The organism is Streptomyces sp. NPDC006235 (assembly GCF_040613735.1).
Taxonomy (GTDB): Bacteria; Actinomycetota; Actinomycetes; order Streptomycetales; family Streptomycetaceae; genus Streptomyces.
In genome coordinates this window covers 1-229,979 of the sequence record NZ_JBEXSR010000005.1, presented here as the reverse complement: position 1 = coordinate 229,979, position 229,979 = coordinate 1, and the positions used below count along the sequence as shown (strand labels likewise).

The following is a 229,979-nucleotide window of genomic DNA, read 5'->3' as shown; positions in this document are numbered from 1 at the left end:
AGGCCGGCACGCGAGTCGAGGTTGCCGGTCGGCTCGTCCGCGAAGATCAGCTCGGGCCGGGAGGCCAGTGCCCGCGCACAGGCCACCCGCTGCTGCTGGCCGCCGGAGAGCTGCGACGGCCGGTGCCTGAGCCGGTCCCGCAGGCCGAGCGTGTCGATCACCTGGTCCAGCCACTTCTCGTCGGGCTTCTTGCCCGCGATGTCCATGGGCAGGGTGATGTTCTCCAGCGCGTTCAGGGTCGGGATGAGGTTGAACGACTGGAACATGAAGCCGATCCGGTCGCGGCGCAGCCGCGTCAGCTCGCGCTCCCTCAGACCCGTGATCTCCGTGTCGCCGAGCCACACCTGGCCGGCCGAGACGGTGTCGAGACCCGCCAGGCAGTGCATGAGCGTGGACTTCCCGGAGCCCGACGGGCCCATCACCGCGGTGAACCGGCCGCGGACGATGTCGACGTCCACCGCGTCGAGCGCGAGCACGGTCGTCTCGCCCGAGCCGTACGCCTTGGTCAGACCGCGGGCCCGGGCCGCGATCCCGTCGGCCGACGCGAGGCCGGGGATGTGCTCCGCAGCAGGTGTGGACAAGGCCGCCTCCTCGTGGTGGACGCCGGATGTCGTCACTTTGCCCGAGGGTAATGTGACGCGGCCCACACTCGTATCCTCCTCGGGTCGGAGTTCCGCCCTTGCCGGTGCTAGCACCTCCGCGCTAGCTTCGAGGTATGGCGAAGACCCAGCTGAACGTGCGAGTCGACGAGGGCACCGCCCGAGCCGCCCGCGAACGCGCCCTGGCCCGCGGCATGAGCGTCAACCGCTACATCGAGGAGCTGGTCAGACAGGACACCGGCGAGGTGGGCCACACGTTCGTGGAGGCCGCCGCCGACTTCATGAAGCAGTACGAGTCCGTCTTCGCCGAGGAGTTCGGCCCGGACCGCGAGGGCACGCGCGAAGGTCGCCACTGAACCCTTGAACAACCTCGAGATCGACCTCGCCTGGCTGCTGATGCTCGCCGAGCAGAAAACCCCGGGAGACCCCCAGGTCACCGACTGGGGAGCCCTCGTCGCCGCCGTCGCACGCCACCAGGCCGCCATATTCGACGTCCCCGTCTACGACAGCCCGCACGCCCGCGCCGCCGCCCTGCTCCAGCTCCTGATCCACGTCCCCGCGCTGGAACGCTCCAACGCCCTGTTCGCCTCCGCCGTCGCCTACGCGTACCTCGTCGCCAGCGGCGCCAAGGTCGTCACCTCACCGGAGCAGGTCCGCGATCTGGCCCGGCTGGTCAAGAGCGGCGAGGCGTCCGTGCGGGACATCGAGCAGGAACTGCGCCAGTGGAGCCTGTGACACGGACCGACGACTACGTACTGACCGGTCGCCACGCCGTGCCCAGCACGCAGAACGAGGTGGGCAGTACCGGCCCCTCCTCCGGCATCATCACCTGCCGGTAGGGGCCGAGTTCGAACCCGGCGTCCCGCAGCGCCCGCACCGGCTCCCGCGCCAGATGGCAGCCCCCGCTCACCACCGGCCACACCGTCCGGTCCAGGGCGCGCTGGCTGAAGGTCATGACCCGGCCGCCACCCCGGCCGTGCTCGAAGAACCGCACCTCGCCGCCCGGCCGCAGCACCCGCCGCAGCTCCCCGAGCGCCCTGGGCACGTCCCGCACACTGCACAGCACCAGCGACACCACGGCCGCGTCAAAACCCTCGCTCTTCACCGGCAGCGCCTCGGCCGCACCCGGCACCACGTCCACCGGCACCTCCGTGCGCAGGGCCGCCTCCACGGCCAGCTGCCGCAGCCGCCGCTCCGGCTCGATGGCCACGACCTCCGAGACGGTGCGCGGGTAGTGCGCGAAGTTCAGCCCGTTGCCCGCGCCGATCTCGATCACCCGCCCCGACAGCCCGCCGAGCAGTCTCTCGCGCACCCGGCCCATGCCCATCCGCGTCTCGGCGGTGACACTGATCCGGGCGTAGCAACGGGCGAACAGCGGATGATGCACGGCATCCCGTGACACCGTGCCGGAACGGGCGGGCCGGAGCGGCATGAGAGACCTCCTGACGAGGCGGGCCTTACGGCGATTGTCCCCCGGCCGAGCCCGGCCCACCCCTGCCGTCTACCGCAGCAGTACGCGGCCCAGCACCGGCCGATGGTCACTCCCCGTCGCGTCCAGTGCCGACACGCCCGTCACCTCGACGCCCCGCCCCAGCACCTGGTCGATCCTCGCCACGGGCAGGGAGGCCGGCCAGCTGAACGCGAACCCCGGGGCCGGGGCGTCCAGCCGGGAGGTGAGCGGGCCGAGCCCCCGGTCCTGCACGGTGCCGTTGAGGTCGCCCACGACCAGGAGCCGACCGGCCGGGTCGTCCGCGATCCGGGCGCCGAGCAGTGCCGCGCTCTCGTCGCGGGCCGCCGAGGCGAACCCCGTCGGACCCAGCCGGACGGACGGCAGATGGACCACGTACACCGCGATCTCCCCGCCGGGCGCGGCCACCGTGGCCCGCAGGCCGCGCTGCCAGCTCCCGGGGAACCCCTCGGGCCGGATGTCCACGGGCCGCACGTCCGACAGGGGCCGGACCGACCAGAGCCCGACCGTGCCGTGGACCGCCCGGTGCGGGTGGGAGGCGCCCAGGACGTCCTCGAACACGGGCCGCAGCTCGGGCGTCAGCTCCTGCACGGCCACCAGATCCGCGCGAGCGGCACGCAGCGCCCGCGCGGTGCCCTCCGGTTCGGTGTTGTCGTCGGCCACGTTGTGCTGGACGACGGTCAGGTCGTACGACTCCGGCGGCGAGGAGAACCACAGCCCGCCGAACATCCAGAGCCAGACGGCCACGGGCACCAGGCAGGCGAGCAGCCCCGCTGCCGACCGTCTGAGCACGGCGAGGCAGCCGAGGAGAGGCACGGCCGCGCCCAGCCACGGCAGGAACGTCTCCAGCAGGCTCCCGAGACGCCCGGCCCCGTTGGGCACGGCCGAGTGCAGGGCGAGCAGACCGGCGACACCGAGGCCGCCCCCGACGAGCCAGGCGTCAAACGACCGTCCGCCCCTCACTCGCATCGGCCTAGCCGAGTTCCGCGGCCAGCACCGCGGCCGTCTTCGCCACGAGCGCGTCGTCGGCCGGGGCGTCCTCCTCGGGCTGGGTCGTCAGGACCGACAGTACGATCGGGGAGCCGTCCGGCGGCCAGGTGAGGCCCACGTCGTTTGAGCCGCCGTACCGTCCACCGCCCGTCTTGTCGGCGACCAGCCAGCCGGCGGGCAGGCCCTTGCGGAACCTGTCGTCGCTGGTGGTGTTCCGCAGCAGCCAGTCCGTGAGCCGTGCCCGGTCCCGGGGCTCCAGCGCGTTGCCGAGCACGAGACGGGCGTAGGTCAGGCCGATCGCGCGGGGGGGACGTCGTGTCGGTGACGCGCCAGGGCTCCGCGGAGTTGAGCTCGGGCTCCCACCGGTCGAGCCGGGTGACACCGTCACCGACCGAGCGGGCGAAACGCGTGACGGCGGTCGGTCCGCCCAGCTCCTTCAGCAGCAGGTTGCCCGCGGTGTTGTCGCTGAAGCGGATGGTGGCGTCGCACAGTTCGCCGACGGTCATGCCGGTCGCCACGTTGTCCTCGGTGATGGGGGAGTAGCCCGACTTCGTGACGTAGTCCTGGGTGTACCGGATGCGCCGGGCCAGGAACTCGCCGTCGCGGTCGAGGTCGCGCAGGACGGCCGCGGCGGCGAGCGTTTTGAACACCGAGGCCATCGGGAAGCGTTCGTCGGCCCGGTGGGCCACCGTCCGGCCCGTACGCATGTTCCGCGCGTACACGCCGAGCCGGGCGGTGTGCTCCCGCTCCAGTTCCCTCAGCCGTGCGGTGACGCCGCCCGTAGCCGGTAAGGCGTGGGCCGTGCCGCCGCCCAGCGAGAGAGCGGCGGCGGCGCCCAGCGCGAGGGCCGTGCGGCGGGACGGGCGTGGGTGTGTGCTGTGCACGGTGTTCCCTTCGGAGGTGATCACGTACGTAGTCCAACACGCACTCACCTCCGCGCCGGTTTCACCGCGCGCCCGCCCGGAACTCTCAGAACGCCGGGGGCGCGTGACGCACCTGGAACGCCTCCGCGTCCCACGTACCGTCCAGGCGCGGCGCCAGCCAGTGCGGCGCGGTCGCCCGGAAGGCGGCGGGGGCAAGGCCCCCCGACCCGGCGGGAACGGAGCCCAGCAGCGGCGCCCCGGCCACGTCCGGCAGGTCCGCGAGATTGCAGCGCGAGGCGAGATCCGGCGCGGCGGGCCAGCTCCCGATCACGATCCCCGCCGGGTCCAGCCCCCGCGAGCGGAGCTCACGTGCCGTCAGCTCCGTCGTGTTCAGGGTGCCGAGCCCCGCCGACACCACCACCAGCACCGGCGCCGACAGCAGCCGGGCCGCGTCCGCCAGGGTGCCGCCGGCCGGGTCGAACCGTACGAGCAGTCCGCCCGCGCCCTCGACGAGCACCAGGTCGTGCTCGGTGGCCAGCTTGGCGGCGGCCTCCGCGACCTCCTGCGGGTGCACGGGCGCGCGACCGGCCCGGCGGGCGGCCGTGGCGGGTGCCAACGGCTCGGGATAGCGGGCGAGTTCCGCCGTCGTCACGGCACCCGCGAGCCGCCCGACCTCGGCGGCGTCCCCCGGCTCGTCCGGCCGGACGCCCGTCTGCGCGGCCTTCAGCACGGCCACCGAACGGCCGGACGCCAGCGCCGTCGCGGCCACCGCGGCGGTCACGACCGTCTTGCCGACCTCCGTGCCCGTGCCCGTGATCACCAGTACCGACATGTCATCCCTTCCGCGCCGCCGCGCACACCGCCCGCGCGATGCGCGCCACGTCCGCGTCGCCCGTCACGTACGGCGGCATGGTGTAGATCAGATCCCGGAACGGCCGCAGCCACACGCCCTCGCGTACGGCCGCCTCCGTGGCCGCCTTCATGTCCACCTCGTGGTCGAGCTGGACGACCCCGATGGCGCCGAGGACCCGCACGTCCTTCACGCCGGGCAGGTCACAGGCCGCCGCGAGCCCGTCCCGCAGCCCCGTCTCGATCCGCTTGACCTCGGTGCGCCAGTCCTGGCCGAGCAGCAGCTCGATCGAGGCGCAGGCCACCGACGCCGCCAGCGGATTGCCCATGAAGGTCGGGCCGTGCGCGAGCACCGGCACCTCGCCGCGTGAGATGCCGTCCGCCACCCGCGAGGTGCACAGTGTCGCCGCCATGGTCAGATAACCGCCGGTCAGCGCCTTGCCCACGCACATCACGTCCGGTGTCACGGCCGCGTGCTCCGCCGCGAACAGCGCGCCCGTGCGGCCGAAGCCGGTCGCGATCTCGTCGAACACCAGCAGCACGTCGTGCGCGTCGCACGCCTCGCGCAGCACCCGCAGATAGGCGGGGGAGTGGAACCGCATCCCGCCCGCGCCCTGCACCACCGGCTCCACGATCACCGCGGCCAGCTCGTCGGCGTGGCGCTCGATCGATGCCCGCAGCTCCTCGGCGTACGACTCCTCGTACCCGGCCGGAGGCGGGCCGACGAACACCTGACGCGGCAGCACCCCGCTCCACAGCTCGTGCATCCCGCCGTCGGGATCGCACACCGACATCGGCTGCCAGGTGTCGCCGTGGTAGCCGCCGCGCCAGGTCAGCAGCCGCTGCTTGCGGGGGCGGCCCAGCGAGCGCCAGTACTGGAGGCACATCTTGACCGCGACCTCGACCGACACGGACCCGGAGTCGGCGAGGAACACATGCTCCAGGCCCTCGGGCGACATGTCGACAAGCAGCTTCGCCAGCCGCACGGCGGGCTCGTGGGTGAGCCCGCCGAACATCACATGGCTCATCCGCTCCAACTGCCCGCGCGCCGCCTCGTTGAGCACCGGGTGGTTGTAGCCGTGGATCGCCGACCACCAGGACGACATTCCGTCGACCAGCTCTCCCGAGCCGTCGGCGAGCCGCAGCCGCACCCCGCTCGCCGACTCCACGACGAGCGGTTCCCGCCGGCCGGGCATCGGGCCGTACGGATGCCACACATGCCGCCGGTCGAGGTCGAGCAACTCGGGCACCGTCAGCGCGGGCACGGGGAGCTCGGGCACCGGGAGCTCAGGCATTGGGCGCGAGGTCCGTTCCGGCGCCCCGGCGGCGGACGGCGACCAGGTCGGTACGGGGCTCCGCGGCCGTACGGGGCTCCGCGGCCGTGCGGGCCTCGGCGGCCTCCGGAGCGGCGGTGGAACCGCAGACGCCGCCACCCCCCTCGGAGCCACACACTCCGCCACCGTCGTGGCAGCCGCCGGCCGCCCGGTGCTCCGGCAGCGTCACCTGGTCGGTGCCCTCCACCTCGAACCCGGCGTCCGCGATCATCTCCAGGTCGGCCTTGCCCGCCTGGCCCTCGGTGGTGAGGTAGTCGCCGAGGAAGATCGAGTTGGCCAGGTGCAGGGCGAGCGGCTGCATCGAGCGCAGATGGACCTCCCGGCCGCCCGCGATGCGCACCTCGACGTCCGGGCACACGAAGCGCACCATGGCCAGGATCCGCAGGCAGCGCTGCGGGGTGAGGTTCCACTCCTTGGCGAGCGGGGTGCCCTCGACCGGGATCAGGAAGTTGACCGGAACCGAGTCCGGGTCCAGTTCGCGCAGCGAGTAGACGACGTCGACCAGGTCCTCGTCCGTCTCGCCCATGCCGGCGATCAGCCCGGAGCAGGCGGACAGCCCTGCCGCGTGGGCCTTCTCGACGGTGTCGACGCGGTCGGCGTAGGTGTGCGTGGTGGTGATCTCCCCGTACGTCGCCTCGGACGTGTTGAGGTTGTGGTTGTAGGCGTCGGCGCCGGCCTCGCGCAGCCGCTCGGCCTGTCCGTCGGAGAGCAGCCCGAGACAGGCGCACACCTCGACGCCCTCGTTGTTCTCCTTGATCGCCCTGATCGTCTCGGAGACCCGGTCCACGTCCCGGTCCGTCGGACCGCGCCCGCTGGCCACCAGGCACACCCGCTTGGCGCCCCCGGCCACCCCGGCCGCCGCCGCGTCGGAGGCCTGGTCCGGTTTGAGCCACGTGTACTTCAGGATCCCGGCCTGGGAGCCGAGCCGCTGCGAACAGTAGGAGCAGTCCTCGGGACACAGGCCGGACTTGAGGTTGACGAGATAGTTGAGTTTCACCCGTCGGCCGAACCAGTGCCGGCGCACCTTCCCGGCCGCGGCCACCACATCGAGCAGGTCGTCGTCGGATGTCGCGAGGACGGCCAGTGCCTCTTCTCGGCTCGGCAGCTCGCGCCGAAGCCCCTTGTCCACCAGCGTGTTCAGCAGGTCCATGGGAGCCGATCCTGTCCTACCGAGGCGCCCCGGGCCAAGGAGACTTCGGACAACAGAGTCGCTTCGAGGTGTGGGTATTGCCACACACTGACCTGCTGGAGCTCCCGCTAGTGTCTGTGCACTGCCTACAAATTCCCCGGAGGACCACCCATGGCGTTCGGCTGGATCGACGAGCAGGCGCGGCTGCGCCGCCGTGCCGGACTCGTCCGGACTCTGCGCCCCCGTCCGGCCGTTTCGCCGCTCCTCGACCTGGCGAGCAACGACTATCTGGGCCTGGCCCACCATCCCGAGGTCACCGAGGGCGCGGCCCGGGCCTCGCGGCTCTGGGGCGGCGGCTCGACCGGCTCCCGGCTCGTCACAGGCAGCACCGAACTGCACGCCGAACTCGAACAGGAACTGGCCGATTTCTGCGGCTTCGAGGCGGCCCTCGTCTTCTCCTCCGGCTACGCGGCCAACCTCGCGGCGGTCACCGCGCTGGCCCCGCACGGCTCCCTCATCGTCTCCGACGCGGGCAACCACGCCTCGCTCATCGACGGTTGCCGGCTGGCCCGCGGCACGACCCAGGTGGTGGCGCACGCCGAGCCGGACGCCGTGCGCAAGGCGCTGCACACACACGAGGGCACGGCGATCACCGTGTCCGACACGGTCTTCTCGGTCGACGGCGACGCGGCGCCGCTGGCCGCGCTCGCCGAGGCGTGCCGGGAGCACGGCGCCGGACTGGTGGTCGACGACGCCCACGGCCTGGGCGTCCTCGGCGACGGCGGCCGCGGCGCCCCGCACGCGGCGGGGCTCGCGGGCGCCGACGACGTCGTCGTGACGGTCACGCTGTCCAAGTCGCTCGGCAGCCAGGGCGGAGCCGTCCTCGGCCCCGCCCGGGTGATCGACCACCTGGTCAACGCGGCACGGACGTTCATCTTCGACACGGGTCTCGCCCCCGCTGCGGCGGGGGCGGCCCTGTCGGCCCTGCGGCTGCTGCGCCGCGAGCCGGAGCGCGCGGCGCGGGCCCGCGCGGTGGCGGGCGAGTTGTACGCACGCCTGACCGCCGCGGGCCTGGAAGCGGTACGTCCGGACGCCGCGGTGGTCTCGGTGCGGGCGCCCTCCCCCGAGGACGCCGTGCGCTGGGCGGCCGAGTGCCGCGCGGCGGGCCTGGCCGTGGGCTGCTTCCGTCCTCCTTCCGTACCCGACGGCGTCTCACGGCTCAGGCTGACCGCCCGCGCGGACCTGACCGGGGAACAGATCGAAGGCGCTGTACGACTGATCGGCGAGACGCGGCCATGAGTCGGCGTGACACGGCCGTGCGTCGCTCGACGACGGACTGATCGGAAAGGTGGTTCGGACGTGGCTCGGATGCGGCTCAGATGCGGTCGACCGCGGCCGTGAACTCCGCCCAGCTCCTCGCAGAGAAGAGCAGCGCGGGCCCGGCCGGGTCCTTGGAGTCCCGCACGGCGAGCAGTCCGGCCCAGGGCGGGACGTCCGGACGCGCGGTCTCGACGCAGTTGTTCGCGCCGGTGCTGTAGCTGCTGCGCAGCCACCGCACACCGTGCAGTTCGATGCTTGAGGGGACGTGACGAGGCAGTGCACGCATGGTGCCTCCTTACGCGCCGGCGGCTGTCCCGGCGATGAAATCCAACGAGTCCTCGGGCGAAAGGGCGTGGATCTGAAGGGCGTTGAAGGCCTCCGTGTAGGCCTGGAGGTCTTCTTTCCGTTCGAGGTAGAGGCTACTCGTCAAGTGGTCGAGAACAACCACATCCAGATCGGATGTGCTCGAAAATGAGAAGATAACGAAAGGGCCGGTAACGCCGATGTGCGCCCCTGCGGCGAACGGCAGCACCTGGAGCCGCACTTGGGGCAGCCGCGCCGCCTCGACCAGCCTTTCCAGCTGCCGGGCCATGACCCCCGGCCCGCCCACCTCCCGCCGCAGCACCGCCTCGTCCAGGACGGCGCTCAGTTCCAGCGGCGGATCCGCGCGCAGTACGTCCTGCCGGGCCAGCCGCACCTCGACCAGCGTGTCGAGCCGGTCCTCGGGCAGGCCCTCCACCGCGGCCTTCGTCACCGCACGCGCGTACTCGGGCGTCTGGAGCAGCCCCGGGACGACGGTGGTCTCCAGCGTGCGCATCGCGCCGGCCTGCGACTCCAGGCTGATGAAGTCCCGGTAGGTGGGTGGCAGCACTCCGCGGTAGGCGTGCCACCAGTGGGTCCGGCCGTCGCTGTCCTCGGACCCCGCCAGCACCATGAGCAATTCGCGCAGCTGCCTGTCCGCCACGGCGTACGCGTCGAGAAGTAACCGCACATCGGCCGGTTTCACCCCGCTCGTGCCCGTCTCGATACGGCTGACCTTCGACTGGTGCCAGCCCACCAGCCGGGCCGCCTCACCACTGGTGAGCCCCGCCGAGGTGCGCAGCGCGCGAAGTTCGGCGCCCAATTTCCGGCGGCGCACCGCGGGACCGTGCTGCATGGGCTCCTCCCTACTCCTTCCGAGCCACCCAAATACGGTCTCGCGTCGTAGAGTTCACCGCTTTGAGCGACAGATATATGCATATCTTGGTGGATCGCCGCCCTTGAGGGGTGTTCTGGTGGCACTCTGGCGACGAAGCACCAGTCCGGGACCGTACTCGAACCTTCCGCTCCGTGTCGGACTGCGGTCCCGTGGGAAAGGGACGACGTCGCCATGGCAGACCATCTGGAAGCATCCGTCACTCTGCCGAGCGATCCCGCCTCGGTCTCCGCGGCGCGCGCCTATGTGGTGGGCACGCTGGCGGAGTGGGGCCTGCCGGCGGACACGGAAGTGTCCGACTCCATCCGGCTCATCATCTCCGAACTCGCCACCAACGCCGTCCAGCACACCTTCGGACAGTCCCCCACCTTCACGGTAGACGTCGCACTGGACCGCGACGAACAGCTGCGCATCGGTGTCACGGACAGCCACCCGCGGTTCCCCAGACGCCTGCCCGCCGCCGTCCAGCAGGACAACGGCCGCGGTCTCGTCATCATCCGCTGGCTGACCGCGGAATGCGGCGGCAGGCTCCGGATCCGCCCCACCCGCGAGGGCGGCAAGACCATCTCGATCGAACTCCCGTGGACCGTCCCGGCCCAGCCCGTGCCGACGGCGAGGAAGCAGGAGCCGTGACCTCACCGCGTCTGTGACGTGTGCCGCGCGCGGCCGAACGCCCCGCGCAACAAGGCCCGGAAGGCCTCCACGGCAGGCGCCGCCTCCTCGCCCCGATAGGCGACGGAGATCGTACGGCGCAGCTCGCCCGCCCCGAGCGGGCGCACCCCGACCGGCGTGACCGACGTCCGCGCCACCATCTCCGGTACGACGCCCACCCCGAGCCCCGCGCTGACCAGCGCGCACACCAGCGCATACCCGGGTGTCGAGACCAGGACCGACGGGCTGGCCCCGGCCCTGGCCAGCGCCGCCTCCACACCCTGCCGGGACGGATGCTCCGGCGCCATGCTGATCAGCGGCTGACCCGCCAGTTCCGTCAGGGGAAGCCTGGCCGTGCCGTCGGCGAGGGCATGACCCGGGGCGGTCACCAGAACGAGTTCCTCGACCAGCACCGGCTCCGAGCGGACGGAGGCCGGAAACGTCAGGGCGTCGGCGGGCTGGTAGGTGTGGGTCAGCGCCAGGTCGATCTCACCGGCGGCCACGGCCGTGACACCGGCCGGTGGTTCGTAGTCGGCGACGGACAGCTCCACATCCGGATGAGCCCGGCGGAACGCGCTGAGCACCGGCGGCAGCAGATGGATGCCCGCCGTCTGGAACGTGCCGAGCCTGAGGACGCCGCCCGACAGACCGGCCAGCCGGGCCAGTTCGTGACGGGCCTGCTCCAGCTCGTCGAGCACCCGCCGGGCCCGTGCCACCAGCAGCTCGCCCGCAGCCGTCAGCCGCGCCCCGCGGTGATGCCGGACCAGCAGCGCCGAGCCCGCCTCCCGCTCCAGCTTCGCCAGTTGCTGGGAGAGCGCGGGCGGGGTGTAGCCGAGGCGCTCGGCGGCCCGGGTGATGGACCCGGCCTCCGCGACGGCGACGAGCGCCGCGAGCCGGGTCGGGTCGTACATGCCGCTGACCTCCGCAGACCAAAGCGATGCTTAAGGCTCACCCAGGACATTCAAAATACCTGCTGAAGGCTTCGACCCGGCAGTCTGGCCGTATGGACGGACAACTCATCGCCTTCACCGGGGTGGCCGCCGGCATGGTCGCCATGCCGGGCGCCGACTTCACCGTCGTCGTGCGCAACGCCCTGGTCTCCCGCCGGGCCGGCATCGCCTGCGCCCTCGGTGTCGCCGGCGGGCTGCTGCTGCACACCGCGCTGGCCGTGGCGGGGGTCGCCGCGGTCCTGGCCGCCGTGCCCGCGCTGTTCCGCGCGCTCCAGCTGGTGGGCGGCGGCTATGTCCTGTACCTGGGACTGCGGACGCTGTGGTCGCTGCGGCGGCCGCCTGCCGTGGCTGTCGAGACCGTTTCGTCCGCCGCGCGTCCCCTGCGACAGGGCTTCGTCACGAACGCCCTCAACCCGAAGGCGCCGATCACCTTCCTCAGCCTGCTGCCGCAGTTCGTGCCCGCGGGCAGTCCCGCGCTGCCCCGGACGCTGTTGCTGGCGCTGATCGTGGTGGTCCTGGCGCTGCTGTGGTTCCCGGCCGTGGCACTGCTGGTGGACCGGCTCGGCCGGTGGCTGCGGGAGCCGCGTGCCGCGCGGGCCGTCGAGGGGGTCACCGGCGCCGCGCTGACGCTTCTCGGTGTGCTGCTCCTTCTCGAACCACTGAGGGCTGCCTGATGGTGCCGCGCAGCGGCGCGGGGATCCGGACGGCCCCCTGGGGCGCGGGCTCCTCGACGGTGGCTTCAGGTCGCTCGGGGCCGCCGCGTGTCTCCTCGCGCAGCCCCGCCCGCCGCACCAGCCGGGGGAGCAGCCCCCACAGGCCGACGCAGACCAGGAACGTCGCCGCGCCCGCGGCGATGCCACCGGCCCGACTGGTCGTCACATCCACCACCAACAGCACGGAACCGCTGAAGGCGAACACCAGCACGACCAGGCCGGTGGTGGCCAGTCGCGAGGAGACCTGCACGATGCGCGGCTTGGCGCCCTGCTGGAAGAGCGAGCGGTGCAGCGCGGCCGGCGCGGTGAACAGCGCCGCGGCCAGGACCGCGAGGAGCAGCGTGATGACGTAGGTGACGCGCTGGACCGTGTCGAGGGACGTGAAGCGCGAGGTGAACGCGAGCGACAACAGGAACGCGAACAGGATCTGTACGCCCGTCTGGGTGACCCGGAGCTCCTGGAGCAGCTCGACGAAGTTCCGGTCGGCGCGTTGCAGCGGGGTCTCGCCGCGTGCGGTGCAGGGACGGTGCTCGGCCATGGGGGACGGGTAACCACTTGAGGCCGTGTCACGCTCCGGCGTGCGGCGGCGCGGCAGGGGCGCCGCCGCAGGCCGGGCGGATCACTTCACGCGCCCGTACCAGACGCTCTTGGTCCAGATCTTCTGCAGCCGCACCACGTCCCCGCTCTTGGGGGAGTGCCAGAGCTTGTTCTTACCCGCGTAGATACCCACGTGGTACACGTTGCTGCCCGAGTGGAAGAACACCAGGTCTCCGGCCTTGCGGTTCTTGGCGGAGATGTGGCGCGTCTTGTTGTACTGCTGGGCGGCCGTGCGGGGGAGCTTCTTGCCGGCCTTCTTGAACGAATACAGCGTGAGCCCGGAGCAGTCGAACCTGTGCGGACCGGTGGCCCCGTACTTGTAGGGCGAACCCTTCTTCGAGGCCGCGATCTGGAGTGCCTTGGTCGCCGGTGTGGCTGCCGCTGCTTCGGACGAGAAGCCGGGGGCCACGATCGAGCCGCCCACGGCGGCGATGGTGAGGGCCGAGGCCGTACCGGCCCGGACCATCAGCGACGGGACACGATTGAGCGCAGTCATGCGCAACCCTTCGTCAGCCGCCTGTGAAGGATGACCTGTCGGATTCGGGCTGGCGAAGTTGCCCGGCCGCTGACGCGGCTTCACCCCAAGGGCTACTCGGGTCCGGTCATGGCGTGACCGTCCCGGCGACCCGTCGTGCTTGGGTCCTCCACTCCTGCCGATGCACTTCTGTCGACCGGTCATCCAGGCGGCGGCAGGACTCGGCGTCCGCCCGGACCGCCCCGCCGCTGTGGCGGGGGCTTGTCGTCAGACACGGATCTTGGCTCATGCATGTCCGGAAATCCCAACCGAACCGGGGATTTGTGTTGTTACTCACCACTCACCCGTTCGGGTGGACACGCCTGTGTTCGAGCCACCGTCCACGGGGTCATGGACCGCCGGACCAGCAATGGAATGTCCCATTCCGCCCCTCGGCTACGCGCGTTGCGCAACTGTGAGGGCCCAAAAACAGGACTCCCGTCTACTCCGAACAGGGGTACGTCATTCGGTCCGTTTGGACTCAGGCCCGGACGCTCCGCCGAGCGGGCGGGCGTCCGGGCCGGCGCATCCGCGTCAACTGACGGACTCCGGGGGCAGGGTGACGCGTGCCGTGCGCCGCTCGCCGTCCAGCACCCGCAGTGCCCGGCCGAGGGTGCCGGAGTGCAGTTCCGTCTCACCCCGCTGGTGCATCAGGGTCAATGCGTCACGCAGTGCGGTCGCCTTGCCGACCAGGGCCTGGGCGGCGCGCAGTCCGCGGTAGGTGTCGCCGGGCAGGGCGGGGTTGATCCGGCCGAGCAGGTCGACGACCTCCAGGTAACGGTCGATCAACTCCGCCTCGGCGCGGGTCAGTGCGGGCAGCGGCGGCAGTTCGGGCGGGAGCACCGGCGGCTCACTCTCCCGTCGGCGGGGCCAGGGTGGCGTTGCGGTGGGGGACGATCCGGTCCACCAGGCCGTACTCCACCGCCTCCTGGGCAGTGAGGACCTTGTCGCGCTCGATGTCCGCGCTCACCTGCTCCCGGGTGCGGCCCGTGTGCAGTGCGAGCATCTCTTCCATGCGGGTCCGGATCCGCAGCAACTCCTCGGCCTGGATCGCCAGATCGCCGGCCTGCCCGCGGACCGGCTCGGGCAGCGCGGGCTGATGGATCACCAGACGCGCGTCCGGCAACACGGATCGCTTGCCGGGCGTGCCCGCCGCCAGCAGCACCGAGGCGGCGGCGCCGGCCTGCCCCAGGCAGACCGTCTCCACGTCGCAGGCGACGTACTGCATCGTGTCGTAGAGGGCCGCCATGGCGTGGAAGGTGCCGCCGGGGGAGTTGATGTAGAGCGAGATGTCGCGGTCGGGGGCCTGGTGCTCGAGGTACATGAACTGGGCCATCACGTCGTTCGCCGAGGTCTCGTCCACCGGCGCCCCGAGGAAGACGATCCGCCCCTCCAGGAGCTTGGAGTACGGGTCCATCGTCCGTTGCCCGGACGCCGTGCGTTCGGTGAACTCGGGCAGCACGTAACGGGCGGACGGTCGGGTCATGGCGAACCCCTCCTCGCGGCAGAGCCGTCTCCGGCGGCAGCCGTCCTCTGCGACGGCTGTCTGTAAAAAATGTACAGGACGTACGTGCCGTTATGATGGGGACATGGCCTACGAGATTCCGGTGACGCAAGCCAGGGCTGAGCTCGCCGACCTGATCAACCGCGTGGTGTACGGCGGCGAGCGCGTCGTCGTCACCCGGCACGGCAAGCCCCTCGTCGCCCTCGTCTCAGCCGATGACCTGCGGCGACTCGACGAGACCCAGGAGCTCGCGGAGCCCGCGGAGGAGCAGGCGATCAGCGCGGTCTCCACGGTCCGGGAAGTCGCGTCCGCTCCTGGCGAACCCCAGCGGTTCGGCATCGCGGCGGAGCACCGGAGGGCCGGCCCGGCCTGACGAAAGACCGTGCGCCCCCGTCCGCTACAGCGGGGACGCACGGTCGCTTGCTGTGGCGCCGCCCGGGCGCGGCGGGCGGTGGTCAGCCGACGGCCGACAGCTCCCGCCGGTCGGGCGCGGGCTCGCTGCCCGTCCTCCGTGCCCGCAGCGAGCCGCCGAGCAGTACGGCACCCAGGCCCAGCACCGCCCACCAGGTCAGGGTCAGTGCGGGGCCGGTCGCCGCCGCGCCGTCGAAGTACGACACCGAGCGCAGCAGCGTCGTACCCGCGCCGGGCGGCAGCCACTGGCCGATCGCGCCGGCCGGCTCCGGCAGCATCTGCGGGGCCGAAGCGGCGCCGGAGAAGGGGTTGCCCAGCAGCATCACGACCGCGGCGCCGATGCCCGTGCCGGCGGGGCCGACCAGGGCGGCGAGGCCGGCGACGGCACCGCCGACGGCCACCGTGGACAGGCCGAGCACCGCTGCCTCCGCCCACCAGTCGCCGCCGAGCGCCCCGAGCCAGCTGTGTGCGATCCCGGCCGCGATCACGCCCACCAGGGCGGACGCGCCGAGCAGCGCGAGCACGGCCCGGATGCCGCGCAGCCCCAGCAGGGTGACCACCGCGCCCGCCGCGATGCCGGCCAGGGCGAGCGGCAGTACGGCGGCGTTCAGCACCGCGCCGCGCGGATCACTGGCGGGGGTGGGCACGACGTCGACCGTCTCGACCTGTGCGCCCCCGGCGGCGGCCTGCTGCGCCACGGCCTGCTGGAGGAACTGTGCGACGGCCGGTCCGGCCGCGGACGCGGTGAGCAGTTCGGGCCCCTGGGGCGTGACCACGACGGCGCCGTAGACGCTCCGGTCCTCGATGGCGTCGCGGGCGGCGGCCTCGTCGGCGTAGCGGTGGATCTCGAAGGCACCCTCGTGCCGCTCCAGCTGCCGCTCCACCTGGGCCGCCGCGGCGGGCGGTCCGACCACGCCCAGCGGCAGGTCGCGGGGTGCTGTACGGGAGGCCGGCCAGGCGAAGGCCCACAAGGCGAGGGCCGCAAGGACGGGCACGAGGGCGACGACCGCGATCAGTCGGCGGTTGCGGGTGGGCATGAGGGTCTCCTGGAGCGATCGGAACCGGAGCCAGAGCTGGAGCGGGAAGGCTAAAAAGAAGGATCGTTCGTTTTGCTCTGCCCTCACCGTGCTCCGGTAGCGGTTGCTTGTCAAGAATGAATATTCGTTTTATGTTGGGGATCATGGCCCGCGTCTCCCAGGAACATCTCGACGCCCGCCGCCGCCAGATCCTCGACGGCGCCGCGCTCTGCTTCGCCCGTAACGGCTTCCACGCGACGTCCATGCAGGACGTGCTGAAGGAGGTCGACCTCTCGGCGGGTGCGGTGTACCGCTACTTCAGCGGCAAGGAGGAGCTGATCGGCGCGATCGTCGCCGAGGTGCTCGCCTCGGTCCGCGGAGCCTTCGAGGAAGCGGCCCGGCAGAGTCCGCCCCCGACGCCCGACGAACTCGTCGCCTCCGTCCTCGGCAAGACGCTCGCCGCTCGTGAGTCCCTGGTCGTCGACGGCCGGCCCGCCTTTCCGCGGCTCGTCATCCAGGTGTGGACGGAGACCCTGCGCAACGAGGAGCTCGCGGCCCTCCTGCGGGAGGGGTACGGCTCGGTCCGCGCGGCCTGGGGGAGGATCGTCGAGAGCTACCAGGAGGCCGGGATGATGCGGGCGGACGTGGCGCCGGACCACGTGGCCCGCACGATGATCGCCGCCGTGCTGGGGTTCATCGCACAGCAGTCCCTCGTCGGGCCGGCCCCGGTCGAGATCCTCCGGGACGGTCTGCGGGCACTGATGAGCATGCGGGACGAGGCCCCGGTGGATCACGGCGCAACCGGTGGATCACAGCTCGGTTAACGTGCCCGAAACGCGGTCCAATTAGCCTGCCGCCACGCCACCAGGGCTTTTCCCCTGTCCCTGGGGCTGCGGCAGCCGGGCCCCGCACGGTCCGGAGCGAGGACTGTGAGGTGGGACGTGCAACTGACCCCGCACGAGCAAGAGAGGCTGCTGATCCACGTGGCGGCCGACGTGGCCGAGAAGCGCCGGGCCCGAGGGCTGAAGCTCAACCACCCCGAGGCGGTCGCGCTCATCACGTCGCACATCCTCGAAGGCGCGCGTGACGGCCGTACCGTCGCCGAGCTCATGGCCTCCGGGCGCAAGCTGCTCACCAGGGACGACGTCATGGAGGGCATCCCGGAGATGATCCACGACGTCCAGGTGGAGGCCACCTTCCCGGACGGCACCAAGCTCGTCACCGTCCACGATCCGATCGTCTGACGGGGAGGCCGCCGTGATTCCCGGAGAGATCCTCTTCGCCGACGGACCGATTGCGTACAACGAGGGCCGCGAGGTCACCCGGCTCACCGTCCTCAACGCCGCCGACCGGCCCGTCCAGGTCGGCTCCCACTACCACTTCGCCGAGGCCAACCCCGGTCTGGAGTTCGACCGCGCCGCCGCGCGCGGCAAGCGGCTGAACGTCGCCGCCGGCACGGCCGTGCGCTTCGAACCCGGGATCCCCGTCGACGTCGAACTCGTTCCGCTGACCGGCGCCCGCGTCGTGCCCGGTCTGCGCGGGGAGACCGGAGGTGCCCTCGATGCCTGAGATCTCTCGTGCCGCGTACGCCGACCTGTTCGGCCCGACGACCGGCGACCGGATCCGGCTCGCCGACACCGACCTGCTGGTCGAGATCGAGGAGGACCGTTCCGGCGGTCCCGGGCGCGCCGGTGACGAGGCCGTGTTCGGCGGCGGCAAGGTCATCCGCGAGTCCATGGGCCAGGCGCGCGCCACCCGTGCGGAGGGCACCCCGGACACCGTCATCACCGGCGCGGTGATCATCGACCACTGGGGCATCGTCAAGGCCGACGTCGGCATCCGCGACGGGCGGATCACCGGGATCGGCAAGGCCGGCAACCCCGACACCATGGACGGCGTGCACCCGGACCTGGTCATCGGCCCCGAGACCGAGATCGTCGCCGGCAACGGGCGGATCCTCACGGCGGGCGCGATCGACGCGCACGTGCACTTCATCTGTCCGCAGATCGCCGACGAGGCGCTGTCCGCGGGCATCACGACCCTGGTCGGCGGCGGTACGGGCCCCGCCGAGGGCTCCAAGGCCACCACCGTGACCCCCGGGCCCTGGCATCTGGCGCGGATGCTGGAGGCCATGGAGGCCTACCCGCTCAACATCGGCCTGCTCGGCAAGGGCAACACCGTCTCCCACGAGGCGATGCTGTCGCAGATCCGGGGCGGCGCGCTCGGCCTGAAGCTGCATGAGGACTGGGGCTCGACCCCGGCCGTCATCGACGCCTCGCTGACCGTCGCCGGGCAGACCGGCGTCCAGGTCGCCATCCACACGGACACCCTCAACGAGGCCGGGTTCGTCGGTGACACGCTCGCCGCGATCGCCGGGCGGGGCATCCACGCATACCACACCGAGGGCGCGGGCGGCGGGCACGCGCCGGACATCATGACCGTGGTCTCCGAGCCGCACGTGCTGCCGAGCTCCACGAATCCGACCCGGCCGTTCACCGTCAACACCGCCGAGGAACACCTCGACATGCTGATGGTGTGCCACCATCTCAACCCGGCCGTCCCGGAGGACCTGGCCTTCGCCGAGTCCCGGATCCGGCCGTCCACGATCGGCGCCGAGGACATCCTGCACGACCTCGGCGCGATCTCGATCATCTCCTCCGACTCCCAGGCCATGGGGCGCGTGGGCGAGGTCGTCATGCGGACCTGGCAGACCGCCCACGTGATGAAGCGGCGCCGGGGCGCGCTGCCCGGGGACGGCCGCGCCGACAACCGTCGGGTACGCCGCTATGTCGCCAAGTACACGATCAACCCGGCCCTCGCCCAGGGCCTGGCCCGGGAGATCGGGTCGGTGGAGAGCGGCAAGCTGGCCGACCTGGTGCTGTGGGAGCCGGCCTTCTTCGGCGTCAAGCCGCACCTCGTCATCAAGGGCGGCCAGATCGCCTACGCGCAGATGGGCGACGCCAACGCCTCGATCCCCACACCGCAGCCGGTCCTGCCGCGCCCGATGTTCGGGGCGATCGGGCGGGCACCCGCCGCCAATTCCCTCAACTTCGTCGCGCCCCTGGCCGTCGAGGACGGGCTGCCGGAGCGGCTGGGCCTCGGCAAGCGGTTCGTGGCGATCGAGTCGACGCGCGGGGTCACCAAGGCCGACATGCGGGAGAACGACGCCCGGCCCGAGGTCCGGGTCGATCCCGACAGCTTCGCCGTGCACATCGACGGTGAGCTGGTCGAGGCGGCACCGGCGGCCGAACTGCCCATGGCCCAGCGGTACTTCCTGTTCTGAGGATGTCCTGATGTCACGTGCGGCACTTCTCGTCCTGGCCGACGGCCGCTTCCCCGCCGGGGGTCATGCCCACTCCGGCGGGGCGGAGGCGGCGGTCAAGGCCGGCCGGATCAGCGGGGCGGCGAGCCTGGCGGAGTTCTGCCGGGGGCGGCTGCACACGGCCGGTTCGATGGCGGCCGCCCTTTCGGCGGCGGCCGCGCTGGGGATCGACCCCGTCGCGCTGGACCGTGCCGCGGACGCCCGTACGCCCTCGCCCGCGCTGCGCGTCGCCGCGCGCAAGCTGGGGCGGCAGCTGATGCGGGCCGCCCGGACGACCTGGCCGTCCGCGGAACTGGACGCGCTGGCCCGGGAGTTCCCCAAGGGCGCCCATCAGCCTGTGGTGCTCGGGCTGGCGGCGCGGGCGGCCGGGCTGGGCCCGGTCGACGCGGCGTACTGCGCGGCGTACGAGAGCGTCAGCGGGCCGGCCACGGCGACGGTGCGGTTGCTGAGTCTGGACCCCTTCGACGCGACGGGGGTGCTGGCCCGGCTGGCGCCGGAGGTGGACCGCGTCGTGGACCGGGCCGTCGAGGCGGCGCGGAGGGTGGTCGACGAGGGAGTCGACGCGCTGCCGGCGGGGTCGGCGCCGTTGCTGGAGATCGGGGCGGAGATACACGCGGGCTGGCCCGTGCGGCTGTTCGCCTCCTAGGCAGACCATCCCTTTACTCGAATCGCTCGAACCGTTACTCGGATCAGTCGGACAAGAACGCGGGAGCCGCCCCATGCACCTCGGCCACGACCACACCCACGACGGCCCCGGCGCCGTGAGCGCCGACGCCCTGCGGCCCGACGGCGGCCGCCGGGCCCTGCGGATCGGACTCGGCGGGCCCGTCGGGTCCGGGAAGACCGCCACCGTCGCGGCGCTGTGCCGCGCGTTGCGGGACGAGCTGTCCCTCGCGGTCGTCACCAACGACATCTACACCCGCGAGGACGCCGAGTTCCTGCTCCGCGAGGCCGTGCTGCCGCCCGAGCGGATCACCGCGGTGGAGACGGGAGCCTGCCCGCACACCGCGATCCGGGACGACATCTCCGCGAACCTGGAAGCGGTGGAGGACCTGGAGGACGCCGTCGGGCCGCTGGACCTGGTCCTCGTGGAGTCCGGTGGGGACAACCTCACCGCGACCTTCTCCAAGGGGCTCGTCGACGCGCAGATCTTCGTGATCGACGTGGCGGGGGGCGACGACATTCCGCGCAAGGGCGGGCCGGGCGTGACCACCGCCGACCTGCTCGTCGTCAACAAGACCGACCTCGCCCCCTACGTCGGCTCCGACCTCGCGCGGATGGCGGCCGACGCCAAGGCGCAGCGGGCCGAACTGCCGGTCGTCTTCCAGTCGTTGCGCGGCGAGCCCGGGGTGTCAGACGTCGCCGCCTGGGTGCGTGCGCAGCTCGCCGCGTGGGCGGCACGAGCGTGAACAGTTCCGGGGTGCGGTCCGTCGCGAGGATCGTCGCCCGGGACGACGGCCGGGGCGGGACCGCCCTGCCCGTGCTGGAGAGTGACGGGCCGCTGGCGCTGCGGCGCACCCGGGGCAGTGGTGCCCAGGCCCGGGTCATGCTGGTCGGAGCGATGAGCGGGCCGCTCGGCGGCGACCACTTCACCGTCCGGGCCCGGGTGGAGGAGGGAGCACGGCTGTCCGTCGGCTCGGCCGCCGCCACGATCGCCCTGCCGGGGCAGGCCAAGGGAGAGGCCCGCTACGACGTCCGGCTCGACGTCGCCGACCGGGCCGAACTGCACTGGTTGCCCGAGCAGTTGATCTCCGCCCAGGGCAGCGACCTGCACGTCACGACCCGCGTCGACCTGGCCGCCACGGCCCGGCTCGTACTGCGCGAGGAGCAGGTGCTCGGGCGTGCCGGTGAGGAACCCGGGCGGCTGACGAGCCGGCTGACCGTGCGGGTTGCCGGGCAGGCCGTGCTGGACCAGGAACTGGCCTGCGGGCCCGGCGCGCCGGGCGGCTGGGACGGCCCGGCGGTGCTCGCGGGTCATCGTGCCGTCGGGCAACTGATCGTCGTGAGTCCGGAGTTTGCCGCCGAACCGGTGCAGGCCCGGGCGCTCGGGGAAGGGGCCTGTCTCGTCCCGCTCGCCGGGCCCGCCGCCCTGGTGACCGCCGTGGCGCCGGACGCGCTGCGGCTGCGGCGGCTGCTCGACGAGGCCCTGGCGTCCCTCGCGCCGTCGTAGGCTTCCGCTCACGCCCCGAACCAGGCGTCCTCCGTCGCGTAGTCGAACAGGTCCGGGTAGATCCGCGCCAGAGTCGGGAACGCGTCCTTCCAGTCCTGCCCGGACAGACGCCGCGCGAGCCAGTCGACCGTCTCCGGCAGGCTCTCGGAGTAGGTCACGACCGGCCGGTAGCCCAACTCCCGTTCCGCCGCGGTCATGTCGAAGACCACCGGCAGCTCCACCGACCAGGGCGAGCTGCCCACGGACGGCGAGGGCGCCGCCCCGCCCACCAGGACCGTCTGTGTCTCCATTCCCATCACCGCGTCCACCGCCGCCCCGATCTCGGCCACCGTCGGCGGCCGCGGATCACAGGCGTTGAGCACGCGCGAGCCGGGCCGGGCGGCCGCCAGCCGGATCAGTTCGGCGATGTTGCGGGCGGCCGAGGGGTGGAAGCGGCTCTCGCCCCGGTAGGCGAGCACCCGCCTGCGCCGGCCGTCGAGGTTCCGTTTCACGAAGTACAGCTCGCGGGGGAGCGGGCTGTGGGGACCGTGGATCGCGCCCGCGCGCAGCAGGGTCGTGGGCAACCGGTCGCCCGCCGCGAGGAGTTCCCTCTCCAGGGCGGCCTTGCCGGTGCTGTAGGTGGCGTCCCCCGGCGGGACCGTCGGCTGGTCCTCCCGTACGGGCACGGGGTACCGGGGGAAACCGCCCGGCTCGCTCATCGTGTCGAAGCCGCGGCCCGTGCCGTCCTCGTACACCGAGACCGTCGACACGACCACGGCCGAGCCGACGCGGTCGGCCAGACCGGTCAACTGCCGTGCGTGCCGGGCCCCGTAGGCGACGATGTCGACCACCAGGTCGCAGCCGTCACCGACCAGCGCGCCCAGTGCCACGTCGTCCTCGCGGTCCAGCCGCACCGTCCGCACCTCGCCGGGCCAGCTCTCGTCCCGGGCCCCGCCGCGCGACGCGGCCGTCACCTCCCAGCCGTCCCGCGCCAGCGCCCCCACCGCCGGCCTGCCTATCTGCCCGGCCGCCCCGATCACCACAGCACGTCTCATGACGCGACCGTAGACGGTGAAGGCGTCCGGGGGGACGGCTTCTGCCGACGGCAGAGGCCTCAAGGGGTCGACAGCAGACGCCCTCACATCGTCGACGGCAGACGCCTCACATGGCCGACGGCAGACGCCTCAAGTCAGCGGCAGGCGCGGGAACTTCCGCTCCTTCGCGGCGGCCGCGGCCTCCTCGGCCTTCACGACGGCCGCGTACTGGTCGACGTACTCCTGCTCGGACAGGGAGAGGATCGCGTACATGATCTCGTCGGTGACGGCGCGCAGGATGGCCTTCTCGTTCTCCATGCCCTCGTAGCGGGAGAAGTCGAGGGGCTTGCCGAAGCGGATCACGACGGGGTGGACGTTGGGGATGACCTTGCCGGGCGGCTGGGCCTCGAAGGTGCCGATCATCGCGCACGGGATGACCGGGACGCCGGCTTTGAGGGCCATGACCGCGACGCCCACCTTGCCCTTGTAGAGCCGGCCGTCGTGCGAGCGCGTGCCCTCCGGGTAGATGCCGAGCAACTCGTCCTTGCTCAGGACGCCGAGGCCCTCGCGGATCGCGGCCTGCCCGGCGTCCTTGCCGGAGCGGTCGACGGGGATCTGCCCCGCGCTGCGGAAGAACGACGCCGTCAGACGGCCCTTGATGCCCGGGCCCGTGAAGTACTCGGCCTTCGCCAGGAAGGTGATGCGACGCTTGAGGACCGCGGGCATCAGGAAGTGGTCCGAGAACGACAGGTGATTGCCGGCGATGATGGCGGCACCCTCCGAAGGGACGTGCTCCAGGCCTTCTATCCGAGGCCGGAAAACCAGTCTCAGCAGCGGCCCCAGCAGCACGTATTTCAGCAGGTAGTAGAACAAAGCGGGCGCTCCTCGACTCTTGCGGTGGGCTCAACCGCCGCGTTCCAGCAGGTCAACCGGCATGTCGTGGGGTGCCAGTGTAGGTGCAGGCGTGGCCACCGGGCACCTCGTGCGACCGGACCGGCCGATCCTTTGCCGATTGACTGACGGTCAGTCAGAGAGGTGCTTCCGGTGGTGCTCCTGCGGCTGGGGAGAACCGCGGGACCAGGGTGCTGCGCCACACGGGTGACCGGCAAGCCGAACGGGCGGCGTGGCGGGATCCGAGGGGTGCCTGGCCAACCGCTGGTTCTTGCGGCCCCGCCGAGTACTCTGCGAAGTATGCGGATCTCTGTTTCCTCGGACATGGACGAGCCCGTCGCCCGCTCCCTCGTGGCCGCGCTGCGCGAGCGGGGACACGAGGTGCGCCCGCACGGCGCGCTGCGTCCCGGGGACGACCCCCAGTGGGCGGTGTGCTCTCAGGCCGCGGCCCGCGAGGTCGCCGACGGGACGGCCGACCAGGCCGTGGTGTGCTGCTGGACCGGCACGGGCGCCTCGATCGCCGCGAACAAGGTGCCGGGCGTCCGGGCCGCCCTGTGCACGGACGCCTACACGGCCGACGGGGCCCGCCGCTGGAACGACGCCAACGTGCTGGCGCTCAGTCTGCGGCTCACCTCCGAGCCGCTGCTGAAGGAGATTCTCGACGCGTGGTTCGCCGGCGAGCCCAGCGCGGACGCCGAGGACCGCCAGAACGTGGACCGCGTCCGGCTGCTCGACCACGGCGCCAACCGCCGGTAGGTCACGGTCACAGCCGCACGACGATCAGCGCGGTGTCGTCGGTGGCGCCGCCCGGCGGCAGCAGTTCCAGCAGGACGGTGTCGGCGAGGATCTCGGGATCCTGCTCCTGGTTCCGGTACAGCGCGTCGGCGAGACGGGCCAGGCCGGTGTCGATGTCCTCGCCCCGCCGCTCGACCAGACCGTCGGTGTAGAGCACGAGCGTGGCACCCGGCGTGAAGACCGTCTCCGCCTGGGGCCTGGGGATCGGGTCGGGGCGGGCGTCGAGCGGGATGTCCGTGGCCCCGTCGAGGAACTCGGCGCGGCCATCGGGGTGGACCAGCAGGGGCGGGAGATGGCCGGCGCTGCTGTAGGTGATGGTGTGCCGGTCGAAGTCGATGAAGGTCGTCACGGCGGTCGCCGACTCGGCGCCCTCGACCACGTGGGCGTAGCGCCCCAGTACGTCCAGGGCCTGGGCCGGGCCCTCGGCGACCCGGGAGGCCGCGCTGAGCGCGCTGCGCAGCTGGCCCATGACACCGGCGGCCTCCAGCCCGTGCCCGACCACGTCGCCCACGGACACGCCGACCCGGTGGCCACCGACCAGGTCGACCAGGTCGTACCAGTCTCCGCACACGTTGAGCGCGCCCACGGCCGGCCGGTACCGGACGGCGGCCCGGTGGTGGTGGCTGACCTGACGGCGGTCGGGCAGCATCGCCTCCTGGAGGACCATCGCCACCTCCCGCTCCCGGGAGTGCGCCTGCCGCAACCGCTCGTTGAGCTCTTGGAGCTCACGGGCGCGCGTGTACAGCTCGGCTTCCAGGACCCGGGACCGGCCGCTCCGGCCTCCCCCCGGGCGGCCCCGGGCCCGGATCAGCTCCGTGACCTCCTCGACCCGGTGCAGGATCAGCGTCACCTTGCCGTCGGGGCCGAGCAGCGGCGCGTTCACCGGACTCCAGTAGCGCTCCTGCCACTCCCCGGGCCGCTCGGGATCCTCGACGTCGTAGCGTTGGAGGGCCATGGCGTCACGCTCCCCGGTCGCCAGGACCCGGTACAGCGAGGCCTCCAGGTTGCGCATGCCCGTCGAGGCCGGGTCGTTGGGGTTGTCGGGGAAGACGTCGAACAGGTAGTGCCCGACGAGCTGCTCGCGGGAGCGGCCGGACGCCCGGACGAACTCCTCGTTGACGTCCGCGTACACCAGCTCGGGTGTCAGCAGCGCCACCATGCCGGGCAAGGCCTGGAACACCGCCGCGTAGTCGATCGCCGAATCCGTCATGGCCGCCGCCTCACCACTGCCGGGGTCAGACCAGTTTCCCACGGTATGGGGGAATTCGGCCTCGGCTTCACACCCCGAGCGCCGCCACGGGCAGCTCGGGGAGCTCCGTCAGGGACTGCTCCGCCCAGATGATCTTGCCGTCCTGGACGAACCGCGTACCCCACCGCTGGGTCAGCTGGGAGACCAGCAGCAGACCGCGCCCGCCCTCGTCCGTCGTACGCGGATGGCGCAGATGGGGAGCGGTGGCGCCGGTGTCGAAGACCTCGCAGACCAGGGCGCGCTCCCGGATCAGGCGGAGCCGGATGGGCCCGGGGGCGTGCCGGATGGCGTTGGTGACCAGCTCGCTCACCACCAGTTCCGTGGTGAACGCCAGCTCCTCCAGCCCCCAGCGGGCCAGCTGCCGGGTGGCCCTGCGGCGGGCGTCGGCGACGAGGGCCGGGTCGGGGTCCAGGTCCCAGGCCGCGACCTGCTCGGCGCCGAGACGTTTCGTCCGGGCCATCAGCAGCGCCACGTCGTCGTACGGGCGCGCCGGGACCAGGGCGTCGACGACGTGCCGGCAGTGCGCCTCCAGCGGGCCCGCCCCTTCCAGCGCCCCGCGCAGCCGTTCCCGGCCGGCGTCGACGGCCCAGGTCTCGGACCGGGCCAGCAGCCCGTCCGTGTGCAGGGCGAGGGTGCTGCCCTCCTCGAGGGACAGCTCGACCGCCTCGAAGGGCGGACCGCCCACGCCGAGCGGCGGCCCCTGCGGAAGATCGACGAAGCCGACCGAACCGTCGGGCAGGACCACGGCCGGCACCGGATGGCCCGCGGCGGCCATCGCGCACCCGCCGTCGACCGGGTCGTAGACGACGTACACACACCCGGATCCCACGCACTGCGTGCCCGCGGACCCCGCCGCGCCCGGCTCGGCGCCCTCTTCCCGGGCCGACCGCGCCACCAGGTCGTCGAGGTGCGCCAGGACCTCCTCGGGCGGCAGATCCTGAGCGGCCAGCGTCCGTACGGCCGTGCGCAACTGCCCCATGGCCGCGGCGGCGTCGATGCCGTGCCCGGGCACCTCGCCCACGACGAGCGCGACGCGTGCCCCCGACAGCGGGATGAGGTCGTACCAGTCGCCGCCCAGGCCGGTCAGCTCGTCGGCCGGCCGGTAGCACGCGGCCACCTCGACCGCGTCCAGCTCGGGCAGCCGGTGGGGCAGCAGACTGCGCTGGAGGACGAGCGCGGCGTCGCGCTCGCGCGTGTAGCGCCGGGCGTTGTCCACGCAGACGGCCGCGCGGGAGACGAGGTCCTCGGCCAGCCGCAGGTCCTCCTCGTCGAAGGGCTCCCGGCCGTGGCGCCGGAAGAAGGTGGTGATGCCCAGCGTGGTGCCGCGGGCCCGGACCGGCACGACCATCACGCTGTGCAGGCCCAGCTCCGAGAACGTGGGCCGCGGGCCGCCCGGGACGTCCGTGACCCACACCCGGTCCCGTGGATCGAGCCGCTCGGCGTGCCAGGTCCGTCCCGTGGCCAGACTGCGGACCGGGGGCGACCCGGCCGGGTACGTCGCGATCTCGCCGATCCCGACGACGGCCTGCGGGCCGCCCTCCTCGGTGGACCCGTGGCCCGTCCGGCGCAGCGCCACCGGATCGGTGTCCGCCAGCGGCCCGGGCGTCACCTCGGCGCCCCGCAGCACCGTCTCCAGCAGGTCCACGGTGACGAGGTCGGCCAGTCCCGGCACGGCCACGTCGGCCAGTTCCTGCGCGGTGCGTGTGAGGTCCAGGCTGCGGCCGATGGTCTCGTTGGCGCGGTCGAGGAGCGCCAGCCGCTGCCGGGCGCGGTGCCGCTCGGTCATGTCGACGACCGTGTAGTACACGCCCATCGGGCGGCCCCGGTCGTCCTCGAGCCGGGTGAACGACAGCATGTGCGCGGTCTCGCGCAGCGGCGCCGACACCACACGGCCCACGTGCTCGTACCCGACCACCGCCTCACCGGTCTCCAGCACGTGCCGCATCTGCGCCTCGACCGCCTGGGCGTCCAGGCCCGGCTGGACGTCCGCGAAGCGCAGGCCGAGCCGCCGGGCCGGCGGTCCGCCGCCGAACTGCTCCAGGGCGGCGTTCGACCACACGAACCGCAGGTCCGTGTCCACGATGGCGATACCGACCGGGGCGTCGGACACCATCCGTTCCAGCACCGTGCGGCTCATGTCCCAGCCGGGCGCGTCGGCGAGCTCCGACAGCAGCACCAGCCAGCGCGCGCCGCCGTGCGCCTCCTCGGCCGGGGTGATCCGGGCCGCGACCCTCACGGGCCGGCCGTCCCTGTGGCGGGCCGTCAGCAGCCCCGTCCAGCCGCCGTCCCTGCGGCACCGCTCGACCAGGTCCGGCACGCGCTGGGCGTCCTCGGCCGTCAGCAGGTCCGCCAGCTTCCTGCCGACCGCCTCGGCGGCCGGGTACGCCAGCAGCCGCCTGGCCTCGCCGGTCCAGCCCGTCACCACGCCCTGCGGATCGAGCAACAGGGGCACGGCGTCGGCCACGTCGAACCGCCGCCGACCGTACTCCTCGTGTGCGCCCACGGCCGACCTCTCTGTCGCTGAGAGTGGTCTACCACCTCTTGCCTCAATCTTCACCCTTCCGGCATGCGGGGGCGGCTTGTACGGGGCCGGTCGGGGTGGCTGGTGGGGCGCCCGGCCCGGCGGAGGCCGTCCCGCCGCCGGGCGGTCTCCGCCGTAACCTGCCGTCCTCTTACCGCAGCACCTTCTCCAGCGTTCCCAGCGCCCCTTCAAGCTCCTCGCCCGTGATCGTGAGCGGCGGGGCCAGGCGGATCGTGGAGCCGTGGGTGTCCTTGACCAGGATTCCCTCGCGCATGAGGCGTTCGCTGATCTCGCGGCCCGTGCCGAGCGCGGGATCGATGTCGACGCCCGCCCACAGGCCCCGCGAGCGGAAGCCGACGACGCCCTTGCCGACCAGTCCCGTCAGACCGTCCCGCAGCACCGCGCCCAGCTCGGTCGCGCGGCGCTGGAACTCGCCCGTCTCCAGCAGCTCGACCACCGCCGTGCCGACCGCGGCCGCCAGCGGGTTGCCGCCGAAGGTCGACCCGTGCTCCCCGGGCTGCAGCACCCCGAGCACCTCCCGCCGGGCGACCACCGCGGACACCGGCACGATGCCGCCGCCCAGCGCCTTGCCCAGCAGCACCACGTCCGGCACGACCGACTCGTGCTCGACCGCCAGCGTGCTGCCCGTACGGCCGAGCCCGGACTGGATCTCGTCCGCGATGAACAGGCAGCCCTTGCGGCGGGTGAGCTCCCGCACGCCGGCCAGATAGCCGTCGTCCGGGATGATCACGCCCGCCTCGCCCTGGATCGGCTCGATCAGCACCGCCGCCGTCGTCTCGTCGACCGCCGCCTCCAGCGCGGCCAGGTCGTTGTACGGCACGATCCGGAAGCCCGGCGTGAAGGGCCCGAAGCCCGCCCGGGCGGTCTCGTCCGTGGAGAAGCTGACGATCGTCGTCGTACGGCCGTGGAAGTTGTCCGCCGCGACCACGATCGTGGCCCGGTCGGCCGGGACGCCCTTGACGTCGTAGGCCCACTTGCGGGCCACCTTCACCCCGCTCTCCACCGCCTCCGCACCGGTGTTCATGGGCAGCACCATGTCCATCCCGGTCAGCGCCGCCAGCCGCTCCGCGAACTGCGCGAGCCGGTCGTTGTGGAAGGCCCGCGAGGTCAGGGTCAGCCGGTCGAGCTGGCGGTGGGCCGCCTCGATCAGCGCCGGGTGCCGGTGGCCGAAGTTGAGCGCCGAGTAGCCGGCCAGCATGTCGAGGTAGCGCCGCCCCTCCACGTCCTCCACCCAGGTGCCCTCGGCACGGGCGACGACCACGGGCAGCGGATGGTAATTGTGCGCGAGGACCGGCTCCTCCGCGCGGATGAGCTCCTGCGAGCCACGGGTCTCCAGCGAGCCACGGCTCTCCTGCGGGTCCTCGGTGCGGACGGGTGCGGTCATGAGCGGGTCTCCCGGATCTCCTGGGTGCAGCACTTGATGCCGCCACCGGCCTTCTGGAACTCGGACAGGTCGACGGGGACGGGGACGTAGCCACGGTCGGCGAGCCGGCCGGCCAGGGCCGTCGCCCCTGGTGAGATGAACACGTGCCGCCCGTCGGAGACGGAGTTGAGGCCGAACGCCATCGCGTCCGCGCGGGTGGCGAGCACCGCGTCCGGGTACAGCCGGGCCAGCACCTCGCGGCTGCCCGGCGAGAACGCCTCGGGGTAGTAGGCGATGGTGTCGTCGTCGAGGACGAACAGCGCCGTGTCGAGGTGGTAGAAGTACGGATCCACCAGCGTCAGGCTGATCACCGGCATCCCCAAGTACTCCTGCACCTCGCTGTGCGCCTCCCGGGTCGTACGGAAGCCCGTCCCGGCCAGGATCCAGCGGCCGGCGGGCACCAGGTCGCCCTCGCCCTCGCACACCGACTCGGGGTGGTAGACCTCGTAGCCCTCCGACTTGAACCACGCCTCGTAGGGCACGGACTCGGGGCGGCGCTCGGGCGCGTGGAAGAGGGAGCCGAAGACGCGGCCGTCGACGACGACCGCCGCGTTCGCGGCGAAGACCATGTCGGGCAGACCGGGAACGGGTTTCACAGTGTCCACGGTATGGCCGTGGGCACGATAGGTGTCGACCAGCGCCTGCCACTGGTCCAGGGCGCGGATGACGTCGACGGGTTCGTCGGGATGCATCCACGGGTTGATCGCGTACTGCACGGCGAAGTGTCTGGGTTCGCAGACGAGGTAGCGCCGCCGGCGCGGCACACGGGAGTCGGGCACAGAGGGGTCCCTCCGCTTCCTCACGGTGTGTGACTGGGGGTTGACACAACGGTAGGAACTGACGGAGGTGGCCGACAAGGAACAAAGGTTGCGCGTCCACGCAGGAACGCTGCGTCTTGAGGCCGGTCAGCGCACGTCTGCTGCGCCGCCCGGGACCGCCTCCGGCGCCGGCTGGCTGGCGCCCGCCTCCGGGCTCTCGGGGAGCAGATGGGACAGCACCATCACACTGATCGTCTTCCGGATGAACGGCTCCTGGCGGATCCGCTCCAGCACCTCCTCGAAGTGCTCCACGTCCCGCGCCCGCACGTGCAGCAGTGCGTCCGCACCGCCCGTCACGGTCATCGCCGCGGTGATCTCCGGGTGGTTGCGCACCACCTCCGCGAGCCGCCGCGGCGGGGCGGCGCCCTCGCAGTACACCTCGACGTAGGCCTCGGTCCGCCAGCCCAGCGCCGACGGCTTCACCGTGGCCGTGAACCCGGTGATCACGCCCGTGTCCCGCAGCCGGTCGACCCGGCGCTTGACCGCCGTGGCCGACAGTCCGATCGCCGTGCCGATCTCGGCGAAGGACGTCCGGGCGTTCGCCATCAGTGCGGTGATGATCTTCCGGTCGAGTTCGTCGAACGGCGTGGACCTGCTGTTCATGCGGGCACTGTATCCACCGGCGTCCCGGCCGGCGCCCGGCCCGGGCACCTCACCCTGGGGCAACGTCCACCGGCACATGTCCAGACGTACCGATCGCCCCTACACTCCGGGTTCATGCTGCGCGCCCTCGCTGTCGACGACGAACGCCCCTCGCTGGAGGAACTGCTCTACCTGCTGCACGCGGACCCCCGCATCGGCAGCGCGGAGGGCGCCGGCGACGCGACCGAGGCGCTGCGCCGCATCAACCGGGCCCTGGAGTCCGGTCCGGGCGGTCCCGAGGCGATCGACGTCGTCTTCCTCGACATCCAGATGCCCGGCCTCGACGGCCTCGACCTGGCCCGGCTGCTCACCGGGTTCGCCCGGCCGCCGCTCGTCGTGTTCGTCACCGCCCACGAGGACTTCGCCGTCCAGGCCTTCGACCTCGAGGCCGTCGACTATGTCCTCAAGCCCGTCCGCAAGGAACGGCTCGCCGAGGCCGTACGACGTGCCGCCGAGCTCCGAGGCGCCGCGCCCCGCATCCCCGTGAGCGAGCCGGACCCCGACCACATACCCGTCGAGCTGGGTGGCGTGACCCGCTTCGTGGCCGTCGACGACATCACCCACGTCGAGGCGCAGGGCGACTACGCCCGGCTCCACACCGACAAGGGCAGCCACCTGGTCCGCATCCCGCTGTCCACGCTGGAGGAGCGCTGGCGCTCCCGCGGCTTCGTCCGCATCCACCGCCGCCACCTCGTCGCCCTGCGCCACATCGGCGAGCTCCGCCTCGACGCGGGCACCGTCAGCGTCCTGGTCGGCTCCGAGGAGCTCCAGGTAAGCCGGCGCCACACGCGCGAACTGCGCGACCTGCTCATGAGGAGGACGTGACGGTGCCCCAGGACCACACCGAGCGCCGCGTCGTCGTCACCGGCCCGCCCCGCCAGAACCGCAGGGCCTCCGGCTACTACCGCCCGCGCACCGAGATCGACGAGCAGACCACCCTCGGCCACACCTATGTCCGGTCCCTGATGCGCACCCAACTGCGCGCCGCCCTCACCGTCTTCGCGATCCTGGGGCTGCTCATCGGCCCGCTCCCGCTGCTCTTCGCGGCGATGCCCGACACCCGCCGCCTGGAGTGGGCCGTCCTCGGCTTCGGCCTCTACGCCCCGCTGGTCCTGCTCGCCCGCTGGTACGTCCGCCGGGCCGAACGCAACGAGCGCGACTTCGTACGCCTCGTCGAAGACCGATGAAGTCCAACTACGTCGTCCCCGCCGTCGCCCTGGTCGTCGTCGCGACGGTTCTCGTCGGCGCCTTCGGTCTGCGCATCTCCCGCACCACCTCCGACTTCTACGTCGCCTCCCGCACCGTCGGTCCCCGCCTCAACGCCGCCGCCATCAGCGGTGAGTACCTCTCCGCCGCCTCCTTCCTGGGCATAGCGGGCCTCGTCCTGGTCCAAGGCCCCGACATGCTCTGGTACCCGGTCGGCTACACCGCCGGCTACCTGGTCCTGCTCCTCTTCGTCGCCGCCCCGTTGCGCCGCTCCGGCGCCTACACGCTCCCCGACTTCGCCGAGGCCCGCCTCGCCTCCCAGGCCGTGCGGCGGCTGGCCGGAGCCTTCGTCGTCGGCGTCGGCTGGCTGTATCTGCTGCCCCAGCTCCAGGGGGCCGGCCTGACCCTGACCGTGCTGACCGGGGCGCCCGACTGGGTCGGCGGAGTGATCGTCGCCGTCGTCGTGACCGCCACCGTTGCCGCCGGCGGCATGCGCAGCATCACCTTCGTCCAGGCCTTCCAGTACTGGCTGAAACTCACCGCCCTGCTCGTCCCCGCCCTGTTCCTGGTCCTGGCCTGGCAGAACGACGGAGCCCCCCGTCACGCCTTCGACGAACCGGCCACCTTCCGCGAGCAGCGCGTCGTCCGCGTCGGCGACAGCATCGACCTGAAACTGGACCGGCCGCTCACCGTCACGGTGACCGGCACCGTGGACGGCCGCACCCACACCGGCACCCGCCTCGAACTCCCCGCCGGCACCCACCGCGTCGAACGCGGCACCCGGCTCACCTTCGCCGAGGGAGCGGCCGTCCCAGAGGCGCAGCGCAGCGGCGGCGGCGACCTGTCGCCCGCACAGGCCGAGAGCCGCGAGGAACGCCCGCTGTACGCCACGTACGGGCTGATCCTCGCCACGTTCTTCGGCACCATGGGCCTGCCGCACGTCGTGGTCCGCTTCTACACCAGCCCGCACGGCGTCGCCGCCCGCCGCACCACCGTCGCGGTCCTCGGACTGATCGGCGCCTTCTACCTCCTGCCACCCGTCTACGGCGCACTCGGCCGCCTCTACGCCCCCGAACTGACCCTCACCGGCGACACGGACGCGGCCGTCCTGCTCCTGCCCGAGCGCATCATCGGGGGAGTGGGCGGCGATCTGCTGGGCGCGCTGGTGGCGGGAGGCGCCTTCGCCGCGTTCCTGTCCACGGCCTCCGGGCTCACCATGGCGGTCGCGGGCGTGCTCACCCAGGACGTCCTGCCCGCGCGGGGCGTACGGCACTTCCGGCTCGGGACCGTGCTCGCGATGGCCATGCCCCTCGCGGCGAGCGTCCTGGTCGGAGGGCTCCCGGTCGCCGACGCGGTGGGGCTCGCCTTCGCCGTGTCCGCGTCGTCGTTCTGTCCGCTGCTCGTCCTCGGCATCTGGTGGCGGCGGCTCACCCCGCCCGGCGCGGCCGCCGGCATGCTGGTCGGCGGCGGCTCGGCCCTGCTCGCCGTCGCCGCGACCATGGCGGGCTACCCGGGCGAGGGCGCGCTGCACGCCCTGCTCGCCTGGCCCGCGCTCTGGTCGGTGCCGCTGAGCTTCCTCACCATGATCTTGGTGTCCCTGGCCACCCCAGGCCGGGTCCCGCCGGGCACGGCGGCGGTCCTGGCCCGCTTCCACCTGCCCGAGGAACTGCGCACGGAGGTGACGGCATGAGCGGATTCCTGGCCGGTCTGTGCGTCGCCGTGCTCCCGGTGCTGGCCCTGGGCGTCTGGCTCGGCCGGCGCACGGCACGCCCCCAGAGCCTCGGCGGCCTGGGCACCCCCGTCGAACACGCCACCTTCGAGACTCTGCACACCGCCACCCTCGCCGCACCCCCGCTGCGGGCCGGGCTGACGGAGGAGACCGCCCGCAAGTCCGCCCGCAAACTGCGCTCCCTGCTCGGCACGGACGCCCTGTGCCTGACCGACCGCGAACAGGTCCTGGTCTGGGACGGCGACGGCGCCCACCACCGCACCGAGATCATGGAGCGGCTCGCCGGGCCTCTGGAGACCGGCCGCGGCGAGGCCTTCCAGCTGACCTGCGACCTCCTCGACTGCCCGGTGCGCTGGGCGGTCGTCGCCCCGCTCACCGTCGACGACCGGGTGCACGGCGCCCTCGTGGCCTGCGCGCCCCGCGAGTCCGCGGTCCTCGTCCGGGCGGCCGGCGAGGTGGCCCGCTGGGTGTCCGTACAGCTGGAGCTCGCGGACCTGGACCAGTCCCGCACCCGTCTCATCGAGGCCGAGATCAAGGCGCTGCGGGCCCAGATATCCCCGCACTTCATCTTCAACTCGCTCGCGGTGATCGCCTCGTTCGTCCGCACCGACCCCGAGCGCGCCCGCGAACTGCTCCTGGAATTCGCCGACTTCACCCGATACTCGTTCCGCCGACACGGCGACTTCACCACCCTCGCCGACGAACTCCACGCCATCGACCACTACCTGGCGCTCGTGCGGGCACGCTTCGGCGACCGCCTCTCCGTCACCCTCCAGATCGCCCCGGAGGTGCTGCCCGTCGCCCTGCCCTTCCTGTGCCTCCAGCCGCTCGTCGAGAACGCCGTCAAACACGGCCTGGAGGGCAAGGCCGACAAGTGCCACATCCAGATCACGGCTCAGGACGCGGGCGCCGAGGCCCTGGTCGTGATCGAGGACGACGGCGCGGGCATGGACCCCGGCCTGCTCCGCCGTATCCTCGCCCGCGAGGTCAGCCCCTCGGGCGGCATAGGGCTCTCCAACGTCGACGACCGGCTCCGCCAGGTCTACGGCGACGACCACGGCCTCGTCATCGAGACCGCGACGGGCGCGGGCATGAAGATCACCGTCCGGCTCCCGAAGTACCAGCCGGGCGTGCATTCGGCCGGACGGCTGATCCCGGAGTGAGCCTCAGGTGCTCTTCGAGGTGACCACCATCCCGAGGGTGATCAGGCCCAGGACGACCCAGCCGAACCACAGCCAGCCGTTGCTGCCGAGCGCCACCGTGTAGGCCGTCACCAGGACGAGACCGCCGACGGTGACGACTCCCATGGTCTTCGTCGCGTTCGAACCGTTCGTGGAACCGGGCATCGCAACACCCTCCTCATGGTTCTTTTCCCCCCATGGTGCCCCCGTTCTGCCTCCTGACGGTGCAGACGGCGACATGAGTACCGGATTTCCAGGGTCCGTCACTGGTCCACGAACCGGCTTCGTAGACGGACGGGTCGAAGCCGTAGTCGCGCGGTGCCACGTCCCGGGCGCACGCCGCGTCCGACGAGGTCCGCGCCTCGGCGAGCGTCATATCGGCGCCCAGTCGGGTGAACCCGAGGACCTGCTGGTCGTACCGCCCGCCGCACGGCACCAGCCGCGCCTCCCGGTTCGAACGGACGTCCAGGCAGTCACGCTTCTGCATGGTCGCGGTGTCGGCGAATGCCGTACCGAACCTACGCCGCTCCCCGAGCGGCCCGTACAGCGGCCCGTGCGCGCCGAGCACCAGGCAGGCGGTGCGCCGCCCCGCCGCCTCGAACCCGGCGCCGGTCGGCACGACGGCGTGGCCGCGGACATCGGCGAGCCGCTCGCGCAGCTCGCGGGTCCGCTCCTCGCACCGGGTCGGCCCCAGCGTCCGCGCCTCCTCCGCCGAGGCCGCCTCGACGAACGCCACCACCTGCCCGTCGGGCACCTCGTCCCGGCAGGTCGGGTCCAGGGAGAGCCGGGGCGTGCCGACGAACCGGGCCCCGCCCGGCCAGTCGGCGAGCACACAGTCCCCGTCCGCCAGCGGCTTCCCCAGCCCGACAGCCTCGCCGTACGGCGCCGCCCTCCCGCCGCCCGGTGCCCGGTCGGCCAGCGCGTACCAGACGCCGCCGAGCCCGAGGAGCAGCCCGAGCCCGCAGGCGGCGACGGCCCGGAGGGCGGGGGAGCGCCGGCGCCGCCGTGCGCCGGGTGGGGCGACGCCGGGCGCCGGGACGACGGGACCGACTCCGCCCGGCCCGGGTGAGGGCACGGGCGGGGTCTCCCACGGGGACGGCGAGCCGGGGTCCGTCCGGGTCCGCTCGTACACCTCCGCATGGGGCGTGACGAGCGCCGACAGCCCGGCCTCCGCCTCCCGGGCGGTCATCCGCAGCTCCGGATCCTTTGCGAGCAGCCCGCGCAGCACGGGCTCCAGAGCCCCTGCCCCTACCGGGGGCAGCGGATCCTCCATGACCACGGCGGTGAGAGCGGCCAGATGCGACTCCCGTTCGAAGGGGCCGCGGCCCTCGACACCGAAGTACAGCGTGCAGCCCAGTGAGAACAGGTCGGCGGCCGGTGTCGGCGTACCGCCCGACGCCCGCTCCGGCGCCAGGTACCCCGCCGTGCCGACCAGCACGGACGCCATCGTGTACCGCGTCTCACCGGCGTCCGGCTGCACGGAGATGCCGTAGTCGGTGAGCAGCACCCGCCCGTACGGCGAGCCCGCGCGGTCCGGCGCGAGCAGGATGTTGGCCGGCTTCACGTCCCGGTGCATCACGCCCCGCTCGTGCCCCGCGGTCAGCGCGTCCAGTACGGCGAGACCGACGCGGGCGCAGTCGGCCGGGGCGAGCGGCCCGCGCCGGGTCACCAGCTCCCGCAGGTCCACGGCGCCCGTCACGTACTCCATGACGATCCACGGCAGCCCCTCGTGCTCCAGCACGTCGTGCACCGTGACGACGTGCGGGTGTCCGCGCAGCCCGGCCGCGTGCCGGGCCTCCGCCCGGGCCCGCGCGACCCGCGCCTCCCGCTCGTTTCCGGCCTCGGCCGGGTCGCGGAACACGATCTCCTTCAGCGCGACCTCGCAGACGAGTCTCTGGTCATGGGCGAGCCAGACGTGCCCCATGCCGCCGCTGCCGAGCCGGCGCAGCAGCAGATAACGGCCGGCGATGACCCGGCCCACTCCCGACGTCGGTGATCCTGAGGACATCCGGTGACTCCAGGGTTCTCCAGGGTTCGGCGGCGGTGCGGCGCTAGACGGTGGTGCTCGGGGCGGGTGGGGTGGACGCCGGAGCGCTGGACGCGGGCGGACTGCTCACCGGCGGCGGTGCGCTGCTCGAGACCGGTCCACCGGTGGGGGGCGAGCTGGTGACCTGCCGGGGAGGGGAGCTGGTGACCGGTGGTGGTGAGCTGGTCGCCGGGGGCGGCGCACTGCTCCGGGGCGCGGCGCTCGACGCGGGCGGTGGCACGGAGCTGGGCGGCGCCTTCGAGGGGGACGGACGGGACGGCGTCGGCCCGCTGGTCGTCGTGGGCCCGGTGCTCGTCGGAGGCCTGGAGCCGGCAGGGGGAGCGGACGACGTCGAGGGTGAAGGCGTCGCAGTGCCCGCCGTACCCGCCGTGCTCGGCTTACGCCCCTCCGTCCCCGACTCCGCCGCCACGGTCAGCGTCACCTGTGCCCCGAACCGCAGCTCGACCCCCGCGCCGGGGTCGGACGCGACCACGCGGGCATGCTCCGCGGGCGGCTCCGCACCCCTGAACGCGACCGCAAGCCCCGCATCGGCGAGCCGCCGGCGGGCCTCCCCGAGTGTGGTCCCGGCGACGCGCGGCACGGCCCGCCGCTCCGTCGCGTCGAAGCCGGCGTCGGCCTCACCGATCGTGCCGACGGGCCGCTCGATGCCCCGGCCGGGGTCCTGGACGTCGACGAGGGCGATGCGCTCCAGCTTCCGGGGAGCGGGCCGTACGACCACCACCTCGGCACGGTCGTACCCCTGCCACTTCTCGTTGCCGTCCCCGAACGTGACGGTTATCCGGCTCGTGTCGCCCTCGAAAGGTCGCAGCGGATTCCCGCACGAACATTTGACCGATGGAAGTCCGTGCTGGTCCACGAGAAGCGCGATTCCCGCCTGGAGCAGGGCGCGGAAGGGAACAGCCTTTCCCTTTTTGTAGTCGTGGTTCAGGGCGAGGGTGTCGTGACGCAGGAGAACCGGTGTGAGCCGGTCCAGATATCCCGGAATCTCGTTCTTGCGAAGGTCGAGGGCGGCCGCCCACACCCGTGCCCTGCGATCGTTGCGCGGTGCGGTGAGGAACCGCTTCAGCCGCTCGACATCACAGATCCCCGGTTGCTTCGTCCCGCCGTACAGCCCCGGCGTGTCCCCCTGCTGGAGGCCACCCGGCACGGCCCGCGACCGCACCCGGGCATCCCGGCCGAGCCCGCTGTCCTCGGCGAAGAAAGGCGCCAGGGACGGAACTCCCGCGGCCACGGCCTTCACCTCGGACAAAGACCCGCCCGAATCACACCCCCCGAGAGCCAGCAGAAAAGCGACCAGGACAGCGATCCTCCGCATCACCGCTCCCCCCTGCGGTTCCCCGACGCGTTTCATGCTACTGAAGGAAAATGCGCTTCAGTCGCGTTGTGGAGAAAGAGCAGAACGAGGAGGAACGGGCGATCCGGGGCGTGGGAAAAGTCAGTTCCCGCGTGCGTGCAGCGAGCTCAAATAGGCGTTGTACGCCTCGAGTTCCTTGTTCCCGTCGCGGTCGGCGGCCCGGTCCTCGCGCTTGGCCTGGCGCTGGTCCGAGGCGTACCACTGGAACAGCAGCGCGACCAGCACCAGCACGGACGGGATCTCGCTGAACGCCCAGGCGATGCCGCCCGCCGCGTTCTGGTCGGAGAGCGCCTCGATGCCGAGCGAGGCGGGCGGGTTCTTGAACGTCTCGACCATCGGCTGGGACGCCATCATCAGCGCGATCCCGAAGAACGCGTGGAACGGCATGCCCGCGAACAGCTCCAGCATCCGCATCAGATAGCCCGGCCGGTGCGGGCCCGGGTCCACGCCCATGATCGGCCAGAAGAACACCAGGCCCACGGCGAGGAAGTGCACCATCATGACGATGTGCCCCGTCGTGGAGCCCATCAGGAAGTCGAACAGCGGTGTGAAGTACAGCCCGTACAGGCTGGCGATGAACAGGGGGATCGTGAACGCCGGGTGGGTGACGATCCGCATGTAGTGGCTGTGCAGGAACATCAGCAGCAGCTCACGAAGCCCCTTGCGGCCCCGCCCCGCCGTCGGCAGCGCCCGCAGCGCCAGTGTGATCGGCGCCCCGAGCAGGATCAGGATCGGCGACACCATGCTGATCACCATGTGCTGCACCATGTGCACGCTGAACATGACCATGCCGTAGTCGTTCAGCCGGGTGCACATCATGAGCACGATGGTCAGCACGCCGATGACGAAGGCGAAGGTCCGCCCCACCGGCCACTTGTCCCCGCGCCGCACCAGCCGCACGACACCCCACCCGTACAGCGCCAGCCCGGCCAGGCAGGCGACGAGGAAGAACGGGTCGGCCGACCACTCCAGCCCTCGTCCCAGCGTGAACGGCGGCAGATCCATGGTCATGCCGTGCCCGCTGTGATCCATACCGCCGGCTCCTGTTTCGTGGGGGTGTGCAGCAAGTTGTCCGCCCCAAGAGTAGAACCGCCCCCGGTCGCCATGGCGACCGGGGGCGGAACGAGGTCCTCAGGGGCGCTGGGCGGTACCGTATGCGACTCTGCCGCGTGGGCGCGAGCAACCCACTCACAAGCCGCAGCCGGCCGGTTACAGGAACCTCAGAGAACGCACTCCGCCTCCGCGTACCGATCCTCCGGCACGGTCTTCAGCGTCTCCACGGCCTCGGCCAGCGACACCATCACGATGTCGGTGCCCCGCAGTGCGGTCATCTGCCCGAACTCGCCCCGGTGCACGGCCTCCACCGCGTGCCACCCGAACCGCGTGGCCAGCACCCGGTCGTACGCCGTGGGCGTCCCACCGCGCTGCACGTGCCCGAGGATCACCGGCCGGGCTTCCTTCCCCAGCCGCCCCTCCAGCTCGACGGACAGCTGACGGGCGATCCCGGCGAAGCGCTCGTGCCCGTAGATGTCCTTGCCCCCCTCGTCGAACTCCATGGTCCCGGCCCGGGGCTTGGCCCCCTCCGCCGCCACCACGATCGCGAAGCGCTTGCCCGCCTCGAACCGCTCGCCGACCCGCCGGGTCAGTTCCTCTATGTCGAAGGGGCGCTCGGGTACGACGATGGCGTGCGCGCCGGCCGCCATGCCGGAGTGCAGCGCGATCCAGCCGGTGTGCCGGCCCATGACCTCGACCACCAGAACCCGCTGGTGCGACTCGGCGGTGGTCTTCAGCCGGTCCAGAGCCTCGGTCGCCACCCCGACGGCCGTGTCGAAGCCGAACGTGACGTCCGTGACCGCGATGTCGTTGTCGATGGTCTTCGGCACACCCACGACGGGCAGACCGCTGTCCGACATCAGCCGCGCGGCCTTGAGCGTGCCTTCGCCGCCGATGGGGATGATCGCGTCGAGGCCGAGTTCCTCGACATGGCCCTTGGCCCGCTCCACACCGTCCCGCAGATGGGAGGGCTGGACCCGGGAGGACCCCAGAATCGTGCCGCCGCGGGCGAGGATGCCACCCACCGCGTCGAGGTCGAGCTTGAGGTAGTCGCACTCCAGAAGGCCCTTCCAGCCGTCCCGGAAGCCGATGACCTCGTCGCCGTGGTCGACGACGGCGCGGTGCACGACGGACCGGATGACGGCGTTCAGGCCGGGGCAGTCGCCGCCGGACGTGAGGACACCAATGCGCATAGCCCGAAAACCTTATCGACGTGGGCCGGGACCGGACCACGTTGTCCGGCTCGAATCCCCGCCACCCTAGCGGCATCGAGGGGCCGGACCGAAGCACGCGTCCGCCTGCTGGACGACCCCGCTCACCTGTGCGGATGGGCCGTCAGACGGGCTGTTGACCAGCAGGTTGACGCGTGCTGTACGCACGCTGTCGGTCTAGGCGGGCTGCTGGGCAGCCGCGATGCGCTCGTTGCGCAGTGCCTCGTACCAGCGGTCGTCGGTCGGCGGCAGCGCGTTGACGTCGAGGGCCAGCTTCAGCAGCAGGTCCGCGATCAGCGGGTTGCGTGCCAGCACCGGGCCGTGCATGTACGTGCCGAATACGGTGTCGTTGAACGCGCCCTCCGTGCCGTCGCCCGTGCCGTTGCCGTTGCCGAAGCGGACCCGGGCGAGCGGGCGGGCGGTGGGGCCGAGGTGGGTGACGCCCTGGTGGTTCTCGAAGCCGGTCAGCGGGGGCAGGCCGAGGCGCGGGTCGATGTCGCCCAGCACGTCGCCGACGCACCGCTCGCCCTCGCCGCGTACGGACACCACGTCCAGCAGGCCCAGGCCGGGTTCGCGCTGCCCGAGGTCGTTGATGAACTCGTGGCCGAGGATCTGGTAGCCGGCGCACACGGAGAACACGATGGCGCCGTTCTCCACGGCCCGGGTCAGTCCGCCGTCCCGGCGCAGCCGCTCGGCCGCGAGCCGCTGGGGACGGTCCTCGCCGCCGCCGATCAGGTAGATGTCGCCGGAGGTCGGGATCGCCTGGTCGCTGCGCACGTCCAGCCGCGCCACGTCCAGGCCGCGCTGCTGGGCCCGGCGCTGCACGACGAGGACGTTGCCCTGGTCGCCGTAGGTGCTGAGCAGGTCGGGATAGATCCAGACGATGCGCAGTTGGTTGTCGCTCACAAAAGTCCCCTGACGTCTCGTGCTCAGTTGCCGACCCGGCGGCGCAGGTCCTGGAACGCCGTGTAGTTCGCGATGACCTCGATCCGTCCCGGCGGGCACGCCGCCACGGCCTGGTCGAGGTTCTCGTACACCTGGAAGTGCTGGTCGGCGACTTCCAGGCGCACCGCGAGGTCCAGCCGCCGGTCGCCGACGACGCAGATCGGGTGGCCGGTCAGGCGCGTGTAGTCGACGTCCCACAGCCAGGAGGTGTCGGTGCCGTCGGCGGAGCGCGCGTTCACGGACAGGATGACCGGGGCGGGCGGCGGGTCGATCAGGGAGAACGTCTCCAGCCAGCCGGCCGGGTTCTTCGCGAGGAGGAGCCTGAGGTCACGGCCCTGGAACTGGACGACGTCGTACCGGCCGGCCACCGCCTGCACCTGGTACATGCGCTCCAGCGCGACCTGCGGCGGCACGCCGAACACGGCGGCGACGGCGGCCGAGGAGGCGGCGTTGGCCTTGTTGGCGCGGCCGGGCAGCTGGAGGTGGATCGGCCACGCGGAGCCGTGCGGGTCCAGGACGTGGTCGCCGGAGAGCGCCCAGCTCGGCGTCGGACGGCGGAAGCCGCACTCACCGCAGTACCAGTCGTCGCCCGGGCGCTGCATCACGCCACCGCACGACGGGCAGGACCAGGCGTCGTCCTTCCACATCTGCCCGGCGGCGACCCAGATCACATTGGGGGAGGAGGACGCCGCCCACACCACCAGCGGGTCGTCGCAGTTGGCCACCACCACGGCCTTGGATCCGGCGAGCCCCTCCCGCCAGTTCTCGGCGAGCATGCGGGTCTCGGCGGCGCGGTCGAGCTGGTCGCGGGAGAGGTTGAGCAGGGCGATGCACTTCGGCGCTGTGTCCCGGGCGACGCCGGCGAGGTACTTCTCGTCGACCTCGATCACGCCGTACCGGGCGTCCGAGCTGCCCGCGAGCGCCGAGGTGATGCCGGCCGGCATGTTGGCGCCGAGCGCGTTGGAGACGACCGGTCCCGCCGCGCGCAGGGCCTCGGCGATGAGCCGGGTGGTCGTGGTCTTGCCGTTCGTCGCCGAGACCAGGATCACGTCCAGGTTCTGCGCGAGCCGGGCGAGGAGGTCGGGGTCGAGCTTGAGCGCCACCCGGCCGCCGATCACCGAACCGCTGCCGCGTCCCGCGGCGCGGGATGCCGCCGCGACCGCCTTGCCCGCGGTCACGGCCAGCTTGGCCCGCGGCGAGAGCGGGTCCGAGTTGCCTGCCATCAGTTCTCGATCCTCCTTGCGTACGCGCCGCGCTTTGAAGCCTGACGGCCACGTGGTGTGGACCTCAGCCTATCGAGATCCATTAGCACTCCCGAACCGAGGCACTGTGGTGAACTCGTGTGGGAGGCGCGGAGTGACAGGGACCTTACTCTTGCCGCCATGCGAAAGAGCCCCATCCCCGGCGCCCACGGCCACGTGAGACGCCTCACCCTGCACGGAGACCCGCTCCTGCACACACGCTGTGCGGAGGTCACCGAGTTCGGCCCCGAACTGGCCCGCCTCGTGGAGGACTTGTTCGCAACCATGTACGCGGCCCAGGGCGTCGGCCTCGCCGCCAACCAGATCGGCGAGCCGCTGCGGGTCTTCGTCTACGACTGCCCCGACGACGAGGACGTCCGGCACCTGGGCCATGTCGTCAACCCGCGCCTGGTCGAGGCGGACGGAGTGGTGATCCGGGGACCGGAGGGCTGCCTGTCCCTACCGGGCCTGGAAGCGGCCACGGAACGTTACGACCACACGGTGATCGAGGGCTTCACGATGACCGGCGCCCCGATCACGGTCCACGGCACGGGCTTCTTCGCCCGCTGCCTGCAACACGAGTACGACCACTTGGAGGGCCGCATCTACGCGGACCACCTCAGCGGCTGGCGCCACCGCAAACTGATGCGCAAGGTGGCCCGGGCTTCATGGCGCCGAGTGGGTGAGTAACCCAGGGGCGCGGGGAACTGCGCGACCAGCCCCCACCGGCCCGCACGCAACGGACGACGGTCAGAACCCCGGACCCCCCACCCGATCCCCCGCAGCCGCAAGCCGCCCCCACAGCAGATCAGCCAGACTCCGCACCAACTGGGCACGAGAACAAGGCCGTTCCCCCAACCACCAGTCCCCGGCGGCATGCATCATGCCGACAATCCCGTGTCCCCACACCCGCGCCAGCTGCTGCCCGCCCGGCCCGAGATCCAGCCGCTCCTCGATGACCTGGGCGAGTTCCTCCCCCATCCGCCGCAGCAACGGCGCACTGTGCTTGCCGACATCGAACCCCGGATCCCCCGGCTGGCCCCCCTCCGCCGGATGCATCAGGAACCGGTACACCTGAGGCCGCGCCTCGATCGCCGCGAGGTACGTGTCCAGCGTCGCCTCGACCCGCTCCCGCCTCTCCGCCGGCGCGTCCAGCGCCGCCCGCAGCGAATCCAGCAGGGCGTCGGTGTGCCGTTTGGCAAGGGCCGCGTAAAGTCCGCCCTTGTCACCGAAGTGCCGGTACAGAATCGGCTTGGTGATACCCGCTTCCGCGGCGATCGCGTTCATCGAGGCCTGCGGGCCGTCGCGCAGCACCACTCGGTCGGCGGCTTCCAGCAGCTCACGCCGACGGCGGTCGGCGGACCGTTGCTGATCGGTCCGCTGCGTGGTGTCCATGTGCTCTCCCCACCCGTGCTGTTTCGATGACGCCTGCGCAAACTAACACTCAACGATGCCCCGGACATCGAAAGGGTGCCGACCGGTCGGTAGGAGTTGACGTGGACTACCCACCGGTAACAGACTGGTGTTACCGCAAGTAACATGCATGTGTGCCGCTGGAGGGGACGACATGGCCGAGTTCACCATGGAGCTCAACGACGAACAGAAGGAGGTCCGGGACTGGCTGCACGGCTTCGCGGCCGATGTGATCCGCCCCGCGGCCGCTGAATGGGACGAGCGTGAGGAGACTCCCTGGCCGGTCATCCAGGAGGCCGCCAAGGTCGGCATCTACTCCCTGGACTTCTACGCCCAGCAGTACTTCGACCCCACCGGCCTTGGTATCCCCATGGCGATGGAGGAGCTGTTCTGGGGCGACGCGGGCATAGCCCTGTCCATCGTCGGCACGGGTCTGGCCGCCGTCGGCGTCCTCGCCAACGGCACCGAGGAGCAGATCGGCACCTGGATCCCGCAGATGTACGGCGACGCCAACGATGTCAAGGTCGCCGCCTTCTGCTCCTCCGAGCCCGACGCCGGCTCCGACGTGGCCTCCATGCGCACCCGGGCCGTGTACGACGAGGCCAAGGACGAGTGGGTGCTCAACGGCACCAAGACCTGGGCGACCAACGGCGGCATCGCCAACGTCCATGTCGTGGTCGCGGTCGTCGACGCCGAGCTCGGCTCCAAGGGACACGCCTCCTTCATCATCCCGCCGGGCACCGAGGGCCTGTCCCAGGGGCAGAAGTTCAAGAAGCACGGCATCCGCGCCTCGCACACCGCCGAGGTCATCCTGGACAACGTGCGCGTCCCCGGCTCCTGCCTGCTCGGCGGCAAGGAGAAGCTGGACGAGCGGCTCGCCCGGGCGCGGGAGAAGGCCAAGCAGGGCGGGGAGCGCGTGAAGAACGCGGCGATGGCCACGTTCGAGGCGTCCCGCCCGGCGGTCGGCGCCATGGCGGTCGGCACCGCCCGGGCCGCGTACGAGGTCGCCCTCGACTACGCCAGGACCCGGGAGCAGTTCGGGCGGCCGATCATCGACAACCAGGGCGTGGCCTTCCAGCTCGCGGACATGCGCACGTCCATCGACGCGGCCCGGCTCCTCGTCTGGCGCGCCTCCTGGATGGCCGTCAACGGCAAGCCGTTCACGGCGGCCGAGGGTTCGATGTCCAAGCTGTTCGCGAGCGAGACGGCCAAGAAGGTCACGGCCCAGGCGGTCCAGATCCTCGGCGGCAACGGCTACACGCGGGAGTACCCGGTGGAGCGGATGCACCGGGACGCCGCGATCTACACGATCTTCGAAGGCACCAGCGAGATCCAGCGCCTGGTGATCGCGCGGACGCTGTCGGGCATGACGATCCGGTAACCGGTCCGGTAGCCCGGACCGGGCTACCGGACCGGGATCACCGGTGCCGGAGCGGGGTCAGTTGCTCGATGTCGTACCTCGCCCGCAGCTCCTCGATCGCCGCGTGGTCCGGCGGGCCGCCGTGACCGAGGATCTCCAGCAGTTCCTCGAAGTAGCGCTCGTGATCCGGCGGAGGGCTCGCCTGGAAGAACATCTTCGCGGGCTCGTCCGTCGGGTTGGTGAACGCGTGCGGGCACCCCGGGGGTACGACGATCACCGTTCCCGGAGTCGCCCGCACCACCCGGTTGCCCGAAGCCGACTCCCACGGCCGCCAGTTGTCGGGGGTGCGGACCCGCGGTTCGAACGCGAGGACGTCCAGCTCGCCTTCGAGCACGTAGAACAACTCCTCGCTGCGCGTGTGCACATGGGCGCCGACGTCGAATCCCGGGTGCACGACCACCTCGAAGGTGGAGGCCATGCGGGAGTGCGAGCCGGTCACCTTGAAGGTCACGTGCTGGGCGGGAGCCGCCACGACCCGGCCCTGGCCCGGCGGTACGAGCAGTCCTTCCGTCGCCGTCATCGCCGGCTCACCACGTCACGGGCAGGGCCTCGGGACCGCGGATCAGCGCGCCCTTCTTGAACGGCACCTCCTCGGCGGGGACCGCGAGCCGCAGTCCGGGCACGCCGTCGAGGAGCGCGTCGATCAGCAGCTCCGACTCCAGCCTGGCCAGCATGCCGCCGGGGCAGTAGTGCGGGCCGAAGCCGAAGGACACGTGCGGGTTCCGGTTCCGGCCGAAGTCGATCGTCTCCGGGTCGGGGAACACGTCCGGGTCGCGGTTCGCGGCCAGGTACGACACGTAGATCGCGTCCCCCGCCAGGATCCGGACGCCGCTGATCTCCGCGTCCTCCAGGGCGATCCGCGACGCACCGACCGCGTGCGGTGGGGGATCCAGCGCAGCAGTTCGTCGATGGCGCGCGGGCGGATCTCCGGCTCGCTGGCCGCTGTTGTTGGTGACCGCCTCGCCGCCGATCTGGAGGAGCACCGCGAGGCCCACCGCCTCCCACAGCGTGATCTCGCCGAGGCCCACGGCGGCGCCGAGCAGGGACGTGACGTCCTCGCCCGTGCTGCCCTCGCGCAGCCCGATCAGGTCGGAGAAGTAGGCGCCCATCTCCTGCTTCGCCTTCTCGCTGACCTCGGCGCCGTGCGACGACGACACCCGCGCCACGGGCCGGGATGAAGTGCGGGGCCCGCCGGGTGACCTGCCGGTCCATGACGGCCTCGCGGCTGAAGCGCGGGTCGTTGGTCACCATGCGCACGTCGTCGTAGCGGGTGACCATCCAGGCCCAGCCCTTCCCGTTGGGCAGCTTGATCCGGGTGACCGGGCCCTCGTCCATCAGCTCGCGCAGGACCGGGTCGAAGTCCGCACCGGACAGGTCGAGCGCGGGCCACTCCCGGACCGGGGGCGGCGTTTCGGTGATCGTCTCTTCGCTCATCTCACTTCGCCTCGTCCGCGCTCCGCGTGGGGCAGCTATTGCGCGACGATCGCCACCGCGCTGCGGGAGCGGTACGGCTTCACCGAAGAGGCCTGCGCGTTCTTCGACTTCTTCGCGGAACCGTCGTCGGAGCTGGACGAGCTGGCGACGGCGGCGGTGCAGGCGGCTCTGAACGCCGGGCGCCTCGACGAGACACGAGCACACGCATACGGCCGCCTACTGCAGGTATACGAGGCGAACTTCTGGTCGACGCTGGGGCAGCTCACTTAGGGGCGCGGGGCTGTGTCGACTTGCGGCTCCGCCGCGTGGGCGCGACCAGCCACAACGCACCCGCAGCCGCCGCCGCTACGTCGCACCCCCACTGCTGTGCGCAATACAAGCCACATCAATACGGTCGGCCAACTTCGCCAGCTCGATCGTCAACGCGGCGACCGTGTCCTCGTCGAGCCCCGACTCCCCGGCCTCGACAAGCCGCACCCACCGACCACCCACCGTCCGCAACAGCTTGCTGACATCGGCCGCAGCCACCTGCAAGGTCCCGCGGTCGTCGACGATCAGAGGCAGAGTCACTTCGCGGTTCACAGACGGGATCGTAGCCCCGCAACACTCACGCACCGTGCCAAACGGTCGTGATGTTGCAGAACTCCCGGATTCCGTGCCCGGACAGCTCACGCCCGTACCCGGACCGCTTCACTCCACCGAACGGGAACGCCGGGTGGGAGGCCGTCATGCCGTTGACGTACACACCGCCCGCCTCCAGGTCCCGCACGAACCGGTCCACCTCGGCTTCGTCCCGCGTCCACACGTTCGAACTCAGTCCGAACGGCGAGTCGTTCGCGATCAGCACGGCCTCGTCCAGGTCGGCCGCCCGGTACAACGTCGCGACCGGACCGAACGCCTCCTCGCGGTGGATGCGCATCTCCCGGTCGATGCCGGCGAGGATGGTCGGCGCGTAGTACCAGCCCGGCCCGTCCGGTCGTTCGCCACCGCACAGAACCTCCGCACCGCCGCGCACCGCGTCGTCGACCAGCTCCTCAAGATCGCGCAGACCCTGCTCGCTGGAGAGCGGCCCGACCTCGGTGTCCTCGGCCATCGGGTCGCCGACCTTCAGTGCCTTCATGCCCTCGGCGAAACGCTCCGCGAAGGCGTCGTAGACGTCCGTGTGCACGATGAACCGCTTCGCGGCGATGCAGGACTGCCCGGTGTTCTGCACGCGCGCGGTCACCGCGACCTTCGCGGCCCGGTCGATGTCGGCGGAGGGCATGACGACGAACGGGTCGCTGCCGCCCAGCTCCAGCACCGTCTTCTTGATCATCTCCGAGGCGGTGGAGGCGACCGCGCGGCCCGCGGGCTCGCTGCCGGTGAGGGTGGCCGCCTTGACCCGCTCGTCGCGCAGGATGTCGTCGACCGCGGCGGAGCCGATCAGCAGCGTCTGGAAGCAGCCCTCCGTGAAGCCCGCGCGGTGGAACAGGTCCTCCAGGTAGAGGGCGGTCTGGGGGACGTTCGAGGCGTGCTTGAGCAGGCCCACGTTCCCCGCCATCAGGGCGGGCGCGGCGAAGCGGACCACCTGCCACAGCGGGAAGTTCCACGGCATGATCGCCAGCACCGGTCCCAGCGGCCGGTAGCGCACCCGCACGCGCGAGGCGCCCGAGTCCTTCACGTCGGTGTCGGAGGGCTCCTCGTCGGCGAGCAGCTCCTCGGCGTGGTCGGCGTACCAGCGCATCGCCTTGGCGCACTTCGCCGCCTCGGCCCGGGCCTGCTGGATCGGCTTGCCCATCTCGGTGGTCATCACCCGGGCGATGTCCTGCTGGTCCTCTTCGAGGAGGTCGGCGGCCTTCCTCATCAGCCGGGCGCGCTCGTCGAACGTCGTCGTCCGGTACGTGCGGAACGTGGCCTCCGCGAGCTGGAGCCGGCGCTCGATCTCCTCCTCGCCCATGGCCTCGTACGTCTTGAGCGTCTCGCCGTTCGCCGGGTTCACCGTTGCGATGGGCATGGCTGACCTCCCTCGGAGCGGGCTTAGTCCGACCTTCCCGCGCGGCGGAGCGGACCGCAACGCGGGAGCGTCTCCTCAGGGCGAGTGCTCCGCCAGGCGGTCGAGAAACGCCGCCTGCGCCTTGACGATCACCTCGCGGGCCCGGTCGAGCCCGAACCACGCCACCCGGTCCAGCTCGGGGAACTCCTGGAGCTGTCCCGACCTCGGCGGCCACTCCATCCGGAACGTGCCGGGCGCGATCGTCGCCGGGTCGAGGTCCGCCTCGATCGCCCAGGCCGTGACGATCTTGCCGTTCGTCTGCCGGACCTCGCCCAGGGCGAGGGCCTCCCCGTCGGGTGGAGGCAGCCCCAGTTCCTCCTCGAACTCGCGCCGGGCCGCCGCCCAGGCGGACTCGTCGGGCTCGTACTCGCCCTTGGGGATGCTCCACGCGCCGGCGTCGCGCCGGGCGAAGAACGGGCCGCCCATGTGGCCGAGCAGCACTACGAGGCCGTCGTCGGTGTGGTGGAAGAGCAGCAGGCCGGCACTGCGCTTCACGGGCTCACCTCCGGGTGCGCGGCCAGCAGCGTCTCCACCGTGTCGGCGTCCTCGGGGCGCTTGTCCTCCCGGTAGCGCACGACGCGGGCGAAGCGCAGGGTGACGCCGGCCGGGTAGCGGGTGGAGCGCTGCAGGCCGTCGTAGGCGATCTCGACGACGAGTTCCGGGCGAACGGTCACGACGTGGCCGTTGTCGTCGACGGCGAGCTGCTGGAGCCGTTCGGTCTGCCAGGTCAGCATCGCGTCGGTCATGCCCTTGAAGGTCTTGCCGAGCATGGCCAGGCCGCCGTCGGCGGTGCGGGCGCCCAGGTGCAGGTTGGAGAGCTTGCCGGTGCGGCGGCCGTGGCCCCACTCGGCGGCCAGGACGACCAGGTCGAGGGTGTGGACGGGCTTGACCTTGAGCCAGGAGGCGCCGCGCCGGCCCGCGCTGTAGGGGGCGTCGAGCGCCTTGGCGACGACGCCCTCGTGGCCGCGCTTGAGGGTCTCGGCGAGGAACTCCTTCGCTGTGGCCAAATCGTCCGGGCCGGACACCGTCGTGCGGCGCACCCGCATCGGCTCGGGGACCAGCCGGGCCAGCTCGGCGTGCCGCTCGGCCAACGGCAGGTCGAGCAGGTCGTTGCCGTCCACGGACAGCGCGTCGAAGAAGACGGGGGAGACCGGCACCGCGCGGGCCGCCGTCGCCACGTCCGTGCGCGAGCCGACGCGGCCGGCCGTCTCCTGGAACGATCGGGGGCGGCCCTCCGCGTCGAAGGAGATCACCTCGCCGTCGAGGATGAACCGCTCGCCCCGCAACTCCAGCGCGGCGGCCGTCACTTCCGGCAGGCGGTCGGTGATGTCGTCGAGGGTGCGGGTGTAGAGCCGTACCGTGTCGCCGTCCCGGTGCACCTGGACGCGGATGCCGTCCAGCTTCTCCTCGACCGCGCAGGCGCCGAGCTTGTCCACCGCCTCGGCGACCGAGGACGCGCTGTGCGCGAGCATCGGCCAGACCGGGCGGCCGACGGTGAGGCGGAAGCGGTCCAGGGCGGCGGGGCCGTCCGCAAGCAGCGCCTCGGCCACCGTCTGGAGGGAGCCGGCGAGCATGACGGCCCGCCGTACGTCCGCTGGGGGCGCCCCGGTCGCCTGGGCCAGTCCCTCGACCGCGACCGCGTCCAGCGCGCCCTGCCGCACCTCGCCGGTGAGCAGCCCGACCAGGAACCGCTGCTCGTCCTCGGTGGCCGCGCCCATCAACTCCCCGACCAGCCGGGCCCGTTCCGCCTGGGAGCCGGGCCCCGAGACCTTGGCGAGCTCCGACAGCCGGGCGTCCACCTCCCGCACGGTCAGGCCCGGCTCGGCGGCGGGCGCGACGGGGCGGCTCAGCACCTTCCAGCCGACCCCGATCCGGCCCTGCGGCAGCCGTCCGGCCAGGTACGGGATGACGATCGGCACGTCGTCCGTCCCGGCGTCCCGGAAGAGCTCCGCGAGCAGGGCCGTCTTCCGGGACCGCGCCGAAGTGGCGGCGACCTCCTGGGACACTCGGGCCAGCCGGTGCAGCAGCATGCAGCCATGGTGCACCGGAGGGGCCGCCTCTACACCCGGACGGCACCTCTTACTCCTGGGTGGCCGCCTACTCCTGCGTGGCTGCTTGCTCCTGGGCGGCCGCGTCGAGGTCGGTCATCAGCAGATCCCCGACGATCGCGGACGCCGCCCGGTAGCCGCCGCTCGCCGCGTGCACGACCTGCTCGGCGAAGCCGATCGCGTTGCCCGCGGCCCACACGCCGGGGACGGTCGTCAGCCCGGTCGGGTCGACCACCGGGTACGCGCCGAACGGCGTCTCGTGCAGCTCGGCGCCGAGCCGCTCCAGCAGGCCGGTCTGCGGGACGGGGCGCGGGGCGACGAACAGTACGGACCGGGCGTGCACCGTGCCTCCCCCAGAGGGGGCACCCCCAGCGAGCCGGACACCGGTGAGCCGGTCGTCCTCGACCACGAGCCCCGCGACCTCGCCGGGCACCACCTCCACCCCGGCCGCGGCCAGCCGGCGCAGGTCCTGGTCGGACAGTTCCTCCTCGGCGACCGTGTGCAGGAAGAACCGCACGTCCTTCGACCACTGGGACACGATCAGCGCCTGGTGCACGCTCGCCGGGCTCGTCGCCAGCACTCCGAACGGCTGGTCGCGCACCTCCCAGCCGTGGCAGAACGGGCAGTGCAGCACGTCCCGGCCGAACCGCTCGGCGACCCCGGGGACCGCCGGCAGCTCGTCCTTCAGCCCGGTCGCGATCACCAGCCGCCGGGCCCGCACGGTCCGCCCACCGGCCAGCACCACGGCGAAGTCCTCGCCCTTCTCCACCTCCACCACCCGGTCCCGCACGAGCTCCACGCCGTAGCGCGCGATCTCCTCCCGGCCGACGGCGAGGAACTCGGCGGGCGGCATCCCGTCGCGCGACAGATAGCCCTGCATGTGCGCGGCGGGCGCGTTGCGGGGCTCGCCCGCGTCGACGACCAGCGTGCGGTGCCGGGCCCGGCCCAGCACCAGAGCCGCGGACAGGCCCGCCGTACCACCGCCGACGACTACGACTGCGTACCTCTCGGTCATGGTGACCACCTCCTTTGCCGAGAGTCGCTCCAGGGCCACGGTATTGACAAACCTGTTTGCCGAATCTGCAATACCCCCATGACTACGGACGAGGTACTCGCGGGCGTCGGCCCCCGGCTGCGGCAGATGCGCAAGGAGCGGGAGGTGACGCTGGCGGCCCTCTCCGAGACCACTGGCATCTCCGTCAGCACCCTGTCGCGCCTGGAGTCCGGCCTGCGCAAACCCAGCCTGGAGCTGCTGCTGCCGATCGCCCGGGCCCACCAGGTGGCCCTGGACGATCTGGTCGGAGCGCCGTCGGCCGGTGACCCGCGGGTGCGGTCGACGCCGATCGAGATGTTCGGCCGCACCCACTGGCCGCTCACCCGTCAGCCCGGCGGCCTCCAGGCCTACAAGGTGCTGGAACCCCAGCGCCGGCAGGAACCGGACCCGCGCACGCACGAGGGCTACGAGTGGCTGTACGTGCTGTCCGGCAAACTGCGCCTGGTGCTCGGTGAGCACGACGTGGTGCTCACGGCGGGGGAGGCCGCTGAGTTCGACACCCGGGTGCCGCACTGGTTCGGGTCGACGGGGGAGGGGCCCGTGGAGTTCCTCAGCCTGTTCGGGCCGCAGGGGGAGCGGATGCATGTGCGGGCGCGGCCGAAGCGGAAGTGACGCGTCCGACGGCTTCCCCGGCCCTCCGACGGTTCCCAGATCGTCAAGCGACCGCTTAGTATGCGAACCGACCCCGGTCAGACGACGCAGTCCCGTGGAGGCCCCGCATGCAGGCATGGCAAGTGCACGAGAACGGCGAGCCGGGTGAGGTGATGCGGCTGGAAGACGTGGCACCGCCCACGCCCGCCGACGGCCAGGTCCTGCTGAAGGTGCGCGCCGCGAACATCAACTTCCCCGACGCCCTCCTGTGCCGGGGCCAGTACCAGGTCAGGCCGCCGTTGCCCTTCACCCCGGGCGTGGAGATCTGCGGCGAGACAGAGGACGGCCGCCGGGTGATCGCCAACCCGGCGCTGCCGTACGGCGGCTTCGCCGAGTACGCCGTCGCGGACTCCGCCGCCCTCCTGCCGGCGCCGGACGCCCTGGACGACGCGGAGGCCGCGGCCCTGCACATCGGCTACCAGACCGGCTGGTTCGGTCTGCACCGCCGGGCCGGTTTCCAGGCCGGCGAGACCCTGCTCGTCCACGCTGCCGCTGGAGGGGTCGGCAGCGCGGCCGTGCAGCTCGGGAAGGCCGCCGGCGCCACCGTCATCGGTGTCGTCGGCGGCTCCGGGAAGGCGGCCGTCGCCCGCGAGCTGGGCTGTGACGTCGTGATCGACCGGCGCTCCGAAGACGTCGTCGCCGCCGTCAAGGAAGCCACCGGCGGCCGCGGCGCCGACGTGATCTACGACCCGGTCGGCGGCGAGGCCTACGCCCAGTCCGCCAAGGTCGTCGCCTTCGAGGGGCGCATCGTGGTCGTCGGCTTCGCCAGCGGCACGATCCCCAGCCCGGGCCTGAACCACGCCCTGGTGAAGAACTACTCGATCCTCGGCCTGCACTGGGGCCTGTACAACACCAAGAACCCGAAGCTGGTCCAGCACTGCCACGAGCAGCTCACCGAGCTGGCCGCCCGGGGTGCGATCAAGCCGCTGGTGAGCGAACGCGTGCCGCTCGGCGGGGCGGCCGCAGCCGTGCAGCGGGTCGCCGACGGCGTGACGACCGGCCGGGTGGCCGTCGTCCTGGAGAAGGGAGCCGCCGCATGACCGACGCCGAGGAACTGCGCCGTCGTACACAGGAGTTGCTGGCCGCGCACCCGCCGGCCTCGACCGACCGCCTGGACTTCCTGCGGGCCCGCTTCGACGCCGGACTGGCCTGGGTGCACTACCCGGAGGGCCTCGGCGGACTCGGCGCTCCCCGCTCTCTCCAGGCCGTCGTGGACGCCGAGCTGGAGGCGGCCGGGGCGCCCGGCAACGACCCGCGGCGCATCGGCATCGGTCTCGGCATGGCCGCGCCGACCATCCTGGCCTACGGCACCGAGGAGCAGAAGCGGCGGTACCTGAGGCCCCTGTGGACGGGGGAGGAGGTCTGGTGCCAGCTGTTCAGCGAGCCGGGTGCCGGGTCCGACCTGGCCGCGCTGGGCACCCGTGCCGTCCGGGAGGCTGGGGGCACCTCCCGCTCGAGCGAAGCCGAGAGTGGGGGAGACTGGGTCGTCAACGGGCAGAAGGTCTGGACGTCCAGCGCCCACGTGGCCCGCTGGGCGATCCTCATCGCGCGCACCGACCCGGACGTGCCCAAGCACCGGGGCATCACGTACTTCGTCTGCGACATGACCGACCCGGGTGTCGAGGTCCGGCCGCTGCGGCAGATCACCGGCGAGGCCGAGTTCAACGAGGTGTTCCTCACCGACGTCCGCATTCCGGACTCCCGCCGCCTCGGCGAGGTCGGTGACGGCTGGCGGGTCGCGCAGATGACCCTGAACAACGAGCGCGTCGCGATCGGCGGCATGCGGCTGCCCCGCGAGGGTGGCATGATCGGCCCGGTCTCGAAGACCTGGCGCGAGCGCCCCGAGTTGCGCACCCACGACCTGCACCAGCGCCTGCTGAAGCTCTGGGTCGACGCCGAGGTCGCCCGGCTCACCGGCGAGCGGCTGCGCCAGCAGCTCGTGGCCGGCCAGCCCGGCCCCGAGGGCGCCGGCATGAAGCTCGCCTTCGCCCGCCTCAACCAGGAGATCAGCGGCCTGGAAGTGGAACTCCTCGGTGAGGAGGGCCTGCTGTACGACGACTGGACCATGCGCCGACCGGAGCTGGTCGACTTCACCGGACGCGAGGCCGGCTACCGCTACCTGCGCTCCAAGGGCAACAGCATCGAGGGCGGGACCAGTGAGGTCCTGCTGAACATCGTCGCCGAGCGCGTCCTCGGCCTGCCCGCCGAACCGCGCACCGACAAGGACGTCGCCTGGAAGGACCTCGCCCGATGAGCGACCTGTTGTACTCGGAAGAGGAAGAGGCGCTGCGCGCCGCCGTCCGCGACCTGCTCGCCGACCACTGCGACGCCCCGGGCGTCATCGCCCGCGTCGAGACGGACACCCCGCACAACCTGGCGCTGTGGAAGGCCCTCACCGACGGCATGGGTCTCGCCGGCCTGCTGGTGCCCGAGGAGCTGGACGGCCAGGGCGCCACGCACCGGGAAGCCGCCGTGGTCCTGGAGGAGCTGGGGCGTACGGTCGCGCCCGTCCCGTACCTCACGAGCGCGGTCGTCGCCACCGAGGCGCTGCTGGCCTGCGGCACCGACGACCTGCTCACCGAACTCGCCTCCGGGACGTCGATCGGAGCCCTCGCGGTCGCCCTCGGCGTCGCACCGGGCACCGCCTACAAGGTCGTCCGGCACGAGAACGGCCTGCTGCACGGCGAACTGACCGGCATCGCGGACGCGGCCGTCGCCGACGTGCTGCTCGTGCCCGCCGACGACGGCGGCCTCTACGCGGTCGACGCCACCGCCGCGACCGTCACACCCCAGACCTCCCTGGACCTGACCCGGCCGCTCGCGACCGTCACCCTCGACGGAGCACCGGGCCGCCTGCTGGGCGACGCCGAGCCCGCCGTACGCCGGGCCCTGCGCGCCGGAGCCGGGCTGCTCGCCTCCGAGCAGCTCGGACTGGCCGACTGGACGCTGACGGAGACCGTCCGCTACCTCAAGGACCGCAAGCAGTTCAACCGGCCCGTCGGCGGCTTCCAGGCGCTCAAGCACCGGCTCGCCCAGCTGTGGCTGGAAGTCGCCAATCTCCGCGCGGCCGCCCGCAACGCCGCCGACGCCCTGTCGACCGGCCAGGACGTCGACGTGGCGGTCACCGTCGCCCAGGCCTACGCGGCGCCCGTGGCCGTCCACGCCGCCGAGGAGGCGCTGCAACTCCACGGCGGCATCGGCATGACGTGGGAGCACCCGGTGCACCTGTACCTGAAGCGTGCGAAGGCCGACTCGATCGCCTACGGCACGGCCGGCGCCCACCGGGAGGCACTGGCCGCACTGGTCGACCTCCAGGCCCCCTGACATACACCTGGCCGGCGCCTGGTCAACGTCTCGTCGACGCCGGAGCAAAGCCCGTCCCACCAGGGGCGGGCTTTTCCGTGCGCCCTGCTCCGCCGAAGTGAACGCACGACGGCACTCCGGCCAACTCCCCGCAAGGCCCTGCTCCTTGGTCCTGCGCGAACCCCATACTCGCAGGGTTCCCGTACGGCACTCCCAGGGAGGCAGAGCATGGACCTCACCACCCGTCGCAGAGCCCTCACCACCCTCGGCGCCGCCCTCGCGGGCTCGGTCGCCCTCCCCGCCGCCGACGCCTTCGCCGGTGAACGGCGGCACAGGCCCCGGCCGTTGTGGCGGGCCCACGCCCACAACGACTACGAGCATCCGCGGCCCCTGCTCGACGCCCTCGACCACCGCTTCGGCAGCGTCGAGGCCGACATCTACCTGGTCGGCGACCAACTCCTCGTCGCCCACGACCCGGAGGACCTCGACCCGGCCCGCACGCTGGAGTCCCTCTACCTCGACCCGCTCGCCGCGCGCGTACGGGCCAACCGCGGCCGCGTGTACCGGGGGTACCGCGGGTCGCTGCAACTGCTCGTCGACATCAAGACCGAGGGCTCGTCGACGTACCTCGAACTCGACCGCCATCTCAGGCGCTACCGTCACCTGTTCACCACCTACGCCCACGGCCGGGTCCTCCCCGGCCCGGTCACCGCCGTCGTCTCCGGCGACCGCGCGGCCCGCGCCCCCATGGAGGCCCAGACCGTCCGGCGCGCCTTCTACGACGGCCGGCTCGCCGACCTCGGCGGCCCGGCGTCGGCCTCCCTCATCCCGCTGATCAGCGACAACTGGACGCTCAACTTCACCTGGCAGGGCGTGGGCGCGTTCCCGGACGCCGAGCGGGAGAAGCTGCGGAGTATCGTCCGGGCCGCGCACCGCCGGGGGCAGAAGGTGCGGTTCTGGGCGACCCCGGATCTGGCCGGGCCCGCCCGGGAGGCGCTGTGGGCTGAACTGCTCGCCGCCGACGTCGACCACCTCAACACCGACGACCTCGCCGGACTGGAGGCGTTCCTGGACGCCCGGCGGGCGGCGTAGGCCCGTCGGGCGTCCAGGGGACACCACACGTTCGGCGGACAGGTCAGCAGCCCGGATGAACCCTCCACTACGCCACACTTACGGCCGAACGCCGTGAACCGGACATGGCGGCGTGGCGGAGGAGTTGACGATGGCCATTTCCATCTCTGTGGTGCTGCTGCTCTTGGTCCTGGCGGTGATCTTCCTGCGCAACGGCGGTCTGAAGGTCTCCCATGCGCTGGTCTGCCTGCTGCTCGGCTTCTACCTGGCCAGCACCAGCGTCGCCCCCACCATCCACAGCGGCCTCACGGCGACGGCGGACATCGTCAGCAGTCTGCGGCCCTGACGTCACCGCCCGGAGAACACGCCGATGCCGTTCGCGACGGCGCGTTCGGCACCGCCGCTGGGGTGGTTGCGCACCGAGACGCTGCTCGCGCCCGCCTTCCGGGCGACCAGCGTCGACGACCCGCCGCCGTCCAGGCTGAAGGCGTCGTCCGAGCCCAGCTTCCGCATGGCGTCGGCCACTTCGGCGATCGTCAGGCCGCTGCGGTAGGCGGCGGCTCCGTCCAGCGCGAACAGCAGCACGCGCCGTCCGCCGTCGGCGATGCCCACGGCCGTACGAACGGCCGACGTCGCGTCGTCCAGCCCCGGCAGCGGCCGGCCGCCCGTGAGAACCGGGTAGCCGCCGATGGCGAGGCGGTAGGCGGTGCCGTCCGTGGCCGCCACGAGACGGTGCTCGACCTCGACCGCCTCACCGGCGGACAGTTTCCGCAACTGCTGGGCGCCCGCCTCCCGGCCGACCAGCACGGTGGTGCCCGCGGCGATGGGACCGCTGCCGGGTGTGTCGGTCGCAGACACGACCTTGCCGTCGCGGACCGTCACCTCGTATGTGTCCGAGCTGCAGGGCGCGGCCCGGTCCGTGTCCGTGCCGCACGTGGCGCGCACGCGGGAGACGCTGCCCCAGTCCGAGGTGAAAGCGCCGACGGAACCCACCGGCAGCGCGTACTGGTTGAGCCCGCCCAGCGGCAGCTGCGCCTCCGCCGTACGGACCGAGCCCTCCAGGGCCAGCCGGTCCAGCAACGCTGCCCCGTCGCTGCCGACACCGAACACGTCCTCGGTGCTCGTGCCGGGCGGCAGTGCCGGGCCGAAACGCTGGCCGTTCGGCACGGCCGCCTTGAGCGTCCGCCCGGCTGCGACCGCCGGGCCCACGCTCGCGCCGGTCACCTCGACGCCCGGATGCTGCGTCTCGGTGATGTTGAAGAAGTCGCCGTTGACACCGGCGACCGCCCCCTGGGCGTCGGCCATCCGCGAGACCTGCGCGCGCGAGGCCACGGCCCCGGGATACAGCAGATCGACCCGCACCTGCGGATGGCTCAGGTCGACCTTCAGCACATGCGCGTGCGTCACCCCCTTGGCGGCCTTGATGTCGAACTCCTCGTACGTGACCCCCGGCGCGACCCGTACGCCCTTGTGGACGGCGCCGGCCGGAGCCGCCCCCGCCAGGGCCGCCCCGGACAGCGCGCCGAACGCCGTGAGAAACGCCAGTACCGCTCTGCCTGCTCCCCGTCTTCTGCGACGACCTGCCACCGTGCCCCCTGATGCCTCGTCAACTCACCGGATCCTCAGGGGCAGTGCACCAGACCACGAGGGCCGGCGGGGTGGCCGAGCGCCGACTCCACGGGAACGGCTGAAAAAGCGCACCCCTCTGGGTGCTTCAGCCGTCGTCCGTTCCGGTGCCGTACGGCGTGAAGCGGGCGGGCGTGTGGTCGATCGGCAGACCCGGCCGCCAAGCGGTGAGGGCCTGCGCGCTGCATACGAACAGTTCCTCCGGCAGGCGGTCCAGGTCGAACCAGCGCCAGCGGCCCACGCTCTCCCCGGGCTGGTCCGACGGCTCTCCCCGCCAGGCGGTGACCTGGGCGGCCACGGTCACCCGTACGAGACCCCCGGCGTCGTCGAGGAGCGTCCCGAGGAGCCGGACGTCCTCCGGCCGGGCGTCGAGGCCCGTCTCCTCGCCCAGTTCGCGCACGACCGTCTCCCGCAGTGACTCCCCGGGCTCCACCGTCCCGCCGGGCAGCTCCCACGTCCCGTGCCGGTGCCGGCCCAGGAGCAGTCCCCGGGGCCCGTGCACGATGGCGCCGACCCCGAGCGTGGCGTGGGCCCTCGGCGGCTTGGCGGTGCGTGGCCGGGAGGAGACCCGGACGGGCCGTGTCACCCGGAAGAGCCGGTACGACGCGTGGTTGTCGGGCTGCGGCGTGTCGAGGACGTCGACCTGCTCCACGCGCAGCCCGTGCTCGGTCAGCAGGGCCGTCCACAGCTCCGGGTCGAGGACCCACATCTGGACCGTGACGTCCCCGCCCCCGGCCAGCCGCAGGATCTCCGGCCGGGCGACGACCTCGTCCGACGGTCCGTCACCGCGGGAGTTGGTGTGCAGCACGGTGAAGCAGAGCCTGCCGCCCGGCTTGAGCGCCGCGGCCAGGGCGGGCAGCAGCCGGTGCGGGTCGATGTACGGCACGGCGTTGACCGAGTAGATGACGTCGTACGGCTCCGCCGAGCGCAGATGCTCCACCGCGTCGCCCAGGATCAGGCGCAGCCCCGGCAGGGAGCCGTAGCGGGCGCGCGCCCGCTCCAACTGCCCGGCCGAGGAGTCGACGGCGTCCACCAGCGCGCCGTGAGCACGGACCAGATGGGCGGCGTGCCGCGCCGGACCGCACCCGAGGTCCAGCACGCGCCGACCCGTCAGCTCCCCGAGCACCTCGATCCCCGGCCCGGCACCCTCGAACCCCCAGTGGATCCGCGCCACCTCGGGCAGCACCGTGCCCCTCCTCAGGTGGTGTGCTCCGTACATGCGCCAGGCCTCGGCGTTGACGGCCTCCGGTCGGGTCACCACGGCTCAGCCGCCCGCCGCGGCGTCGCGCGGAAGGACCGTGACCCGGTGGAAGTTGCACCCGGCGAGCCGCTGCTCCTTCCCGGCGGGCCGGGTCTGGTGGGCCTTGAGGGCGATGCTCACCAGGCTCAGCAGCAGGTCGACGTCCGCCTCGCAGTCGAGGTGGACCGTCACCCAGCCCGATCCGGGAACCAGGTGGATGGCGCTCGAACCGGCGAGGTCGTAATGGAAGCGCTGGATGGCCCGGCGGGTGAGGTGGAGGTCCACGTCCCGCGTCGAATGGAAGTGGACGATCTCGTCGCGGACGGAACGGAGCGCTCGTCCGGTACCGCAACTCGCCGGGCCCGCCATCAGGTCGGGCCAGGCCTGCAAACGCTCCAAGGCGCGCTGGGCCAGGGTCATGGTCCCATCGTCGCGTGCTTACCGTGCCGCAACCAGAGGTTGAGTGTTTTGTAACCGGGACGTGAGGTGGGGTGGCGGGCGCCGGGGCGGGGGAAACGGGCTGGTCTCAGGGGGAGTTGTCGACCAGTCTCATGTAGCGCTTCCAGTCCCAGTGGCGGCCCGGATCCGTGTGGTCGCTGCCCGGTACCTCGTGGTGGCCGATGATGTGCTCCCGGTTCCTGGGGATGTCGTACCTCGCGCAGATCGCCGCGGTGAGCCGGGCGGACCGCTCGTACATGGCGTCGGTGAAGTACTCGGGCTGGTCCACCCAGCCCTCGTGCTCGATGCCGATGCTGCGGGTGTTGTAGTCCCAGTTCCCCGCGTGCCACGCGATGTCCGCCTCGCGCACGCACTGCGCCACGTGCCCGTCGGAGGAGCGCACCACGTAGTGCGCGGACACTTTGTTCCTGGGGTTCCGGAAGACGGACAGGGTTCCGGAGTAGGTCGTCTGCGCGACGTGGATGACCACGTAGTGCAGCGGATGGGCGCGGGGGCGGTTCGACGGCGTGTAGTTGTGGCGGCTCGCCGGATGCCACGCGGCTCCGGGGTGGTCGACGGCCTGAGGCCGGGCGCCGGCCGGTGTGCCGGGGAACAGGGCGGAGGGGACGGAGACGAGAGCGGCGCCTTTGAGGATGCCTCGCCTGCTGGGGAAGGGGGTTGTCCGTTCCATGAGTGGGTGCCTCCCGGGCTCGACGGCGGGTGTCGCTTGCTCAACTGCTGGGGGCGGCGGCCGTTGTGGTCGCGGCCCGTGCGATCAAGTTACGGCGCCTGCCGGTCGGTCCGAGGGACGCGATGCTTTTCGGTGGAGGGGCGCGGGGATGTGGACAACTCGCTCACCCGGTCGGGTGATTGACGGGGTTCTGAACTAGCCTCTCTCAGGGCTGAGAGCCCCTATCAGGCCCGCTCGGCAACGGTGGCCGGATCGTCCAGCACCGCCCGCACGACCGAGTGCGCGGCGCCCAGCAGCGGACCCTGCGGACCCAGCCGGGACACGGAGACGGGACAGGCCGGACCCGCCGTGCGGCGCGCCAGTTCGTCCCGCAACGACGGCAGCAGCCACGGCGCCAGCCCGGACAGTTCCCCGCCCAGCACCACGCTCTCCGGGTCGAGCAGGTTGACCGCCCCGGTCAGGGCGACCCCGAGCGCAGTGCCCGCGTCGCGCAGGGCGCGGCGTACGTCTTCGTCGCCCTCCGCCGCGCGCCCCGCCAGCAGCCCGACCCGGTCCTCGTCCGGCTCCAGACCGGCCGCGCGCAGCACCGCCTCCTCGCCCGCGTACTGCTCCAAGCACCCGCGCCCGCCGCACGCGCACTCCGGGCCGTCCGGCTGGACCGGCACGTGCCCCAACTCGCCCGCGAACCCGCGAGTTCCGCGCAGCAGGCCGCCGTCCACCACGACCGCCGCGCCGATGCCGATCTCCGCCGAGACGTGCAGGAAGTCGCGCGGTGTGGCGTCGCCCAGCCAGAGTTCGGCGAGCGCGCCGAAGTTGGCCTCGTTGTCCACCGTCAACGGGAGGTCGGCCGGCAGCAGGTCACCGAGGTCCGTGTCGTGCCAGTCGAGGTTCGGGGCGCGGACGACGGTCCGGGCGTCGCGCGCCACCAGACCGGGCACGGCCAGGGCGAGACCGGCCGGCCACAGGCCTTCGCCCTCCGCCTCGGCGACGACCCGGCGGATGAGTTCGGTGAGTTCGGCCAGCACGGGCTCGGGGGAGCGGCCGCGGTTCGCGCCCTGGCGTATCGCCCGCGACCGGGTCTGGCCGCGCAGGTCCACGGCACAGACGGCGAGATGGTCGACGCCGACCTCAGCGCCGATGCCCGCCGGGCCGCGTCCGCTCAGCGCGAGTGCGGAGCCGGGGCGGCCCACCCGGCCGGGCCGCTCGGGCCCCAGCTCCTCCAGCAGCCCCGAGCGGATCAGTTCGTCGACGAGGGTCGACACGGCCGCCCGGGTCAGGCCGATCCGCGAGGCGACGGCGGCCCGGGACAGCGGCCCCTCGGCCCGGACGGCGTGCAGGACCCGGGCGAGGTTGCGGCGGCGCATGCCCTGCTGGGTGTCCGGCAGGGCGCGTCCCGGCCCGGCCGGACGGGCCTCGTGCAGTGGTGCGGTCATGCCTGACGCCAGTCCTCAGTGGGTGTCCGTGGGCCGCTCCAGCAGCGGGGCCGCGTCGGAGAGTACCCCGGCGATCCTGGCCAGCGTCTCCTCGTCCCGCTCGACGGGGTCGAGCACCGGCCCGGCCGCGGTGTTCCAGCGCCTGGCGACCGCCGCCGGGTCCTCCCCGGTCAACACACCGGCCGCCTGCGCGGCGGCGCCGAGCGCCACCAGTTCCTTCGCCTCGGGCACCTGCACGGGACGTCCCGACAGTCGCAGGACGGTCTGCTGCCAGGCCGTGCCCCGGGCACCGCCGCCGATCAGCAGCAGGGGCGCCGAGGGGTCCGCGTCCTCGTCGAGGACCAGGTCGAGCGCGCCGAGCAGGGAGTGCACGGCACCGTCGTAGGCGGCCTGGAGCAGCTGGCCGGCGGTCGTGTCGTGGCGCAGGCCGTGCAGCAGCCCGGAGGCGTTCGGCAGGTTCGGGGTGCGTTCGCCGTCCAGGAAGGGCAGCAGCGTGACGGCCGTGCCGGGTTCGACGGCCTCGCGGTCCAGGCCCAGCAGCGTCGCCACGCGGTCGACGGCGAGCGTGCAGTTCAGGGTGCAGGCCAGCGGCAGCCAGTCACCGCGGGCGTCGGCGAAACCGGCCACCGTGCCGCTCGGGTCGGCGGGCCGCCGCTGCGACACCGCGTACACCGTGCCCGAGGTGCCGAGGCTCATCACCGGCATGCCCGGACGCACCCCGAGGCCCAGCGCCGCTGCGGCGTTGTCGCCGGTGCCCGGGGCGACCAGGGTGCCCTTGGAGAACGGCAGATCATGGCTGTCGCGCACCGTGCCCGCCACCTCGCCGGGCCGGACCACACGGGGCAGCAGGGCGGGGTCGAGCCCCACGTGCGCCAGGATCTCCTCGTCGTAGCCTTCCGTCCCGGAGGCCCACCAGCCCGTCCCCGAGACGTCGCCGCGGTCGGTCGTGCCCTGCCCGGTGAGCCGCTCGGTCAGGTAGTCGTGGGGGAGGCGCACGGCCTTCGTAGCGCGCGCTGCCTCCGGCTCGTGCTCGGCCAGCCAGGCCCACTTGGTGACCGTGAAGGAGGCGGCGGGCACGCTGCCGGTGCGTTCGGCCCAGAACTTGGCGCCGCCCAGTTCCTCGGTCAGCCGACGTGCCTGCGGCGCCGAGCGCACGTCGTTCCACAGGAGCGCCGGGCGCACCGGCTCGCCCCGCTCGTCCAGCGTGACCAGGCCGTGCTGCTGTCCGCCGACCGACACCGCGGCGGCCTCGTGCGCCGCGTCGCCGCACTGGCGCAGGGCCTCGCACAACGCCTCCCACCACTGACGCGGGTCGCTCTCGCGCCCGGCTCCCGAGGAGACCGTGTGCGGCGCCTGGCCGCTCGCGACGACCCGTCCGGTCGACGCGTCGACGACCAGCGCCTTGGTGGACTGGGTGGACGAGTCCACGCCGACGACGAGCGGACCCTCGGCTGCTGACATCGGGTTTCTCCCTCTGCTCTCGTCCCGAGACACCTTGTCTCTTCCCAGGAAGGTGCTCGCATACTAATTTGTAAATCGGCATGACGAAATAGCCTGAGCGACCAAGGAGCCGCGGCATGAGCTACCAGCCCACCCCCGAGGACAGGTTCACCTTCGGACTGTGGACCGTCGGCTGGCAGGGACGGGATCCCTTCGGCGACGCCACGCGGCGTGCCCTCGACCCGGTCGAGACGGTGCAGCGACTGGCCGAGCTCGGCGCCCACGGCGTCACCTTCCACGACGACGACCTGATCCCGTTCGGCTCGAGCGACACCGAGCGCGAGGCCCACATCAAGCGCTTCCGGCAGGCGCTGGACGCCACGGGCATGAAGGTCCCGATGGCCACCACCAACCTCTTCACGCACCCGGTCTTCAAGGACGGCGCCTTCACGGCCAACGACCGCGACGTGCGCCGCTACGCGCTGCGCAAGACCATCCGCAACATCGACCTCGCCGCCGAGCTCGGCGCCCAGGTGTACGTGGCCTGGGGCGGCCGGGAAGGTGCCGAGTCGGGCGCCGCCAAGGACGTCCGCGCCGCCCTGGACCGGATGAAGGAGGCCTTCGACCTGCTCGGCGAGTACGTCACCTCCCAGGGCTACGACCTGCGCTTCGCGATCGAGCCCAAGCCGAACGAGCCGCGCGGCGACATCCTGCTGCCCACGGTCGGCCACGCCCTGGCGTTCATCGAGCGCCTGGAGCGGCCGGAGCTGTACGGCGTCAACCCCGAGGTCGGGCACGAGCAGATGGCCGGGTTGAACTTCCCGCACGGCATCGCGCAGGCGCTGTGGGCGGGCAAGCTCTTCCACATCGACCTCAACGGCCAGTCCGGCATCAAGTACGACCAGGACCTGCGCTTCGGCGCCGGTGACCTGCGCGCCGCGTTCTGGCTGGTCGACCTGCTGGAGTCGGCCGGCTACGCCGGTCCTCGGCACTTCGACTTCAAGCCCCCGCGGACCGAGGACCTCGACGGGGTGTGGGCCTCGGCGGCCGGCTGCATGCGCAACTACCTCATCCTCAAGGAGCGCGCCGCCGCCTTCCGCGCCGACCCCGAGGTCCAGGAGGCCCTGAGCGCGGCCCGCCTGGACGAACTGGCACAGCCCACCGCCGCGGACGGCCTGCAGGCCCTGCTCGCCGACCGCTCGGCCTTCGAGGCCTTCGACGTCGACGCGGCCGCCGCCCGCGGCATGGCCTTCGAGCGTCTGGACCAGCTGGCGATGGACCACCTGCTGGGAGCGCGTGGCTGAGCGCACGCGCGCGTGCGGGGTCGTTGTCACCCGCGTGTGCGGGTCCGTGGGCCGGTCGCGGGGTGTGTGACCGGCCAACGGGACCTCAATGCTCCGGAATCACGGTCCGTAATGCTCCGGAATCGCCGTCCGTAATGCTCCGGAATCGTGCGATCCACGCCATGAGCCCGTAGCAACTTCCGTGCGCCCCTCCCGCGTTGAGCGGTGCGCGGCGACGCTGGGTGGTATGGCCATGCCGCCCGTACCGCCGCATCCGCCCGGGCCTCCCCGGCGCCGGAACCCTCTGCTCCTCCTGCTTGCCGTGCTCGTGGCCGTCGCAGCCGTGTCCGTCGTGGTGCTGATGGCCAGGGGAAGCGACGACTCGCGGGACCGGGAGCCGCCCGCCGAGAGCACGAGCAGCACCCCCGCTCCGTCCTTCGGTATCCCCACGAGGCTGCCCAGCCAGTTGCCCACCGAGTTGCCCAGCGACCTGCCGACCCGGCTGCCGTCGGGCTTCCCGAGCCAGCTGCCGAGCGATCTGCCGAGTGGATTCGAATCGCTCCTGCCGTCCCTGGACGCCGGCGAGTCACTTCCCTGAGCCCGCAGCGGCCTCGTCACCGGCGGCGAGCTCCGCCGACGTCAGTGCCGTCGCCGGATCCTGTGCGGCCCCTCCCGAGGGCAGCCAGCGGCCGCGCTCCTTGTGGTACGGCCACCACCGGCCGTCCCGGCCGAGGCGCAGCTGGACCGGGGCGCCGGCGACCGTCCAGTGGTTGCCCCGCACCCGCAGCTCCGGGCGCTCGTCCGCGTCCCAGGCCGACTCCAGGGCGGCACGCGCGCGTGCGAGCGTCTCGCCCTGCGCCGTCCACTCCTCGTCGAGCACGGCCAACGCGGCCGTACCGCCGTGGCGCCAGGCACGGACCGCCGCTGCCAGCCCCTCCCGGCCGCGTCCCGACCCGTCGGCGAGACGGTCCGCCACCTCCTGCCCGGGGTCGCCCGCGGCCAGCCGTACAGCGTCTTCCGAGACGGTCAACTCCGCACCTGAAGGGTGCCCTTCGGCCGTGCCCCGGAATGACTCGGCGAGCATGCGGTGGGCCTGTACGGCGGTCCGCGCGGCCAGGAACTCCAGCGCGGCCGGGTCGATGCCCGGGGCGGGAGGTGTCTCGGTGTCCAGGGACGGCGGCAGTCCCGGCTCGTCGAGGAGTTCGGGAAGGGGCGGCAGCGGAGGCAGGATGTCGCCGGCCGCGTACGCCTCGGCCGCGTCCACCCCCTCCTGACCGGAACGCCCCGTGGCGGAGGCGCCGCTGCGCGACTGGAGAGCGTTCAGCAGGGTGGCTTCGTCGCGTCCGCGCATCAGGAGCAGGACGAACGGATCCTGGTCCAGCAGGCGTGCCACCTGGTAGCAGAGTGCCGCCGTATGCCCGCAGTGGTCCCAGGCTCCGCAGTCGCACTCCGGCTCCAGATCGCCCAGGCCCGGCAGCAGTTCCATGCCGGCGGCCGCCGCGTCCTCGACCAGGTGCGGCGGCATCTCACGGTCCAGCAGCGCCGCCACATGACCGGCCCGCTCCACGGCCATGTCCAGGAATTGGTCCCACTGTCCGGGCGAGAGCTCCTCCAGCAGGACGTCGGCCCGGTGTGCCGTGCGGTCGCGGTCCTGGACGACGGCTGTGAGCCGCCCCGGGCGCACCGACACCGCGCCGACCGCTCCCGCGCGCGCGAGCCGACGGCCCGTCCTGAGCTGCGCCAGGTCCAGTGCCGTGTCCTCCAGCGCTTTCAGCCACGCCTGACCCCACCAGGTCTGTGCGAAGCCCCTCCCCTGCGCGGGCGGCAGCGCGGCGAACGTACGCTCCGTGTCACTGTCGTGCCGAGTCATCGCAGGCCCCCTCGCAGTTCGACCAGGTTCGCCAGTTCCGCGTCCGTCAGCTCCGTCAGGGCGGCCTCGCCGGAGCCGAGGACCGCGTCGGCCAGCTCCCGTTTGCGGGCCAGCAGTTCGGCGATGCGGTCCTCGATGGTTCCCTCGGCGACGATCCGGTGCACCTGCACGGGCCGGGTCTGGCCGATGCGGTAGGCGCGGTCGGTCGCCTGGGCCTCGACGGCCGGGTTCCACCAGCGGTCGTAGTGCACGACGTGCTCGGCCCGGGTGAGGTTCAGGCCGGTGCCCGCCGCTTTCAGCGACAGCAGGAACACGGGCACTTCACCGTCCTGGAAGCGCCGCACCATGGCTTCGCGTTGGGCGACGGGCGTCCCGCCGTGCAGGAACTGCGAGGGCGTGCCGCGGGCGGCCAGGTGGCGTTCGAGGAGGCGGGCCATCTGCACGTACTGCGTGAAGACGAGCACGCCCGCCTCCTCGGCGAGGATCGTGTCGAGCAGTTCGTCCAGCAGGTCCAGCTTCCCGGAGCGTCCGGCGATCACCGGCCGTTCCTCCTTGAGGTACTGCGCCGGGTGGTTGCAGACCTGCTTGAGTCCGGTCAGCAGCTTCACGATCAGTCCGCGCCGGGCCATGCTGTCCGCGCCGGAGATCTCCGCGAGCGCCTCGCGCACCACGGCCTCGTACAGGGCCGCCTGCTCCTGGGTGAGCGACACGGCGTGATCGGTCTCCGTCTTCGGCGGCAACTCGGGCGCGATCCCCGGGTCCGACTTGCGGCGTCGGAGCAGGAACGGCCGCACGAGCCGGGCCAGCCGGTCCGCGGCGGCCGGGTCCTGACCACCCTCGACGGCCTCCGCGTACCGCCTGCGGAAGGTGCCGAGGCGGCCTAGCAGCCCCGGCGTGGTCCAGTCGAGGATCGCCCACAGCTCCGACAGGTTGTTCTCCACCGGGGTTCCGGTGAGCGCCACACGCGCGCGAGCGCCGATCGAACGCAGGGCCCGCGCGGTCGAGGAGTGCGGGTTCTTCACGTGCTGGGCCTCGTCCGCCACGAGCATGCCCCACGGCACCTCGGCGAGCCGGGGCGCGTCCAGGCGCATCGTGCCGTACGTGGTGAGCACGAACTCCCCGTCGGCCAGGCCGTCGAGGCCGCGCCGCGCGCCGTGGAAGCGCCGCACGGGTGTGCCGGGGGCGAACCGCTCGATCTCCCGCTGCCAGTTGCCCATCAGGGACGTCGGGCAGACCACCAGGGTGGGCCCGGCGGACCGGGCGTCGGTCTGCCGGTGCAGGTGCAGGGCGATCAGCGTGATCGTCTTGCCGAGTCCCATGTCGTCGGCGAGGCAGCAGCCGAGACCCAGCGAGGTCATACCCGCGAGCCAGTTCAGGCCTCGCCGCTGGTAGTCCCGCAGGGTGGCGGCGAGGGCCGCCGGCTGCTCCACGGGCTGCTGCGCCTCGGGGTCCGCGAGCCGCTCCCGCAGGGCAGCCAGCCACCCGGTGGGCCGCACCTCGACCCGGTGGCCGTCCACTTCCGCCCAGCCCGTCAGGGCCGCGCCCAGCGCGTCCACCGGCGTCACCTTGTGGTCCTGCCGGGAGCGGGCCAGGCGCACCTCCTGAGGGTCGATGAGGACCCACTGGTCGCGCAGCCGGACCACGGGGCGTTTGGCCTCGGCGAGCCGGTCCAGCTCCTCGCGGCTCAGCCGCCGGTCGCCCAGCGCGAACGACCAGTCGAAGGCGAGCAGCGCGTCGGCGGACAGGAACGACGGCATGGCCGCGAAGGACGTGCCGGACTCCGGCTCGTCGTCGGGAGGGCCCACCTCCGCGCGCGTGGTGAGCTCGCGGGTCAGTCCCTTCGGCCAGTGCACGTCCACGCCGGCGGCCGCCAGCGCCCGGGCGCCCGTGCCGAGCAGCTCGGTGACCTCCTCGTCGGCGAGCTCGACCGCGTCCGGCACGGTCGCCGACAGCAGGGGCGTCAGCGGCGCCCAGGCCCGGGCCGCGCGGCGCAGGGCGAGCAGCGCGTCCATCCGCGCGCGCGGGCCGAAGGCCTCGCCCCCGGCGCCGGACCAGACGTCCGCGGCGTCCGCCACGAGCGCGGGATCGCTCACGCTGTGCACCTGGAGCACGGCCCGGAACGTCACGTCCGCTTCGTCGTCCACCGCGTCCGATGCGACGTCCCTGGCGTCCGCTTCGTCGTCTACCGCGCCCGATGCGTCGTCCGCCGTGTCCGTCAGGCCGCCCGCTTCGATCCGCAGCGACAGCCGCACCCCCGCGTCGTGGCCCGCGGCGACGTCGGCGGCCCATGCGCGCTGCTCGGGCAGGCGCACCGGCTCGGCCGACGCGTAGGCGGGGCCGCCGGCGACCAGCGGCGCGGCGGGAGTGCGGGGCAGGGCGTCGGCGACCGCGTCGAGGAAGGCGCGCAGCAGCCGCTCCGGGTCGGGCAGCCGCAGTGGCCCGGCGCCCGTCAGTGGCCCGGCGCCCGTCAGGGGCGCGGCGTGCGCCTCGGGCGGCATGGCGGCGGCGAGGCGGCGAACGGCCTCCACGTCCTGGGCGCGCAGCGGGCCCGTCCGCCAGGCGTCGTGGTCGCCCGGGGACAGCCCCGGCAGCAGCAGTCCGCGTGCCACGAGGTGCAGGGCGTGCGCGGCCGCCGCGCCCCAGAACACGGTGGACCGGTGCCCATGGGCTTCGGCGCGCGCACGTGTGAGGACCGGCAGGGCCGCGCGTACCGGCAGCAGAACCGCGGGCACACTCAGCGGCTCGACGCCGTCGTCGCCGGGCACGACGACGGTCAGGTCCGCCGCGGACGCCGAGGTCACGGTCGGCGGAGCCTCGCCGTCGGGTCGCCAGAAGGCGACGCTGCCGGTTCGGGCCGGGTCACCGGGCAGGAACACGGCGTGGAGGTGGGCCAGTTCGGGGAAGTCGGAGGAGGGTGCCGGGGGAGTGGGATGCTCGGCTATGGCTTATTCCTCAAATTTGACTAGCGGAGTCGGAGTCGCCGAGGGTACAGCACTTCCTGTAAACCCTGGCTATGACTTAGCTGTGAGTTAGGTCACTATAGAGGTCTCGGGGGTGCGTAAGGGTAGCGCCTCAGGGATGTCTCAGGGTCGCGGTCCGGAACTGCCGCAAGCGCGGGCCCGTTCTCGAGACAGAGAGCGGCAGTGGCCGCGAAGGAGGCGACATCATGTCCAAGAACGCCAAGATCGCCGCAGGTGGTGTGGCAGTCGGGCTCATCCTGTTGATCTGGCTGCCCTGGTGGGCATCGCTCCTGATCATCCTGGGAGTCCCGGCCGCCGCGTATCTCACGCTGGACCCCTCGCAGCGGCGCAGGCTGCGCCGAGCCACCCGCAAGGAACTGGGCCGTTGACGCGCGGCTGACCGGCCCGGCCGAAGACCGCACCGGCTCGCTCCGGCCGTACGGCCTGCCGGCTCGCTCCGGCCGTACGGCTTACCGGCTCGCTCCGTCCGTACGGCCCACGGTCTCGGTTCGGCCCACCGGTCAGTTCGGCCGTACGGCCATCTTGTCGAGGGCTTCGAGAAGACCCGGCAGTTCCGGCCCCCGCCCCACCGGCAGGACCTCGCCGGGTTCCTCGTCGAGCAGCACGAAGGCGATGTCGTCGGTCCTGGCCACGAGCGACCAGCCGGGGCCGTCGGCCCGCAGTGTCCGCGCGTCACCGGGCGCGAACGACGACCGGACCCGGCCCAGCGGAGGCGGCGAGTCGATGTAGGTGCGGGCCTCCGCGAGGACGCGCCGGATGCCGCTGTGGCCCTGCTGCCCGTTCTCCCCGCCTCCGCCCGGGCCGTCGGCTGCAGCGCCCCCGTCGCCCGGTGCCGGCGAGGATCCCGGTGCCGCTGACGACCCTGGTGCCGGGAAGGCCGAGTCGTCGACCTGTTCCCGCCAGGTCGCCCACTGAAGCGCGATCTCGTCCGCACCCAGACGCCGCTGGGCGGGGCCCCAGACGGTGGTGTCCGGCGGAGCCAGCGGAGGCCGGTCGTCGGCCTCCGGACCGGGATCGTGCGGCGCGGGCACCCCGGGTGCCGCGACGGCGACCGCGAGGGGCCAGCCGGGCAGCGCCGCGACGACCGTGCGCTCGTCGGGCGACAGTTCGTACTCCATGCCGCAGTCCCAGGAGGCGATCGCGACGGCCACCAGGGAGACGTCGTCGATGACCACGGTCCACCGGGCGCCGTCGCCGTCCTGGCCGAGCACCAGCCCGTACCCGTCGGCGAGCGGCGCGAGGCCGAGCGCCGCGCACGCCTCCGGATAGTCGTCGCCCAGCACGCTCGGGAACTTCGCCGGCGTCAGCAGCACCGCCGTGAGCACATAAAGCGCATCGTCCTCGGCGGCGACGGTGTCCTCTTCCGTCCCGGCCATCCCAGCCTCCCCATCGGTTCGTCCACCGGCGCGCACCCTAGTGTGCGCGGAAGCCCCTTGTCACGGCCCCGCAGGCACACGCGGAGCTGCCGTTTTCCGGCGGACGGGGGCGAATCGGCCGTCCCGGCCGGGTCTGTCACTCCGCGGGCAGCCCCAGCAACTCACGGGCAACGGTCCGGGGTGACTGGCCGCGTTCCCGGGCCAGCGCGATGACGGCCCGGCAGGCCAGCTCGTTCACCCCGAACGACAGCGCCTCGGGCGACACCCAGCCGGCCGCCTCGTCGGCCCGCTCCTGGTCGTCCTCCGCGCCCGCCGTGACGTAGGCCGCGGCCGCCTCGAAAAGATTGTGCGGACGCTTGTCCCCGCCGACCTTCGGTTCCGTGCGCATGGCATGAGCGACTCTGCCTCCGGCCTTGCGGACCTTGCCCCACATGCTGACCACCTTCCCCCTGTGCGGATGTCCCGCCGTACCGGTCATCTTCCGGACTCCAACGTAAAGTTGCAGTTCCGGTGACAGAAGGGGGAGGGCACTGTGAAGCGCTTCGCGCGCCTGGAACAGATACGGCGAATGGACCCGTACCGGCAGGCCACGGAGATCTACCGGCTGAGCGTGGCGTACGAGTTCCCGTGGGACTTCACCCGCGCCCTGGAACTGGCCCTGTACCGCACCTACGCGGTCCCGAGCATCGGACGGCTGCTCGCCGAGACGGCGGAGCTCACACAGCGGACGCAGAAGCGCTACGACGACACGTCGCTGCTCCTGGACGCCGTGGTCGAGCACGGCTTCGGCAGCGACCAGGGCAGGATCGCGATCCGCCGCATCAACCAGATGCACCGCAGCTACGACATCAGCGACGACGACTTGCGCTACGTGCTGTGCACGTTCGTCGTGGTGCCCAAGCGGTGGATCGACGCCTACGGGTGGCGCAGGATGTCGCGCCACGAGACCGTCGCCGGCGTCGTTCACTACCGCACGCTCGGCCGGCACATGGGCATCAAGGACATCCCCGAGACCTACGAGGAGTTCGAGGCCTGCCTCGACGACTACGAGGCGGCCCACTTCGCCTGGGACGAGCAGGCCCGGCGGGTCTCGGACGCCACGCTGGACCTGATGTCCTCCTGGTATCCGCGCCCGCTCGCGCCGCTGCTGCGCACCACGACCCTCGCGCTGCTCGACGACTCACTGCTGTGCGCCCTCCGTTACACGCCGCCGAGCGCCGCCACGCGCGCGTGGGTGCGTCGCGCGGTACGGCTGCGGGGCCGCGCCGTCCGGCTGCTGCCGCCCCGGCGCGCCCCGCACTTCGCCCGACAGAACTGGGAGATCAAGGGCTACCCGGACGGCTATCGGCTCGCCGACCTGGGCACGCGCCCCGTGCCCGGCGTCCGGGGCTGTCCTGTGCGGCACGTGGCGGCGCCGGACGCGGAGGCCGGGTGATGCGGTTGCTCGGTCTTGGCGGACGGCGGCTGCTCGGTCTTCGCGGACGGTGAGTGCTCAGTCCTGGCGGACGGTGAGTGCTCAGTCCTGGCGGACGGCGAGTGCCAGAAAGCGGGAGTCCTCGTCGACGTACGACGTCATGCGCCACCCGGAACCGGCCAGCAGCGGCCGGAGGTTGGGCTCGGCACGCAGGTCGTCCGGGGTGAGCGCGCGACCGTGGCGCGCGGCCAGGGCCGCCCTGCCGATCGGGTGGAACAGGGCGAGCACGCCACCGGGTCGCACCACGCGTGCCAGCTCGCGCAGGTTCTCGGCCGGACTCGCCAGGTGCGAGATCAGCCCTGCCCCGAACACGGCGTCCAGCGAGTGCGAGCGCAGCGGCAGCGCGGCGACGTCCGTGAGCAGCAACGCCCCGTCACGGTGCCGTCCGGCCCGCACGGCCTCCCGCAGCATGGCCGGGGTCAGATCGGCGCCGAGCACCACGCCCGACGGCCCCACGGCGGCACGCAGCGGAGGCAGGGCGCGTCCTGTGCCGCACCCCGCGTCGAGCACCCGGTCACCCTCCCGCAGTCCGAGTTCGGCGACCGCGGCCGCGTAGGCCGGACCGTCGTCGGGGAACCGGCTGTCCCAGTCGGCGGCGCGGGCGGTGAAGAACTCCTGGACACGCGTCTGGTCGTCGCTCATGTACCGCATGATTCCTCACCGGCACGGATGACGCCTCAGTGCACACGTTCGAGCGTGACTCGATCGTTCCGGTACATCCTTGCGTCATATTCCAACACCTTTCGAAATGCGCTCCCTTCGCGCGCCCCTGGCGGGTCTAGCGTCCCGGAGCCATGGGACACCTGGACCACGCCGCCCTGGGGTGGCTGACCCCCGCGCTGTCGTACGTGATGGCCTGCACCGGCGCCGCACTAGGACTGCGCTGCACCGTCCGCGCGCTCGCCGCCACCGGGCGCTCGCGCCGCAACTGGCTCATCACCGCCGCCTCGGCGATCGGCACCGGCATCTGGACCATGCACTTCGTGGCCATGCTCGGTTTCAGCGTCGCCGGCACCGATATCCGCTACGACGTGCCGCTCACCCTGCTGAGCCTGCTCGTCGCCATGGTCGTGGTCAGCGCCGGCGTCTTCGCCGTCGGCTACAGCCGGGACCGCGGCCGGGCCCTGCTGATCGGCGGGCTCACCACCGGCCTCGGCGTCGCGAGCATGCACTACCTGGGCATGGCGGCCGTCCGCCTGCACGGTGACGTGGCCTATGACCCGGTGCTCGTCGGGCTCTCCGTCCTGATCGCCGTCGTCGCCGCGACGGCGGCGCTGTGGGCGGCGCTCAACATCAAGTCGCCCGTCGCGGTCACCATCGCCTCTCTGATCATGGGCGCGGCCGTCAGCAGCATGCACTACACCGGGATGTTCGCGGTGAGCGTGCGCGTGACGCCCTCGGGGGAGGCACTGCCCGGGGCCACGGCGATGCAGTTCGTCTTCCCCCTCGCCGTCGGCCTCGGGTCCTACCTCTTCCTGACCTCCGCCTTCGTCGCGCTGTCGCCGACGGCGGGAGAGCGTGAGGCGTCCGCGTCGGCCCAGCGGCCGGTCGAGAACGTCGCCCGCTGACCCCGACAGACGCCGACGGACGGGCGACAGGCACTTCGGGCAACAGGCACTCCCGGCGACAGGCCCTCCGGACGGCCCGTCGGCCTGGTCGGCAGACCCCTCAAGCCCGGACGGCACCCCCCGAAGCCGGGGTGACACGCCCCGAACCACCCCCGAGCGAGGAGTTCATGCGTACACCCCGTAGGACCCCCGAGGCAGCCGCCGAGGCGCCGCCCCCGCCCGTGCGCGGTCGCCGCGCGCACGCCGGACCACCGGCCGACGAGGGCGGCCAGGCCCCCTCGGAGGCCGCACCGGACGGAGCGGCCACGCGTGCGGAGCGCTGGCACATACGCCCCCGCACCGTGCGCGCCAAGATCGTCTGCCTGCTGATGGTGCCGGTCGTCTCCCTCCTGGCCCTGTGGGCCCACGCCACGGTCACCACCGCCCAGGACGTCTCCCGGCTGCGGCAGGTCCAGCGCGTGGACGCCACGATCCGGGCCCCCGTCTCCGCCGCCGTCGCCGCCCTCCAGGCCGAGCGGGCGGCCGCCGTACGCCATGCCACCGACCCCTCCGCCGTGGGGACCGACGAGCTGGACGCACTCGCCCGGCGCACCGACCGGGCCGTCGCGAAACTGCGGCTCGGCGAGAACAGCACCGTCGCCGACAGCGAGGAGCTGCCCGCCGGAGTCGCCCGCCGGCTGGAGGCGTTCGTCACGGGTGCCGGGCACCTGCGTGCGCTGCGGACCGAGGTGCGGGACCGGCGCGCGGGCTGGGCCGAGACGTACAGCCGCTACACCCGGACCATCTCGGAGGCCCTCGGCGTCGGCGGTGCCCTCACCGGCATCCAGGACGCCGACCTAGGCTCTGACGCGCGCGTGCTGCTCGAATTCTCCCGCGCGGGCGAGGCTTTGGCCCGGGAGGACGCCCTGTTGGCGAGTGCCCGGCCGTCCGGGACGCTGGCCGGGGAGCGGCTTCGGCTCTTCACCGGCGCCGTCGAAGTGCGCCGCACCCTGACCGAGTCGGCCGTCGCCGACCTGCGCGGCACCGAACGCGCCGGGTGGGACGCCCTCACCGACAGCAGCGCCTACGCCGGGCTGGTCGATGCCGAGGACGAGGTCCTCGCCGCCGGACCGGGTGCCAAGGCGATCGAGGCGGTACCCGGAAGCACCTGGGACACCGCCCACGCGCGCGTGCTGAACGGCATGCGCACGGTCGAGGACGATGCCGCACGAGGCGTCGCGCAGCGGGCCGACCCGTTCACCCGGGGACTGCTCACCCCGGCCGGCGCGGCCGTCCTGCTCGGCCTCGCCGCCGTCGCCGCCTCGCTCGTCATCTCCGTACGCATCGGCCGCGGCCTCGTGGTGGAGCTCGTGAGCCTGCGCAACAGCGCCCTGGAGATCGCCCGGCGCAAACTCCCCGAGGCCATGCGGAGACTGCGCGCGGGCGAGGAGATCGACATCCGCGCCGAGGCACCGGCGGGACCGGCCGCCGAGGACGAGACCGGACAGGTCGCCGAGGCCCTCGGCACCGTCCACCGGGCCGCGTTGCGGGCCGCTGTCGAGCGCGCCGAACTCGCCAGCGGCATCTCCGGCGTCTTCGTCAACCTCGCGCGCCGCAGCCAGATCCTCGTCCACCGGCAGCTGAGCCTGCTCGACAGTATGGAACGCCGCTCGGACGACCCGAACGAACTGAGCGACCTGTTCCGCCTCGACCACCTCACCACCCGGATGCGGCGCCACGCCGAGAGCCTGATCATCCTCTCCGGAGCGGCCCCCGGCCGGGCCTGGCGCATGCCCGTCTCCCTGACCAACGTCGTCCGCGCGGCCGTATCCGAAGTGGAGGACTACGCGCGCGTGGAGGTACGGCAACTCCCCGAGGCGGCCGTCGTCGGCGCGGCCGTCGCCGACCTCACGCACCTGCTGGCCGAGCTCATCGAGAACGCCGCGCAGTTCTCGCCGCCCCACACACGCGTGCGCATCACCGGCGAACCCGTCGGCAACGGCTACGCCGTCGAGGTCGAGGACCGCGGCCTCGGCATGGGCAAGGAGACCCTCGCCGAAGCCAACCGCCGCATCGAGCAGTCCGAGACGCTCGACCTGTTCGACAGCGACCGGCTCGGCCTCTTCGTGGTCAGCAGGCTCGCCGCCCGGCACGGCGTCAAGGTCCACCTGAGGACCTCGCCGTACGGCGGCACCACCGCGGTCGTCCTGGTGCCCACCGCCCTGCTGCACACCGGGGCCGCGGAACGTTCCCACAGTGAAGCCGAGCATTCCCACGGCGAAGCCGAACGTTCCCACGGCGGAGCGGTGTACGCGCGGCAGCCCGAGCAGCGCGCCCACCCGCGCGTGCCCGACGGCATCCCGCATCAGGACACCGTCACCGACGCCGCCCCCGACGCCCTCCCCGCCCCGGCCGACAGGCGCTCCCTGGTGGCTCCCGTCCCGACCGCCCCGCAGACCACCAGCCACACCCCACCCCCAGGAGTCGCCACCTTGCGACTGCACCGGCCCGAGCAGCCCGAAGACTCCGACGACCTCCCACGTCGCGTACGGCAGGCCAGCCTCGCGCCCCAACTGCGGAACGGGCGCCCCGAAGAGCCGCCGCCCTCGCCCGCACCCCGGGACGACGAACGCACGCCCGAGGCCGTCCGGGACCGCATGGCGGCCTACCGCGCCGGCTGGACGCGCGGCGGCGGCAGGCCACCCGGCCGCGGAACCACCACCCCCGGTCCGACGGGCAGCGACAGCAGCGAAGGAGACCCCGCATGATCCAGGACCCGAGCAGGCATTCCGCCCGGAGCTCCGGCGAACTCGACTGGTTGCTGGACGATCTGGTGCTCCGCGTGAGCGAGAGTCGGCACGCCGTGGTGCTGTCCAACGACGGCCTCGCCGTGGGCGCCTCGACCGACCTGCGCCGCGAGGACGCCGAGCACCTCGCCGCGGTCGCCTCGGGCTTCAACAGCCTCGCCAAGGGAGCCGGGCGGCACTTCGGTGCCGGCGGGGTCCGCCAGACCATGGTGGAGATGGACGAGGGCTTCCTGTTCGTGGCCGCCGCGGGCGACGGATCCTGCCTCGCCCTCCTCACCGCCGTGACCGCCGACATCGGCCTCGTGGCCTACGAGATGGCACGCCTGGTCAAACGCGTCGGCGAGCACCTCGGCACCGCGCCCCGCGTCGGCGCCCGGCCCCCCGCCGCCGGATGAACCGAGAGGGCGGTCCCCGCAGATGACCGAGGACATGACGGGCCCCCCGGCCGAGCAGGGCAGCCAGTGGTACGACAACGAGGCCGGCCCGCTCGTCCGCCCCTACGCCATGACGGGCGGACGCACCCGGCCCGCCCCCACCGGCGTGCGGTTCGACCTGATCGCCCTGGTCACGCTCGACCCGGCCGCACCCGGCGTGGACGACGCCCCGCTCGGCCCGGAACACCGCAACCTCCTCGACCTGTGCCGTACGGAGACCCAGTCGGTCGCCGAACTCGCCGCGGGCGCGGACCTGCCCGTGGGCGTCGTCCGGGTCCTCCTCGGCGACCTCCTGGAACTCGGCTGCGTCACCGTCAGCCGCCCCGTGCCGCCGGCACAGCTGCCCGACGAGCGGATTCTGCGCGAGGTGATCGCAGGACTGAGGGCGCTGTAGACGCATGACACCACCCCGCACTCACCTCACCCTGCTCACCTCACCCTTCCCACCTCACCCTTTGCCGGCACTCCCGAGAGAAGTGATCAATGGTCTCCGAGCACTCCGACGCAACCGGCGGCGAGACCTCCGCACTGGCGTTGAAGATTCTGGTCGCCGGCGGGTTCGGCGTGGGCAAGACCACCCTGGTGGGCGCCGTCAGCGAGATCCGGCCGCTGCGCACCGAGGAACTGCTCAGTGAAGCCGGCCAGTTGGTGGACGACACCGACGGCGTGGACCACAAGACCACCACGACCGTCGCCATGGACTTCGGACGCATCACCATTCGCTCCGGCCTCTCCCTGTACCTGTTCGGCACACCGGGCCAGGACCGGTTCTGGTTCCTGTGGGACGAGTTGTCGCAAGGGGCGCTCGGCGCGGTGGTCCTCGCGGACACCCGGCGCCTGGAGGACTGCTTCCCCGCGGTCGACTACTTCGAGCACCGGCGCATCCCCTTCGTGGTGGCCGTCAACTGCTTCGCGGGCGCCCGGCACCACGGCGCTCCGGACGTCTCACGCGCCCTCGACCTCGACCAGGGCACGCCCGTGGTGTTGTGCGACGCCCGTGACCGTGACTCGGGGAAGGAGGTGCTGATCCGGCTCGTCGAGTACGCCGGGCGGATGCACACCGCCCGGCTCCTCGACTCGGTCGGGTGACCGGGTGTCTCTCTGTCAGTCCGCGACGTCCCGCTCCGCCAGGACCTTGTCGATGGCGACCCGGACGAGGAGTTCGCCCGGGACCCCGTTGCGGGCGCCGAACTCCTCGGCGCGCTCCTCGCCCATGTACCGGGCGCCGATGCGGGTGGCCCACTGCCGTATCTCGTCGAGATCCTCCGAGACACGGGCGCGGCCCCGCACGACCACGAAGGAGTACGGCGGCCGGTCGTCGTCCACGCACAGGGCGACCCGGCCGTCACGGATGAGATTGCGTCCCTTCACGGTGTCCTTGCCGGTGTTGAACACCAGCTCGTCGCCGTCCAGGACGAACCAGATCGGGGCCACGTGCGGGCTCCCGTCGGCCCGGACCGTGGAGAGCTTTCCGGTGCGGGTGCCGTGGGAAACGAACTCCCGCCATTGCGCGTCGGTCATCTTCTCTGCCATGGCTCCCATCCTCCTTGCCCCGACCGCGGTCGTGGGGAAGGCTGGCGTGGAGATCCTCCGGCCAGGAGGAGAATCGCACGGGGAGAAAACGGGGAGATCGGAATGGCGCAGAACCAGGGACTGGACTGGCTGCTGGACGACCTGACCGAGCGCGTCCACCAGGTGCGGCACGCACTGGTCCTGTCCAACGACGGCCTGGTGACAGGGGCGAGCACCGGACTGCGCCGCGAGGACGCGGAGCACCTCGCGGCCGTGTCATCCGGACTGCACAGCCTGGCCAAGGGCTCGGGACGGCACTTCGGCGCGGGCAGCGTACGCCAGACGATGATCGAGTTCGACGACGCGGTGCTCTTCGTCACCGCGGCCGGCACGGGCAGTTGTCTGTGCGTCCTCAGCGGCGCGGAGGCCGACATCGGGCAGATCGCCTACGAGATGACCCTTCTGGTCAACCGGGTCGGCGAGCACCTCGACGTGGATGCGCGCCAGCCCGAGCGGAAACCGGAAACAGGTGCCTGACCTGCACGTTCGTCATCCCCCGCGGAGTTATCCACAGGCTCGCCACGAGATCCGCCGAAGCGGCTACGGTTTTTTCACGGCGACCGCACACGGCGTGAGCCGCCGACTCCACGGGGGAGACCGACCATGTCAGGCACCATCGCGAAATCCGACCGCCTCACCTGCGCCCCGAGCCGGGCCGCCCGCGAACTCGACCTGAAGCGAGGGGAGTTCGACCTGGCGGTGAATCTCGGACTCATTCGGACCGTCCCCGACGAAGGAGGCGCAGGCCGACGGGTCGCCCGCGCCGAGATCGACCGGCTGCGCGCCGAGGACCGCTTCCCCGACGCCTTGCGCGAGCGCGTCGCGACCGCGGGCACCCATGAGGGCGCCGAGATCATGGGCGTCCCGCCCACCAGGTTCACGAGCCTCGCGCGCTTCGGCCTGCTCGTGCCCGTACGGTTCTACCTCAACCGCTACCGCACCGTCGTCTGGCTCTATCTGGCCGAGGAACTAAGGCAGTTCGCCGCCGAGAAGAGCAACGCCCGGCTGCTGGCCGGCCGCGTGCCCGCGGAAGTGCGGGACGGGATGAAGGCAAAGATGGACCGGCGCCCCCGCAACTGGCGGGGACGGCACATCGGGTTCCTGCTGCGACAGGCGGGAGACGACCCGTGGGCGCATGCGGCGGCCGTCGCCTGCCTCCTCGACCCGGCCGACGTGGCGGACGTCGTCGAGGACCCGCACGAGCGCGACCGCCTGAACCGCTACCGCCCCCGGCTCCCGGCCCACGGCGCACCCGGCTCGCCCGCCGCCGAGCGGGCCCAGGAGCTCATGACGGCGAGCGAGCCGGACGAGGTGGCCTGGTTCCGCGCGGACCTCGCCCACACGATGGAAACGGCCCGAAGGCGACATCCGGCACCACGCCCGTCCCCCGAACCGGCCCTACGGGAGGCGGACCGTCCGGCCCTCCCGGACCACGCCCCTTCCCACGGCCTCCTGGGCTGGCTGCGCCGCAGAAGTCGGTGGCCGACGGGGTGACCTTGCCCGCCCTCTGCCGGGAGCGGAGGGCGCGTGCCCCGCTGTCCGCCCGATGAGCGATGAGTTTCCGGATGCGTCCCGGTCCGACCTGTGAGGAGACTAGGTCCGGGAGGCGATCATGTTCGCTACGACGAAGGCGTACAGCGGGTTCTCGGTGAACGACATCGAGGCGGCCAGGACGTTCTACGGGGACACGCTGGGACTGCGCGTCTCGGAAGAGCACGGCATGCTGATCCTTCACATCGCGGGCGACCGGGACATCCTGGTCTACCCGAAGAAGGATCACACCCCGGCGACGTACACCATCCTCAATTTCCCCGTCGACGACATCGAGGCGGCGGTCGACGAGCTGAGCAGAAGGGGGGTGCGTTTCGAGCGCTACGACCACCTCAAGGCGGACGACAAGGGCATCTTCCGCGGCGGTGGCCCGCTGATCGCGTGGTTCACCGACCCGGCGGGGAACGTGCTGTCCGTCCTCCAGGAAACCTGATCCGCCGGTCATGCCCGAGCTGCCCGATGTCGAGGGCTTCCGGCAGGTGCTGGAGTCCTGCGCCAAGGGACGGGTCGTGCGGCGAATCGAGGTGCGGGACGCTGGCGTCCTGCACGGCGTCGGGGGCCGGGGCCTGCGTGACGCGCTGGAGGGACGACGGTTCGGCACGCCGGAGCGGCACGGCAAGTGGCTGCTCGCCCGCACCGGCGGCCCCACCCTCGTGCTGCACTTCGGCATGACAGGCCGACTGGTCTGCGGACGTCCCGAGGACCCCGTCGAAGCCCATGACCGCGTGCTGTTCACCCTGAGCGGCAACCGTCAGCTGCGCTTCCGTGACCAGCGCAAACTCCAGGGCCTGTGGCTGGCCCACGACGACTCCGATCTCGACCGGCTGCTCCGTCGGCAGGGCCCCGACGCGATGGCGGTGGACCGCGCGGAATTCGAGGCGGTGCTCTCGTCGCGCCGCGGGCACCTGAAGACCGCGCTCACCGACCAGTCCGTCCTGGCCGGCCTCGGCAATCTGCTCGCCGACGAGATCCTGTGGCGCGCCCGGCTGCGCCCTGACCGCCGGGCGCGGGAGCTCACCCAGGACGACCGCCGTCGCCTGTACAGCGAGATGCGCAGGACCCTGCGGTCCGCCGTCAACGCGGGGTGCGTGCCGCCGCGGGAATCCTGGCTGACCGGCCACCGCGACGACCCCGACCCCAGGTGCCCGCGCTGCGGCAGCGGCCTGCGGCGGTCCAGGATGGCGGGGCGTGGCACGGTGTGGTGCCCGCGGTGTCAGTCGGACGCGTGATCAGGCGGCGGGAGGGGGAGGGGAGGGGTCACCCCGCCGGGGCCAGGTCCGCCCGCTGCGCCTCCTCACCTTCCCCGATATCGGCGACCACGGCACTCAGGGCACCCCCGCCGTCCGGCGTTCCTCGTCCGGTGTCACGAGCGACTGTGTGAACGGGATCCGCGCCAGGGCGAAGACGCCCGCGGCGATCAGCGCGACACCGAAGAGCTGGGGCAGCAGCCACCACCCGGTGCGGACCGTCTCCTCGTACAGCAGGATGCCGAGGGCGAGGCTCACCAGCGCGTCACCGAGGGTGAGGGCGGGCTGGGAGGCGACCAGCGGGCCGGCCTGCATCGCGTTCTCCAGGAGGAACAGCGCGCACACGCCTGCCGCGGCGAACGCGTAGGTCTGCCAGGCGGTGAGGAAGCCCACGAGTCCCTGCTCGTCGAGGATGTGCATGGCAGTCTTCATCAGCGCCGCGGTCACCGCGTAGCTGATCGCCGTCGCGGCACCCAGACACGCCGCCCGGGCCCGCCCCTCCGGGCGGCGCAGGGCGGCTACGGCGAGGCCGGCGACCGCTCCGGCGCACACGGCGAGGGCGGGGAGCCAGCGGTCCAGCTCGACATGGGTGCGATTACCGGCGGGGGAGGCGGCGGCGAGCGCGACCGCCAGGCCGGCCACCACCACCGTCACGGCCACCCACCCCGTGCGGGGCAGATGCCGGTGCATCAGCAGCGACGCGACGACGAGGGTGAGGGGCAGCTCCAGCACGAACAGGGGCTGCACGATCGTCAGCGGCCCGGTCGCCAGCGCCAGCGCCTGGCAGACGGCGGCGGCGATCACCGCGCCGATGCCGGCCAGCCAGACGGGCCGGCGCAGCAGGTCGGCGATCAGCCCGGCCCGGAGCCCCTGGGAGCGCGGCACGGTGAGTGCCGCCTTGCGTTGCAACACCGTCGCGACGGCGTTGCTGAGGGCGGCGCAGACCGCGAAGACGACGGGGAGCACGGTGTGCAGCGTGGCCACCTCCCGGATCGGCGGGCGTGTGACGCCGGCGGTGCCTCCTCCTGCCATGGTCGCCGGAACCGGGCACGCGCGCGATCGGAGCCGAGCAGCACCCTGTCGCGGTGGGTTCAGCCCAGCTTCCTGAACAACCCCTCCTGCACGACCGACACGACCAGTCGGCCCTCACGGTCGTAGATGCGGCCCCGGGCCAGACCGCGCCCGCCGACCGCGATGGGCGACTCCTGGTCGTACAGCAGCCAGTCGTCCGCGCGGAACGGGCGGTGGAACCACATGGCGTGATCCAGTGACGCCATGTCGAAGCCCCGCGGGCCCCACAGCGGCTCGACCGGGATGCGGACGGCGTCCAGGAGGGTCATGTCGCTGGCGTAGGTGAGGGCGCAGGTGTGCACGAGCGGGTCGTCGCCCAGCGGACCGACCGCGCGCATCCACACGGCGCTGCGCGGCTCGGCGTCCGCGACCTCCTCGGTGGTCCAGCGCAGCCGGTCCACGTAGCGGATGTCGAAGGGCTGGCGGCGGGCCATCCGCTCCAACTGCTCGGGCAGCGTGCCCAGATGCTCGCGGATCTCGTCCGTGACCGTGGGCAGGGACTCCGGGTCCGGGACCTTGCGGGCCGGAGGCAGTTGGTGCTCGAAGCTGCCCTCTTCCGGCTTGTGGAAGGAGGCGGTGAGATTGAAGATCGTACGGCCCTGCTGCACGGCCGTGACGCGGCGGGTCGTGAACGACCGCCCGTCGCGCACCCGCTCGACCTGGTAGACGATCGGCACGCCCGGGATGCCCGGGCGCAGGAAGTACGCGTGCAGTGAGTGCACGGGACGGTCACCGTCCGTGGTGCGGCCGGCGGCGACCATGGCCTGGCCCGCCACCTGGCCGCCGAAAACCCGCTGGAGGGACTCCTGCGGGCTGCGGCCACGGAAGATGTTGACCTCGATCTGCTCCAGATCGAGCAGGTCGACCAGTCTCTCGGCCGGATTCGTCGTCATGCGTGGGATTCTCCTGTGCTCGCTGCTGCCGTGCCGTTCACAGCTGGCCGACGTCGGTGACGCGGACGACCGCCCGGCCCTCGGCGTCGGAGGCGGTGAGGTCGACTTCCGCGCTGATGCCCCAGTCGTGGTCGCCGTTCGGGTCGTGGAAGATCTGCCGGACCCGCCACAGGGCGTTCTCCGGCTCCTCCTCGATGATCAGCAGCTTGGGGCCGCGGGCGTCGGGGCCGGTGCCGAGGTCGTCGTACTCGTCCCAGAACTTGTCCATCGCCTCGCCCCAGGCGTCGGCGTCCCAGCCGGATTCCGCGTCCATCTCGCCGAGTTCCCCGACCTGGTCGAGGGCGGCCAGCTCCACCCGGCGGAACATGGCGTTGCGGACCAGGACGCGGAAGGCACGCGCGTTGGCCGTGACCGGCTTGACCTCGTCGGCCTTCTCCTGGGCCTCCTCAGCGGTCATCTCCTCCGGATTGGCGAGCTGCTCCCACTCGTCCAGCAGGCTGGAGTCGACCTGGCGCACCATCTCGCCCAGCCACTCGATCAGGTCCTGGAGGTCCTCGGACTTCAGGTCGTCCGGGACGGTGTGGTCGAGGGCCTTGTAGGCGCCGGCCAGGTAGCGCAGCACGATGCCCTCGGTGCGCGCCAGCTCGTAGTGGGACACCAACTCCGTGAAGGACAGCGCCCGTTCGTACATGTCGCGGATGACCGACTTCGGCGACAGCGGATGGTCGCCGACCCAGGGGTGGCTCTTGCGGTACGTGTTGTACGCGTGGAAGAGCAGCTCCTCCAGGGGCTTCGGGTACGTGATGTCCTGGAGGCGCTCCATGCGCTCCTCGTACTCGACCCCGTCCGCCTTCATCTGGGCCACGGCCTCGCCGCGCGCCTTGTTCTGCTGGGCGGCGAGGATCTGCCGCGGATCGTCCAGGGTGGACTCGACCACGGACACCATGTCGAGCGCGTACGACGGCGATTCGGGGTCCAGCAGCTCGAACGCGGCCAGTGCGAACGTGGACAGCGGCTGGTTGAGGGCGAAGTCCTGCTGGAGGTCGACGGTGAGGCGGACGATGCGGCCGGCGGCGTCCGGCTCGTCGAGCTTCTCGACGATGCCGCCGTCCAGCAGCGAGCGGTAGATCGCGATGGCCCGGCGGATGTGCCGCAACTGCTGCTTGCGCGGCTCATGGTTGTCCTCCAGCAGGTGGCGCATCGCCTCGAAGGCGTTGCCGGGGCGGGCGATCACCGACAGCAGCATCGTGTGCGTCACCCGGAACCGGGAGGACAGCGGCTCCGGTTCGGAGGTGATGAGCTTCTCGAAGGTCTGCTCCGACCACGCGACGAAGCCCTCCGGGGCCTTCTTGCGGACGACCTTGCGGCGCTTCTTCGGATCGTCACCGGCCTTGGCGAGCGCCTTCTCGTTCTCGACGACGTGCTCGGGCGCCTGCGCGACGACGAAGCCCTCCGTGTCGTAACCGGCCCGGCCCGCGCGCCCCGCGATCTGGTGGAACTCCCGGGCGCGCAGGGTGCGCACGCGGGTGCCGTCGTACTTGGTGAGGGCCGTGAACAGCACCGTGCGGATGGGGACGTTGACGCCCACGCCGAGGGTGTCCGTGCCGCAGATGACCTTCAGCAGGCCGGCCTGCGCGAGCTTCTCCACCAGGCGGCGGTACTTGGGCAGCATGCCGGCGTGGTGGACGCCGATGCCGTGCCGGACGTAGCGGGAGAGGTTGCGGCCGAACTTGGTGGTGAAGCGGAAGTTGCCGATCAGCTCGGCGATCTGCTCCTTCTCCTCACGCGAGCACATGTTGATGCTCATCAGCGCCTGCGCCCGCTCCACGGCCTGCGCCTGCGTGAAGTGCACGATGTAGACGGGCGCCTGCCGCGCCGCCAGCAGGTCGGTGAGCGTCTCCGTGAGCGGGGTGTAGCGGTACTCGTAGGACAGGGGCACGGGGCGGGTCGCCGAGCGGACCACCGCGGTCGGGCGGCCGGTGCGGCGGGTGAGGTCCTTCTCGAAGAAGGACACGTCGCCGAGCGTCGCCGACATCAGCACGAACTGCGCCTGCGGCAACTCCAGGATCGGGATCTGCCAGGCCCAGCCGCGGTCGCCCTCCGCGTAGAAGTGGAACTCGTCCATCACGACCTGGCCGACGTCCGCCTGCTTGCCGTCGCGCAGCGCGATCGACGCGAGTACCTCGGCGGTGCAGCAGATCACGGGGGCGTCGGCGTTGACGGACGCGTCGCCGGTCAGCATGCCGACGTTCTCCGTGCCGAAGATCTTGCACAGTTCGAAGAACTTCTCCGACACCAGCGCCTTGATGGGGGCGGTGTAGAAGGTGACCTCGTCCCGCGCCAGCGCGGCGAAGTGCGCGCCCGCCGCGATCATGCTCTTGCCGGAACCGGTGGGGGTCGACACGATCACGTTCGCGCCGGAGACCACCTCGATCAGCGCCTCCTCCTGGTGGGGGTAGAGCGTGAGACCCCGCTCACCGGCCCACGACTCGAAGGCTTCGTACAGGGCGTCGGGGTCGGCGGTCCGCGGCAGCTGATCGATGAGGGTCACGCCCCCCATCTTGCCTGGCCTCCGGCCCGATGCGGGAATCGGCTGCGGGCGCGAAGATCGCGAACGCTACGCTGTGTCGCCGACGGGATGTCAGCGCGCCGGTCAACTGGACAGCGGTACACGAGGAATGGGGCGGGCCACGCCGATGATGGGACCAGCACACTCACTGTCGGGCGGCGCCGCCTGGCTCGGCGTCGGTGCGGCGGCCGCCGCGGCCGGGCACCCGATGCCCTGGCCGGTCCTCCTCGTCGGCGCCCTGATCTGCGCCGGTGCCGCGCTCGCCCCGGACCTCGACCACAAGGCGGCCACCATCTCCCGGTCCTTCGGACCGCTGTCGCGGTGGCTGTGCGAGATCGTCGACAAGCTGTCGTACGCCGTCTACAAAGCCACCAAGAAACAAGGCGACCCGCGTCGCTCCGGCGGGCACCGGACGCTCACGCACACCTGGCTGTGGGCGGTGATGATCGGTGCGGGCACCTCGGCCGTGGCGATCACCAGCGACCGCTGGGGGGTGCTGGCGATCCTCTTCGTGCACATGGTCCTGGCCATCGAGGGTCTGCTGTGGCGGGCGACGCGCGGCTCCAGCAGCGAGGTCCTGGTGTGGCTGCTGGCCGCGGCCACCGCGTGGATCCTCGCGGGTGTGCTGGATCAGCCGGGCAACGGCGCGGACTGGCTGTTCACGGCGCCGGGCCAGGAGTACCTCTGGCTGGGGCTGCCGGTCGTGCTGGGGGCGCTGGTGCACGACCTCGGAGACGCGCTCACCGTCTCGGGCTGTCCCGTCCTGTGGCCCATACCGGTGGGGCGCAAGCGCTGGTACCCGGTCGGGCCGCCGAAGGCCCTGCGGTTCCGCGCGGGCAGCTGGGTCGAGCTCAGGGTGCTGATGCCGGTGTTCATGCTGCTCGGCGGGGTGGGCTGCGCGGCGGCGCTCAACGTCATCTGAGTCATCTGAGCGCGGGCCGGGCCGGAGGAGACGGGCTCAGCGGCCGCCGTACCGGCGCTCGAACGCGGCGACCCGGCCCTCGGAGTCCACGGTGCGGGCCTTGCCCGTGTAGAAGGGGTGGCTCTCCGAGGAGATCTCCACGTCCACGACCGGATAGGTCTCGCCGTCGTCCCACTCGATGGTCTGGTCGCTGGTCGCGGTGGACCGCGTCAGGAACGCGTAACCGGCGGCCCGGTCGCGGAAGACGACGGGGTGGTAGTCGGGGTGCTTGTCCTGCTGCATGGATGCTCCTCGTGCCGCTCGGGTCGGTGCTGCGATCAGCCGGGCAGGACGTCCTCGTCGACGATGTGCACGGCTGCCTCCTCGGCCGACGCCGCCGCGCCGTCGATGCCCACGTCCATGGCGACCAGCGCGCTCTCCTCGTCCTCGTGCGCGCCCTCGTCAGGGGCGACGAGCCGGCCGGAGCGGGCGGCGCCCACCTCGTTGTCCAGGAGTTCCCCGTCGGTGCCCTGGCAGTCCCCGAGACCGTCACCGTCCGGGGCGACGGACTCCGGCAGCTCCTCGGCGAGCCGCTCGTCCAGCGTCTCGCCCTGCCGCCGCTCCGCCGCCGTGACGCCCCTGTGCTCCACGGCCCAGGGCCGCTCGGGAGGGGACCAGCCGCGGTCGAGGGGATCGTCGACGCCGTCGTACTCCAGGGTGTCCTCGGCGTCGAGCAGCCCCGTGTCCTCTCTCTGCTCGGATGGTTCCGGCTGGTAGACGTCGTCTCCCCAGCCGTCGGAGCTCTTCACGGGTACCTCCAGGGGTGGGGCGGGCCCGTTCACACCGGGGCCCGCGCCGGGCCGCCACACGGAGCACTGACGCCGCCCGCCGCCGAACCGCTGCCGCGGTTCCCGGGCGTTTCCCCGAGCCGGTGCCTGACTCCAGCCTTCCACCCCGGCTCGGGACCGCGCAACGCCACGGAACGCCTCCGGCGGTGACCGGCCAGGTGGCGGACCCGACCCGGACGTGGCCCTGCCCGGCCCGGTCTGCGGTCCTGTCGGGCCCCGGCGTGCCCAGCCACGGCGTGGCCTTGCCCGGGCCCCGATCCGGCATGGGCCGACCCGGCACGGGACCGACGCCGGGGCCTGGCCCCGGCCCCGGTTCTGCCCGGCCCCGTCCTGCCCGGCCCCGTCCTGCCTGGCCCCGTCCTGCCTGGTCACGGCGTGGCCCTGCCCGGTCCTGACCGGGCACGGGCCCGACGCCGGGGCCGCCTTCGGAAGCACCCCCCGGAAGGCGCCCCCGGAGGTGGCCCTCGGAAGGCGTCCCTCGGAAGGCGCCCCCGGACGTGGCCCACCAGGAAGCGGACCTCCGGAAGCGGCCCAACGGGGCGGGGTCGGTCCCGGAAGGCGGGACCGACCCCGATGCCGGACGTATCGGTGCCGGGCCCCGGAACGGGCCGGAACGGAACGGGGCCGGACCGCCAGGCCCGGCCCCTTCAGAGCGGCGGTCGTTCCGGACGCCGCTCTCTCCCGGTCAGGCCCGCCGAGGGCCTGCCTCTCACGAGGTCCTGGTCGCCCCCGGCCGCCTCGTCATCCACCGCTCACCCGTGCCACGACCTCCACAACGCCGCGTACGCCCCGTCCGCCGCCACCAGTTCCTCATGGCTGCCCAGTTCGCTGATGCGGCCGTTCTCGACGACGGCGATGACGTCCGCGTCGTGGGCGGTGTGGAGGCGGTGGGCGATGGCGACGACGGTGCGGCCGTCGAGGACCTTGGCCAGGGATCGTTCCAGGTGGCGGGCGGCGCGCGGGTCGAGCAGGGACGTCGCCTCGTCCAGGACCAGAGTGTGCGGGTCCGCCAGCACCAGGCGGGCCAGGGCGATCTGCTGGGCCTGGGCAGGGGTGAGCGTCAGGCCGCCCGAGCCGACCTCGGTGTCCAGGCCGTCGTCGAGCGCCCGGGCCCAGCCGTCCGCGTCGACCGCGCCCAGTGCCGCCCACAGCTCGGCGTCACCCGCGCCGGTCCGGGCGAGCCGGAGGTTGTCGCGCAGGGAGCCCACGAAGACGTGGTGCTCCTGGTTGACGAGGGCGACATGGGCGCGGACGCGTTCCGCCGGCATCCGGGACAACTCGGCGCTGCCGAGCGTGATGCGGCCGTCCCGGGGCGCGTAGATCCCGGCGAGCAGCCGCCCCAGCGTCGACTTGCCCGCACCCGAGGGACCGACCAGGGCCAGCCGCGTGCCGGGGGAGACCTCCAGGGACACCTTGCGCAGGACGTCCACGCCCTCCACGTAGCCGAAGTGCACGCGGTCGGCGTGCACGTGGCGTCCGTCGGGGGACACGGAGGGGTCGCCGGCGTCCGGCTCGATGTCCCGGACCCCGACGAGCCGGGCCAGCGACACCTGGGCGACCTGGAGTTCGTCGTACCAGCGCAGGATCATGCCCACCGGGTCGACGAGCATCTGGGCGATCAGCGCGCCCGTCGTGAGCTGGCCCACGTCGATCCAGCCGTGCAGGGCGAACACGCCCCCGACCAGCAGGACCGAGCCGAGGACGGTCACGTGGGTGACGTTGACGACCGGGAAGAGCACCGAGCGCAGCCACAACGTGTAGCGCTCCCAGGCCGTCCATTCCTTGATCCGGCGCTCGGACAGCGCGACGCGCCGGTCGCCGAGGCGGTGCGCCTCGACGGTGCGCCCGGCATCCACGGTCTCGGCGAGCGCGGCGGCCACGGCGGCGTACCCGGCGGCCTCCGAGCGGTAGGCGGCCGGTGCCCGCCGGAAGTACCAGCGGCAGCCGGTGATCAGCAGCGGCAGGGCGAGCAGCACGGCGAGCGCCAGCGGCGGCGCCGTGACGACCAGCCCGCCCATCAGCAGCACCACCCACACCACGCCGATCGACAACTGCGGCACGGCCTCCCGCATGGCGTTGGCCAGCCGGTCGATGTCCGTGGTGATCCGCGACAGCAGATCGCCGGTCCCGGCCCGCTCCAGCACGCCGGGCGGCAGTCCGACCGACCGGACGAGGAAGTCCTCGCGCAGGTCGGCCAGCATCCGTTCGCCCAGCATCGCGCCGCGCAGCCGCACCTGGCGGACGAACAGGGCCTGGACGGCCAGCGCCACCACGAACAGCCCAGCGGTGAGTTCCAGCCGCAGATCCCGCGCGCCGTCGGAGACCCGCTCCACGACTCCGCCGAGCAGCCACGGACCGGCCATCGAGGCGACGACGGCGACCGTGTTGACGACGATGAGCAGCACGAACGCCCGGCGGTGCCGGCGCAGCAGTTCGGCCACATAGGCGCGGACGGTCGTGGGGGCGCCGACCGGCAGGGTGTTCGCCGTCGTCGGGGCGGCCGGGTCGTACGCCGGTGGCGCGACGCCGATCATGCCTTCTCCTCGATCTCTTCCAGTTCGTGCAGGACGTCCTTCAGGGCGACGGAACCGGTCTGCGCGACCTCGTCGTCCGTCTCGCGGGTGACCACCGCGCGGTAGCGGGGCTCGGTGTGCAGCAGCTCGCGATGCGTGCCGGTCGCCACGACCTCGCCGTCGTGCAGGAACACGATCCGGTCGGCGCGGTCCAGCAGCAGCGGCGAGGAGGTGAACACCACGGTCGTGCGCCCCGCGCGCAACTCCCGCACGCCCTGCGCGATCCGGGCCTCGGTGTGCGAGTCGACGGCCGAGGTCGGCTCGTCCAGGACGAGCACCTCCGGGTCCGTGATCAGCGACCGGGCGAGCGCGAGGCGCTGGCGCTGGCCGCCGGACAGGGACCGGCCGCGTTCGGTGATCCGCGCGTCCATGGGGTCGGCGGCGTCCACCGAGCCCTGCACCAGCGCCGCCAGCACGTCGTCGCACTGTGCGGCGGCCAGCGCCGCCCGCGGTTCGACGTCGCCCGAGGCGGGTACGTCGAGCAGTTCGCGCAGGGTGCCGGACAGCAGGACCGGGTCCTTGTCCTGGACGAGGACGGCCGTACGGGCACTGTCCAGCGGGAGTTCGTCGAGCGGCACCCCGCCGAGCAGCACCGAGGTGCCCTCCTGCGGCGGGTGCCCGCCCAGCCGTTCCGCCAGTCGGCCGGCCGCGTCCGGGTCGCCGCACACCACGGCGGTGAGCAGGCCGGTGCGCGCGAGGAGTCCGGTGTCCGGGTCGTACAGGTCTCCGGACGGGAGCTCGGCCCCGCGCGACCCGGCGGTGTCGGTGGCCCGCTCCAGCGCCAGCACGCCCGCGGCCCGTTTGGCCGACGGCCGGGAGAAGGAGTACGCCATGGCGATCTCCTCGAAGTGCCGCAGTGGATAGGTGAGGACCATCACCGAGCTGTAGACGGTGACCAGTTCGCCGACGGTGATCCGGCCCTGGCGGGCCAGGTGCACGCCGTACCAGACGACGGCGATGAGCAGCAGTCCCGGCAGCAGGACCTGGATCGCGGAGATCAGGGACCACATCCGGGCGCTGCGCACCGCCGCGTGCCGGACCTCCTGGGAGGCGCGGCGGTAGCGGTCGAGGAACAGTTCCTCACCGCCGATGCCGCGCAGCACGCGCAGTCCGGCGACGGTGTCCGAGGCGAGCTCGGTGGCGCGTCCGGCCTTCTCGCGCTGCACGTCGGCACGCCGGGTGGCGCGGGGCAGCAGAGGCAGCACGGCGAGCGCCAGCACGGGCAGTCCCACCGCGACGACCACGCCGAGCGCGGGCTGGTAGACGAGCAGCGCGACGCAGACCAGCACGATGGTGACCAGCGCCGCGGTGAACCGCGACCAGGCCTCCACGAACCAGCCGATCTTCTCGACGTCGCCCGTGGAGACCGCCACGACCTCACCGGCCGCGACGCGCCGGGTCAGCGCCGAGCCCAACTGGGCGGCCTTGCGGGCGAGCAGCTGCTGGACGCGGGCGGCCGCCGTGATCCAGTTGGTGATGGCGGTGCGGTGCAGGAAGGTGTCGCCGACGGCGTTGCCGACGCAGGCCAGCACCAGCAGGCCGCCCGCCAGGGCGAGTTGCCCGCCGGAGCGGTCGACGACGGCCTGTACGGCGACACCGACGCAGAACGGCAGCGAGGCGACGGAGGCGAAGTGCAGCAGCCCCCAGGCCAGCGACTTGAGCTGCCCGTCCAGCTGATTCCGGAAGAGCCACCACAGGAATCGGGGACCCGAACGCGCGTCCGGCACGCCCGGGTCGGGGTACGGAAGGTCTTGAATCTGCATGACGTCCCAGTGGCTCGTGTCAGGGAAATGGGGATGGAGGAAGGGCGGATGGGGAGGGGGGAAGGGCGGATGGGGAGGGGGGAAGGGCGGATGGGGAGGGGGGATGAACGTTCGGCCGAGGGCAGCAAACCGTGACAGGTTCGCTTCGCCACGTGCTCGGGGGCAACCGGTTTTCGACCCGCCGAACGGAACCGGCCGACAGGGGTGGGAACAGGGCGGCTCGGCGGGCCGGTACTCATTGCGGAGGCGGCCGAGTCCCCGTAGAACACCGCCCATGAAGAGACGGATCATCATGTCCATGCTTGCCGGAGCGACCCTCCTGGCGAGCACCCTCCTCGGGACCGGTCCCGCCCGTGCGGCCGACGTCCCCGCCGAGTTCGGCACCGACTGGCACGACCCGGTCACAGCCGCCCCGCCCGTCCCGAAGCCCGGCGGCAGGTCGTGCGAAGTCACCCTGGCCCAGGCGCAGTTCCGCGACTTCACCCCGTACCGGGGCACGTACACACCGCCCGCCGACTGCGGTGACCGCTGGAGCAAGGTGGTGCTGCGGCTCGGCGGCAAGGTCAAGGGGCGCCAGTACGACCGGCTCGGCTACCTGCACGTCGGCGGGGTCGAGATCTTCCGCACCTCGACACCGCAGCCCTCGCCCGACGGCATCGAGTGGTCGGTGGAGAAGGACGTCACCCGCTACAGCGACACCTTCCGCGGCCGCCAGGACGTCGAGATGCTCATCGGGAACGTCGTCGACGACACCTACACGGGCGTCCTCGACGTCAAGGTCACCCTGACGTTCCACCAGGGCCGCCCCGACGGGAAGAGCCCCGACCGGGTCCTCACCCTCGACCGGGGGACCGACGGCGCGACCACCCTCACGACTCCGCGCAACAGCGAACGCGTCGTCGCCGAGGTGTACGCCACCGGCTCCGGCGGCGGCTGCGAGGAGTACTGGTACCTGACGGTGCCCGACCCGGCGCCGTACTCGTGCGAGGCGGGCCGAGGCCCCTACCGCGAGGTGCAGATCAGCGTGGACGGCCGGCTCGCGGGCATCGCCGCACCGTTCCCCACCGTGTGGACCGGCGGCTGGTCCAACCCGTTCCTCTGGTACGTCATCCCGGGCCCGCGCGCCTTCGACATCAAGCCGATCACCTACGACCTCACCCCCTTCGCCGGGCTCCTCAACGACGGCCGTCCGCACCGCGTCGAGGTCTCGGTCGTCGGCGTGCCCGAGGGGCAGACCGGCTGGAGCACCCCCGTGAACGTCCTCGTCTGGCAGGACGAGCAGCGCGCCCACGTGCCCGGGAAGCTCACCGCGCACAAGGCGGGCGACCTCGCCGACTCCTCGTCGTACACGCCAGGTCCGGAGCACCGGGTCGACACCGAGGGCGCCCACCGGCTGACCGTCGCCGGATACGTGGACACCTCGCACGGCCGGGTCACGACCACCGTCGGCCGTTCGCTCGCCCACACTTCCGAGCACCGCTGGACGGACGGCGAGACGACCGATGCCCTCGAAGCCGCCTGGAGCGACGAGGAGTCGGTGACCGTCGACGCACGCGGCCCGGCCCGCACCACCCGCACGCACCGGACCTACACGATGGACGGCACGACGACGCTCGGCGCGGGTGACCGGCTGCGCACCGTGCTGGCCCTCGGCGACCGCGCCACGACCGTCGAGACGCGCGACGGCCGTCGTACGGCGTGGACGCGGCTCGACGACTCCTACACGGGCGACGCCACGTACACGGCGAACGTGCCCCGCGACCAGCGGCACGCGGTCGGCACGACGAGCGAGCGCTACCGGCTGTACGGCTCGACCGGCTGCTACGACCGCACGCTGACCACCGTCCAAGGGGTGCTCACGGGAGACCACCGGCGTTGCTGAGGGGGCCTGTGTGGCTCATGTGACATGCGCCACGTAGGACGCTTTTACGTGGCTGAAACGTTGCGGTCTTGTGCGCGATCAAGACAGCCTCCAGTGTGTACGGCTACGGAAGCCGCTTTCCGTATCGCAGAAGTCCCCTCCGGCCTCTGTGTGTCCCGTCCCCCAAGGAGGCCTCGTGCCACCGTCCGTACCGTCCCTGCCGCGGCGCGTCGCACGCACCCTGCGTACCTCACTCTTCGCGCAGGTCCTCTGCGCGCTCGTCCTCGGAATCCTCGTCGGGAAGCTGTGGCCGGACACGGCCACGGCTCTCCAGCCGCTCGGCGACGGTTTCACCCGGCTCATCAAGACGGTGATCTCGCCGCTGGTGTTCTGCGTGGTCGTCGTCGGCATCGCCAAGGCCGGTGACCTGAAAGCGTTCGGCCGGATCGGCGTCAAGGCCCTGATCTGGTTCGAGGTCGCCTCCACGGCGGCCCTCGTCATCGGTCTCGTCGCCGCCAACGTCGTCGGGCCCGGCAAGGGCATGAACGTCGACCCCTCCTCGCTGGACGCCGCCGCGGTGGACCAGACGACGGGCGGTGGTCATCTGCCCTCGACGACCGAGTTCGCCCTCAACGCGCTGCCCGAGAGCTTCGTCGGCGCCTTCGCCGAGAACCAACTGCTCCAAGTCCTCATCCTGGCCTGCCTGGTGGGCGCCGCCCTGCTGCACCTCGGACACACCAGGGTGCCGAAGATCCTGCCCGCCATCGACCAGGCCCAGGACGTGATCTTCACGGTCGTCGGGTTCATCATGCGGCTCGCCCCGCTCGCGGTGTTCGGCGCGATGGCCCACCTGGTCGGCAACTACGGGCTCGGCGTGATGAAGACGTACGCCAAGCTCATTGTGCTCTGCTACGTGGCGGCCGCGCTGTTCGTCGCCCTGCTCGCCGTCGCCCTGCGGCTGGTGACCGGGCTCAGCCTCTGGAAATTCCTGCGCTACATCCGCGAGGAGATGCTGCTCGCGCTCGGCACCGCGTCCACCGAGTCGGTCATGCCGCGCGTGATGCAGAAGCTGCGCCGGGCCGGTGCCCGCGACGACGCGGTGGGTCTGGTGCTGCCGACGGGCTACTCCTTCAACCTCGACGGCGCCTCGCTCTACCTGTCGATCGGCACGCTGTTCATCGCCCAGGCCGTGGGCGTCGACCTCAGCCTGAGCCAGCAGATCACCGTGGTCCTGGTGCTGATGCTGACCAGCAAGGGCATGGCGGGCATCCCCGGTTCGGCGTTCCTCGCCCTGTCCGCGACGGCCTCGTCCCTGGGCGCCATCCCGGCCGGAGCCGTCGCCCTGCTGCTCGGCGTGGACCGCATCATGGACTCGATGCGCGTCGTCACGAACCTGCTCGGCAACTGCGTCGCCGTGTTCGCGGTGTCCCGCTGGGAGGGCGCGCTGGACATCGAGCGGGCCAGGAAGACGCTCGACGGGGAGGACACGTCCGCACCCGACGACGAGCAGGACGGCGGCGGGGCAGGCATCGAGGCCTCGGCGGCGGCCGACCCCGCGCCGGGCATCCCCACCCAGAAGCCCAAGGAACCCGCCCCCGAGGTCAGTTGACCAAGGCGACCGACACCGACCGGGCCGCGGCCACCGCTCCAACAGGAGAGCGGCGGCCGCGGCCCGTTTCGCGTGCCCGGTCGTGAACGTGCTTCAGCACCGCCGCACCGGCGCCCCGTCGATCAGCGTGTTCAGCAACCCCCCGAGCGCCCCGCGCTGTTCCTCCGTCAGCGGCGCGAGGATCTCCTCCGCGGCCGACCTGCGCGCCGCCCGCAGTTCGCCCAGCGCCTTGCGGCCGTCGTCCGTGAGCTCGATGCGGATCACCCGCCGGTTCGCCGGGTCCGGGACCCGCCGCACCTTGCCGCTCGCCTCCAGCCCGTCGACCAGTGTCGTCACGGCCCGCGGCACCACCTCCAGGCGCTCGGCCAGGTCGGCCATCCGCGGCGGCGAACCCCAGTGCGCGAGGGTGCGCAGCAGCCGGGACTGGGCCGGTGTGATGCCGAGGTCGCGCCGCTCCAGATGGTGCTTCTGGATGCGGTGCACCCGGCGGGTGAGCCGCAGCAACTGCTCGGCGAGCAGGCCGTCGGAATCGGGGGAGGTCATGCGGGAACAATATCAGGATGATGTTCATTGTGAGTATAGGTAACAATGAGCTACGATCCGATCCGCCGCTCGCCCCGCCCTGTACAGCCGTCCTGGCCCCACCCCGTACCGCCGCCCGTACCGCTCTCTCGAAGGAGCCCATGCATCCCGACCGTGAAGCCCCCTGGAGCGCACCCGCCGACGCGAAGGAACAGCCCCGGCAGGTCCGCCGCATCCTCAGGCTCTTCCGCCCCTACCGGGGCCGCCTGGCGGTCGTCGGCCTGCTGGTCGGCGCCGCGTCGCTGGTCTCGGTCGCCACGCCCTTCCTGCTGAAGGAGATCCTCGACGTCGCGATCCCGCAGGGGCGCACCGGCCTGCTCAGCCTGCTCGCCCTCGGCATGATCCTCAGCGCCGTCCTCACCAGCGTCTTCGGTGTCCTCCAGACCCTGATCTCCACGACGGTCGGCCAGCGCGTCATGCACGACCTGCGCACCGCCGTCTACGGCCGGCTCCAGCGCATGTCCCTCGCCTTCTTCACGCGCACCCGCACGGGCGAGGTGCAGTCCCGCATCGCCAACGACATCGGAGGCATGCAGGCCACCGTCACTTCCACCGCGACGTCCCTGGTCTCCAACCTCACCAGCGTCGTCGCCACGATCGTCGCGATGGTCGTCCTCGACTGGCGCCTGACCGTCGTCTCGCTGCTGTTGCTGCCGGTGTTCGTGTGGATCAGCCGCCGCGTCGGCAACGAACGGCGGAAGATCACCACCCAGCGCCAGAAGCAGATGGCGGCCATGGCCGCCACGGTCACCGAGTCGCTCTCCGTCAGCGGCATCCTGCTCGGCCGCACGATGGGCCGCTCCGACTCGCTGACCAAGTCCTTCGCCGACGAGTCCGAGGAACTCGTCGAGCTGGAAGTGCGGTCCAACATGGCCGGCCGCTGGCGCATGGCCGTCATCACGATCGTCATGGCGGCCCTGCCCGCCGTCATCTACTGGACCGCCGGCATGGCCCTCCAGCTGGGCGGCCCCGAGGTCTCCCTCGGCACGATCGTCGCCTTCGTCTCGCTCCAGCAGGGCCTGTTCCGCCCGGCCGTGAGCCTGTTGTCGACGGGTGTGCAGATCCAGACCTCGCTCGCCCTCTTCCAGCGCATCTTCGAGTACCTCGACCTGCCGATCGACATCACCGAGCGCGCGGACCCGGTCCACCTCGACCGGGTCAAGGGCGAGGTGCGCTTCGAGAAGGTCTCCTTCGGCTACGACGACAAGGACGGCCCGGTTCTCGACGGCATCGACCTCACCGTCCCGGCCGGCGGCAGCCTCGCCGTCGTCGGCCCGACCGGCGCCGGCAAGTCCACGCTCGGCTACCTGGTGCCCCGCCTCTACGACGTGACGGGCGGACGCGTCACCCTCGACGGGGTCGACGTCCGCGACCTCGACTTCGACACCCTGGCGCGCGCGGTCGGCGTCGTCTCGCAGGAGACGTACCTCTTCCACGCCTCGGTCGCCGACAACCTGCGCTTCGCCAAGCCCGACGCCACCGACGAGGAGCTGCACCAGGCGGCGAAGGCGGCGCAGATCCACGACCACATCGCGTCCCTGCCCGACGGCTACGACACGGTCGTCGGTGAGCGCGGCCACCGCTTCTCCGGCGGCGAGAAGCAGCGCCTGGCCATCGCCCGCACGATCCTGCGCGACCCGCCGGTCCTCATCCTCGACGAGGCCACCAGCGCCCTGGACACCCGGACCGAGGCGGCCGTGCAGGACGCCATCGACGCGCTGTCGGCGAACCGCACCACGCTCACCATCGCCCACCGGCTGTCCACCGTCCGGGGCGCCGACCAGATCGTGGTCCTCGACTCGGGGCGCGCCGTCGAACTCGGTACGCACGAGGAACTGCTGGAGCGGCACGGCCGGTACGCCGCTCTCGTACGCCGGGACGCCCAACTGGAACCGACAAGATGAAAATATGCCGGGTTTATGACGATATGCGGGTTACCGTGCCCGCATGCAGAAGAACACTCCGCCACGGAGCACGATTCGACTGACGCGCCGGGGCCGTATCGCCCTCGTCGCGACCGGAGCCGTCGTGGTCGGTACCGCCGTGGCGGTGCCGCTGCTGACCCTGGGGCCCGAGGAGGACGCCCGGCCCACGACCCTGGTGATCCCGGAGGGCTGGCGCGCGAGCCAGGTCTACGCCGCCGTCGACAAGGCCCTGGCCCTGCCTCCCGGCAGCACGAAGAAGTCCTTGGCGAAGGCCGCCCTCAAACTGCCGAACGACGCCGAGGGCAACCCGGAGGGCTACCTCTTCCCGGCGGTCTATCCGCTCCAGGAGAAGACGACCCCGGAGAAGCTCCTGGCGCTGATGGTCGACACCGCGAACGAGAAGTTCAACGGCGCGCCCATCGCCGCGGGAGCGCAGCGCAACGCCATGAACGTCTACCAGGCCGTCACCATCGCGAGCATCGTCCAGGCGGAGGCGGCCACCAAGGCCGACATGGGCAAGGTCGCCCGGGTCGTCTTCAACCGCCTCGAACGCGGCATGCCGCTGCAGATGGACTCCACCCTCAACTACGCGCTCGGCCGCTCCACCCTGCGCACCACGCCGAGCGACACCCGCGTCGACAGCCCCTACAACTCGTACCAGCGCATGGGCCTGCCCCCCACCCCCATCGACAACCCCGGCGAGCAGGCCATGCGCGCCGCCATCAACCCGACCCCGGGCGACTGGCTGTACTTCGTCACGGTCCGCCCGGGCGACACCCGCTTCACCGCGGACTACGCGGAACACCAGCGCAACGTCGCGGAGTTCAACGCGCAGCAGAAGAAGGACGGCGCGCGGGCGGCCGGATGACCCGCCCGGGTCTCACGCGGCGACCGGCTCCCGCGCCAGCAGCCGCCTGATGTCCCGGACGGCCGCGCGGCCGGCGCGGTTGGCGCCGATGGTGCTGGCCGACGGGCCGTAGCCCACGAGGTGGATACGAGGGTCGGCGGCCGCGCGGGTGCCCTCCAGACGGATGCCGCCGCCCCGCTCGCGCAGGCGCAGCGGGGTGAGGTGGTCGATGGCCGGGCGAAAGCCGGTGGCCCAGAGGATGACGTCGGCGTCGACGTGGCGACCGTCCTGCCAGTCGACTCCCGTCGGCGTGACGCGGTCGAACATCGGCTGCCGGTCGAGCACCCCGTCCTCGATGCCCTGGCGGATCGCGTCGTTCAGGGGCAGCCCGGTGACCGAGACGACACTCCTGGGCGGCAGGCCCTGCCGTACCCGTTCCTCGACGAGCGCGACGGCCGCCCGGCCCGCGTCCTCGTCGAAGGGACCCTCACGGAAGACGGGCGGACGCCGGGTCACCCAGGTCGTGGCGGCCGCGTACGAGGCGATCTCCAGCAGGTGCTGGGTGCCCGAGGCGCCACCGCCCACCACGACCACCCGCTGCCCGGCGAACTCCTCCGGCCCTGGGTACTGCGCGGTGTGCAACTGCCGCCCCCGGAAGGTCTCCTGGCCCGGATAGCGCGGCCAGAACGGCCGGTCCCAGGTGCCGGTCGCGTTGATCAGCGCCCGCGCCGCCCACACGCCCTGCGAGGTCTCCACCAGCAGCCGCCCGCCGGGCCCCTCGCGCACGGCCCGCACGTCGACGGGGCGCCGCACCCGCAGGTCGAAGGTCCGCTCGTACCCGTCGAAGTAGTCACTGATCACCTCGGCGGACGGCCGTGCCGGATCCGCGTCCGTGAGCTCCATGCCCGGCAGCGCGTGCATCCCGTGCACCTTGCCGTACGTCAGCGACGGCCAGCGGAACTGCCAGGCGCCGCCGGGGGCGGGGGAGTGGTCCAGCACGACGAAGTCGCGGTCCGGCTCGAAGCCGGATCGCCGCAGGTGATAGGCGCCGGCCAGACCGGCCTGACCGGCGCCTATGACGACCACCTCGACCTCGCGTGTGGTGTTCACGCCTCTACCAACCGTGCCGGGTCCGTGGATCTTCCCGAGGGACGGCCCGCGCAGCTCCGAACGAGAGGACTCCTCCGGCCGGTGCACCGGAAGGAAGCCCCCGCCCGGGATCCGCGTGGTGATGATCATCCCGACCTGCCCCCTCGGCCCCTCCGGAAGAGGCGCCCCCCCCATGCGACGTACCCCCTCCCGCCGGCTGCTCGCCGCGGCACTGCTCGTGGCGTCCGTGCTGGCTCCGATGGCGACGATGCCCGCCACGGCCGCCCCCGCGACCGGCATCGCCCGCCACGACCAGGACGACTTCCCGCGCCACGGCCTCGGCCCCGAGCTCACCGAACGAGACTCCTACGTCCGCATCGGCAGCGAGACCAAGACCTTCACGGTCAGGGCACTGCTCGAACTCGTCGACGAGGGCCGGATCGGGCTGGACGACCCGATCGCCACGTACGTCAAGGGCGTGCCCGACGGACACCGGATCACGCTGCGGCAGCTCGCAGGGATGCGCAGCGGCCTGTTCCCGTACACCGCCGACGCCGACTTCACCCACGATCTGCTGAGCGACCCGGAGCGCCACTTCAGTCCCCGGGAGGTCCCCCCCCGTACGGCTTCCGGCACCCGAACACCTTCGGGCCCGGCCAGGACTTCCAGTACTCCAACTCCAACCTCGTTCTGCTCGGCCTGGTGATCGAGAAGGTCACCGGCCGCAAGCTCGCCGACGTCATCCACGAGCGGGTGCTCCGCCCTGCCGGCCTGCACCACACCCTGTTCCCGCAGGACGACGAGTTCCCCGAGCCGCACCCGCGCGGCTACACCGACCAGACGCTCAGCGGCGAGGTCGAGGACGTCACGAACTGGAACCTCAGCTGGGCCTGGGCGGCCGGGGCCATGATCTCCAACCTGCACGACCTGCGCCGCTGGGCGAAGGTCGTCGCCACCGGCGAGCTGCTCAGCCCCGAGACCCAGGCACAGCGGCTCAGGACGCTGCCGACCGGCTACCCCGGCACCACCTACGGCCTCGGCATCCTCGAGACCAACGGCTGGATCGGGCACAACGGCTCGATCCCGGGCTACGAGACCGTGACCGTCTGCCTGCCCTCACAGCGGGCCACGATGGTGGTCATGCTCGACACGGACGTCCTGTCCGGTGACCAGGAGCCGTCCACCCTGCTCGCCCGCGCGATCACCGCGGTCGTGACTCCCGGCAACGTCTACGACGGCTCGGCCGCCACCCGGCCGTGACGCGCGGGTCCCCCGCCCGCGCGGCGGGGGACCCGGCGGGCCGGCTCACGACCCGGTGGCAGGGCGGGGCGTGGTCGTCGACGGAGGCAGGTCGCCGTTGAACCGGGTGTCGGTGAACTCGGCGAAGTCGACCTTGCGGGGGATGAGCTTCAGCGCCGTGAACGTGTCGGCGATCTCCTGCTCGGAGGCGATCAGCGGTTTGTCGACGGCGACCTCGACCCGGGTGGTGTAGGTGCGCTTCACCGCGGCGAGTGCCACGTCCTCGGGGAGCCCGGTGTCCTTCGCCCAGACCTTCGCCCACTCCTCCTCGTGGTCGTACACCCACCTGTAGGCGCGCCGCAGCCGCTCCAGGTAGTCCTTGACGGCGGCGGCCTTCTTCTTGTCCTTCAGCGCGTCCGGTGCCGCGACCTGGAAGGTGAGGCCGTTGGTCACGCCGTCACCGTCGGTCAGGACGCGGCCCTGCTTGCCCTTCAGCACCTGCGAGGTGTACGGGTCCCACACCGCCCACGCGTCGACCTTGCCGGCGGTGAACGCGGCGAGCGCGTCGGCCGGCTGGAGGTACTTGACCTTGACGTCACTCGGCTTCAGCCCGGCCTTCTTCAGGGACGCCACCAACTGGTAGTGAGCGGAGGATCCCTGGGCGACGGCGATCGACCTGCCCTTGAGCTGCGTGGGGTTCCTCAGGGGCGAGTCGTTCGGCACGAGGATGGCGTCGCCCTTGGACGTGCCGTGCCACGCGGCCACGACCTTGATCTTCGAACCCGCCCCGGCCGCGAACACCGGCGGGGTGTTGCCGACGCCGCCGATGTCGACGGCTTTGGCGTTCACGGCCTCCAGCAGGGGCGGGCCGGAGGTGAACGTCGACCACTTGATCTTGTAGTCGAGGTTCTTCAGTTCCCCCGCGGCCCGCAGGATGGCCTCCGAACCTCCCTTTTGGTCACCGACGTTGATCGTGACGGAGCCGTGGCCGTCGGTGCCGCCGTCCGACGTACTGGCGGCCGAGTTCCCGCCGCAGGCGGTGAGCAGCAGGGCGAGGGGGAGGAGCAGGGCGGCGGGGGCGAGGCGTCGTCGCATGGCGGTTCCGTTCGTGTGTTCGTGCGTGAAGAGGTTCAGGCGGCTTCGGCGGCCGTCGCCTCGACGCCGAGGCGTTCGAGGAGGCCGGCGCGCAGTGCCGCGAAGCGCGGGTCGGTGATGTCGCGGGGACGGTCGAGGTCGACGCGCTGCTCGTGGGCGATGACGCCGCCGTCCATCACCAGGACGCGGTCGGCGAGCAGCACGGCCTCCTCCACGTCGTGGGTCACGAGGAGCACCGCGCAGCCCCGGCGCTGCCACAACTCGCCCACGAGTCGCTGGGCCTTGATGCGGGTGAGGGCGTCGAGCGCGCCGAACGGCTCGTCGAGCAGCAGCAGATCGGGCTCGCGCACCAACGCGCGGGCGAGCGAGGCACGTTGGGCCTCGCCACCGGAGAGGGTCTTGGGCCAGGCGGCCGAGCGGTGGCCGAGGCCGACCTCGTCGAGGGCCTGCTCGGCGACGGCACGTTCGGGCTTGCCGGGCAGGCCGAGCAGGACGTTGCGCCACACCCTCTTCCACGGCATCAGCCGGGGCGCCTGGAAGGCGACGGCCTTGCGGCGGGGCACCAGGACGGTGCCCTCGATGTCGCGGTCGAGCCCGGCGAGGATCCGCAGCAGCGTCGACTTGCCGCAGCCGCTGCGCCCGAGCAGGGCCACGAACTCGCCCGGCCGGACGTCCAGTCGCAGGTCGTCGATGACGGCACGTCCGTCGAAGGCCCGCGTGAGCCCCTCGACATGGACCGCCTGGGGGGTCACCGGCCGGTGAACGTCGGTCGCCATTGCAGCAGCACCCTTTCGAGAGAGCGGACGATGAAGTCGGCGAGCAGGCCGAGGAAGGCGTAGACGACCAGGCAGACCACGATCACGTCGGTCCGCAGGAAGTCCCGCGCCTGCACCATGAGGAACCCGATGCCGGAGTCGGCGTTGACCTGCTCGGCGAAGACCAGCGCGAGCCAGGCGATGCCGAGCGAGTAGCGCAGACCGGTCATGGCGTTCGGCAGCGCGCCCGGGAGGACGACGTGCCGGACGAGTCCCCACCGGGACAGTCCGAGGGACTCCCCGGCCTCGATCAGCTGCGCGTCCACACCGCGGATTCCGGCGTAGACGTTGAGGTAGAGCGGGAAGGTCACGCCGAGCGTGATGATGGCGACCTTGGGGGCCTCGCCGATGCCGAACCAGATGATGAACAGCGGGATGAGCCCCACGAACGGCACGGTCCGCAGCATCTGCACGGGCGCGTCCACCAGGTCCTCGCCGATCCGGAACAGGCCCGAGAGCAGGGCCAGTCCGGTACCGACGACCAGGCCGAGCAGCAGCCCGGCCGCGACCCGCTGGAGCGAGGTGCCCATGGCCGCGGGCAGCGAGCCGTCGGCCACCATGTCACCGGCGACCTGGGCGATACGGCCGGGCGAGGCGAGCACGTCCGCCTGCAACGCGCCTGTGCTGCTGAGGAATTGCCACAACACCAGCAGCAGGACCGGGCCGGTGGTGCGGCGCAGCCAGCGGGGGACGCGGGTGCGGCGGGAGGAGGTGGGGACGAGGGGCTGGAGGCCGAGGTCATGAGCCGATATTGACGAAATATCGGGTTTCGTCGACCTGGGCGGGGCATGGCTGATGCTCATGAAGGCTCCACGGGGGAGAGAGCGGGCAGGGGGAGGCACACCTCGCCGCCGCCGCGCCGACGTGAAACAGGGGTGTTCAGTCGAGAACGGGGTGTTCAGTCGAGAACGGGGTGTTCAGGCGAGAACGGGGCGTTCAGCGGGCAGGCGGAACCAAGGCGAGGGAACCGGAATGCGCGGAGAGGAAGGGCGTCAGCGGCCGCGGCGACACGCGGCGGAAGCCACCCGCAGCAGGTCGATGTGACCGCGCGTGGTGAGCAGGGCTGAACGCAACATGCGGCTGAACCTAGTCAGGTGGCATGCGCACGGTCAACGGGCGTCTCGTCCAGTGGACGCCGGTACCGCCACCGGGCGGCGGTCATCGGGAGAAAGCGGGCGCGTGCGTCAGGATGGGAGGCATGTCAGATGTCTTCACCACCCGAGTTCTGAACGTCCGCACCGGTGCCACGGAGCGGGTCGTCGACATCACCGGCGACTGCGAGTCCTTCCTGCGGGAGGCGGCGGCCGGGCGTGACGGCCTCCTCAATGTCTTCGTCCCGCACGCGACGGCCGGAATCGCCGTTCTGGAGACCGGTGCCGGCAGCGACGACGACCTCCTGGCCGCACTGCACACGCTGCTTCCCGCCGACGACCGCTGGCAGCACCGGCACGGCAGTCCCGGCCACGGCCGCGACCACGTCCTGCCGGCCCTCGTCCCGCCGCACGCGACCCTGCCCGTGCTGGGCGGCCGGCTGGAGCTCGGGACATGGCAGTCGGTGTGCCTCGTGGACACGAACAAGGACAACCCGGAGCGCAAGGTGCGGCTGAGTTTCCTGGGGTGAATGCGCTCAGCCCTGCGCGTAGCCCCGTGCCCGGTGCCCGAACGGCTCCGGCGCGCAGTGACGCGTGCCCGTAATGCCCGTATCCTCGTCAATGCCAGATTCTCTTCCGAGCAGCGGATGATCGCGGGCGCAAGCGAGGCGAAGCGTGGTTCGGTCCGGCGAGGAACCCAAGCCGGCGGGACGTGCGACGGACGGCACGGGGCCCGCCCGGCTTCGTGAGCGGTTTCTCGAGGGGCAGCCGGTCGACACGGGTGTCCGGACGTCCATCCTGAACTCGTGGCGGCGCAGCCGCTCCCTGGGCCTGTCACCGAACCAGACCGACCTGCCCTACCGGGAGGACTTCGACCCCGGGGGCCGTATCGTCCGCGCGGCCGTGCCGGTGCTCGACCGGCTTCAGGACGCGTTCTCCGGCAGCCAGATCAACATCTCGGTCGCCGACGCGAACGGGACGGTCCTGCTGCGCCGGTTCGGGGATCCCGCGATGGCCAGGAACCTCCCGGCGATCCAGCGGGTGCCGGGGTTCGTGTTCGCCGAGCAGGTCGCCGGCACCAACGGCATCGGCCTCGCCCTCGCCGAGCGGCAGCTCATCCGCGTCTACGGCGCCGAGCACTTCGCGGAACGCTCCCAGGGCAACGCCTGCGTCGCGATGCCCGTCCGCGACCCGCTCAGCGGACGCATCGAGGGCGTCCTGTGCTTCGGCTATCCGCGCAGTTTCGAACAGCCCGCGCTGGGTGCGGCGATCCGCAGGGCGGCCGAGAACATCGAGCGGCGGCTGCTGGGGCAGAGTTCCGCGCACGAGCGCGCCCTGCTGCGCACGTACCTGGCGACCGGCGGCGGGGCCGGGCTGCACAGCGGCATCGCCCTGGACGTGCTGGCCGACGAGTTCCCCCCGCGTGACCAGGACGTCCTGAGGGAGAAGGCCGCCGAGCTGATCTCCCGCGGGCAGCGGGCCGCCGTCGACGTGGCCCTGCCCGGCGGCCGGCGCGTGACGCTGGTGAGCCGCCCGATGACGAGCGCCTCAGGAGTGCGGGGCTTCGCCGTCGAGGCGGTGCTGCCGGGCGCCCCGGCGGCGGAGCGCCTGGTCCTCCCGCACCAGGCGGACGAACTGCCGGACCTGGCCGCCCTCTCGACCGGCCCACGGCCCGCCCCACAGTCGATCACGCTGCCGTCCGGTTATCTCGCCGCCGCATCCGCCCCCGCCGTCGCTCCCGACGGCCGCCGGGGCCGGGGTGTGACCGGTGGCGGTCCGGGCGTGGCCGACGGCGACGGGGGCGGCGTGGACGGCGGCGGGGACGGGGCGGGCGGTAGCAGTGCGGCGGTCGCTGACGGCGGCCGGGCCGACGCCGACAGGCGTGTGGCCGAAGCCGGTACGGACGCCGCGGGCGGCGGGGGTGCGGTCGACGGCGGTGGAGGCGCGCTGTACGGCGGCGGGGATGCGGCGGTCGGTGACGGCGGCCGGGTCGGCAGCGGCAGGGGTGTGGCTGGAGGCGGTACGGACGCTGCGGGCGGCGGTGGGGGTGTGGCCGATGGTGGTGGGGACGCGCTGTACGGCGGCAGGGGCACGGCGGGCGACCGCAGCGGCTCGCCGTTCCCGGCCCGGGGGCTCGTCATGGTGGGCGAGCCGCACGTCGGGGCCTACGCCCTGGCCGCGCGCCGGCGCCTGGAGCTGCTGTCCGAGGCCAGCGCCCGCATCGGCACCACCCTCGACGTGCGCCGCACCGCCGAGGAACTGGCCGAGACGGCGGTCCCGCGCCTGGCCGACTTCGTCACCATCGACCTGCCCGACGCCGTCCTGCGCGGCGAGGAGTCCGCCGACCCCGTCGCCGACCTGCGCCGCACGGTGCTGCACGGTGTCCGCGAGGGCTTGCCCTTCACACCGCCCGGCAAGCGCATCGACTTCGGCCCGACCGCGCCCCAGCTGCGCTGCCTGACCACGGGCGAGGCGGTACTGGAACCGGACCTGGAGGCCGCCGCGGGCTGGCTCGCCCAGGACCCCGAGCACACCGCGCGCCTGCTCGCCCACGTCCGCTCCCTGATCGCGGTGCCCCTGGTCGCCCGCGGTGTCGTCCTGGGCATCGCCAGCTTCTACCGCGCCGGGAGCGCCTTCGGGGACGACGACCGTTCGCTGGCCCAGGAACTCGCCGCCCGCGCCGCCCTGTCCATCGACAACGCCCGGCGCTACACCCACGAACGCGCCATGGTCCTGGCCCTCCAGCGCAGGCTCCTCCCGCACGGGCTGCCCGACCAGGACGCCGTCGAGGTCGCCCACCGCTATCTGCCCGCCGAATCCGACGTGGGCGGGGACTGGTACGACGTCATCCCCCTCTCCGGCACCCGCGTCGGGCTCCTCGTCGGCGACGTCGTCGGCCACGGCATGCTCTCCGCGGCCACCATGGGCCGGCTGCGCACGGCGGCGCGCAGTTTCGCCGAGCTGGACTTCTCCCCGGACGAGGTCCTCACCCATCTGGACAACCTCGTGGGTCGCCTGGACCGGGAGGACCCCGACGGCAAGGGCGCCGGCGTCATCGGCGCGACCTGTCTGTACGCCGTCTACGACCCGACCGAGCAGCGGTGCCTCATGGCCCGCGCCGGTCACCCGCCGCCCGCACTCGTCCACCCCGACGGCACCGTGTCCTACCCCGACCTCCCGGCCGGGCCCCCGCTCGGTCTCGGGGGTCTGCCCTTCGACACCGTCGAGATCGACGTCCCCGAGGGCAGTCAGCTGGTGCTCTACACCGACGGACTCATCGAGGACCGCCACCGTGACGTCGACGTGGTGCTGGAGCAGTTGCGCGCGGCCCTGGCCCATCCGGAGCGGGCGCCCGAGGAGACCTGCCAGGCGGTCCTGGACACCGTGGCCCCCGCGCACCCGCACGACGACATCGCCCTGCTCGTCGCCCGCGTACACGCGCTGGACCCCGGCCGGATCGCCGCCTGGGAGCTGCCCGCCGACCCGGCGCTCGTCGGCGAGGTCCGGGCCTCGGCCATGCGCCGCATGGCCGACTGGGGGCTCGACGAGACCGCGTTCGCCGCGGAGCTGATCCTCAGCGAGCTGATCACCAACGCCGTCCGGCACGGCACCGGGCCCATCCGGGTCCGGCTGCTGTACGGGCGCACGCTGATCTGCGAGGTCTCCGACGTCAGCAACACCGCCCCCCATCTGCGCCGGGCGGCCAGCACCGACGAGGGCGGACGCGGCCTGTTCCTCGTCGCGCAGCTCTCGCAGAGCTGGGGCACGCGCTACCTCCCCGAGGGCAAGGTCATCTGGGCCGAGTGCGGGCTCGACGCCGCGTGAGGCGTCCGCCGACCCGCGTGGGAGTCACAGCGACCTAAAGGTGCCCGAAATGCTGTAATTTGATCGGGTGCGCGACGCCCCTGACACGCCGGTGAAGGCGGCTTCACCCTTCGGGCCGGAGCCCTTGGTCCGTATCCGCGGGCTCGGCAAGCGGTTCGGCGGGACCGTCGCGCTGGCCGGGGTCGACCTCGACGTCCACGCGGGCAGTGTGCTCGCCCTCCTCGGGCCCAACGGCGCCGGAAAGTCCACGCTCATCAAGGTCCTCGCGGGCGTCCACCCCGCCGACACCGGACAGATCACCGTGGACGGCATGCCCCTCGGCAGCCAGGCCGCGTCCACGAGCATGTCCTTCATCCACCAGGACCTCGGGCTCGTGGAGTGGATGACGGTCGCCGAGAACATCGCCCTGACCAATGGATACGCCCGCCGCACCGGGCTGATCTCCTGGCGGCGCACCCGCGAGCGCTGCGTCGACGCGCTGCGGATCGTCGCCGCGCACCTCGACCCCGACGCGCCGGTCTCCGGCCTCGCACCGGCCGAGCGCTCGCTCGTCGCGATCGCCAGGGCCCTGGCGGCCCGCGCGAAGCTCATCGTCCTCGACGAGCCGACCGCCCGCCTGCCGGCCGCGGACAGCGCCCGGCTCTTCGGCGTCCTGCACGACCTGCGCGACCGCGGCCACGCGATCCTCTACGTCAGCCACCGCCTGGACGAGGTGTACCAGGTCGCCGACACGTTCGCCGTCCTGCGCGACGGCCGCCTGGTCAGCCACGGCCGCCTCGCGGACCGCGGCCCGGCCCGCCTGGTCCACGACATCGTCGGCGAGGCCCCGGAACCCCCAGCGGCCCGCCCCGTCGGCCTCCCGGCCCGCACGCCCCCCGTCCTGACCCTCGACGGCGTGCGGACCGGGCGGGTCGGGCCGGTCTGTCTGAGGCTTGCTGCCGGCGAGGTGCTGGGGCTGGTCGGGCTCTCGGGGGCCGGGCACGCGGAACTGGGGCGTGCCCTGGCCGGGGACCGACGCCTTCTCGGGGGGCGGGCCGTGCTGCACGGGCGGCCCTATCGGCCCCGCTCGGTCGCGGAGGCCGTCGCCCGTGGCGTCGGCTTCGTGCCGGGGGACCGGCTGCGGGAGGGCTGTCTCGCCGAACTGACCGTACGGGAGAACCTCCTGGCCAATCCCCGTGCGGGAGGACGGCGGGCGCCGCGCTGGATCGGTCCCCGGAACGAACGCGCCGAAGCCGCAGCCCTCATCGACCGGTTCTCCGTGCGCCCCCGCGACAGCGAGGCCCCCATCGCCACGCTCTCCGGCGGGAACCAGCAGAAGGTCATGATCGGCCGCTGGCTGCGGACGGAGTTGCGGCTGCTGATCCTCGAGGAGCCGACCGCGAGCGTGGACGTCGGCGCCAAGGCCGCGATCCACCGCCTGCTCGACGAGGCGCTGTCGGCGGGCCTCGCGGTGCTGCTCCTGTCCACCGACTTCGAGGAGGTCGCGAGCGTGTGCGGACGCACCCTGGTCTTCGTCCGCGGGTCCGTGACGGCCGAACTGAGCGGCGGCGCCCTCACCGTCACCGAGCTCACCCGGGCCGCCTCGGCCATGCCCCCGCTCACGGCCGCGACGAACCCATGACCGAGCCGCCCTCCCCCGCCCCGCCCCGCCCCGGGCGCCGGCGCGCCCCCGGCGGGAGCCGCATCGGCGCCTACGGCCTGCTCGCCCTCACCGCCCTGCTCTACCTGGTCTTCTCCCTAGCCCTGCCGGACACCTTCCCCACGCTGGACACCGTCGACTCGATCCTGTCCAACCAGTCGATCCCGGCCGTCCTCGCACTGGCCGCCATGGTGCCCATCGTCACCAGCGCGTTCGACCTCTCCATCGGCTACGGCCTCGGACTGGCCCACGTCATGGTGATGCAGCTCGTCGTCAACGCGGGCTGGCCCTGGCCGCTCGCCTGCCTCACCGTGCTCGCCGGAGGCCTGGTCGTGGGCGTCCTCAACGGCGTCATCGTCGAGTTCGGCCGGATCGACTCCTTCATCGCCACCCTCGGCACCGGCAGCATGATGTACGCCGTGACCGGCTGGATCACCGACGGCAGCCGGATCGTCCCCGGCCCGCAAGGTCTCCCGCCCGCGTTCACCGACCTCTACGACTCCACGTTCCTCGGCCTCCCGGTCCCCGCCTTCTATGTGCTCGCCCTCGCCGGAGTCCTCTGGCTGGTGCTGGAGCGGCTGCCGCTCGGCCGGTACCTGTACGTCGTCGGATCGAACCCGCGGGCGGCCGACCTCGTCGGCATCCCGACCCGCACCTACACCGTCTACGCCTTCGCCGCCTCGGGTCTGATCGTCGGCTTCGCCGGTGTGTTGCTCGCGTCCCAGCAGCAGATCGGCAACCCGAGCGTCGGCCTCGACTACCTGCTGCCCGCCTTCGTCGGCGCCCTGCTCGGCTCCACGGCGATCAAACCGGGCCGGCCCAACGCCCTCGGCACCGTCGTCGCCGTCGCCGTCCTGGCCGTCGGCCTCACCGGCATCGCGCAGCTCGGCGCCGACTTCTGGACGGTCCCGCTGTTCCACGGCGGCACCCTGCTCATCGCCGTGGGCCTCGCCGGATACGCCGCCCGCCGCCGGCTGCGCGGCGGCGCCGCGGCCCGCGACACACCCGCCGCGCCGCCCCCGCCACCGTCCTCCACCCCGCCACCCTCCTCGTCGCCTCCCTCCTCCCCGCCGCCGTCCTCCCCGACGCCGGAGGGCGGCGCACCCCCCTGACCCCTCCCGGGCACGTCCGCCACGCCGATCCCTCACAGGAGCCCCCCGTGCACCGCAACCGCAAGGCCGCCCCCGGAGCCCGCACCGCGCGGCTCGTCTGCTGCGCCCTGCTGGCGACGGCGACCGCCCTCGTCGGCTGCGAGCGCGGTTCCTCGGACGGCGCGGACGAGACCGCGACGGGCCCGAGCGGCTGCCCCGACGTCCAGGCCGGGGCGCGGGCCGCCGTCGCCCGGGCCGAGCGGACCGACATCCCCTGGGGCGGACCCACCACGGGCCCCGAGGCGGTGTCCGGCAAGACCATCGTCTACGTCGCCCAGACGATGACCAATCCCGGCGTCGCGGGCGCCGCGAGGGGGGTCCGGGAAGCCGCGCGGGTCATCGGATGGGACGTCCGGGTGATCGACGGCGGAGGCACCCCGGCCGGTATCCAGGCGGCCATGAGCGAGGCCGTCGCCCTCAGGCCCTCGGGCATCGTCATCGGCGGCTTCGACCCCGACTCGACGGCACAGCAGGCCGCCCGGGCCAACGCGCGGCGCATCCCGCTCATCGGCTGGCACGCGGTCCCCGAACCCGGACCCAGCCGGGACCCCGACCTCTTCACCAACGTCACCACCCGCGTCCAGGACGTGGCCCGCATCAGCGCGCAGTGGGTCATCTCCGACTCTGACGGCCGAGCCGGGGTCGTGCTCATCACCGACGCGTCGATCCCTTTCGCGAAGAACAAGTCCGACCTGATCAGGCAGGAACTCGCCAGGTGCCGGGGAGTGCGGCTGCTCTCCGTCGAGAACATCCCGATCCCGGACGCGAGCAGCCGCACCCCGCGGGAGATCTCCTCGCTGCTCTCCCGGTTCCAGGACCGGTGGACCCACTCCGTCGCCATCAACGACCTGTACTTCGCCGACGCCGCCCCCGCCTTCCGCGCGGCCGGCGAGAAGGGCTCGGGGCCGCCCTACAACATCGGCGCGGGCGACGGGGACCCGTCCGCCTTCCAGCGCGTCAACAGCAGGCAGTACCAGGCCGCCACCGTGCCCGAACCGCTGTCCCTCCAGGGCTGGCAGATCGTCGACGAGTTCAACCGCGCCTTCGCCGGCCGCCCGGCCAGCGGGTACACGGCCCCCGTCCACATCGCCACGGCCGGCAACAGCGAAGGCGCCACGACCTGGGACCCGTCGGGCTACCGGGAGGCGTACCGGAGGATCTGGGGGAAGTGACGCCCGGTCAGGTGTCCATCTCTTCACGGAACATGCACGGAACCCCAGGATCCCTTTAAGTTTCAAGCGCTAATGTCACCGTCAGTCGAGTGGCCGCCGGGGGTCGATCCGAGCGGGGCCCGTTCCGCGGCGGCTCTCGCACCCCCCACCAGGCACAGGAGACTGGGCGTGTACGACGGCGACGTAGTGGTGATCGGCGGCGGCTATGGCGGCGTCCGGCTGGCGAGGCGGCTGGATACGACGGCCCGGGTCACGCTGGTGGACCGCAAGGAGGTCTTCTTCCACCGCGTCGCCTCCCTGCGCGCGGGCGTGCGCCCCGAGTGGACGCACACGCCCTTCATCCCGTACGACCGGCTGCTGCGGCGCGGCCGCGTGGTCGCGGGCAAGGCCGTCCGTATCGACACCGCCGAGCGGCAGGTCGTCCTCGCCACGGGCGAGCGGCTGCCCTACGACGTGGTCGTGATCGCCACCGGCGCCGACTACCCGGAGCCGGCCCGCTTCCTGGGCACCACCGTCGACGAGGCGGCCAAGTCGTTCGCCGAACACCAGCGCAACATCGCCACGGCCGAGCACGTCCTCGTCGTCGGCGGCGGCCCCGGCGGCGTCGAACTCAGCGCCGAGATCCGCCTCGCCCGGCCGGACGCCCGTGTCACGCTCGCCCACTCCGGACCGGCCCTGCTCGACTCCACGGGCAGCGCGCGGCCGGGACGCAAGGCCCTCGCGTGGCTGGAGGCCCATGACATCGAGGTCCGGCTCGACTCGTTCATGTCGCCCGGCAACGACTTCGGCACCTACCGCGACGGCCGCGGCACCGTCATCGAGGCCGACCTGTCCTTCTGGGCGACGGGCACCACACCCAACACGCTCTGGCTCCGCCTCGCCGGACACGGCGACTGGCTGAACCGGGACGGGCACGTCAAGGTCGACCGGACGCTCCGAGTGGAGGGCAGGCTGGACGTGTTCGCCGTCGGCGACGTGAACGACGTCAGCGAACTCAAGATCACCCCCGCCGCTCTCGCCCAGGCCGACATCGCCGCCCACAACATCCGCGCCTACCTGCAGAGTTCGGGCAAGCACCGCAAGGAACCGCGCTTCTACCGGCCGGTCCAGCGCACCCCGCTCATCGTGCCGTTCGGCCCGGCCGACGGACTGACCGTGCTGCCCGTACCGGGCGGCGAGTCCGCGGTCCTGGGCAGCCGCACCACGGTCATGGCCAAGGCGAAGACCCTCATGACGCCCTACATGCGGCGCCAACTCGGTTACACCGCCGCCTGATCCACGTTTCACGCGCCGGATCACCCCGAGTCGTACCCACCCCCCGTCGTTACCCGCCGGTTGCCCCTGGGGTAGGGTCCCCACGTTTCCGGCTACCGACTGATGGTGTGCCGGTACAGGGCGTGTCGGAGGGTGGCAGGACGATGGACTCCCAGTGGGGTGACGGCGGATCAGTGGACCTGGACGACACGCGGCTGGAGGCGCTGAGTCCCGAGCCGTTGCTGACCCGTGACTACGAGACGCGCCCCGCGCTCGTGTACGAGCGGCTGAGGCAGCAGCACGGTCCGGTCGCGCCGGTCGACCTGCTCGGCGTACCCGCCTGGCTGGTCCTCGGCTACCGCGAGGCGCTCCAGGTCCTGCAGGACAACGACGGCTTCCCGAAGGGGCTGGAGAACTGGCGGGCCCGCTCCGAGGGCCGGGTGCCGGCCGACTGGCCGCTCGGCCCCTCCCTGGAGGTCAACCACATCCTGATCCAGGGCGGCCCCGGCTACCGGCCGCTGCGCACGGCGTGGGACGTGGCCCTCAAGCCGTTCCAGGACCCGCGCCACCCCCAGGCCAAGCGCCTCAAGGCCGCCGTCACCGCCTACGCCGACGAGCTGATCACCCTGGTCGGGCAGGGCGGGAAGACGGGAGTCGCGGACCTGTCCGCGCAGTTCTCGCGGCCGCTGCCGCTGATGGTGGCCAGCCACCTGCTGGGCTTCCCCGGCTCGCAGGGCGACGACGCGCTGATGGACATGTGGCGCGTCCTCGACGCCGGCCCGGACGCGGAGGCCGCACTGGAACGCCTGCTGGCGACCCTGGCGGAACTCGCCGCGACGAAGCTGGAGAAGCCGGGCGACGACTTCCCCTCCTACCTGCTGGCCGCGCACCCCGACCTGTCGCTGGACCAGCTGGCCCGCGAGCTGTTCATGCTGCTCGGCATGACCTCCGACCACGTCGGCATCCTCATCTCCAACACCGTCGTGGAGGTCATCTCGGGCGAGGGCAGCGTGCGCGCCAGCCTGTCCGCCGGGATGGTCAGGGAGGCCATGAACCGGTCCGTCATGCGCAAGCCGCCCCTGGTGAACTTCGTCCCGCGCTTCGCCGCCGAGGACACCCCGCTGGGCAACTACACGATCCGGGCCGGCGACCCGGTGTGGGTCTCCTCGGCCGCCGCGCACGCCGACCCGCTCTTCGCCGACCACGTCGCCTCCGGCACCACCATCAGCACCCGGGCGCACCTGTCCTGGGGAGCCGGGCCGCGCCAGTGCCCGGCGCGCGAGCTCGCCTCGACGGTCGCGGCGGCCGGTGTGGGGCGGCTGTTCGAGCGGTTCGACCACCTCGACCTCGCCCTGCCCGCCGACCAACTTCCCTGGCGCTCCTCCCCGTTCATGCGCGGCCTGCGCTCGCTGCCCGTACGGTACGACCTCTCCGCGGCGCCCGCGCGGCCGTCGGCCGACGGTCCCGCGCCGGAGGTGGCCGAAGAGGTCCTGCCGGACCGTTCCGCCCGGCAGCGGTCCTCGCTGTGGCGCTATCTGACGGGCCTGATCCGCGGCGGTCGCTGACCGGGAGACCGGGGGTGGGAACGCCCATGCCGTATCGGCGTTCCTCCCGGTCCGACGGTGACGGTCTCACGCAGCACCCGTGACGAGCGGTGCTGTTGCGCGGCGATCGACTCTGCAATGCTCGGTGGTGATCCCGGGTGAACGTCCCCCCCCCACGAAGTCCAGAAGGCTCCTCTCATCTCAGGAGCCATGGATCCGCCTTACCTGCTGGTCGCCCTCGTCCTGCCCCCGCTGCTGCTCGGACTCGCGCTGTTCGCCGCCGCGCTGCGGGCGATGGCCGCGCGCCAGCGGGAGGTCATCCTGGCGGACGAGCGCATCGCCGGGACCACGGGCGCCCTGACCGGCGGGCTGCGGGAGGTGGTGGCCTGCGGCGCCGAGGACCGTATGGGGGCGGTCGCGGGTGCGCACGTCGACGACGCGGCACGGGCGACCCTGTCGCTCGCCCGGCTCACCGCGGTACGGACCGCGGCGCTGGGCATCAGCGGCTGGGTCCCCCTGCTGATCCTGCTCGCGGCGCCCTGGCTGGTGCGCAACGGCGTGACGGCGGGGGCGGTCCTCGGCGCGGTGACCTACGTGCCGCAGGCCCTCCAGCCGGCCCTGCAGGGCTTCGTCCAAGGGCTCGACAGCAGCGGACTGTGGCTGCTGGTCACCGTCGGCCGGATGGCCGAGGTCGCCGAGGAGTCCGCTCCCGAGCCTGCGCGGGACGCCACGGCGTCCCTGCCCGGGGAGCCCGAGGCCGATCGGCCGGTGGCCCGGCCCGGCGCCTGCCGTGTGGAGCTCCGCGGCCTCACCTTCGCCTACGCCCAGTCCGCGGACCCGGTGATCCGCGACCTGAACCTCCTCCTGCGGCCCGGTGAGCACCTCGCCGTGGTCGGCCCGAGCGGTGCGGGGAAGTCCACCCTGGCGGCCCTGATCGCCGGGGTGCTCGAACCGCAGGCCGGGCAGGTACACCTCGATGACCTGCCCGTCCGTGCTCTGGTCGGCCGCGGCGAGGGTCTGGCCCGGTTCGTGGAGCGCCTCGGTGGCTACGACGCGCCACTGGACCCGCGGCGCCTGTCGGCCGGTGAGCGGCAGCTCATCGCCCTGGCCAGCGCCCTGCTCCCGGCGCTTCGGCTGACGCCGCTGGACGAGGCGACGTGCCACCTCGACCCACTCGCCGAGGCCGTCGCCGAGGACGCCTTCGCCCGCGGCCCCGGCACCCTGATCGTCGTCGCCCACCGCATCAGATCGGCCCTGCGGGACGACCGCGTCCTGGTCATGGACGGCACACGGGTCGCCCTCGGTACACACGAGCAGCTGATGACCGCGTCCTCGCTCTACCGCGACCTGGTCGGCCACTGGGGCGCGGCCGGCCCCTCCCCGGACAGCGGCGCCCGGCCGGCGCGGCCGACGGCCGGGGCGATGGCACGTACCGGGATGGCGGCCGTGCTGCGGATGACAGTCGCTCCGCGATCTCCCGCGTCCAACGCGACCAGCGCGAACTCCGGGTCGATGAACCGCTGCCGCCGCACCAGCTTGCGGACACCGTGGACCAGACGGTCCGGCGGGGCGTTGGTGCAGATGACGCCGCCGGCGTGCAGATCGAGCATGCGGCGCAACCGCTCGGGTGTCGTCGAGGCCATCAGCAGCAGCATCCGGCAGTCCGGGAGCCGGGCCCTCAGCTCGGCCGTGGTGGCGACCTCCTCGCCCTCCCTGGAGTCCACGTCGATCACGACCACGTCCGGGCGGCATGACAGGGCACGGGCGATGACCTCACCGTTGCCCTCGACGACCTCGATGTCCTCCTCACGCGACACAAGAGCGGCGAACGCTCCCCGTACCAGGCGGCGGTTCTCGACGAGAAGAACGCGGATCAATGTCGCTCCCACTCGGCTGTATGCGGCCCGGATCTCTGCTCATGTCAGGAATTCCAGTTCGGTCCCGGGCAAGGACGGCCGCGGAGGCCGACGTTGATCGAGTGGTGAGGTCTGGGGGGCGGGCGTACCGTCGAACGGTGGACACCGCAGGCAGCAGCCCGCAGCCGGCTTCACCACAGGCGACCACCACCAGGGAATCCGGTGGCGGCGGAAACGCGATGGCACTCTTCGTCATCGCCTCGTGCCAGCTGATGGTGGTCCTCGACATCACCATCGTGAACATCGCACTGCCGCAGATCCAGCGTTCCCTGGAGTTCTCCACCACCAGCCTGTCCTGGGTGGTGAATGCCTACACCCTCACCTTCGGCGGACTGCTACTGCTGGGGGGTCGGATCGGCGACATCCTGGGCAGGCGGCGCGTGTTCATCTTCGGCGTGCTGCTCTTCGTGCTCGCCTCCCTGCTGGGCGGGCTCGCCCAGAATGCAGGTCAACTCCTCGCCGCACGCGCCCTGCAGGGCGTCGGCGGCGCCATCGCGTCCCCGACCGCCCTCTCGCTGGTCAGCACGACCTTCCGTGAAGGACCGGAACGCAACCGGGCCTTCGGGGTGTTCGCCGCGGTCTCCGCGGGCGGCGGCGCGATCGGCCTGCTCGCGGGCGGCATCCTGGTGGAGTGGCTGAACTGGCGGTGGGTGCTCTTCGTCAACGTCCCGATCGGACTGCTCATCGCCCTCGCCACCCCACGCTGGATCAGGGAGTCCGAACGGCACCCGGGGCACTTCGACATCACCGGCGCCCTGACCTCCACCGTGGGCATGGTGCTGCTCGTCTACGGATTCATCAGAGCCGCGCAGGAGGGTTGGCGCGACGCCCTCACCCTCGCGTCGTTCGCCGCGGCGGTCGTCGTCCTGACGGGCTTCATCCTGGTCGAGCGCCGCTCCAGACAGCCCATCACGCCGCTGCACATGTTCGCCGACCGCAACCGCGCGGGCACGTACGGCATCATGCTGTGCCTGGCCGCCGCCATCTTCGGCATGTTCTTCTTCCTGACGCTCTTCGTGCAGAACGTGCTGGAGTTCAGTCCGTTGCAGGCCGGGCTCGCCTTCCTGCCGGTCAGCGCGGTCATCGCCATCGGCGCCGGGCTGGCCTCGCGGTTCCTGCCCACGTACGGCCCCAAGCCCTTCATGGTGGTGGGCGCGATCCTGGCCGCGGCCGGACTGGCCTGGCTCACCCTGACCGACGTGCACTCCACCTACGCGGGGAGCGTCCTCGGCCCGATGCTCGTCTTCAGCCTGGGCATGGGCATGGAGTTCGTCTCGCTCACCCTCATGGCGCTCTCCAACGTCTCCACCCGGGAGACCGGCGCGGCCTCCGGGCTGCTCAACGCCACCCAGCAGGTCGGCGGTTCCCTCGGCCTGTCCATCCTGGTCACCATGTACGGCACGGCCAGCACCAACGAGGCCGAGAAGCAGGTCCCGCTCTTCCTTCGGCAGGCCACCCCTGGCGAGCGCCTGCGGTTCGAACGCACTGAGCAACTGCCCAAACCCTGGTCCGACGAGATCCTCACCGCCGGCGTCTCGGCCGCCTTCATCATGGCGGCGATCTTCACCGCCGTTGCCGCACTGATCGCCCTGATCGTCATCCAGGTCCGGCCTTCCGACCTCGAACGACTCAAGGGAGGAGCGGGCCCCGGCCCGATGTGAGGCCCGCCCCCTGGTTCCGCTACCTCCCGATCTTCCCGGCGATGACCGGTGCCAGCCGGTCGGCGATGACCCGGTGCCCCCGGTCGTTGGGATGCACCGAGTCCGTCAGATCGCCCGAGCCCAGCCAGCCGGTCGTGTCGACGAAGGAGACCCGCGCGTCACCGCCGGCGACGGCGGCCTTCACCGCGGCCTCGGTCTGCGGGACGTAGCGCCCGCGGAACGTCTCCAGCGCGAAGATCCACGCCTGCGGATACGCCGCCCGGACCTTGCGCAGCAGACTGCCGTACGCCGACTGGAACTGTGCGGAACTCACCCCGTGGCCGACGTCGTTGGTGCCGAGGTTGATGACGACCGCGTCGGCCCGGTAGCGGGAGAAGTTCCAGTCGGGCGTCGCGGCGTTCGGATTGAGCTTGGTGAACTGCCGCTCGAGGCCCACACAGCCGTCCGCCGCGGCCACCAGGCACGCCCCGCCCTGCGCGATCTGTGTGTGCTCCACGCCCAGCCGCTCCCCGATCAGCCAGCCGTACGCGGTACGGGCGTTCTGTGAGGTCGTCGTGCCCACGGTGATCGAGTCACCGACGAACTCGACCAACTTGGCCGGGGCCGGCGGGGCGAAGGTCGTCGCGCCGCTGTCCAGGACGAGCCCCTGGAAGACGGCGTCGCCCTTGTACGATCCCGCCACCACCTGGTAGTTGACCTGGAGCGTGTGGTTGCCGGAGGACAGGGACGTCGGCGTCAGGTTCACCGTCCCCTTGACGTCGTCGTAGAACTTCACCGGCCCGTCGTCGATCCGCGCCCACAGATCGATCGTGCCGCGCTGCTTCAGCTTGACCGTCCTGCCGGTGAAGCCGACGCGGTAGTAGGCGCCCGCCCAGTACGGGGTGTAGGCGGTGGCGGAGCTGGTGGTGTCCCAGCGGCCGACGAACTTGATGTTGGGGTCGCCGGGCTGCCCGGGAGCCGCCGCCTTCACCGTGGCGCCACCGCCGAGCCGGGCGCGGACGACCGGGGCCAGGCGCTCGGCGAACTTGGTGTGGCCCGCCTCGTTCGGATGCCCGTTGCCGTCCTCGTAGTCGGCGCCGTCGGTGAGCCAGCCCGAGGTGTCGACGTAGTGCACCCGGGCGTCACCGGCGCTGTTGCGTGCGCTGACGGCGGCCCTGGTCTCGGTGACGTAGCGCTTCTTCAGCGTCTGCACCGCGAAGAGGTGGGCCGCGGGGTACTTCGCGCGCACGTCCCGCAGGAACGTGGTGTACGCCGACCGGAAGTCGGCGCCGGACACGCCGTGCCCGATGTCGTTGGTGCCGAGGTTGATGACGACCGCGTCGGCCCGGTACCGGGTGAAGTCCCAGTCCGCGCCGCCGGTGCTGGCCGTCTTGAAGAACTGACCGCTCAGACCGGTGCACCCCGACCGGGCGACCAGACAGTACCCGGACCGGGCGATCTGTGTGTGCCGCATGCCCAGCCGCTCCCCGGTCTTCCAGGCGTAGGAGTCCAGCGCCAGCCGGTCGGTGAGCGCCCCGGCCGTGATGGAGTCCCCGACGAACTCCACCAGCCCGGACGGGGCGCCGGCGGCGACGGTCCGCGCACCGGAGTCCAGGACCAGCCCCTGGAAGACGGTGTCACCGGAGCGGTAGGACACGCGCAGGGTGTGGGTGCCGGGGGAGAGCGGCCGGGGAGTGAGGTTCACCGTGCCGCGCACACCGGCGTGGAAGACGTCGGGGCCGCCGTCGATGCTGGCGTAGAAGTTGACCGCGTTCCTGGCCCTGACCTTCACCGTGGTGCCGGTGAAGCCGGTCTGGAGGTAGCCGCCGGTCCAGTTGGGCACGGCCGCGGTCGATGAGGAGGTGTCCCAGCGGCCGACGTACGCGATGTTGGGATCGGACACCGAGCCGTCCCCCGCCGCGGCCCGCGCGGGAGAGCCGCCCGCCAGGGACAGCAGGCAGGCGAGCAGCGCGGCGGTGAGGAGAGCGGGCAGGGCGCGTCTGAGGGAGGGGTGGGGGGAGGTCTGCACGGGGTTCCCTTTCACGTGGGGGTGGTCTGGGAGCGCTCCCATAGGCAGCCTTCCGAGGGAATCAGCGAAGGAGTTCAGGCGTCAAGTAGTCGGGCGCGGGCGAAAGTTGCGCACGGGGTTTCGGCGACAGCCCGGTGTGACGGCGTACGGCCGGGTGGCGGGCCCCGGAGCTTCCGTCGGTGAACCTGCCGCCCGTGGGCGCCTGGGGAGCCGGTGAGCGCGGAACCTTCACGAGGTGAACGGTGGTGCGCGTGCTTCCCAGAGTCCTGCTGCCCCGAGCCACGACGGAGGAGGACTGCCGCGACGGCTCGGGCGGATGCTCCGCGACGGGCTCGGCGTGCGCCGCGCGCTGCACCGGCGCCGGCTGATGCGGCAGGGCTACGACCGGACCAGGACCTGGCGGGTCCGCAAGAGCGGCGGGTACGTGGCGCTACTGGTGCTGACCTTCCTCGGGGCGCTGCTCCTGCTGTTCCACGCGATCACGGCGATCATCATCCTGCCGCAGGAGAAGAGTTTCGAGTCGCCCGTCAGATGGGTGGACAAACAGTGCACAAGGGATGGGGATGGCTTCGGCTGTGCCGTCCTCCAGTCCCTCTTCATGCCCTTCCTCACCCTCGCCCTGGCCACCGTCACCTACCTCTTCTTCCGGTTCACCCATGTGCGCCGGGCCTACCTGCGCAAGGCCCGCCCGGAGCCCCACGCGCTCGTGGAGACCGCGGGTGGCATCTTCGGCCGGGTCGTGGCCCACCTGGTGGAACTCGGTGAGGCCTTCTGCCGCGCCCAGTCCACCCTCCTGTCCCGCTCCCCGTTCCGCCCCAAAGGCCTCCTGGCAGCGCCGCACGAACATCACGGAGCTGCGGAGGTTCTGGGAGTCGATGGGGCGTCGGGCGCAGCACGATTCGAAGGTGCGGTGAGGGGACGGGGCATGGCCCGGCGGTCGCCCGTCAGGAACGGGGCCCGGGAAACGTCTCCAGCGCCTCGGCCAGGCCTGCGGGGTCCGTGCCGATCTTGCGGTACACGGAGGAGAGCAGCTGCCGCACGCCCTGCTCGGTGAGGTGCAGTTCCTTGGCGACCACCGCCGCCGGATGGCCCTTCGCCGTCATCTCGGCGGCCGTGCGCTCCTGGGTCGTGAGCGTGTCCGTCTGCGCGTAGCGCAGGGGCAACGGCCGCAGTCCGGCGGCGGAGAGCTCCCGCCTGGCCTGTGCCGCGAGGCCCTCGGCACCGCAGTGCACCGCGCCCTCCAGGCCCTGGTAGAGCCGGTCGGCGGCGTCGTGCAGGCGGCCGTTGCGGGCCAGTGCGGCACCGTGGCCGACCAGGGCGCGGGCCAGTTCGTAGGCGGCGGGCGACTGCTCCAGCTGGCCCACGGCCTGCGCGTGCAGATCGAGAGCCACCTCCCCGCCCGTCACCTCCGCCTGGACATGCAGCGCCTGGCCGATCGCGGACGCCGCACCGAAGTCCCGGGCCCGCTTGACTGCCTCCTGGGCATGGCGGACCGCCTCCTCGGGGGCGGTGCGCGCGAGTGCCGAGGCCAGGCCCAGCTGCCAGGAGCACCAGGCGGGGTTGCGCCAGTCCCGCGACTCCAGCCACTCCCCGACCTCGGACAACAGCCGCGCCGCCTCGGCGAGTCGCCCCTCCGCCACCAGCAGGTCGGCGTACACCGTACGGGGATCCGGGAAGATGACCGCGTTGGGGACCACGTCGCCGTAGTGGTAGCGGTCGGCGAGCCGGCGTGCGTCACCGGTCCGCCCTCGGGCCAGCAGCGTCTGGATGAGAATGCCGATGGCGAACCACTGGGCGGGCACCGCTCCTTCGACACGCTCGGCGGTGTGCAGCCCGGCCCGGACGAGTTCTTCGGCCTCGCGAAGGCAGCCGCGGCGGTAGCGGATGTAGCCCAGGAGCGTCTGGCCCTGCGCCAGATGGGAGCCGCACCACCCCATGTGCTCGCACTCGGCCATACCGTCGGCGAAGAGCTCCTCGGCCCGCCGGGGCTGGTCGCAGTACATGAACAGCAGGGCCACCGCGGCGGGCACCTCGAAGCCGCGGTTGTCGTCGGTCCAGCTCATCCCTCCGCGGAGGGCCTCCTCGGCGTATCCGAGGGCGGTCGGCCGCGGCTCGCCCCGCACGAGGGCGTCCCACGCCCGCAGACCGAGGATGTAGCGTTCCTCCAGGCCCCGGCCGGTCAGCTTGTCCGCCAACCGCGCCAGCCGGCGTGAGCGGGCGGAGGAGTCGGGCTCGTCGGCGCGGAACGCGCTCCATACGAAGTGATCGGCCTGCATGCGCAGTTTGACGCGCGCGTTGGTCGCGCGCCGCGCCTCGTCGGCGGCCACCGTCGCGGCCTCGGTCAGCCGGTCGGTGTGGGCCAGCGCCTGGGTCAGCCGGTAGACGATGGAGGCGCGCAGGTCGGGGTCGATCCCCGGCTCCTTCAGCGCCTCACGCAGGTGCCTGACCGTGGCCGTGGGTTCGATCAGGAAGGTCGAGCACGCCAGCTCGTGGAGAAGGGCGGCGCGGTCCTCGGCAGGAGGTGGTTCCCGCAGCGCTCGGGTCAACACGCGCCGGGCGGCCTCCGGGGCCCCGGCGCGGAGGTACTGACGCGCGGCGGCGCGCAGGCACGCGACCGCCTCGGGCCGGCCGTCACAGGGGACCTCCAGCAGGTGGCGGGCCGCGACGGTGGGGTCGGCCCCGACCGCCTGGGCAGCATGGGCGGCCGCGTTGTGCATGCCGACCCGCAGGCCCGCGGGGATGTCGCGGTAGATCGTCGTGGCGATCTGCGGGTGGACGAACTCCAGGCCGCCCGCGGGCTCGTCGGTGTCCGCGAGAATGCGGCGGGCGCGCAGCTTCTCGGCCGCCTCGGCGGCCTCCTCGCTGCCGAGTACCGCGAGGTCGGCGGCAACTTCCGGTGCGAAGGCCCCGCCCAGGACAGCGCCGGCCCACGCGAAGCGGATGGGGCCCGGCCCGAGCCGTTTGAGGCGCTCGATCAGCCCGGGGCCCTTGACCGCGGCGGCGAGGTCCCGCATCACGGGCAACTCGTCCTGGGTGCCGCGCACCTTCCGCTCACGGAGCCTGATGGCCAGTTCGACGGCCTCGAACGGGCTTCCACCGGTGACCGTCCAGCACTCGCCGCAGAACTCGTCCTCGGCTTCCTCACCCACTTCGTTCCTGATGATCCGCGCCACGCCGGCCTCGCCGAGCGGGGACAGCACGTGCGGGCGCTGCTCGTGGCGTTCGACGAGCGTACGGAACGAGGTCCCGTCGGACGGAAGTTCGTCGGGCCGGTAGCCGACGACGATCAGCAGCGGGAGGTTCGCGACCCGCGGTGCGAAGGAGGTCAGCCAGTCGAGGGACTCGGCATCGGCCCAGTGCAGGTCGTCCAGGAGCAGGACGACAGGCGAGTTCAGCATCGTCAGGCGCGTCATGACCCAGTCGAGCCCGTCGCGTACGCCGGTCGGGTCCGGCACCCGGGCGGGGTCCGTCGCCTCGAGACCGAGCGCGGCGCCGACGATGTCGTACCAGCTGCCCAGGAAATCCCGGCGCTCCGCCTCGCCCATCCTGGCCAGGATGGGCTGCATGGCCTGGCGGACGACGCGGAACGCCATCCCCCGCTCGTTCTCACCGCCCTTGCCGGAGAACACCGTGAACCCGAGGGCGGCGGCGCGGGCACGCACCGCCGCGATGAGTGTCGTCTTGCCCAGCCCGGCCTCGCCGGTGAAGGCGAGCAATCCGCCGCGCGGTACCTGGGGCACGCCGTCGACGGTGTCACGGAGCTCCGCCAGGGCGTGGCCGATGGCCTGGAGTTCCTCGTCGCGTTCGAGTAGAGGCCGGTCTTCGGTGATCGGTCGCCGCAGCCCATGGGCCATGTGGTCTACCGCTTCCTGTCGTTGCTCCCCGCCGGACGGGGCGAGCGTACGCCCTCGTGCACGCCCCATGGCCGGGTCGGAACGGGAGGTAGACAGAGCGGGTGAATTTCCCGCGGGAGCGGTTCAGGTCTCAGCCTTTCGGGTATTCTGCTGCGTTTCGCCCCTCTCGGGACCCCTGCGGTGGAAACGACCGGTCGGGCAGCGGATCAGAGCACCGCGGGTGCCGCCATCGTGTCCGCGTACCGTGGCACGGTCCGGGACCAGAAGTAGCAACCGCGGATCCAGCCGGCCATGCCCTCCACGTAGCCGACGCCGGACGGGCTCAACTCCGGTCGCAGTTCGTCGAAGAGTTCCTCGAACTCGCGGATCGTGCTGTTGATGTGCCGTGTGGCGAGCGTAACGGCCACCGGCAGGGAGCACCGGTGTGTCCGCTGGTAGGCGAGGGCCAGGTTGATCACGCCGCCCGCGCGGTGTTCCTTCACCGCGGAGAACAGGTCCGGTATCCACACCGCCGCGTCGGCCGACAGCCGGCTCAGGCGTCGCATGACGGGGTGATGGATCTCCTCCGGGGTCAGTTCGCGCGGCTGTGCGGCCTCGCACAGCGGGTGGAACGGCTCGACGCCCGCGATGAGGGAGCGTATGGACCGGCACAGCCCGCTGCCCACCGGGACGTGCTGGGTCTGGGCCACCGCTTCGTACAGCAGACCGTGTACGTACTCACGGCTGTTCCAGGCCCAGCGGGCCGCCTGAGCGGGTGTGCACCGCTGCTGTACCTGTCGATGGAGGTCGGCCAGGGCGGCCCCGAGGGGCGTGGTGGGTGTCTGGCCGTCCCGCAGGATCGCGATGCTCTCGCACAACATGGGCAGCAGCCGCTCCGGCGTGTGCCGGCCGACGTCCTCCGCGCGGTCGTCGTAGATGAACTGGTAGGCGATCTGGTCGGCCATGATCTGGAGGAGCCCGGGGTCCATGGTCGGGCTGTTGCAGGCCGCGAGTTCGGCGGGGCGCGTGTAGGAGATCATGGCCGCCACCGCCGGGTCGTCGGTCAGCCCCCAGGTGGCCAGCCATTCCTCGACGCCTGCCGCCGCTTCGAACGCGTGGGGATTGCGCTGGAACGGGAAGGGCATGTAGAGGTTCGCGTCGATCAGTTCCCTCAGATCGACGACCGGATTTTTCTCCTGCGCGGCGAGCGCTATTTCCTCATGCGTCGCGGACATCGTTGCCACCTGCCGTTCGTGAGTTGTGGACGACGGGTACGACAGTTGTCCCGGGTGAGAGTGAATCCGCCCGACGCGGTGGGTCCGCATGCCGCCTCGTCCGCGGTTCGCTGACCATCACCAAACCCCTCGGGCCCAACGACGCGGCGGGGCGCAGCCGTTCGGAATGGCCGGGCAGGTGACGCAGCCGCCAGTGCCGGGCGATGAACGCGACGGCCACCGTGGCCTCGGTCAGCGCGAGTGTCTCCCCGATGCATTTCCGGCTGCCCGCCCCGAACGGAATCATCGCCCCGGGGGGGACCGCGGCGGCCTGTCCGGGCAGCCAGCGGTCGGGGAGGAAGCGATCGGGGTCGGGGAACAGGGTGGGGTCGTGGTGCAGGAGGTACGGGCTGAACATGACGGTGGCGCCCTGCGGGAGACGGTGCCCGGCGAGTTCCGTCTCCCGCGTGGTGACGCGGGTGAAGAGCCAGCCGGGCGGACGGTGGCGGAGGGTCTCGGTGAGGACGCACCGGGTGTGGACGAGGTGCGGCAGTTCGTCGGGGCCGGGCGGCTGCCCGGAAACGAGCACGGCGTCGGCTTCGGAGTGCAGGCGGCGTTCCTCCTCGGGATGCCGTCCAAGGAGCTCCAAGGCGGAGGCGAGGCACAGGGCGGTGCTCTCGGCGCCGGCGAACATCAGCGTCAGCACCTGGCCGTGGACCTCCTGGCCGCTGATCGTCGTCCCCCCGCCGTCGGCCCGCGTGGCCGCCAGCAGGGTTCCGAGCAGATCGTCGCGGTCGTCGTCGGGAGCGCCTCCCGGGCGCTGGGCGATGGCCGCGTCGACGATCGCGCGCAGGCGGTCGGAAGCATGCTGGTAACGCCGGTTCGCCGGCGTGGGAACACCGAACAGGGCGTCGACCGGCATCACCGTCCGGACGAACATGCCGCGGACCACGGTGGCCAGGCACCTGCGCATCTCGGCGGCCGTCGCGGTGTCGAGCGAGTCGGAGAAGAGGACGCGGCTGACCACGCGTGTGGACAGGTCCAGCATGGTCGCGCTGACGTCGACCGCCTGCCCGGCCCGCCACGCGCGGCACACCGACTCCACCTCCTCGCCCATCAGCTGCACCTGGTCGGCGACGCGCGCCTTGCGGAACTCGGGCTGCAGAAGCCTGCGCTGGCGCCGGTGGTCCTGGTGGCGGCAGGTGCCGACGCCGTCTCCCAGCAGCATCCGCAGCCTGTCGTAGAGCGGGCCGCCCTTGTCGAATGTGCGCGGGTCCCTGAGGACCTGGTGGACCAGGTCCGGGTGGCACGCCATCCAGGCGGGCTGCGGGCCCAGGCGTATCTCGACCAGATCCCCGTGTTCGGGCAGAGATTTCAGAAAAGCCAGCGGCCGACGGACCAAGTCGACACCGTGGCCGATAAATGGGAATATGCCTGGAGCAGTGCCCACTGTCCCATCTCGGGCTGGTCCGGGAACAGAGCCGCTCATCGAACACCACCTGCCTCATTTGGCACACGGGATTTCGGTGCGGTCGCACCGACTTGATGCTCGCCTCATGTCCTGCCCAGTGGAATCCGCCGATCGCTCGCTGAATCCTTTCTCCCTAGGGGCGCACGGATGCACGGAGGGGCGTCGAGCGAATCACGGTTGCTGCATGCCCGAGCTTTTTTGATTTTCTGTGCCCGCAGAAATCGGTGTCCTGTCAGTTCTCCTGGAGAGCGGGGCCGGGATTGAAGACGCGGTGGTAGCTCTGCGGCGGCGCGAGATAGCTCGCGGGCAGGCCACCCGTGTCGATGACGATCTGGTCCACGGCGATCGCGGGATCGGTCATGAACAGCCGCAGGACGTGTTCACCCGGCTCCCTCACGGTCACCGTGGTTGTCAGCTTCTCCACCCCCTCCTCGACGTTGCGAGCCCAGGCATCCCCCCGGTTGCCCGTGGCGATCGCCTGGCCGGACAGGACCGTCGGCGGCTGGTCGTCGAGGGCGAGTGCCAGGCGGCGCTTGCCCCGCTCGTCGAGGGAGGGCAGCCGGAAGACGGTCACCGGGAAGGTTCCGGTGCTGGCGAAGCGCACCCGGTAGCGCAGCTCCGGTGACCGGGTGGGGAGGTTCTCGGTGATCGGAGGCGCGGTCGTCGGGACCGCCTCGACGGCGGCCGTTCGGCGTCCCAGGCCGCGGACGACCCGCCACCGGGCCCCGCCGCGCGCCACCCGGCGGTCGAAGTGCGCGGCGTCGATCGACACATAGCCGTGGGCCTCGATGAAACCGCGGGCGCGCTGCCGGGCCCGTTCGCCGTCGTTGACCACCCGCAGGGGCACTTCGGCGGTCGTGCCGGCGCCGGTGAAGGTCAGGGTGGGGTGGTGGGTGCCCTCGGGTGCCCGCGGCCAGTCGATCTCCACCCATATGCGTGTCTGGTCGGTGAGTTCGCCGTCCGTGGTGCTCAGCCGGATCCACGGGTGACTCGGCTCGGCCCGCCACTGAAGCGGGAGGAAACCCGTGTTGAAGACGTCCACGAAGCGGCGGTCGCGGGTGTAGGAGGAGAAGGAGAGCGGCCGGCTCGCTCCCGTTTCGTTGCCCTCCGCGGCCAGCCCCAGGCCGGAGGTCTCCTGGCGGGGCACCCGTGTCACGGCCGGACGGCCCGGGGCCTTGGGGATCTGGGACGGGTAGGGGTTGACGATGCCGTCCCACTTGCCGCCCGCGATCTCCGTGTTGTACCGGCGGGTGATCGCCTGCTCCTCGGCGTGCGCGGCCTCGGCCAGGTCCGCGAAGCGGTTGGTGCCCGCGCCGCGCCCCTGACGGACGGCGAGCGCGTTCCGGTCCGCCCAGTAGTACTTCAGGTTCATCAAGTACGCGCCGTGCACCGGGTATTCGACCAGCTCGTAGAAGGCGTCACGGTAGGGCTCGGGCAGCTTCGCGCCCAGCGTGCGCACCCGGTCCAGCAACTGCTCGTAGGCGGCCAGCCGGCGGCCCGCCTCGTCGCCGTGGTGCACCGTCGAGAAGATCGCCTTGTCGATGAACTCGGGGCGCCGCTCCGCCGCCAGGCGGTAGTACTCCGTGCGGATCGCGGCGATCTCCGGGCCGTGGCGCCGGCCGAACTGACGCCCGGCCCACTCCACCAGGAAGTCCTCGACGTCGTCCGGGCCCCAGCGGTCCACGTCCCACGCCATGTCCAGGCAGAAGGACAGGCCCGTCTCGATCGACTTGATGTCACCGACGTTGAAGATCCACATGCGGTCGGCCCGGTGGTCGTGGACCCGGCGCAGCTCCTGCCACACCTTGCTCAACTGCGTGGTGTCCAGCCAGAGATAGCTCCGGGGACGGCCCCAGTAGGAGAGGTGGTAGTAGACGCCGTTGCCGCCGGCGCGGCGCCGTTCCGCCTCGTCCGGGAGCTGGCGCATGTTGCCGTGGTTGTCGTCCGGCCAGATCAGCGTGACGTCGTCGGGGACCCGGACGCCCGCGTTGTACAGCTCCAGGACCTCCTTGTACGGGATGAAGATCTGCGGCCGCGCCGCCTCGCCCACCTCCTCGGCCAGGATGCGCCGCTGGTCGGCGATGATGTCGTTCATCACCGCGACCTTCTCCGGGATCGTGGTGGCGTACTTCGTCTCCAGCGCGGAGTCGTGCAGGCCGCGCATGCCGATCGTCCAGCTGCTCTCGTAGCCGGCGTTCTGCCGGGCCCGCGCCCGCCAGTAGTCGGAGATGACGGCCGGGTTCACCGTGTAGTCGTAGACCGGCAGGGTGCCGTTGGGGTTGCGGTGGTCCTCGGCCCACGGCTCCCACTCGTGCACGCCGTTGCGCAGCATGGCCTCGGGGTGGCTGGAGCCGACCACGATGCCGTAGCGGTCGGCCAGTTCGGGGTTCTCGCGGTGCTTGTTGAAGAAGTCGGAGTACGGGTGCATCGCGGGCCAGAGGTAGTTGGCCTTGAGGCGGAGCAGCAGCTCGAAGACCCGCTCGTAGGTGCGGGGGCCGATGTTCTTGTCCGGCTCCTGGGTGCGGTGGGACCACGTGGTGAGGTTCTGCTCGTCGTTGATGAAGATGCCGCGGTAGCGGACGGCGGGCTCGTGGCGTACGAAGGGGCCGGCCGGGACCGTCACCGTGTCGCGGCGGACCACCGGCACGTCGGCCCACCAGTACCAGGGCGAGACGCCGATGCGTTCCGAGGTGTCGTAGATGCCGTAGACCGTGCCGCGCCGGTCGCTGCCCGCGATGACCAGGGCGCGGTCCACGCCGGGCAGCGGACGGTCCACGACCTGGGTGACGGACGCCTCCCAGCGACCCTGGACCCGGGAGACGTCCAGGCGGCCGTGCCGGACCAGGCGGTCGATCACCGGGCTCGCGCCGATCGTCCCTACGACGACCAGGAGTTCGGCCTGCCGGGGCACGGCGTGCAGCAGCCGGGGCCTGACACCGCCGACCCGCTCCACGTCCGCCACGAGGTCACCGGCCGCGCGGATCACGGCGGGGTCCTCCACCGCGTCCACGAACACGTCCGTGGAGGTGCCGTCGCGGAGCAGCGGGAAGTCCGGCCGGGCGGAGGTGGCGGCTTCGGCGGTGGCGGCGGGGAGTACGGCGGCGGGGAGCAGGGGAGCGGCGCCGACGGCTGCCATTCCCCGTAAGAACGACTTGCGGGTCCAGGACGGGTGCGACGGTCTGTGGGGCTCGCTGTGCGGCACGGGCACTGCCTTTCCGCGTCAGACCCGCGTCGGTTCCTCGTCCGGGCCGGCGGGGCTGCGCGTGTGTGGGTTGGCATGGGCAGGCTAGAAAGCGCTTGCCGTCGCACCCTAGGCGAGGCCGCGTGAGGGCGTCCAGAGGTCGGGAGGCGTCCTCCGAACCGCGCCGCCTGGGCCAATCCGTGTCTACTCCGCCCCCGCCATGAGCAGCCCCGCCAACAGCGCCGTGCGCGGCGGGATGTGGTCCAGCAGGACGTGCTCGTGCCGTGCGTGGGCGCCGTCACCGACCGCGCCCAGGCCGTCGAGGACGGGACGCCCGAGCGCGGAGACGAAGTTGCCGTCGCTCGCCCCGCCGACGGCCGTCTCCCGCAGGGGCCACCCCAGCTCCTGCGCCGCCGCCTGCGCCCGCGCGAACAGGAGCCGGGAGGCGGGCGTCGGCACCATCGGGGGACGGTTCCAGCCGCCGGTGACCGCGACCCGGACCCGGGGGTCGGAGGGCGCGAGCGAGGACAGCGCGGTGTCGACGCGGGCCGCTTCGGCGGGGTCGGGGATGCGTACGTCGACGCCGCAGCTCGCCCGGCCGGCGACGACGTTGCGCCCGGTCCCGCCGCCGATCAGCCCGACGTTGACCGTCGTGCCCCGCTCCCGGCAGCCCAAGCCGGCCACACCGGTGACCAGTTCGGCGAGGGCGTGCACGGCACTCGCGCCCCGGTACGGATCGAGGCCCGCGTGCGCCTCCACGCCCTCCACCGTCACGTCGAAGAGGCCGACGCCCTTGCGGGACGTCTTCAGGGCGCCCTCCGGTCCGGCGGACGCCTCGCACACGAGCGTGGCCGCCGCGTCCTCGCTCAGCCGCTCGATGTGCGGGCGGGAGGCCGGGCTGCCGATCTCCTCGTCGCCGTTCAGGAACAGCCGCACCGACGGGCGCGGCAGGTCCAGTTCCCGCAGCAGGCGCAGCGCCCACACCGCCTGCATCAGACCGCACTTCATGTCGAACACGCCCGGCCCGGAGGCCCGCCCGTCCGCGCTCACCTGGAAGGGCCACTCGGCGAGGGTGCCGGCCGGCCACACCGTGTCGTAGTGGCACAGGACCAGCACGACCGCAGGCGATGTGCCCCGGTACAGCAGCTCCAGCATGTCGCCGTGCGGACCGCCGTCGTACCGCCGCGACTCGTCCGGCGGGCCGAGCCGGCCGTGGGTCCAGGCCTCGACCGCGGCGAGCCCGGCGGTCAGCAACTCCTTGTCGTCGCTGGGTGTCTCCAGCTCGACCAGCCTCCGCAGATCGCCGGTCATCTCCGGCAGGGCGGTCCGGGCCAGCGACTCGACACGGGTCAGGGACATGGACGGTCCTCCTCGTACGGGCGGAAGGGGCCGGGCGGAAGGGGCCGGTCGGGAGCGGCCGGTCGGTCAGCGGACGGGCACGCCCGGGCCCAGGGGAATGCCCAGCGCCCACCAGGCGTAGAACAGCAGCGTCCAGGCCACCAGCATGACCAGGCACAGCGGCAGGGTCAGCGACAGCAGCGTGCCGATGCCGGCCGAGCGCCGGTAGCGCTGGACGACGCCCAGGGTCATCACGAAGTAGGCGCTCATCGGGGTCGCCGCGTTGGTGCACGAGTCGGCGATGCGGTACACCGCCTGGGTCACCTCGGGCGGGATGTCGAGCAGCATGAACATCGGCACGAACACCGGGGAGACCAGGGCCCATTGGGCGGAGCCGCTGGTGACGAGCAGGTTGATGACCGTGCAGACCAGCAGGACGCCGAGGAACGCGACCGGGCCCGTGATGCCCGCCGACTTCAGCAGGCCCGCGCCCCGGATCGCGAGGACCTCGCCGACGCCGGTCCACTTGAAGTAGGCCAGGAACTGGGAGATGGCGAAGAACAGCACCAGGATCGGCGCCATCTCGCGCAGGCCCTTCGCCATCTGGTCGGGGATGTCCCGGCCGGTCCGTACGGTCCCGACCGTGCGCCCGTACACGGCGCCCACGATCAGGAACGCCACCGCCAGCACCACCGCGATGCCGGTGAGCACCGGCGACTGCACGATGCTGCCGCCCTCGCCCCGCAACGGTGACGAGGCCGGGATCATCGTCACCACGACCAGCGCGGCGTACGCCAGCAGCGCGAGACCCGCGTTGCGCAGGCCTCTGCGCTCCTCCGGGAGCAGCGTCAGCCCACCGACTTGCGTACCGGCGGCCTCGGGAGCGTCGTCCGGCTCCGGTTCCTCCGGCATCGCGGCCACCCGCCGGGCGATGACCTTCTCCGTGACGACGGTGACCACGACGGCCAGGACGACCGACGAGGCCACCGAGAAGAAGTAGTTGGACAGCGGGGTGACCACGTACGCGGGGTCGACCGTGTGCGCGGCGGCCGTCGTGAGCCCGGCCAGGATCGCGTCCGTCGGGGTGACCAGCGGGCTCGCGTCGTACCCGGCGGACACCGACACGAACGCCACCACGGCACCGAGCATCGGGCTGCGTCCCACCGCCCGGAACGCCATCGCGCCCAGCGGCACCAGCACCACGTAGGCCGCGTCGGACGCGACGTGCGCGACCATGGCCGTGAAGGCGAGCGTGAACGTCAGCCACCGGGCCGGGACCCGGGCCACGGCCGCCCGCAGCATCGCGGGCAGCAGCCCCGACCGGTCGGCGACCGCCACGCCGAGCATCACCACGAGGATCGTGCCGAGCGGCGGGAACGTGGCGTAGTTGGTCACCGCGTCGGAGATCATCATCCGCAGCCCCTCGCCCGAGACGAGGCTGCGCACCCCCACCGTCTTGCCGGTGGCGGGGTTGAGCGCCGAGGCGCCGATGGCCGACAGGAGCCAGCTGGCCAGCGCCAGGACGACGCTGAGCACGCCGAACAGCCAGAAGGGGTGGGGGAGTTTGTTGCCGAGGCGCTCGATGCGCCCCAGGGCGGCGAGCACCCGGGACAGCTGCTTCGAGGGGACGTCGGGCGGCGGGGGCGAAGTGGCGGTGGTCACGTCCCTATTGACGACCTACTTGACGAAATCATGCAAGTAAAAAGGTTGTTGCGGTCGTATCGTTCCTGTGAAGTCGCTGGTTGACGGATTCGTTCCGTGAAAGATGGGTCGCATGGAGAACGCTCTGGACGATGACGATCTCGACCTGGTCGCCGCGCTCCAGCGCGCACCGCGCGCCCCGCTCAGCCTGCTGGCCCAAGCGCTGGGCGTGTCGGCGAGCACCGTGGGACGGCGGCTGGCCAGGCTGGAGTCGAACCGGCTGCTGCGGGTGATCGGCCAGGTCGACCTGTCGGTCACCGGCGAGGGCACTCCCTGGCATGTGTGGGTCGCCGCGCCGGGACGGGCCGTCGACGTCGCCCGGCGGCTCGTCGAACTGCCCGAGGCGGCCCACGTCGCGGTCACCGCCGGGCAGGCGGACGTCTACTGCGTCGTCCAGCCCGCGCGCCGCACCGAGGCCCGCGACCTGCTCACCCGGCGCATCGCCACGCTCCCCGGCGTACGGTCCACCCGGACCGAACTCGTCCTGCGCGCGGACACCAAGTCCGACGCCTGGCGGCTGCCCCGGCTGACGGAGGACCAGCGCCGCCTGCTCGCCACCTACACCGCGGAGGAACGCGAGACGGACCCGGGCGGCACGGACCGGCCCGCCCGCCCCACCGGTGACGAACTGCGCACCCTGCGCCTGCTCGCCGCCGACGGACGGATGACCGCCGCGCAGGTCTCCCGCGAACTGGGCATCGGGCAGTCCACCGCCTACCGCGTCACCCAGTCGCTGCTCCAGCGCGGACTGGTCCGCCCCCGCGTGGAGATCGAGCCCGGACTGCTCGGCTACGCCCTGGAGGCGGTGGTCGCGCTGACCGTGTCGCCGGGCGGGGTGCGCGAGGCCGCCCGGACGCTCGCCCGGCATCCCTCCGCCCGGTACGTGTCGACCAACGCGGGCACGTTCTCCGTCGTCCACCAGGGCGTCTTCCGGGACGAGGAGGGACTCGCGGAGTTCCTCACCCGGGACTTGGCGGACCTGCCCGGGGTGATCTCCTTCGACGTCTGCGTGGTGCTCCAGGCACTGCGCAGGCACTGGCTCGACCGGGAGGACGGCCGCCTGGCCGCCGTACCCGGCCCGACGGACACCGGGAGCGGACGGCATGACGACACGTGAGAGCGCCATCGGCCTGGCGGAGGCCTACTACGACTCCGGCGGCTTCCTGGCCGACCTGCGGCGCCGGGTCGCGTTCCCGACGCAGAGCCCGCCGCCCGACGGCACGAGCCCGCTGCGCGCCTACCTGGCCGACGAACTCGCCCCCGCTGTACGCCGCCTCGGCGCCACCGTGCGGATCGTCGACAACCCGGTGCCGGACGCGGGCCCGTTCCTGCTCGCCCACCGGCACGAGGCCGACGGCCTGCCCACCGTCCTGGTCTACGGCCACGGCGACGTCGTCCCCGGCCAGGACGGCCGCTGGCGCACCGGCCTGTCCCCCTGGGAACTCGTCGTCGAGGGCGACCGCCTCTACGGGCGCGGCACCGCCGACAACAAGGGCCAGCACACCGTCAACCTGGCCGCGCTCGAACAGGTCCTGGCCGCGCGCGGAGGCCGGCTGGGCTTCAACCTGAAAGTGCTCGTGGAGACGGGGGAGGAGTCGGGCTCACCGGGCCTGCACGAGGTCTGCCGCCGACTGGCGGACGACCTGGCCGCCGACCTGCTCGTCGCCTCCGACGGTCCACGCCTCGCGGCCGGCCGCCCCACCCTGTTCCTCGGCTCCCGGGGCGCCGCCAACTTCCGTCTGCGCGTGGCCCTGCGCGAGGGCGCCCACCACTCGGGCAACTGGGGCGGCGCCCTGCGCAACCCCGCCACGGTGCTCGCCGGTGCCCTGGCCACCCTGGTCGACGCCCGGGGCCGCATCCTGGTGGAGGGACTGCGGCCGCCGGCGCTGCCCGGGCCCGTCGCGGCCGCCCTGGCGGACCTCACCGTGGGCGGCGGGGACGGCGACCCGGAGGTGGACACCGACTGGGGCGAGCCGGGCCTCAGCCCGGCCGAACGCGTCTTCGGCTGGAACACCCTGGAGGTCCTCACCCTGGCCGCCGGGGATCCCGCCAAGCCCGTCGGCGCCATCCCCGGCACCGCCCACGCCGACGTCCAGCTCCGCTTCGTCGTCGGCACGCCCTGGCGCGACCTCGGACGCATCGTCCGCGACCACCTCGACGCCCACGGCCTGTCCATGGTCGACGTCGAGGTGCTCCAGGCCGTCCCCGCGACCCGCCTCAGCCCGGACGACCCGTGGGTCCGCCGGGCCGTGGACTCCCTGCGGCACACCACCGGCAAGGAACCGGCCGTCCTGCCGAACCTCGGCGGCACCCTCCCCAACGACGCCTTCGCGGACCTCCTCGGCCTGCCCACCGTGTGGGTCCCGCACTCCCACCCCTCCTGCTCCCAACACGCCCCCGACGAACACCTTTTGGGGTCGGTGGCCCGCGAAGGGCTGCGCATCATGGCGGGGTTGTTCTGGGACCTCGGCGAACACGCGCCGGAGGTGGATCGGTAGGTTGCGGACAGCGCCGCGGTCCGGCGCCCTCGCCCCCACGGAAGGACACTGCTGTGCGCCCTCGACGTCTCCGGTCGGCCCGCACCCTCCTCGGCACCCTGACGGCCGCGGCCACTCTGGCCGTCGGTACGGCCGGCCCGGCCACCGCCGCGGAGCAGTCCGCTCCCGTACGTCACACGGCTGCCGCCGCGCACGGCCTGACGCCGGTGACCGAACTGCTCACCCAGCGGCTGCTGCTGGCCGACAAGGTCGCCGCCGCCAAGTACGGCACGGACACGCCGATCGACGACCCGGAGCGCGAGGTGCGGATCCTGGACGACGTCCGTGCCCGGGCGGCCGGCCTCGGCCTCGACCCGGATGCCGTGGCCGCCGTGTTCCGGGACCAGATCGAGGCGAACAAGCTGGTGCAGCGCGGCCTGTACGCCCGCTGGGAAGCCCACCCCGCCGAGCGCCCGACCGAGCGGCCCGACCTGGCCAAGGAAGTCCGCCCGGCCCTCGACCGCATCACCACCCAGCTGCTGGCCGCGCTCGACGGCACGGAACGGGCCCGGACCCTGCCGTCGTGCGGCCCGCGCCTGGCCACGGCCGCCGGCTGGTCCGCGTACACCCACCGGCTCGACCCGCTGCACCTGAAGGCGCTCGGGCGGGCACTGCCGTCGGTGTGCGCCGCGTAGTGGACGTCCCGGCCGGTCTCGACGGACCGGGCCGGATTCTCCAGTGCCGTGCGCGTGCCCGTCTCGTCGCCGGAGGCGGGCACGGCGCCGGGGATTCCCTTGGCCGGGGATCGCCGGCCGCGTTGACGTCGGCGCTCACCGGCGGGGCACCAGCCTTGCAGTGAATCACCGGCGGTGTGCTTTCCAGCCGTGTGGGTTCACTCGTCGACGTGCTCGGCCGCGGCTTTCGGGAGCGCGAGCATCACGAGCGCCGCCACGAGGTAGAGCACCGCGGTGACGACGAGGACGATGCTGAGCGCGTGACCGTAGACGGCCAGTCCTGGTGCAGCAGTCGTCGATCCGGTGACGGCGGCGAAGAAGATCGTTCCGAGAACGGCGATGCCGATGGCTCCGCCGATCTGGTTGACGGTGGAGAGGACGCCGCCCGCCGCGCCCGCGTTGCGTCCGGGGATACCGGCGAGTACGACATTGACGAGAATGGGTGCGGCGAGGCCGAGTCCGAGGCCGCCGATGAACAGGCCGAGGGCCAGGAGCCAGAACCCGGGATCGCTGCCGTCCCTGACGACGGTCAGGAGCACGAGCTGAGATGCCGCGATGGTGAGCGAGCCGGTGATCAGCAGGGCTCTGCCCGCCTTGGCGGCGAGAGCGACGCCGAGTCCTGAGGTGATGACCGAGCCGAGGGCGTAGGGCAGGATCACCAAGCCGGTCTCCCACGCGGTCCGGCCGGTGCCGAGCTGAAGGTAGACCGACAGCGTGAGGAAGAACGATCCGATACCGCCGAAGAAGAGCACGGAGGCGCTCAGGCCGATGGCGAAAGCGCGAATTCTGAGCAGGGCCGGGTCGAAGACGGGCTCGCCCCCACGGCCGGCGAGGCTGCGCTCGTATGCGAGGAAAAGGGTGAGCAGGATGATTCCGGCCGCCAGGAGGGCGTAGCTGACCGCGGTCCACCCCCACGTCTCGGTCTGGATGATCGGCAGCAGGACGAGCAGGATGCCCGAGGCCGCCAGTAGGGCACCCACGAGGTCCAGTCGCGCGGTGGAGGCGGAACGGGACTCCGGCAGGACCCTCGCCCCGATGGCGAGGGCGAGGATCGAGATGGGGACGTTGATCCAGAAGATGGTGCGCCACCCCAGATCGAACAGATCGGCCTCGACGAGGAGTCCGCCCAGCAGTGGGCCTGCGACCGATGCGAGCCCCTGGACGGCACCGTAGGCGCCGAATGCCTTGGCGCGCTCTGCCGGGGCGAAGGACGCTCGGATGACGCCGAAGACCTGCGGGACCATGATCCCCGCGGTCAGTCCTTGCGCGGCGCGCATGCCGATGAGCATTCCCGGAGTGACGGCAAGCGCGCAGAGCGCGGAGGTGACCATGAACCCGACCAGCCCGCTCATGAACAGGCGCTTGCGGCCGAACTGGTCACCGAGCCGTCCGCCAGTGATCAGTCCCGCGCCCAGGGCGAGGGTGTAGGCAGCGATCGTCCACTGGATCTGAGCGTCGCCGGCTCCCATGTCGCGGGCGATCGCGGGGGCCGCGACGGTGACGATCGTCGCGTCGACGAGGTCCATGAATGAGCTGAACAGCACGACCAGGAGCGCCACGTTCGCGCCTGCGCCGGAGATGGGTGCCGGGGGAGTGTCAGGGGCACGTGTGCCCTCTCGGGATGTCCGTGGAGTGGTCATGCCGGCCAGGATCACAGTTATAGTTGCCATCGAATGACCGCTTTCCCGGGGGGGCGGGATCATGGCTGTGACCTCCGCGCGGACGCTCAAGCTGCTGTCGATCCTCGGTATCGGCGCCACCCTGACCGCCGAGGAGCTCGCCGAAAGGCTCGGAGTCTCCCTTCGGACCGTGCGACGCGACATCGACACGCTCAGAGAGCTTGGGTACGAGATCGAGGCCGTGCGCGGGGTGGGCGGAGGCTACCGGCTCGGCCGCGTCACCCGCTTGCCGCCGGTCGTCTTCGACGAGGACCAAGCAGTCGCCGCGGCCGTCGCACTCCAGACCGTCCCCACGATCCTCTCCGGCATCCGCGAGAACTCGGCACGCGCCCTCGCCACGTTGCAGCAGGCGATGCCCGCCCGCAGCCGCATCCGCACCGAGTCGTTCAGCGTCTCCGTAGCGCGCAACTACTGGGAATTCCCCGCACCACCCATCGATGCCGAGACCGTCCGCCTCATCGGCGGCGCGATCAACCGGCAGCACGTCGTTCGCGTGGACTACACCGGCGAGGACCAACCGGCGACGCTCACGCTGGAACCGCACGACCTGGTCGTGTGGGCGGCACGGTGGTACCTCGTCGCGTTCGAACCGGACGCGGACCGATGGCGCGCGATGCGCGTCGACCGCCTCGAGCCACGCATGCCCACGGGGAGAACCTTCGACCGCCGCGACGTCCCGCACGGCGACGCGGTCGCATTCGTCATGAGCACGCACGACCGCGGCGACACCCTGGCGGAATGGCCCTGCTGCGGATCGGCGCTCGTCGCGCTACCTGCGCCCGTTGTCGCCCGGTTCGCCCCCGGCGGGTCGACGGTCGAGCACGACACCGACTCCAGCTGCCGACTCACGCTCGGTGCGTGGTCATGGGCAGGGCTGGCAGGACTGCTCCTGACCTTCGACGCCGACGTCACAGACATCGAACCGGCACAACTCAGGCAGGCGCTGCGCTCCCTGCGCACCCGCATCGACGAAGGACTCAAGTGTGCTACGTGAGTTCAAGGGGATGTGTCCGAGCCGGGGACTGTTACGCGCGCGCCTAGGCGACCTCGTCCGCCCCGGTCGGCAGAGGCGGTTCCGACTCGATGCGGCGCAGTTCCTCGTCGGTGAGGAGGCGGGAGCGGAGCAGGAAGCGCACGCCTTCCGGGGCCTCCAGGGAGAAGCCGCTGCCGCGGCCGGGGACCACGTCCACGGTGAGGTGGGTGTGCGACCAGTACGCGAACTGGTCCCCGCTCATCCAGAACGGGGTGTCCCCGGCCACGTGCCCCAGCAGGACATCACCGGCGCCGACCCGGAACTCGCCCCGCGGGTAGCACATCGGGGCGCTGCCGTCGCAGCAGCCGCCGGACTGGTGGAACATCACCGGCCCGTGCGTCCCGGTCAGCCGTCGCAGCAGGTCCTCGGCGGCGGGCGTCAGTTCGACGCGTCCCGTGCGCGCGGTCGTCGGCAGCACGCCGGGGTCGGGGGCGGGTGAGTCGGTCATGGGGTACCTCCCTGCGGTAGGGGTGCCCCGCCATGGTCGCCCGGAAGGGTCCGTCTCGAAAACCCGTCGTCCCGGGGAGCGTCAGCCCGCACGCCGCATGTGCCGGCGGATTGCTGACCAGGAGCATGCGGCGCTTGCCGAACATGTCGCCGAGGCGTCCGACGACCGGGGTGGTGACGGCGGCGGCGAGCAGGGTGGCGGTGACCACCCAGGCGGCGTTCGACGGCGAGGCGTGCAGGTACTCCGGCAGCTCGGGGACGATCGGGATGATCAGGGTCTGCATCAGCGAGATCACGATCCCGGCGAGGGCGAGCACCGCGACCACGGCATTCGGTCTGGGCGGTCCGGGTGGTGTGGGAGGCCCCGGCCTTCGCGTGGCGGGTGGGGGTGTCGGACATGGCGGGGCCTCCGTGGAGCCGGAGAGCAAGTTGCTTGACTTAGGCAAGCAGATATCTATTGCCTAAGTCAAGCAACTTCACTCGCTCCGGTCCGCTCCACCCCCCCGCTACAGCAGGTCGCGCGGGACCTTCTCGTTCCAGGTGCGGGAGAACACCCGGCGATCGGCTTCGTACGCGTCCAGGGTCGCGTCCACGAAGAAGTCCGAGTCGTCACAGCTCAGCCGGGTGTGCGTCACCACCCGCACGTCCCAGTCGTCCCGCTGGAACCGCATGGTCCACGTGGACTCGCCGCTGACCGAGGTGAAGTCGTCGGCGACCGCCGTGTAGCGCTCGCGGGCGCGGCGCCCCGCCTCCATGTTGATGTCCTCGAAGCGGACGGTGCCCCGGTCCTTCACGATGTCCAGCTCGGAGTGGTAGCCGATCAGGTCCCGCTTGACTTCCCAGCGCTCCTCCGGGGGCGTCACCTGGCTGGTGGCGATCGGGGGAGTGCCCTCGGGTTCGCCGAAGGGGGACGCCGGCACCTCGTCCGGTTCCTCCACCGGCCGCACCGGCAGGGTGAGCGTGCTGGAGTGCTCGTGGACGCTCAGCAGGGCGGGCTTCGGCGGCGGCCAGGCCAGCGGCCAGTAGGACGTGGACAGGGAGAGCCGGATGCGGTGGCCGGGCGGGAACGCCTGCGCCACTCCGTTCAGCGGGACCGTGGCGCGGTAGCGGCGGCCCGGCTCCAGCGGCTCGGGGGACTCCGTGCCGTCGCGGCGGGTAAGGTTCAGGATGCCGTACGAGACACGGGTCGCGGAGCCGTCCGGGCTCACGTCGGACAGCCGGGCGGCCACCATGGCGACCGGTTCGCTGACCGACAGGTCGAGTTCCACGGTCGGTGAGCCGAGGATCTCCACCTGCTCGGTCAGCGGCTCGGTGTCGAAGACGAGGGAACCGCCGTCCTCCTCGCGCTGGTCGTACGGCAGGTCCGGGGGCGCGTTGTAGGAGGCCCACTTGCCCGCGAACTGGCCCACGGACAGCGGCGACTGCACGGTCAGCGCGTCGCCGTCGGGGGTGTCCCCGCCGTCCGCCGCCTCCCGCGGGGGTCCGATCGTGTGCCGGGTGAGCGGATGAACGGTCTGCCGGATGTGCGGAGAGGGCCATTCCGGCTCGCCGACCCAGCGTCCCGGCCGCTCCTCGTACGCGGTGGAGGGCGGCACGCTGTCCTGCATCCACGTCTGCAGCATGGGGCCGTCCATCACACCGTTGTCGACGCCCTTGAGCCAGTGGTCCCACCACCGGACGAGCTCCTGGAGGTAGCCGATGGCGGGGCCGGGCTCCCCGAGGTGGGGGAACTTGTGCGACCAGGGGCCGATCAGCCCCTTGCGGGGCACGTCCAGGTGGCCGAGCAGCCGGGTCACGGCGTTGGAGTAGCCGTCCGCCCAGCCGCTGGAGGCCAGGACCGGGCAGCGCACGCTGCTGTAGTCCTCGCACACCGAGGCGTGCCGCCAGTAGTCGTCCCGGCGCTGGTGGCGCAGCCACTGCAGGACCCAGGGCTCGGTGTGCTCCAGCCGCTCCTGCCACATCTCGCGCCAGGAGTCGCCGACCACGGCCGGGTCGGGCGGACAGGTGCCGTAGGCGAACATCGTCCCCGCCTCGGCCAGGTTGTCCGACAGCAGGGCGCCGCCCATGTAGTGCATGTCGTCGGCGTGCCGGTCGTCGGTGAAGGAGGCGATGGCGATGGCCTTCAGACCCGGCGGCTGCCGGGCCGCAACCTGGAGCGCCGCGAACGCGCCCCAGGAGATGCCCATCATGCCCGCCCCGCCGTCACACCAGGGCTGCTCCGTCAGCCAGGCCAGCACCTCCTCGGCGTCCGCCTGCTCCCGCTCCAGGTACTCGTCCCGCAGCACGCCCTCCGAGTCGCCGGTGCCGCGCAGGTCGACGCGGACACAGGCGTAACCGTGACCCGCCAGGTACGGGTGGTGGATCGAATCGCGTACGGCCGTCAGATCGCGCTTGCGGTACGGGATGTACTCCAGCACCGCGGGCACCGGCTCGTGGTCGGAGGAGGTCGGGCGCCAGATGTGCGCGGAGAGCCGGACCCCGTCGGACATCGGGATCGTGACGTGCTCTTCTTCCTTCGTCGCGTACGGCAGGTTGGTCACGTAACGCATGGAACCCACGTGCTCCTTACTGTCGGGGTTCACTCCGGCCGGGCTTCACTCCTGCGGGGGTTCGTCAAAGACGAGGCCCAGTTCGGCCACGCAGTGGTCGAACTTCTCCCGCAGTTCCGCCTCGTCGGCCCCGCCGGTGTAGATGTGCGCCAACTCGTAGCTGTAGCTGTCCTGTCCGGGGAGGTCCGAGAGCCGGGTGCCCTCCTCGGGGACCACCTCGATGCGCACGCCCGGCGTCTCCCGCTCGATGCGGGCGATCTCCTCGGGCCCGGGCACCCGGCGCACCAGACCGTCGGTGAACCAGCGGTGGTACCACTTCGCCGCCATCGCGTACGGGCCCTCGCGGTGCGGCATGCGCGGGTCCTCGCCGAGCGCGAGGCTCACCATGCAGTGGTGGTTGGGGACGCCGTCGACGTACTGGAACAGTTCCGCGTGCGACTGGGAGTGCCGGGGGTTGATCTCCAGCAGGTTGATCGACTGCGTCTTCGGGTCGTAGAAGTACTCGATGCTGAAGGTGGCCGAGTCCATGCCGATCTGCCGCATCACCCGCTCCGAGACGTCGTGGAGCTCCGCGATGACCGCAGGCGGCAGCGTCGAGGGGTACTGGTGGCGCAGGAAGCAGGGGGAGTCCGGGTACTGGATGGAGTCCAGCACTCCGTAGACGGTCACCTCGCCCTGGTGCGTGTAGCCCTCGACGGCGACCTGGACGCCGGACATCGCCTCCTCGGCCAGACAGACCCGGCCGCCGACGCCGTCCATCTCCGGGGGCAGGTCGATGCGTTCGAGGATGTGCTCGAAGGGGCGGCCGATACGGGAGATGCCCTCGCGGATCTCGGTGACGGCCTTGCGGAACTCCTCTTCGTCATCGACTCCGAAGGCGAGTTCCGACGAGTAGGAGAGCGCGGGCTTGACCCACATCGGGAAGGTCACCTTCTCGGGCGGCCGCGGCGGCTCGGCCGACAGGTCGACCCGGTCGAAGGCCGGGTGCCGGTCGGTCGCCTTCTGCTGCTCGAGACGGCTCCAGTACTTGTGCTCGCACTTGACCACCGACTCCAGGCTCGTGCTCCGCGTCCCGTAGCGCTCGCTCAGCATCGGCACGAGGGTGCTGACCGGGAAGTCCCAGTAGCCGACGATCGCGTCGATGCTGCCGTCGAAGGCGTCCAGCACCTCCCGGGCCTTGTCGAACAGCGTCGGCAGGTGCACCTCGCCGTACTGCAGTTCCTCGATGGTCAGCAGCTGGTGAAAGCGCAGCCGGTCAGCTCCGGGAACCGCCTTCAGCGTGGGCAGATTGGCCTCGTCGAGCCCGATCACGAAGACGTTCTTCACCGTCTCGGCAGACACGGATCTCCTTCCGACAGGAGGCCCTCCGGCCGGGCCTTCCAAGATCGACTGAGTACCCCTCGCGGGTGCGGCCATGCCGGTCGGCGCGGCACCGGCCGGGCGGCGACGGGGAACATGCCTGCCGCCGATGTGGGCACGCGGTGCGGGGAGGAAACGGCGTGACCTGAGGTGAACGGCCGCGCCGTGGACGACACCGACGAGAGGAAATCCCGTGCAGCCCGAGCAGGAACGGTCCGCACCACAGGTCGTGTCCGAGCCCGACCCGCCCTACGACTCCGACAAGCAGCAACGGCCCGGCCTCGAGGCCGACATGCGCACCCCGCCGCGCTACCGGGCGAGCCGCTACCGGGCCAGCGGGAAGCTGGAGGGCAAGGCCGCGCTGATCACCGGCGGCGACTCGGGCATCGGGCGGGCGGTGGCGCTGCTGTACGCGCGGGAGGGCGCCGACGTCGCCATCGTCTATCTGCCCGAGGAGCAGGTGGACGCGGAGCGGGTCCGGCGCGAGGTGGAGGAGCAGGGCCGGCGCTGTCTGCTGCTGCCGGGCCAGCTCACCGACCCGGAGTTCTGCCGTGAGGCCGTCGAGCGGACGGCGGCGGAGCTCGGCGGGCTGAACATCCTGGTGAGCAACGCCGCGTACCTCAACAGCAAGCTCGAACTCGACCAGTTGACCGCCGAGGACTTCGACCGGACGTTCAAGACGAACGTCTATGCGTACTTCCACCTGCTCATGGCGGCGCTGCCGCACCTGGAGCCGGGCGACGCCGTCATCGCCACCGCGACCGAAGAGGCGCTCAAGGGCAGTACGACGATGATCGACTACGCGGCGTCGAAGGCCGCGCTGATCACCCTGACCAAGTCCGTCGCCGTGCACCTGGCCAAGCGCGGTGTGCGCGCGAACGTCGTCGCGCCGGGCCCGACCTGGACGCCGCTCAACGAGGCGGACCAGCACATGCCGCCGGACGGGCTCGCCCAGATCGGCAGCGAGGCCCCGCTCGAACGCGCGGCCCAGCCGGAGGAGATCGCACCGACGTACGTCTACCTCGCCTCCGACGCCGACTCCAGCTACACGGTCGGCGAGGTCATCGCGGTGACCGGCGGCATCGTCGACACACGCTAGAGCTCCGCGGGCAGTGCCTGTTCCGCCCAGATGGTCTTGCCCGTGGACGTCTGGCGGCTGCCCCAGCGTTCGGCGAGCTGGGCGACCAGCAGCAGTCCGCGCCCGCCCTCGTCGAACACGCGGGCCCGGCGCAGGTGGGGTGCGGTGCTGCTGCCGTCGGACACCTCGCAGATGAGGGCCGAGTCGCGGATCAGGCGCAGTTCGATGGGCGGGCCGCCGTACCGCAGCGCGTTGGTGACCAGCTCGCTGACGATCAGTTCCGTGGTGAACTCCGCCTCCGCCAGCCCCCAGGCGGTCAGTTGCTCGCCGGCCATCTTGCGGGCCCGGGCCACGGCCGTGGGCTCGGGCGGCAGTTGCCAGGTGCGCACCTTGCCGGTGCCGAGCGCGGAGGTCCGGGCCAGCATCAGCACGATGTCGTCGGCGGGACGGCCGGTCAGCACGGTGCGCAGCACCTGCTCGCAGGTCTCCTCCAGCGCCTCGGCAGGGTCGGCCAGCGCCTCGCGGAGCAGGGTGAGCCCGACGTCCATGTCGTGGTCGGCGGCCTTGAGCAACCCGTCGGTGTAGAGCGCGAGCAGGCTGTTCTCCGCCAGCTCCACCTCGACGGCTTCGAACGGCAGGCCGCCCAGGCCCAGCGGGGGCCCGGTCGGCACCTCCAGGAACCGTACGGCACCGTCGGGCGTGACCAGGGCGGGCGGCGGATGCCCGGCCCGGGCCATCGTGCAGCGACGGGACACCGGGTCGTACACGGCGTACAGGCAGGTGGCGCCGACCTGCCCCGACGCCTCCGCCGACCGCCCGCGCGCCTCCGGGCCCTCTTCCCGGTCGATCCGGACGACGAGGTCGTCCAGCTGGGTGAGCAGCTCGTCGGGGGCGAGATCGACGTCCGCGAGCGTCCGTACTGCGGTCCGCAGCCGGCCCATCGTGGCCGAGGCGTGGATGCCGTGCCCCACCACGTCGCCCACGACGAGGGCGACCCGGGTGCCGGACAGCGGGATCACGTCGAACCAGTCGCCGCCGATGTCCGCTCCGGAACCGGCCGGCAGATAGCGGTAGGCGACCCGCATCGCCGCCAGGTCCGGTGGCCGGTCGGGCAGGAGGCTGCGCTGGAGCGCCAGCGCCGTCCGGCGTTCCCGGGTGTAGCGGCGGGCGTTGTCCACGCTCACCGCCGCCCTGGTGACGATCTCCTGTGCGAGCAGCAGATCGTCCTCGCTGAACGACTCCGGCGTCCGGTGCCGCAGGAAGTGCACCAGCCCCAGGGTCACCCCGCGGGCGCGCAGCGGCACCATCATCACCGAGTGGATCATGTGCCTGCCCACCGACTCCTCGCGCGCCGGGGAGGACCTGATCCACTCCCGCAGCCCCGGATCCCCGGGCCGGTTCCGGGAGCCGCGGCCGGCGACCAGCGTCCGCACCGGGAGCGAGTCCACGGGGTAGAGCGTGGCGTCGCCCGAGGCGACCACCGACTCCGGGCAGCCCTCCAGAACCGACCGCTGGGCGGTGCGCCGCACGGTGACCGGCGCGTCCGGCAGCACCGGTTCCGGCTCGTCGCCCAGGGTGACGGACTCCAGCAGGTCCACGGTGACGAAGTCCGCGAACCCGCTGACGGCCACCTCGGCCAGTTCCTCGGCCGTGCGGGTCACGTCCAGCGTGGTCCCGATCCGCAGGCTCGCGTCGTTGAGCACCGCCAGCCGGCGGCGGGCCCAGTCCTGCTCCGTGGTGTCGAACACGGTCGCGGACATGCCCTGCACCGCGCCGGTCTCGTCCGTCAGCGGCGACATGAACATCGACCAGGCGTGGCGCCGGGTCTCGCCCGGGGCCGTGCCGTGCTGCTCGTGGAAGATCGTCTCGCCGGTGCGCAGGACCTCGCGCTGCAGCCGGTCGTACTCGTCGAAGGGCGGGCCGGGCTCGATCTCCCGGAGCGTCAGGCCCTTCATCTCCTCCTCGGACCGGCCCATCACCTGGGTCATGATCTCGTTGGCGGCCACCAGCCGGGCGTCACGGTCGTAGACCGCCACCGGCACGGGGAGCTGCGCGAGCGTCAGGTCCCACAGGGTCAGGGCTCCGTGCCCGGCCCGCCTCGCCGTGTGCGCCAGTGCGGTGCCGGTGACGAGCCAGAGCCCTCTGCGGTCCGCGTCCAGCAGCGGCGTGCCGTGCAGCCGGACCACGACCCGGTCGCCGTCCCGGTGCCGCAGCGCCACCTCACCGGCCCATCGCTGCCCGTCGGCCACGTGACGTCGGGTGGAACCGGGCAGGCCGGCGGCGAGCAGGCGGGTGACGGCCCGGCCCACAACCTCCTCGGGTTCGTATCCGAGCAGCCGTCGGGCGCCGTCGCTCCACACCGCGATCACCCCACGGGCGTCGACGACGACCGCCATGTCCTCCGGTACGCGTCCTTGCACGGTGCCTCCGGATGTGACGCCCCTGCCGCTTCCCCGGTCATCATCTCAGGTAGGTCCGCCGGGGACCCCTCGCCGGATTGCCGGGGTGCATTCACCGTCAGCGGGCCAGTTGCTCCACCAGCAGGAAGCCGCCGATGACGATCATCATCGCGCCGGAGACGCGGGTGACCGCCCTGGCCGCCGCGGGCCTGGTCTTCAGCACGGTGCGGGCCAGGACTGCGACGGTGAGGTAGACGACGGCGCAGGCGGTCATGTGCAGGGTGCCGAGCAGGCCGGTCTGCGTGGCGACCGGCCAGCCGCCCGCGGGGTCGACGAACTGCGGGAACAGCGAGAAGTACAGCAGCAGTGCCTTCGGGTTGAGCCCGCTGATCCCGGCTCCCCTGAGCATGGTCCGCAAGCGGGAGGAGCCCACGTCGCCCTCGGAGGCCGTCAGGACGGCCGGTTGCCTGAGCACGCCGCAGCCGAGCCACACCAGGTAGCCGGCCCCGGCCACGGTCAGCGCGGTGAGCAGGGCCGCGGAGTTCGCCACGATCACCACCAGGCCCGCGACCGCGAGCAGGGTGTATCCCGCGTATCCCGCGACCAGCCCGGCGACCGCCGGGACGACCGACCGGCCCCTGATGCCCGCGGTGATCGCGTAGGCCCAGTCCGCGCCGGGGGTGAACACCAGCAGCAGATCCACTGCCAGAAAGGCCGCCAGTGTCGTCGTATCCATGGACCGGTCCCTCTCACGTGATTTGTCGCGAGGGGAAGGCTAGGCCGGATCAGCCCGAAAGTGTTCCCTGATTTACTCCTTGATCGCGGGTTCTGGGGCAGAATCTCCTCCATGGATGCCCTGGACCGGAAAATTCTTACCGAGCTCCAGCTGGACGGCCGTCTCACGGTCACCGAGCTGGCCGCCCGGGTAAAGCTGAGCGTCTCGCCCTGCCACCGCCGCCTGCGCGACCTCGAACGCGAAGGCGCGATCCGCGGCTACCGGGCGGTCGTGGACCCGGCCGCCGTGGGCCTCCATTTCGAAGCCCTCGTCTTCGTCACCCTGCACTGGGAGGACGCCGACACCGTCTCCGCGTTCGAAGAGGGCGTGGCCGCCGTCCCGCACGTGCTCCAGGCGCAGCGCCTGTTCGGCGACCCCGACTACCTCCTGCGCGTCGCCACCACCGACCTGGCCGCCTTCCAGCAGCTCTACGACCGGCAGCTCGCCCGGCTGCCGGGCGTCCAGCGCCTGAACTCCACCCTCGTCATGAAACACGTCGTCGACGACCGGCCCCTGCCCGAGTGAGCAGGGCCGGCCGCCCGGCGCTCAGCCGCCGAGCAGAGCCGGCCGCCGCTCGCTCAGCCGCCCAGGCCACCGGCGAACGGCATCGTCCGCCACTGTTCGACGGCCGGCTGCAACGCGTCCACGAGCATGGGCAGTTGGGGCGCGAGCGCGAGACACGCCACCGCGCGGGACATCCCCACGGCGTTGACGAGGCGCAGGACACCCTCGTCCAGCCGCCGAAGACCCCGCCGTTCGGCGGCCGCGTTGTAGGCGGCCTCGCACGCGGGGCCGAGAGCCGCCAGGTCCCACTCGACCGGTCCGAACGTGGTCAGCTCGAAGTCGGAGTACAGCTCCCCGTCCTTGGCGGAGACGATGTTGGCCGCGGGGGAGTCACCGTGGAGCGTCTGGAACTCGATGCCCGGGAACGCCGTCTCGAACCCCGCGCGTGAGCTGATGACGGGCTCCAGGACCTCCCACTCGCGCCGCGCCCGGTCCAGGTCGGCCGGCGCCAGCAGGTCGGGCCGCCCGTCGAGTGCGGCAAGTCCCTCGGAGACGAACCGGGGTTCCGCCGCCGACAGGAACGGCAGCTCGCCCGGGTACGAGCGCAGTGCGGCGTGCAGGTCGGCGACCAGGCCGGCGTTGTGCACGTAATCGGGCTCCACGCTCTGGTCCAGCTCGACGAACTGCCAGAACGTCATCGAGAAATCGTCACGCAGCACCGGCTCCCGCGGCACCAGCGGGCTCGGCGGAATCACCGGGTGCCCCTGGTCCGCGAGCCACCCCGCCACATCGAGCTCCAGCCGCTGCCGCGCCGCCTGGGACTCGGGACCGGAGTACGACGGCAAGACGGTCGGCACCCGCACCACCACGGGCGACGGGGCGAGATGCACCACGACCGAGAACACGTCGTAGAGCACCCTCGCGTCGGTCACCGTGAGCCCCAGATCACGACCCGAGGCGACGGCCGCCGCGAGGGCACGGGACGTGCGGGCCTCGATCTGATCGGACGTCACAAACCCTTCCATGCCGACGATGTTGTCACACCGGCCAGGGCCGGGCGACACATTAACGGCCCTGTGAACAGGGTCTCCCGTGCGCCCCCGGTCAAGAACCGGTGCGCTGCCCGGCAACCGGTCCCGCGGCCCCGGGTCTAGCGTGGCAAGGTCCGTCACCAGCCACCCCGGAACGAGGAAACCAGCGCATGCCCTACATCACCGTGGGCCAGGAGAACTCCACCGCCATAGACGTGTACTACGAGGACCACGGATCCGGGCAGCCGGTCGTCCTCATCCACGGCTTTCCGCTCGACGGCCACTCCTGGGAGCGGCAGAGCGCCGTGCTGCTCGACGCCGGCTACCGCGTGATCACCTACGACCGGCGCGGTTTCGGGCAGTCCTCGCAGCCGACGACCGGCTACGACTACGACACCTTCGCCGCCGACCTGAACACCGTGATGGAGACCCTCGACCTGCGAGACGCCGTCCTCGTCGGCTTCTCGATGGGCACCGGCGAGGTCGCCCGGTACGTGTCCCGGTACGGCTCCGGACGGGTCGCCAAGGTCGCCTTCCTCGCCTCGCTGGAGCCCTGCCTGCTCAAGTCCGACGACAACCCGCAGGGGGTCGCCCCGAAGGAGTTCTTCGACGGGATCGTCGCGGCCGTCAAGGCGGACCGCTACGCGTACTACACGGACTTCTACAAGGACTTCTACAACCTCGACGAGAACCTCGGCACCAGGATCAGCGAGGAGGCCGTCCGCAACAGCTGGAACGTCGCCGCGGGCGGCGGCTTCTTCGCGGCGGCCGCCGCGCCGTCGACCTGGTACACCGACTTCCGGGCCGACATCCCGAAGATCGACGTGCCGGCCCTGATCCTGCACGGCACGGGCGACCGCATCCTGCCCGTGGAGGGCACCGCCCGGCCGTTCCACCAGGCGCTTGCGTCCGCCGACTACGTCGAGATCGAGGGCGCCCCGCACGGTCTGCTCTGGACCCACGCGGAGGAGGTCAACTCGGCGCTGCTCGCCTTCCTGGAGAAGTGATCACCCCCGGGCCGGGATGGTGACATCGTCAAGGCCGGCAGCGCATCTTCAGCTGCCGGCCTTCGATGATGCCCAGGGGGGAACCAGGTGTCCGTCGTCCTGTCCACCGCGTCGCTCTCGGCCGCCGACCGGAGTGAGCGCTGGCACCACGCGGTGTCACGCACCTTCATACCGCTCGACGTACAACTCCTCGAGGACGATCCGTCGCCAGGGAGAATCGTCAGCAACCAGCTGGGCTCCTTACGCATCTCGCAGGTCCAGGCGGGCCCGCAGACGGTGACGCGCAGCCGCCGGCTGATCCGGGACGGCAAGGAGCACCTCATCCTCACCCTTCAGCAGCGGGGCACCGCCATCAAGGAGCAGGACGGCAGACAGGCGCGGATCGGGCCGGGCGACTTCTCCCTCTCCGACGCCTCCCGGCCGTTCCGGAAGACCGTGCAGGGCGACTTCTCCTTCACGTCCTTCCAGTTCCCCCGCACGGATCTTCGCGTGCGCGAGGAGGATCTGCGGGCGGTGACCGCCACGGCGTTCTCCGCAAAGGAGGGCAGCGCCGCACTCGTGGCCGCGTACTTGGGGCGCCTGGCCCGTGAAGCGCCCGGTCTCGACGCCTTCGTCGGCCGCCAGTTCGCGGCCACCGCGCTCGACCTGCTGACGCTGCTGATCAACGAGCAGTGCGGACGCTTCGCCTCCCAGGCCCCGGAGACCGCCGCGGCCACCCTCGTACGCGTCAAGGACCACATCCTGCGCCATCTCGGCGACCCCGGCCTGTCCCCGCCCGACATCGCCGCCGCGCACTGCATGTCCGTCCGCTACCTGCACAAACTGTTCCAGCTCGAGGGCATGACGGTCGGGGAGTGGATCCGCACTCAGCGGCTGGAGCGGTGCCGCAGGGATCTTCTGCACTCCCCGGCCCTCGGGTACGGGGTCGCGGCCGTCGCCCGGCGCTGGGGTTTCGTGAGCCCCAGCCATTTCAGCCGCGCCTTCCGCGCGGCCTACGGGGTGACGCCCCGCGAGTGGCAGACGCACGGCCTGTCCGGCGCCGGGCGGAACGGAGGGGAAGACGGGCGGAAGGGACGTGCGGACCGGCGGAACGGAGGGGAAGACGGGCGGAAGGGACGTGCGGACCGGAGGAACGGAGGAGAAGGGGAGGGAACGCCTCCGGGAACCGGCGCGTTGCACAGGAGTTCGCCCACGTCACCGACCCTGGGAGCATCGTGCCCGCCACCACGCCCGACCCGTCCACCGTCCTCCCCGCACTCCCGCCCCTGAGCGCGCAGGCCGAGCGGCTGATCGAGCTGGGCGTGCACGAGACCGCCGGGCTGTCCGCCGAGGAGATCCGTGGGTTCGCCGCCGAGACCGACGGCGAGGGCGACCTGCTGGCCCTGCATCCGGACAGAGCCGCCGCCTCCGCCCTCGCGCCGCTGCTGCGCCGCGACGGCAAACCGGGCTTCGTCGTCGTCGACATGCCCGACGTCGACGCATTCACGCCCTGTGCCGTCGAACCGCCCGACACCCCGCTCTACGTCGTCACCGGCCTGGACCGCGGTGACCACATGGCCAACTGGAGCCCGGACGAGGCACTGCCCGCCCTCACCATGGAGGACCGCACCCCGCTGCTGCTCACCGAGGGCATCCACTGGGTGCTCCAGCAGCCGGACGCCCTGGAGCGCAACCGCTGCTTCATGACCATCGGCTCCCGGCTGCGCAAACCCGACGGCAGCCTGGACGCCCGCACCCCGGCGATCTGGATCAGCAACGGCACCGGACGCGACGGCCGCGAGCGCCGCAACGCCCCGAAGGTCGGGTGGTGCTGGTGGAACAACCGGCACACCTGGCTGGGCTTCGCCTCCACGACGGGCCGCAGGGCCTAGGGGTCAGAACCTGGGGCGAGGGGCCTGTTCCTCGACGATCTTCGCGGCCTCCGCCTGCGTCTCCACCGACGGCGGAGAGCCGGCCAGGGGTTTGTTGGCGGTCTCCTTCATGCACAGCACGGCGATGACGCCGATGACCGCGGCACCCGTGGAGTAGTAGGCCGGCATGAGGGTCGAGTCGAAGGCACTGATCAGGGCGGTGATCACCAGAGGAGTCGTACCGCCGAAGATCGACGTGGCCAGGTTGTAGGCGACCGAGAGGGAGCCGTACCGGACGTGGGTGGGGAAGATCGCCGGGAGCGCCGCCGACATCGTGCCGAGCATGGTCACCAGGGAGAGCCCCAACAGCAGCAGCCCCAGGGCGATCAGGACGACACTGCCCTGCCGGATGAGCAGGAAGGACGGCAGGGACAGGCAGAGGAACCCGAGCATCCCCGCCATCAGCAGCGGCCGGCGCCCGAAGCGGTCCGACAGCCGCCCGACCTGGTTGATGACGCACATCTGGAGCACCATCACGAGCAGCAGGATCAGCAGCCCGTGGTTGGTTCCGTAGCCCAGCTCGTCGGACAGGTACGTCGGCATGTACGACAGCAGCATGTAGTCGGTGATGTTGTACGCCGCGACCAGCGCGAGGCACAGCAGCAGCGGCCGCCAGTACCGGGTGAAGATCTTGCCGAGGTCGGCGGCGGCCGAGGTCTCCACGGAGTCGGCGGCCTCGCTCGCCTTGACCTGGCCGCCCTCCAGCTTCTGGAAGGCGGGCGTCTCGTCCAGCTTCAGCCGCAGGTACAGGCCGATGAAGCCGAGCGGGGCCGCGACCAGGAAGGGGATGCGCCAGCCCCACGCCAGCATCTGGTCGGCGCTCAGGAGCATCTGGAGGACGACGACGAGGCCGGAGGCCCCGACGTAGCCGGCGAGGGTGCCCAGCTCCAGGAAGCTGCCGAAGAAGCCGCGCCGCTTGTCGGGCGCGTACTCCGCGATGAACGTCGAGGCGCCCCCGTACTCCCCGCCGGTCGAGAAGCCCTGCACCAGCCGGAAGAAGATCAGCAGGGCCGGGGCCCACAGGCCGATGACCGCGTGCGAGGGGACGAGGCCGATGGCGAAGGTCCCCACCGCCATCATGATCATGGTGAGGGAGAGGATGCGCTTACGGCCGACCTTGTCGCCGAGCGGCCCGAACACCATGCCGCCGAGCGGACGCACGAGGAAGGCCACCGCGAACGTCGCGAAGGAGCTGAGCAGCTGCGCGGTGTCGTTCCCGGACGGGAAGAACACCTTCCCGATGGTCGACGCCAGATAGCTGTAGATGCCGAAGTCGTACCACTCCATCGCGTTGCCGAGGGCGGCGGCCTTCGTCGCGCGCTTGACCGCCGCCTCGTCGGTCACGGTGATGTCGCTGCGGCGCAGCTTCGGGTTGCGTCGCTTCTCGATCGCCCGGAACAGCACCCGGTGTCGTCTCACGGCTGCGTGGTCCACCGACTCGTCGTTGCCGGGCGCCGCCATCACGTGGTTCCTTTCGCCGGTCGTCGATCCCAACCACAACGCCTGTACAGATCTCGCGCGCTCAAACGAACCCCTTCGCCCGGCACCCGGACGATCACCCTGGGTGACGCCCGGGTGCTTTCGGTGAGACGCGCGCCGCCGAACTGCCGGGGTGTGTCAGCGCCCCGAAGGGGGAACTTGGTTCGCCGGTGCGCACACGGTGAGAGGAGCCCCATGTGACAGCGTCAGCGGCGGGCGACCGGAACCAGGGCGCGCAGGAGGCCGGATACGAGCCGGACCCGCGCCGGTGGCGGGCCCTGTGGGTCACCCTGGTGGCCGGCTTCATGAGCCTGCTGGACGTCTCGATCGTGGCGGTCGCCCTGCCCTCCGTGCAGCGCGGCCTGGACGCCTCGCCCGCGCAGGTGCAGTGGGTGGTGTCCGGATACGCGCTCGCCTTCGCCCTCGCGCTCGTCACCGCCGGCCGTCTCGGAGACGCGCTGGACCGGCGCCGCATCTTCCTGCTGGCCCTCAGCGGCTTCGTGCTCTTCAGCATGGCCTGCGGGGCGGCCCCCAGCATCACGCTGCTGGTGGTGGCCCGCCTCGCCCAGGGCCTGGCGGCCGGTTTCATGGCGCCCCAGAACTCCGCGCTCATCCAGCAGATGTTCCGCGGCGCCGAACGCGGCCGTGCCTTCGGCCTCTTCGGCGCCACCGTCGGCATCTCCTCCGCCGTGGGCCCGCTCGCCGGCGGCCTGATCCTCGCCCTCGCCTCCGGCGACCAGGGCTGGCGGTGGATCTTCTACGTCAACGCGCCCATCGGGATCCTCGCCGTCCTCCTCGGCCGCCGGCTGCTGCCCCGCACCCGGCGGTCCGGCCGGCAACACGTGGACCTGCCCGGCGTCCTGCTCCTCGGCCTCGGCGTCCTGGCGCTGATGTATCCGCTGGTCCAGGCCGGCTCCGGGGGACTCGGCCGGCTGTGGTGGCTGTTCCCCGCGGGTGCCGTGATCCTCCTCTGCTTCGCCCGGTGGCAGCGTCGCCTCGTCGAGCGGGACGTCCAGCCGCTGCTCGATCCGCGCCTGTTCACCACCGTGCGCGGCTACGCCGTCGGCGCCGGCGTCGGCACGCTCTACTTCATCGGCTTCAGCGGTGTCTGGCTGGTCTTCGCGCTCTTCTACCAGGACGGCCTGGGCTTCTCGCCGCTCCGGTCCGGCCTCGCCGTGACGCCCTTCGCCCTCGGCTCGGCCTGCGGGGCCGCGGTCGCCGGCCGGCTGGTGGACCGGCTCGGCCGCATGCTCACCGTGGGTGGTCTGACGGCCGTGATCGCGGGCCTCGGCGGCACCGCGCTGCTGCTGCGCTTCGCGCCCCTCGGCATCGCGCCCTGGGTCGCCGCCCCGGTGCTGTTCCTCGGCGGCGTCGGCAGCGGCTGCGTGATCTCACCGAACATCACCATGACGCTGCGCGACGTGCCCGTGCGGATGGCGGGCGCGGCGGGCGGCGCCCTCCAGACCGGGCAGCGGCTCGGCGCCGCGGTGGGCACCGCCGCCCTGCCCGGCCTCTTCTACGTGGTGCTCGGCAGCGGCGACGACTACCGCGGCGCCCTCGCCACCGCGCTGGGCGCCGCCCTCCTCGGCATGCTGGCCGCCCTGGCCCTCGCGACATCCGACTTCAGGCGCGACCGCCGGACACGGCAGCAGCACGGGACGTGCCCGGAGGACGTCGCCAACAGCCCCGTACACGCCCGGCAGAGCTGATTCCGCAACGCGCCGACCGAGCACGGAAACGGCCCTCCGACTGGGCGCGGAACCGGTCGGCTGCGTTCGGCGACCTGGTTCAGCCGGCGGCGAGCACGGCCTGCCCGGGCGTCGGTGCCTACCTGGTCGTTCGTGGTGCCGGGCAGAGTTGATGCCGCGGCGCGCCGAAACCGAGTGCGGATATGGCGCGCCGGCGGAGCACGGAAACCGGCCGTCGGCGGAGCACGGAAACCGGCGCGTCGGCCGAGCCCGGAGCCGGTCGGCTGCGTTCGGTGACCTGGTTCAGCCGGCGGCGAGCACGGCTTGCCCGGGCGTCGGTGCCTACCTGGTCGTTCGTGGTGCCGGGCAGAGCTGATGCCGCGCCCGCGCCGAAACCGAGTGCGGATATGGCGCGCCGGCGGAGCACGGAAACCGGCGCGCCGGCCGAGCACGGAAACCGGCGCGCCGGCCGAGCACGGAAACCGGCGCGCCGACCGAGCACGGAAACGGGCTGGCCGGCCGAGCACGGAACCGGTCGGCCGCGTTCGGGGGCCCGGCTCAGCCGGCGGTCAGTATGGCCTGCCCGGTGCCGGTGCCCACCTGGTCTTTCGGGGTCAGCCGCAGGTAGGCCGTGATCTGCTTTCCCCTCGCGCGGGGTGCCACGGCGACCCGGTCGCTGACCGTGTGCACCAGCCGCAGCCCATGGCCGCCGACGCGGAACCGGTCCCCCTTCTGCACCGCGGGCTGCTCCGCCGAGGTGTCCCGCACGGTGATGGCCAGCCTTCCCCGGAACAGCCGCAGAATCAGCTCGCAGGGCCCGGGGGCATGCCGGATGGCGTTGGTGACCAGTTCGCTGACGACGAGTTCGGCATCCATGGCCAAAGAGGCCGGAACCGGGGCCAGGGCGGTGTGCGGGCCGTGGGCGAGGAAGGCGCGCAGGGCCAGACGCGCGTCGACGGCGCTTGCCGCGCCGTGCGCCCACGCCGCGCCGAAGCGCAGCGTGGCGTGCTCGTCCGCGCCCGGCCGATCTGCCGCCTGCTTCCCAAGCGGGAGGACCATACGGAGGCTCTTTCGTTGTGTTCGCCCCAGCGGGGCGGCTCTGTCGCCCTGCGTTTACCCGGGTGCGGACCACGCATACCAGGGCAACCCCCGGGTGTTACCGGTTTGCCCCCGAGCGGCAGAGCCACGAGGGGGCTGGTTTCGCCGCCACGGGGCACACGGGGAACGCCGGAGGGCATTCCCCCGGGGGCACGAGCCGACAGACGGCGAGGGCGGGCGATCAGCAAGGAGGCGACGACATGGCAGGGCCGGACCGTACGGAGACCGTGGCGCAGCAGCCCGTGGCCGTACTCGACGCCTCGGTGACGCGAGGACTCGAAGCCATCGGAACCGGGGCCTACGTCGTGGACGAGGAGGGCCGCATCCTCGCGGTCAACACCCGCGCCAGGGACCTGCTCGCCCGCACCGCCGAGGACCTGCTCGGGCACGACGCGCACGACCTGCTGCACCGCGACGCCCACGGGCAGCCGCTGCCCAGGACCCGGTGCGCGATGCGGCGGGCCTTCCACGCCGGACGGACCGCCCAGGCCGAGGAGGACTACTTCGCCCGCGGAGACGGCTCCGTGCTGCCCATCGCCTGGCTGCTCACCCCGTACGACGTCGGCGACGGCACAGCCGGCACGCTCGTGCTCTTCCACACCGTCGGACACACCCCGGCAACCGGCCCCCGGCCGGAACTGACGGCCGGGCCGCTGCGGGAGCTGGAACGACTGACCCTGCTGGCCGACGCCACCACGCGACTGACCTCCACGCTCGACGTCGACGAGGCGCTGGAACGCCTGGTGACCCTGGTCGTGCCCCGGCTGGCGGACTGGGTGATCATCGATCTGATCACCGAACACGACGAAGTCTGGCGGACCGCCGTCGTCCACGCCGACGGTGGCACCCTGGTGCGCCGGGACGACCTTCAGGGCCCCATGCCGCCCGTCCCGGAGGCGTCCCCGATGCCCCTGTCCAGAGCCCTGCGCGGCGTGGCCTCCACGGTGGCCGGGCCCGGCACCTACCAGCGCGAACCGGATTCCGGCATCGCGGTCGAGCAACGCCGGCTGTTCGACGCCACGGGGATGCACTCGGCGGCCATCGCGCCCATCCGCAGCACCCGCTCGGTCCTGGGGGCCCTGACCCTCGGCCGTGCCGAGGACCCGGTCGCCTTCACCCCCGCCGACCTCCCCCTGGTCGAGGACATCGCACGCCGGGCCGGCCTCGCCCTGGACAACGCCCGCCTGTACCAGCGCCAGCGCAAGGTCGCCGAGACCATGCAGAACCATCTGCTGCCCCAGATGCCGGGCGTCCCGGGCCTGCAGATGACCGTCCGCTACCTGCCCGCCCCCGACGCCTCACAGGTCGGCGGCGACTGGTACGACGCCTTCCCCATGTCCGACGGATCCACGGCCCTGGCCGTCGGGGACGTCGTCGGCCACGACCTGGACGCGGCGGCCGGCATGGCACAGGTGCGCAACATGCTCCGCGCCTACGCCTGGTCGCAGCACGAACCGCCCAGCCGGATCGTCACACGCCTCGACGAAGCGCTCCAGCACATCACGGACGTCGACATGGCCACGATGATCTTCGCCCGGATCGAGGCGGCCGACGACGGCCGGTGGCAGCTGTCCTGGACCAACGCCGGCCACCCGCCGCCCCTGCTCATCAGCCGCGACGGCCTGGCGCACTACCTCACCGACGGCCACGGCATCGTCCTGGGCACCGGTGCGGAGACCATGCGCCCCGACGCCACGACCCTGCTCCCGCCCGGATCCACCCTCGTGCTGTACACCGACGGTCTGATCGAAGCACCCGGCCACAGCCTCGACGAGGGCCTGAACCGGCTGCGCCGGCACGCCGCCGCCCTCGCCCACCGCCCCCTCTCCTCCTTCACCGACCACCTGCTGCGCCGCGTCCGTCCCACCGAGAACGAGGACGACGTCGCCCTGCTGGCCCTGCGCACACCCGCCCCCAGGGCATCCACCGCCGGCCGGTGACCCGGCGGCGGACCCTCAGGGCTCGACATGGATCTTGGGGCCGGGCCCGGCGCCGGCCGGGCGCTCGCCGGCGAGGACCGGGCCCACCGCGTCGAGTCCCACGGTGGCGGCGACCAGCGGCCGGGGATCGACCGTTCCGGCGGCGTACGCCCGGATGGTGGCGTCGAGGCCGGGGGAGGCGGACAGGACACCGGTCGCGGTCACGTCCTTGAGGACGAGCGTGCGGGTGTCGATCCCGCTGGGCTCGCCGGCCAGCCCGATGTACACAAGACGGCCCCCGGGCTCGACCAGCTCCAGCGCCAGACCCGGCAGCGAGGCGGCGTTCGAGGCGTCGACCACCGCGTCGAAGGGCACGTCCGGCACGGACTCCCGCGTCCACACGTGCTCGAAACCCAGGGAGCGGGCGAAGGCGAGGGAGCTCTCGGTCGTACCCAGGAGGTGCACCTCGGCGCCGGACGCGCGCAGGAACATCGCCGCCAGCAGCCCGATCGTCCCCGGCCCCAGGACCAGGGCGCGGTCCCCGGGCGCAGGCTCGGCGGCCCGAGCGGCGCGCAGGGCGTTGCCGCCGGGCTCGACGAGCGCGCCGAGCACCGCGTCGACGGAGTCGGGCAAGGCGTGCAACGAGGAGGCGGGAACGGCGAGTTGCTCCGCCAGCGCGCCGGGCAGGCCCCCGCGGATGCCGACCTCCCGCCGCCGCTCGCACACCTGTCGGCGGCCGCGGCGGCAGCGGCGGCAGGAGCCGCAGCCGAGCATGGTGTCGCCCATGACGCGGCGGCCGAGCCAGGCGGGACCGACACCGTCACCGACCGCCGCCACCCGCCCCGCCCACTCGTGGCCCGGCCGCATCGGGTAGGTGGAGTGGCCTTGGTGGAGGTAGGCCATCGCGCCGGTGAAGAACTCCGCGTCGGTGCCGCACACGCCGACCCGCTCGACGTCGACGACGACCTCGCCGGGACCGGCCACCGGCGCCGGAAGCTCCTGGACCTCGTACGCGCCGGGCCCGGTCAGGACGAACGCGCGCATCACAGGGCGGCGCTCGGTGGGCATGTCGCTCGGTCGACCGTCTGCCTATGCTTCATGAGTTCCGGAATCTAGACCGCTGTACCGTCCATTGGAAGGGCTCCATGGAGAGACTCCGCAGCGCGCAGTGGTACGAGGGACAGGACCGCAACGCCTACATCCACCGGGCCTGGATGCGGCGCGGCGTGCCCGGCGACGCGTTCACCGGACGCCCGCAGATCGCCATCGCCAACACCGCTTCGGACCTGACTCCGTGCAACGCGCACCTGAACGAGGTCGCGGCTTCGGTGCGCAACGGCGTGTACGAGGCGGGCGGCATTCCGCTGGACCTGCCGGTGGTGTCGCTGGGCGAGACCCAGGTGCGGCCCACCGCCATGCTGTGGCGGAACATGGCCGCGATGGCCACGGAGGAGATGCTGCGGGCCAACCCCGTCGACGGCGTCGTCCTGCTCGGCGGTTGCGACAAGACGATCCCCTCGCTGCTCATGGCCGCGGCCTCGGTGGATCTGCCCGCGGTGGTGGTCCCCGGCGGACCGATGCTCAACGGCACCTTCCGCGGCGGTCTGCTGGGCTGTGGCACCGGTGTGTGGCAGCTGTCGGAGGAGGTCCGCGCGGGCACGCTCACCCAGGAGGAGTTCACCCGCTCCGAGTCGGCGATGATCCGCAGCCGCGGCCACTGCAACACGATGGGCACGGCGTCGACGATGGCGCTGGTTGCGGAGGCGCTCGGCACGGTCCTCCCCGGTACGGCCGGGATCCCCGCCCCCGACAGCCGGCTGCTGGAGGCCGCGCACCACACCGGCCGGCTGGCGGTGGACATGGTGGGCGCCGGCCGGCGGCCCGCGACCTTCCTGACCGAGGCGTCCTTCCGCAACGCGATCATCGCGCTGGCCGCCATCGGCGGCTCGACCAACGCCGTCGTCCATCTCCTGGCGATCGCGGGCCGGTCGGGCATCGACCTGTCCCTCGACGACTTCGACCGCATCGGCTCCCGCGTGCCGGTCCTGGTGGACCTCCAGCCGGCCGGCCGCTTCCTCATGGAGGACTTCCACCGCGCCGGCGGCCTGCTCGCCGTGCTGCGCGAAGTACGCGACCTGCTCGACCCCGACGCGCTGACCGTCACCGGCAGGCCGCTCGTCGCCTGCCTCGACGACGCCGGGATCTGGGACGGCGAGGTCATCCGCACCCGCGACCGGCCGCTGGTCGCCGAGGGCGGCATCGCCGTCCTGCGCGGCAACCTCGCACCCGACGGCGCGCTCGTGAAACCGGCCGCCGCCTCCCCGCACCTGCTCCGGCACCGGGGCCGGGCCGTCGTCTTCGACAGCATCGAGGACTTCCGCGCCCGTATCGACGACCCCGCCCTCGACGTCGACGCCGACTCCGTCCTGGTGCTGCGCGGCTGCGGCCCCAAGGGCTACCCGGGCATGCCCGAGGTCGCCAACATGCCGTTGCCCAAGAAGCTGCTGGAACAGGGTGTCCGCGACATGGTCCGGGTCTGCGACGGCCGGATGAGCGGCACCGCGTACGGCACGGTCGTCCTGCACGTGGCCCCCGAGGCCGCGGCCGGCGGCCCCCTCGCCCTCGTACGGACCGGGGACTTCATCACCCTCGACGTCGAGGCCCGCCGCATCGACGTCGACGTGCCGGAGGCCGAACTCGCCCGCAGGACCCCCGGCCAGGCCACCGTCACCGGCTTCGCCGCTCCCCGGCGCGGCTGGGAACGCCTCTACGTGGACCACGTCCTGCAGGCCGACACCGGAGCCGACCTCGACTTCCTCGTCGGCTCCAGCGGCTCCGAGGTGACCCGTGAGTCGCACTGACCCCGGATCACCCCGGGGATTCACCACGTCACGGGCAGCTCCGTGACGCCACCGGTGAGGGTGGTGCGCACCTCCAGCTCGTCCAGCTCCTTGGCGAGCCGCAGACCGGGCAGACGGCGGGCCAGCGTGGCGAAGACGATACGCAGCTCCACCCGGCGAGCAGATCGCTCGGGCCGCCGGAGTCTCCGAGCGCACGCTGTGGCGCTACTTCCCCACCAAGGAGAGCTGCGTCGAGCCGCTGCTGACGAAGATGCTCGACGCCTTCCGGGCGGTCCTGCACGCCTGGCCGCCCGGAGCCGGCCTGATCGAGCACCTGCGCACCGCCTACCAGCCCGTACTCGGCTCGTCGTCCGGTGAGGACGTCGAGGCGGTGCTCGCCGTGATCCGCATGACCCACGACGAACCCGCGCTGCGGGCCGCCTACCTCGTGCTCCGGGAGCGCGCGGAGGAGACGTTCACCGAAGTGCTCGCCGCCCGGATGGGCATGCCCCCCGAGGCGTTCGAAGTACGCGTGCAGGCCGCCGCCATGAACGCCGTGCTTCAAGGTCGCGGCCGACGAGTTCGCCCGGGAGACGGCCGGCCGGGGCATCACCCCCGAGGTGCTGAACGATCACCGGGAGCAACTCGCCGACGCACTCGGCCTCGTCACCAGGAGACTCTCGGGCACGGACGCCGACTGAGGAGCCCGCGTGGCCTCAGTGCTCTCGGCGACCGGCCCGGGCGGCATGCGGGGCGTGGGCGCGTACGGCTGCCGCGACAGCGGAGTCGCCGGCCCGGCCGCGCGCTTCGAGGCCCGCGACGACGCCCTCGATGTTGCCCTGCGGCTGGTTCTGGCTGAGCTTGAACTTGGCCTCGACCCGGCTGATGACCACCTCGACGCCGACGATGGCGCGCAGTTGCCGCTCGACGAACTTCGCGGGGGCCTGGTCGACGGACCAGGGTTCGGCGTTCCCGGCCTCGTGCCGGTCGGTCAGGCGGCGTATCTGGCTCTCGATCCAGGCGGGGTCGTCGTGCACGACCAACTGGCCGTACACGTGCGCGGTGATGTAGTTCCAGGTCGGCACCACCCGGTGGTGCTCCTGCTTGGCCGGATACCACGACGGCGTCACGTACGCCTCGGGCCCGCGGACGATCACCATGGCCTCGCCGTGCGCCGGCCGGCTCCACTGGTCGTTGCCGCGCGCCATGTGGCCGATGAGAGCGCCCTGTTCTCCGGACTCCGGGTCGTACTCGAACGGCAGCGCGGTGGCCACGAGGCCTTCGGAGGTCATGGTGATCAGGTCGGACGCGCCCTGGTGGGCCAGCAGTTCGCGGACCGCGTCCTCGTCGGGGACGAAGTGCTTGGGGAGGTACATCGGCAGCCTTTCGCGAGCTGTTCGCGCAGACGTGGCAAGGGGACCCGGGCGAGGTTCAGACGGTGGCCTGGGGTCCGGCCGGGCTGAGGTGGTGCACGGCGGTCCGGTCGGCATGCGGGGCGAGCAGGCCCTGCAACTCCTCCGCCGCGGCCTTGAGGAGCCCGCCGTCACGCGTGGCCTCAAGGGTCTCGAGGACGAAGGCGACGTGCGTGGAGTCCTCGGTGACGCGGGTGCGGTGGGCGTCGCGGTGGTTCCAGTGGCGCGTCAGGACGCCGGTGGCGTCCGCGTAGATGATCTCGCCGGGCTTGGGGTGCTCGACGGTGTCGGGTTCGCCGAGCGGGGTGAAGGACTCGGTGCCGTCCGCGTACCGGATGGCGACGTCCCCGGCGACCCGGGACAGGTCGAAGGCCCCGGCGGGCAGACCGTGCCGGACGGAGACGGCGTTGTAGGAGTCGACCGCCGGGTTGATGCGCGGCAGGGTCCCCTTCTTGGCGAGGCGGCGGCCGAGCGCGTCGACGCTGGGGCGGATGCGGCGCGGGTTGGTGCCGAAGGAGCGGTAGGCGGTGTGCCAGGCCTCGATGCGCGGGTCGGTCTCGTCGGCGGGCCGCCAGGTGCCGTCGGCGAGCTGCTGCTCCAGTTCCTCCAGGGCGGTGGCGGTGTGCGGCCAGGGTTCACGGCCGCGCAGGCCGGTGGCGGTGACCAGGGCGATGAGGGTGTCGGGGAACGCCTCCGCCACGGCGGGGGTGAGGTGGAAGGTGGGCACGGCGCGTTTCCGTTTCTCGACTCGGGGCTCAGGGGTGGGGTTGCTCAGGGGGCTCAGGGTCGGTGTCGCTTACGTCAGGGCGAGGAGGCTGACCGCGGCGGCGGCGGTGCCCAGGCCGACGAGCTGGCCGCGGTGGATGCGTTCGGCGAGCACACCGCGGGCGAGCAGCACCGTACCGGCCGGGTAGAGGGCGGTGATCACGGCGACGACGGCGAGGTCCCCGCTGCGGGCGGCCAGCAGGAACAGCAGGTTCGCCACGGAGTCCAGCACACCGGCGGCGGCCGACAGGGCGTACGCGGGCCGCTCGGTGCCCAGCCTGCGGAACATCAGCCCCGCCGCGGCCAGGGTGACGGCCGAGGAGACCGCCCGTCCGACGATCAGCGGAGCGACCCCGCTGTCGGACGGCGCCTGGTGCAGACAGACCAGCTGGAGGGCGATGGCGGCACCCGCGCCGAAGGCCAGCAGCAGCGCCGTACGAGAGGGACGCGCCGAGCCCGCGCCGTGTCCCGCACTGACCAGCACGACCGCCACCAGCGCGAGCGGCAGGCCCACCAGCCCCGCGGCGGCCAGGTGCTCGCCCTGCACCAGGCCCACACCGACGGGCAGCGCGGCGGACACCAGGGCGGTCACGGGCGACAGCACGTTCATCGGGCCGATCGCGAGCGTGCGGTAGAGCAGGGCGAACGCGGCGGCGGAGGCGACCCCGGACGCGGCACCCCAGCCGAGGGCGCCGGCGCTGAACGACGCTCCGAGCACCGGCCACAGCACCAGCTCGACCGCGAGGCTCGCCGGGGCCGCGATCATCACGGTGCGCAGCACATGAGCCCTGCGGGCACCGAGGCCGCCGAGGAAATCGGCGCATCCGTAGGCGAGCGAGCTGCCCAGGGCCAGCAGCAGAGCGATCACAGCACATCCCTTACCATTCAGTGGAACGACCAGACCGTACAACAGAACGACCGCCCGGTGTCAACCAAACGACCGTCCGGTGCAGTCGAATGTTCCAGCCGGCAAGGATGGTGATCAGGTGGCCGAGACAGCCGCAGCCCTGCGGACGGTCGCGCACAACGTCCGGGCGGCCCGCATCCGCGCGGGCCTCACCCTGGAGGAACTCAGCCGGCGCGCCCAGGTCAGCAAGGGCGCCCTGGTGGGTCTGGAGAAAGCCCAGGGCAACCCCAACCTGGCCACCCTGGTCCGGCTGGCCGACACCCTCGGCATCTCGGTCTCCGCCCTGATGCAGGGACCGCCCGAAGGCCGCGTCCGGGTCGTGTCCGCCGAGGCCGTGGCCCCCCTGTGGACCGGGGAGCGGGGCAGCGAGGCCCGGCTGATGCTGACGACGTCGGGACCGACGCCGGTCGAGATCTGGCGCTGGCGGCTCGAACCGGGCGAGGAGTACCCCAGCCACCCCCACCAGGGCGGCGTCGTGGAGACCGTCAGCGTCACCTCCGGCCGGATGACCCTGGTCGTCGACGGCACCGAGCACACCGTCGAGGCGGGCCAGACCGCCACGTTCGACGGCGACACCCCGCACACCTACCGCTGCTCGGGCACCGAACCCTGCCACCTGATCATGACGGTCCATCTGCCGCCAGGCCCGGCCCCGACGAACTGACTCGCCGGCCGATTGCCGGCACCGGCTTCTCGCTGAAGGCTTGCGAACCTCGTCCGTCAGGCTGGTTTCACGACGTGTGTGACGCGAAGAAGGTCCAGTTTCCCGGCGCCGCTGCTTCCGGCCGCCGCCGTGTAGGTGACCATGCGCAGGTCCGCGCCGGGGACGACGAGGACGTCGCAGTCGAGCAGGATGTCGCCGATCTCCGGGTGCCGGACGGTCTTGCGGTCGCTCGTGTGCTGGGCGGCGGCCGTCCGCGTGACCCAGTGATGGGCGAAGGCGTCGGACGTCTCCCGCAGCTCCCGCACGAGACGATCGAGCTGGGCGTCCGCGGGATAGCGCGAGACGGCGTCCTTGAGGTCGGCGACGATCGACGCCGCGAGGGCGTCCGGTCCACGCTCGGACCGGACGGGGAGCATCGAGGCGTGTGCGGCGCCGTCGCCGAAGAGGGCACGGGCGAGATTGCGTTCGGTGGCCGGGACGAGGGCGGGGTCCCCGTGCAGGGCGCTCCACATGGTGTTCCACCACACCAGGGTCCAGTCGGCCGTGAACACGCCGATCGGAACGTCGCCGAGGCGCGCGGCGAGCCGTTGGATGCCTGCGGGCACGTGGGTGCTGACCGTCCCGTCCCGCGGCGGCAGCAGCCCGGCGCTGCGCTACAGCTGGTCGCGCTCGGCGCGGGAGAGCTGCAGGGCCCGGGCCAGGGCGCCGACGACCTGGGCCGAGGGGTTCCTCGCGCGTGACTGTTCCAGGCGCAGGACGTAGTCGACGGACAGCCCGGCCAGCTGCGCCAGTTCCTCGCGGCGCAGTCCGGGGGCGCGGCGGCCGTCCGTCGCGGTGAAGCCGGCGTCGGCCGGGGAGAGGCGGTCGCGCCAGGCGCGCAGGAGTTCGGCGAAGCCGGAGCGAGAGGAAGCCATGGGGGTCATTCTCGCCCCGCGGCGCCGGCCACAGCCTGGGTACTGCCAGTCCTAGTGACGGGGACGGCACTGGCCGGCGGCGGCACACGCGGCGAGCGTGGAGCGACGTGCCCCGAGCCGGGGCGCCGGCAGCCGACCACTGAAGGAGTCTCCCTGTGCAGCACACCATTGTGATGACGGGCGCGAGCCGCGGGATCGGCCGGGTCGCCGCGGGGCACATTCTGCGCAGGTCGCCGGATGCGCACCTCCTCGTCGTCACCCGCGGGACCTCCGGTGCACAGCTCGCCGCCGAACTCGCCACGGGCGGGCACGCGGTCTCGCACGTCTCGGCGGACCTCGGCTCCCTGGGCAGCGTCCGCGCGGCCGTCACCGAGATCCGCGGCCGGCTCGGTCGCGGTGACCTTCCACCGCTGCGCGGTTTCGTGGGCAACGCGGGCATCCAGTACACGAACGCGCTCACCGAGGGGCCGGACGGATTCGAGTCCACGTTCACGGTCAACGTGCTCGCCAACCACCTGTTCGTCCGCCTGCTCCAGGACCACTTCGCCGCTCCCGCCCGGATCGTGATCACCGCCAGTGACACGCACTTCGGCGACTTCAGGCACAACCTGGGCATGGTGCCCGGCCCGTCCTGGAAGTCCCCGGACGTCCTCGCCCGCGCGGGCGCCTTCCCCAGGCCGGACACGGCGGTCGCCGGGCGCACCGCGTACTCGACGAGCAAACTGGCCGCCATCTACCTCGTGCACGAGTACGCCCGCCGTCTGCCCGCCGGGGTCGACGCCGTCACCTACAACCCGGGCTTCGTCCCCGGCACCGGGCTCGCCCGCCACGCCGGCCCCCTCTCCCGCTTCGCCATGCGGCGCATCCTGCCGATGGTGACCCTCACCCCGTTCGCCACCGGCCGCAACGCCGCGGGCCGCTACCTCGCAGACGTCGTCCTGGGCACGACCAGGGCGCCGACCGGCTCCTACGTCGACCGCAACCGAGTGGACCGCTCGTCCGAGGAGTCCTACGACCCACGGCGCGAAGGCGAACTCTGGGACGCCGCCGAGCGGTTGACCACAGCGTGAGGAGCCGGACCGGACGCGCTCGCGCAGCATCGCACCAAGTCCTCTCCGCGGGTATGGCCCTGGACCGCCACCCGCCCAACACTGGGGGCACGCACGCGAGTCGGGGGGAGGACGCGCCATGGCGACGCGGACGGAGTCACCGCAGGCGGGGTTGCCGGAGGAGCGGCGGCCGGAGCTGGACGTGCTGCGGATGGTGGTGGTCGTCGGACTGGTCTTCTTCCACTCGGCGCTGGTGTTCGCGACCGAGGGCGACTTCTACGTCAGGAACGCCGAGACCACCGAAGCCATCACGGTCATCGCCGGGTTCGGGGTCGTCTGGGCGATGCCGCTGCTGTTCCTGATCTCCGGCCTGGGCGCCCGGCACTCGCTGCGACGCCGTGGCGCGGGCACCTTCGCCAAGGAGCGTTTGCTGCGGCTGGGCGTCCCCCTGCTCCTCGCAACCCTCCTCTTGAACCCGCTTCCGCAGTGGCTGCGGCTGCGCTCGTCCGACCCCGACTACGACCAGTCGTACGCCGGCTTCCTGCCCCGCTTCTTCGACGTGCACGTGGAGTTCGACGAAGCGCCCTTCTTCGTCCAGGGTGAGCACTTCGAGACCGGTCATCTCTGGTTCGTCGTGCTCCTGCTGACGTTCTCCCTGATCCTGGCGCCCCTCCACCGCTTCCTGCCCCACGGGCCCTTCCGCCGGCTCGCCGACCGCACGGCGGCTGCGACCCTGCGGCGACGAGGCGTCGTCCTTCTTCCGGCCCTCGCGTTCGCCGCGATCTGTGCCTTCGCCGGCATGGAGGAGGGCTACGCGGGCTGGCACCGCTGGTCGTACCTCCTCTTCTTCGCCGCCGGCTTCATCCTCGCCACCGACCCCCGCTTGCGCACCGTCATGCGCCGTGACGCACGCTCCGCGGCGTGTCTCGGCGCCCTCCTGTTCGCGGCAGCGGCTCCGGGCTTCACCACCGCCGAGGACCCCTTCACGGAGACGACGCCCCTGGCCGTGGTCTCCCGGGCCCTGTTCGGGGCGGCCGGCTGGTGCCTGGTGGTCGCCATCCCGGGCCTCCTCGACCGCCCCCGACGACAGCCACCACAGGAGCCCCTGGCTCCGGCTGCTCCGACTGCTGCGTCTGCTCCGCCGTCTCCGACGACGCGTCAGCGCGTGTACGGGTACCTCGCCGCCGCCGTCCTTCCGCTGTACGTCCTCCACCAGCCGATCGTCGTCGCCGTCGCCTACTTCGTGGTGGGATGGCCGGCGCCGATCGCGGTCGAGTACGTGGTGCTGGTGGCGGTCTCCCTCGCCCTGACGCTCGCGGCGTACGAGCTGTTGGTGCGCAGGAAGCGGGTGACGCGTTTCCTGTTCGGGATGCGGGACTGAGGAAACCGCCTCGTCAGTCCGAGGCCGCCACGGGGGCCGTCTTCTTACGGGCGCGGTACGCGGCCGCCTTGATCCTGTTGCCGCAGGAGTCCATCCCGCACCACTGCCGTCGCATGCCCCGCGAGCGGTCGAGGTAGACGCGGGTGCACTCAGGGTTGCCGCACTCCTTGAGCAGGGGCACGTCCGGCCCGCTCAGGAGCTCGACGGCGTGGCGCGCCACCATGGAGAGGGCTTCGTCCGGCGTCGCCTGCGTCCACCGGCCCGCCGGGGTGAGCTGCGGCACCGCGGGCGGCATGCGTGCCGCGTCGTTCACGAGGGTCAGCGCCGTCCCGTCGTACGCCTCGCCGAGCCTACGGGCGGTGACCAACTGGTAGATCGCTTCCCGTACGGCCTTGGCCTGCTCGACATCGGCCTCCCGGGCCGGGGAGACCGCGTCGACGATGCCCGATTCCACGTACCAGGCGTCCAGCCTGTCCGGCGTCGCCCACATCTCGAAGCGCACCGAACGGCGTGCCTGGAGGGTGGCGGCGAAGTCGAGTGCCGGGTTCCCGCATACGAAGACATGGTCGAGGTTCACCTCGCCATTGTGCCGATGACGGCACCGGGGAGAGATCCATTGTCGCGCGCCGAGCAGGCGCCTGTCACCGTTCTTCAGAATGATCTTTACGTCCGTTATGTGCCCATAGGGTTGCGGTGAACAAGCGCAACACCCCGACCAGGAGAGGGAGTTGACAGTGGCGTACGACGTTGCCGCACTGGCCGAGGAGCTCACCGCCATGGCCGCAGCCGATCACCGGGCCTCGGTCCAGGCCAACAGCGATGACCCCGCCGAACAGCTGGCGTGGCGCCGGCTGACCGCACGGCACGGTGACCGGCTCAGCGAGATCATGGACGAGTACGGCTGGCCGACGGCGGACGTGGTCGGCGAGGAAGCCGCCCGCGCCGCCTGGCTGATCGCCCAGCACGCCGACCGGCAGCTCGACGTCCAGCGGCGCGCCCTGCGGCTCATGGAGCAGGCGGTGTCGGCCGGCTCGGCCGGCCCGCGCGAGCTGGCCTTTCTGCGCGACCGCACCCTGGTCAACGAGGGCCGCAACCAGATCTACGGCACCCAGATCGCCGGTGTGAAGGACGGAGCGCCGGTCCCGTGGCCCTGCGAAGAGCCCGAGCGCATGGACGAACGCCGCGTCGAAGTCGGCATCGAGCCCTTCGACGAGTACGTGGCCAAGTTCGCCCTGACCTGACGCCCGTCGGGCCGTCGCCTCGGGCGTCAGGTCGCCGCGCGCGTCAGGTTGCCCTGCGCGTCAGGCCGCCGTGCCGACCGGCGAGCTCGCCCGGGCCGGCTGCCGTACGACGTGACGCCGGCGGGCCGGCAGGCCGAGCATCGGGTGGGCGACGCCCCAGGCCGCCCCCTTGCAGACCAGTTCCTTGTAGACGGCGGCGAGCCGGCCCGTCAGCGCCGCCCGGACGGCGCGGTCGTCGGCGGTGACGTACTGGATCAGGCCTTCCCGGCGGCCCAGCGAGACGCACTGGTTGAAGTAGCGCAGCGGCGCGTTCGGGAGCTTCCCGCCGGTCAGGCGGGCCGCGATGGCGTCGGCGGCCTGCCACGCCATGGGTGTGCCGGAGGCGCACGACATCCGCAGCGGCTTGTCGCCCGGGCCCATGGCCAGGGCCGCGTCGCCGATGGCGTACACGTCCGGGTGCGAGACCGAGCGCATGGTCTCGTCGACCACGATCCGGCCGGTGTCGGTGACGTCCAGGGTGGTGGCCTTCGCGATCGGGTGGACGGCGAAGCCGGTGGTCCACACGGTGACCGCGGCCGGGATCGTCACGCCGCCGGCCGTGGTGACCCGGTCGGCCTCGACGCCGGTGACCATGGCGTGCTCGTGGACGGTGATGCCGAGCTTGCCGAAGACCTTCCGCAGGTGCCCGCGCCCCTTGGGTGAGAGCCAGTCGCCGAGTTCGCCGCGGGCGGCGAGGGCGACGTCGAGATCCGGGCGCGCCTCGGCGATCTCGGTCGCGGCCTCCAGGCCGGTGAGTCCACCGCCGACCACGACCACGGACTCTCCGGCGTCCAGGCGGGCCAGACGCTCGCGCAGCCGCAGTGCGCCGGGCCGGCCGGCGATCTGGTGGGCGTGCTCGGCCGCGCCGGGGACGCCCTGGTCGTTCCAGCCGCTGCCGAGGGCGTACACGAGGGTGTCGTACTCCAGTTCCTCGGCCTCCGGCCCGCCGGGGCCGTTCGCGTCGACGACGGTCACGGCCTTGCGGTCGACGTCGACACCGGTGACCTTCGCGAGCTTCAGTACGACGCCGGTGCCCGCGAACATCTCGCCGAGCGGCCGGGGACGGAGGTCCTGGCCCGTCGCGACCTGGTGCATCCGGACCCGCTCGACGAAGTCGGGCTCGGCGTTGACGAGGGTGATGGCGACGTCTTCACGGTGCAGCCGCCTGGCGAGGCGGCCGGCGGCGATGGCTCCGGTGTAGCCGGCTCCGAGGACGACGATGCGGTGCTGCATTTTCCGGGCTCCTGTCTTGAGCGGGACTCGCCCCCTGAACCGGGCGGCCCGCTGTTTCCTGACAGGAATGCGGTGTGAAGCAGGTCACATCATGGTCGGCAGGGTCGGAAGACTCGGCAGGATCAGAAGACCGTGAGCAGGGGATCGCCGTGGTCGGAGGCCGCCCAGAGCCTGGTCGCGCGTTCGAGCTTGTCGGGGTTGACCTGGCTGCGGAACGCGGCGATGCCCTCGGCGGTGACCTCCAGGCACATGACGCCGATGACCCGGCCGTCGAGGACCACTACGAGGGCCGGGTCGCCGTTGGCGGTCGTGGCGTAGACGTCGGGCGATCCGCCGACCAGGTCACGCTTGGCCTTGCCGGGCTTGAACAGGCCCCGCATGAACTTCGCGACCGCGAGGGCGCCCTCGAAGGCCCTGGCGCGGGCCGGGACCTTCCCGCCGCCGTCGCCGACCGCGATGGCGTCCTGGGTGAGCAGCCGCACGAGCGGCTCGGTCCGGCCGCTGGTGGCGGCCGCGAGGAACTCCTCGACGATCCGCCGCGCGGCGGCCTCGTCGACCTCGGTGCGGGCCCTGCCCTGCGCGACGTGCTTCTTGGCGCGGTGGAAGATCTGCTGACTGGCGGCCTCGGTGATGTCGAGGACCTCGGCGATCTCCCGGTGCGGGTAGTCGAACGCCTCCCGCAGGACGTACACCGCCCGCTCGTTGGGGGAGAGGCGCTCCAGCAGGGCGAGGACCGCGAACGAGAGCGATTCACGCTGTTCGGCGGTGTCGGCCGGACCGAGCATCGGGTCCCCGGCGAGCACCGGCTCGGGCAGCCACTGGCCCACGTAGGTCTCCCGCCGCGCGCGGGCCGAGGTGAGCTGGTTGAGACACAGGTTGGTGAGCACCTTCGTCAGCCAGGCCTCGGGGACCTCGATGCGGTCGACGTCGGCGGCCTGCCAGCGCAGGAAGGTCTCCTGTACGGCGTCCTCGGCCTCGCTCGCGGAACCGAGGAGCCGGTAGGCGATGGCCTCCAGGCGGGGCCTGGCTGCCTCGAACCGGTCCACGTCGTTCATGGTCAGGGCCATGACCAGGATCCTAGCGTTGCTAGCCGTGCAGTTCCCGGTAGGCGGCGACCGCCCCTGGGTGCAGGGGGACGGCGCCGGTGGAGATCAGGCTGCGGACGTCGAGGAACTGGGTGCCGAGCGCCGGGGCGGGGACGAGGCGGGTGGCCCGGCGGACCAGGACGCGGGTGAGGGCGGCGGCGACGGGGGAGGGGAGGCCGGGGCGGCACAGCAGCAGGTTGGCGACGCCGATGGTGGGCACCTCGGGGGTCCCGCGGTACGCCCCGGCGGGCACCGTCACCGCCTCCAGGCCCGACCCCTCCGGGCCGAGGCCGGCGCGCAACCGGGGCAGCAGGCCGGACAGGGGCAGCAGGCGGATGCCGGGGCGGGTGTCGAGCCCGGACAGCACGGGGAGCGGTACGCCCCCCGCGACCAGCAGGGCGTCGATCGCGCCGGCCCGCATCGCGCGGGCCGCCTCGGGCATCAGCAGATGCCGGACCTGTACGTCGGTGCCGGGGGTCAGGCCCGCGACCCGCAGCAGACGGTCGCCGAGCACGGCACCGCCGGACGCGGGCGCGCCCAGGGAGACGGTGCGGCCCGCCAGGTCGGACACGCTGTGGAGGGGCGCCTCGGCGCGCACGGCCAGCTGGACGTAGTTCTCGTAGACCCTGCCGATCGCGCGCAGCGGGACGCGGTGGCCGAACGGCGTGGTGCCGCCGTACGCCGCCCACGCGATGTCCGACAGGGCCAGCGCCACGTCGGCCCGGCGGGCCCGGAGCAGCCGTACGTTGGCCACGCTGCCCTCGCTGTGGACCACCTCGCAGGACAGCTGGGGGTAGGCGGCCGTCACCTGGGCCGCGAGCAGTCGGCCGAAGGCCGCGTAGAACCCGTCGGTCTCGCCGGTCGCGATCCTCAGCTCTCCCTGCGGGCCACTGTCCGCGCGCCGCGCGTCCGCCACCGCGGAGCCCGCGAGCAGGCCGGTGCCCGCCGCGCCGAGTACGGCGCGCAGCACGGTGCGGCGGGGCGTGGGGCGGGCGGGGCCGCTCATGCCGCGTGCCCCTTCGGGAGGACGACCCGGACGCGCAGGCCGTGCGGTTCGGCCGCCGTGAACTCCACGTGCCCGGCATGACCGGCCACCAGCCGCTCGGCGATCGCCAGGCCGAGGCCACTGCCGCGTACCTCCCGGTGGCGGTCCGAGCGCCAGAAGCGGGTGCCCGCCCGGGGGAGTTCGCCGGTGTCCAGGCCCGGTCCGTCGTCCCGCACCTCGAACACCGCGTCCGCGCCCTCGGTGAAGCAGCGTGCTTCCACGCGGGCGCCGCTCCCCGCGTACTTGATCGCGTTGTCGAAGAGGATGTCGGCCACCTGGGCCAGCTCCCCCTCAGGGCAGGCCATGGGGACGGCAGGACCGGGGACGAACCCCAGGCGGACACCGGCCTGTTCGGCCACCGGCTGCCACAGCCGGACCTGCGCCGCGGCGACCGCCGTCGCCTCGCAGTCCGCTTCCCGCGCGTCCGTGACGGCCAGCTCACCGGCGCGGTGCTCGGCGTTCGCCAGCGTGAGCAGGTCGTCGAGGAGGTGCTCCATGCGTTCGAGTTCGGACGTCACCCCGGTGTAGGTGCGGCCGGCGGAGGTGCGCAGATGGGGCTGGAGCGAGTCGATGCGCAGCCGCAGGGCGGCCAGGGGGTTGCGCAGCTGGTGCGAGGTGTCGGCGACGAGCCGGCGCTGCTGTTCCAGCGCGGTGGTGACCGCGTCGGCCATGCGGTTGAAGCCGGTGGCCAGCTGGCGCAGCTCCGGCGGGCCGCCCGCCCGCGCGTGCTCGGGTGGCAGTCCGGCGGCCAGGGTGCCGACCGCGCGGTCGAGACGGTGCAGCGGCCGTACGACCCACCGCGTGGCCCGGCGGGCGAGCAGCACACAGGCCACGGCGAACAGACCGGCGCCGGCCAGCACCAGCGCCCACCGCAGGGCGATGTCGTCCGCGGCGGCCCGTACCGAGGCCCGCAGCACCACGGCGCCGGACACCCTGGTGCCGGTGCCCGCGGGCCGGGCGAGCAGCCGGTCGGCCCGGGACCAGGGCCGTAGCGTGCCCCCGGGTGAGACGGGCTGGTTGCGCAGCGCCGCGTCGACGAGCCGGGCGACGGCCGGGTCGGCGGCGCGCAGGCCGCCCGTCTGCACCAGGGGGGCGCGGCGGGCGTCGACGACCACGACGGCCTCGCCGTAGAGGGCGGTGTAGCGGCGGACGTCGGCCGTGAGCGCGCCGGTGTCGTCGCTCTCGGCGGCCTGCTCGGCCAGCCCGGCGAAACGGTCGAGATCGGCGGTGCGCGCCGCGACGAGCTGCTGGGTGCGCTGCGCGGCGGTGACGGCCAGCAGCGGGACGGCGAAGCCGGCCACGGCGAGGACCACGAAGGCCAGGACCACGGTGAGGACACGGGTGCGCATGAACAGGGCCTGCCGTCCGTGACCGGCTCAGTCGCCGAAGCGGTAGCCGAAGCCGCGGATGGTGGTCAGCACCTCGGGGCGGCCGAGCTTGGCCCGCACCTGGGTCAGGTGCACGTCGAGCGAGCGGGACACGGCGAGGAAGGCGTCGCCCCACACCTCGTCCATCAGCTGCTGGCGGCTGACCGCCGTGCCGGCCCGGGCCGCCAGCGCGGCGAGGACCTCGAACTCCTTGGCGGTGAGCCGCACCTCGGCGCCGCCGACCGTCACCCGGCGCGCGTCGAGGTCGACCTCGACGTCACCGACGCGGACGACGCGCGACGCCGGGGCGGCGGGTGCCGTGGCGCGGCGGCTGACGGCCTCGATACGGGCCAGCAGTTCGGCCAGCCGGACCGGCTTGACCAGGTAGTCGTCGGCGCCGAGCCGCAGACCGCGTACCACCGACCGTTCGTCGCCCCGCGCGGTGAGCACCACCACCGGCAGGGCACTGACCGCGCGCAGTTTGCGCAGCACCTCCAGGCCGTCCAGGTCGGGCAGGCCGAGGTCGAGCAGCAGCAGGTCCGCCTGCCGGTGGCGGGCGAGCACGTCCTCCCCGCGCAGTACCCGGGCCGGCAGGTGGCCGTTGTCGTAGAGCGCCTCGGTCAGCGCGCCCGCCACACCGTCGTCGTCCTCGGCCAGCAGCACCCGCACGGTCGCCTCCTTCCCGCTCGTCAGCCGCGAGACCGGGAATCGTCCTCGTCCAGCGGCGACGCGTCGGAGGTCTCGCGCATCCGAATGTAGACGAGCAGCGAGATCAGGACACAGGCGGTGACGTAGTAGAAGTACCAGTTCTCGTGTCCGGCGTTCTTGAACCAGAGGGCGACGTACTCGGCGGTGCCGCCGAACACGGCCACGGTCAGCGCGTACGGCAGGCCGACGCCGAGCGCCCGGATCGAGGTGGGGAACAGCTCGGCCTTCACCACCGCGCTGATCGAGGTGTACAGGGAACTGACGGCCAGCGGCCCGACCATCAGCAGGAACGCGTACACGGGGTCGCTGGTGTGCGACAGCAGGGTCAGCGAGGGCACCACCACCACGGTGCCCAGCACCCCGAACGCGATCAGCAGGGGACGCCGCCCCACCCGGTCGGAGAGCAGGCCCATGACCGGCTGGAGGACGACGAACACGAGCAGCGCGAAGAAGTTGATCCAGGCCGCCGTGGGCTTGGCGATGCCGCTGGTGTTGACCATGAACTTCTGCAGGTAGGTGGTGTACGTGTAGAAGAACAGCGTGCCGCCCATGGTCAGCCCGACGACGACGAGGCACTGCCGCGGGTAGGACAGCAGCAGCCGCAGGCTGCCGCGGGCCGGGCCGCTGCGCTCCTGCTCGCCTTCCGACGCGGCACGCTCAAAGCTCTCGGACTCGTCCATGCCGCGCCGCAGCCACAGCACGACCACCGCCCCCGCGGCGCCGACGACGAAGGCTACCCGCCAGCCCCAGGACTCCATCTGCGCGGGGCTGAGCAACTGCTGCAGCACGATCTGCAGGCCGAGCGCGGTCAGCTGGCCGGCGATGAGGGTGACGTACTGGAAGCTGGAGTAGTAGCCGCGGCGGCCGGGCGAGGCGACCTCGGACATGTAGGTGGCGGAGGTCGAGTACTCACCGCCCACCGACAGACCTTGCAGCAGCCGCGCGGTGACCAGGAGGACCGGCGCGGCGACCCCGATCGAACCGTACGACGGGGTGAGCGCGACGATCAGCGAACCGGCCGCCATGAGCGTCACGGACAGCGTCAGCGCCGAGCGGCGGCCACGGCGGTCGGCGTACCGGCCCAGGACCCAGCCGCCGATCGGCCGCATCAGGAAGCCGACGGCGAACACCGCGGCGGTGTTCAGGAGCTGCGCGGTCTGGTCGCCGGAGGGAAAGAAGACGGAGGCGAAGTAGACGCTGAAGGCGGTGTACGCGTACCAGTCGTACCACTCGATCAGATTGCCGATCGATCCGCGCACGATGTTGCTGACGACCCTGCGTTCGTCGCGGCGCGGTTTCCGCGCACGCTCGGCGGTGGTCTGTGTGGCCATCGGAACTCCCTTGTCTGCGGCCCGGGAGCACACAGAGTCGACGGCGCGAACAGCGTCGCTCAATGCCGGGAGCCAAGTCCTTACAGTCCCTTAGGGCTCGGGCACGTCGGGAGTTGAGATCTTGCTATCGTGAACCGCGCGGCCTCGAACGGGGAAGAACAGGACGATCATGACTGAGCTGGACATCATCGACAACCCGTCCGATCCGGCGGTGCAGCGGATCATCGACGTCACCAAGCCGTCGCGATCCAACATCAAGACGACCTTGATCGAGGACGTCGAGCCGCTGACGCACAGCATCGCGGCCGGGGTGGAGTTCATCGAGGTCTACGGCAGCGACAGCGGTCCTTTTCCGCCCGAGTTGCTGGAGTTGTGCAGGCGGCAGAACATTCCGGTCCGCCTCATCGACTCCTCGATCGTCAACCAGCTGTTCAAGGGCGAGCGGAAGGCCAAGACGTTCGGCATCGCCCGCGTCCCCCGCCCGGCCAGGTTCAGCGACATCGCGAGCCGGAGCGGGGACGTCGTCGTTCTCGACGGGGTGAAGATCGTCGGCAACATCGGGGCGATCGTGCGGACGTCGCTCGCGCTCGGAGCGTCGGGGATCATCCTGGTCGACAGCGATATCACCAGCATCGCGGACCGGCGGCTGCAACGGGCCAGCCGGGGTTACGTCTTCTCGCTTCCCGTGGTCCTCTCCGGCCGCGAGGAGGCCATCGACTTCATCCGGGACAGCGGCATGAAGCTGATGACACTCAAGGCCGACGGCGACATTTCCGTGAAGCAACTCGGGGACAGCCCCGACCGGTTGGCCCTGCTGTTCGGCAGCGAAAAGGGCGGGCCTTCCGACCTGTTCGAGAAGGCGTCCTCGGCCTCGGTCTCGATCCCCATGATGAGCTCGACGGAGTCCCTCAACGTGTCCGTCTCTCTCGGCATCGCGCTGCACGAGAGGATCGACAGGAACCTCGCGGCCAACCGCTGAGCGTTCGTCAGTGGTGACCACCTCACACGGCAGGGATCACCACTGACGGATCGAGGCACGCCGATTCACCGGCAGGGCCCGCGGCGGACACCTCCTCGAAGACGCGGCCGCCGCACCCGGCAGGGAGCCCCTCCTCGGTCGTCGGCACACAGCGAATCGCCCAGCTCCGGGGAGGTCCGCGATCCCCGCCGCGGCACCCAGGCATTCCTCGAACGAACTCGCCTGCTGGCTGATCAAAGGCACCTGACGGGGTGGACTGGCGGTCTGCCTGTGGCGGAGAAGGTCCGGCGGTAATCGGAAGCATGGGACTCCACGCTCCGTCAGTGACCGATCGTCGCTGGCCTGGACCGGTCCGGTTTCCGCGTCCTCCATTTTCACGCATGTCGCGGTATCTCGCGAGGTGACGCGGTAGCTCTCCGTGCGCGTGCGGGAAATGGCGATCTCGGTAAGCTGGATGGAGGACACGTCGATATCTCGGTGTAGAAGGAGCCCGCACAACGGCGACCGTGTATACCGCAGACGGAGTATACCGGCGACGTGCATACCGGAAATCGTGTTCCGGGGCGACCAGGGCACCACCAGGGCCAGTCCCGGCCCGGGGCCCAGGGCCCGGGAAGTTGCCCTAATGTCAGCCCGGCTCCCAAGGGCTTCTCCGCCGCGCGGTGTCGTTCGCCCAGCTCAGCCGGTCCGACACGTAGCCCTCTCAGGAGGTTAGTTGGGATGAACGCGCGACTGCGAAGCCAGGCTGCGATGGCCGCCGTCAGTTCATGCATCGTCGTGCTGACCGCGTTCTACTACGCATTTCCGGAAAAACGGCTGCTCTTCGTCGCCATTGGAGCGACCGGCGTCATCGGTATCGTCCTGGGTGTCTTTCTCAACCGCCCGGCGCATCGACTCCCCTGGCTGTTCCTCGCCGCGGGGAACTTCGCCTTCGCCGCAGGCCAAGCCACCCAGATCATCCTCATCGAGTTGCTCAACGAGGAGATCCCGTTCCCGTCGATAGCCGACGGCTTCTATCTCGCCGCATATCCGCTCTATGCGGCCGGGCTGCTGGGCTTCGTGCACTGGCGCACAGGTTGGCGCGACCGGGCGAGCCTCGTCGACGCGCTGACGCTGACAGTCGGCCTGGCGCTGCTGTCGTGGCTCTTCCTCATCGATCCGTACGCCCGCGCCGCGGGTCTGACCTGGTGGCAGAAGGCGTTCGCCATCGCATATCCGCTCGGCGACATCCTCGTCCTGGCGATGCTGCTGCGGCTGCTCGTCGGCCGTGGCGGCAAGAGCCCCGCGCTCATGCTGCTCACCGCGGGCACCCTCGGCCTGCTCACCGCCGACGTGCTGTACGGCCTGATCCAGCTGAACGGAACGTGGCGCACGGGTAGCGCGGTCGAACTCGGCTGGGCCGTCCTGTACGGCGCCTGGGCGGCCGCCGCGCTCCATCCGTCCATGCGCCGGCTGACGCAGCCGGTGGCATGGCGAGCCGAGACCCGCACGGGCCGGCTGAGCCTGCTCACCCTGGCGTCGCTGATCGCCCCGGCCATCCTCCTGACGGAGGCGCTGCGCGGCGTGAGGTCCAACGTCGGCGTCATCGGGGTCTTCTCCGCGGTGCTCTTCCTCCTCGTGCTCTACCGCCTGTCGGGGGTGGTGGCGACCCACCGGCGGGCGGTCTGCCGGGAGAAGGTGCTGCGCAACGCGGTGTCGTCGCTGGGCGGAGCGGGCGAGCTGCGGGATGTGGCCGCCTCCGTCCACTCCGCGGTGACGCAGCTGATGTCGCACGGGCCGCCGCGTTCCGCGCTGCTCACCCTGCCGGACAGCACGCTCTGGGTGAACGGGGCGCACAGCGCCCTGGGCAGGCCCATGGCCGCGCGGGCGACCGCAGCCGTACGGGAACTGATCGCGTCCGGCGAGAACCGCCTGGTGACCCTCGACGGTGTGGGGCCCGATCTTGCCGCCCATCTCACGGGCTCGGACAAGGAGCCGACCCGCACCAGCCACGCGCTGGTCTGCCCGCTCACCGCGCAGGATCACCCCTCGGGCGATCCACTGATCGGGATGCTGATCGTGGCCGGTGACGAGCAGGACCTGCTCGTGCTCCGCGACACGCTGGCGACTCTCGCCGCGCAGGCAGCACTTGCCGCGGTGCGGGTCACACTCGCCCAGGAGGTCAACCGGCGCAACAGCGAGATGTACTTCCGGACGCTGGTGCAGAACGCCTCCGACGTCATCCTGATCCTCGACGACGACGATCGAATCCGTTACGCCAGCCCCTCAGCGGACCAGGTGCTCGGCGTTCCGGACCTGGAGGGCACCCTCCTCGTCGATCTGGTGCCACCGCAGGACAGCCGCGCGGTGGTCGAGACACTCGGCCGGATACGGAGCGGCGAGTACCAGAGCAAGCGCGAGCACTGGCGTATGCTCCGCGCCGACCGGTCGTCCATCGAGGTCGAGGTCCGGTGGAGCGACCTGCGGGAGGAGGCGACCGTCGGTGGAGTGGTGCTCACCCTGCAGGACGTGACCGAACAGCGCAAACTCGAACGCGAACTCACCCACCAGGCGTTCCACGACTCGCTCACCAACCTGGCCAACCGCGTGCTCTTCCAGGACCGGGTCAACCACGCCCTGGCGCAGGCTCAGCGCGACGGCACGGTGGTCGGTGTGCTCTTCCTCGACGTGGACGACTTCAAGGTCATCAACGACATACACGGCCACAATGTGGGCGACGAACTCCTGGTCGCGCTGTCACTCCGGCTGCAGACCGCCGTCCGTGCCTCCGACACCGCCGCGCGCATCGGCGGCGACGAGTTCGCACTGCTGGTGGAGGGCTCCGCCACGACGGAGGGCGTGGAGCGCTTCACCGAACACCTGATGAGCGTGTTCGCCGAGCCGTTCCGGCTCAGTGTGGGGCCGATGAGCACGTACGCCAGCATCGGCGTCGCGACGACGGAAGACAGCATCGACTCGGTCGAACTGCTGGCACACGCCGATCTCGCGCTGTACTCGGCGAAGATGGCGGGCAAGCGCCAGTGGCGCCGCTACCACCCGGAACTGCAGAGCGGCATGGCCGAGCGGGCCAATCTGCAGGAGGCTCTGGACAGTTCGACGATCGAGACGTCCTTCCTGGTGCTTTACCAGCCCATCGTGGAGCTGGCCAGCGGCCGGATCGCCGGCTTCGAGGCGCTCGTTCGCTGGCCGCACTCCACGCGCGGCATGGTGATGCCGGAGCAGTTCATCACGCTGGCCGAGGAGAGCGGGCAGATCGTCCCGCTCGGCGCGTGGGTGCTCGACCAGGCCTCGGCCGAGGCGGTCCGGTGGGAGGACTCCGTGCTGCGCGGCGGGGAGGCCGACCGCAACGTGCCTTACATCAGCGTGAACGTGTCGCCGCGTCAGTTCCGGGACGACGAGTTCTACAACGTGGTCCGGCGTGCCCTGGATCTCTCCGGCATCGCACCGTCGTCTCTCGTACTGGAACTGACCGAGAGCGTGCTGATGTACAACGACGAACGTATTCTGGCTGAGATGCATTCGCTCACGGACCTCGGTATCCGTATCGCGATCGACGATTTCGGGACGGGCTACTCGTCGCTGAGCTATCTGCGTGAGTTTCCGATCTCGGTACTCAAGATCGACAAGTCGTTCGTCGACGAACTCGGGCGCTCGCCGGAACAGTACGCCCTTGTCGAGGGCATCACGCATCTCGCGGACACCCTCGGCCTCACCGTTATCGCCGAAGGCGTGGAGAACGTGAGGCAGCAGGAAGCGCTGATCTCCATGGGCTGCCGGTTGGCTCAGGGGTACCTCTTCGCCGAACCGGTCAGCGCCGAGGAGGCGGAGCAACTCGTCCTCGCGCCGCCGCTCGGCCGCCTGGCCGCATTGCCCGTGAGGCCCGTGGACGGGGAGCGGTGATGGCGGCGGCCCTTTCCCGCTAGGGGTGCGGATCGTGCTCCGCGGGGCGCCGCGCGAAGGCAGGAGGCCCGAGTGACGGAGCATGAACACTTGCCGGCAGAGGCGGCTGCACCGTGCGTCGTGCTGCGCAACGACGAGGAGCAGTACGCGATCTGGCCCGTCGACCGCCGGATTCCGGCCGGGTGGCGTCGGATCGGCGGACCGGAGTCCGCCGCGTGGTGCTCGAGTCTGGTCGACCGCCTGTGGACCGACATGCGGCCCGCGAGCGCCCGAGCCGAGGGGCGGCCCCCGGAATCCTGGCCGAGCACCGTGCCCGAGCTGGTCCGGGAGCGGGCGCAGCGTGAGCCGTCCGCTCTCGCGGTGCTCTCGGACCACGGTCGGCTCAGCTACGCCGAGCTGAGCGGCCGCGCCGACCGGCTTGCCCACCGGTTGCGGGAGTCGGGCGCCGGCGCAGAGTCCGTCGTCACCGTGTGCCTCGACCGCGTGCCCGAGCTGATCGTCGCGCTGCTGGCGGTGCTGGGCTCCGGAGGGGCGTTCCTGCCCCTCGACCCGGCGACTCCCCGGCAACGGATGGTCGCACTGCTCGGGGAGACCGGTTCGCGCCTCATCGTCTCGAGCCGCGTGCACGCCCCGATGTTCGCCGGGTGCGAGGCGCGGATCGTCTACGCCGAACTCCCCGGAGAACCGGCCACGCAGGCGCCGCCGGAGGCACCGCGGCCGGCACACGGCACCCGGCCGGACGACCTCGCCTACGTGATCTACACCTCCGGATCCACCGGGCCCCCCAAGGGGGTGATGATCAGCCACCGATCGCTGGCTCACTCCCTCACCGCGGTGGCCCGGGCATACGAACTGACGCCCAGCGACCGGGTGCTGCACGCCGCGGCGCTCGGCTTCGACACCTCACTGGAGCAGATCTTCGCCACGCTGATCAGTGGCGCGACGCTCATCCTCGCGGGAACACCGACGTGGGCGCCCACCGATCTGCTGCGCCGCCTGCCCGAGCTCGGGGTCACCGTCGCCGACCTGCCCCCCGCCTACTGGCACCGGATCGTCTCCGTGGCGGACCGCGGCGAGATCCTCGCCTCGCTGAGGCTCGTCATCGTCGGCGGCGAGATCGTCACCGCGAAGGACTGCCGCGCCGTTCTGCGCCGGATCCCCGGCGCACGGCTCGTCAACGCCTACGGGCTCACCGAGACCACCATCACCTCCACGCTCTGCGACCTGAACCAGGAAGTGCTCGCCGCGCCGGACACCGCCGTCGCCCCGGTCGGCAGGCCCCTTGAGGGCAATCGTGTCCACGTGCTCGACGCCGAACTACGCCCGGTGGCGCCGGGTGAGCGCGGCGAGATCTACGTCGGCGGTCAGGGGCTGGCGCGTGGTGTCTGGCGGCAACCCGCCCTGACCGCCCGGCAGTTCCTGCCCGATCCGTACGGCTCCGCGCCGGGGGACCGGATGTATCGCACCGGGGACCTGGGCCGTTGGCGCTCGGACGGCAATCTGGAAGTCCTGGGCCGGATCGACGACCAGATGAAGATCCGCGGGTTCAGGGTCGACCCGGCCGAGGTCGAGGCCGCGCTCGTCTCCCGCCCGGAGATCGGCCAGGCGATGGTGGTGGCCAGGACACGCGAGAACGGCGACCGGGATCTGATCGCGTACTACACGCAGGCCTCGCCGCCGCCGGCCGGCGGCGAGGCGGCGCTGCGCGCACGGCTGCGGTCGGCACTCGCCGAGGTCCTGCCGGGCTACATGATCCCGGCGGCCTTTCACGCGGTGGAACGGCTGCCCGTCGCGCCCAGCGGAAAGCTCGACCGCAGGGCCGTGCCGCAGTCCGCGACCGCGGCGACGACGGCCGGTGCCGACGACCGTCCCGTGCCGCAAGGGCTGGCCCAGCTGTGGTGTCAGATCCTGGGTGTCGACTACGTCCGTCCGCACGACGACTTCTTCGAGCTGGGCGGCAACTCGCTGCTGGCCATGGAGATGCTCGCCCGGACCCGTGTCATATTCGGCATCGGAGTCACACAGATCCGTGACCTGACCCGTTCACTGCTGCGGCAGCCGATGCTCGCCGCGTTCACCGAGTCCGTTCGCCAGGCACGTGCCGGCACACTGACCCATCCGGAGGGCGGGAGCGTCGACTTCGCCTCGGAGACCGATCGGCGCGTCCCGGCGGTGGGCCGTGACGCGCCGATTCCCGATCACCGGCACCCCGGTGACGTCCTTCTCACCGGGGCGACGGGATTCTGCGGCGCGTACATGATCGACGAGTTGCTGCGCAGCACGACGGGCCGGATCCTCTGCCTCGTCAGGGCCTCGGACGAGCAGCACGGCATGGAGATGATCCGCTCGAGCCACCAGCGGTACGTCCTCAGCGATCTGGCCAGCGCGCGCGTCCAGCCGGTCGTCGGCGACCTGGGCAAGCCCGGACTGGGGCTGCCTCCCGGCCGGTTCGAGGAGCTGGGATCAACCGTCGACGCCGTCTACCACTTCGGCGCCCAGGTCAACTTCATCTACCCGTATCACGAGTTGCGGGCGGTCAACGTCGACGGAACATACGAGATCATCCGCCTCGCCGCCGACAGGGCCGTCCCCGTCCACTTCGCCTCCACCATGGCGGTGCTCGCCGGATTCGGGCCGGCCGGGGTGCGCGAGGTGACCGAGAGCACGCCCCTGGGCTTCCCGGAATATCTGTCGGTGGGATACGTGGAGACGAAGTGGGTCGCCGAGGCGCTGCTGAAGAAGGCATCCGACGCGGGCTTGCCGGTCGCCGTCTACCGCCTGATGGACATCACGGGCGGCAGCGGCACGGGCCTGATGAACACCAGCAGCGAAATGGCCGCCCTCATCAGCTTCATCGCGCGGACCGGTCTGTGCCCTGACGTCCGGCTGCCGCTGGACTTCCTGCCGGCCGACCGCCTCGCCCGCGCGATCGGACACATCTCCACCCGCCAACCCGTGCGCGGTGAGGTCTACCACCTCACCAACCCCCGTCCCACGCTGCTGGATTCGCTGGCCGAGCGCATGCGCCAGCGGGGATATCCGGTGCAGAAGATCCCCTACGCCGAGTGGATCGCCGCTCTGGTGAAGTACGCGGCCGGGCACCCCACCGACGCGATCACACCGTTCGTCCCGCTCTTCGTCGACCTGTGCCATCACGCCGACATCACCGTGAGCGAGATGTACTTCGAGGGCGTTTTCCCGGAGTTCACCCGCACCAACGCGGAACGGGCACTGGTGGCCGCCGGGATCGACATTCCGCCCGTGGACGCGGAGATGATGGACCGCTACATCCACTATCTCGAACAGCCCGAGCACGTCCGGCCGGTGAACAACCACCGAGGGCAGGGAGCGGCACGGTGGTGAGCCGATGCCCCGGCTGGGAGGCACTGGACGTGCTGACAGCGGCGCCCGACGGTCCGGTGGCCTTCTGCGCCGACCTCAGTCCTGCCGGCCTCCTGGCGGCGTACCGCGCCGGGGTCTATCCGTTCCCGGCATCCGACGAGTACACCCGCGCCCTCAACGAAGTGGTCTTCGCCGATCAGGTCCAGGAGGGCGGCGTCCTGCTCGTGGGGGAGGAATCGGCCGATCCCTTCGCCGTCTCCTGGTGGTCACCCGACCCCAGGCCGGTGCTGCCCGTCTCGGCTGCCCACCTGAGCCGGAGCCTCGCCCGGCGGCTGCGCAACCGGTTGCCGTGGTCGACCAGCCTGGACCGGGGGTTCGAGCGGGTCGTCCGCGAATGCCGCGACGACCGTGCCCCGCTCTGGCTCACCGACGAGCTGATCGCAAGCTTGATCCGCCTGCACGAACTGGGTCACGCTCACAGCGTCGAGGTGTGGGAGGGCGGCGATCTGATCGGCGGCGTCTTCGGCCTCAGGGTCGGACCGGTCTTCAGCATGGACTCGATGTTCTTCCGGCGTCCCGGCGCCTCGAAGGTCGCGGTGAGCGACCTCGCCGCGCGTTTCGCACAGGCCGGCGGCGAGCTGCTCGACGCGCAGCGGGACAGCCCGCACGTCCGCGACCTCGGCTGCGTACTCCTCCCGCGAGAGCAGTACGTGCGGTACCTCCGCCGGACCGCGCGCGACGGCCTGCCGATGCCGACCGCCACCTTGCCCGCACGCCGCCTCGCCCAGCCGGCGGAATCGCGCTGACCGTGTTCACCGCGCTGCCCGGCGGCCCCGGGCCCTGCTCGGCCGCCGTCCTCTGCCTGAGCCTGTCCGTCACAGTCTGTGATAGGTGGGGTGGTGTCCAGTGGGATCGGTGGGTCATATGCGGTGGAAATGCGTCAATGGTTCTAATTTGTGACTGACGGTCTGGCTTCGTGGACAGGACGGTGATGTTCCCACCGCGCGTGCTCGTGATCGAGGACGACCAGGATGTGAGCGCCTTGTTGGAGCGGCACTTCCGCGAGCGGGGATGCCCCGTGGCCGTCGCGTGCTCGGGGGAAGAGGGGCTCGGGCTCGCCTTCGCCGACCCTCCGGACATGGCGGTCGTCGACGTGCTGCTGCCCGGCATCGACGGACGGGAGGTCGTGCGCAGGTTGCGGGCGGACGAGCGGACGAGGAGATGCCGTCTGGTCGTCTGCTCGGTGCTCGACCCGCAAGATCTGAAAGGCCTCGCGGACGAGGTACTGGCCAAACCGTTCCGGCAGTCGGCCGTGGCACGGCTCGTGGACTCCTACCGAAGCTCCGTGGCCCAGGAGTCCCAGGAGTCCCAGGAGTCCCAGGAGGATTAATGGCTCATGTCCTGATAGCCGACGACGACGCGGACATCCGGGATCTGGTGGCGTTCAAGCTGACGCAGAGCGGTCACCAGGTCACGGCTGTGGAGGACGGAATGGCGGCGCTCCGGGCCGCGCGTGAGAACACGGTGGACCTGGCACTGCTCGACATACGGATGCCGGGCATGTCGGGTCTGGATGTGTGCCGGGAGCTGCGCGCGGCGGCCCGGACCGCGACGCTTCCCGTCATCATGATCACCGCCCGATCCCAGGAAGCGGACGTCGAGGTCGGCTTCGCGGCGGGAGCGGACGACTACATCATCAAGCCGTTCAGCCCGCGGGAGCTGTCCAGCAGGGTCACCGCGGTGCTCAACCGGGTGGAACGGTGATGGCCACCGGCCTCCTGAGCGGCGCGTTGCTGGGCCTGCTGGCCGTCGTCTCGGCGCTGGGCCTGCTGATCGTCGGCAACCGCCTCGTCCGTCGGCACCGACAGCGCAGACGCGAGCGGATCGCGGCACCGGTGCGAGGTCTCCTGATGCAGCTCCTGTGCGCGGAGGAGGACGAGCAGACCGAGCTGCTGCACCGGCTGGCGGAGACCGACAGACGGACCTGGGCCGCCCTGGAACCGACCCTGACGGCGCTGCTGGGCAAGGTCGCCGGCGGAGCGCGTACGGCGCTGGTCCGCCTGTACGAACTGCGCGGGGCCGCCGTGGGCGCCGTCGCCGACCTGTCGAGCCGCAGCGCGGTCCGGCGAGGGCGCGCCGCGCAGGTGCTCGGTCAACTGCGCCACCGTCCCGCCGCCCCGTCGCTGTGCCGTCTGCTGGCCGATCGCGACCCTGAGGTCCGCCTGGCCGCCGCACGCGCGCTGGGCCGGTGCGGGGGACCGGAGTCCGTTCCGTACCTCCTCGAGGCGCTCCACGGACCGCGAGCGGTACCGCCCGCCGTGGTCACCGGGGCACTGGTCTCCCTGGGACTGGATGCACAGCGGAGTGTCGCCGCGGGACTGGCACATCCGGAGCCGCTCGCCAGAGCCGTGAGCATCGAGGTCCTCGGCGCGACCGGCGCGGTCTCCCATACGTCCGAGATCGTCCGCGCACTGCGCGAGGACCCCCAGACCGAGGTACGCATCAAGGCGGCACGCGCGCTGGGCAGACTGGGTATGCCCGACGGCCTGGAGCCGCTGCTGGCGGCTGTCCGGCCCGGTCAGTCGGTCGCCCTGCGCATGGTGGGCGCCGGGGCCCTCGGCGCTCTGGGAGCCGTCGCCGCGACGGGCCCGCTGGCGGAGCTGCTCGGCGATCCGGACCCCCATGTGGCAGCCACCGCGGCTCGCGCGCTGCTGCAGCTCGGCCCGGAAGGGCAGGCCGCGCTGCACGCGGTGGCCGAGGACCGCTCCCGCCGCCAGGCCGCCGCCCAGGCCAGAGCCGTGCTCGCCGAATCGGCGGTCGGGGCCGCACGCCACGACGTCCGGGCGGAGGTGGCTCTGTGAGCATGGCGACCGGCGAACCGTGGGCGTCGCTGCTGGGCATGGCGCACACGGTGGTCACCGTGTGCGACAGCGTGGTGATCATGTACTTCGTGGCCATCAACACCAGTTATCTGGTGCTGATCCTCATCGCCCTCGGGGAGTTCGTCAGAACGCTGCGCCGGGCTCCCTTCGCGGGCCATCACGAGGCCGCCACCAGCCCCCTCACCCCACCCGTTTCGGTGATCATGCCCGCGTACAACGAAGCAGCCGGCATCGTCGAAGCGGTACGGGCCATGCTGCTGCTGCGCTACCCGGAGTTCGAGGTCGTCGTCGTCGACGACGGCTCCACCGACGGCACGCTGGACGCGCTGCGGGACGCCTTCGACCTCGCCGAGGTGGAGTACGTGGTGCCCGACGACGTCCCCGTACGCGGCAGGATCACCTCCGTCCACCTGCCCAGGGGCGGCCCCGTGCGCCTGGTGGTGGCCCGCAAGGACAACGGCGGCAAGGCCGACACGCTCAACGTCGGGATCAACCTGGCGCGCTATCCGCTGCTGTGCATGGTGGACGCCGACTCGCTCCTCGACTCCCAGGCACTGCTCGCGGTGGCCAAACCGTTCTGTGACGATCCGCTGCGGGTGATCGCCTCCGGCGGCGTCGTCGGCCTCGCCAACGGCTGCACTGTCGTCGCGGGGCGGGTGGTCGAGGCGCGTGTGCCCCCGGACGTGCTCGGACGCGTTCAGGTCGTCGAGTATCTTCGCGCCTTCCTGCTCGGCCGCACCGGATGGTCCAAGCTCGGCAGCCTGCTGGTCATCGCCGGGGCCTTCGGCCTCTTCCGCAAGGACGCGGTCGTGGCGGTCGGAGGGATGGACCCGGACTGTATCGGCGAGGACGCCGAACTGGTCATCCGCCTCCACCGGCACATGCGCGAGCAGGGCCGTGACTACCGCATCGTCTTCGTCGCCGAGCCGATCTCCTGGAGCGAGGCACCTTCGAAGCTGACGATCCTGGCCCGCCAGCGGCGGCGCTGGCACCGCGGCTTGACGGAGATCCTGCTCAAGCACCGCCGCATGATCGGTAACCCCCGATACGGCCGCATCGGACTGCTGGCACTGCCCTTCTACGTCGTCTTCGAACTGCTGGCGCCGCTGGTGGAGCTCGCGGGACTGGTGCTCGTACCCCTGGGCGTACTGATCGGCGCGGTGGACGTGGACTTCCTCTGGCGCTTCATGCTCGCCGCCTACGCCTACGCCATCGTCGTCAGCATGGTGTCGGTCGGTGTGGAGGAGTACGCCTTCCACCGGTTCACACGGTGGCGGGATGTCTGGGGCGCCGTCGTCGGGGTGGTCGTCGAGAACATCGGATACCGCCAGTTGACAGCGTGGTGGCGGCTGCGCGGCATGTGGGACGCGTTGCGCGGGTCTCCCCAGGTGTGGGGTGCGATGACCCGTGCGGGATTCGACTCTTCCGGTCAGGAGAGGGTGAGCGGAGGTGATCGCACATGAGCCGTGCTTCCAGGCAGGGCGGCGGCCGGGTGGCGCACCGGCTCGGCCTCGCGTTCGGCCTGCTGACCCTTCTGATCGCCCTGTGCGGAGCCGGTACGCTGATCGGCGCGCTGGTGCTGGACAGCCAGCGCCACCGGATCAGCGACCGCATCCACCCCGCCGAGATCGACAATCTGCGCCTGCTCAACGCGGGCATCAGCGTGCAGCGTTCGATGCGTGGCTATCTGGTCACGGGGGACCGGAGAGAGCTCGCCGCCTTCCATGCGGCCCGGGACAGCATCCCGTCGATCATCGACGGTGTCCGTGGGCACGCGGTCGCGGACGAAGGCGATCTCGCGAAGCAGCAGCGGCAGATCGAGGCGTACCTGCGCGTAGCCGACGACCAGGCGCGGACCACTCCAAGAAGCGCGCAGGCCCTCGCGCTCACCCGGGAGGCCAGCCGGCGGTTCGGCGCGTTCGAGGTGACCAACGCCCGTGTGAACGACCAGCTGAACGAAGAAGAGCAGCGCCTGGAGGGGCACGTCGACACGGTGACCCGGGTGGGCGTCGCCGGGTTCGGCGCGGCGCTGGTCGCGGCCCTCACCGTGGCCGTGTACACGTCGGTGCACGCCACGCGCGCCCTGACCGGGCCGCTGCGGAGAACCGCGTGGACGCTCGGCCGGCTCACCGCGGGAGACCGTGCGGCCCGGGCCGAGGTGACGGGGCCGGAGGAGATCAGGGCGGTGGCGCGGTCGGTCAACCTGCTTGCGGACGAGAGCGACCGGCTGCGGGCGGTCGAGCAGGAACGGGAGCGACTGTCGACGGCCGCGAGGGAGACCGGCATCCGTATCAGGGACCGCCTCGAGGTCGACTATGTCCTCGACGCGGCGTGCAACGGCATCGGCGAGACCCTGGCCGCCGACTACGTCTTCATCCTGCTCGCCGCCGACGGCGACTCCGGGTTTCCCGTGGCCCGGGTGTGGTCCGCGGAACGGGGCCTGCTGCCAGACGAGGAGCGCAGACGCATACCGACGCTCCCGGCGGACGTGGTCCGCGACCACTACCGGCGGGGAACGGCCTGGCTGGTCACCGACCTGCCCCAGTACGTGTCCGACACCAGACGGATGCCTGGGGCCCCCGGCTCCTTCGGGACGACCGGTATGCCGGCGGAGAACCGCGCTGCCGCGGCGGCGCTGGGCCTGTACTCGGCGGTGATCATCCCCATAGGGGTGGGGGAGGAACCGATCGGTGCCGTGTCCGTGGCCCGCACCAGCGCCGACCGCCCTTGGCGCCCGGTCGATGTCGAAATCGCCGAGTCCATGGCCGGCGGTGTCGGCCGGGCGCTGCACACGGCCCTTCTCTACGAGAAGGAGTCGGGCCTGGTGGACAAGCTGCGCGCCCTGGACAAGGCGAAGAGCGACTTCCTGTCCACCGTCTCCCATGAGCTGCGCACCCCGCTGACGAGCATCGTGGGATACATCGAGCTGCTGAAGGACGATGACACCGGTCCGCTCTCCCCGTCCCAGCTACGCATGCTGGACGTCGTCGACCGCAACGCCAACCGGTTGCGGACACTGATCGAGGACCTGCTCACGCTCTCCAGGATCGAGTCGGGAGCGTTCACCTCCCAGAAGGCGCCGATCGACCTGCGACGGCTGGTGGCCTCGGCGGTCGACGCGATCAAACCGGCCGCCGAGGCCGCCTCGGTCACACTGGAGACGCGGTGCCCCGAACAGCCGCTGGTGCTGGAGGCGGACGGCGAACAACTCGACCGGGTTCTGATGAACCTGCTGTCCAACGCGGTGAAGTTCACCCGCGGCGGCGGGAAAGTCAGTGTACGAGCCGGCACACAGGACGGGGAGGCGGTGCTGAGCGTGAGCGACACCGGCATCGGCATCCCCGCGGCCGAACAGGAGAAGCTCTTCCAGCGGTTCTTCCGCGCCTCGAACGCCACCGAGCAGGCCATCCCGGGTACGGGTCTGGGCCTGACCATCGTGCACACGATCGTGGCGAACCATGGCGGCCGGACGGAGGTACGCTCCGAAGAGGGCCGGGGTACCACGATCACTGCCTGGCTGCCGCTCACCGGTACGGACGGTGGCGCGGGCTCCGCCTGAACGGCGCCCGCGGTCTCCCGGTGCGCCGGCCCCGCCCCGACCGGACTTCGGGGTCCAGCCGTGCAGGAGCAGACCAGTCCTTGCGCGTTGAACTAAGGGACCGTCAGAACGGCGGCACGGGAAGCCATGCGCACGAGGGTCCCCGACAACCGGGGTACCCGAACGGCCATGGCCGACCACAATCCCGGGTGGGCGTCCGCTTCCTCGAATTGCGATCTTCAGTGGTTCATTCTTTGCTGGAAATGTCCGACGAGCGGATCGCTTGATCTCCGTCATCGCACGCAGCACCGAAACCGTCGCGACCGGTCTGTTCGGTGTCCCCGGCCCCGCCTTGTGGCCGTGCCTGACATGTGGAGGCGGACGATGGAACCGGAATCGACAGCCACGCCGAGGCAGTACGCGGCCGACGACGAGGAGCGGTTTCGGCTGCTGCTCAAGAACTCTCCGGACATGGTCTTCCGCCGCACGCTGGAGGGCGTCTACCAGGAGGTGTCCTCCGCAGGGGAGGCAATGCTGGGCCGCCCGGTCGAGGAGATCGTGGGGACGTCCGTGGAGTCCTGGGTGCATCCGGGCGATGTGGAGGAACTCGAGTGGGCGGAGCGGGATCTGCGCCGCGACGGCCGGGTGGCGGTGTGTCTGCGTGTGCGGCATGCCGACGGGCACTGGATGTGGACGGAGACGACGTCCTGGCTGGTGCGGGACCCAGCAGGGGAGCCGCTCGAAGTGCGGGGGTTCGTCCGCGGGGCGGAGGGCCAGCGGCGCAGGGAGGAAGCGCTGCGGCTGTTGCAGGATCAGGCACGTTCGGTCATCGAGACCGCCCGGGACGCCTTCGTCTCCATCGACGAGGACGGCCTGGTCATCGACTGGAACCTGAGCGCTGAGAGGCTGTTCGGGTTCAGCCACCACGAGGCGATGGGCCGCCCGCTGACGGAGACGATCATTCCTGAGCGGTACCACGCCGCGCACAGGGCCGGTCTGCAACGCGTGCTGGCAGGCGGGGAGACTCATGTACTGGGCGGTCAGGTCGAAGTCACCGCCCGTCATCACGACGGCCACGAGATCCCGGTCGAACTGGCGGTGTGGCGGCTGAAGTCGGCGAAGGCGCGCTGCTTCAACGCCTTCATCCGGGACATCAGCGAGCGCAAACAGGCCGAAGCCGCTCTGGCGGAGGCCCGCGACCAGGCGATCGCCGCGTCCCAGGCGAAGTCGCAGTTCGTCGCCTCCATGAGTCACGAGATCCGCACCCCCATGAACGGCGTCATCGGGCTGAGCGACCTGCTGCTGGGCACCGAACTGGATGCCGAGCAGCGACGTTACACCGAGGGCATTCAGGCCGCCGGCACGGCACTGCTGTCGCTGATCAACGACATCCTGGACTTCTCCAAGCTGGAGGCGGGCAAGCTCGAACTGGACGAGGTCGCCTTCAGCCCGCAGGTACTGGTGGAGGAGGTCGTCTCGCTGGTGGCGCAGACCGGGCAGGCGCAGGACCTGGAACTGCTCAGCGACTGCCATCCCGACCTGCCCGCGATGGTGCTCGGCGACGCCGGCCGATTGCGGCAGATTCTGCTCAACCTGGCATCCAACGCGGTGAAGTTCACCACATCCGGCGAGGTCGTGCTCCGTGCCCGCCCGGCCCCGTCCCGTCCCCCCGCGGAGCAGGCGCCGTGGCTGCGATTCGAGGTGGCCGACACAGGCATCGGTATCCCCGAGGCCGATCAGGCACGGATGTTCGACGCCTTCTCCCAGGCCGATGCCTCCACCACCCGCCGCTACGGAGGCACCGGTCTGGGCCTGGCCATCTGCCGCAGGCTCACCGAGGCCATGGGCGGCTCCATCGGCGTCAACAGCCGTCCCGGCCAGGGCAGCACCTTCTCCTTCGTGGTCCCGGTTCGCGCACCCGACGCCCCCGAACAACCCCCGGCCCCACCGCACCCCGACATCCTTCGGGGGCTGCGTGTCCTGGTCGTCGACGACAATGACACCAACCGGCTGATCCTCGACACGCAGCTGCGCAGATGGCACATCCAGCCGGCCATGGTCGCCGGAGGCCCCCAGGCACTGGTGGCCCTGCACGAGGCAGAGGCGGCTGGTCGTTCCTTCGACCTCGCCCTTGTCGACATGCACATGCCCGACATGGACGGCCTGGAACTCGCCCGCCGGATCACCACCGATCACAACTTCGCCCGCGTGCAAATGCTGCTGCTCACCTCGGGCCCCCCGCCGCCCGCCGCCGAGTTGCAGGCTGCCGGGATCGCCCAGAGCCTGTCCAAGCCCGTCCACCAGTCGCAGCTCCTGGATGCCCTGGTCGAACTGGCCACCCGGACAACGCCGGTGGCCAGAACGGCTCCTAAAGCGCAGGCTCCCGGCACGCCCCAGCCCGCCCACCGCGGCCATCTCCTGCTGGTCGAGGACAACGAGATCAACCAGATGGTCGCCCAGGGCATGCTCACCCGGCTCGGCTACAGCACGGACACCGCCGCCGACGGTGTCCAGGCCCTGCGCATGACCGAGGAACACAGTTATCAGGCCGTGCTCATGGACTGCCATATGCCCCGGATGGACGGCTACAGTGCCACCCGGGAACTGCGCCGCCGGGAACGGGAGCACGGCCGTCACCTACCGGTGATCGCCATGACCGCCAGCGCCCTCGCCGAGGACCGGGAACGGTGCCTGGCCGCGGGTATGGACGACTACGTCTCCAAACCCGTCAGCGCCGACGACCTGGAACAAGCCCTCGCGCACTGGGTCCGCCCTGCCGACCCACAGGCGGACAACGAGGACCTGCGCGCATCCATCGAGCGACGGCTGGACGAACTGCGCGGCGCCGGCACACCGGCCGAGCACGAACTGGTGGACAGGCTGGTGGACCACTTCCTCGTGCGGGCCCCCGAGATGACCAGCGCGCTCTTCCACGCGCTCGACCGCCACGACACGCAGGAGATCGCAGATCAGGCACACAGCCTCAGAGGCGCCGCCGGCAACATGGGCGCCGAGGGCCTCGCCGCCCGCTGCCAGGAGCTGGAAGGGCAGGCGCGTGCCGGACGCCCGGCCTCACTGGCCGAGACCGCTCCCCGCCTCCAGGACGAACTAGACCGCACCTGTCGCATTCTCGAGACGCTCCGCTCCCAAACTCCCGGCCAATGAACCTGGTTGAAGAGCCGCCCGCACACCGCCGCCCGGGCGCGTACGGGCCGGAGGAGGGAAGGAGAACCTGTGGGCAAGGGTCAAGTCCTGTCGCCCGCCCGCCGTGATGCGGCGGTCTGGGCGTATGCGGCGGCAGGGACCGCGATCATCGTCATGTATCTGGTCACTTCCTCCCCAGCGCGTTACATGCTGCCCGTGCTCGTAGCCGCCTCGGTCGTCTTCGCGATAGCAGTGGGGCTCGCCAGGAACAGGCCCCCATCGTTCGTTCCGTGGTGTCTCTTCGCGGCGGCCATGGCACCGTACACGGTGGCGGACGCGATCTGGGGCATGTACCAGGTCCGCGACGCAGACGTTCCGTTCCCGGGTGTGGCCGACATGCTGTACCTGGGCAGCTACCTGTTGTTCGCCGCGGGCCTGGTGACGTTGGCCCGGCAGCAAGCAGGCCGTCTGCACTGGGCGGGACTGCTGGACGCGGGAATCGTCACGCTGGGGTTCTGCATTCTGTCGTGGGCGTTCATCATCGCCCCCTACCTGCGCAGCGAGCTGTCCGCGTGGCCGCTCGCGGTGTCCATCGCCTATCCCGTCGCCGACCTGGTGCTGTTGTCCGTGGCCGCACGGCTGATGCTCACCACCGGCAAGCGCACTCCGTCGTTTCTTCTGTGCATCGGATGGCTGCTGGCCCTCCTCGCCGCCGACGGCCTCTACTACGGAACGATGGCGACGACCGGGACCGCGATCGCGGAGGACGTGTCCGAAGTGGGGTGGATGCTCTCGTCCCTCCTGCTGGGGGCTGCGGCGCTGCACCCGTCGGTCGGCCGTTCGGCACAACTGTCGGACGGTAAGGAGAGCATGCCCCGGAAACGACTGTCGATCCTGATCGCGCTCATCCTGATGGGGCCGTTGATCGTGGTGGCCAACGTCGGGGGTATTCGGTACCAGCCCGTGAACGTCACGGTGATCGTCGGCATGCTGGCGACCCTTTCGCTGCTGTTGGTGCTGCGCATCGCGTTCCTGGCCCAGTACGCACAGAGCAGGGCCACCGAAGCGCGGACGCAGGCCCACGACCTCGCGGCATCACTGCGAGAGCAGGAAGAGCTCCAGAAGCAGCTGAGCCATCAGGCGACCCACGACCCCTTGACGGGTCTGGCCAATCGAGCGCTGCTGGACGCGCGCCTGGAGTCCGTTCTCGGCCGGTGCTCTCTCTCTTCTCCCGCCGGACTGCTGATGCTCGATCTCGACGGCTTCAAGGAGGTCAACGACACGCTGGGGCACCCGTCCGGCGACGAACTGCTCATTGGCGTCGCACGGCGGCTGACAGGCAGGGTCCGCGAGCAGGACATCGTGGCCAGGCTCGGCGGGGACGAATTCGCACTGCTCGTGGAAGGCCTGGGCGCGAGCGCGCTGCACGACTACACCCTGCGGATCCTCGACTCCTTCAAGGACTCCTTCACCCTCCCCCATGGCCATTCGATTCACGTGACAACAAGCATCGGAGCACGGAGCATCACCAGGCCGACCACGCCGGCAGAAGCGCTGAGGGACGCTGACATCGCCCTGTACCGAGCCAAAACCGCAGGCAAGAACCAAGCCGCGTTCTCGGGCGTCTAGAAGAAGCCCAGCTTCTTCGGCGAGTAGCTCACCGGTAAGTTCCGGGTCGCGGATGTGCCGGCCAGGCCTCGCGCTCCGTCGCCGTATGGGAGCTGACGTGGTCGCGTGACGAGGGCGGGCTCGGCCTCCGCCGAGCCCGCCACGCCGGTTCCCTACCGGAACCGGACTCGTGTCACGCCGTCAGCGCCGCAGTGTCAGCAGACCCGGACGGTAGGGCCACTGGCTGTAGTCGCCGCCGATGTTGGGGTTGCGTCCCTGGTAGAGGAACTGCAGGTTGCAGGGATCGACGGTGAAGGTCTGATCGGCGCTGGTGCGGATCAGTTCGCCGTGGCTGATGTCGTTGGTCCAGGTGGCGCCGCTGTTGGCCTTGCCGGCGAAGGGATTGCTCTCGGTCGCGGCCTGGGGTGTCCATGAGCCGTTCAGGCTGGTGGCCGTGAACGAGCGGAAGTAGCGGCCCTGCGAGCCCCTCGCCTCGACGATCATGAGGTAGCGGTTCTGGCCCTGGAGCTTGTAGACCTGCGGGGCTTCGAACAGGTTGTCCGCCGTATCGCTCATGATCGTTGTGTAGCTCGAGCCGAAACTGCCCGGGAAGTTCCCGATCGGCATGCTGGCCCGGTAGATCTTGCCGTTGTCACCGGCGAAGAACAGATACATGTTCTGGCCGTCGGCGATGAGCGTCTGGTCGATGGGGCCGGTGCCGGAGCCGGTGATGCTTCCGGAGAAGAGCACCTTCTGTGCCGACCAGCCATTGGGGTTGGTGGGGTCGCTCGACGTGCGGTAGGAGAAGGCGCTCCCACCGCCCCACTGGTAAGCGAGCACCCAGATGTTCTTCGGCGCGAAGTAGAAGAGCGTGGGCGCGACGGTGGAAGCCGACATCTTGTTCTGGCCGGCCGAGGCCATCTCCGGCCAGTTGGTGAACAGGCCGAAGTTCATCGAACCCCAACCCTCTCCCGTGCCCGCGGTGCCGTGCGTCGTCGCGTAGACGAGATGCTTGCCGTTGTAGGGGGCGACGGTGAAGTCCTTGAGCGAGGCCCACCCGGCCCTGGGCTGCGCCAGCGCGCCCGTAGAAGTCCAGCGGTAGGTCGACGGAAGATCGCACGTGCCGGGAGTGCCGCTGCCGACCTTGACGAGCTGCCACTGCTGGTTGGTGCCGCCCCAGTCGTCGTACTGGACGATGTTCGCGTTGTCGGCGGTGGAGCCGCCTTGCACTTCGAGGGCCTTGCTGCTGTGGCGCGAGATGAGCCGCACGTAGCCGTCCGAGCTGTCGGCCAGCCGCCACTGCTGGTTGGTGGCGTTCTGGTCGGCCCACTGGACGATCGAGCCGCCGTTCGCGGTGGACCAGTTGTGGACGTCCAGCACCTTGCCCGAGTGGCGGGACTTGATGCGGTAGTAGCCGCCCCCGGAATCGACGAACTGCCACTGCTGCTGGCTCTGGTCGTTCCTCGTCCACTGGGTGATGCGGGCGCCGTCGCCGGTCGCCATGTTGTAGACGTCCAGGGCCTTGCCGCTGTTGCGGTTGACCAGCACGTACGAGGCGTTGGGGTCTACGGTCGCCGCGGCGGCGGGCTGGGCACCGAGGAAGGTGGCCACGAGCAGCAGAGGCGCGAGGACGGCGAGTAAGCGTCTCAGACGCATCAGGGGCACTCCTTTGGGGGCGGGGGGTGAGGGGACCCCGAGGACCATCTCGAAATGTTTCGAAGAATTCCCGGAAGCCGTGACGCCACAAGCTAGGAATGAGAGGCCCTTAGGTCAAGGCCTGTCGCCGAACTGTCTACAAACAGCGCTCCACTCGCCCTCGAATGTTTCGGGTGGGAAATCGAAACTTCTTCTGTGAGGAGTATTGACGATGCATCGTCAATCCCTCAATCATCCGGTCTGAGAAACCGGCCGTGGTTCGAGATATCGAACCACGTCGGCCCTGAGCAATCTGTGCTGCACGACAGGCGCCACTTCCCCCGTGCTCCAGTCCTTCCTTGATTTCTCCCTTGGAGGCACAGTCATGGGCTCGTATGCCCTTCCCAGACCCGCTGTCCGCCGGAAGATCCGCGGCCTGCTGCTGGCGCTGGTCGTCGGTGTCCTCGGTGTGGTCACCGCACTGGTCGCGCCGCCGCCCGCACACGCCGCCGAGAGCACGCTCGGTGCCGCGGCGGCGCAGAGCGGCCGCTACTTCGGCACCGCCATCGCCTCGGGCAGGCTGGGCGACTCGGCGTACACCTCGATCGCGAGCCGTGAGTTCAACTCGGTGACGGCCGAGAACGAGATGAAGATCGACGCCACCGAACCGCAGCCGGGCCGCTTCGACTTCTCCGCCGGTGACCGCGTCTACAACTGGGCGGTGCAGAACGGCAAGCAGGTGCGCGGCCACACCTTGGCCTGGCACTCCCAGCAGCCCGGCTGGATGCGCAGCCTCAGCGGCAACGCGCTGCGCCAGGCGATGATCAACCACATCAACGGCGTGATGGCCCACTACAAGGGCAAGATCACCCAGTGGGACGTCGTGAACGAGGCCTTCGAGGACGGCAGTTCGGGAGCCCGGCGCGACTCCAACCTTCAACGCACCGGCAACGACTGGATCGAGGTCGCCTTCCGCACCGCCCGCGCCGCCGACCCGGCCGCCAAGCTCTGCTACAACGACTACAACGTCGAGAACTGGACCTGGGCCAAGACCCAGGCCATGTACCGCATGGTCCGCGACTTCAAGCAGCGCGGCGTGCCGATCGACTGCGTCGGCTTCCAATCCCACTTCAACAACGACAGCCCGTACAACAGCAACTTCCGCACCACGCTGCAGAGCTTCGCCGCCCTCGGCGTCGACGTGGCCATCACCGAGCTCGACATCCAGGGCGCCTCGCCCACGACCTACGCCAACGTGACCAACGACTGCCTGGCCGTCCCGCGCTGCCTCGGCATCACCGTCTGGGGTGTACGCGACAGCGACTCCTGGCGACGGGAGCACACGCCGCTGCTGTTCCACGACAACGGCAGCAAGAAGCCCGCCTACACCGCCGTCCTCAACGCACTCAACGGCGGCTCCACCACGCCCCCTCCGGACGGCGGGCCGATCAAGGGCGTCGGCTCGGGCCGCTGCCTGGACGTGCCCGGCACCAGCACCACCGACGGCACCCAGCTCCAGCTGTGGGACTGCAACAACGGAACCAACCAGCAGTGGACGCACACCGCCGCCGGCGAGCTCAGGGTCTACGGCAACAAGTGCCTGGACGCCGCCGGCACCGGCAACGGCACCAAGGTCCAGATCTACAGCTGCTGGGGCGGCGACAACCAGAAATGGCGCCTCAACTCCGACGGATCCATCGTCGGCGTCCAGTCCGGCCTGTGCCTCGACGCCGTCGGAGCCGGCACCGCCAACGGCACCCTGATCCAGCTCTACTCCTGCTCGAACGGCAGCAACCAGCGCTGGACCCGCACCTGATGGGACCTGCCACAGACGAAAGGCTGAGTCGATGAAGACCTACGGTGCGGCTTCCCCCGCCCCTCCGCCCAGACAGCGCTGGTGGTCCCGGGTCGCCGCCGTGGTGGCCGCGACTCTCGCGGTCGGCATGCTGGCCGTGGTGAATCCGGCGCCCGCCGAGGCGGCGACGGTGGACCCCAATGCCTGGTACGTCCTGGTCAACCGCAACAGCGGCAAGGTGCTGGAGGTCTCCGGCGCGTCCACCGCCGACGGCGCGCGGATCAACCAGTGGACGCGCAACGACGGAACCCACCAGCAGTGGCAGTTCGTGGACTCCGGCGGCGGCTTCTACCGCCTCAAGGCCCGGCATTCGGGCAAGGTTCTGGACGTGGCCGGCGCCTCGACCGCGGACGGCGCCGCGATCCAGCAGTGGGCCGACCACAACGGGGCCAACCAGCAGTTCCGCCTGGCCGACTCCGACGCGGGCCACGTCCGGCTGGTCAACCGCACCAGCGGCAAGGCCGTGGAGGTGCAGGGCGCCTCCACCGCCGACGGCGGCAACGTCGTCCAGTACTCCGACTGGGGCGGCGCCAACCAGCAATGGCAGATGGTCAAGCTGTCGTCCGGTGGCGGTGGCGGCGGATGCGGCAGCGCCCCGACTCTGACGAGCGGCACGCACACGATTCAGAGCGGCGGCAAGAGCCGCAGCTTCATCCTGAGGGTTCCCGCCAACTACGACAACAGCCACCGCTACCGGCTGATCTTCGCGTTCCACTGGCGGGGCGGAACCGCCGGCGACGTCGCCTCGGGCGGCACGAGCGGCAGCGCCTGGTCCTACTACGGCCAACAGGAACAGTCGAACAACAGCGCCATCCTCGTCGCCCCCCAGGGCCTCGGCAACGGCTGGGCCAATTCGGGTGGTGAGGACGTCACCTTCGTCGACGACATGATCCGGCGCATCGAGAGCGGCCTCTGCGTCAACCCGGCACAGCGCTTCGCCACGGGATTCAGCTGGGGCGGCGGTATGAGCTACGCACTCGCATGCAGCCGGGCGAACGTCTTCCGGGCCGTGGCGGTCATCTCCGGCGCCCAGATCAGCGGGTGCAGCGGCGGCACCCAGCCCATCGCCTACTTCGGAATCCACGGCATCAGCGACAACGTCCTCAACATCGGGCAAGGACGGTCCCTGCGCGACAAGTTCGTCGCCAACAACGGCTGCGCTGCCCAAAGCCCGCGCGAGCCCGCCCCGGGCAGCCGAACGCACATCACCACCACCTACTCGGGCTGCCGTGCCGGATACCCGGTCCAATGGGCCGCGTTCGACGGAGGCCACATACCCGGTCCGGTCGACGGCTCCTCCGGCGAGAGCGGCGTCACCACCTGGACCAAGGCGGAGATCTGGAGGTTCTTCGCCCAGTTCCAGTGACACGCCCGCACGACGGAGTGGAGCCAGGATGGTCCTGGCTCCACTCCTGGCTCCCGGCAGGGCACGCTTCGACGTCGTGATGCCGTCCTGGCGATCAGCTCACGTCGCATCGCCGAGCACACTGAGGGCTGCGGTCAGGGCCACGGCCGCGAGGGCAAGCAGCAGCAGGATGGTACCGACACCGCTCCAGAAGTACTTTCGGCGGGCGACGTGCGCATTGGCCCAGATCTGTTCGGCGACGGCGGCGGTCAGTGTCCTATCGTCCACCAGGAGGCGTGAGAGCGCCTCGGTGTACCCGTCCTCAGGGGAACGGTAGGCGCGGGCCACGTGTTCGAAGAACAGCAGGTTGGGTGGTTGTCCGATGTTCTTCCTCCGCGGGCGCACGGCCATGCCGGTGGCCATCGCCGAGCCCGCGGTCAGCAGAGCGCACAGGGACGCGGCGAGGTCGAAGGGAAGGCTGCGAGCGGGCGCGGTGCTGACCAGGCTGTACAGGATGCCGCCGATGACTCCCGCCGCGGTGAGCGTCACCGCCGCCTTGGCTTCGGCATGCTTGATCCAGTCGGTGACGATCTGGAGCGTCCGCCAGGCGTTGTCCACCGCGGACGCTTGCGGCAGCGGAGTCCGCGGTACGGACGTCTGGGGACGTCGCGTTCTGCGCGCCATGTTGGTCCCTTCGTGCCTCGGTGATACGTCCGACATCAGGCGGGAAGCCACAGCCACGCGTGTGCCTTGTACTCCTTGAACTCGACCAGTACACGCCGGAACTCCTCCGGAGCCAGCCCCGGATGGCCTTCCCCGACGACGTACTCGTGGAGGGGTTCGGAGACCAAGGCGGCGTAGTCGACCTGCGGATTGTCCCGGAGAGCAGTGCGCAGCACCGCGCTGTCGAGCATGCGGCTGACCTTGACGATGGTGCTGCCCGAGTAGCCGACGGCGGCGATTCCGACCGGTCCTACGACGGTGGCGAGGCGCAGGCGCATCCGGTCGCGGAAGCGGCGGTTGTCGGCACCGAGTTGGTCCTGCCAGGAACGGAGTACGTGGGGCAGCGCCCGGTGCAGTTCCGCCCCGGCCGGGAGGAAGACGTTCATCCCGTCTCCCGTCCCTTGGTGGTCGGTTTCCTCCAGGGAGATGCCCAGCCCTCCGAGAACCTGCCGGACGAGAAGGGCGAGCCGGTCCTGAAGATCACTCTGGTCCAGGGAAGTACGGCGACTGTATCCCTCGATGTCCACGGCGAACCCCATGCGGAGTTCGACGGTCCCTGAGGCGCCGCCGACACAGGGGCGGGCAGAGCGGGGTCTGTCCGGCGTCGCCGACGAGCGGACGGAATCGCCGTCCGGCTGGGACGGTTCTGGTCGGGTGGCGCCGCCGGGCGGAGGGCCGGCCGCATCGGCTGCGGGGCCGAGCAGGCGGCGCAGATCCTCGGCGCGCAGCCGGGCGCTCGCCAGGTAGTCGGCGTCGTTGCCGAGTTGGCGGGGCAGCCACTCGGCGAGTTCCCGGTCGGTGGGGAAGAAGGCGACCTGGGCCTTGGTCATGTTGTCGACAGCCATGTGTACGGTCTGCAGCATGTCCCGTACATTGGCGTGGACCAGAGCCAGACGAACCTCGTCGTCGCGCAGCGCACCGAGTTCCGCGGGGGCGTCGGCTGGGAGTCGGCGAGACAACTCGGGCAGCCGATCGGTGCGTTCGACGACCTGCCGGATCAGCGTGCCGATCACATCTCCGTCGTCCCGCACCCGCGCCTGGTAACGCAGCTTCGCCGCGTGCAGGGAGTAGCGGCACAAGGGTGGCATGTCGGGCTGCCCCTGGCTCCACGTCCAGGCGCTGAGCTGTGCGTCCTGGTCCTGTGAGGCCAGTACGACGATGCGTCGTCGGGCCCCGCTGTCGTCCGGAGACAGCTCCCACACGGCGAAGCCCTGCTCGGTGGTCCAGCCCCGCTGCCACCAGTACGGAGCGTTGTCGCCGTCGGGAAGGGCCCGGCGGACCTCGGCTGCCGCGAGGTCGAGCGGCGGGACGTCCGTGCCTACGAACTTCGCCTGGTACACACGCGTCTCGCCCAGCACCGCTTCGGTGCCGTCGGCCGTCAGCCCGGCCCACCACCGGTCGAACTCCACCCAGCCGGGGGGCGACGCCGAGCCGATGCGCAGGCGCCTGGAGGTGGCCCCCAGCGGTGCGGCCAGCGCGACCGACAGGTTGACCACGTCGTGCTCGCGCCGCACGACCGCCTGGAAGTCTGCCGTGGGGTGCTCCTGGGCCGCCGCGGGCCTTCCCGGAACGAGGGACCCGGGGTCGGGCGGCAGCGTGGCCGGCAGGCCCGTGCCGGCGATCGGCTGGTCCATGCCGAGCTCGTCCCGGCAGCGCTCCCAGATGCGGCGGATCAGTTCGTACCCTTGTGCGGCCTGCGGTCCGTCAAGTGCTGTGTAGAGGTGGACGACGAGTTCCTGATCAATGGGAGTCCTGGCCGGGTCCGTCGTCATCGTCACCTCCCGGGGTGACGGTGCCGCCACCAGGCTTCGCATCCTGCGGCGGCGGGACGCCGAGCGAGTGGACCAGATGATTTGCCTGATCCCGGGTGTGGGGCGGGGCCGCAATCACCGGGTCGGCGCCGATCCTGGTGATCCGCACCGGCCCGGACAGCTCGAGCTCGGCGGTGACGGCGCGTACGCTGTCGCCGTCACCGGCCGCCAGGGCCTCGGCGAGTGCTTCGACAAGGGCCTGCACGCGGTCCCAACGCTGGGGTGCGAGCTGCCATTCGAGCAGGTCGCCGAGGACCTCGACCACGTCGGTCCGCGTCTCGTCGTCGATCATCTGCCGACCGGTCACCGATCCCCCTCGACCCCGTACGCTTCACTTAGCGTATCCGTCACGACACAGATCTATACGTCGGGGCAGCCGCTCCGGTTCCCGTGCGTGGGTCCGAACAACGGAACGACGGTGATCGCCGACCCGGGGGAGGGGCATGGACACGAACACGGGGGAGCCGGACCTGCTCGCAGAGATGGCGGGCAGGCTGAACGGGCCCGCCGCACAGGACGGACACGGGCGCGGCGCCGCCCTCGCCTGGTTCTCCTCCGCCAGAGCGGCGCTGTCGGAGCGACTGGAGTCGTCGGTCGGCGCGGGAGACGACGAGCGGACCGTCGCACTGGTCCAGCACCTGGTGCACTTCCTGATCGCCGTACAGGACTGGGCTGGCCTGGAGACGACCAGTCGGCTCGGCATCGAGGGCGCCGCGCGTCTCGGAGCCGACTGGGTGCGTATGGACCTGCTCCAGAGCCTGGGGATCGCGCTCCAGCGTCGGGGCCGGGACGTCGACGCCGAGCGGCTGTTCCAGGAGGTCGCCGACCTCGCCGCCGACCTGGATGACCAGGCGGTCCGCGCCTCTGCCCTGGCCCACCTCGGGCAACTTCACCACCGGCGTGGTGACCTGGCCCAGGCCGCGGCCCTGCTGCAGCAGGCGGCGCTGGCCTACCGCACCGCCCGCCATCCGCGCGGCGAGGCGCGGACGTCGGGCGATCTGGCTCCGCTGCTGCAGGCGCTCGGCGATCCGGACCAGGCGGCCGACTACTCGGCCCGGGCCCGGCGCCTCTTCCACGACATGGGCGACCGGCTGAACGAGGCACGGTCCCTTCGGCTCGTCGCAGCGGCCCAGGCCGAGGCGGGGGCGGACGAGGAGGCACTGCGCACCCTGCAGGTCGCTGTGGAGATGTTCGACACCGAAGGCGCCGCCTCCGACGCGGCAGAGGCGCTGGGCACCGCCGCACGCCTGCACCGGCGGCGCGGAGACACGCCCGCCGCCCGGGCCGCCGCACGCGGAGCCCTGGACAGGGCGCGCACCACCGGTGTGCCCGCCCCCGACCTGGAGGAATTCAACGCCGTTCTGGAGGCGGAAGAAGCGCTGGCCGTTCTGCTCACCGCCGAGACGAAGGAGGAACGGGACGCGGCCGTCGCCGGTCATCCCGCGCTGCTCGGCGGACTGGCGTTGCAGATGCTCGTCAACCGGCGGGACGCGGTCGGTTCGGCTCCGGACGCGACGGGCGGGCGGACAGGAGAAGGCGGACTGGACGCGGCACTGGATCACCTCTCGGCACTCCCCGACGGCGCTCTGGCCGAGTGGTACCGGATCGACTGGGCGGAACTGTGCAGAGTTGCCGGGGACGACGCCGACCGGCTGCCGCCCGAACTGTCCGAACTGCTGCGGCGCAGGCTGCTCACGGACCGCCTCGATCGGCGCTGCGCCCTGCTCGCCGAGGCGCTCGCCCTCGTCCCCGCCGACCACCATCCGGGAGCGCACGGTCTCCTCCTCGCCGAACTTGCCCAGCTCTACGCCTCGGGCGCCGGCGGTGACCCCGAGAGCCACGATCACTCGATCCGGCTCGCCGAGGAGGCGACGCGCCTGCTGAACCGGCCGGAGAGCCGGGACAAGTGGGCGGCGGTCCAGGCCTTCCTGGGATCGGCCTGGCGTTCCCGCCCCCACGGGAACAAGGCCGAGAACGTCGCCCGGGCACAGCGTGCCCTCCGTGCCGCCCTCACCTGCTTCCGCCGGTCCACCAGCCCTGAGGAGTGGGCGGCAGCCATCGCCAACCTGGCGAACTGCTACTGGGAATGCCCGGACGACCGGACCCGCAACCTGCGCAGGGCGCTGCACCGCCACATAGCGGCCCTGACCGTGTTCAACCGGGAGGACTTCCCGGACCGTTGGGCGATCGCGCAGAGCAACATCGGCCTCGTCCTGTCCGAACCGGCGCTCGCCGCGGACCCCGACGCCCTGGAACTCGGCCGACGCCACCTCCAACGGGCAGTGGAGGCGCCTGAACTTCGCGGTGCCGCCCGCGCCCACGCGCTGGTGAACCTGAGCCGCTGCTACCGGATGCGGCTCCAGGGCGACCACGATGCCAACCAGAGCACGGCCCTGCACCACGCACAGCAGGCTTTCGCGCTCTACGAGGAGTTGCGGCTCCCGCTCGACATGGCGAACGCCGCGACTGCCATCGCCGACGCCCTGGCCAACACCGCCGTCCGGAGCGGCACAGCCGCCCTCGACGAGGCGGTGACCTGGTACCGGCGCGGCCTCGAACTGGCCCCCGCGGACGAGGATCCCCTCATGCACGCCGCCATCGCGGACAACCTGGCCAACACCCTCGTCCAGCGCCCCGAGGTCACAGCCGAGGAACTCGGCACCGCGATCCGGCTGCACACAACGGCGCTGGAGACGTACGAAGCACAAGGCGACCGCCACGAAGCGGCACGCGCCCGTTACAACCTGGCCGCCACCCTGCGCCGCGGGGACCGCCCCGACTACGAACGTGCCATCCAACTGCTGGAAAGCAGCCTCGAGACACGCACGCCGGACACGGTGCCCGTGGAGTGGGCCGAGTCCGCCACCGAGTTGGCCAGGGCCTGGCTGACGTCCCTCAGCCCTGAGGACAGGGTTGACCGGGTCACCAAGGCGGTGCGGCTCCTCGGCGAGGTCGTGTCGGTCGTGCCGTCGGCGACCGCGCCCGCCCATGCCCGTCGCGCCTGGGGTCTGCTGGGCGACGCACACGCCGAGGCCGGGACCTGGTCCGCGGCAGCCGACGCCTACGAGCAGGCCCTCGAAGCGGCCGAGAACCTCTACCGGATCACCGTGCTGCCGGGCGGCAAGGAGGCAGAACTCGTCCAGACCGCTGACCTTCCCAGGGAGGCGGCCCACGCCCTGGTTCGTGCCGGCCGCCCCGAGCGCGCGGTGGCCGTCCTGGAGCAGAGCCGGGCCCGGGACCTGGGCGACAGACTGCAGCGTGACCGCGTCGGACTGGACGCCTTGAGCCGGGAACACGCCGACGCCGTAGCGGACTTCCGCGCAGCTGTGCAGCGCGTGCGGACGGTGGAGGCCCGCTGGCACGCCGGCCCGGGCACGGCGGAGTCCGGCACCCCGCGACGCCTGCGCGCCGCGATGACGGACGCACAGGCGCAGCTCACCGCGGCCACCGAAGCCATTCGGGCCCTGCCCGGCTTCCACGACTTCCTGCGGTCGGCACCGATGGCGGCCGTGCGCCGGGCCGCGGCCGACGGACCACCGCTGGTCTACCTCGTCACGTCACGGCACGGCAGCGTGGCCCTCCTCGTCCAGGGGACGACGGAGGCGTCCGGAATCCGTATCGACGTTGTACAGGCGCCGTTGTCCGAACCGGAGTTGCTCGTTGCGCTCGCCGCCCACCCGTCGCTGGGGGAGGACGAGGATCTCCTGCAGCTGCTCGACCTGCTGGGCACCCGGCTGATGGCTCCTCTCGCGAAGCGGCTGCGCTCCCTGGACGTCAGCCGTGCCGTCCTGGTGACCACCGGCGTTCTCGGTGTCCTGCCCGTCCACGCCGCCCGCATTTCGGTGGAGGGAACGACGCGCTGCCTGTTCGACGACGTCGCCGTGTCGTACACGCCTTCCGCACGCGTACTCATCGCCGCCCGGGCCACGAGCACGGAGCCTCCGCACGGCGGGACCAGGCTGCTGGGAGTTGCCGAGCCCCATCCGTGCGACCCGCCACTTCCCTGGGCCGGATCCGAACTCGACGCGGTGCGCGGGCTGTTCACCGATCCCGGTGAGGCCTTGACGGGGGCCGACGCCACAAAGGACAACCTGCTTCGGGCGCTGCCGACGGCGACCCATCTGCACTTCGCCGGGCACGGCTACTACGACGCGACCGACCCGGTCGCGTCCTGTCTGGAACTCGCCGACGGCGACCGCCTCACTCTTCGTGAACTCCTGGACGGCCAAGCCCTCGCCGGCACCCGGCTCGTCGTGGCCTCCGCCTGCCGGACGGCGGTGACCGACATGGCGCGACTGCCCGACGAGGGCATCGGTCTGCCGGCCGGGCTGGTGCAGTCCGGAGCAGCCGGCGTCGTCGGAAGTCTGTGGGAGGTCAACGACCGCTCCACGGCGTTGCTGATCGCCAGGTTCTACGCCTTCCACCTGCTCGGCGCGCCGGAACAGGACGAGCTGCCGATGCCACCCGCGGTGGCACTGGGCCGGGCCCAGGCCTGGCTGCGCGACGCCGACACAGCCGAACTCAACAGGTTCGCCGCGTCCGTCGGCCTGCGCCGGACGCGCGCCACGTACAGCGAACGGCCGTCTCATTGGGCGGCTTTCGTCCTGGTCGGCGAGGGCTGAACCACCGGCCCCCGTAGGGGACCGGGGACAGGACATCGCACAGAGGGGTGGGACGCGTTGACACGGGACGAGCTGAGCGCGGCGGTGGCGGAACGGCTCCGCAGGGTGGCCGAAGCACGGGATCTCGCCCCCGTCCTGGAGCCGGGCGCACGGGACGAGGCACTCCGGCTGGCCGGCCTGCTGGACGCGCACAGTGACGAGGACGAGGATCGCATCGCCGACGAATCAGAGGAGGGCGGCGAGGGCGGCGGCGACGCAGACAGGAAGGCCGCACTCACCGCCCGTTGCCGCCTCGGTTGGCTCCATTGGTACCGCTACCGTGCCATCGCCGACGACCGACCCGCGGAGGAACGGGAACTCGACGCTGCTGCAGACATGTTCACCCCCTGCCTGCTCGCCGGCGTGACCCCTCTCCCCGACCCGCTCCGCCCCCTGCTGATCCACCGGGCGGTCGTGGAGGCCACGGTCCTGCTGGAACAGACCCTCCGCTCCGTCGACCCGGGCCTTCCCGATCGAGCCGTCCGCCGGTGGCGCCGCATCCTCGACGTGGCCCCGGGCGACCATCCCGACCGGGACGTCATGCTGACCAACCTGGCGACCTCCCACCTGCAGCGCTTCGACACCCGGGCAGACCTCACAGACCTGGACGCCGCAGTCGACGCCGCGTGGGAGGCGACCCGTCTCACCCCGGCCGACCATCCCGCGCTGGCCCGCCGTCATTCCAACCTCGGACAGGCGCTCCGTAAACGGTATGAGCACGGTGGTCGGCCGGCAGATCTGGAAGACGCGATCCAGGCCGCTGAAGAGGCCGTGGCCCGCACTCCTGAAGGGCACCCCGACCACCCCGCCGTGCTCACCAACCTCGGCATCGCCCAGGCTGTCCGGTTCGCCAGGGACGGTATGTCCGGCGACCTCGACGAGGCGGTCCGCACGGCCCGAGCGGCCGTGGACCGTGTCCCCGCCGACCACCCCGACCGGGCCACCATGCTCAACGGCCTCGCCGTGGCGCTCCGCCGACGAACCGGGCGCGGTGCATCGGACGCCCGGGAAAGCGACATGCAGGACGCAGTCGACGCCGCGCGAGAGGCGGTTCACCTCACCCCGGCGGACCACCCGGAACGCGCCGGCTTCCTGTCCAACCTCGGCCTCGTGCTGCGGACACGGTACGAGCTCTTCCAGGAAGCGAACCGGGAAGGAGCACGCGAGGAGACCGGAGACGGGGACGGAGATCGCCGGGAACGCGGCGCGCAGTACATCGACGAGTCGATCGACGCGAGCCGGGAATCCCTGTCCCGCACACCCTCCGATCACGCCGAGCGGGCCGCCCGGTTGTCCAATCTCGGTCTGGCCCTGCGCAAGCGGTTCGAGGGGCGGGGCGATGTCACCGACCTGGACGAGGCCATCGAGAAAGGCCGGGAGGCCGCCGGCCTACTGCCCCCGGACCACCCCGACAGGGCCGGTGTCTCCTCCAATCTCGGACTCGCGCTCCGTCTGCGCCATCTGAGGACGCGGCAGGACGGCGGATTCGGGGACAGCGCCGCGGACGGCGGGGAACCGGCGACGGGCCCGTCGAAGACGGCCGGCACAACGGCGGACGACGATCTCCGTGAAGCCGTCTCGGTCTTCACCGATGCCGCCCGGACGGAGACAGCCGCGCCCTCGCTGCGCGTCTACGCCGCTCGCAGCGCAGCCGACCTGACCGTGTCCGTTGATCCCGGGCGCGCCGCCGATCTGTTGGAACTCGCCGTCCGGCTGCTTCCTCAGGTGGCTCCCGGGCAGCAGGAGCGAGGCGATCAGCAGTACGAACTCGGCCGAACCGCCGGGCTGGCGGGCGAGGCAGCCTCCCTCGCCCTGGCCGGCCCGTCCGGGGAGGAAGGCGGAGAACGGGCCGTGCAGGCGCTGCGGTTGCTGGAGTCCGGGCGGGCCGTCCTTCTCAGCCAGGCCCTGGACGTGCGGGGCGACCTGACCGAACTCCGTGAGCGGCATGCGGATCTGGCGGAGCGGTTCACCCGGCTGCGGGCCCTGCTGGAGGGGCAGTCCGGTACCCCGGCCGACCGCCGCCGCTGGGCGGCCGGCCTCACCGATCTCCTCGCCGGTATCCGTGAGCTGGACGGCTTCGCCTCGTTCGCCCGTCCTCCCGCCCTCTCCGACCTCCTCGACGAGGCCCGGGAGGGTGCGGTCGTCACCTTCGCCGTCAGCCGCTACCGCAGCGACGCCCTGCTCCTCCACGGCACGGACGTCACAGCCCTCCCGCTGCCCCGGCTCACCTGGGACGACCTGCTGGAGCAGATCCGCGTCTTCCACCGGTCCCTGGCGGTCGCCGGGGGCGCGGAGGCGTCCCGGCAGCAGCTCCAGGAGGCTCAGAAGACGCTTCGAGGTGTCCTGGAATGGCTCTGGGACCATGCGACCGGGCCGGTCCTGGAAGCGCTGGGCCACACCGCTGAACCAGCGCCCGGCAGGCCGTGGCCCCGGGTGTGGTGGGCGACCGGCGGAGTGCTGGGACTGCTGCCGGTGCACGCGGCCGGTCACCACGGCGATCCGCCAGGCGGGCCCTCGGGCCAGGGACGGCGCACGGTCATGGACCGTGTGGTCTCCTCCCACACGCCCACCATCCGGGCGCTGAGCCATGCCCGGCGCCGGCGGGAGACGCAGCGTGCAACGGCCTCGGCGACGGCTGTCGGGGCGGCCGGGGCGGGAACGGTCGTCGAGGAAGACCGGTCGCTGATCGTCGCCATGCCCGTCACACCCGGCGCACCCCCGCTGCACAAGGTTCGCCAGGAGGTCGAGAAGATCAGCAGCCATCTGCCGCGACCGGTCGTTCTCTCCCCGGACGCGACGGGGAACGGAAACGGGGACGGAGACCGTCTCCCGACCCGGGACAATGTGCTGGCACAACTGCCCGACTGCACCGTGGCGCACTTCTCCTGCCACGGTGAGGCCCGCGCCGACGACCCGTCCAGCAGCCGGCTGTTCCTGCTGGATCACGAGACGGCCCCGTTCACCGTCGCCGGACTCGCACCCGTACGCCTCGATCGGGCTCAGCTGGCCTATCTGTCGGCGTGCCGGACCGCTTTCGGTGGCTCTCTGCAGCTCGCCGACGAGGCGATCCACCTGGTGTCCGCGTTCCAGCTGGCCGGATTCCCGCATGTCGTCGGCACCCAGTGGGAGATCAGCGACGCCAGGGCGGTGCAGATCGCGGACCGCTTCTATACGCAGATACGGAACGAAGAAGGAGTCTTCGACAGCGACCGGGCCCCGTTCGCCCTGCACCGGGCAGTGCGCAAGCTGCGCGACCGGATGCCGCAGGCCCCGTTTCTGTGGGCAGCCTTTGTGCACGCCGGGGCCTGACCGGGCGCGAAGCAGTGACGCCGTCCGCCTTTGTCGGACGACGAGTACGTGGAGACGGCTCTGAAGCCATTGCTCGTGGAGCTGTACGTGGCGGTGAGGGACCGCGAGTCCAGGTCGGTGGACGAACTCGAGGCGGTTGCCGCACCGCTGCGTTCCATGCCGCCGGTCACTGCGGCGTTGGCGGTTCGAGCCCTCGCCGTACCGGGAGTTCGAGCACGCCCAGGCCATCTAAGTGAGCGGGCATCTCGCCCTCGGCCTGCGGCTCGACCACGACGCGTTGGCCAGTCGCCGGCGGCAGGCTCTGCGGCTGTTGGCCGAATCTACTGTCCCCGTCTCCGAGGAACAGGACTTCGTCACGCATGAAGGCGTTGTTGTAGTCGACGTCCGGATCACCGCACGGGGATTCGTCGTCGAGGCGAGCCACCGCCGGCGACGCCCATGGGTACCAGAGCGCCACCGGTTACGCCGAGCAGGGTCGCTACGTCAGGCTTGGTGTGAGGGCTCGTTTGTTTGACTGATGAAAAGCGCTTTGGGTAAAGGAGCTGCTCGGTTGAGTCGCTTTTGGCGCTTCTGGAGATCACTTTTAGAGTGTTGTGAAGTAATGATCGGCCAGGAAGAAAAAAAGCGCTGAAATCACGATCAGATGCCCGGCTTCTTGGGTAGTTTGGCCATTCGAATCGAACTCCCGGGGTACGTCACGTTCGTGGGGGACAGGCGCGCCTGACGGCGGTTCCGGGGGGCAAGAGTGGGGCACCAGGGGGTTGTTGAGTGAGTGACAACGGGGGGCGCCTTGATGCGGTGCTGCGCAGGCGGCGTGAACATCTTCCGGCCGTCGACGCCCAGTTGGACCGATGGCGGCACATCCTGAGGGTGACCGAGGAATTGGGCGACGCGGTCGCCGGTATCCGGGCGACCGAGCCGGGCAGCACGGCTGCCGGCCTCCTCGCATCGCTCGATCCCGCGGGGATGGCCAAGGCGGCAGCGGAGTGCCTGGACACCCTGAGCACCGTACGCAGCAGGGTCAACCGGGAGACGGTCAACCTCGGCGTGAGCGGCCGGGCCAGAAACGGGAAGAGCACCTTGCTCCAGTCCCTGTCGGGACTGGACGACCGGCAGATACCCAGCGGCCGGGGACAGCCCGTCACGGCTGTCCGCAGCAAGATCTACCACTCCCTCACGGACCGTGGAGCGCGTCTGACGATGCACACGGAACGGTCGTTCCTGGACGAGGTGATCGCTCCCTACCATGCAGAACTGGGCCTCGGCCCGGCGCCGAGGGATCTGTCGGCCTTCGCCCGTCACCCCTATCCGCGAGTGATCGACGATGAAGCCGCGGAGGGTTCGGCCCGGCCCACGCTGGGGCCGATGCTGGCACGCCTGCGTGAGGCCCAGCAGGCGCTGCCGTCGTACCGCGCCTACCTCACCGGCGAGATCCGCACCGTGGATCTGGCGGACATCCGCGACTGGGTCGCCTATCCGGAGGCCGACGCGGAGCCCGATCGGCGGCCCTATCTGGCGGTTCGCGACGCGACCATCACGTGCGCCTTCCCGATCGAGGACGTCACCGCGCTGGGGCTGGTCGATCTGCCGGGACTCGGCGAGCTCACCCCCGACGCCGAGGAACACCACCTGGCCGGCCTGCGCAACGACATCGACTTCGCCATCGTGGTCAAACGCCCCACGGACACCAACGCCATGTGGGCCAAGGAGGACGCCGACGCACTGCAACTGATCGGCCGGGCCTGCGCGGTGGCCGACGTACGGGACTTTACGCTGGTTCTGGTCAACACCGGCGCCTGCCTTCCGGAGAACGTCAAGGCTCTCCACGACGATCTCCGTGACCGCCTCAACGCCGCCGCCGGGGACCGCGGTTACTGGGTGATCCTGGCGGACGGAGCCGATGGGGACGCCGTCCGGGAACAGGTGCTGCATCCCGTCCTCGACCACCTCGCGACGGCACTGCCGCGTATGGACGAAGTGGTCATCGAGGACGCCATCGCCGTCTGCCGTGACCGCGGGGAGCGGATCGGGTCCGACCTGGCCGAGTTGTCGAAGACGCTCCGCACGCTCGCCGTTCCCACCCTGACGGAGCAGATGATCGCCCGCGCCGAAGCGCTCCGTGCTCAGGTCGCGGCGTCGCTGCAGGTCTGGGTGGAAGGGCTGCGCGGGCGCGCCGACAAGGACTACGAGGACGAGGAGTTCTTCGAGCGGGTCGCCGAGGTGCACGCCGAGGTCCGCGAGTGGATACTCGGCGGCTTCGGCGAGGGCCCGGAGGCATGGCAGGAACGGGCACTGAGCCGCTTCCGGGTCGACCGGGCATCCCTGCCCTTCGCGTCCGCCGAGCTGAACCGGGTACGTGTGGAGATGGCCCGCCGGTTCTCCGCGGTCGACGATCTGCTGCTCCAGCGCCGCGACGAGTACTGGGCCGGCCTGGTGGCCGGGCTGGGCACCCGGATGGTGCGCCTGACCGACGGTCACGGACCACGCCCTCAGGACCTGATGGCCGCCATGGCAGAGGCTCTTCGGGATGCGCCCGATCCCTGTCCGTCGCTGGCCGAGACGCTGGACTTCGCGCTCGACGTCCGCCTCGACTACCGCACACGGGTGCTGCCCCGCCTGCGCCGCGCCCTGGACGTGCTGTTCCCCGAGGAGGACGACCCCCGCGACGGCAACGCGGCCACCACCCTTCTCGCGGTGCCGCGAACGGCCGAGGGAGCCGCCGAACTGTTCGCCCGCGTCAGCCAGTTGGCCCGCCAGGCCGCGTACGACGCCCAGGCGGTCCTGGCACAGGAGCCGGGCACGACGGCTCAGGTGCTCTTCGCCTACGGCGAGCAGTTCGAGGACGCCTTCGTGCGCTCCGACTCCTCCGAAGCCGAGTTCCGGCGCCTCGCGGCCGCCTTCCATGACCGGTTGTGGCCGGACGAGGGAACCGGGCCGCAGGCCGTGATGGAGGGGCTGCGCAAGGTGCACCGGCTGGCCGCCGAGCTGCGGACCTTGATCGCCGACGACCGTCCGCGCATCGCGACAGAGAGGACTGGGCGATGACGCCGTCTTTCAAGGCGTCGATGGTGGGTCCGAGCAGGGTCGGCAAGACCACCCTGATCACCGCCATCCTCGCTGAGACCGAAACCATGCTGTCCGGCTCGGAGATCAGCCTCATCCTGGACGAGCAGACCGAGATGAAGGTGCGCAGGAACCGCAAGGACCTGCGACGGGCCATCGAGGCACGCGAGTTCGACGCCGCCTCTCTCGGCGGGAGCCAGGACATACAGCTCTACGAGGTGGGGCTCAGGGCCGCGGGCGACAGCCTGCCCGGCATCCCGTTCAGCATCCTCGACTACCCCGGGACATGGCTGGATCCCGCGGAGCGCAGCAGCAGGCCCAAGGCGAAGGAGAGCTGGCCGGACTGCGAGGCCCACATCACCGAGAGCCTCATGCTCCTGGTACCGGTGGAGGCGGCCGTGCTGATGGAGGCGGTCACCCCCGCCCAGCGCCGTGCGGTGGCCGATCTGCTCGGCTTCGAGGACGTCGAGGCGATGGCCCGCAAGTGGGCCCGGGCACGCAACCTCCCCGCTCACCGCGACGAACCGGCCGTGCTGGTGATCGCCCCGCTGAAGTGCGAGAAGTACTTCGACGACAACGGCGGAAAGGGCCGTGACGCGGCACGGCTGAGGCAATTGGTGCGGGAGAAGTACCGGCCGATGCTCGACATCGTGCAGGAGGAGTCCAAGCACCGCACGATCCGGGTGATCTACGCCCCCGTCGACACCTATGGCTGCGTGGACCTGATGGAAGGCCAGTGGATCGAAAAGACCGGCGCCGAGGGAGAGGCCACTTTGGATTTCCAGGGCCACTACCGCTTCCGTGAGATTCCGCCCAAGGTGAAGGTGAAGGCCGCGGGCACCGTGATTCAGGAACTGTGCCGGTGTGTGATCTCCGGCCAGGATCGCGCGGAACGGCAGCGGGCGGTCCTCGCCCGCTCCACGTACGACACGGCCCTGGCACGCAAGGCCGAGAGGAAGGGCTTCTGGGGAGCGGTCGACTTCTACCTCTCCGGTGAGGCCCGGGCCAACAGGATGACCCGGCTCGACAGTCGGCGGACCTTGACGCAGGCCGAACTGCACAGGGAACAGCTGGCCGGGGCACTGCGCAGGATCGCCGCGACCCCGGCCGATCCCCGAGTGGAAGTGTGGTGAGCCGGGGATGCACGCCTACGTGATGACGCGGGGCACGCTGCGGAGGATGGACTACGGCTTCCTCGGCCAGTCGCCGCCCGACCGGTGGTGGGAGACCATCGGCAGCTGGCTCTTCCTGGATGCCGAGGAGCTCGTCGTGAGCCGCCGGGACCGGCGGACGACAGGGCTGCTGTTGAGCGGGATCCCGTCGCAGCGGCGGGATGTGATCGGAACCCGGATCCGCTACACCGTCGTCGTGGACGAGGTGCACGACGATCCGGGACTCGCCACCTGGCTGGTCCGGTGCGGTCTCGAGGACGAGGCACGGGAGCGACTGGGCCGAGCCCTCGACGAAGGCTTCGACGCGGACTATGTCGACGCCTGGCTCGCGGGTACCGGGAGCGCGGACAGTCCGTCCTACGACGGCTCCCCGCAGGAGGTCGAGCGCCGTCTGCTCGCCGCGGTGCGTGCAGGGGCCTCCGCGGCACCGGACGACACAGCCGGAGGCAAAGACCGGCGCGGTTCCTGGGCGGGCGGAATCCAGGACCCAGGAGCGCGAGAGGCGTTCCGTATCCGGGCACAGCGCCTGCTCCAGGACTCCCGGCCCGGCATCGCCTTCACCACCCATGCCCTCGGAACCACCGAGGGCGCATGGCGGATGGCCCGGGCGCTGTCCCTGGAAGTGGCCGTCCTGCTGGACGACAGCGACATGGGACGAGTGGTGAGCCTCTCGCAAGGCTCCGCCGCCGCGACGGCGGTGAGCGGGGGAAAAGCACCAATCCCGGTGGGCCGCCGGGACGCCAGCAGGTACCGCACGCCGCAGCTCCTCATCCTGGCCGTCACACTGGCACTGGCGATGGCATGGGCCATCTGGCGGCTGACGGGCTGAGCCCGAACACCGGCCGGCGGCGATCGCTCGCTCCGGTACGAGACGAATTCACCCTTGACCACGGGGTGGGGCCGCTCCATCGGCGCCATCACTACGTCTGCGACCTGGTGGTCCTGGCACCCCTGGTGACAGGCACCGTGACCAAGTCGGGCAAGAGCGGGTCCGCCCAGGTGCAGGGCATCTTCACACAGCGGGAACGAACGGCCTCGGCCTTCGGTGGGTCCGCGGTCAAAGGCCGGCTGACTCTCACTTACACACAGTCGGGCGGAGAGCTCGTGGCGGACTTCGACACCGACCACTGGGGATCGATGCCCAAGATCGTCGACTCACTCATGGAGACGTTCAGCCCTTACCAGTCGAAAGACCTGCTGCGCCACCTCGCACGGATCATCGTCGACGCCGCCGGGGACCTGGCGGACACCCGGACCATCTGCGACGGCCTCGCCGAACGCCACACCCCACAGGACCGGTTGCGACATGCCGAAGAACTGTGGAACCAGTCCCGGCTGCTCCTGCTGCTCGGCGACGTGGGCGAGGCGGCGGCCTGTGCCGAGCGAGGCGCCGAGAGCGCCCGGCGTTCCGGCCTCGAGCCCGGCCCCGAGATGGCGTCGTCGGGCGCGGCACTGGCCTTCGCCCTGGAAAGAAGCGGGTGTGCGCAAGCTGCTCAGCAGGTCGTGGACGCGGGGGGCCGGGGGTCTACGACGGACAGCTACTGACCGCTCATCACGGCGAGGGCGCCCAAACCGGACCGGCTCACGAGCGCACACATCGCTGCTCCCCGCCCTCCACGACGCCCTGAGCATGGCCATGATGATGCGGTATCCGGGCGACGTCGCCGGGGACGACCATCCCCACGGCGCGCGACGGGTGAGGCGGGAGCGGAGGGGACACGAGTGGATGGGACAAGAGAGGGAGCCCATGGACTTCCACGATCTGCAGGTCATGCTGACGACCTTGGTGCGTCTTCCCACGGTGGACGACCAGGCCGAATACGTACGCACACATCCGGCCGTGCGGAATCCCGCCCGCAACCCGGTGCTCAGCGGGATGTACGCCCACGCCCGAAAGCAAGGGGACGACCGGCTCGGGGCGAGCGTGGAGCAGGTGATGAAGCTGCTCGACCTCGCCGACCAGTTCGGTCTCGACCTCGCCGCGTCACTCGTCAAGGCGGGCCCAGGACGAGGGATGATCATCGACGACACGGCCATACCTCTCGATGACGACGACTCCTGATCCCCGGCATCTCGCCGTGTTGGCCTCGTTCGTCCAACAATTTCGATCCCAAGCCGCCGGCGTCGCCCGACCGGACGACGAGGTCCGGGAGGCGGCGAGAACCCTGGCGGCGGCGCATCCGCTTCCGCCGGACGTCGCCCAACTGCTGGGCTGGTATCACTGGGCCCGCTACCGCGCAGCGCCTGCGGACCCGGCGGGCAACGCGGACCTGGACTCCGCCTTGAGCTGCTTCGAGGCTGCCGGAGAGGCCGTGCTGTCCGACGGCGGGCTGCCCGCACTCGTACGGGACCACCTTCTCGCGTCCCGCAGGCGCCTCCCCAGCACGCAACCGCCGCTCGAGGTGCGCGTCCAGGCGATCGACCACCTCCTGCACGGCGCGGCTGCACGAGGAGACGCCGGCATGGCCCGGCAGGCACTGCGCCTGGCGCAACAGTGCCTGGACGGCCTCGGCGAGACCCACCCGGGCCGGGCCGAAATCCTCATCCGTGTCTCGCTCGCCTGTGCCTGGATGTTCAGGGCCGGCGGGGGCAGGGAAGCCGTGGACCAAGCCGTGGCGGAAGCGAGGAACGCGGTCAGTTCCGCACCCGAGGACGGCCTTCTCCGACGCAAGGCCTCCCTTGCTCTGGCGTCGGCCCTGGAGCAGCGCTTCGACGAGTTCAGGTCCATGGGTGACCTCAGCGAGGCCATCGCGATCTGTCGCGTCCACGCGCCATCGCCTGAAGGGGACCCTGTCGGCCGAAGCCACCGGAGCCTGCTCGCCGAGTGCCTCCGACTCAGGTACGAGGCCATTGCCGACGAGCGCGACGCCCGCGAGGCCAAGGAACAGCTGGAACACCTGCTGGCCACGGACGGCTCCGACGGGGCCTCGTACGCTGCGTACCGGTCGTCCCTGGCGGCGCTCCACCTGGCCCAGTACGAACGGACCGGCACAGCGGAACATCTAGACGAGTCGACAGTGCACTCCCGCAGAGCCCTCGCTGCCGCCGAGCCGGCGCAGCCCGAACGCGCCGAGATGCTCGAACGGCTTTCCCTCGCGCTGCAAGCCCGCTTCGAGCGGACCGGCGACCCGGGGACCCTCGACGAGGCGATCGACGTGGGCGAGAAGGCCGTGCGGCTGTCGCACCCGGGCGAGCGGCGCCACACGCGGTACCTCTACGGGCTGCTGATGGCCTTGCGCATACGCCACGATCTGGCGGGGGATCCACGCGATCTGGACAGGGCCATCGCCCTCGGAAGGACCGCACGGGAGCTCGGGTCGGCAGGCAACCAGACGGCTCTGCTCGCGCACCAACTGGGCATCGCCCTTCGGCGCCGGCACGAACACCGCCACGACGGCGACGATCTCGACGAGGCACTCCGGCTCGCGCGACTCGCCTGCGATCAGACCCAGGGCATCCCGAGGGAACAGGCCGCGGCACTGAACAGCCTCGCCCACGGTCTTCGCGTGCGCGAGCCCGACACTGCGGCACACACCTATGAGCGTGCGCTGGAACTGCTCGGGCCCGCGGATCCGGCACGGGCCGCCGCCCTGGTGGGCCTGGGCGAGGTACGGGAACGGACCGGACGCGACGGGCGCCCGGCCTTCCGTCAGGCCGCGAACATCACCGCGGCGACGACGTCCGTGCGGCTCAGGGCCGCCCGGCACTGGCGGGACACCTCGATCGCACACCGCGACTGGCCGGACGCCCTCGACGCCGCCGCCACGGCCGTGGAACTCCTTCCGCGGCTGGCAGGGATCGAGTTGTTGCGCAAGGACCAGGAGGAGCAGCTCGCCGCCCAGTCCGGACTCGCGTCCACCGCCGCCGCAGTGGCCCTGCAGGCCGGTGACGTCGGTGCGGCCGCCGTGATGCTGGAGCAGGGCCGTGGCGTTCTGCTGTCCAGGGCGCTGGACGCACGTACCGATCTCACCGCGCTGCGGGAACGGGACGAGGCGCTGGCTGCCGAGTTCGCGACACTGTGCCGCGCACTGGACACGGGAGGCCGGGAGCATTGGTCCGGCACGGGTACCGATCTCGCCGACCACCGTCACCATCTCGCGGGGGCATGGGATCAGATTCTGGAACGGATCCGGGAAGTCCCCGGATTCAGGAACTTCCTCAAACCTCTGTCTCTGGAAGAGATCACGGCCGCCGCTGTCCACGGACCGATCGCCATGGTGAATGTGCATCACATCCGATCCGACGCGCTCGTCGTCAAGCCGGAAGGCATCAGGCATGTTTCCCTGCCACGGCTGACACCCGAATCGGTGAGGCAGTGGGTCACAGCACTCCTCACGTCCGATGACGAGGACCGGGAACAACGGCTCCTCGACATGCTGGGCTGGCTGTGGGACACGGTGGCGGGCCCTGTGCTCGAGGCCGCCGACATCGTTGCAGCCGCCATCCCGGAGGGTTCGGCGACCGGCCCGGTCAGCAGGCTCTGGTGGTGCCCGACCGGACTGCTCTCACTGCTGCCCCTGCACGCCGCCGGGTACCACCGCACGCGGTCCGACGCCGTGCCCCTGACGGTGATGGACAGGACGGTCTCCTCGTACACGCCGACCATCAGGGCACTCCTGCACGCACGCCGACCTGCCGAACAGGGACAACCGAGCTGGGCGGGCCGTGTGTTCGCCGTGGTCATGCCCCGCACCCCCGCCGAGGCGAACATCCCCGGCGCCCGGCGCGAAGCCCGTCTGCTGACGGAGAGGTTCGGGACGCGAGCGGAGATTCGCGAAGGAGCGGAGAATCTCCATGTCGCGGTGCTGAGCGCGTTGCCGCGCTTTCCCTGGGCACACTTCAGCTGCCATGGCGTCAGTGATGCACAGAACCCCTCCAGGAGCCGACTCCTCTTGTACGACCATGCCGAGCGCCCCTTCACGGTGACGGATGTGGCGCGCCTTCGGCTCGGGCACGCGGAACTGGCGTTCCTCTCCGCCTGTTCCACCGCGCGCACCGGAACGGCCCTGGCGGACGAGGCCATCCAACTCGTATCGGCCTTTCAGCTGGCCGGCTACCGGCACGCCATCGGCACGCTCTGGGAGATCGGGGACGGGGCGGCGGTCCGTATCGCGACGGACGTCTACACTGCGCTGGAACCCGATGCGCGCAACGCCGCGCTCGCCCTCCACAAGGCGCTCCTGCGACGCCGCGCGAACGCCGAGAACACCCCGTCCCTCTGGGCCGCCCATCTGCACAGTGGTGCGTGAGGGCATGATCCGGCGAACACCATCCATGTCGCGGTCCTCAGCGACAACGGCGGGCACTTCGCCGACGCCGAGTTCACCAGTGCCTCCAGGCAACCCCACTCAAGCTCTAGAAGAAGCCGAGCTTCTGAGGGCTGTAAGAACAAAGAAGGTTCTTGGTCTGCTGGTAGTGGTCGAGCATCATCTTGTGCGTCTCGCGCCCGATGCCCGACTTCTTGTAGCCGCCGAACGCCGCGTGCGCCGGGTACGCGTGGTAGCAGTTGGTCCACACCCGGCCCGCCTTGATCTCGCGCCCCAGGCGGTAGGCGGTGTTGCCGTCGCGGGTCCAGACGCCCGCGCCGAGGCCGTACAGCGTGTCGTTGGCGATCTTCAGGGCCTCGTCGACGGAGTCGTACGTCGTCACCGAGACCACCGGGCCGAAGATCTCCTCCTGGAAGATCCGCATGTCGTTGGTGCCGCGGAAGATCGTCGGCTCGATGTAGTAGCCGCCTTCAAGGCCCGGGACCGCACGGGGGGTGCCGCCCGTGACCAGTTCGGCGCCTTCCTTCCTGCCGATGTCGAGGTAGGAGAGGATCTTCTCGTACTGGTCGTTGCTCGCCTGCGCGCCGATCATGGTGTCCGGGTCCAGCGGGTCGCCGCCCCGAATGGCCCGGGTGCGCTCGACGCAGCGGGCCATGAAGTCGTCGTAGATCGACGAGGGGATCAGGGCCCGGGACGGGCAGGTGCAGACCTCGCCCTGGTTCAGGGCGAACATCACGAAGCCCTCGACCGCCTTGTCCAGGAAGTCGTCGTCGGCGGCCATCACGTCGGGCAGGAAGATGTTCGGGCTCTTGCCGCCCAGTTCGAGCGTGACGGGGATGATGTTCTCGCTCGCGTACTGCATGATGAGGCGGCCGGTCGTCGTCTCGCCGGTGAACGCCACCTTGGCCACACGCGGGCTGGAGGCCAGGGGCTTGCCCGCCTCCACACCGAAGCCGTTGACCACGTTGACCACGCCCGGCGGGAGCAGGTCGGCGATCAGCTCCATGACGTAGAGGAGGCTGACCGGGGTCTGCTCTGCCGGTTTGATGACGACGCAGTTGCCGGCGGCCAGCGCGGGGGCCAGTTTCCACGTGGCCATGAGGATCGGGAAGTTCCACGGGATGATCTGGCCGACCACGCCCAGCGGCTCGTGGAAGTGGTACGCGACGGTGTCGGCGTCGATCTCCGCGATGCTGCCCTCCTGCGCGCGGACGACGCCGGCGAAGTACCGGAAGTGGTCCACGGCCAGCGGGATGTCGGCGGCCAGCGTCTCGCGGACCGGCTTGCCGTTCTCCCAGGCCTCGGCGACCGCGATCTTCTCCAGGTTCTCCTCGATGCGGTCCGCGATCCTGTTGAGCACGCGCGCCCGTTCGGCGGTGGAGGTGCGGCCCCACTGGTCGGCCGCCCGGTGCGCGGCGTCCAGGGCCAGGTCGACGTCGGCCGCGGAGGAGCGGGCCACCTCGCAGAAGACCTTGCCGGTCACGGGGGTCGGGTTCTCGAAGTAGCGACCCTCCACGGGGGCGACCCAGTCGCCGCCGATGAAGTTGTCGTAGCGGCGGGCGAAGGTGACGATGCTGCCGTCCGTTCCGGGCTGCGCGTACACCATGGCGGCTCTCCTCGGTGAGATGACGGGCGGGTGACGGTTCACGCCGTCGTGACGACCTCACTGTGCTCGCGGGAGGTTGGCGCAAGGTTGGCGCCGTGACGTGCCGTACGCCGCGCCGTGCCGTCAGTCGCGCCGGGCCGCGGTCAGGCGGCCCCGCGCGATCGCGCGGCGGGTGTCGTCCCGGCCGAGCAGACGCAGCGCGTGTTCGTGGATCTCCGCGTCGTACGGGGCCCGTCCGCCGTAGCGCAGGGCGTGTTCCGGGCGGGTGCTCGCCAGGACGGCCTCGCGTACGGCCACTTCGAGGCGGGTGCGCCACTCCTCGATGCCGGGGGCTTCGGAGCGGGGGAGCAGCGGGCCGCCGTAGAGGCGCAGGGCGGTATCGGTGTCGCCCTGCTCCAAGGCGCGCAGGACGTCGGCGGCGTCGCAGGAGACCGGGGTCGTCAGGGCGTAGCGGCGGGGCGAGACACCGCCGCCGAGGGCGCGGCGCAGGTGGGAGATCTCCGCCTTGAAGGTGGACGCGGTGACCGGCCGGTCGCCGTACAGGGCGGCGCGCAGCCGCTCGGGGGAGAAGCCGTCGGGTTCGAGCGCGAGCAGGGTGAGGATCTCCACCTGGCGCGGGCGCAGGGGGAGCGGGCGTCCCTCCCGCGCGGCCGGCACGGCTTGCTCCGTGCCGAGGCAGGTGAGCCGCAGCTGTCCTGGACGCGGCTGTTCCGTGGTGAGGCGGGCCTCGATGGTGGACACCAGCGTGCGTACGGTGGACATGGCCAGGGGGTGCGAGCGGTCCCAGGTGGTCGACAGGTCCAGTACGCCGAGGACGCGCCCGTCCGGGTCGTGGACCGGGGCGCAGTAGCAGACCCAGCCGTGCAGGGCCGACACCAGGTGCTCGGCCGAGAAGACGGAGCTGGGACGGCCGGTGCGCAGGGCGAGGGACAGGGCGTTGGTGCCCATGGCCTGCTCGTCCCACCGGCCGCCCGGCGCGAAGTTGACGCGCTCGGCCCGGCGGCGCATGGCCGGGCCGCCGCAGGTCCACAGGATGGTGCCGGACTCGTCGGTGACCGCCGTGACGAACCCGGCGTCCTCGGCGATGCTGCGCAGTTCCCCGGCCAGGCCCGAGACGGGCCGGTACAGCGGTGAGGACGTCCAGCGCTGGTGGACGGGGCCGCCGTCGGTGACCGGGGCGCTGTCCCGCCCGGGGTCCACGCTGCTCAGGGAACGCGCCCAGGACTCGGTCACCTCGTGGCGCAGCGCCGCGCTGCCGCCCGGCCGTGCGCCCGCGACGCTCAGCCGCGGCACCCAGCGGGACCACTCGTGCTCCAGCACGGCTCTTTGCTGCCGGAGGTCAGGGCGCTGTGACATGGCCTCTCCCTGCCGTCGTACGTCGTACCGGGAGGACCCGGTTCCAGGCACGGTGCCGGCCCGGTCCGCGGTCTGAGGTCAGTGTTACCGGATGCGGAGGGGCGGGGTCGAGGAGAGTGGCGGAATGCGTGGAACCGACAGAGAGCGCAGGGCCCGGGAACGACCCCGCCCTGAACGGGCGACCGCCTGACTGGATGTTTGTCCGATGCTCGCATGCCGCCGTACGGGTGACGGGTTCACTCGACCCGACGGACGGGGCCCGGCCCGCGTACCACCGGTGCGCCGCGTCGCGTTGCCCGGGCATGGACAGTACTGAGACGGCGCGGCGTCCTGCCGGGAACGACGCCGCTCCCCGGTCGTTCGCCGAACTCACCAGCGGATACAGGGGGCATCCGCCCATCTACGCGGCGCTCGTCGCCGAATGGCAGGCCAGGGGCCACGCCGTCCCGGAGCATCGTGACGGCCAGTGGGTCTCCTTCGCGGCGCCGTCCGCGAGCGAGACGTGGGCCGCCGTCACCACATGGGCCGTCGGCCGGCACCCGGGGACGGCCGCCCTCGACGGCGCGCGCCTCACCAGCAGTCGGCCACCGCGTGCTCCGCGCTGACCGGTGCCAGTACGGCGAGGGTCTCGGTGGCCTCCCGCAGGGCCGATTCCAGCCTGCCGGGCGCGTGCAGGCTGCCCGTGCCGTCCGGCGGGACGAGCCATTCCAGGCGACCGGCGGGCCGGTACGGCGGCGGCACGGCGACCCAGGAGCCCCGGCCGACGTGCCGGACTCCGGAACCGACCCACTCGCTGACGGGGTCGGGCGGCAGGAAGAAGCCCACCCTGCGTGCCGCGCTGTCCACCAGGGTGGGGCCGGGCACCTTCAAGGGGTCGCGCCACAGATAGTCCAGGGCGAGCAGGCCGAGCCGGTCGGGGACGCTGAGCACGTCCCAGTACCGCCCCGCCTCCACGAGCACGGTCCCCGTGCCGTAGTCCCACTCCCGCTTGCACTCCTGGGGGTCCCTGGCGGCCGCGGCGAGCCACTCGACGGCTTGCTTCCACATCACGCTCTGCATGGCCACCCCAGGCACAGTCGGCCGACGCCCCCGACGGGCGCCCGCTGGACACGGGCCGGTGACCCGCGGAGCCTCGGGCTCCGCGTGCCGGTCCGGCACGGGCCATGCTCGTAGATATTTCTACGCGCTGGAAGGGGTGGCGCGGTCTGGCGTTTCGGTCGGGCATGTCCCGGTCGAAAGGGGGCACCCGCAGGTGGATCCCGTAAGGCATCGATCAACTCCGTGCGCGTCCATGCCGCCCCGCTGAAACCGGCCATCGAGAGATGGACGACTGGAGGAGGAGCCGGGGAGCGCGCCGGGCGGACGAGACGCCGGTGCCGGAAATGCGGGGTCTCCTAGGCATGCTCTCCGCCCGGCGATCACCGCCACTGTGCGGGAGGTGTGGACCAGTCCACGAGGGCGCGCGGGCGTGATGTGCGGATCGCGGAATTTTGCCTTCACAGAACCTCCCACTGTGCTGGCCAGAACGCGCCTTGTTCGGTCAACTCCGAACGCATCAAGGTGGGTTGAGCACTTGAGCATCAGGAGTCACAAGCGCGCTGCTTGACCCGTGCGACCGAACCGCACGGGTACTGACGGGGGAACTGATGAGGTGCGCGCGTGTCCACCGCCGACGGGCGGGGACCGAGTCCTCGCGCATGGCCGGCACGTCTCTCCCTCACCTCTCTTGGTGCCTTCATCCGGTGCCCGAGACAGGGATTAGGAGGGGGAATGCCGATGAGTGCAGTGAGCGCCGCCAAGCCGACGTATCCCGGCGTCTACGTCGAAGAGCTTCCCAGCAGCACCCGCACCATCTCGACCCTGACCACTTCGGTGACCGCCTTCGTGGGCCACACCCGCCGCGGCCCGCTGAACGAGCCGGTCCGCGTCACCAGCTTCACCGAGTTCGAGCGCCGCTTCGGGGGACTGAGCGCCCAGAGCGCCGTCGGCTACGCCGTTCACCAGTTCTTCGGCAACGGCGGCACCGTCGCCGTGATCGTCCGCGTCGCCAAGGCCGGCAGCGGCAAGGCCGCCTGCGTCACGCTGGAGTCCACCGAGGGCCACAGCGAGTGCGACGTCCTCGCGGTGCACGCCAAGGAACCCGGCGTGTGGGGCAACGGTCTGCGCGTCGCCGTCGACTACGACACGCCCCGCCCCGACGAGACCTTCAACCTGCGCGTCCACGACGCCAAGGGCGAGGCCCGCGAGAGCTACACCGGCCTGTCCACCGACCCGTCCCACGGCCGTTACGTGCAGACCGTCGTCAACGCCGCCTCCCGGCTGATCCGCGTCGAGGTCGTCGGCGAGGGCCGGCCCGACCCGTCCGGCACCGTCTCCAAGCCCTTCGGACACGAACTGCCCGACCTCGCCGTGGACCTCACCGTCAAGATCGGTGACGTCGAGCGGGAGTTCACGCTCTACGACCCCGACTGCGACGGCGAGGCCCCGCACTCCGTCACCGAGCTGGCGCTGCTGCTGGAGCGCAAGCTGCGCGCCCTGCCCGACGCGCCCGGCAAGCACGCCTTCGCGGGCGCCGAGGTCACCGCCTTCGGCCGGCGCGTCCAGGTCGTCGCGGGCTCCACCGACCCCGAGGACGTCGTCCGCTTCCTCGGCGAGTGCGCCAACGACCTGGGCCTGGAGGCCTCGGTCAACCCGCCCGTCTTCCCGCTGGAGGGCGGCGAGGACGGCGAGGCGCCCGGACCGCGCGACCTCATCGGCTCCGAGGCCGACAAGTCCGGCATCCAGGCGCTGCGCGGCGTCGCCGACGTCAACCTCCTCGTGCTGCCCGAACTCGCCGCCTACGAGAAGACCGAGGACGCCGTCACCGTCGTCTCGGCCGCCCAGCGGCTGTGCCAGGAACGGCGCATCTTCCTGCTGGTCGACGCGCCGGGCACCTGGGTCACCGTCGACACCGCCCGGGCCGGGCTCGCCGCCTTCGAGGCCGTACGCGGCAACCACGCCGGCCTGTACTTCCCGCACCTCCAGCTCACCGACCCCCTCACCGGCCGGCTGCGCTCCTTCCCGCCGTCCGGCGCCGTCGCCGGAGTCATCGCCCGTACGGACTCCGAACGCGGCGTGTGGAAGGCCCCGGCCGGCACCGAGGCCCGGCTCGCCGGCGTGCACTCCCTCACGGTCAACCTCACCGACCGCGAGACCGGCCTGCTCAACCCGCTCGGCGTCAACTGCCTGCGCACCTTCCCGGTGACCGGCCCGGTGGTCTGGGGAGCGCGCACGCTGGAGGGCTCCGACGCCCTCGACAGCGAGTGGAAGTACGTGCCGGTGCGGCGGCTCGCCCTGCACGTCGAGGAGAGCCTCCAGCGGGGCCTGCAGTGGGTGGTGTTCGAGCCCAACGACGAGAACCTGTGGCAGCAGATCCGGCTCGCCGCCTCCTCGTACCTGCACACCCTCTTCCGCCAGGGCGCCTTCAAGGGCGGCACGCCCCGCGACGCCTACTTCGTCAAGTGCGACAGCGACACCACGACCACCGAGGACATCGAGAACGGCATCGTCAACGTCCTGGTCGGCATCGCGCCGGTCCGCCCGGCCGAGTTCGTGGTCGTCAAGATCCAGCAGACGTCCGGGCAGTTCGCGCTCTGAGGAACGCTCCTAGGAACCCTTGAGGACATTTTCGATGGCAGAGTTCACGGTCAACGCCCATCGTTTCGACCCGTACAAGAACTTCAAGTTCCTGGTCCTGTGGGACGGTCGGACGGTCGCGGGTATCAGCAAGATCAGTCCGCTGAAGCGGACGACGGAGGTCGTCAAGCACCGCCACGGCGGTGACCCGTCCTCCCCGCGCAAGTCGCCGGGCCGCTCCGAGTTCGAGGGCATCACCCTGGAGCGCGGCGTCACGCACGACCCCGAGTTCGACCGCTGGGCCAACAAGGTCTGGCAGGTCGGCGCGGGCCTCGGCTCCGAGGTGTCCCTCGCGGACTTCCGCAAGGACATCGTGATCCAGGTCCTCAATGAGGCCGGCCAGGTCGCCGTCTCGCACAAGCTGTACCGGACCTGGCCGAGTGAGTACCAGGTCCTCGGCGAACTGGACGCCAACGCCAACGCGGTGGCCATCCAGTCGCTGAAGCTCGAGTGCGAGGGCTGGGAGCGGGACTACGAGGTGCCCGAGCCGGAGGAGCCCTCCTTCCTGAACCCGGCGTAGCGCTCCGCTGGGGAGCGCCGCCGGTGGGGTTGTTGTTCGTCCGCGGGTGCGTCGTGGCTTGTCGCGCAGTTCCCCGCGCCCCTTCGGGCACGTACTGAAGCTGCTGAGACACAGGCACTGGGGGAGGCATGGCCATCACACAGGCGGCCGAGTTCCTGGCCACCTGGGAGACCGGTCTTGACCGGGCCCCGGCCGGGCGGGCCCTGCTGCTGCACGGGGCCGCCCGGCCGGACCTGGGCGGCGACCGGGAGGCACTGCTGTCACTGCCGGTGGGGCAGCGCGAGGCGGACCTGTTCGCCCTGCGCCGGGCCCTGTTCGGCGAGCGCATGCAGGTGCGCCTGGAGTGCGCGGCGTGCGGCGCGGACATGGAGTTCGAGCTGGACGCCGGGGAGTTCGCCCGCACCCTGGCCGACCGGGGCGATCCGCTGGTGCGGGTCGCCGAGGACGGCTGGGAGGTCGAGTTCCGGGTGCCCGCCGTCGCCGACCTGACGGCGGCGGCCCGGGACACCGACCCACGCCGGGCCCTGCTGTCCCGGTGCGTGGTCACCGCCGTACGCGACGGGCAGCCCGTGTCCGCGGACACCTTGCCCGTCGCCGTACAGCGCCGGATCGCCGAGGCGGCCCGGGCCGCGGACCCGGGCGGCGACGTCACGCTCAACGTCGCCTGCCCCGAGTGCGGGGAGGCCACCCGGGCCGAGCTGGACATCGCCTCCTACCTGTGGACCGAACTGGACGCCTGGGCCCGGGACCTCCTGCTCGACGTCCATCTGCTCGCCACCGCCTACGGCTGGAGCGAGCCGGAGATCCTGGCGCTCAGCCCGCTGCGGCGCCGCTACTACCTGGAGCTGTGTGCGGATGTCTGAGTCCACTGGGGACGATCGCCCGGAGCCCGACTTCCTCGACCGGCTGCTCGCCCGGCACGCGGCACCCGCCGCGCGGCGCCCCGGCGTGGTGCGCGTACGGCCCCGGCTGGCCGGACCGTTCGAACGGGTCGAGGCGGTACGCAACGGTGCGCCCGACCCGGACGGCACCGAGCCGCTGTGGCCCGTCGCCGCCCCGGCCGCCGCCGCCCGGCCGGACCTGGCACGCCCGGCGGCCCGCGAGGTCGTCCGCACCGAGCGGGAGCGGACGGTCGTACGGACCGAGCAGGCCCCCGCACCGGCCGAGACCGGGATGAGTCCCGCCCGGCCGGTCGAGCCCGAGGGACCGCTGCTGCGCCCCGTCACACCGGCGGGCCCCACGCCGCGGCCGGTCCCCGACACCGCGCGCCGCGCGGCGGGCCGGGGCCGTACCGAGCGGGCGGCCCCCACGAACGCGGCGTCCGTGCCACCCCCCCCTGGCGCGGACGCCGCTCCCCCCGCCGCCGTGTCCGCCGCGCTGCTCCCCAGCGC

Annotated in this window: 194 protein-coding genes, 4 pseudogenes and 1 riboswitch (1 of these 199 running past the window's edge); of the genes and pseudogenes, 96 read left to right on the top strand and 102 right to left on the bottom strand. The window is 71.8% G+C overall.

From position 1 onward, the window contains the following. A protein-coding gene (locus tag ABZ192_RS08655; protein WP_356923907.1) for an ABC transporter ATP-binding protein crosses the window boundary here: on the bottom strand, nt 1-581 show its 5' portion. Its footprint begins 235 nt before the window's first position; only the first 581 of its 816 coding nucleotides appear in the window; its start codon is at nt 579-581; its stop codon lies beyond the left edge, outside the window. Between the two features lie 134 nt (nt 582-715). Between ABZ192_RS08655 and ABZ192_RS08650 the strand changes: the two genes are divergently transcribed. Both ABZ192_RS08650 and ABZ192_RS08645 read left to right on the top strand, forming a co-directional pair. Continuing rightward, nucleotides 716-955 (top strand): hypothetical protein, encoded by a 240-nt coding sequence (locus ABZ192_RS08650; protein WP_003988727.1) that lies wholly within the window; start codon nt 716-718, stop codon nt 953-955. Nucleotides 956-959: 4 nt separating this feature from the next. Next, nucleotides 960-1,334: a hypothetical protein gene (locus ABZ192_RS08645; protein WP_010041116.1), complete on the top strand. Its 375-nt coding sequence runs from the start codon at nt 960-962 to the stop codon at nt 1,332-1,334. A 13-nt stretch (nt 1,335-1,347) separates the two neighbouring features. On the opposite strand, the gene ABZ192_RS08640 is transcribed toward ABZ192_RS08645, so the two are convergent. The 6 genes and pseudogenes from ABZ192_RS08640 to bioB all read right to left on the bottom strand — a co-directional run bounded on the left by ABZ192_RS08640 (nt 1,348) and on the right by bioB (nt 7,253). Further along, nucleotides 1,348-2,031: a class I SAM-dependent methyltransferase gene (locus tag ABZ192_RS08640; RefSeq protein WP_356923786.1), complete on the bottom strand. Its 684-nt coding sequence runs from the start codon at nt 2,029-2,031 to the stop codon at nt 1,348-1,350. A 69-nt stretch (nt 2,032-2,100) separates the two neighbouring features. Next, on the bottom strand, nt 2,101-3,036 hold the full coding sequence (locus ABZ192_RS08635; protein WP_356923785.1) for an endonuclease/exonuclease/phosphatase family protein: 936 nt from the start codon (nt 3,034-3,036) through the stop codon (nt 2,101-2,103). Nucleotides 3,037-3,040: 4 nt separating this feature from the next. Next, a pseudogene (gene bla / locus ABZ192_RS08630) lies at nt 3,041-3,941 on the bottom strand (class A beta-lactamase). A gap of 85 nt (nt 3,942-4,026) precedes the next feature. Then, entirely contained in the window at nt 4,027-4,752 is a 726-nt protein-coding gene (gene bioD, locus ABZ192_RS08625) for a dethiobiotin synthase (RefSeq protein WP_356923784.1), read from the bottom strand. 1 nt (nt 4,753) lies between these two features. Then, on the bottom strand, nt 4,754-6,064 hold the full coding sequence (locus ABZ192_RS08620) for an adenosylmethionine--8-amino-7-oxononanoate transaminase (RefSeq protein WP_356923783.1): 1,311 nt from the start codon (nt 6,062-6,064) through the stop codon (nt 4,754-4,756). Continuing rightward, nucleotides 6,057-7,253 (bottom strand): biotin synthase BioB, encoded by a 1,197-nt coding sequence (gene bioB / locus ABZ192_RS08615; RefSeq protein ID WP_356923782.1) that lies wholly within the window; start codon nt 7,251-7,253, stop codon nt 6,057-6,059. The genes ABZ192_RS08620 and bioB overlap by 8 nt, the downstream gene beginning before the upstream one ends. Before the next feature lie 150 nt (nt 7,254-7,403). On the opposite strand from bioB, the gene ABZ192_RS08610 reads away from it, so the two are divergent. Continuing rightward, nucleotides 7,404-8,531, top strand: a complete 1,128-nt coding sequence (locus tag ABZ192_RS08610) for an 8-amino-7-oxononanoate synthase (RefSeq protein ID WP_356923781.1) — start codon at nt 7,404-7,406, stop codon at nt 8,529-8,531. Between the two features lie 76 nt (nt 8,532-8,607). Here ABZ192_RS08610 and ABZ192_RS08605 read toward each other — a convergent pair whose 3' ends face one another. Further along, nucleotides 8,608-8,838, bottom strand: a complete 231-nt coding sequence (locus tag ABZ192_RS08605; RefSeq protein ID WP_356923780.1) for a DUF397 domain-containing protein — start codon at nt 8,836-8,838, stop codon at nt 8,608-8,610. Between the two features lie 9 nt (nt 8,839-8,847). Continuing rightward, on the bottom strand, nt 8,848-9,708 hold the full coding sequence (locus tag ABZ192_RS08600; RefSeq protein ID WP_356923779.1) for a helix-turn-helix transcriptional regulator: 861 nt from the start codon (nt 9,706-9,708) through the stop codon (nt 8,848-8,850). 213 nt (nt 9,709-9,921) lie between these two features. On the opposite strand from ABZ192_RS08600, the gene ABZ192_RS08595 reads away from it, so the two are divergent. Then, nucleotides 9,922-10,380 carry an ATP-binding protein gene (locus ABZ192_RS08595; protein WP_356923778.1) on the top strand — a complete coding sequence of 153 codons (459 nt, stop codon included), beginning with the start codon at nt 9,922-9,924 and terminating at the stop codon, nt 10,378-10,380. A 2-nt stretch (nt 10,381-10,382) separates the two neighbouring features. On the opposite strand, the gene ABZ192_RS08590 is transcribed toward ABZ192_RS08595, so the two are convergent. Next, a complete protein-coding gene (locus tag ABZ192_RS08590) occupies nt 10,383-11,309 on the bottom strand; it encodes a LysR family transcriptional regulator (RefSeq protein WP_356923777.1) in 927 nt (308 codons plus the stop codon). A 92-nt stretch (nt 11,310-11,401) separates the two neighbouring features. Between ABZ192_RS08590 and ABZ192_RS08585 the strand changes: the two genes are divergently transcribed. After that, the gene (locus tag ABZ192_RS08585; RefSeq protein WP_356923776.1) at nt 11,402-12,022 is read left to right on the top strand and encodes a LysE family translocator; all 621 of its coding nucleotides are present in this window, start codon (nt 11,402-11,404) and stop codon (nt 12,020-12,022) included. On the opposite strand, the gene ABZ192_RS08580 is transcribed toward ABZ192_RS08585, so the two are convergent. From ABZ192_RS08580 to ABZ192_RS08565, 4 genes are all read right to left on the bottom strand, one after another. Next, nucleotides 11,958-12,599: a DUF6328 family protein gene (locus ABZ192_RS08580; RefSeq protein WP_356923775.1), complete on the bottom strand. Its 642-nt coding sequence runs from the start codon at nt 12,597-12,599 to the stop codon at nt 11,958-11,960. The two genes, ABZ192_RS08585 and ABZ192_RS08580, sit on opposite strands and share 65 nt — an antisense overlap. 81 nt (nt 12,600-12,680) lie before the next feature. Further along, nucleotides 12,681-13,154, bottom strand: a complete 474-nt coding sequence (locus ABZ192_RS08575; RefSeq protein WP_356923774.1) for a C40 family peptidase — start codon at nt 13,152-13,154, stop codon at nt 12,681-12,683. A gap of 3 nt (nt 13,155-13,157) precedes the next feature. After that, nucleotides 13,158-13,360: riboswitch (cyclic di-AMP (ydaO/yuaA leader) on the bottom strand. 346 nt (nt 13,361-13,706) lie between these two features. Beyond that, entirely contained in the window at nt 13,707-14,015 is a 309-nt protein-coding gene (locus ABZ192_RS08570; RefSeq protein ID WP_356923773.1) for a hypothetical protein, read from the bottom strand. 7 nt (nt 14,016-14,022) lie between these two features. Beyond that, nucleotides 14,023-14,658 carry an ATP-dependent Clp protease proteolytic subunit gene (locus ABZ192_RS08565; RefSeq protein WP_356923772.1) on the bottom strand — a complete coding sequence of 212 codons (636 nt, stop codon included), beginning with the start codon at nt 14,656-14,658 and terminating at the stop codon, nt 14,023-14,025. Between the two features lie 103 nt (nt 14,659-14,761). Here ABZ192_RS08565 and ABZ192_RS08560 point away from each other — a divergent pair, with 103 nt between their 5' ends. Then, the gene (locus ABZ192_RS08560; protein ID WP_356923771.1) at nt 14,762-15,049 is read left to right on the top strand and encodes a type II toxin-antitoxin system Phd/YefM family antitoxin; all 288 of its coding nucleotides are present in this window, start codon (nt 14,762-14,764) and stop codon (nt 15,047-15,049) included. A gap of 82 nt (nt 15,050-15,131) precedes the next feature. Here ABZ192_RS08560 and ABZ192_RS08555 read toward each other — a convergent pair whose 3' ends face one another. After that, nucleotides 15,132-16,124 (bottom strand): ABC transporter permease, encoded by a 993-nt coding sequence (locus ABZ192_RS08555; protein WP_356923770.1) that lies wholly within the window; start codon nt 16,122-16,124, stop codon nt 15,132-15,134. A gap of 143 nt (nt 16,125-16,267) precedes the next feature. On the opposite strand from ABZ192_RS08555, the gene ABZ192_RS08550 reads away from it, so the two are divergent. The 7 genes from ABZ192_RS08550 to ABZ192_RS08520 all read left to right on the top strand — a co-directional run bounded on the left by ABZ192_RS08550 (nt 16,268) and on the right by ABZ192_RS08520 (nt 21,595). Then, nucleotides 16,268-16,927 carry a TetR/AcrR family transcriptional regulator gene (locus tag ABZ192_RS08550; RefSeq protein WP_356923769.1) on the top strand — a complete coding sequence of 220 codons (660 nt, stop codon included), beginning with the start codon at nt 16,268-16,270 and terminating at the stop codon, nt 16,925-16,927. 117 nt (nt 16,928-17,044) lie between these two features. After that, nucleotides 17,045-17,347 carry an urease subunit gamma gene (locus tag ABZ192_RS08545; RefSeq protein WP_010355509.1) on the top strand — a complete coding sequence of 101 codons (303 nt, stop codon included), beginning with the start codon at nt 17,045-17,047 and terminating at the stop codon, nt 17,345-17,347. A gap of 13 nt (nt 17,348-17,360) precedes the next feature. After that, complete coding sequence (locus tag ABZ192_RS08540; RefSeq protein ID WP_190050893.1) at nt 17,361-17,672, top strand: urease subunit beta; 312 nt, start codon at nt 17,361-17,363, stop codon at nt 17,670-17,672. After that, complete coding sequence (locus ABZ192_RS08535; RefSeq protein WP_356923768.1) at nt 17,665-19,386, top strand: urease subunit alpha; 1,722 nt, start codon at nt 17,665-17,667, stop codon at nt 19,384-19,386. Before ABZ192_RS08540 ends, ABZ192_RS08535 begins: the two co-directional genes overlap by 8 nt. A gap of 10 nt (nt 19,387-19,396) precedes the next feature. Next, the gene (locus tag ABZ192_RS08530) at nt 19,397-20,071 is read left to right on the top strand and encodes an urease accessory UreF family protein (RefSeq protein ID WP_356923767.1); all 675 of its coding nucleotides are present in this window, start codon (nt 19,397-19,399) and stop codon (nt 20,069-20,071) included. Nucleotides 20,072-20,144: 73 nt separating this feature from the next. Beyond that, nucleotides 20,145-20,834, top strand: coding sequence for an urease accessory protein UreG (ureG, locus tag ABZ192_RS08525; protein ID WP_356923766.1), 690 nt, complete (start codon nt 20,145-20,147; stop codon nt 20,832-20,834). Then, nucleotides 20,816-21,595, top strand: a complete 780-nt coding sequence (locus ABZ192_RS08520) for an urease accessory protein UreD (protein WP_356923765.1) — start codon at nt 20,816-20,818, stop codon at nt 21,593-21,595. The genes ureG and ABZ192_RS08520 overlap by 19 nt, the downstream gene beginning before the upstream one ends. A gap of 8 nt (nt 21,596-21,603) precedes the next feature. Here ABZ192_RS08520 and ABZ192_RS08515 read toward each other — a convergent pair whose 3' ends face one another. Then, on the bottom strand, nt 21,604-22,629 hold the full coding sequence (locus tag ABZ192_RS08515) for an NAD(P)-dependent oxidoreductase (protein ID WP_356923764.1): 1,026 nt from the start codon (nt 22,627-22,629) through the stop codon (nt 21,604-21,606). A gap of 129 nt (nt 22,630-22,758) precedes the next feature. Further along, complete coding sequence (locus ABZ192_RS08510; protein ID WP_356923763.1) at nt 22,759-23,481, bottom strand: lysophospholipid acyltransferase family protein; 723 nt, start codon at nt 23,479-23,481, stop codon at nt 22,759-22,761. 318 nt (nt 23,482-23,799) lie between these two features. Here ABZ192_RS08510 and ABZ192_RS08505 point away from each other — a divergent pair, with 318 nt between their 5' ends. Then, complete coding sequence (locus ABZ192_RS08505; RefSeq protein WP_356923762.1) at nt 23,800-24,255, top strand: RpiB/LacA/LacB family sugar-phosphate isomerase; 456 nt, start codon at nt 23,800-23,802, stop codon at nt 24,253-24,255. A gap of 7 nt (nt 24,256-24,262) precedes the next feature. Here the strand turns inward: ABZ192_RS08505 and ABZ192_RS08500 are convergent, their stop codons facing one another. From ABZ192_RS08500 to ABZ192_RS08480, 5 genes are all read right to left on the bottom strand, one after another. Further along, on the bottom strand, nt 24,263-25,504 hold the full coding sequence (locus tag ABZ192_RS08500) for a SpoIIE family protein phosphatase (protein ID WP_356923761.1): 1,242 nt from the start codon (nt 25,502-25,504) through the stop codon (nt 24,263-24,265). A 67-nt stretch (nt 25,505-25,571) separates the two neighbouring features. After that, a complete protein-coding gene (locus ABZ192_RS08495; protein WP_356923760.1) occupies nt 25,572-28,046 on the bottom strand; it encodes a SpoIIE family protein phosphatase in 2,475 nt (824 codons plus the stop codon). A 169-nt stretch (nt 28,047-28,215) separates the two neighbouring features. Further along, nucleotides 28,216-29,469, bottom strand: coding sequence for an ornithine--oxo-acid transaminase (gene rocD, locus ABZ192_RS08490; RefSeq protein WP_356923759.1), 1,254 nt, complete (start codon nt 29,467-29,469; stop codon nt 28,216-28,218). Continuing rightward, entirely contained in the window at nt 29,466-30,287 is an 822-nt protein-coding gene (gene ddaH / locus ABZ192_RS08485; RefSeq protein WP_356923758.1) for a dimethylargininase, read from the bottom strand. Before ddaH ends, rocD begins: the two co-directional genes overlap by 4 nt. 126 nt (nt 30,288-30,413) lie before the next feature. Next, nucleotides 30,414-30,929, bottom strand: coding sequence for an Lrp/AsnC family transcriptional regulator (locus ABZ192_RS08480; RefSeq protein WP_356923757.1), 516 nt, complete (start codon nt 30,927-30,929; stop codon nt 30,414-30,416). 114 nt (nt 30,930-31,043) lie between these two features. On the opposite strand from ABZ192_RS08480, the gene ABZ192_RS08475 reads away from it, so the two are divergent. Genes ABZ192_RS08475 through ABZ192_RS08460 form a run of 4 tightly spaced genes read left to right on the top strand, consistent with a single transcriptional unit; the run spans nt 31,044 to nt 35,066 of the window. After that, nucleotides 31,044-31,793, top strand: coding sequence for a LytTR family DNA-binding domain-containing protein (locus ABZ192_RS08475; protein WP_356923756.1), 750 nt, complete (start codon nt 31,044-31,046; stop codon nt 31,791-31,793). A gap of 2 nt (nt 31,794-31,795) precedes the next feature. Beyond that, the gene (locus tag ABZ192_RS08470; RefSeq protein ID WP_356923906.1) at nt 31,796-32,155 is read left to right on the top strand and encodes a hypothetical protein; all 360 of its coding nucleotides are present in this window, start codon (nt 31,796-31,798) and stop codon (nt 32,153-32,155) included. Further along, nucleotides 32,152-33,864, top strand: coding sequence for a cation acetate symporter (locus ABZ192_RS08465; RefSeq protein WP_356923755.1), 1,713 nt, complete (start codon nt 32,152-32,154; stop codon nt 33,862-33,864). The genes ABZ192_RS08470 and ABZ192_RS08465 overlap by 4 nt, the downstream gene beginning before the upstream one ends. Then, nucleotides 33,861-35,066, top strand: coding sequence for a histidine kinase (locus tag ABZ192_RS08460; protein ID WP_356923754.1), 1,206 nt, complete (start codon nt 33,861-33,863; stop codon nt 35,064-35,066). Before ABZ192_RS08465 ends, ABZ192_RS08460 begins: the two co-directional genes overlap by 4 nt. A gap of 3 nt (nt 35,067-35,069) precedes the next feature. Here ABZ192_RS08460 and ABZ192_RS08455 read toward each other — a convergent pair whose 3' ends face one another. The 7 genes from ABZ192_RS08455 to ABZ192_RS08425 form a co-directional block, all read right to left on the bottom strand. After that, nucleotides 35,070-35,249 (bottom strand): hypothetical protein, encoded by a 180-nt coding sequence (locus ABZ192_RS08455; RefSeq protein WP_356923753.1) that lies wholly within the window; start codon nt 35,247-35,249, stop codon nt 35,070-35,072. Nucleotides 35,250-35,262: 13 nt separating this feature from the next. After that, on the bottom strand, nt 35,263-37,092 hold the full coding sequence (locus tag ABZ192_RS08450) for a protein kinase (protein ID WP_356923752.1): 1,830 nt from the start codon (nt 37,090-37,092) through the stop codon (nt 35,263-35,265). 43 nt (nt 37,093-37,135) lie between these two features. Continuing rightward, a complete protein-coding gene (locus tag ABZ192_RS08445; RefSeq protein ID WP_356923751.1) occupies nt 37,136-38,362 on the bottom strand; it encodes a DUF6777 domain-containing protein in 1,227 nt (408 codons plus the stop codon). Nucleotides 38,363-38,566: 204 nt separating this feature from the next. Further along, complete coding sequence (locus ABZ192_RS08440) at nt 38,567-39,517, bottom strand: cytochrome c oxidase assembly protein (protein WP_356923750.1); 951 nt, start codon at nt 39,515-39,517, stop codon at nt 38,567-38,569. Nucleotides 39,518-39,705: 188 nt separating this feature from the next. Beyond that, nucleotides 39,706-40,731, bottom strand: a complete 1,026-nt coding sequence (locus tag ABZ192_RS08435) for a 6-phosphofructokinase (RefSeq protein ID WP_150479445.1) — start codon at nt 40,729-40,731, stop codon at nt 39,706-39,708. A 195-nt stretch (nt 40,732-40,926) separates the two neighbouring features. Beyond that, the gene (locus tag ABZ192_RS08430) at nt 40,927-41,655 is read right to left on the bottom strand and encodes a glutamine amidotransferase (RefSeq protein WP_356923749.1); all 729 of its coding nucleotides are present in this window, start codon (nt 41,653-41,655) and stop codon (nt 40,927-40,929) included. 23 nt (nt 41,656-41,678) lie between these two features. Next, nucleotides 41,679-42,917 (bottom strand): MurT ligase domain-containing protein, encoded by a 1,239-nt coding sequence (locus ABZ192_RS08425; protein WP_086558789.1) that lies wholly within the window; start codon nt 42,915-42,917, stop codon nt 41,679-41,681. 159 nt (nt 42,918-43,076) lie between these two features. Between ABZ192_RS08425 and def the strand changes: the two genes are divergently transcribed. Then, on the top strand, nt 43,077-43,625 hold the full coding sequence (gene def / locus ABZ192_RS08420; RefSeq protein WP_356923748.1) for a peptide deformylase: 549 nt from the start codon (nt 43,077-43,079) through the stop codon (nt 43,623-43,625). Nucleotides 43,626-43,685: 60 nt separating this feature from the next. On the opposite strand, the gene ABZ192_RS08415 is transcribed toward def, so the two are convergent. Further along, the gene (locus ABZ192_RS08415) at nt 43,686-44,330 is read right to left on the bottom strand and encodes a TetR family transcriptional regulator (RefSeq protein WP_356923747.1); all 645 of its coding nucleotides are present in this window, start codon (nt 44,328-44,330) and stop codon (nt 43,686-43,688) included. A 172-nt stretch (nt 44,331-44,502) separates the two neighbouring features. Between ABZ192_RS08415 and ABZ192_RS08410 the strand changes: the two genes are divergently transcribed. After that, complete coding sequence (locus tag ABZ192_RS08410; protein ID WP_356923746.1) at nt 44,503-45,729, top strand: acyl-CoA dehydrogenase family protein; 1,227 nt, start codon at nt 44,503-44,505, stop codon at nt 45,727-45,729. Nucleotides 45,730-45,766: 37 nt separating this feature from the next. Here ABZ192_RS08410 and ABZ192_RS08405 read toward each other — a convergent pair whose 3' ends face one another. From ABZ192_RS08405 to ABZ192_RS08375, 7 genes and pseudogenes are all read right to left on the bottom strand, one after another. Beyond that, entirely contained in the window at nt 45,767-46,288 is a 522-nt protein-coding gene (locus ABZ192_RS08405) for a cupin domain-containing protein (RefSeq protein WP_356923745.1), read from the bottom strand. A gap of 7 nt (nt 46,289-46,295) precedes the next feature. After that, nucleotides 46,296-47,202 (bottom strand): annotated as a pseudogene (locus tag ABZ192_RS08400) (cytochrome P450). Between the two features lie 345 nt (nt 47,203-47,547). Beyond that, entirely contained in the window at nt 47,548-47,784 is a 237-nt protein-coding gene (locus ABZ192_RS08395) for a DUF6213 family protein (protein ID WP_059417701.1), read from the bottom strand. 25 nt (nt 47,785-47,809) lie between these two features. Beyond that, entirely contained in the window at nt 47,810-49,195 is a 1,386-nt protein-coding gene (locus tag ABZ192_RS08390; RefSeq protein WP_356923744.1) for an NADP-dependent succinic semialdehyde dehydrogenase, read from the bottom strand. A gap of 75 nt (nt 49,196-49,270) precedes the next feature. After that, nucleotides 49,271-49,729, bottom strand: a complete 459-nt coding sequence (locus ABZ192_RS08385) for an NUDIX domain-containing protein (protein ID WP_356923743.1) — start codon at nt 49,727-49,729, stop codon at nt 49,271-49,273. After that, entirely contained in the window at nt 49,726-51,264 is a 1,539-nt protein-coding gene (locus tag ABZ192_RS08380; protein WP_356923742.1) for an ATP-dependent DNA ligase, read from the bottom strand. Before ABZ192_RS08380 ends, ABZ192_RS08385 begins: the two co-directional genes overlap by 4 nt. 67 nt (nt 51,265-51,331) lie before the next feature. Further along, the gene (locus tag ABZ192_RS08375; RefSeq protein ID WP_356923741.1) at nt 51,332-52,297 is read right to left on the bottom strand and encodes an NAD(P)/FAD-dependent oxidoreductase; all 966 of its coding nucleotides are present in this window, start codon (nt 52,295-52,297) and stop codon (nt 51,332-51,334) included. Between the two features lie 78 nt (nt 52,298-52,375). Here ABZ192_RS08375 and ABZ192_RS08370 point away from each other — a divergent pair, with 78 nt between their 5' ends. The 6 genes from ABZ192_RS08370 (at nt 52,376) to ABZ192_RS08345 (ending at nt 57,707) form a co-directional block, all read left to right on the top strand. Next, nucleotides 52,376-52,948: an XRE family transcriptional regulator gene (locus ABZ192_RS08370; protein WP_356923740.1), complete on the top strand. Its 573-nt coding sequence runs from the start codon at nt 52,376-52,378 to the stop codon at nt 52,946-52,948. Nucleotides 52,949-53,055: 107 nt separating this feature from the next. Continuing rightward, complete coding sequence (locus tag ABZ192_RS08365; protein ID WP_356923739.1) at nt 53,056-54,027, top strand: NADPH:quinone oxidoreductase family protein; 972 nt, start codon at nt 53,056-53,058, stop codon at nt 54,025-54,027. Next, a complete protein-coding gene (locus ABZ192_RS08360; RefSeq protein WP_356923738.1) occupies nt 54,024-55,241 on the top strand; it encodes an acyl-CoA dehydrogenase family protein in 1,218 nt (405 codons plus the stop codon). Before ABZ192_RS08365 ends, ABZ192_RS08360 begins: the two co-directional genes overlap by 4 nt. Then, nucleotides 55,238-56,311, top strand: a complete 1,074-nt coding sequence (locus ABZ192_RS08355) for an acyl-CoA dehydrogenase family protein (RefSeq protein WP_356923737.1) — start codon at nt 55,238-55,240, stop codon at nt 56,309-56,311. Before ABZ192_RS08360 ends, ABZ192_RS08355 begins: the two co-directional genes overlap by 4 nt. A 207-nt stretch (nt 56,312-56,518) precedes the next feature. Next, nucleotides 56,519-57,382, top strand: a complete 864-nt coding sequence (locus ABZ192_RS08350) for a phosphatidylinositol-specific phospholipase C/glycerophosphodiester phosphodiesterase family protein (protein WP_356923736.1) — start codon at nt 56,519-56,521, stop codon at nt 57,380-57,382. A gap of 130 nt (nt 57,383-57,512) precedes the next feature. Next, complete coding sequence (locus tag ABZ192_RS08345; RefSeq protein WP_356923735.1) at nt 57,513-57,707, top strand: hypothetical protein; 195 nt, start codon at nt 57,513-57,515, stop codon at nt 57,705-57,707. A gap of 2 nt (nt 57,708-57,709) precedes the next feature. On the opposite strand, the gene ABZ192_RS08340 is transcribed toward ABZ192_RS08345, so the two are convergent. From ABZ192_RS08340 to xylB, 6 genes are all read right to left on the bottom strand, one after another. Further along, entirely contained in the window at nt 57,710-58,948 is a 1,239-nt protein-coding gene (locus ABZ192_RS08340) for a phosphodiester glycosidase family protein (RefSeq protein WP_356923734.1), read from the bottom strand. 127 nt (nt 58,949-59,075) lie between these two features. Then, a complete protein-coding gene (locus tag ABZ192_RS08335; RefSeq protein ID WP_356923905.1) occupies nt 59,076-60,206 on the bottom strand; it encodes an NUDIX domain-containing protein in 1,131 nt (376 codons plus the stop codon). 45 nt (nt 60,207-60,251) lie between these two features. Beyond that, nucleotides 60,252-60,647: a luciferase family protein gene (locus ABZ192_RS08330; RefSeq protein ID WP_356923733.1), complete on the bottom strand. Its 396-nt coding sequence runs from the start codon at nt 60,645-60,647 to the stop codon at nt 60,252-60,254. A gap of 106 nt (nt 60,648-60,753) precedes the next feature. After that, a complete protein-coding gene (locus tag ABZ192_RS08325) occupies nt 60,754-61,356 on the bottom strand; it encodes an N-acetylmuramoyl-L-alanine amidase (RefSeq protein ID WP_356923732.1) in 603 nt (200 codons plus the stop codon). Nucleotides 61,357-61,580: 224 nt separating this feature from the next. Continuing rightward, nucleotides 61,581-62,789 carry an ROK family transcriptional regulator gene (locus ABZ192_RS08320; protein ID WP_356923731.1) on the bottom strand — a complete coding sequence of 403 codons (1,209 nt, stop codon included), beginning with the start codon at nt 62,787-62,789 and terminating at the stop codon, nt 61,581-61,583. 15 nt (nt 62,790-62,804) lie between these two features. After that, a complete protein-coding gene (gene xylB / locus ABZ192_RS08315) occupies nt 62,805-64,250 on the bottom strand; it encodes a xylulokinase (RefSeq protein WP_356923730.1) in 1,446 nt (481 codons plus the stop codon). 116 nt (nt 64,251-64,366) lie between these two features. Here xylB and xylA point away from each other — a divergent pair, with 116 nt between their 5' ends. Together xylA and ABZ192_RS08305 are read left to right on the top strand one after the other, a co-directional pair. Beyond that, entirely contained in the window at nt 64,367-65,533 is a 1,167-nt protein-coding gene (xylA, locus tag ABZ192_RS08310; protein ID WP_356923729.1) for a xylose isomerase, read from the top strand. 226 nt (nt 65,534-65,759) lie between these two features. Then, complete coding sequence (locus ABZ192_RS08305; RefSeq protein ID WP_356923728.1) at nt 65,760-66,110, top strand: hypothetical protein; 351 nt, start codon at nt 65,760-65,762, stop codon at nt 66,108-66,110. Here ABZ192_RS08305 and ABZ192_RS08300 read toward each other — a convergent pair. After that, nucleotides 66,099-67,382: an SWF or SNF family helicase gene (locus ABZ192_RS08300; RefSeq protein ID WP_356923727.1), complete on the bottom strand. Its 1,284-nt coding sequence runs from the start codon at nt 67,380-67,382 to the stop codon at nt 66,099-66,101. The two genes, ABZ192_RS08305 and ABZ192_RS08300, sit on opposite strands and share 12 nt — an antisense overlap. After that, entirely contained in the window at nt 67,379-70,258 is a 2,880-nt protein-coding gene (locus ABZ192_RS08295; protein WP_356923726.1) for a DEAD/DEAH box helicase, read from the bottom strand. Before ABZ192_RS08295 ends, ABZ192_RS08300 begins: the two co-directional genes overlap by 4 nt. Nucleotides 70,259-70,548: 290 nt before the next feature. On the opposite strand from ABZ192_RS08295, the gene ABZ192_RS08290 reads away from it, so the two are divergent. Beyond that, a complete protein-coding gene (locus tag ABZ192_RS08290) occupies nt 70,549-70,731 on the top strand; it encodes a hypothetical protein (RefSeq protein WP_010040978.1) in 183 nt (60 codons plus the stop codon). Nucleotides 70,732-70,863: 132 nt separating this feature from the next. Here the strand turns inward: ABZ192_RS08290 and ABZ192_RS08285 are convergent, their stop codons facing one another. Both ABZ192_RS08285 and ABZ192_RS08280 read right to left on the bottom strand, forming a co-directional pair. After that, the gene (locus ABZ192_RS08285) at nt 70,864-71,739 is read right to left on the bottom strand and encodes a hypothetical protein (RefSeq protein WP_356923725.1); all 876 of its coding nucleotides are present in this window, start codon (nt 71,737-71,739) and stop codon (nt 70,864-70,866) included. 136 nt (nt 71,740-71,875) lie between these two features. After that, on the bottom strand, nt 71,876-72,172 hold the full coding sequence (locus ABZ192_RS08280; RefSeq protein ID WP_356923724.1) for a hypothetical protein: 297 nt from the start codon (nt 72,170-72,172) through the stop codon (nt 71,876-71,878). Between the two features lie 99 nt (nt 72,173-72,271). Here ABZ192_RS08280 and ABZ192_RS08275 point away from each other — a divergent pair, with 99 nt between their 5' ends. After that, on the top strand, nt 72,272-73,174 hold the full coding sequence (locus ABZ192_RS08275) for an oxygenase MpaB family protein (RefSeq protein ID WP_356923723.1): 903 nt from the start codon (nt 72,272-72,274) through the stop codon (nt 73,172-73,174). A gap of 81 nt (nt 73,175-73,255) precedes the next feature. On the opposite strand, the gene ABZ192_RS08270 is transcribed toward ABZ192_RS08275, so the two are convergent. Beyond that, nucleotides 73,256-73,855 (bottom strand): class I SAM-dependent methyltransferase, encoded by a 600-nt coding sequence (locus ABZ192_RS08270; RefSeq protein ID WP_356923722.1) that lies wholly within the window; start codon nt 73,853-73,855, stop codon nt 73,256-73,258. Between the two features lie 152 nt (nt 73,856-74,007). Between ABZ192_RS08270 and ABZ192_RS08265 the strand changes: the two genes are divergently transcribed. The 5 genes from ABZ192_RS08265 to ABZ192_RS08245 all read left to right on the top strand — a co-directional run bounded on the left by ABZ192_RS08265 (nt 74,008) and on the right by ABZ192_RS08245 (nt 79,090). Further along, entirely contained in the window at nt 74,008-74,781 is a 774-nt protein-coding gene (locus ABZ192_RS08265; RefSeq protein ID WP_356923721.1) for an MHYT domain-containing protein, read from the top strand. Nucleotides 74,782-74,948: 167 nt separating this feature from the next. Next, complete coding sequence (locus ABZ192_RS08260) at nt 74,949-77,528, top strand: nitrate- and nitrite sensing domain-containing protein (RefSeq protein ID WP_356923720.1); 2,580 nt, start codon at nt 74,949-74,951, stop codon at nt 77,526-77,528. Continuing rightward, complete coding sequence (locus ABZ192_RS08255; RefSeq protein ID WP_356923719.1) at nt 77,525-77,962, top strand: roadblock/LC7 domain-containing protein; 438 nt, start codon at nt 77,525-77,527, stop codon at nt 77,960-77,962. The genes ABZ192_RS08260 and ABZ192_RS08255 overlap by 4 nt, the downstream gene beginning before the upstream one ends. A gap of 22 nt (nt 77,963-77,984) precedes the next feature. Beyond that, a complete protein-coding gene (locus ABZ192_RS08250; RefSeq protein ID WP_356923718.1) occupies nt 77,985-78,395 on the top strand; it encodes a DUF742 domain-containing protein in 411 nt (136 codons plus the stop codon). Between the two features lie 89 nt (nt 78,396-78,484). Next, nucleotides 78,485-79,090, top strand: coding sequence for an ATP/GTP-binding protein (locus tag ABZ192_RS08245; protein ID WP_356923717.1), 606 nt, complete (start codon nt 78,485-78,487; stop codon nt 79,088-79,090). Nucleotides 79,091-79,105: 15 nt separating this feature from the next. On the opposite strand, the gene ABZ192_RS08240 is transcribed toward ABZ192_RS08245, so the two are convergent. Continuing rightward, on the bottom strand, nt 79,106-79,534 hold the full coding sequence (locus ABZ192_RS08240; protein WP_356923716.1) for a PPOX class F420-dependent oxidoreductase: 429 nt from the start codon (nt 79,532-79,534) through the stop codon (nt 79,106-79,108). A gap of 102 nt (nt 79,535-79,636) precedes the next feature. Between ABZ192_RS08240 and ABZ192_RS08235 the strand changes: the two genes are divergently transcribed. The 4 genes from ABZ192_RS08235 (at nt 79,637) to ABZ192_RS08220 (ending at nt 82,353) form a co-directional block, all read left to right on the top strand. Next, complete coding sequence (locus ABZ192_RS08235; RefSeq protein ID WP_356923715.1) at nt 79,637-80,050, top strand: roadblock/LC7 domain-containing protein; 414 nt, start codon at nt 79,637-79,639, stop codon at nt 80,048-80,050. A gap of 126 nt (nt 80,051-80,176) precedes the next feature. After that, nucleotides 80,177-81,067 (top strand): DUF6397 family protein, encoded by an 891-nt coding sequence (locus tag ABZ192_RS08230; protein ID WP_356923714.1) that lies wholly within the window; start codon nt 80,177-80,179, stop codon nt 81,065-81,067. 118 nt (nt 81,068-81,185) lie between these two features. Beyond that, on the top strand, nt 81,186-81,557 hold the full coding sequence (locus tag ABZ192_RS08225; protein ID WP_356923713.1) for a VOC family protein: 372 nt from the start codon (nt 81,186-81,188) through the stop codon (nt 81,555-81,557). A gap of 10 nt (nt 81,558-81,567) precedes the next feature. Then, the gene (locus ABZ192_RS08220; protein ID WP_356923712.1) at nt 81,568-82,353 is read left to right on the top strand and encodes a DNA-formamidopyrimidine glycosylase family protein; all 786 of its coding nucleotides are present in this window, start codon (nt 81,568-81,570) and stop codon (nt 82,351-82,353) included. A gap of 96 nt (nt 82,354-82,449) precedes the next feature. On the opposite strand, the gene ABZ192_RS08215 is transcribed toward ABZ192_RS08220, so the two are convergent. From ABZ192_RS08215 to ABZ192_RS08205, 3 genes are all read right to left on the bottom strand, one after another. After that, on the bottom strand, nt 82,450-83,346 hold the full coding sequence (locus ABZ192_RS08215) for a DMT family transporter (RefSeq protein ID WP_356923904.1): 897 nt from the start codon (nt 83,344-83,346) through the stop codon (nt 82,450-82,452). 116 nt (nt 83,347-83,462) lie between these two features. Continuing rightward, nucleotides 83,463-84,335, bottom strand: coding sequence for an acyl-CoA thioesterase II (locus tag ABZ192_RS08210; RefSeq protein WP_356923711.1), 873 nt, complete (start codon nt 84,333-84,335; stop codon nt 83,463-83,465). A 37-nt stretch (nt 84,336-84,372) separates the two neighbouring features. Beyond that, on the bottom strand, nt 84,373-86,886 hold the full coding sequence (locus tag ABZ192_RS08205; RefSeq protein WP_356923710.1) for a DUF3516 domain-containing protein: 2,514 nt from the start codon (nt 86,884-86,886) through the stop codon (nt 84,373-84,375). Between the two features lie 145 nt (nt 86,887-87,031). On the opposite strand from ABZ192_RS08205, the gene ABZ192_RS08200 reads away from it, so the two are divergent. Next, nucleotides 87,032-87,826, top strand: a complete 795-nt coding sequence (locus ABZ192_RS08200; protein WP_356923709.1) for a metal-dependent hydrolase — start codon at nt 87,032-87,034, stop codon at nt 87,824-87,826. Between the two features lie 36 nt (nt 87,827-87,862). Here ABZ192_RS08200 and ABZ192_RS08195 read toward each other — a convergent pair whose 3' ends face one another. From ABZ192_RS08195 to ABZ192_RS08180, 4 genes are all read right to left on the bottom strand, one after another. Further along, the gene (locus ABZ192_RS08195) at nt 87,863-88,108 is read right to left on the bottom strand and encodes a type B 50S ribosomal protein L31 (RefSeq protein ID WP_086563794.1); all 246 of its coding nucleotides are present in this window, start codon (nt 88,106-88,108) and stop codon (nt 87,863-87,865) included. Between the two features lie 35 nt (nt 88,109-88,143). Beyond that, entirely contained in the window at nt 88,144-88,614 is a 471-nt protein-coding gene (locus tag ABZ192_RS08190; RefSeq protein ID WP_356923708.1) for a DUF5709 domain-containing protein, read from the bottom strand. 791 nt (nt 88,615-89,405) lie between these two features. Further along, a complete protein-coding gene (locus tag ABZ192_RS08185) occupies nt 89,406-91,187 on the bottom strand; it encodes an ABC transporter ATP-binding protein (protein WP_356923707.1) in 1,782 nt (593 codons plus the stop codon). After that, the gene (locus ABZ192_RS08180) at nt 91,184-92,989 is read right to left on the bottom strand and encodes an ABC transporter ATP-binding protein (RefSeq protein ID WP_356923706.1); all 1,806 of its coding nucleotides are present in this window, start codon (nt 92,987-92,989) and stop codon (nt 91,184-91,186) included. The genes ABZ192_RS08185 and ABZ192_RS08180 overlap by 4 nt, the downstream gene beginning before the upstream one ends. A 274-nt stretch (nt 92,990-93,263) precedes the next feature. Here ABZ192_RS08180 and ABZ192_RS08175 point away from each other — a divergent pair, with 274 nt between their 5' ends. Then, on the top strand, nt 93,264-94,871 hold the full coding sequence (locus ABZ192_RS08175; protein ID WP_356923705.1) for a peptide-N4-asparagine amidase: 1,608 nt from the start codon (nt 93,264-93,266) through the stop codon (nt 94,869-94,871). Nucleotides 94,872-95,046: 175 nt separating this feature from the next. After that, nucleotides 95,047-96,459, top strand: a complete 1,413-nt coding sequence (locus ABZ192_RS08170) for a cation:dicarboxylase symporter family transporter (protein ID WP_356923704.1) — start codon at nt 95,047-95,049, stop codon at nt 96,457-96,459. A 93-nt stretch (nt 96,460-96,552) separates the two neighbouring features. Here ABZ192_RS08170 and ABZ192_RS08165 read toward each other — a convergent pair whose 3' ends face one another. Beyond that, a complete protein-coding gene (locus ABZ192_RS08165; RefSeq protein ID WP_356923703.1) occupies nt 96,553-97,002 on the bottom strand; it encodes a MarR family transcriptional regulator in 450 nt (149 codons plus the stop codon). A gap of 140 nt (nt 97,003-97,142) precedes the next feature. Here ABZ192_RS08165 and ABZ192_RS08160 point away from each other — a divergent pair, with 140 nt between their 5' ends. Beyond that, the gene (locus tag ABZ192_RS08160) at nt 97,143-98,945 is read left to right on the top strand and encodes an ABC transporter ATP-binding protein (protein WP_356923702.1); all 1,803 of its coding nucleotides are present in this window, start codon (nt 97,143-97,145) and stop codon (nt 98,943-98,945) included. 43 nt (nt 98,946-98,988) lie between these two features. Next, complete coding sequence (gene mltG / locus ABZ192_RS08155; RefSeq protein WP_356923701.1) at nt 98,989-99,834, top strand: endolytic transglycosylase MltG; 846 nt, start codon at nt 98,989-98,991, stop codon at nt 99,832-99,834. Between the two features lie 12 nt (nt 99,835-99,846). Here mltG and ABZ192_RS08150 read toward each other — a convergent pair whose 3' ends face one another. After that, nucleotides 99,847-100,923 carry an NAD(P)-binding domain-containing protein gene (locus ABZ192_RS08150; RefSeq protein ID WP_356923700.1) on the bottom strand — a complete coding sequence of 359 codons (1,077 nt, stop codon included), beginning with the start codon at nt 100,921-100,923 and terminating at the stop codon, nt 99,847-99,849. Nucleotides 100,924-101,095: 172 nt separating this feature from the next. Here ABZ192_RS08150 and ABZ192_RS08145 point away from each other — a divergent pair. After that, nucleotides 101,096-102,162, top strand: a pseudogene (locus tag ABZ192_RS08145) (serine hydrolase domain-containing protein). Nucleotides 102,163-102,207: 45 nt separating this feature from the next. Here ABZ192_RS08145 and ABZ192_RS08140 read toward each other — a convergent pair. The 4 genes from ABZ192_RS08140 to ABZ192_RS08125 all read right to left on the bottom strand — a co-directional run bounded on the left by ABZ192_RS08140 (nt 102,208) and on the right by ABZ192_RS08125 (nt 105,127). Continuing rightward, nucleotides 102,208-103,236 (bottom strand): ABC transporter substrate-binding protein, encoded by a 1,029-nt coding sequence (locus ABZ192_RS08140; protein WP_356923699.1) that lies wholly within the window; start codon nt 103,234-103,236, stop codon nt 102,208-102,210. 35 nt (nt 103,237-103,271) lie between these two features. Beyond that, a complete protein-coding gene (locus tag ABZ192_RS08135) occupies nt 103,272-104,012 on the bottom strand; it encodes an ABC transporter ATP-binding protein (RefSeq protein WP_356923698.1) in 741 nt (246 codons plus the stop codon). Then, nucleotides 103,985-104,854 (bottom strand): ABC transporter permease, encoded by an 870-nt coding sequence (locus ABZ192_RS08130; protein ID WP_356923697.1) that lies wholly within the window; start codon nt 104,852-104,854, stop codon nt 103,985-103,987. The genes ABZ192_RS08135 and ABZ192_RS08130 overlap by 28 nt, the downstream gene beginning before the upstream one ends. A gap of 189 nt (nt 104,855-105,043) precedes the next feature. Beyond that, nucleotides 105,044-105,127 carry a putative leader peptide gene (locus ABZ192_RS08125; RefSeq protein ID WP_313884353.1) on the bottom strand — a complete coding sequence of 28 codons (84 nt, stop codon included), beginning with the start codon at nt 105,125-105,127 and terminating at the stop codon, nt 105,044-105,046. Between the two features lie 122 nt (nt 105,128-105,249). Between ABZ192_RS08125 and ABZ192_RS08120 the strand changes: the two genes are divergently transcribed. The 9 genes from ABZ192_RS08120 (at nt 105,250) to ABZ192_RS08080 (ending at nt 119,304) form a co-directional block, all read left to right on the top strand. Continuing rightward, entirely contained in the window at nt 105,250-105,672 is a 423-nt protein-coding gene (locus ABZ192_RS08120) for a secondary thiamine-phosphate synthase enzyme YjbQ (protein ID WP_356923696.1), read from the top strand. A gap of 145 nt (nt 105,673-105,817) precedes the next feature. Then, nucleotides 105,818-108,967, top strand: coding sequence for a SpoIIE family protein phosphatase (locus tag ABZ192_RS08115; RefSeq protein ID WP_356923695.1), 3,150 nt, complete (start codon nt 105,818-105,820; stop codon nt 108,965-108,967). A 67-nt stretch (nt 108,968-109,034) separates the two neighbouring features. Further along, entirely contained in the window at nt 109,035-110,588 is a 1,554-nt protein-coding gene (locus ABZ192_RS08110; RefSeq protein WP_356923694.1) for a sugar ABC transporter ATP-binding protein, read from the top strand. Continuing rightward, nucleotides 110,585-111,718 (top strand): ABC transporter permease, encoded by a 1,134-nt coding sequence (locus ABZ192_RS08105; RefSeq protein ID WP_356923693.1) that lies wholly within the window; start codon nt 110,585-110,587, stop codon nt 111,716-111,718. Before ABZ192_RS08110 ends, ABZ192_RS08105 begins: the two co-directional genes overlap by 4 nt. Nucleotides 111,719-111,765: 47 nt before the next feature. Next, nucleotides 111,766-112,929, top strand: coding sequence for a substrate-binding domain-containing protein (locus tag ABZ192_RS08100; protein ID WP_356923692.1), 1,164 nt, complete (start codon nt 111,766-111,768; stop codon nt 112,927-112,929). Between the two features lie 168 nt (nt 112,930-113,097). Then, a complete protein-coding gene (locus ABZ192_RS08095) occupies nt 113,098-114,204 on the top strand; it encodes an FAD-dependent oxidoreductase (RefSeq protein WP_356923691.1) in 1,107 nt (368 codons plus the stop codon). 143 nt (nt 114,205-114,347) lie between these two features. Beyond that, the gene (locus ABZ192_RS08090) at nt 114,348-115,748 is read left to right on the top strand and encodes a cytochrome P450 (RefSeq protein ID WP_356923690.1); all 1,401 of its coding nucleotides are present in this window, start codon (nt 114,348-114,350) and stop codon (nt 115,746-115,748) included. A 189-nt stretch (nt 115,749-115,937) separates the two neighbouring features. After that, nucleotides 115,938-117,701, top strand: a complete 1,764-nt coding sequence (locus tag ABZ192_RS08085) for an ABC transporter ATP-binding protein (protein WP_356923689.1) — start codon at nt 115,938-115,940, stop codon at nt 117,699-117,701. A gap of 121 nt (nt 117,702-117,822) precedes the next feature. Then, the gene (locus ABZ192_RS08080; protein ID WP_356923688.1) at nt 117,823-119,304 is read left to right on the top strand and encodes an MFS transporter; all 1,482 of its coding nucleotides are present in this window, start codon (nt 117,823-117,825) and stop codon (nt 119,302-119,304) included. 19 nt (nt 119,305-119,323) lie between these two features. On the opposite strand, the gene ABZ192_RS08075 is transcribed toward ABZ192_RS08080, so the two are convergent. From ABZ192_RS08075 to ABZ192_RS08040, 8 genes are all read right to left on the bottom strand, one after another. Beyond that, nucleotides 119,324-121,312: a GDSL-type esterase/lipase family protein gene (locus tag ABZ192_RS08075; RefSeq protein ID WP_356923687.1), complete on the bottom strand. Its 1,989-nt coding sequence runs from the start codon at nt 121,310-121,312 to the stop codon at nt 119,324-119,326. 430 nt (nt 121,313-121,742) lie between these two features. Continuing rightward, on the bottom strand, nt 121,743-122,162 hold the full coding sequence (locus tag ABZ192_RS08070; protein WP_356923686.1) for a hypothetical protein: 420 nt from the start codon (nt 122,160-122,162) through the stop codon (nt 121,743-121,745). A gap of 94 nt (nt 122,163-122,256) precedes the next feature. Then, nucleotides 122,257-125,166 (bottom strand): AAA family ATPase, encoded by a 2,910-nt coding sequence (locus tag ABZ192_RS08065; protein ID WP_356923685.1) that lies wholly within the window; start codon nt 125,164-125,166, stop codon nt 122,257-122,259. Nucleotides 125,167-125,372: 206 nt separating this feature from the next. Continuing rightward, nucleotides 125,373-126,380: a (-)-alpha-amorphene synthase gene (locus ABZ192_RS08060; protein ID WP_356923684.1), complete on the bottom strand. Its 1,008-nt coding sequence runs from the start codon at nt 126,378-126,380 to the stop codon at nt 125,373-125,375. After that, on the bottom strand, nt 126,364-127,848 hold the full coding sequence (locus tag ABZ192_RS08055) for a cytochrome P450 (RefSeq protein ID WP_356923683.1): 1,485 nt from the start codon (nt 127,846-127,848) through the stop codon (nt 126,364-126,366). The genes ABZ192_RS08060 and ABZ192_RS08055 overlap by 17 nt, the downstream gene beginning before the upstream one ends. A gap of 214 nt (nt 127,849-128,062) precedes the next feature. Continuing rightward, entirely contained in the window at nt 128,063-130,966 is a 2,904-nt protein-coding gene (locus tag ABZ192_RS08050; protein WP_356923682.1) for a glycosyl hydrolase 115 family protein, read from the bottom strand. A gap of 249 nt (nt 130,967-131,215) precedes the next feature. Then, nucleotides 131,216-132,370, bottom strand: coding sequence for a M20 family metallopeptidase (locus ABZ192_RS08045; RefSeq protein ID WP_356923681.1), 1,155 nt, complete (start codon nt 132,368-132,370; stop codon nt 131,216-131,218). A 66-nt stretch (nt 132,371-132,436) separates the two neighbouring features. Continuing rightward, nucleotides 132,437-134,011 carry an AbgT family transporter gene (locus ABZ192_RS08040; RefSeq protein WP_356923680.1) on the bottom strand — a complete coding sequence of 525 codons (1,575 nt, stop codon included), beginning with the start codon at nt 134,009-134,011 and terminating at the stop codon, nt 132,437-132,439. Nucleotides 134,012-134,123: 112 nt separating this feature from the next. Here ABZ192_RS08040 and ABZ192_RS08035 point away from each other — a divergent pair, with 112 nt between their 5' ends. The 3 genes from ABZ192_RS08035 to ABZ192_RS08025 are packed head-to-tail and all read left to right on the top strand — an operon-like array spanning nt 134,124 to nt 137,222. Then, nucleotides 134,124-135,167 carry an Lrp/AsnC family transcriptional regulator gene (locus ABZ192_RS08035; RefSeq protein WP_356923679.1) on the top strand — a complete coding sequence of 348 codons (1,044 nt, stop codon included), beginning with the start codon at nt 134,124-134,126 and terminating at the stop codon, nt 135,165-135,167. After that, complete coding sequence (locus ABZ192_RS08030) at nt 135,154-136,548, top strand: M20 family metallopeptidase (protein ID WP_356923678.1); 1,395 nt, start codon at nt 135,154-135,156, stop codon at nt 136,546-136,548. The genes ABZ192_RS08035 and ABZ192_RS08030 overlap by 14 nt, the downstream gene beginning before the upstream one ends. Before the next feature lie 53 nt (nt 136,549-136,601). Beyond that, complete coding sequence (locus ABZ192_RS08025; protein ID WP_356923677.1) at nt 136,602-137,222, top strand: chorismate mutase; 621 nt, start codon at nt 136,602-136,604, stop codon at nt 137,220-137,222. 197 nt (nt 137,223-137,419) lie between these two features. Here ABZ192_RS08025 and ABZ192_RS08020 read toward each other — a convergent pair whose 3' ends face one another. Beyond that, the gene (locus ABZ192_RS08020; RefSeq protein WP_356923676.1) at nt 137,420-138,820 is read right to left on the bottom strand and encodes an MFS transporter; all 1,401 of its coding nucleotides are present in this window, start codon (nt 138,818-138,820) and stop codon (nt 137,420-137,422) included. A 142-nt stretch (nt 138,821-138,962) separates the two neighbouring features. On the opposite strand from ABZ192_RS08020, the gene ABZ192_RS08015 reads away from it, so the two are divergent. Beyond that, nucleotides 138,963-139,934, top strand: a complete 972-nt coding sequence (locus tag ABZ192_RS08015; RefSeq protein WP_356923675.1) for a WYL domain-containing protein — start codon at nt 138,963-138,965, stop codon at nt 139,932-139,934. Between the two features lie 43 nt (nt 139,935-139,977). On the opposite strand, the gene ABZ192_RS08010 is transcribed toward ABZ192_RS08015, so the two are convergent. From ABZ192_RS08010 to ABZ192_RS07995, 4 genes and pseudogenes are all read right to left on the bottom strand, one after another. Then, complete coding sequence (locus ABZ192_RS08010) at nt 139,978-140,421, bottom strand: DUF779 domain-containing protein (protein WP_356923674.1); 444 nt, start codon at nt 140,419-140,421, stop codon at nt 139,978-139,980. Nucleotides 140,422-140,533: 112 nt separating this feature from the next. Continuing rightward, a pseudogene (locus ABZ192_RS08005) lies at nt 140,534-140,746 on the bottom strand (MFS transporter); the annotation flags it as partial. A gap of 180 nt (nt 140,747-140,926) precedes the next feature. Beyond that, nucleotides 140,927-142,969 carry a CocE/NonD family hydrolase gene (locus tag ABZ192_RS08000; protein ID WP_356923673.1) on the bottom strand — a complete coding sequence of 681 codons (2,043 nt, stop codon included), beginning with the start codon at nt 142,967-142,969 and terminating at the stop codon, nt 140,927-140,929. Between the two features lie 45 nt (nt 142,970-143,014). Then, nucleotides 143,015-144,310, bottom strand: coding sequence for an ATP-grasp domain-containing protein (locus ABZ192_RS07995; protein ID WP_356923672.1), 1,296 nt, complete (start codon nt 144,308-144,310; stop codon nt 143,015-143,017). Nucleotides 144,311-144,521: 211 nt separating this feature from the next. Here ABZ192_RS07995 and ABZ192_RS07990 point away from each other — a divergent pair, with 211 nt between their 5' ends. Next, nucleotides 144,522-145,427, top strand: a complete 906-nt coding sequence (locus tag ABZ192_RS07990) for an SDR family oxidoreductase (RefSeq protein WP_356923671.1) — start codon at nt 144,522-144,524, stop codon at nt 145,425-145,427. Here ABZ192_RS07990 and ABZ192_RS07985 read toward each other — a convergent pair. After that, complete coding sequence (locus ABZ192_RS07985; RefSeq protein WP_356923670.1) at nt 145,424-147,826, bottom strand: SpoIIE family protein phosphatase; 2,403 nt, start codon at nt 147,824-147,826, stop codon at nt 145,424-145,426. The two genes, ABZ192_RS07990 and ABZ192_RS07985, sit on opposite strands and share 4 nt — an antisense overlap. Nucleotides 147,827-147,923: 97 nt before the next feature. Next, nucleotides 147,924-148,541: a LysE family translocator gene (locus ABZ192_RS07980; protein WP_356923669.1), complete on the bottom strand. Its 618-nt coding sequence runs from the start codon at nt 148,539-148,541 to the stop codon at nt 147,924-147,926. A gap of 111 nt (nt 148,542-148,652) precedes the next feature. Here ABZ192_RS07980 and ABZ192_RS07975 point away from each other — a divergent pair, with 111 nt between their 5' ends. Next, a complete protein-coding gene (locus ABZ192_RS07975; RefSeq protein ID WP_356923668.1) occupies nt 148,653-149,105 on the top strand; it encodes an Lrp/AsnC family transcriptional regulator in 453 nt (150 codons plus the stop codon). Between the two features lie 53 nt (nt 149,106-149,158). On the opposite strand, the gene ABZ192_RS07970 is transcribed toward ABZ192_RS07975, so the two are convergent. Then, the gene (locus ABZ192_RS07970; protein ID WP_356923667.1) at nt 149,159-150,109 is read right to left on the bottom strand and encodes an aminoglycoside phosphotransferase family protein; all 951 of its coding nucleotides are present in this window, start codon (nt 150,107-150,109) and stop codon (nt 149,159-149,161) included. Between the two features lie 176 nt (nt 150,110-150,285). Between ABZ192_RS07970 and ABZ192_RS07965 the strand changes: the two genes are divergently transcribed. The 3 genes from ABZ192_RS07965 (at nt 150,286) to ABZ192_RS07955 (ending at nt 152,993) form a co-directional block, all read left to right on the top strand. Beyond that, on the top strand, nt 150,286-151,122 hold the full coding sequence (locus tag ABZ192_RS07965) for an alpha/beta hydrolase (RefSeq protein ID WP_356923666.1): 837 nt from the start codon (nt 150,286-150,288) through the stop codon (nt 151,120-151,122). Nucleotides 151,123-151,209: 87 nt separating this feature from the next. Continuing rightward, nucleotides 151,210-152,391, top strand: coding sequence for a helix-turn-helix domain-containing protein (locus ABZ192_RS07960; protein WP_356923665.1), 1,182 nt, complete (start codon nt 151,210-151,212; stop codon nt 152,389-152,391). After that, nucleotides 152,337-152,993: a DUF5701 family protein gene (locus ABZ192_RS07955; RefSeq protein ID WP_356923664.1), complete on the top strand. Its 657-nt coding sequence runs from the start codon at nt 152,337-152,339 to the stop codon at nt 152,991-152,993. The genes ABZ192_RS07960 and ABZ192_RS07955 overlap by 55 nt, the downstream gene beginning before the upstream one ends. A 3-nt stretch (nt 152,994-152,996) precedes the next feature. Here ABZ192_RS07955 and proP read toward each other — a convergent pair whose 3' ends face one another. After that, nucleotides 152,997-154,493: a glycine betaine/L-proline transporter ProP gene (gene proP / locus ABZ192_RS07950; RefSeq protein WP_356923663.1), complete on the bottom strand. Its 1,497-nt coding sequence runs from the start codon at nt 154,491-154,493 to the stop codon at nt 152,997-152,999. 215 nt (nt 154,494-154,708) lie between these two features. Between proP and ABZ192_RS07945 the strand changes: the two genes are divergently transcribed. Then, complete coding sequence (locus tag ABZ192_RS07945; protein ID WP_356923662.1) at nt 154,709-156,220, top strand: MFS transporter; 1,512 nt, start codon at nt 154,709-154,711, stop codon at nt 156,218-156,220. Nucleotides 156,221-156,757: 537 nt separating this feature from the next. On the opposite strand, the gene ABZ192_RS07940 is transcribed toward ABZ192_RS07945, so the two are convergent. After that, nucleotides 156,758-157,258, bottom strand: a complete 501-nt coding sequence (locus tag ABZ192_RS07940; RefSeq protein WP_356923661.1) for an ATP-binding protein — start codon at nt 157,256-157,258, stop codon at nt 156,758-156,760. 239 nt (nt 157,259-157,497) lie between these two features. On the opposite strand from ABZ192_RS07940, the gene ABZ192_RS07935 reads away from it, so the two are divergent. Continuing rightward, nucleotides 157,498-159,237, top strand: a complete 1,740-nt coding sequence (locus ABZ192_RS07935) for a SpoIIE family protein phosphatase (RefSeq protein WP_356923660.1) — start codon at nt 157,498-157,500, stop codon at nt 159,235-159,237. 15 nt (nt 159,238-159,252) lie between these two features. Here the strand turns inward: ABZ192_RS07935 and ABZ192_RS07930 are convergent, their stop codons facing one another. Next, on the bottom strand, nt 159,253-160,284 hold the full coding sequence (locus ABZ192_RS07930) for an alcohol dehydrogenase catalytic domain-containing protein (RefSeq protein ID WP_356923659.1): 1,032 nt from the start codon (nt 160,282-160,284) through the stop codon (nt 159,253-159,255). A 77-nt stretch (nt 160,285-160,361) separates the two neighbouring features. Here ABZ192_RS07930 and ABZ192_RS07925 point away from each other — a divergent pair, with 77 nt between their 5' ends. After that, nucleotides 160,362-162,077, top strand: a complete 1,716-nt coding sequence (locus ABZ192_RS07925; protein ID WP_356923658.1) for an IlvD/Edd family dehydratase — start codon at nt 160,362-160,364, stop codon at nt 162,075-162,077. A gap of 20 nt (nt 162,078-162,097) precedes the next feature. Here ABZ192_RS07925 and ABZ192_RS07920 read toward each other — a convergent pair whose 3' ends face one another. From ABZ192_RS07920 to ABZ192_RS07905, 4 genes are all read right to left on the bottom strand, one after another. After that, entirely contained in the window at nt 162,098-162,229 is a 132-nt protein-coding gene (locus ABZ192_RS07920; protein ID WP_356923657.1) for a hypothetical protein, read from the bottom strand. 543 nt (nt 162,230-162,772) lie between these two features. Next, nucleotides 162,773-163,432 (bottom strand): FMN-binding negative transcriptional regulator, encoded by a 660-nt coding sequence (locus ABZ192_RS07915; RefSeq protein ID WP_356923656.1) that lies wholly within the window; start codon nt 163,430-163,432, stop codon nt 162,773-162,775. A gap of 55 nt (nt 163,433-163,487) precedes the next feature. Beyond that, nucleotides 163,488-164,195: a phenylalanine--tRNA ligase beta subunit-related protein gene (locus tag ABZ192_RS07910; RefSeq protein WP_356923655.1), complete on the bottom strand. Its 708-nt coding sequence runs from the start codon at nt 164,193-164,195 to the stop codon at nt 163,488-163,490. A 69-nt stretch (nt 164,196-164,264) separates the two neighbouring features. Next, complete coding sequence (locus ABZ192_RS07905) at nt 164,265-165,101, bottom strand: EamA family transporter (protein ID WP_356923654.1); 837 nt, start codon at nt 165,099-165,101, stop codon at nt 164,265-164,267. 118 nt (nt 165,102-165,219) lie between these two features. On the opposite strand from ABZ192_RS07905, the gene ABZ192_RS07900 reads away from it, so the two are divergent. After that, nucleotides 165,220-165,804 carry an XRE family transcriptional regulator gene (locus tag ABZ192_RS07900; RefSeq protein ID WP_356923653.1) on the top strand — a complete coding sequence of 195 codons (585 nt, stop codon included), beginning with the start codon at nt 165,220-165,222 and terminating at the stop codon, nt 165,802-165,804. Between the two features lie 56 nt (nt 165,805-165,860). On the opposite strand, the gene ABZ192_RS07895 is transcribed toward ABZ192_RS07900, so the two are convergent. Further along, complete coding sequence (locus ABZ192_RS07895) at nt 165,861-166,409, bottom strand: hypothetical protein (protein WP_356923652.1); 549 nt, start codon at nt 166,407-166,409, stop codon at nt 165,861-165,863. Between the two features lie 48 nt (nt 166,410-166,457). Next, the gene (locus tag ABZ192_RS07890) at nt 166,458-166,718 is read right to left on the bottom strand and encodes a helix-turn-helix transcriptional regulator (RefSeq protein WP_356923651.1); all 261 of its coding nucleotides are present in this window, start codon (nt 166,716-166,718) and stop codon (nt 166,458-166,460) included. 155 nt (nt 166,719-166,873) lie between these two features. On the opposite strand from ABZ192_RS07890, the gene ABZ192_RS07885 reads away from it, so the two are divergent. Together ABZ192_RS07885 and ABZ192_RS07880 are read left to right on the top strand one after the other, a co-directional pair. After that, a complete protein-coding gene (locus ABZ192_RS07885; RefSeq protein WP_356923650.1) occupies nt 166,874-167,788 on the top strand; it encodes an SDR family NAD(P)-dependent oxidoreductase in 915 nt (304 codons plus the stop codon). A gap of 118 nt (nt 167,789-167,906) precedes the next feature. Continuing rightward, a complete protein-coding gene (locus tag ABZ192_RS07880) occupies nt 167,907-169,148 on the top strand; it encodes an acyltransferase (protein ID WP_356923649.1) in 1,242 nt (413 codons plus the stop codon). 13 nt (nt 169,149-169,161) lie between these two features. On the opposite strand, the gene ABZ192_RS07875 is transcribed toward ABZ192_RS07880, so the two are convergent. Then, nucleotides 169,162-169,725 (bottom strand): CGNR zinc finger domain-containing protein, encoded by a 564-nt coding sequence (locus ABZ192_RS07875; RefSeq protein WP_356923648.1) that lies wholly within the window; start codon nt 169,723-169,725, stop codon nt 169,162-169,164. 157 nt (nt 169,726-169,882) lie between these two features. Between ABZ192_RS07875 and ABZ192_RS07870 the strand changes: the two genes are divergently transcribed. Next, a complete protein-coding gene (locus tag ABZ192_RS07870) occupies nt 169,883-170,389 on the top strand; it encodes a DUF6624 domain-containing protein (RefSeq protein ID WP_356923647.1) in 507 nt (168 codons plus the stop codon). Between the two features lie 60 nt (nt 170,390-170,449). On the opposite strand, the gene ABZ192_RS07865 is transcribed toward ABZ192_RS07870, so the two are convergent. The 6 genes from ABZ192_RS07865 to ABZ192_RS07840 all read right to left on the bottom strand — a co-directional run bounded on the left by ABZ192_RS07865 (nt 170,450) and on the right by ABZ192_RS07840 (nt 177,197). Then, nucleotides 170,450-171,661 (bottom strand): FAD-dependent oxidoreductase, encoded by a 1,212-nt coding sequence (locus ABZ192_RS07865; protein WP_356923646.1) that lies wholly within the window; start codon nt 171,659-171,661, stop codon nt 170,450-170,452. A 122-nt stretch (nt 171,662-171,783) separates the two neighbouring features. After that, nucleotides 171,784-172,728 carry an RNA polymerase sigma-70 factor gene (locus ABZ192_RS07860; protein ID WP_356923645.1) on the bottom strand — a complete coding sequence of 315 codons (945 nt, stop codon included), beginning with the start codon at nt 172,726-172,728 and terminating at the stop codon, nt 171,784-171,786. 19 nt (nt 172,729-172,747) lie between these two features. Then, nucleotides 172,748-173,752: a TAXI family TRAP transporter solute-binding subunit gene (locus tag ABZ192_RS07855; protein WP_356923644.1), complete on the bottom strand. Its 1,005-nt coding sequence runs from the start codon at nt 173,750-173,752 to the stop codon at nt 172,748-172,750. After that, a complete protein-coding gene (locus tag ABZ192_RS07850) occupies nt 173,749-175,140 on the bottom strand; it encodes a HAMP domain-containing sensor histidine kinase (protein ID WP_356923643.1) in 1,392 nt (463 codons plus the stop codon). Before ABZ192_RS07850 ends, ABZ192_RS07855 begins: the two co-directional genes overlap by 4 nt. A gap of 27 nt (nt 175,141-175,167) precedes the next feature. Further along, the gene (locus ABZ192_RS07845) at nt 175,168-175,827 is read right to left on the bottom strand and encodes a response regulator transcription factor (protein WP_356923642.1); all 660 of its coding nucleotides are present in this window, start codon (nt 175,825-175,827) and stop codon (nt 175,168-175,170) included. A 20-nt stretch (nt 175,828-175,847) separates the two neighbouring features. Next, entirely contained in the window at nt 175,848-177,197 is a 1,350-nt protein-coding gene (locus tag ABZ192_RS07840) for an MFS transporter (protein WP_356923641.1), read from the bottom strand. Nucleotides 177,198-177,366: 169 nt separating this feature from the next. On the opposite strand from ABZ192_RS07840, the gene nshR reads away from it, so the two are divergent. The 11 genes from nshR (at nt 177,367) to ABZ192_RS07785 (ending at nt 196,611) form a co-directional block, all read left to right on the top strand. Further along, on the top strand, nt 177,367-178,176 hold the full coding sequence (gene nshR, locus ABZ192_RS07835) for an NshR/TsnR family 23S rRNA methyltransferase (RefSeq protein WP_356923640.1): 810 nt from the start codon (nt 177,367-177,369) through the stop codon (nt 178,174-178,176). A gap of 720 nt (nt 178,177-178,896) precedes the next feature. Beyond that, complete coding sequence (locus ABZ192_RS07830; protein WP_356923639.1) at nt 178,897-182,076, top strand: EAL domain-containing protein; 3,180 nt, start codon at nt 178,897-178,899, stop codon at nt 182,074-182,076. Between the two features lie 72 nt (nt 182,077-182,148). Then, nucleotides 182,149-185,439, top strand: a complete 3,291-nt coding sequence (locus ABZ192_RS07825) for an amino acid adenylation domain-containing protein (protein WP_356923638.1) — start codon at nt 182,149-182,151, stop codon at nt 185,437-185,439. Next, nucleotides 185,436-186,224, top strand: coding sequence for a leucyl/phenylalanyl-tRNA--protein transferase (locus tag ABZ192_RS07820; protein ID WP_356923637.1), 789 nt, complete (start codon nt 185,436-185,438; stop codon nt 186,222-186,224). The genes ABZ192_RS07825 and ABZ192_RS07820 overlap by 4 nt, the downstream gene beginning before the upstream one ends. A gap of 170 nt (nt 186,225-186,394) precedes the next feature. Next, nucleotides 186,395-186,808, top strand: coding sequence for a response regulator (locus ABZ192_RS07815; protein ID WP_356923636.1), 414 nt, complete (start codon nt 186,395-186,397; stop codon nt 186,806-186,808). Then, nucleotides 186,808-187,182: a response regulator gene (locus ABZ192_RS07810; RefSeq protein ID WP_142165764.1), complete on the top strand. Its 375-nt coding sequence runs from the start codon at nt 186,808-186,810 to the stop codon at nt 187,180-187,182. Before ABZ192_RS07815 ends, ABZ192_RS07810 begins: the two co-directional genes overlap by 1 nt. After that, the gene (locus ABZ192_RS07805; RefSeq protein ID WP_356923635.1) at nt 187,182-188,279 is read left to right on the top strand and encodes a HEAT repeat domain-containing protein; all 1,098 of its coding nucleotides are present in this window, start codon (nt 187,182-187,184) and stop codon (nt 188,277-188,279) included. The genes ABZ192_RS07810 and ABZ192_RS07805 overlap by 1 nt, the downstream gene beginning before the upstream one ends. A 2-nt stretch (nt 188,280-188,281) precedes the next feature. Next, nucleotides 188,282-189,763 (top strand): glycosyltransferase family 2 protein, encoded by a 1,482-nt coding sequence (locus ABZ192_RS07800; RefSeq protein ID WP_356923903.1) that lies wholly within the window; start codon nt 188,282-188,284, stop codon nt 189,761-189,763. Beyond that, nucleotides 189,760-191,859 carry an ATP-binding protein gene (locus tag ABZ192_RS07795; RefSeq protein WP_356923634.1) on the top strand — a complete coding sequence of 700 codons (2,100 nt, stop codon included), beginning with the start codon at nt 189,760-189,762 and terminating at the stop codon, nt 191,857-191,859. The genes ABZ192_RS07800 and ABZ192_RS07795 overlap by 4 nt, the downstream gene beginning before the upstream one ends. A gap of 363 nt (nt 191,860-192,222) precedes the next feature. Then, nucleotides 192,223-195,003, top strand: a complete 2,781-nt coding sequence (locus ABZ192_RS07790) for a response regulator (protein ID WP_356923633.1) — start codon at nt 192,223-192,225, stop codon at nt 195,001-195,003. Between the two features lie 69 nt (nt 195,004-195,072). Further along, nucleotides 195,073-196,611 (top strand): GGDEF domain-containing protein, encoded by a 1,539-nt coding sequence (locus ABZ192_RS07785; RefSeq protein WP_356923632.1) that lies wholly within the window; start codon nt 195,073-195,075, stop codon nt 196,609-196,611. A 180-nt stretch (nt 196,612-196,791) separates the two neighbouring features. Here the strand turns inward: ABZ192_RS07785 and ABZ192_RS07780 are convergent, their stop codons facing one another. Beyond that, nucleotides 196,792-198,246: a non-reducing end alpha-L-arabinofuranosidase family hydrolase gene (locus tag ABZ192_RS07780; protein ID WP_356923631.1), complete on the bottom strand. Its 1,455-nt coding sequence runs from the start codon at nt 198,244-198,246 to the stop codon at nt 196,792-196,794. 364 nt (nt 198,247-198,610) lie between these two features. Here ABZ192_RS07780 and ABZ192_RS07775 point away from each other — a divergent pair, with 364 nt between their 5' ends. Continuing rightward, complete coding sequence (locus tag ABZ192_RS07775; RefSeq protein WP_356923630.1) at nt 198,611-200,041, top strand: endo-1,4-beta-xylanase; 1,431 nt, start codon at nt 198,611-198,613, stop codon at nt 200,039-200,041. 31 nt (nt 200,042-200,072) lie between these two features. Continuing rightward, a complete protein-coding gene (locus ABZ192_RS07770; protein ID WP_356923629.1) occupies nt 200,073-201,446 on the top strand; it encodes an RICIN domain-containing protein in 1,374 nt (457 codons plus the stop codon). A gap of 99 nt (nt 201,447-201,545) precedes the next feature. Here the strand turns inward: ABZ192_RS07770 and ABZ192_RS07765 are convergent, their stop codons facing one another. The 3 genes from ABZ192_RS07765 to ABZ192_RS07755 all read right to left on the bottom strand — a co-directional run bounded on the left by ABZ192_RS07765 (nt 201,546) and on the right by ABZ192_RS07755 (nt 204,251). Then, entirely contained in the window at nt 201,546-202,043 is a 498-nt protein-coding gene (locus tag ABZ192_RS07765) for a Pycsar system effector family protein (protein WP_356923628.1), read from the bottom strand. Nucleotides 202,044-202,144: 101 nt separating this feature from the next. Then, the gene (locus tag ABZ192_RS07760) at nt 202,145-203,920 is read right to left on the bottom strand and encodes a CATRA conflict system CASPASE/TPR repeat-associated protein (RefSeq protein WP_356923627.1); all 1,776 of its coding nucleotides are present in this window, start codon (nt 203,918-203,920) and stop codon (nt 202,145-202,147) included. Next, entirely contained in the window at nt 203,889-204,251 is a 363-nt protein-coding gene (locus tag ABZ192_RS07755) for a CATRA system-associated protein (RefSeq protein WP_356923626.1), read from the bottom strand. The genes ABZ192_RS07760 and ABZ192_RS07755 overlap by 32 nt, the downstream gene beginning before the upstream one ends. A gap of 151 nt (nt 204,252-204,402) precedes the next feature. Between ABZ192_RS07755 and ABZ192_RS07750 the strand changes: the two genes are divergently transcribed. Both ABZ192_RS07750 and ABZ192_RS07745 read left to right on the top strand, forming a co-directional pair. Continuing rightward, nucleotides 204,403-208,581, top strand: a complete 4,179-nt coding sequence (locus ABZ192_RS07750) for a CHAT domain-containing protein (protein WP_356923625.1) — start codon at nt 204,403-204,405, stop codon at nt 208,579-208,581. A 57-nt stretch (nt 208,582-208,638) separates the two neighbouring features. Then, complete coding sequence (locus ABZ192_RS07745; RefSeq protein WP_356923624.1) at nt 208,639-211,929, top strand: CHAT domain-containing protein; 3,291 nt, start codon at nt 208,639-208,641, stop codon at nt 211,927-211,929. A gap of 166 nt (nt 211,930-212,095) precedes the next feature. On the opposite strand, the gene ABZ192_RS07740 is transcribed toward ABZ192_RS07745, so the two are convergent. Continuing rightward, nucleotides 212,096-212,353 (bottom strand): hypothetical protein, encoded by a 258-nt coding sequence (locus tag ABZ192_RS07740; protein ID WP_356923623.1) that lies wholly within the window; start codon nt 212,351-212,353, stop codon nt 212,096-212,098. Nucleotides 212,354-212,799: 446 nt separating this feature from the next. On the opposite strand from ABZ192_RS07740, the gene ABZ192_RS07735 reads away from it, so the two are divergent. The 6 genes from ABZ192_RS07735 to ABZ192_RS07710 all read left to right on the top strand — a co-directional run bounded on the left by ABZ192_RS07735 (nt 212,800) and on the right by ABZ192_RS07710 (nt 221,413). Continuing rightward, nucleotides 212,800-214,974 (top strand): hypothetical protein, encoded by a 2,175-nt coding sequence (locus ABZ192_RS07735; protein ID WP_356923622.1) that lies wholly within the window; start codon nt 212,800-212,802, stop codon nt 214,972-214,974. Next, entirely contained in the window at nt 214,971-216,125 is a 1,155-nt protein-coding gene (locus ABZ192_RS07730; protein WP_356923621.1) for a hypothetical protein, read from the top strand. Before ABZ192_RS07735 ends, ABZ192_RS07730 begins: the two co-directional genes overlap by 4 nt. 7 nt (nt 216,126-216,132) lie before the next feature. Further along, complete coding sequence (locus ABZ192_RS07725) at nt 216,133-216,993, top strand: hypothetical protein (protein WP_356923620.1); 861 nt, start codon at nt 216,133-216,135, stop codon at nt 216,991-216,993. A 65-nt stretch (nt 216,994-217,058) separates the two neighbouring features. Beyond that, nucleotides 217,059-217,709, top strand: a complete 651-nt coding sequence (locus ABZ192_RS07720; protein WP_356923619.1) for a hypothetical protein — start codon at nt 217,059-217,061, stop codon at nt 217,707-217,709. 202 nt (nt 217,710-217,911) lie between these two features. Beyond that, on the top strand, nt 217,912-218,226 hold the full coding sequence (locus ABZ192_RS07715) for a hypothetical protein (protein ID WP_356923618.1): 315 nt from the start codon (nt 217,912-217,914) through the stop codon (nt 218,224-218,226). Continuing rightward, complete coding sequence (locus ABZ192_RS07710; RefSeq protein ID WP_356923617.1) at nt 218,210-221,413, top strand: CHAT domain-containing protein; 3,204 nt, start codon at nt 218,210-218,212, stop codon at nt 221,411-221,413. Before ABZ192_RS07715 ends, ABZ192_RS07710 begins: the two co-directional genes overlap by 17 nt. Nucleotides 221,414-221,519: 106 nt before the next feature. On the opposite strand, the gene adh is transcribed toward ABZ192_RS07710, so the two are convergent. Further along, nucleotides 221,520-223,037 carry an aldehyde dehydrogenase gene (gene adh / locus ABZ192_RS07705; RefSeq protein WP_356923616.1) on the bottom strand — a complete coding sequence of 506 codons (1,518 nt, stop codon included), beginning with the start codon at nt 223,035-223,037 and terminating at the stop codon, nt 221,520-221,522. A gap of 123 nt (nt 223,038-223,160) precedes the next feature. Further along, nucleotides 223,161-224,393 carry a GAF domain-containing protein gene (locus ABZ192_RS07700; protein ID WP_356923615.1) on the bottom strand — a complete coding sequence of 411 codons (1,233 nt, stop codon included), beginning with the start codon at nt 224,391-224,393 and terminating at the stop codon, nt 223,161-223,163. Between the two features lie 302 nt (nt 224,394-224,695). Here ABZ192_RS07700 and ABZ192_RS07695 point away from each other — a divergent pair, with 302 nt between their 5' ends. Continuing rightward, on the top strand, nt 224,696-224,998 hold the full coding sequence (locus ABZ192_RS07695) for a hypothetical protein (protein WP_356923614.1): 303 nt from the start codon (nt 224,696-224,698) through the stop codon (nt 224,996-224,998). Here the strand turns inward: ABZ192_RS07695 and ABZ192_RS07690 are convergent. Continuing rightward, nucleotides 224,964-225,452, bottom strand: a complete 489-nt coding sequence (locus tag ABZ192_RS07690) for a hypothetical protein (protein WP_307179799.1) — start codon at nt 225,450-225,452, stop codon at nt 224,964-224,966. The genes ABZ192_RS07695 and ABZ192_RS07690 overlap by 35 nt on opposite strands. A 711-nt stretch (nt 225,453-226,163) precedes the next feature. On the opposite strand from ABZ192_RS07690, the gene ABZ192_RS07685 reads away from it, so the two are divergent. From ABZ192_RS07685 to ABZ192_RS07670, 4 genes are all read left to right on the top strand, one after another. Continuing rightward, nucleotides 226,164-228,029, top strand: a complete 1,866-nt coding sequence (locus tag ABZ192_RS07685; RefSeq protein WP_356923613.1) for a phage tail sheath subtilisin-like domain-containing protein — start codon at nt 226,164-226,166, stop codon at nt 228,027-228,029. A gap of 34 nt (nt 228,030-228,063) precedes the next feature. After that, nucleotides 228,064-228,588 (top strand): phage tail protein, encoded by a 525-nt coding sequence (locus tag ABZ192_RS07680; RefSeq protein ID WP_004003113.1) that lies wholly within the window; start codon nt 228,064-228,066, stop codon nt 228,586-228,588. A 128-nt stretch (nt 228,589-228,716) separates the two neighbouring features. After that, complete coding sequence (locus ABZ192_RS07675; RefSeq protein ID WP_356923612.1) at nt 228,717-229,451, top strand: hypothetical protein; 735 nt, start codon at nt 228,717-228,719, stop codon at nt 229,449-229,451. After that, nucleotides 229,444-229,979, top strand: a 536-nt coding sequence (locus ABZ192_RS07670; protein ID WP_356923611.1) for a hypothetical protein, incomplete at its 3' end; no start/stop codon positions are given. The genes ABZ192_RS07675 and ABZ192_RS07670, both read left to right, overlap by 8 nt.

Bases quoted from the DNA above. Each gene is read 5' to 3' on its own strand.
- ABZ192_RS08650 (WP_003988727.1), top strand. From the start codon at position 716: ATGGCGAAGACCCAGCTGAACGTGCGAGTCGACGAGGGCACCGCCCGA.
- ABZ192_RS08640 (WP_356923786.1), bottom strand. From the start codon at position 2,031: ATGCCGCTCCGGCCCGCCCGTTCCGGCACGGTGTCACGGGATGCCGTG.
- ABZ192_RS08635 (WP_356923785.1), bottom strand. From the start codon at position 3,036: ATGCGAGTGAGGGGCGGACGGTCGTTTGACGCCTGGCTCGTCGGGGGC.
- bioD (WP_356923784.1), bottom strand. From the start codon at position 4,752: ATGTCGGTACTGGTGATCACGGGCACGGGCACGGAGGTCGGCAAGACG.
- ABZ192_RS08620 (WP_356923783.1), bottom strand. From the start codon at position 6,064: ATGCCTGAGCTCCCGGTGCCCGAGCTCCCCGTGCCCGCGCTGACGGTG.
- bioB (WP_356923782.1), bottom strand. From the start codon at position 7,253: ATGGACCTGCTGAACACGCTGGTGGACAAGGGGCTTCGGCGCGAGCTG.
- ABZ192_RS08610 (WP_356923781.1), top strand. From the start codon at position 7,404: ATGGCGTTCGGCTGGATCGACGAGCAGGCGCGGCTGCGCCGCCGTGCC.
- ABZ192_RS08605 (WP_356923780.1), bottom strand. From the start codon at position 8,838: ATGCGTGCACTGCCTCGTCACGTCCCCTCAAGCATCGAACTGCACGGT.
- ABZ192_RS08600 (WP_356923779.1), bottom strand. From the start codon at position 9,708: ATGCAGCACGGTCCCGCGGTGCGCCGCCGGAAATTGGGCGCCGAACTT.
- ABZ192_RS08595 (WP_356923778.1), top strand. From the start codon at position 9,922: ATGGCAGACCATCTGGAAGCATCCGTCACTCTGCCGAGCGATCCCGCC.
- ABZ192_RS08590 (WP_356923777.1), bottom strand. From the start codon at position 11,309: ATGTACGACCCGACCCGGCTCGCGGCGCTCGTCGCCGTCGCGGAGGCC.
- ABZ192_RS08585 (WP_356923776.1), top strand. From the start codon at position 11,402: ATGGACGGACAACTCATCGCCTTCACCGGGGTGGCCGCCGGCATGGTC.
- ABZ192_RS08580 (WP_356923775.1), bottom strand. From the start codon at position 12,599: ATGGCCGAGCACCGTCCCTGCACCGCACGCGGCGAGACCCCGCTGCAA.
- ABZ192_RS08575 (WP_356923774.1), bottom strand. From the start codon at position 13,154: ATGACTGCGCTCAATCGTGTCCCGTCGCTGATGGTCCGGGCCGGTACG.
- ABZ192_RS08565 (WP_356923772.1), bottom strand. From the start codon at position 14,658: ATGACCCGACCGTCCGCCCGTTACGTGCTGCCCGAGTTCACCGAACGC.
- ABZ192_RS08560 (WP_356923771.1), top strand. From the start codon at position 14,762: ATGGCCTACGAGATTCCGGTGACGCAAGCCAGGGCTGAGCTCGCCGAC.
- ABZ192_RS08555 (WP_356923770.1), bottom strand. From the start codon at position 16,124: ATGCCCACCCGCAACCGCCGACTGATCGCGGTCGTCGCCCTCGTGCCC.
- ABZ192_RS08550 (WP_356923769.1), top strand. From the start codon at position 16,268: ATGGCCCGCGTCTCCCAGGAACATCTCGACGCCCGCCGCCGCCAGATC.
- ABZ192_RS08535 (WP_356923768.1), top strand. From the start codon at position 17,665: ATGCCTGAGATCTCTCGTGCCGCGTACGCCGACCTGTTCGGCCCGACG.
- ABZ192_RS08530 (WP_356923767.1), top strand. From the start codon at position 19,397: ATGTCACGTGCGGCACTTCTCGTCCTGGCCGACGGCCGCTTCCCCGCC.
- ureG (WP_356923766.1), top strand. From the start codon at position 20,145: ATGCACCTCGGCCACGACCACACCCACGACGGCCCCGGCGCCGTGAGC.
- ABZ192_RS08515 (WP_356923764.1), bottom strand. From the start codon at position 22,629: ATGAGACGTGCTGTGGTGATCGGGGCGGCCGGGCAGATAGGCAGGCCG.
- ABZ192_RS08505 (WP_356923762.1), top strand. From the start codon at position 23,800: ATGCGGATCTCTGTTTCCTCGGACATGGACGAGCCCGTCGCCCGCTCC.
- ABZ192_RS08500 (WP_356923761.1), bottom strand. From the start codon at position 25,504: ATGACGGATTCGGCGATCGACTACGCGGCGGTGTTCCAGGCCTTGCCC.
- rocD (WP_356923759.1), bottom strand. From the start codon at position 29,469: ATGACCGCACCCGTCCGCACCGAGGACCCGCAGGAGAGCCGTGGCTCG.
- ABZ192_RS08480 (WP_356923757.1), bottom strand. From the start codon at position 30,929: ATGAACAGCAGGTCCACGCCGTTCGACGAACTCGACCGGAAGATCATC.
- ABZ192_RS08475 (WP_356923756.1), top strand. From the start codon at position 31,044: ATGCTGCGCGCCCTCGCTGTCGACGACGAACGCCCCTCGCTGGAGGAA.
- ABZ192_RS08465 (WP_356923755.1), top strand. From the start codon at position 32,152: ATGAAGTCCAACTACGTCGTCCCCGCCGTCGCCCTGGTCGTCGTCGCG.
- ABZ192_RS08460 (WP_356923754.1), top strand. From the start codon at position 33,861: ATGAGCGGATTCCTGGCCGGTCTGTGCGTCGCCGTGCTCCCGGTGCTG.
- ABZ192_RS08455 (WP_356923753.1), bottom strand. From the start codon at position 35,249: ATGCCCGGTTCCACGAACGGTTCGAACGCGACGAAGACCATGGGAGTC.
- ABZ192_RS08450 (WP_356923752.1), bottom strand. From the start codon at position 37,092: ATGTCCTCAGGATCACCGACGTCGGGAGTGGGCCGGGTCATCGCCGGC.
- ABZ192_RS08440 (WP_356923750.1), bottom strand. From the start codon at position 39,517: ATGGATCACAGCGGGCACGGCATGACCATGGATCTGCCGCCGTTCACG.
- ABZ192_RS08435 (WP_150479445.1), bottom strand. From the start codon at position 40,731: ATGCGCATTGGTGTCCTCACGTCCGGCGGCGACTGCCCCGGCCTGAAC.
- ABZ192_RS08425 (WP_086558789.1), bottom strand. From the start codon at position 42,917: ATGGCAGGCAACTCGGACCCGCTCTCGCCGCGGGCCAAGCTGGCCGTG.
- def (WP_356923748.1), top strand. From the start codon at position 43,077: ATGCGAAAGAGCCCCATCCCCGGCGCCCACGGCCACGTGAGACGCCTC.
- ABZ192_RS08415 (WP_356923747.1), bottom strand. From the start codon at position 44,330: ATGGACACCACGCAGCGGACCGATCAGCAACGGTCCGCCGACCGCCGT.
- ABZ192_RS08410 (WP_356923746.1), top strand. From the start codon at position 44,503: ATGGCCGAGTTCACCATGGAGCTCAACGACGAACAGAAGGAGGTCCGG.
- ABZ192_RS08405 (WP_356923745.1), bottom strand. From the start codon at position 46,288: ATGACGGCGACGGAAGGACTGCTCGTACCGCCGGGCCAGGGCCGGGTC.
- ABZ192_RS08390 (WP_356923744.1), bottom strand. From the start codon at position 49,195: ATGCCCATCGCAACGGTGAACCCGGCGAACGGCGAGACGCTCAAGACG.
- ABZ192_RS08380 (WP_356923742.1), bottom strand. From the start codon at position 51,264: ATGCTGCTGCACCGGCTGGCCCGAGTGTCCCAGGAGGTCGCCGCCACT.
- ABZ192_RS08375 (WP_356923741.1), bottom strand. From the start codon at position 52,297: ATGACCGAGAGGTACGCAGTCGTAGTCGTCGGCGGTGGTACGGCGGGC.
- ABZ192_RS08370 (WP_356923740.1), top strand. From the start codon at position 52,376: ATGACTACGGACGAGGTACTCGCGGGCGTCGGCCCCCGGCTGCGGCAG.
- ABZ192_RS08365 (WP_356923739.1), top strand. From the start codon at position 53,056: ATGCAGGCATGGCAAGTGCACGAGAACGGCGAGCCGGGTGAGGTGATG.
- ABZ192_RS08360 (WP_356923738.1), top strand. From the start codon at position 54,024: ATGACCGACGCCGAGGAACTGCGCCGTCGTACACAGGAGTTGCTGGCC.
- ABZ192_RS08355 (WP_356923737.1), top strand. From the start codon at position 55,238: ATGAGCGACCTGTTGTACTCGGAAGAGGAAGAGGCGCTGCGCGCCGCC.
- ABZ192_RS08350 (WP_356923736.1), top strand. From the start codon at position 56,519: ATGGACCTCACCACCCGTCGCAGAGCCCTCACCACCCTCGGCGCCGCC.
- ABZ192_RS08345 (WP_356923735.1), top strand. From the start codon at position 57,513: ATGGCCATTTCCATCTCTGTGGTGCTGCTGCTCTTGGTCCTGGCGGTG.
- ABZ192_RS08335 (WP_356923905.1), bottom strand. From the start codon at position 60,206: ATGTACGGAGCACACCACCTGAGGAGGGGCACGGTGCTGCCCGAGGTG.
- ABZ192_RS08330 (WP_356923733.1), bottom strand. From the start codon at position 60,647: ATGACCCTGGCCCAGCGCGCCTTGGAGCGTTTGCAGGCCTGGCCCGAC.
- ABZ192_RS08325 (WP_356923732.1), bottom strand. From the start codon at position 61,356: ATGGAACGGACAACCCCCTTCCCCAGCAGGCGAGGCATCCTCAAAGGC.
- ABZ192_RS08320 (WP_356923731.1), bottom strand. From the start codon at position 62,789: ATGACCGCACCACTGCACGAGGCCCGTCCGGCCGGGCCGGGACGCGCC.
- xylB (WP_356923730.1), bottom strand. From the start codon at position 64,250: ATGTCAGCAGCCGAGGGTCCGCTCGTCGTCGGCGTGGACTCGTCCACC.
- xylA (WP_356923729.1), top strand. From the start codon at position 64,367: ATGAGCTACCAGCCCACCCCCGAGGACAGGTTCACCTTCGGACTGTGG.
- ABZ192_RS08305 (WP_356923728.1), top strand. From the start codon at position 65,760: ATGGCCATGCCGCCCGTACCGCCGCATCCGCCCGGGCCTCCCCGGCGC.
- ABZ192_RS08300 (WP_356923727.1), bottom strand. From the start codon at position 67,382: ATGACTCGGCACGACAGTGACACGGAGCGTACGTTCGCCGCGCTGCCG.
- ABZ192_RS08290 (WP_010040978.1), top strand. From the start codon at position 70,549: ATGTCCAAGAACGCCAAGATCGCCGCAGGTGGTGTGGCAGTCGGGCTC.
- ABZ192_RS08285 (WP_356923725.1), bottom strand. From the start codon at position 71,739: ATGGCCGGGACGGAAGAGGACACCGTCGCCGCCGAGGACGATGCGCTT.
- ABZ192_RS08280 (WP_356923724.1), bottom strand. From the start codon at position 72,172: ATGTGGGGCAAGGTCCGCAAGGCCGGAGGCAGAGTCGCTCATGCCATG.
- ABZ192_RS08270 (WP_356923722.1), bottom strand. From the start codon at position 73,855: ATGAGCGACGACCAGACGCGTGTCCAGGAGTTCTTCACCGCCCGCGCC.
- ABZ192_RS08265 (WP_356923721.1), top strand. From the start codon at position 74,008: ATGGGACACCTGGACCACGCCGCCCTGGGGTGGCTGACCCCCGCGCTG.
- ABZ192_RS08260 (WP_356923720.1), top strand. From the start codon at position 74,949: ATGCGTACACCCCGTAGGACCCCCGAGGCAGCCGCCGAGGCGCCGCCC.
- ABZ192_RS08255 (WP_356923719.1), top strand. From the start codon at position 77,525: ATGATCCAGGACCCGAGCAGGCATTCCGCCCGGAGCTCCGGCGAACTC.
- ABZ192_RS08250 (WP_356923718.1), top strand. From the start codon at position 77,985: ATGACCGAGGACATGACGGGCCCCCCGGCCGAGCAGGGCAGCCAGTGG.
- ABZ192_RS08245 (WP_356923717.1), top strand. From the start codon at position 78,485: ATGGTCTCCGAGCACTCCGACGCAACCGGCGGCGAGACCTCCGCACTG.
- ABZ192_RS08240 (WP_356923716.1), bottom strand. From the start codon at position 79,534: ATGGCAGAGAAGATGACCGACGCGCAATGGCGGGAGTTCGTTTCCCAC.
- ABZ192_RS08235 (WP_356923715.1), top strand. From the start codon at position 79,637: ATGGCGCAGAACCAGGGACTGGACTGGCTGCTGGACGACCTGACCGAG.
- ABZ192_RS08230 (WP_356923714.1), top strand. From the start codon at position 80,177: ATGTCAGGCACCATCGCGAAATCCGACCGCCTCACCTGCGCCCCGAGC.
- ABZ192_RS08225 (WP_356923713.1), top strand. From the start codon at position 81,186: ATGTTCGCTACGACGAAGGCGTACAGCGGGTTCTCGGTGAACGACATC.
- ABZ192_RS08220 (WP_356923712.1), top strand. From the start codon at position 81,568: ATGCCCGAGCTGCCCGATGTCGAGGGCTTCCGGCAGGTGCTGGAGTCC.
- ABZ192_RS08210 (WP_356923711.1), bottom strand. From the start codon at position 84,335: ATGACGACGAATCCGGCCGAGAGACTGGTCGACCTGCTCGATCTGGAG.
- ABZ192_RS08200 (WP_356923709.1), top strand. From the start codon at position 87,032: ATGATGGGACCAGCACACTCACTGTCGGGCGGCGCCGCCTGGCTCGGC.
- ABZ192_RS08195 (WP_086563794.1), bottom strand. From the start codon at position 88,108: ATGCAGCAGGACAAGCACCCCGACTACCACCCCGTCGTCTTCCGCGAC.
- ABZ192_RS08185 (WP_356923707.1), bottom strand. From the start codon at position 91,187: ATGATCGGCGTCGCGCCACCGGCGTACGACCCGGCCGCCCCGACGACG.
- ABZ192_RS08180 (WP_356923706.1), bottom strand. From the start codon at position 92,989: ATGCAGATTCAAGACCTTCCGTACCCCGACCCGGGCGTGCCGGACGCG.
- ABZ192_RS08175 (WP_356923705.1), top strand. From the start codon at position 93,264: ATGAAGAGACGGATCATCATGTCCATGCTTGCCGGAGCGACCCTCCTG.
- ABZ192_RS08165 (WP_356923703.1), bottom strand. From the start codon at position 97,002: ATGACCTCCCCCGATTCCGACGGCCTGCTCGCCGAGCAGTTGCTGCGG.
- ABZ192_RS08160 (WP_356923702.1), top strand. From the start codon at position 97,143: ATGCATCCCGACCGTGAAGCCCCCTGGAGCGCACCCGCCGACGCGAAG.
- mltG (WP_356923701.1), top strand. From the start codon at position 98,989: ATGCAGAAGAACACTCCGCCACGGAGCACGATTCGACTGACGCGCCGG.
- ABZ192_RS08140 (WP_356923699.1), bottom strand. From the start codon at position 103,236: ATGCGACGACGCCTCGCCCCCGCCGCCCTGCTCCTCCCCCTCGCCCTG.
- ABZ192_RS08135 (WP_356923698.1), bottom strand. From the start codon at position 104,012: ATGGCGACCGACGTTCACCGGCCGGTGACCCCCCAGGCGGTCCATGTC.
- ABZ192_RS08130 (WP_356923697.1), bottom strand. From the start codon at position 104,854: ATGAGCATCAGCCATGCCCCGCCCAGGTCGACGAAACCCGATATTTCG.
- ABZ192_RS08125 (WP_313884353.1), bottom strand. From the start codon at position 105,127: ATGTTGCGTTCAGCCCTGCTCACCACGCGCGGTCACATCGACCTGCTG.
- ABZ192_RS08120 (WP_356923696.1), top strand. From the start codon at position 105,250: ATGTCAGATGTCTTCACCACCCGAGTTCTGAACGTCCGCACCGGTGCC.
- ABZ192_RS08105 (WP_356923693.1), top strand. From the start codon at position 110,585: ATGACCGAGCCGCCCTCCCCCGCCCCGCCCCGCCCCGGGCGCCGGCGC.
- ABZ192_RS08090 (WP_356923690.1), top strand. From the start codon at position 114,348: ATGGACTCCCAGTGGGGTGACGGCGGATCAGTGGACCTGGACGACACG.
- ABZ192_RS08085 (WP_356923689.1), top strand. From the start codon at position 115,938: ATGGATCCGCCTTACCTGCTGGTCGCCCTCGTCCTGCCCCCGCTGCTG.
- ABZ192_RS08080 (WP_356923688.1), top strand. From the start codon at position 117,823: ATGGCACTCTTCGTCATCGCCTCGTGCCAGCTGATGGTGGTCCTCGAC.
- ABZ192_RS08065 (WP_356923685.1), bottom strand. From the start codon at position 125,166: ATGGCCCATGGGCTGCGGCGACCGATCACCGAAGACCGGCCTCTACTC.
- ABZ192_RS08060 (WP_356923684.1), bottom strand. From the start codon at position 126,380: ATGTCCGCGACGCATGAGGAAATAGCGCTCGCCGCGCAGGAGAAAAAT.
- ABZ192_RS08055 (WP_356923683.1), bottom strand. From the start codon at position 127,848: ATGAGCGGCTCTGTTCCCGGACCAGCCCGAGATGGGACAGTGGGCACT.
- ABZ192_RS08050 (WP_356923682.1), bottom strand. From the start codon at position 130,966: ATGGCAGCCGTCGGCGCCGCTCCCCTGCTCCCCGCCGCCGTACTCCCC.
- ABZ192_RS08045 (WP_356923681.1), bottom strand. From the start codon at position 132,370: ATGTCCCTGACCCGTGTCGAGTCGCTGGCCCGGACCGCCCTGCCGGAG.
- ABZ192_RS08035 (WP_356923679.1), top strand. From the start codon at position 134,124: ATGGAGAACGCTCTGGACGATGACGATCTCGACCTGGTCGCCGCGCTC.
- ABZ192_RS08030 (WP_356923678.1), top strand. From the start codon at position 135,154: ATGACGACACGTGAGAGCGCCATCGGCCTGGCGGAGGCCTACTACGAC.
- ABZ192_RS08015 (WP_356923675.1), top strand. From the start codon at position 138,963: ATGGCTGTGACCTCCGCGCGGACGCTCAAGCTGCTGTCGATCCTCGGT.
- ABZ192_RS08010 (WP_356923674.1), bottom strand. From the start codon at position 140,421: ATGACCGACTCACCCGCCCCCGACCCCGGCGTGCTGCCGACGACCGCG.
- ABZ192_RS08000 (WP_356923673.1), bottom strand. From the start codon at position 142,969: ATGCGTTACGTGACCAACCTGCCGTACGCGACGAAGGAAGAAGAGCAC.
- ABZ192_RS07980 (WP_356923669.1), bottom strand. From the start codon at position 148,541: ATGGATACGACGACACTGGCGGCCTTTCTGGCAGTGGATCTGCTGCTG.
- ABZ192_RS07975 (WP_356923668.1), top strand. From the start codon at position 148,653: ATGGATGCCCTGGACCGGAAAATTCTTACCGAGCTCCAGCTGGACGGC.
- ABZ192_RS07970 (WP_356923667.1), bottom strand. From the start codon at position 150,109: ATGGAAGGGTTTGTGACGTCCGATCAGATCGAGGCCCGCACGTCCCGT.
- ABZ192_RS07965 (WP_356923666.1), top strand. From the start codon at position 150,286: ATGCCCTACATCACCGTGGGCCAGGAGAACTCCACCGCCATAGACGTG.
- proP (WP_356923663.1), bottom strand. From the start codon at position 154,493: ATGGCGGCGCCCGGCAACGACGAGTCGGTGGACCACGCAGCCGTGAGA.
- ABZ192_RS07940 (WP_356923661.1), bottom strand. From the start codon at position 157,258: ATGGTCCTCCCGCTTGGGAAGCAGGCGGCAGATCGGCCGGGCGCGGAC.
- ABZ192_RS07935 (WP_356923660.1), top strand. From the start codon at position 157,498: ATGGCAGGGCCGGACCGTACGGAGACCGTGGCGCAGCAGCCCGTGGCC.
- ABZ192_RS07930 (WP_356923659.1), bottom strand. From the start codon at position 160,284: ATGCCCACCGAGCGCCGCCCTGTGATGCGCGCGTTCGTCCTGACCGGG.
- ABZ192_RS07925 (WP_356923658.1), top strand. From the start codon at position 160,362: ATGGAGAGACTCCGCAGCGCGCAGTGGTACGAGGGACAGGACCGCAAC.
- ABZ192_RS07915 (WP_356923656.1), bottom strand. From the start codon at position 163,432: ATGTACCTCCCCAAGCACTTCGTCCCCGACGAGGACGCGGTCCGCGAA.
- ABZ192_RS07890 (WP_356923651.1), bottom strand. From the start codon at position 166,718: ATGGCTTCCTCTCGCTCCGGCTTCGCCGAACTCCTGCGCGCCTGGCGC.
- ABZ192_RS07880 (WP_356923649.1), top strand. From the start codon at position 167,907: ATGGCGACGCGGACGGAGTCACCGCAGGCGGGGTTGCCGGAGGAGCGG.
- ABZ192_RS07865 (WP_356923646.1), bottom strand. From the start codon at position 171,661: ATGCAGCACCGCATCGTCGTCCTCGGAGCCGGCTACACCGGAGCCATC.
- ABZ192_RS07860 (WP_356923645.1), bottom strand. From the start codon at position 172,728: ATGGCCCTGACCATGAACGACGTGGACCGGTTCGAGGCAGCCAGGCCC.
- ABZ192_RS07855 (WP_356923644.1), bottom strand. From the start codon at position 173,752: ATGAGCGGCCCCGCCCGCCCCACGCCCCGCCGCACCGTGCTGCGCGCC.
- ABZ192_RS07850 (WP_356923643.1), bottom strand. From the start codon at position 175,140: ATGCGCACCCGTGTCCTCACCGTGGTCCTGGCCTTCGTGGTCCTCGCC.
- ABZ192_RS07840 (WP_356923641.1), bottom strand. From the start codon at position 177,197: ATGGCCACACAGACCACCGCCGAGCGTGCGCGGAAACCGCGCCGCGAC.
- nshR (WP_356923640.1), top strand. From the start codon at position 177,367: ATGACTGAGCTGGACATCATCGACAACCCGTCCGATCCGGCGGTGCAG.
- ABZ192_RS07830 (WP_356923639.1), top strand. From the start codon at position 178,897: ATGAACGCGCGACTGCGAAGCCAGGCTGCGATGGCCGCCGTCAGTTCA.
- ABZ192_RS07810 (WP_142165764.1), top strand. From the start codon at position 186,808: ATGGCTCATGTCCTGATAGCCGACGACGACGCGGACATCCGGGATCTG.
- ABZ192_RS07805 (WP_356923635.1), top strand. From the start codon at position 187,182: ATGGCCACCGGCCTCCTGAGCGGCGCGTTGCTGGGCCTGCTGGCCGTC.
- ABZ192_RS07800 (WP_356923903.1), top strand. From the start codon at position 188,282: ATGGCGACCGGCGAACCGTGGGCGTCGCTGCTGGGCATGGCGCACACG.
- ABZ192_RS07795 (WP_356923634.1), top strand. From the start codon at position 189,760: ATGAGCCGTGCTTCCAGGCAGGGCGGCGGCCGGGTGGCGCACCGGCTC.
- ABZ192_RS07790 (WP_356923633.1), top strand. From the start codon at position 192,223: ATGGAACCGGAATCGACAGCCACGCCGAGGCAGTACGCGGCCGACGAC.
- ABZ192_RS07780 (WP_356923631.1), bottom strand. From the start codon at position 198,246: ATGCGTCTGAGACGCTTACTCGCCGTCCTCGCGCCTCTGCTGCTCGTG.
- ABZ192_RS07775 (WP_356923630.1), top strand. From the start codon at position 198,611: ATGGGCTCGTATGCCCTTCCCAGACCCGCTGTCCGCCGGAAGATCCGC.
- ABZ192_RS07770 (WP_356923629.1), top strand. From the start codon at position 200,073: ATGAAGACCTACGGTGCGGCTTCCCCCGCCCCTCCGCCCAGACAGCGC.
- ABZ192_RS07760 (WP_356923627.1), bottom strand. From the start codon at position 203,920: ATGACGACGGACCCGGCCAGGACTCCCATTGATCAGGAACTCGTCGTC.
- ABZ192_RS07755 (WP_356923626.1), bottom strand. From the start codon at position 204,251: ATGATCGACGACGAGACGCGGACCGACGTGGTCGAGGTCCTCGGCGAC.
- ABZ192_RS07750 (WP_356923625.1), top strand. From the start codon at position 204,403: ATGGACACGAACACGGGGGAGCCGGACCTGCTCGCAGAGATGGCGGGC.
- ABZ192_RS07730 (WP_356923621.1), top strand. From the start codon at position 214,971: ATGACGCCGTCTTTCAAGGCGTCGATGGTGGGTCCGAGCAGGGTCGGC.
- ABZ192_RS07725 (WP_356923620.1), top strand. From the start codon at position 216,133: ATGCACGCCTACGTGATGACGCGGGGCACGCTGCGGAGGATGGACTAC.
- ABZ192_RS07715 (WP_356923618.1), top strand. From the start codon at position 217,912: ATGGACTTCCACGATCTGCAGGTCATGCTGACGACCTTGGTGCGTCTT.
- ABZ192_RS07710 (WP_356923617.1), top strand. From the start codon at position 218,210: ATGACGACGACTCCTGATCCCCGGCATCTCGCCGTGTTGGCCTCGTTC.
- adh (WP_356923616.1), bottom strand. From the start codon at position 223,037: ATGGTGTACGCGCAGCCCGGAACGGACGGCAGCATCGTCACCTTCGCC.
- ABZ192_RS07700 (WP_356923615.1), bottom strand. From the start codon at position 224,393: ATGTCACAGCGCCCTGACCTCCGGCAGCAAAGAGCCGTGCTGGAGCAC.
- ABZ192_RS07695 (WP_356923614.1), top strand. From the start codon at position 224,696: ATGGACAGTACTGAGACGGCGCGGCGTCCTGCCGGGAACGACGCCGCT.
- ABZ192_RS07690 (WP_307179799.1), bottom strand. From the start codon at position 225,452: ATGCAGAGCGTGATGTGGAAGCAAGCCGTCGAGTGGCTCGCCGCGGCC.
- ABZ192_RS07685 (WP_356923613.1), top strand. From the start codon at position 226,164: ATGCCGATGAGTGCAGTGAGCGCCGCCAAGCCGACGTATCCCGGCGTC.
- ABZ192_RS07680 (WP_004003113.1), top strand. From the start codon at position 228,064: ATGGCAGAGTTCACGGTCAACGCCCATCGTTTCGACCCGTACAAGAAC.
- ABZ192_RS07675 (WP_356923612.1), top strand. From the start codon at position 228,717: ATGGCCATCACACAGGCGGCCGAGTTCCTGGCCACCTGGGAGACCGGT.